Origin of the sequence: Pseudoalteromonas rubra (genome assembly GCF_005886805.2) — a bacterium.
In the GTDB taxonomy this organism is placed as follows: Bacteria; Pseudomonadota; Gammaproteobacteria; order Enterobacterales; family Alteromonadaceae; genus Pseudoalteromonas; species Pseudoalteromonas rubra_D.
The window spans coordinates 3,860,462-4,091,147 of sequence record NZ_CP045429.1; the positions used below are offsets into that span (position 1 = coordinate 3,860,462).

Sequence of the window (230,686 nt, forward strand, 5' to 3'; positions counted from 1 at the left end):
TTATGCAGGTATTGTATCAACTTATACCCAAGAGGTGGAGTAATGCGGTTATTTAGCAAACAAAGGCACATAATTTTATCACAACTAGTAATAAAATATTAACCATTTACAATCATTTACAATACTAACTAAATCATACCTCATCCTGTAACAAAGAATAATTATGCAATAAAAACAATGAACTATTGCAATAAACGAACTATCTAGCCATCCACTTATAACAAAAACAATAGTGTAAATAACAAAACAGCACTTTAAATACTTTAACCACTTCTTTACCTTCGATAACCATCTGCTTGCACACGCAAACAGAACAACAACAACAAGTAAGAAACTAGGGAATTCTAAGAATGACAACACGTAACCTAAAAATCGGCGCAGTTGCGCTGGCAATGACTGGCATGTTTGCCGCGACTAATGCAATGGCAAACAACTTTGAAGCACTCAACAACAGCGTTAGCATGGCGCAGTTGAGCCAGAAGATGGAAAGCCAGAACACAGCCGGTACTCAGTTCATCATCAAATATAAAGATAACAGCAGCCAGCTTATGTCTGTTGCCGGTGCAGATATGTCACCAGCAATGATGAACTCGCGCGCTCAAAGTTTCGTGAAGAACTTCAAAAGTAAGAAAAAATCTTCACTACAAACCAAGTACGTTCGTAAAATGGCATTGAGCAACCACCACGTAATGCGTGTTGACAAGAAACTAACTGCAGCTGAAGCACAAAGCCTGATGCAAGAAATGGCCGCTACTGGCAACATCGAATACATCGAAATCGATCAGATGCTACAGCCTTTCGCAACGCCTAACGATCCACGTTACTCTGATCAGTGGCACTACTTTGAAGCAAACGGTGGTATCAACGCACCTGCTGCTTGGGACAAAGCAACTGGTAGCGGCGTAGTTGTTGCTGTACTGGATACTGGTTACCGTCCGCACGCGGATCTGAGCGCTAACCTGCTACAAGGTTATGACATGATCTCAGATGTGTCTGTTGCTAACGATGGTGGCGGTCGTGATAGCGATGCACGTGACCCGGGTGACGCGGTTACACGTAACGAGTGTGGTTATACGCACAGTGCACGTGATTCAAGCTGGCACGGTACACACGTAGCAGGTACTGTGGCTGCAGTATCTAACAACGGTGAAGGTATTGCCGGTGTTGCTTACGACGCGAAAGTCGTACCAGTTCGTGTACTTGGTAAATGTGGTGGTCTGACTTCAGATATCGCTGACGCTATCATCTGGGCATCAGGTGGTTCAGTATCTGGCGTACCTGCAAACGCTAACCCAGCTGACGTAATTAACATGAGTTTAGGTGGCAGTGGTTCATGTAGCTCTACCACTCAAAATGCAATCAATACAGCGCGTGCAAACGGCACCACAATTGTTATTGCAGCAGGTAACGACAACGACAACTCTGCAAACTACAACCCAGGTAACTGTTCTGGTGTTATCAATGTTGCGTCTGTAGGTCGTAACGGTGGTCGCGCTTACTACTCAAACTACGGTTCAAACATTGATGTTGCAGCACCAGGTGGCGCACAAAGCTTTGCTAATGATCCAGAAGGTGTTCTGTCTACTTACAACTCAGGTAGCAACACGCCTTCAAGCGACAGCTATGCGTATTCACAAGGTACATCAATGGCGGCACCTCACGTAGCGGGTGTAGCGGCGCTTATCAAACAAGCTAAACCATCTGCAACGCCGGATGAAGTTGAAAGCATCCTGAAAAGCACAACTCGCAGCTTCCCTGCAACCTGTACTAGCTGTGGTACTGGTATCATCGATGCGTCAGCGGCGGTAGATGCAGCACTTGGCAACGACAATGGTACTGGTGGCAACGAGCTGGAAGACGGCGTAGCTAAAACTGGCCTGTCTGGCGGCGCAAGCAGCGAAACATTCTACACTTTTGACGTCACCAGTGGTGTGAGCAAAGTTACCTTCACTATGAGTGGCGGTACCGGTGATGCTGACTTGTACGTACGTGCAAACGCTAAGCCGACTCAGACAACTTACGACTGTCGTCCATACGAAGGTGGTAACAACGAAGTATGCACAATTGATAACCCATCTACTGGTACTTACCACGTAATGATGCGCGGTTACTCTGCATACAGCGGTGTTAGCCTGAAAGCTGAAACAGCTGGTGGTTCTACTGGTCCGGTTTCATTGACTGAGTCTAACCTGTCTGCAAGCACAGGTGGCTGGGTTCAGAAGTCACTAGACGTGCCTGCGGGTATGAGCAGCCTGACTGTAACCATCTCTGGTGGTACAGGCGACGCTGACCTGTTCGTTAAGCAAGGTAGTGCACCTACCAGCTCTAGCTATGACTGCCGTCCTTATAAAGGTGGTAATGCAGAGACGTGTACTTTCACTAACCCACAAGCGGGTACTTGGTACTTCGGTCTTAACGCTTACAGAACTTTCTCTGGCGTTACATTGAACGCACAGGCTCAATAAGCAACATTCCCCAGGCTTTATAATGAGGGCTAAACCTTAGGGTTTAGCCCTTTTTTTATGCCTTATGGTTGGGTGTTTGGAGCTGTTTACTCTGGTATGTTGGTGATTGCTGTATCGAGTGACAGTGTGGGGTATAGTTGGTGTGCAAGATCAGCAGCTGTGTAGCCTGTTAGTGGGTCCCGTATCAAGTACTGGATGACGTTCGTATCAAGTATGGGATGACGTTCGTAGCAAGTACTGGATGACGTTCGTATCAAGTATGGGATGACGTTCTTAGCAAGTACGGGATGACGTTCGTAGCAAGTACGGGGTGACGTTCGTACCGAGTAAAGGGTGACAGTCCAGGTCATGAAGTCGATGCTCAGACAGGTGTGTAGGGTGCTGTTACTGAAACCTGTAGCTATGGTATTCAGCATGAGTTAGGGGCGCCAGATAAGATTTGTGAGTATGAATTAGCCGCTTATGCAACAGACTACAGATATCAAAAAACCATCAATACGCAGCCCTTCTTAACCATAATAATCAATGGGTTATTAAAACAAAAGTAGAAAAAAGCAAAGGGATTTGGAAATGCGTGAGTCATTCGAACAACGGAATGACTCTACGATGTGTGCTCAGCAGCGCTTGACTAATTCAGCTAAACAAACGAGACAATAAAAAATATGCGCTGCGAGTGTGCTTACATTTGTTCAAACAAGCTGTCGGTGCTTAGCCCCTCGTGTTGTAAAATGTCTTTTAAGCGACGCAGTGCTTCTACCTGAATTTGACGTACGCGTTCACGTGTTAAACCAATCTCACGTCCTACATCTTCCAGTGTCGACGGCTCGTAACCCAGTAACCCAAAGCGACGTGCTAACACTTCTCTTTGTTTCGGGTTCAATTCACCTAACCAGTCGACAATATGACGATTGATGTCTTTGTTCTGCACTTCACTTTCAGGCTCGTAACCACGCTCGTCTGCAATAATGTCCAGCAAGGCCTTGTCATTATCACCGCCAATGGGTGTATCCACAGAGGTGATTTTCTCGTTCAAACGCAACATCTTACTGACATCTTCAACCGGTCTGTCGAGTGACTCTGCGATTTCCTCAGCGGTCGGCTCGTGATCCAGTTTTTGCGTCAGCTCACGTGCTGTACGAAGGTACACATTGAGCTCTTTGACTACGTGGATAGGTAAACGTATGGTGCGAGTCTGGTTCATGATGGCCCGTTCAATGGTCTGACGGATCCACCAGGTGGCGTAGGTAGAAAAGCGGAAACCACGCTCCGGATCGAACTTCTCAACAGCCCGGATAAGGCCTAAGTTTCCTTCTTCAATCAGGTCAAGCAGTGCCAGGCCCCGATTATTGTAACGGCGCGCAATTTTAACCACCAGGCGCAGGTTACTTTCGATCATGCGTTTGCGCGACGCCTCGCAGCCTTTCAAGGCTTTACGTGCGAAGTAAACTTCCTCTTCTGCACTGAGCAGTGGCGAAAAGCCAATCTCTCCCAGATACAACTGAGTTGCATCTAAATTCTTAACGCTGTCGTCCTTGGCGAAAAGGTCTTCATCATTCTCAATATCTTCCAGCAGCTCCGATTTGGGCTCCTCGACTGAGACATCTTCAAACTTCTCGTCCAACTCTGGATTTACTTTACTATTCAATTTTGCTGTTTGAGCCATAAGCATCCCCCCAAGCGAATAAGTGACAGTCTTCCATCATTACGTCGATAGGCTATTATTTAGGCAAATACCTACTAGGATTTACGGCTTGTCCGCGGTAACGGATCTCAAACCGCAACGCAACAGATGATGCGTCTGTATCTCCCATTTCGGCAATTTTTTGCCCGGCTTTAACTTGCTGCTGCTCTCTTACTAGCAATTTGGAATTGTGGGCGTACGCGCTAAGGTAATCATCTGTGTGTTTCAGAATGATCAAATTGCCGTATCCCCGTAATGCACTCCCTGCATATACAACAACGCCATTTGCCGCAGCCTTAACAGATGTTCCCTTTTTATTTGTTATCTGAATTCCCTTATAGCCGTTTTCTTTAACAGAAAAACGTCGGGTCACCTTACCAACTGCGGGCCAGCGCCATCGTACCTTATTATTTGACAACTGCTTGGTATGACTGGATTTTTCGCTGGCTTGCTTTTGAACATACTCTCGTTGCTTAGGTCGATCAAGCTCTTTTTTCGGTGAAATGTTATTTTTTTGTTTTTTATCGGTTAATTTTACGGTTTTTACCGACTGCTTTTTAGGCGCTTTATACTTCTTTTTCGGATATTCTAATAAGATGAGTTGACCGGGGAAAATGGTGTAGGGAGGCTTAATTTTATTGATTTTGGCAACAGTTCTAACATCCTTATTTGCACTAAAAGCAATAGCGAATAAGGTATCACCTTTTTTAACCTTATATTGATTATTCTTTATTTGAATTTTTTGTTTATAACTGGTCTTACCTTTAGAGAGATTCACAACCGGAGCGGGAGAATGTGGCGTCGTACATGCGGCCAGAAAATAGCACAATAGCAATAAAATATTGATGCGCGCCCGATTCATGCCTTGATTACTTTCCGCTTGTTAATTCGACCATCCACTTTAGCATACTCGTATGGATTTTCTCGCCTTTTTTGTGACTTCTAACTCAGCGCACCTGGGATCAGTGGTACAAAACGCACCTCTGCCAGTTTGTTTTCGATAAACTGCTGGCCTTTTCTTTGATACACAGTGAGTACCTGATATTGCTCGCCCACAGGAATAACCATCACACCGCCTTCCGAAAGCTGTTCTAACAACGCCTGCGGAACTTGGGCTGCCGCAGCGGTGACGATGATACCATCATAAGGGCCTTTCGACGCCCAGCCCTGCCAGCCATCCCCATGCTTCATGGCAACATTGTATAGATCCAGCATATGCAAACGACGTTTCGCCTGCCATTGCAGTGCTTTGATCCGCTCTATGCTGTACACCTCATCGAACAGCTGGGCCAGCACCGCGGTTTGATAGCCGGACCCTGTTCCAACCTCAAGCACTTTTTTGCGTACTCCAGCCTGGCGCAGTAACTCTGTCATTCTGGCAACCACTAGCGGCTGAGAAATAGTCTGGCCCTGACCGATAGGCAACGCCGTATTTTCATAAGATTTATGCTGCAATACGGCATCGACAAATAAGTGGCGAGGCGTGATCTCCAGACAATTCAATACCTCAGGGTCACTTATCCCATTACGACTCAGAGTAGTAACCAGCGCCTCGGCGCTGCGTTTGTAGTTTTTGAGCAATGTGCTTACTCCTGCTCAGCGATCCAGCTTGATAAAGGGTCCAGACTCTCATGCGCTGTCATGTCTACTTTCAGTGGGGTAATGGCGGCATATCCCTGCTTAATTGCATAAAAGTCGGTGCCTTCGCCCGCATCCAGCTCCTGGCCCAGTGAACCATACCAGTACACGTCACGGTTCCAGGGATCCAACTGCCGGGTCATGGTTTCAGCTTTGTGTCGTGCGCCCAGGCGAGTCACTTGCATGCCTTTGAGCTCAGACAGAGGAATATCCGGCACATTGATATTGATGATCTGATCTTTCGGCAATGGATGACTTTTCAGCGCTTTAATGAGTTTAACCGTGACAGCTGCGGCGGTTTCATAATGCGCTTCGCGCTTTGAACACAAAGACACAGCAATCGCAGGTAACCCCAAATGGCGACCTTCTGTCGCGGCAGCAACCGTACCTGAGTAAAGCGTATCGTCACCCAAATTCGCCCCATTGTTGATACCAGCAACCACCAGATCAGGGGCTTCTTCGAGCAACTGATTAACCCCCAGATGAACACAATCTGTGGGTGTCCCATTGACACTCACAAAGCCATTTTCAAGCGTGGTTGCCCGCAGTGGATTCATCAGTGTCAAAGAGTTACTCGCACCGCTGCAATTGCGGTCTGGCGCAATGACCACCACCTCGGCAATTTCGCACAAAGCGTGGTACAGTACTTCGATTCCTTTTGCATGTACTCCGTCATCATTACTGAGCAGGATCTTCATCTTGGTTGCTTCCTTTTTTATCATAATTGCGATGACTGACATCCTCATGATGCACCAGCTCTCGCAGTATTGCGGTGGCATAACACCCTTTCGGTAAATCAAAACTAAGCTGAATGGTCGTGGTGTCGAGTGTTTTCACCGTCAGGTTTTGTGGGATTACCTTTAACGCACGGCGCTCATTTTTAAGTCCCAAAGTGCCCAGTCCCTGCCACCAGTCGGCAAAGGGTTTGAGCCATTCTATTTCAAGTGCAGTCAAGCCTTTTTCGCCTTTACCCAGCAAAGGCGCTGACAACACAATATCGGCTTCAAGTAGCCGGACAATTAGCGCATCACTGATGTCTTCTTCAAAAAACGCATTACTGCCACTGAGCATGAAAACTTCACGGTGCCAGGTCTTTGCCAGGCCATGCTCAGCCACCCGTTTTGAAACCAGCTGATTAAAAATATGTGAGCGCGCGGCAGAGATAACCAAACCACGTAATTTTTTATCACGGATCCGCTCTCCCTCAAATAGCCTTTGTGCCATTTCCAGGTTGTAACCATCATGACCAAAACGCTGTTCACCAAAATAGTTCGGCACCCCCTGGCGTACGGCGTTTATCCGTGACAACAAATCTAACGGTTCACTGACATTACGTAACGTGATGGTAAAACGATTACCCTTATGGCACCCAGTGCGCAATTTTCGATTATGGCGCACTTGTTTCACCACAAACAGGCTGTCGCTGTTCAGCTCACTGAAATCCAAAGAGTGTTTGATTGGCACCGGGACACTGAACCACTGAGTACATACGCCGTGACGATCTTTTAGTCCGCCATAGCTAACATCTCTTGGCGCAACGCCTGCAAACTCGGCCAGCTTACGGGCAATAAAGGCCGTATTCTCACCTTTTTTTACCACCTGCAGGCAAACATGCTCCCCTTCTCCGGTAAATTCAATATCGAGGATTTCATCCACTATAAAGTCTTCAGGCTGAGACTTAAACTCAGCACGCGCTAACGGCTCCCCGTACAGGTAGTTGAGCGCGGATACACAGGTTTTCACGCTAAGCCACCTTAGTCAGTAATACAACGGCATGGCTGGAGATCCCTTCTTTACGCCCTTCAAAGCCCAGTTTTTCCGTGGTGGTGGCTTTCACATTGATCTGGCCAATATCGGCCTGGCAATCTGCCGCTAGGTTAGCGCGCATCGCATCAATGTGTGGGCGCATTTTTGGTGCCTGTGCGACGATAGTGACATCCAGATTGCCAAGCTGATAGCCCAGTTCGCTGACCTGCTCCATCACTCTGCGCAGCAAAATACGGCTGTCGATGTCTTCAAACTCAGCAGCCGTATCGGGAAAGTGTTTACCAATGTCGCCAAGCGCCAGCGCGCCAAGCAAAGCATCACACACAGCATGAATGGCCACATCACCGTCGGAGTGTGCGATAAACCCTTGCGTGTAGGGGATCTTCTCACCACAAATGGTTAGCGGGCCTTCACCACCGAACTTATGAACATCAAACCCGTGACCTATGCGTATCATAATGACCTCGCTTTGCTTTGCTGTGACATCAGAAAACTGGCCAGTGCATAGTCTTCTGGTGTGGTAATTTTAATGTTATCTGAGCGACCACTAACTAACCGAACAGGTTGTCCGGCCAGCTCAACGGCCGAGGCCTCATCGGTGATCTGTGCGTTATTTTGCTGCGCCTGTTGCAACGCATTGAGCAATTGATGATAAGGGAAAAACTGCGGTGTCAGCGCCTGCCATAATGTTGCTCGTGGCACTGTCTCTTCACTGTGGCTGGTACCACGTTTAATGGTGTCTTTGACCTTACTCGCCAAAATGCCACCTTCCTGATACGTCAGGCACTGCTCAATCAAGTTGGAGATATCGCTGACTTCCACCAGTGGCCGAGCAGCATCATGCACAAGCACCCAATCTGGCGGAGAATTTTGCATGGCTAATAAGGCATTGAGCACCGAGTCGGATCGCTCCTGCCCACCGGTTACCCGCCTGACAGTAAGGCCACTCAAGTCCAATTCATCAAAGTAGCCATCCGTTTCACTCACAGCCACATACAGTTTATTCAACTGTGGTACTTGAGCCAATTTACCAAGTGTGTGCTCAAGCACCGTTTTGTCGCCAATTTTCAGATATTGCTTGGGGTGGTTCAGTCCCATTCTGGCACCCACGCCAGCAGCAGGAACAACCGCTGCGATTGTAGTTGGTTTATTCATCGTGCTTCTTTGACAGTACGCGGATAAAGGTTTCGTTAGGTTTGATCATGCCGAGCTCATGGCGCGCTCGCTCCTCAACCCCTTCAAGTCCAAGCTTAAGATCTTCGATATCCGCTCTGAGTAATTTATTGCGTTTGGCCAGATCGGCATTGGCAGCCTGATGTTTGTCTACCGCCGTTTTGATACGCCTGAAGTCTTCAAGACCATTGTGCCCAAACCACAAGTTATATTGGGTATAGGCACACAGGCATAACAATGCAAGTTGGAAATATCGCATTCGGGCTACCTTAATTGCTTTACAGGATCATGCATTGCACCTGGCAATGTGCACTACTTGCGTTGTTGTTTTTTTCTCACGTTTGCCCAGTTTACACTGCTGGCCAGTAACATTTCGCGTAAGCCCAGCGTTCTGGGTGGCAGTATTTTATGATATTGCCAGCGGTGACCACAACAGGCGGCAGTCATTAACGCTTTATTGGGTTTGAGTAAAAATCGGGTTGTTGGCAAATTTGCTTGCTCATTGTTGCTGAGTGCTTTACCCGAACAGTCAAACCAGCCAAACTGGTTGCAATGCCATCGCCCGTCGCGTTTTTGATCCAGTGTATCTAAATACAGACTGGTAATGCCAAGGTCCACAACCAGCACAGGTACAACCAATCCAATGGTGGCCTGTGCAGTAAAATAAGCTTGTGCTTCTTCTGCTTGCCACTCTGGGCATTTGCGTTGTTTAGCCAACCAGCAGCCGTTATGACTATCAAGCTCAAGCGGCACCTCGCCGAGCACAATGTGTGTTGCAGCACGCTCTACGTAATAAGGCAAGCTGTTCAAACGCCTTTGTAGCCGGTCAATGTCAGGCTCTGCCGACAGGCTGGGGATTTCACGCGCATAAAAGACATTGGCCAGCTCAGCATACGCCAACCGGGTTGCCTCGTCCTGCCATATTGTGCTTTGTTGCTTCGTGTGATCTTGACTGTTCAAAATGCCTCCTTTACACAGAGGTTATATCACGACCACACGGTTAAATATAGCGCACTCGTATGAAAGCAACCGACAACAGGCAATCAGCACAATTAAGGGTTTTTAGGCCGCTTACCGAGCCTGGCTTCCCCTGACTCACTGAACATCACCGCGGTATCACGCTTTTTGCCAATTAATAAACTGCCATCAGCCAAAAACATAAAATTCTGCCAGGTACGTTTAAACACATCAAACTGGGTTTCAATGATCAGCTCACGCGACATACAAAAGTACACTGTGGTGTTGTCTTCCCAGTTAAGGAAATCACAAATGGTGTCAGGCAGGGTGGCTTCACCGGCTTCCCACGGTCCTTCCCAGTCCAAACTTTCGTGCCAGTTTTCTTCTTTACCTGGCCAGTCATGAGGCGTAAAAAAGTCAGGGTGATCCTGCTCACGACTCACCATAGTGGTCCACAACACAGCCGCACGTTGCTCAGTCATCGGCTTGATCCGTGCCAGATCGGCCTCATCAATGGGCAAGTCCTGATGACGAAACACCCAGGCTTTCTTGAACGCATCGAGCGCAATATAATTCATGTCTGATACCTATTTATTAAAACCCAGACATTATACCTAATTGGAGCAACAACCGTGAACAAAGAACTCAAACCCGGCATTTACCAGCATTACAAAGGGCCAAAATATCAAGTGCTGTTTGTCGCCACCCATAGCGAAACTGAAGAAGCTATGGTGGTCTACCAGACACTGTATGGCGACTATGATCATTGGGTGCGACCACTTAGTATGTTCAGCGAAACCGTCGAGATCGAGGGCGAACAAATCCCACGCTTTAACTACCTGGGGCCGGCACAGTGAGGTGTATTTGCGCTGCCCATCTTGGCTGTGGCACACTGAGCTTCTATTACTCATCAGACCAGAGTTAACACGTTTATGTTTAAAGGTACCGAATCTTATATTGCCAGCACGGCGTTACAACAAGCGGTAAACGCGGCAGTGATCCTGGAAAAGCCACTGCTGATCAAAGGGGAGCCCGGCACAGGAAAAACCCTGCTGGCTGAGGAGCTGGCCAAAAGTATGGATACGGAGCTCATTCAGTGGCACATCAAATCGACTACTAAGGCGCAACAAGGCCTGTATGAATACGATGCGGTATCGCGCCTGCGCGACAGTCAGCTGGGCGACGCACGCGTGCACGATATTGGCAACTACATCATTAAGGGCAAACTGTGGCAGGCCTTTACTCAGGCAAAGCGCCCGGTGCTGCTGATCGATGAAATCGATAAAGCCGATATTGAGTTCCCCAACGATCTCCTGCTTGAGTTAGATCGCATGGAGTTTCACGTGTACGAAACCGGTGAGCAGATCAAAGCTCAGGTTCGTCCTATAGTGATCATCACGTCTAACAACGAAAAAGAACTGCCCGATGCATTTTTACGTCGTTGCTTCTTCCACTATATAGACTTCCCTGATAAAAATGAGATGCAGGCGATCATTGATGTACACTTCCCTGCTATTAAGCCGCGCTTAGTAAAACAAGCGCTGGAAGTGTTTTTTGAATTACGCAGTGTCGCTGGATTGAAAAAGAAACCCAGTACCAGTGAACTGCTCGACTGGCTCAAGCTATTATTGGCAGAAGACATAGATCCTGAGACACTTCAGGATCGCAGCCACAAAGGCGGATTGATGCCCATGTTTGGCGCATTGCTAAAAAATGAGCAAGACGTCACTTTGCTTGAGAAACTGGCTTTTTTAGGTAAACGCTGATCATGTTGATCGACTTCTTATTCACGCTCAGACGCTATGGTGTGAAAGCCAGCCTTCGGGAGCTACTGGACTGCATCAATGCACTGGATAAGGGCGTGTGTTTCGCCGACCTCGACGGGTTTTATCATCTGGCCAAAACCATATTTGTCAAAGATGAAACTCAGTTCGATAAGTTTGACCGCGCCTTTGCCGATTATTTTGAGGGCGTCGAATCATTGGATCTGTTCAGCCAGTTACAGCAAAGCGCCCTGCCACAAGACTGGCTGCGCAAAGAGTTTGAAAAGCACCTGAGTGAAGAAGAAAAAGCCAAGCTTAAGGCGCTCGGTGGACTCGACAAGCTGCTGGATACCCTGAAAAAAAGGCTCGCCGAGCAGCAAAAGCGTCATGCCGGTGGCAACAAATGGGTAGGTACTGGCGGTACTTCCCCCTTTGGAGCATACGGTTATAACCCGGAAGGTGTCCGGATTGGGCAGGACGGCAGTCGTCACCGCCGTGCCGTTAAGGTGTGGGATAAACGTCAGTATCGTAACTTAGATGCAGACAGTGACATCAGTAATCGTACTATCAAGCTGGCACTCAAACAATTACGCAAATTTGCCCGCAGTGGCGCCAGCGATCAACTTGATCTGAATGAAACTATCCGTGCTACAGCCAAACAAGGCGGTATGCTGGATGTGAAAATGGCGCCTGAGCGGCACAATGCCGTTAACGTCATCATGCTGTTTGATATCGGCGGATCTATGGATGATCATATTCAGATCTGTGAACAGCTGTTCAGCGCCGCACACAGCGAGTTTAAACACCTTGAGTTTTTCTACTTCCATAACTGTGTATACGAACATGTCTGGCAGGACAACGACCGGCTGGATAGTACTTTGCTCGATACCCATCAGCTTATCAACCGCTTTGGCCGGGATTATCGGCTGATCTTCGTTGGTGATGCTACTATGGGTCCCTATGAGATCACCTACCCCGGCGGCAGTGTCGAACACTGGAACCAGGAAGCCGGCTCAGTGTGGTTACAAAGGCTCACTCAGCATTTCGATAAAGTCGCCTGGCTTAACCCACAACCAAAGACTCATTGGCCTTACTACCATTCAATTGGCCTTATCGATGAACTGATGGCTGGCCGTATGTTTCCATTGACCTTAGATGGACTCAGTGAAGCAATTAAAGAGCTAAGCTAATAACAAAACAAAAAAGCCCACCTCTTTCGAGTTGGGCTTTTCTTGTTTGGAGTCTGATAATGCTTGTCAGGTCTCATGCTAACGGTGTGGCCTGTTGGCAGTTCCCGCATCAAGTGCGGGATGACCGTGGTGTGGACTTTGTGATCGGGCAGTTATACAACTTTTTAAATCGCACATAGCAAAAACCCGCTACATTGCTGCAACGGGTTTGACGTACATGGAAGTACGAATGTCGATGAGATTCATGGAAGAATGTCTTTCATCGACCTTTTATTAGGCCCTGGCGATGTCCTACTTTCACATGGGTGAATTGTGACCGAAGCACCGCTTCGCAGCGCAATGAACGCGAGGCATGGACGCCGAGCTGGGAGCCCTCCACAAGGAAGTGTGTCCAAAGGTTGTTCAGTACAAGTTTTACGATCCAACCCAGCTTTATGGGTGAATAGGCGATACTATTCTATCTACAGCTTCTTTAAACTACTCCAGACGCAAAAAAGCCCGACTCTTTTGAATCGGGCTTTGATGTACAAGGAGGTACGAATGTCGATGATATTCATGGATGAATGTCTTTCGTCGACCTCTAATTTGGAGCTTGGCAATGTCCTACTTTCACATGGGTGAATTGTGACCGAAGCACCGCTTCGCAGCGCAATGAACGCGAGGCATGGACGCCGAGCCGGGAGCCCTCCACAGGGAAGTGTCCCCAAAGACTGCTAGATACCAGCTTCATGGATGAATAGGCGATGCTACTCAATTTACAGCTTTTTAAATCGCACAAAGCAAAAAACCCGCTGCATTGCTGCAACGGGTTTCTTTTATTAGGCCCTGGCGATGTCCTACTTTCACATGGGAAACCCCACACTATCATCGGCGCTATTTCGTTTCACTACTGAGTTCGGCATGGGGTCAGGTGGTTCCAAAATGCTATGTTCACCAGGAAATTCTGTGTGCAAGATGTTTATCAACATCTCACTAAAATCTGGAAAAGCGTATTAAATTCTTATCGTCTACTTTATTTCTTAACTTCTAACAAACAAAACCACTTTGGCGTTGTATGGTTAAGCCTCACGGGTAATTAGTACGAGTTAGCTCAATGGCTCACACCACTTCCACATCTCGCCTATCAACGTTGTAGTCTTCAACGGCCCTTCAGTTGACTTAAAGTCAAAGTGAGAACTCATCTCGAGGCTCGCTTCCCGCTTAGATGCTTTCAGCGGTTATCGATTCCGAACGTAGCTACCGGGCAATGCCATTGGCATGACAACCCGAACACCAGCGGTTCGTCCACTCCGGTCCTCTCGTACTAGGAGCAGCCCCTCTCAATTCTCAAACGCCCACGGCAGATAGGGACCGAACTGTCTCACGACGTTCTAAACCCAGCTCGCGTACCACTTTAAATGGCGAACAGCCATACCCTTGGGACCGACTTCAGCCCCAGGATGTGATGAGCCGACATCGAGGTGCCAAACACCGCCGTCGATATGAACTCTTGGGCGGTATCAGCCTGTTATCCCCGGAGTACCTTTTATCCGTTGAGCGATGGCCCTTCCATTCAGAACCACCGGATCACTATGACCTACTTTCGTACCTGCTCGACGTGTCTGTCTCGCAGTTAAGCTGGCTTCTACCATTACACTAACCGTACGATGTCCGACCGTACTTAGCCAACCTTCGTGCTCCTCCGTTACTCTTTGGGAGGAGACCGCCCCAGTCAAACTACCCACCAGGCACTGTCCTCAACCCCGATTAGGGGCCTAAGTTAGAACATCAACACTACAAGGGTGGTATTTCAAGGACGGCTCCACGCAATCTAGCGACTGCGCTTCAAAGCCTCCCACCTATCCTACACATGTAGGGTCAATGTTCAGTGCCAAGCTGTAGTAAAGGTTCACGGGGTCTTTCCGTCTAGCCGCGGGTACACAGCATCTTCACTGCGATTTCAATTTCACTGAGTCTCGGGTGGAGACAGCGTGGCCATGGTTACACCATTCGTGCAGGTCGGAACTTACCCGACAAGGAATTTCGCTACCTTAGGACCGTTATAGTTACGGCCGCCGTTTACCGGGGCTTCGATCAAGAGCTTCGCCTAAGCTAACCCCATCAATTAACCTTCCGGCACCGGGCAGGTGTCACACCGTATACGTCATCTTACGATTTTGCACAGTGCTGTGTTTTTAATAAACAGTCCCAGCCACCTGGTCACTGCGGCTCTCGCCTGCTTACGACGCGAAGTCTTCACAAGTAAGAGCGTACCTTCTCCCGAAGTTACGGTACAATTTTGCCTAGTTCCTTCACCCGAGTTCTCTCAAGCGCCTTAGTATTCTCTACCTGACCACCTGTGTCGGTTTAGGGTACGATTCGATATAAACTGAAGCTTAGAGGCTTTTCCTGGAAGTAGGGCATCAACAACTTCACCACCGTAGTGGCTCGTCTCGACTCTCAGCCTTAGCGACCCGGATTTTCCTAAGTCACCAGCCTACAGCCTTTCACATGGACAACCAACGCCATGCTTGCCTAGCCTGCTCCGTCCCCCCATCGCATTTATACCAAGTACGGGAATATTAACCCGTTTCCCATCGACTACGCTCTTCAGCCTCGCCTTAGGGGTCGACTCACCCTACCCTGATTAACATGGGATAGGAACCCTTGGTCTTCCGGCGTGCGGGTTTTTCACCCGCATTATCGTTACTCATGTCAGCATTCGCACTTCTGATACGTCCAGCAAACCTTACAGTTCACCTTCAGCCGCTTACAGAACGCTCCCCTACCCCGCATACAAAGTATGCAGCCGTAGCTTCGGTGGTATGTTTAGCCCCGTTACATCTTCCGCGCAGGCCGACTCGACTAGTGAGCTATTACGCTTTCTTTAAAGGATGGCTGCTTCTAAGCCAACCTCCTAGCTGTTTTAGCCTTCCCACATCGTTTCCCACTTAACATACACTTTGGGACCTTAGCTGACGGTCTGGGTTGTTTCCCTCTCCACGATGGACGTTAGCACCCACCGTGTGTCTCCCGGATAGTACTTTACGGTATTCGGAGTTTGCAAAGGGTTGGTAAGTCGGGATGACCCCCTAGCCTTAACAGTGCTCTACCCCCGTAAGTATTCGTCCGAGGCTCTACCTAAATAGATTTCGGGGAGAACCAGCTATCTCCCGGTTTGATTAGCCTTTCACTCCTAGCCACAGGTCATCCCCTAACTTTTCAACGTTAGTGGGTTCGGTCCTCCAGTCAGTGTTACCTGACCTTCAACCTGCCCATGGCTAGATCACCGGGTTTCGGGTCTATACCCTGCAACTTAAGCGCCCAGTTAAGACTCGCTTTCGCTACGGCTCCCCTAAATGGTTAACCTTGCTACAGAATATAAGTCGCTGACCCATTATACAAAAGGTACGCAGTCACCCTCGAGGGGCTCCTACTGCTTGTACGTACACGGTTTCAGGTTCTATTTCACTCCCCTCACAGGGGTTCTTTTCGCCTTTCCCTCACGGTACTGGTTCACTATCGGTCAGTTGGGAGTATTTAGCCTTGGAGGATGGTCCCCCCATATTCAGTCAAAGTTTCACGTGCTCCGACCTACTCGATTTCACTTTAAATAAGTTGTCGTGTACGGGACTGTCACCCTGTATCGTCATACTTTCCAGAATGTTCCACTAACTACATTAAAGCTTAAGGGCTAATCCGATTTCGCTCGCCGCTACTTTCGGAATCTCGGTTGATTTCTTTTCCTACGGGTACTTAGATGTTTCAGTTCTCCGCGTTCGCTTCATACAGCTATGTATTCACTGCATGATGACCCAAAGGGCCGGGTTTCCCCATTCGGAAATCCTAGTCTCAAGTGCCTCTTACTGGCTCAACTAGGCTTATCGCAAGTTAGTACGTCCTTCATCGCCTCCAACTGCCAAGGCATCCACCGTGTACGCTTAGTCACTTAACCATACAACCCAAAATAGTTTTGAATTGTACTGCTAAAGACAGTTTTAACTTCGCCAGAAGTTAAGTAATACTAAAGTAGACGCTAATTAATCAACTAAATGATTAATCGGCATTTTTCTTTCGAAAACTCTATAGAACAACAATTTTCATTGTCATTCCGAGAATTTAATATCAGCTTTCCAAATTTTTAAAGAGCAATATCACTCAGTAAGTTACCTTACCAAGCAACAATCATCTGTGTGGACACTTCGAACAAATTAGTTCTAAGTCGATAAGGAGGTGATCCAGCCCCAGGTTCCCCTAGGGCTACCTTGTTACGACTTCACCCCAGTCATGAATCACTCCGTGGTGAACGCCCTCCCGAAGGTTAAGCTATCCACTTCTGGAGCAACCCACTCCCATGGTGTGACGGGCGGTGTGTACAAGGCCCGGGAACGTATTCACCGCGGCATTCTGATCCGCGATTACTAGCGATTCCGACTTCATGGAGTCGAGTTGCAGACTCCAATCCGGACTACGACATACTTTAAGTGATTCGCTTACTATCGCTAGTTCGCAGCACTCTGTATATGCCATTGTAGCACGTGTGTAGCCCTACACGTAAGGGCCATGATGACTTGACGTCGTCCCCACCTTCCTCCGGTTTATCACCGGCAGTCTCCTTAGAGTTCCCGACCGAATCGCTGGCAACTAAGGATAAGGGTTGCGCTCGTTGCGGGACTTAACCCAACATCTCACAACACGAGCTGACGACAGCCATGCAGCACCTGTATCAGAGTTCCCGAAGGCACCAAACCATCTCTGGTAAGTTCTCTGTATGTCAAGTGTAGGTAAGGTTCTTCGCGTTGCATCGAATTAAACCACATGCTCCACCGCTTGTGCGGGCCCCCGTCAATTCATTTGAGTTTTAACCTTGCGGCCGTACTCCCCAGGCGGTCTACTTAATGCGTTAGCTTTGGAAAAGTTGTCCGAAGACCCCAGCTCCTAGTAGACATCGTTTACGGCGTGGACTACCAGGGTATCTAATCCTGTTTGCTCCCCACGCTTTCGTACATGAGCGTCAGTGTTGACCCAGGTGGCTGCCTTCGCCATCGGTATTCCTTCAGATCTCTACGCATTTCACCGCTACACCTGAAATTCTACCACCCTCTATCACACTCTAGTTTGCCAGTTCGAAATGCAGTTCCCAGGTTAAGCCCGGGGCTTTCACATCTCGCTTAACAAACCGCCTGCGTACGCTTTACGCCCAGTAATTCCGATTAACGCTCGCACCCTCCGTATTACCGCGGCTGCTGGCACGGAGTTAGCCGGTGCTTCTTCTGTCAGTAACGTCACAGCTAGCAGGTATTAACTACTAACCTTTCCTCCTGACTGAAAGTGCTTTACAACCCGAAGGCCTTCTTCACACACGCGGCATGGCTGCATCAGGCTTGCGCCCATTGTGCAATATTCCCCACTGCTGCCTCCCGTAGGAGTCTGGACCGTGTCTCAGTTCCAGTGTGGCTGATCATCCTCTCAAACCAGCTAGGGATCGTCGCCTTGGTGAGCCGTTACCTCACCAACTAGCTAATCCCACTTGGGCCAATCTAAAGGCGAGAGCCGAAGCCCCCTTTGGTCCGTAGACATTATGCGGTATTAGCCATCGTTTCCAATGGTTGTCCCCCACCTCAAGGCATGTTCCCAAGCATTACTCACCCGTCCGCCGCTCGTCATCTTCTAGCAAGCTAGAAATGTTACCGCTCGACTTGCATGTGTTAGGCCTGCCGCCAGCGTTCAATCTGAGCCATGATCAAACTCTTCAATTAAAAGTTTTTTGAATCCGAAGATTCATGCTCAATGAATTCTGATTTTGATTTCCCACCTATAAAAGATGAGATATCGAATTGACTGTGCTGAATAAACTATGTTTATTCCGTTGGTCACTCAGTTCAGTTGAGACTCTAAATCTTTGTGCGTCATTCAGTAAACTGAAATTCGCTGTTAGAACTCAATCTGTACGAGTGCCCACACAGATGATTGCTTCATATTTTTAAAGAACAGTGCGATAACTTGTTACCGCTGCGCTGTTAGCGCTGAGGGTTGTGCATTCTAATCACTTCCCATTTTATGTCAACACTTAATTTTGAAAAGTTTCAGAATCAAGTTTTATTTGACTCCCAACTCGTTGGCTCGTTGCTTTTCAGCGTTGTGTCCCGTGTCGGTGGATGCGCATTATAGGGAAATCGAAACCCAGCGCAACCCCTTTTTTGAAGAAAAGTGAGAAAAACAGTGCGTTCGGACATTAATTGCACTAAACGCGCATTTTTTGACATTAAACACACAAAATCAGCTCACTTTCAGGTACACATTACGCAAAAAGGCCAGTCAGAGTATTCTGACTGGCCTTTTTTGTATGTTCTATTAGATGCGATATGCTTAGAACTTATATTCGATACCGGCACCCAGGTAATCTTCTTCTACACCATTGTCTTCGTCAACACTTGAGTAGAATGCGTAAAGTTTTGCTGCTTTGCTTAGCTTGTGGTCAATACCAACAGAGATACCATCTACTTTATCGCCTTTATCAAAGTCGATAACCTGATATTGTAGCTTTAGGGTATTCGCACCGAAACCATATGCCGCGTTTACCATGTAACCGTCAGCTTCATCAGACCCATCAACTTTCTCTTGCATCTGATACATTGCGCCCAGTTTGAAGTCTGCTACTTTACCTTGTACTGAAAAACGTACTGCGTCGTAGCCTTTTACTTCACTATCTGTTGCAACTGCAGCGTAGAAGTTAGTCTTTTTCAGTTTAGCATCACCATAAGTCAGGGCTGCTGAGAAACCGTTTTCACCCTCAGTGCTATCTTCTGCAATAAAGGTACCTAGCACTTTGAAGCCATTGAAGCTGGCCGACTTATAAGAAATAGAGTCGCCCAGACGGTTTTCACCTTTAAACAGATTCTTAATATCTGCCTCAAGGTCGTTGAACAGGTCCAGCTTGCCTTGTGACTGTTTGAATGCCGTGTCATTGCGACCAATAACAACTTCACCGAAACCGCCTTTCAGGCCCACATACTGGTTACGCGCTGTAATGTTGTCATCATCGCCTTTAGAGTCCGCATCAGATACATCAACCTGAAACTCCAATTTGTAGATAACTTCCAGACCAGAGTCCAGCTTTTCTGACCCCTTGAAACCAAAGCGTGATGCATTGCTCTTCACTTCTGTGAATGAACCTTCACCTTCATCTGAACTTTGCACAGACAAATTCGCTTTACCATATACATCAACATCAGCGTAAGCGCTCGCAGACAAAGCACCGAAAACAGAAACAAATAATGCTGATTTGGATAATTTCATGTGTATTTCCTCAAGTATCGCAACACGTAATTTTTTAGACAGGCGCAGTCTGCCAGCGATACGTGACAGAAATATTACACTTAAAATAAAAGTGACATTTAACTGTCAGTCAATCATCATAAATAATTCAACAATCTGTAACCTAATCAGGTAAAGACGCCAAAAGACTGGCAATTGTCTCAATTTGTTCTATCTGTTCATTATCCTTGTGATAAGCAACATAGATTTCCCGTGCATTTTGCTCCACTGATTCTATATGAAATAGCTGCTTCTTCTCTATCGGCTCAACGGCCAGTGCACGGGGTATAAATGCTGAGCCACCACACTGCATGATCAAATCCAGTGCGATACGACCCGTACTGGTTCTGAAATAAGGCGGTGTACTGCCGTTAAACTGTTTCGCATGCCACAATGAAAAAGCCGTTCCCCAGTCTACGTAAACATATTGCTTATCAAAAAAGTCTTCACTGGTGGTTTGCACCATTGTACTGACCGGGATGATAGCCAGATGCTTAATTTGCTTAACGACCAGTTCATCCACTTTAGGTGGGTCAAATAGCACCGCAATATCGAGCGTTCGCTCCAATAATAAACGAGTACTCTCCTGCTGCGCTTTGACCTCAGCCACCAGCGATACTCCAGGCATCGCCGCCACAATGTGGTTAATCCCAAACTGTAAAAAGGCGTCCCAAATATTTGGCGTGCCGGCCAGTGACACTTGTTTATGCATATTATTGGCAAGTGCGACATCAACCTTGGCACGCTGCATCCCGGTGAGGATCATATTGGCATGAGGTAACAAACGTTCGCCCGGCGCAGTCAGTTGAATATTATTACGCTGACGTATGAACAAATTAACGCCAAGGCTTTGTTCTAACTGACGGATCCGAAAGCTGACAGCAGATTGAGTAATATATAAATTTTCCGCTGCGCGACCAAAATGACGCGTCTTAACAACTTCGACAAATGTTTTTAATAGATCTAGGTCCACATACCCCCCTTACGATAAAAAAAACTCGTTTAAATATTTGTTCTCTATGGTCCATACTCCTGCCAAACAATGCTGAGGATTTCACCATGAATCAAAATTTAGCGACCTTGAAAGAAGCTTTTGTTACATCTAAACATTTCTATGATGATCTTAACTTTCCTCGAGGGTTTTCTCGCAGCGGACACTTCACTTTGCAGGAGTCTGATGTACTGGAAAACCATGGTGCACTACTAAAGAGCTTATACACCAAAGCTAGCCAGCCACAAAATGAATTTCAACGACAATTTGTCGACGTCATGGAGGGACGACAAACACCAGGCAATGTGATGGAAAAAACCTGGACGAAATACCTGAAACTCACAACCTGCAAAACCAAGTTTCATACTTTGTTTGGCCGCTCTAAGGTAGAGACAAATAAAGAAGAAGTCGAAGTTGTTGCCGTGGAGGCAGACGACGAAATGTAATACATTACAGGGGGACTGACAGGTTCAGTCCCCCCAACATAATTACGCAGCCGCGAGACGGCGCTGCGCTTTACCCGAACGGTAAGAATCAAAACTGAACAGTGCCAGGGCAGACCAGATAAAGGCGAACGTTAACACCCGCTCAGCACTAAATACCTCACCATAGAACACCACAGCCAGAACGAACATCAAACTTGGTCCAATATATTGAAAGAAACCCAAAGTCGAATAGGGAATACGTTTTGCGGCAGCGGTGAAACACAGTAAAGGTAATGTCGTTACAACCCCTGCGCTAATCAATAACACATTAGTGACCCAGTCATTCACCATCATATTGCTGGTTTCACTGGGTGTTAACCACCACCAGTAACCCAGTGCAATGGGCAGCAGAATAACGGCTTCAATCAACAGGCCAGGCAAAGACTCTACCGCCATGGTCTTACGCAATAACCCATAAATCGCAAATGACCCGGCTAAAGAGAAGGCAATCACCGGAAATGAGCCAAAGCTGACCAATTGCAGCACCACCCCGACAACGGCCAGCGCAACCGCAAACTGCTGGCGAGGCCGCAAGCGCTCTTGTAAAAACAACATACCCAACAACACATTGAGTAAAGGGTTAATATAGTAGCCCAAACTTGCATCCAACATATGCCCATTATTCACTGACCAGATGAATAAGCCCCAGTTAAATCCCAGCAATAAGGCCGTAACCGTCAACATGAGCATGAGTTTTGGCTGACGCAGCACGGCAACTACTTTGTCCCAGTTGAGTTTTATGGCTATGATCAAGGCAATAAAGAGTACCGACCAGACCACACGATGGATAAGAATTTCAAGCGCATCCACTTGATCCAGCGATTTAAAATAGATGGGCGCCAATCCCCACATCAAAAATGCTAAAACGGCAAAGATATACCCCTGCTTCGTTTCACTACTCGTTCCCATTCATTTCTCCCAAGCACAACATAATTGGTCTTCTGATTGTTCCCACAGATGCCAAGCGCGCAGTATACCGTAATCTGTACCTGCCCGTATGATTTTCCTGTGATCAAAAACAAAAGACTTCTGCTGCAAAACCCACTAAAATGCGCTCGATGGAAAATCTTGCAACTCACTCAATCGACACACCGCACGGCGTACTGAAAGAAGTTTTTGGCTACAGTGACTTTCGTGACGGGCAACTCGACGTCATTCAGGCCTGCCTGGACGGGCGCGACAGCTTAGTACTGCTACCAACCGGTGGCGGCAAATCTTTATGCTATCAGGTACCCGCGTTACTTTTGCCAGGCACCTGCGTCGTGGTCTCTCCGCTGATCTCTTTGATGCAAGACCAGGTTGCACAGTTACAAGCTCTGGGTATCTCAGCAGAGTTTATCAATAACAGCCTCGACCGGGCTCAGCAGCAAGCCATCTACCAGCGCCTGCATCAGGGTGAAATAAAACTCTTGTATGTGGCACCGGAAAAAATACTGCAAAGCGAATTTATTGAGCGCCTGAGTCACCTCCAACTAGGCCTATTCGCCATCGATGAAGCGCACTGCGTATCACACTGGGGGCATGATTTCAGACCGCACTACTGTCGACTGCATGAATTAAAGCATCGCTTTGCCTCAATCCCTATGATGGCGCTTACCGCGACAGCCGATTTGGCAACCCGCAGTGACATTGTCACCCAACTCGGTTTACAGGCGCCTTTTATTCATACGGGCAGCTTCGACAGACCGAATATTCGTTACACCATCGAAGAGAAGTTCAAACCATTATCTCAGTTGATGCGCTATCTGCGCACGCAAAAAGGGCAAAGCGGCATTGTTTATTGCTCCAGCCGTAAACGTGTTGATGACATCGCCGAAAAACTGGTTGAAGCCGGCTTTAATGCAGCTGCTTACCATGCGGGGATGAGCAATGAGCAACGCCAGTTTGTACAAAATGCCTTTGCTCGTGATGACATTCAGATTGTGGTTGCAACGGTGGCTTTCGGCATGGGGATCAATAAGTCGAACGTGCGGTATGTACTGCACTATGACATTCCCAAGAGTATCGAAGCGTATTACCAGGAAACAGGCCGTGCCGGCCGCGATGGCCTGGCAGCAGAAGCCATCATGTACTTCGACCCCGCAGACATTGGTCGGGTCAAACGGTTTTTTGAAGACATTGAGGATGAGCACAGGCGCAGAGTCGAAGAGCAACGATTTAGCTCAATGGCCAGTTTTGCCTCGGCACAAACCTGCCGACGCCAGATCCTGCTCAATTATTTCAGCGAATATCAACGCGAACCATGCGGCAACTGTGACATCTGCCTGAACCCACCAAAACGATTTGACGGCACTTTGGTTGCCCAACAAGCCTTGTCCTGTATCTATCGGGCAGAGCAGCGCTTTGGGCTTGGCTATATTGTGGACGTGTTACGCGGCGCCAATACCGCACGGATCCGGGACAACCAACACCACACCCTGAGCACCTATGGCATTGGCAAAGAGCACAGCAACGAGTACTGGCTGAGTATTCTGCGACAACTCATACATCATGGCCTGGTTGCCCAAGACATTACCCAGGGTGCCGCATTGCGCCTGACCGAAGGGGCTCGCTCAGTACTGCGAGGAGAATATGCCCTACAACTGGCCCAGCCACGGCTTGAAGCGAAGCATGTTTATCAGGATAAACTGGCGCAGTTCAATTATGATAAAAAGCTCTTTGCTAAATTGCGTAGCCTGCGCAAAGAGCTCGCCGATCAGGATGACGTACCACCTTATGTGGTATTCAGTGATAAAACCCTGGCGGAAATGGCACAACTAACGCCGACCAATGATAGCGAATTCTTGAAAGTCTCTGGGGTTGGCTTCACCAAGCTCAGCAAATACGGCGCACCTTTTATGCAGCTGATCCGCAATTACCTCGACACAGATTAACCTAACCGTTTAAGTGGAGTCACAGTGACAACGCGTATCGATCATTTACCAGATCAAAACCACATTCTTGTCATCCCCAGCTCGCTGCCTGATGCAGATGAGTTTGAGCTTTGGGGACACATTTTCTTGCACCTGGATGGCCTTGCCTTGCTGGAATTTCATCAGGGTGCTGACCGCCACCAGTGGCGCTTCAATTATGCAGGGCACCCATACAACCTCAATTTTGAGCACTATAGTGAGAGTATCTGGATCGCGCCGGAAGGCCTTGGTGCCACTGAACATTTGCCGAACCTGGTAACATTATTACGGTTAAATTTACAACAATAATATAGACTTAGTTGAGCAGCTATGGCTAACATAGGCCATAATTAAAAGTACGTTAATTAACGACAGGCTGTTCTATGGGTTGGGTTGTTCGCACGTCAATACTAGCAGTACTCACATCAGTGGTAACCACGTCAGTGCAAGTTGCTGCCAGTACGTCATCAAGTGCTTCTGCGCATTGCAGTAACAACCGCCCCACTACGCCTGAGGATGATAACCTCCACCGCCAGTTAGATAGCACCGACACCTTACCAGCTTTACTCAATGCCTCTGTGGTTAGCATTGAGCTCAGACAACTGAATGTCTTTGATACCTCTTTGCCGGAGGAAGATAACGCCGTGTTTCGTTTTGCAAATCGGGCGCACGTCAAAACGAAACCTGAGGTGATCCGCAATTTATTGCTGTTTAGCCAAGGGGGTAAATATGACCCCAAACTGCTTCGGGAGTCAGAACGACTTTTACGCCAGCAGCCCTATATCTATGATGCCAGGATCTTTGCCGAACAAACCTGTGAGGGTGAAGTGGCTGTTACAGTCATTACACGTGACCTCTGGACCTTGCTACCCGATATCAGTTTCAGCCGCAGCGGCGGCGATAATTCAAGTCGTCTCGGCTTTCGTGAGTCCAACTTGCTGGGCTACGGTAAACGCCTGTCACTGACACATATTTCCGACCCGGATCGCAGTGGCTATTTATTTGTTTACGATGATCCCCAAATTTTGTCGAGCCGTTACCGGGGACGCCTTGAATACGCGGACAACGATGATGGAAAAGTGCATTATGTCGGCGTTGAATACCCATTTTTTTCAATCTCCACGCCTTATAGTTACGGTATCAGTAACTTAAGTAACCGTCGGGTTGAGTCATTCTACAATCTGGGTGAAGAAATCTCGGAGTATCAACAGCTCAGTGAGATATCCAACTTCTACATTGGCCGCGCCTTTGCACTCGACAACGACTGGACGCGTCGGCTGTTACTTGGATATCAGGATGAAAAGCAAGAATTTGCTCGCCTACGCGGTACCACTTTACCCATTGCTGAAAACCGGACACTACGCTACCCCTATATTCAGGCACAGTGGTTCGAAGATGCCTATATTAAAGTCCGTAACTTTGACTCAATCTATCGCACTGAGGATTTAAATTTAGGCTGGAATATTAATGCCCAGCTTGGCTATTCAGACAGTGGGCTCAGTGATGATGACAGCCGTTGGGTGATGGCCTTCAATGCCAATAAAGCTCATTTCACCTCTGCAGATAGCTTGCTCCGCTTCGCCTTAAATTTACATGGTTACTGGAACAAACGTCAGGATCAGGCTGAAAACCTGCTGATCAGCTCACGAGTGCAGTATTACCTTAACACTAGCATACGTCAGTCCTGGTATGCCCAGCTTGAAATTCAGTATGGTAAACACCTCAGTGCCGATAAGCAGATCACGCTTGGCGGAGAAACTGGTTTGCGGGGGTATCCCAGCAATTACCTGCAAGGTAATCGGCGCATCCTGCTTAACCTTGAGAAGCGTTATTACTGGGAATATGATTTGCTGCACCTGTTTAAAGTAGGTGGTGCTGCCTACTTTGATATTGGCCGCGTTGATGGCCGCCCGATACCTCCGCCATTGCCAGGCAGCCTCGACGAGCCGAACACGTTAACGGACCTACAACAACACGCGTTAACACATCAAATTCAGGGCCAGTTTCTAAAAAACATCGGTGTTGGACTGCGGCTTGCTCCCAGTCGGGCCAACTCGGGACTGGTGCTGCATCTGGACGTCGCGGCGCCCCTTGATGGCCCGGACAACATCGACTCAGTACAGTGGCTATTTACCGTTAAAAACCGCTTTTAAACAGCTGAATTTCCCTGATATCATCGCGCTTTATTGATAAATAAATAGGTCTGCCACGTGCCTGAAGCAATTACGTCATTCCTGCTCACTGAGTACAAACTGATTGTCACACTGCTGTTCGTTTTCCTGTTTCCTTTGTTGCTCAAACTGGCTATCAAAATACTCCATCGTATCACCCGGGGTAAAATCGACCTGCACAGACAACAAAGAGCTGAGTTACTGCTCAAAGGGCTGGTTGGAACGGTGTTGTTATGCCTGTTGCTGGTGTTCTGGGGGATCGAGTTGCGTGGTTTATTAGTGCTGGGCTCCTCCTTATTTGCCATGCTCGGTGTTGCCTTGTTTGCCGCCTGGTCTTTGCTCAGCAACCTGACTGCTTTTTTAATCATGTTTGTGCAAAATGACTTTCGCCTTGGCAACTGGGTCAGGGTTATAGATGGTGCCAACGCCATCGAAGGCTGTATTGTCGAAATGGGGCTGATGAATGTGGTGTTACGCCATGTCGATGGGCATAAAGTGGTCTACCCCAACAACCTGTTCGTTACTCGTCCGGTCTGGGTATTAACCGAAGCACCGGCCAAACCGAAAAACATCACTGAGCGAAGGGTACTAGGCCCTAAAAAATAACCAAACCTGTCGAGTGTCATACAAAAGTGACATGACACATGATATACGAAGATATCTTAAAGTGAACAAGGAAGGACCGATGAAAACACCCAAATTGTGTGCCGTTATGATTGCGGGCGTGCTGCTACTGTCAGGCTGTAAAAGCCTGGTTGAAAAAGGAGACAAATTGTATGAGGCCGGCATGTATGATCAATCTGCCGAGTTCTACGAACAAGCCCTCGCCGAGGATCCTCAGGATGTAGAGGCACGTCAGCGGCTTACTCTGGCGCGCAATAAAATCATCGACCGTGGACTCATTGACGTGCGCATGTTACGCCTGTCTGGCAATCATACCGGCGCGGCACTCAAGCTAGAAGCCTTACTACGTAACCAGGTAAGCTGGCACATAGAGCCTATCGGGCCCATGGCAGAAACCCAAAATGAAGAGCTGCGATATGCCACCAGCTGGCTCAAGCAAGAGGCTTTGTCACTGTCCCGCTCAGCCTTCCCGGATCCATTTCGATACTTCGAAATGCGTTATGCCTTTTTAATTGCCAATGCCAGACTGGGCAACGCCTTTGCTCAGTATCAGGAGCAATTAAAGATCAATGCCAAGCGTCAGTGTGAAAAACTCAGTACATCGCAGAGCAAAGATCGTCTGTTCTTACAGCGCTTTTATCGCAAATATTGTCAAGCCTGGAGTATCGCCAGCCGCCCCACACAACGAGTGACTGCCCGGGCTTTATATTCCGAGATCCGCATCGTGCCAAAACTCACTGTGCAACTGCACGACACGAGCACACAAAAACAACGCCTTCAGACTGTCTTATCTCAGCTAAATGACGCTTTTAGGGACAGTCTATGGTACCACCCGCAAGGTGAGGGGACCTTCACGCTTAACGTCCATGCCACTTTCAAACACAGCCGCAATACCAAGCTGGTGAACAGACAGAAGCACTACACGCTGGAACAAGCACAGCCCAACCCGAGTGAGCCAGGTTCTTTTATTGATGTTGAAGTAGCAAAAACCTACCAGTACCCTGTCACTGAATTCACGGAGCATTATAGTCTGGATATGATGTATCTGGGCCGTCTGGGTAGGCAACAGATTGAGCATAAAGTGGACGATAGCCAGGTGCATCACACACAAAGCCATTATGCGGACTTCCCCGATTTGGATCTGGAACCACAACAAGCGCAATTTCTGGATGTTAGCACGCATTTAACCAAACAGCTCACTGAGCTACACACTCAGTTTGTTGCAGACCTGGATCGCGTGTGGCTGCAAACCTACTGCGAAGATCAACTCGGTTCAGCCGATGGCGAATATGTACTGCGCTGTGCCAAACTGGCGCCACAACATGATTACGTCAATAACTGGTTTAATCAGCACTTTGGATTAAGTTACCAGGCGATGTCGAGTCTCTACTCGCTTTAGCCTTTATCTGCAGAACATGAATAAAGCTGCTGTGGCGGTGCCAGCGGTGCGCCATTGACAAAAAATACCGAAGGTGAGTTTTTGCCACACAGCTTCCAGGCCAGCAACTTAGTGATCAAACGCAGCACCATCACCTTTTGTGAGCGTGCGCCTTTGAGTTCATCTGGTAAACGGCCCAGCGCGCCACGGCAATAGACACTCCCCGAAGTCGGACCCACTAAAGTCTCGAGCGGCTCGCGCACAAAGCTATGTATGATCCCCACCATGGGCCAGAAGGGGCTAAAACAGTTGCCAACCGGGGTATGACAGCATTGGGTGTACCAACGATAGACGCCTCCCCTGGTCAGCTGTAGGCAGGCCAGCTGATCATGCCCTGTTAAAATACTGACGTGCGCCGGTGGCACCTGATAAATATCCGTTCCGCCAAAGTCGTTGAGAGAGTCGGTCTGTGCCAGGTGATGCAGATACGCGCGACAATCCTGACAATAGCAGGTCAGACGATTCCCTTGCCAGTGCGGGTGCGCAGCGATGCGCCCGGTAACCTGACCACACTGGCAACCCAGTTTAAACCCTTCAACCATCATACCTGCTCTCACCTTTCTCTCCTCATCTAGTTTCCCTGTTCAAGCCTGCTTCACCTGTCGGGCCTGTATTGTAGAATAAACCGATTGGGAACACAGCACTTGGCGAGATCCCGACTTCATGCTAACTTCTCGCTCAGTTTAGACTAACAGGAAGCCTTTTATGCCTAAAGCCAGTGAAATAAAGAAACACGCCGCGATTGATTATAATGGTCGCGTAATGATCGTCCGAGATATTGAGCGCTCTGTACCGCAAGGTCGTGCTGGCGGCAGTTTATACCGTATGCGTATGTACGATGTCGTCAATGGCGGTAAAGTCGATGAAACCTTTAAAGCCGAAGAAATGCTACAACTGGCCGATTTAACGCGTCGCCCGGCAATGCTTTCTTACATTGATGGTGACGAATATGTATTCATGGATGACGAGGACTATACTCCTTATCACATCCACAAAGACTCGATTGCTGAACAGGTCCTGTTCATCAATGAAGAAACCAAAGGCCTGCTGATCGTTGTTGTAGAAGGCACCCCGGTATCATTAGATCTGCCTTCAAGCGTTGAGCTGGTAATCGAAGAAACCGCCCCCTCTATCAAAGGCGCATCGGCCAGTGCCCGTACTAAGCCAGCCACATTAACAACAGGCTTAGTAGTTCAGGTACCTGAGCATATTTCCAGCGGTGATAAAATTAAAATCAACACTGCAGAATCAAAGTTTATGAGCCGCGCAGACAGTTAAGTCTGCGGTGCCCGCCATACCCAGGTGGGCACTCTATTAGCGTGTTCAAAGTTCAACCAATTTATGAGATACCATAGCCGTTTTGCGCAAAAATCGGTAATATAACCCACAATAACACTCTTAATCGGACACGTTTGTGGTCATACTGGGGTGCATCAGCACCAAGTTGATAGATGGAATTATACACGGATGAAAACAAGTAAGCTGAGTATCAGGCTATTATGGTATATCACTCCTTTGGTGATATTGCCGCTGCTACTGCTCGGCGGCTTTACGCTGACCAACGTCACCAGCTCTACCCAAAAGCAGGCAAAACTCATTGTCAGTCGCTTTGTTGAACAACAACAACAAAAAATGTTCAACTACATGGAAATCTATCAATCCACCACTAAATTGTTGTCGACCTCTCCGGTGCTCAGTGACTTTTTAAGCCTGCCAGAAAAAGAAGCTCAGGAAAAAACACAACGTCTGGGTGCACTCATGGATGTGTTCGCCAGTTACAGCGAAGCCTATCCCGATATCATTAGCATCAATCTGGTCAATGAGCACGGCCAGAGTCATGCCTTTTATGCCAGTAACCTGAACCGGGCACCTCAGTCCTATCCCTTTTTTGCCCAGGTCCGGCAAAGTAACTTACGTCAGCAACAGTTTATGCAAGCATCGCATAATGGCGGTACACAACTGTATTTTGTGCAGCAGATTTACGGGGTAGATTTCAATCTAAACCGGCCTCAACGCGAAGGCTACATTATTGTTCAGGTCGCGCCGTCAATCATCAGCAGTAGTATTCTGGAAGCCCCCTATGACAATACACTGAACCTGTTGGTGTCAGCTTCAGGCGAAGTCTTATTTAGCTCCGACAGTCATTTTAATCAAAGCTTTCTGAGCGCCGAGGAAATGGCACAGATCAATGGTCTGGCAGATAAAGGTAAACTGGACTCTCTGGTGCTACCATCCATTGATAACCTAAGACGCATGACCTATAGCGCGCAGCTCAGTGGCGGTTACTATTATATCTCAACCATTCCTAAAACAATTTTATATCAGTCAGGCAAAGCGATCAGCCTGACCACCGCCCTGATTGTTATCCTGTCGGTCATTACACTTCCCATTTTGATCTTTATTGTGGTGAGAAACTTGCTCCTGACTCCCATTGAGTTGCTCGGGGAAGCCAGCCATCGCGTCGGGGATGGCGATTTGTCGGTTGCGCTACCCGCTCATGACGATGACGAAGTTGGCATTTTGTTTGATGACTTTAACCATATGATCAAACAGATCCGGGATTTCCAGGGGGAGCTGGAAGACTACAAACTGCACCTGGAAGAAAAAGTAGAAAACCGTACCCGGGCACTGGAAGAAATGAACCGACAGTTAGAGGTCGCGATTGCCGAAGCCGAACAGGCCAGCCAGCTAAAAAGCCGTTTCCTGGCCAATATGAGTCACGAGATCCGCACACCGCTGACTGCCATTATGGGCTTTACCGAACAGATACTCCATTATCCAAATGCCACTAACTCAGCGCTACACCTGGATACCATTTTGCGCAATTCCAGGCACTTACTGGAATTAATCAATAACATTCTGGACTTATCTAAGATTGAGGCCGAGAAATTAGCTGTTGAACAAGACCCCATTGAATTGCTTCATTTACTGAAGGATGTGGAGTCTATTATTGCTCCTATGGCAGAGCAAAAGCAGCTGGAATTCACCGTACACTATGCCTTACCCCTGCCTCAGCAGCTCTTCAGTGATGAAACCCGCCTCAAACAGATCCTGCTTAACATCGCAACGAATGCGGTTAAGTTTACTGAAACAGGCAATATCCAGATCAGTGCCCGTTATCGTTCAGACACAGCCCGATTTGAATTTGAAGTCAAAGACAGTGGCATCGGGATGTCACAAGGCGAGATGTCCCGTGTATTTAAACCCTTTGAGCAAGCTGATTCCACCACCACCCGACGATTCGGTGGCACAGGCCTGGGGTTGTGTATCTCAAAAAATCTGGCGCAGCTGTTAGGCGGAGATGTCAGTGTAGAAAGTGCTCAGGGGGTCGGCAGTTGCTTTATTATTAGCGTTGCGGCCAATCACCCGACGCAAGATTTTGCCTGGATTGAGGAAGAAGACCAGCTGGCACACGATCATGTGGTATCAGCCCAGCAACTGGACCAGACTCAGCTGGAAGCCGAAATTCTGCTTGCCGAGGATAACCCGGATAACCAGGAGCTGCTTACCTTACTCCTCGGTGCCTGGGGGCTTAAACCAGATATTGCCAGCAATGGCGCACAAGCCGTGGAGATGGCACTGGTTAACGATTACGATTTGATCCTGATGGACATGCAAATGCCAGTCATGGGCGGTCTGGAAGCCACTGAAATGCTACGCCATGCCGCGTATGATGGCCCTATCATTGCACTGACAGCCAATGTTATGAAACATGACATTGATACCTACCTGGCAGCCGGGTGTGATGCAACACTCGCCAAACCCATTGACCGTGAAAAGCTCGGTGCTGTCCTGCTTAACTACTTACAGCTGGAAGAGGATAAAAACTCCCAGTGGAATTCACTTTTAAAAAGTGAAAAGTACTTACAGATCAGTCGCAACTACGTCGAAAAACTGCCCGACCAACTCATTCAACTGGAACAGCTATTTGGGGATCAGGAATGGGAATCACTCAGAGCCTTGGCGCACAGTCTCAAAGGTAGCGCCGGGTGCTTTGGCTTTACCAACATCCACAGTGCCGCCGGCGATTTGGAAACCAGCCTGCGCGAAGACAACCCAACCAAGTGGGAATATGCCATGCTGACGCTTACACAGGCTATCAGGTATACGTTGGAACAGGAACACGCCTGACTCTGACGAGTCAGTTTTGCACGCATAGGGTTAATAGACTCAGTGGCCCATGAGCTCAGGGTCAAACAGCACTTTCCCCATCAACAACGCATCCTCTTTGCCATCCGCGCTAGGATAGTAGTTTTTACGCACGCCCATCTCCGTAAATCCAGCCTTGTGATATAGGCCAATGGCTGCTTCATTGCCGACGCGCACTTCCAAAAAGATATTTTCGGCGCGGTCTTGCTCACAGCGTGCCATGAAATGCGCCAACAACTGACTGGCGAGGCCCTGCCCCTGACAAGCAGGCGTGATACAGATGTCCATCAAGGTGAAGTCCGGACCAGCCCGCTCACCCACATAAAAGCCAACCAGTTGCTCACCCTGATACAAGGCGGCATTGAAGTAACGACCGTTCAAACATGACTGCATGGTCTTGCTGGTCCAAGGGTGTGTATGACAGGCCCGCTCAATATCCATAATCTGTTGCAATGGCAGGGCAGCGAGATGATCAGGCCTGATAGAAATGGTCATGATTGCCCACTCCAGATCTGCTGCCACAATGCCCGCTTTTGCGTCGCACTCAGCTGCATCTCCGGTATAACCAAGTGAGCCTGCTGTGCGTGACACGTCCAGCTGATGGTATCGCCTGCAACGACAGTGAGTTCGCTGGCATTGGCCGCCGCACAGATATCCTGTTGCAACTGCGTACTTAGCGTCACGGCAACATCAGCTTGTTCCGCTGGCTGAGACACAGGCGCACCAGGCTGTGGGTTAGGATCAAAAGCAGATTTGAGTTTAAGTGGCATAACACCAAGTAACTGAGCCTGAGTTGCATGCATGCAAAAACACCGGAAAAATTAAATGCTGAGGATTCTAGAATATGCGTGCAACGACTGCAATCTGAATTGTGTTAAATAAGGGAATTACTAAGAAATAAAGAAGGAAGTGGCAGGGGCGGCAGGACTCGAACCCGCAACCATCGGTTTTGGAGACCGCTGTTCTACCAATTGGAACTACGCCCCTGCAATGTCGACGCATTATAATGAGCTAATTGAAAAGGTAAAGAAAAAAAATCAACTTTCTGATTGTTTGCTGTTTTTATCAGCAAAAAGGGCAGATGGTTACCCGATCCGCCCTTTTATTAACCTAATTCAGCTGATATAACTGATGCTTATTCCCACTCAATCGTCGCAGGTGGTTTACCTGAGATGTCATATACTACGCGAGAAATACCATCGATCTCGTTGATGATACGGTTTGACACCTGGCCCAGGAACTCATACGGCAGGTGTGACCAACGCGCCGTCATAAAGTCGATGGTTTCTACACAACGCAGTGAGACAACCCAGTCGTACTTACGCGCATCACCCATTACGCCCACTGAGCGCACCGGAAGGAACACAGTGAAAGCCTGAGATACTTTGTGGTACAGGTCAGCTTTATGCAACTCTTCAATGAAGATAGCATCAGCACGACGTAACAGGTCGCAGTACTCTTTCTTGATCTCACCCAGTACACGTACACCCAGACCTGGACCCGGGAACGGGTGGCGATATAGCATGTCATACGGCAAGCCTAGCTCCAGGCCAATCTTACGTACTTCATCTTTAAACAGCTCACGTAGCGGCTCCACCAGACCCAGCTCCATGTCTTCCGGCAAGCCACCTACATTGTGGTGAGACTTAATCACATGTGCTTTACCCGTGGCTGATGCCGCAGATTCGATCACGTCCGGGTAGATGGTGCCCTGTGCCAGCCATTTTGCGTTAACACGTTTGCCGGCTTCTTCGTCGAATACTTCAATGAAAGTATGGCCAATCGCCTTACGCTTGTCTTCCGGATCATCAATGCCTTTCAGTGCATCCAGGAAACGATCTTCAGCATCCACCTTAACGATGTTCAGACCAAATTTATCGCCGAACATGTCCATTACTTGCTGGCCTTCATTCAAACGTAGCAGGCCATTATCAACGAATACACATGTCAGCTTATCGCCAATCGCGCGGTTGATCAGCATGGCCACCACAGATGAATCAACACCCCCTGACAGACCCAGGATCACTTCATCGTCACCCACTTGCTCTTTAATACGAGCAACCGCATCTTCAATAATCTGGCTCGGCGTCCACAGCTTTTCACAGCCACAGATATCCGTCGCAAAACGCTCAAGCAGGCGCAGACCCTGTTGCGTGTGTGTTACTTCCGGGTGGAACTGCACACCGTAGAAACGCTTTTCTTCCCAAGACATAGCAGCGTGCGGGCATGTATCTGTTTTTGCAGAAGTAATGAACTGCTCAGGGATCTCGATGACCTTGTCACCATGGCTCATCCATACGTCCAGTTTACCAATACCGTCTTCGATGTGATCTTCAATCGCTTCGAACAAGGCACAGTTACCGACTTTTTCAACTTTCGCGTAACCAAACTCTTTCTTATCTGAGCTGTGTACCTTACCACCCAGCTGTGACGCCATGGTTTGCATGCCGTAACAGATCCCAAGCACAGGCACACCTGCGTTGAACACATATTCTGGAGCGCGTGGGCTGCCTTCTAAAGTCGTTGACTCCGGACCACCTGACAGAATAATCCCCTGCGGATTAAATTCGCGGATCTGCTCCTCGGTTACATCCCAGGCCCATAGCTCACAGTAAACGCCGATCTCACGGATGCGGCGGGCGATCAATTGAGTGTATTGAGAACCAAAATCTAAGATCAAAATACGGGAATCATGGATGTCTTTGCTCATTGATAATCTCGTTTGTTAGGAAGCGATAAAACTAGTAAAGCATAAGAAAAATACTTTACCTAAATGGCCGGGCAAGTTTGCCTGCCAGGCGCATTGTATTTGATTATTTGTATCCGCCAGATAAAGGTAGACACTAAAATTAAGAAGGGCCGGCAACCGCCAGCCCACTTTTAGTCCGCCGGGATTAGCCCATGCGGTAGTTTGGAGCCTCTTTGGTGATCTGTACGTCGTGAACGTGCGACTCACCCATACCCGCCGAAGTCACGCGGACAAACTGCGGTTTAGTGTTCAGCTCCAAAATAGTGGCACATCCTGTCAGGCCCATGGCACTGCGGATCCCGCCCACTTGCTGATGAATAATGGTGGCGATTGGGCCTTTGTAAGCCACACGGCCTTCAATGCCTTCTGGTACCAGTTTTTCAGCTGAGTTGCTCTTCTGGAAGTAACGGTCTGATGAGCCTTCTTTTTGGTTCATCGCGCCCAGTGACCCCATACCACGGTATGACTTGTAGTAACGGCCCTGATACAGTTCAACTTCACCCGGTGCTTCTTCAGTACCGGCCAGCATTGATCCCACCATGACACACGATGCACCAGCAACCAGTGCTTTAACAATGTCACCTGAGAAGCGAATACCACCATCAGCGATAACCGGAATGTCACGCCCTTTCAGACCATCAACAGCATCTGAAATTGCTGTGATTTGAGGAACACCACACCCAGTTACAATACGTGTAGTACAGATTGAACCTGGACCAATGCCCACTTTAACGGCATCTACACCAGCGTCAGCCAATGCGATTGCGCCGTCAGCTGTTGCTACATTACCCGCTACAATTTGCAGATCCGGATACGCTTCACGGGTTGCCTTAACACGATCGATAACCCCCTGAGAATGGCCATGTGAAGTATCGATAAGTAGTACATCCACACCCGCAGCAACCAAAGCTTCAATACGCTCGTCGGTACCTGCGCCTACGCCCACAGCAGCACCTACGCGAAGGCGGCCTTGCTCGTCTTTACAGGCATTTGGCTTTTCTTGCGCTTTTTGGTAATCCTTAACCGTGATCATGCCTTTCAGTTTGAAAGCATCATCAACGACTAAGATTTTTTCGATGCGGTGCTCGTGCATCAGGCCCAGGATCTCTTCACGTGAGGCGCCTTCTTTTACCGTTACCAGATCCGCTTTTTGTGTCATCACAGATGAAACAGGTTGATCTAATTTGGTCTCGAAACGCATGTCACGGCTGGTGATAATGCCTTCCAGCAGGTTGTTCTCACCTACCACAGGGAAGCCTGAAAAACCGTTTTCTTCAGCCAGTGCCAGTGTATCAGCAATGGTTTTGTCTGCGGTCACAGTCACAGGGAAAGAAACAATCCCCGCTTCGTACGCTTTTACTTTACGTACATTGCGCGCTTGTTCTTCAATGGTCATGTTCTTATGGATGAATCCGATACCACCTTCCTGTGCAAGAGCAATTGCAAGGCGTGCTTCAGTTACTGTGTCCATAGAGGCAGAAACTAATGGCAAATTAAGTTCAATACCACGAGTCAGGCGCGTTTTTAAGTTCGCAGTGTGTGGTAGAACAGTCGAATGAGCAGGTACTAAAAGTACGTCGTCAAAGGTAAGGGCTTCTTTTGCAATTCTTAGCATGTGTGCGGCATCTCTCAAGTGAAACTGAGTATAAGGAATTGCGTGCGCATTTTATCAGCGTTCCTTATGCGAGTAAATAAAATTTAGCAAAAATATGTTAGAGTGTGCGTGAATTTTTTATGGAGCTGAGTATGTCATTGCCACAACAAGAAAAAGTTTATTCAGTCTCACGCCTGAATCGTGAGATCCGCAGTTTGCTGGAACAGGGGTTCGCTTCTTTACAGCTGACTGGCGAGATCTCTAACTTTGTTGCGCCAGCATCTGGGCATTGGTATTTCTCTTTAAAAGATGACAAAGCGCAGGTAAAAGCCGCCATGTGGCGCGGCAACAACCGCTACTGCCGCTACCGACCACAAAACGGTAAGCAGGTATTGGTTCAGGCTCGCGTCTCCGTGTATGAACCCCGCGGTGACTATCAGCTCATCGTTGAACACATGGCACCGGCAGGCGAAGGCTTGTTAAAGCAACAGTTCGATGCCCTCAAACTACGCCTGGCGGGTGAAGGCTTGTTCAGCAGCCAGCATAAGCAACCATTGCCTGCACGCATAAACCGGGTGGGCGTTGTGACCTCTCCAACCGGGGCCGCAGTCAGAGACATTTTGTCAGTTCTGAAACGTCGTGCCCCTCAGCTGGAAGTGGTGCTCTATCCGACTCAAGTGCAGGGTCAGGAGGCCCACCTGCAAATTGCCGCACAAATCGCCCTCGCCAATCGCCGCAATGAAGTGGATGTATTGATCGTCGGCCGTGGTGGTGGTTCGCTCGAAGATCTCTGGTGCTTTAATGAAGAAACGGTTGCCAGAGCAGTATTTACCAGCGAGCTGCCGGTGATCAGTGCCGTCGGTCATGAAATCGACACCACCATCAGTGATTATGTGGCCGATCTGCGTGCCCCCACCCCTTCCGCTGCCGCAGAACTGGTCAGCCCTGATGGGGCAGAAATTCTGGCTCAAGTACGTCAACAAAAACAGCGCCTTGAAGGTGCGATGCAGCGTTACCTGGCTCAGCAAGCGCAGCAATTGCACAATACACATCAGCGCCTGTTGCTACAACACCCGCAAACTCAGCTGATGCAACAGGCACAAAAAGTAGATGAATTGAGTGGTCGTCTGCACCGAGCAATTAGCCACCAGCAGCACCGTGCTCAAAGCCGGGTTTCACTGGCACAACACCGCTTACAACAATTCCACCCACAACAAAAGCTGCGTTATGCCAGCCAACACCTTGATGGATTGAAAGACAAGCTCACACGTGCGATGCAAACATCGCAACAGCAACATCAGCAGCAACTCGCTTTGCTGGCAGCCAGACTCGACAGCGTCAGCCCATTGGCTGTATTGTCACGTGGTTACAGCATTACCAAATCAGGTGAGCAAGTCGTCAAGTCAACCCAGGATGTGGCCGTTGGTGACGTGCTGATGACGGAGTTGCATGATGGTCGCGTACAAACACAAGTGCTAAAGCTTCATCCCCACAATGACAACAAAGAAAACGATTAATACTCTGTGTTCAATTGACGGATGCTCTTTGTGCTCAAATGCACTTGCATCCCTTGCGCCGTTTGCTGCGCCGAACTGACCTTAAAGTGTGTTATCCACGGACTGTTAAAGAGGCTGTCGTTAAGGCGCTGCCATTGCATGGCATCTACGTCCTGGCTGCGCGGTACAAAACTCAATTGACACACATGGCGCTTACAACCGTAGCTGGCGTATGCGAAGTACGTACTTAAGTCACTGGTATAGAGAAAATCACCGAGCTGTAACTCAAGCTCATCGGCCCACACCGGGTCACGTAATTCCGTGCGAAAAATATCCGCCAGTTGACGATTGATGTTGCCAGACGACGCGGCTTGCTGATGCTGTGTCGATGACTCAGACGCCGAGTCGACGTGTGCCTTAACCTGTGCCAGCTCCCCTTGTAACTGCTGAACCTGTTGCTGCAATGCGGTGAGTTCAGCCTTGTCTTGTGCAGTGTCGGGGAGTTCTCTAGAAGACAGCATATCAGGCAAAGAGGAGGATATCTGTTGAGCCCGAGATGAGTCGGGCTCTGCGTATTCTGTCAGTGAAGCAGAGATAGGGGTTGCAGCCCACCAGGTCAGTGGTACAGCAATCGCTGCACCGAGTAGCATCCAGCACATTTTTTGGCCCAGGTTATCCATCTGCCCCGCCCTGAAGTCAATCAGATGCTAGAGCATCGCGCTGGTGTGAGATTCGTTACGGGCAATCAAATCCTCATCAAGAAAGTTCTGATCCATGGATTCGGCCGGACACGCACAAGGCGGATTACCCACAACCTTAGCAGGCACACCCACCACTGTTGTATGTGGATCGACAGCCTTAAGGACCACGGAACCTGCCCCTATGCGTGCGCCCTCGCCCACTTCGATGTTGCCCAGCACTTTTGCCCCTGCGCCGATCAATACGCCTGCGCGTATTTTAGGGTGACGATCTCCTTGCTCGTTACCGGTTCCCCCTAAGGTGACCGACTGCAAGATTGAGACGTTGTTTTCTATTACGGCTGTTTCACCTATGACTATACCAGTCGCATGGTCAAACATAATGCCATGGCCGACTTTACAAGCAGGATGGATATCAACACCAAATACTTCGGATGAACGACTTTGGACAAAACGGGCGAGCTCTTTTCTGTCTTGTCGCCATAAGCAATGTGCGAGTCGGTGTGCTTGTATTGCATGGAAGCCCTTAAGGTTTGAAATAACGTTAAGGTAACTATCGGCAGCCGGGTCACGATCTTTAACGGCTTTTATATCATGCGCCACATGAGTCAACATACGGTCACAATCCACAAAGGCCTGATCAAACAATTCACGAATAGTAAATGCCGATACCACGGCGTCTGCCAGCTTGTTGGCAACAATAAAGCTCAATGCCGCGCCCAGACAATCATGATTTAAAATACTTGAGTAAACATGGCTGGCGAGCAGCGGCTCGCGGTCTACTAATTCGGTTGCTTCCTGACGAAGCTTTTGCCAGATCTCGTGTCTCATAAACTGCACTATTTCAATTATTCCAAGGCCTTTTTCTATCTTACCCTGCAAATGCGTAAATTAGCAGTGATAGTCAAATGCTTCTTGCATCAATTTGTTATTAATTATAACCCGAAACAGCGAATTGGGGATGGATGAAAGGCAGGCGGATCACAGATCCACCTGAGCAAGCGAGGAGTCCCGATGGGACTCCACTCTGGTGTTACTTAAATACCGCTTCTGCGTTCATCACGTCGATGTTCTCAGCTGGGATAGCCAGCTTGTAGTTGGCGATGTGTTTATCTTCATCGATAAGCGTTTGCGGTTTTTCTGCGTTATAGTGCATTGGCGACTCTGTCTGATTAGCCAAACGCGCTTTCATATCAGCCGCATCGCCTGTGACAAACACATAGTGAATATTGTCACTTTGCAGGTTTTCACGGATCACCCGATTCACATCTTCAACTGTCAAAGATGCCAGCTGGCCGCGAACATAACTGACAAACTCATCTGTGTTATAGAACTGGCTGTCCAGCGCATAACCTAGCTGACGGTCCTGACTGGCGACCATCTGAGGCACAAAGTTGCTCAGGAAGTTGCGCGTTGCCTGGAAGTCACCCTCAGTCATACCGTCATTGATCAGTTTATCCAGCTCATATTGCGCAACACGCGTGGCAAAGTGTGCATCGTTATTTGAGCGCAACGGTCGCAGCCATACCTGGAAAATTTGCTCAGAGCGACCCAGGTTCGCATCCGGCTTAGTCTGGAACATGCCACGCGGGAAATACTCAATGTAGGCATAATCACCATAGTTCATACCTCGCACCTGTCGAATACGCTGGAACAGGTAGGCATTCGAGTTACGGTGCTCACCAAAATAAGAGCGTACTAACCACAGTGCAGTCCAGTCTTTGCTGCTGCGGATGGTATCAATCGGGAAGCCAAAGGAGACCGCTGTTGATTTAGCGCTCTTTTCAATGATGGTCGCGTGACGGCCAGTCAGTGCCGGTGCATCCGGAATAGTCAGGCGAGATGCCTCACCTTTAGGCAGTTGAGCCAGGTCACTCAGCATACGTGCTTTAAGCTTGTCATCGAGCGCACCTGTGATGCCGACATTCAACTTGGCCTGTGTAAACTCGCTGCGATAGAAGGCTTTTACATCATCCAGTGTCAGTGCTTCCAGATCCGATAAATCGCCCAGGTTGTAGCTCTCATACGGGTGACCCTGATATAGCTTGTGGTAAAGCACTTCTTTACCCAGTTCTTCATCGTTAGATGCCTTGAGGCCCGCTTTGATGTTGTCAATCATCTCTTTTTTCAGACGCTTGAAATCATCTTCACGGAAACCCGGGTTGAGTAACTGCTCACTGACTAACGCATACCACTGCGGTGCATTGTCTTTGTGCACCCGGCCGCGTAAAGAAAGCATTTCTTTATCGATCTGATAGTCGAAACTTCCCGCAATCGGATAGAGTGCTTTTTGAATTTCTTTATACGACTTGCTCTGCGAACCGCCATTAGCAATCATGGCTGCGGTCAGTGCTGCGACGCCTTTTTTCCCTTTCGGATCAGCCGCAGCACCGGTGTAGAACAACAAGTTTACATCCACCAGCGGTGACGCATTGGTGTTGTCCAGTACAGAGAAGTGCTGCTGTTTTGGCTGGCTGAGTTGGGCAACCAGGTTATCAAGCTCAACTTCTTTATCGAATCCTGTTACTTCAGTCAGATCAGACATGGTCACTGTGGTACGACCGCTGTCGACAAAATAACGGTTGGCCACATCGCGAATATCTTCGGCGCTCACTGAATCACTGGTCGCATACAGCGTGTTGATCACTTCCGGATCGCGCTCAAAGTGCATGTACTCGGCCAGCATGCTGGCAATCGCCTGTGATGAGTCCAGCCCGTTCGCAAAGTTGTATTTAAGGTTAGATTTAAGTGCTGCCAGTTTGTCGCTGTCGACCAGCTCAGTGCGAGCAGTCGCATAAGTACGGTTGATGGCATCACGCACCACGGCCAGGTCACTTTCTTCATTTACCTTCACAAAGACATGCAGCAGACCCGGATCTTTGGTCTCGGCATTGTAAGTAAACATCTGACTGGCAATTTGCTTATCGACTACCAGCTCTTGATACAGCTCGGAGTTTTCAGAGAAATACAGTTGCGAGATCAGATCCAGTGCCGCGCGATCTTTTTTCTGAGGCTCCCACGCTGTGCCTTTGTATGAGACTAAGAGCCAATGGCCCGGCAAACCTTCATAGTGCTCATGCACGTATCTGGCTTGCTGCTGTTTTGGCTCAACCGGAATATCAGCGACATAATTACCGCGCTGCCAGCCACCCCAGTGTTTTTTAACCATTTTCATGGTTTCCTGCGGATCCACGTCGCCGACAATCACAATCGAGACATATTCCGGCTTATAAAATCGCTCAAAGAAAACTTGTCCGTACGCCATCTGATCGGGCATCGCTTCAATATCTTCGAAGAAGCCCATCGTGGTGTGTTTATAGGTATGCTTATCAAAGGCCTCTTTACGCACAGCACTTAACAGCTTACGAATTGGGCTGGCGTTGTTCTTCAGGTATTCGCCCTTTACCGTTAAGGCTTCGGTGCGGAACTGAGACTCGCTGTAGCTCAGGTTCTGGAAGATATCTGCTTTAATCTCTAAAACCTTATCCAGGTGCTCTTTAGAGAAATTCAGATGGTAGTTAGTATAATCATTGGTAGTGTAAGCGCGGTTATCTACGCCTGAGTTTTTCAGAATGTCAGCGTAAACATCTTGAGGGAACTTCTCCGAGCCCTTAAACATCATGTGCTCAAAAAAGTGTGCAAATCCGGTGCGACCCGGTTCAACTTCGTTGCGCGAACCGACAGACACAGGGATCTGTAGTGAAACGACATCTGGATAATCGGTTTTCACCACCATGACACGCAGGCCATTATCCAGTTCTTCCAGGACATAGTCCTGCGCAAACACCTTGTTACTTGCCTGGGCCTGAACTTGGCCTGGCGTCTGCTCAGTCGATTGCTGAGAGGTTACGCACCCGGCCAGTGCCAGTGACACCGCCAGGCTGGTCGCCAGTAGTTTAAATTTCATATGCTTCCCTTAAATCTGTAGTGATTATTATTTTTGGCCTCGCTCGAGTGAGGCACATCGTTCCCAATTATGCCGCAATCCCGTTTGAATTCATCTTTACGCGCTCATTTTATGTAAAAAAATATGAACTGCATTGGCCCGTTCAAAGCTATCGGCAAAACAATGGTTTGCTCCAAAGTCGCAAAATCATATGAAAGAAATTCATGGGCATTGAATTTGTTTCAAGAAAAAAATCTATCTAGACGTCTAAATGGCTGCTATATTAGATCCCAGAAACTGAATTTTTGCCGGAGCCAAAATCATGGCGTTATCACTACAAGAGAAAATCTTAGACCCGAACCAAGGGGTATATTTGATTGGTACGACTCCGCCCAAATCCGGTACGGAGCAAGACAAAGTTGAACGTATTGCCACTAAGCTGCTCGACCGTCTGCACGAAATTGAATACGACGGCGTCATCATTTACGACATTCAGGACGAAAGCAGTCGCACCAATGTGCCCCGTCCTTTTCCGTTTAAAGAAACGGTTGACCCCTGTGAATACAGCCGCCTAGTCAAGTCTTTGTCAAAACTGGACGTGATCACCTATAAAAGTGTCGCACAACGTGACAGCGCTGAATTTAACCAGTGGCTCAGCACCACCAAACAAGAGTTTGGCCTGAATAATTTAGTGCTGGTTGGCTCTCCGTCTTCGCAAGGTAAAATCAATCTACCACTGCCAGAGGCGTATCAGGCGCTGGCCCAGCACGAAGAAAGCTTTTTCCTCGGTGGCGTAACTATTGCGGAACGCCATGCATCCAAACGCAATGAGCACGAGCGACTGATTGAAAAAACCACCCAGGGCTGCGAGTTCTTTATTTCTCAGGCCGTCTATGATGCACAAGCCACCATAGACTTGATCACCAGCTATGCCCGCACCTGTAAACAGCAAGGCATTGCGCCTAAGCGGCTGATCCTGACTTTCACCCCGTGCGGCGGTGAGAAAACCTTGCAATTTATGGAATGGCTGGGCATTTCAGTGCCTGAAGCAACCAAATGGCGCATGCTGGATGCAGACAACACTCTGAGTGAGTCGATCCGCATTTGTCGTGAGAATTTGGATTCAATTCTGCGTAGTTGTGCTCATCTGGATGTTCCGCTGGGACTGAACATAGAAAGCCTGACTAACCGCAAAGAAGAGATCGATGCGTCTATCAACCTCTATCGTCTGCTCAAGGCCACCATGGAGCTGACACTGGCGGAAAAGCAGATCGCTTAATAATTTGGAACCAATAAAAAACCGAGTACACTGGCTCGGTTTTTTATTTTCAGACATCAGGTTATTCGGACTTTTGCTCTCTGCCAAGCAATGCCATGGCCGCTTCTTTGACGTCTTTTTGTTGATACAGCACCTGATAGATTTGCTCCGTGATAGGCATTTCAATGCCAGTACGCTTTGCCAGCAAGTACACTTCTTTGGTGTTACGATACCCTTCAACCACCTGGCCAATACTCTGCATGGCCTCTTCAACGTTTTTACCCTGGCCCAGCGCCAGACCAAAACGTCGGTTACGGGATTGGTTGTCAGTACAAGTCAGGATCAAATCGCCCAGTCCCGCCATCCCCATAAAGGTTTCAGAACGTGCCCCCAGCGACAACCCTAGCCGGCAGAGCTCTGCCAGACCACGGGTGATCAAGGCTGTTCTGGCATTGGCACCAAAGCCAAAACCATCTGACATACCCGCACCAATGGCGATGACGTTTTTCACTGCGCCACCTAACTGGATACCGATAAAGTCGTCATTGCTGTACACCCGGAACGAACGACCACAATGCAGCAGCTTAGCCAGTTCACCTCTGAATGCTTCACAACGAGATGACACTGAAATTGCGGTAGGTAAGCCGGCAGCCATTTCTTTTGCAAAGGTCGGCCCGGACAAAACCGCCAGCGGAACCTGCTCACCGAGGACGTCCAGTGCTACATCCTGCAGCAACCGGCCAGTATCTGGCTCCAGCCCTTTGGTTGCCCAGGCAACTTTGGTTCCAGGTAACAAGTGTGGCTTAATTGCCTCCAGAGTTTGCGCGAACGCATGGCTGGGCACCACCACCAGGACCAACTGACTAGCCTGGACGGCCTTAGTCAGTGAGGCTTCCAGCTGCAATGAAGCCGGAAAATCAATGTCTGGCAGATAACGGGCATTCTGACGCGAGCTGGCTAACTGCGCGATGGCAGTGCTGTCACGTCCCCAAAGAGTAACCTGGTGACCGTTGCGGGCAAAACAAATAGCAAGGGCGGTGCCATACGACCCCGCCCCTAATACGGTCACAGCTGAATGTGCTGTATTCATCACTTATGCGTCAGCAGCTTGCTCTTGCGCGGCACGTTGCTGCATGTACTGAGCAAATAGCGCGTCAAAGTTAACTGGTGCCAGGTTCAATTGTGGGAAAGTACCACGGTTAACCAGGCCAGATACCGCTTCACGTGCATATGGGAACAGGATGTTCGGGCAGAATGCGCCAAGCATGTGTGCCATTTGTAGCTCTTCCAGTTCACCGATAGAGAAAATACCCGCTTGCTGGATTTCACATAGGAATGCGGTTTCTTCGCCCAACGACGCAGTCACAGTCAGTGCCAGAACAACTTCATATACACCTTCGTCCAGCTTGGCAGAACGCGTGTCCATGTCCAGTTTTACCTCAGGTGTCCACTCTTTCTGGAAGATAGCCGGAGAGTTAGGTGTTTCGAAAGACACGTCTTTGGTATAGATGCGCTGAATGTTAAATTGTGGACCTTGTTGTTCTTCTGCAGCAGCTGCGTTGTTTTGCTCTGTCATTGTTCTTCCTAATTATTCGTCTTTATTTAATGTGGGGCAGCACCACGGGTCGTACCCGGGATGCCAAAAATTATTTCAGTAATGCGTCCAGCTTACCTTGTGCTTCGAGTGCCATCATGTCGTCACAACCACCAATGTGCTGCTCTTTGATGAAAATCTGTGGCACAGTATGACCGCCATTTGCTTTACTGATCATCTCTTCACGCAGCTCGGGTTGCGCGCCGATATCGTACTCGGTATATGTGACACCTTTACTATCCAGCAACGCCTTAGCGCGATGACAGTAAGGACAGTAATCCTTTGTATAAATAACAACTTGGCTCATATTTACTCCTATTTACCCGAGGCGGTTGGCAGGCCGGCTGTTTGCCAGGCACCAAAACCACCCGACAAAACGTATACTTGCTCAAAGCCCGCTTTGTACATATTGCTGGCAATGCCAGAGGCGGTCATGCCGGTGTTACACACCAGTATAATGGGCTTAGTTTTGAACTTTTCAAGTCCTGCGAAATCATTTTGTTTGGCTTTTTCCACATTCATGTGCTCACTGCCCGCGATACGCGAACCGTTAAACTCCTTCACTGCACGCATGTCAAACACCTGACCTTCCTGACGGTTCACCAGGATAGTGAGCTGTTGTGGATTGATCTGACGGATTTTAGAAAACATGCCTTTCAACCAGCTAGAGACCAACATAGCTGCTAAAACCAGCCAGATGATGCTGAGAATGGGGTTTCTGCCTAAAAACTCGATGTATTGTTCCATATTGTTCTTACCAACCGGGGAAAATGAAATTGCTCGCGAGTATACTTTCTTACGGGCGCTGGTACAAACATCTGTGACGTAATCGATAAGCACACTGGCACAGCCCCCCCCACAGCACTTGGCAAAGCGGAGTGCCCCCATAGGTAATGGCTCATGTGAATTTTAAAGTGGTTGAGGATAAATCACGCCCAGAGGGCTGAAAATTCATATAAAACAGGGTATCCTATGGCCAGATTTCGTGCACGTTTCAGGAGCCCAAATGACTGTGAAGAAAAAACCTCTGGTATTAATGATCCTAGATGGCTGGGGATACCGCGAAGATGCTGAGAGCAATGCTATTTTGGCAGCTAACACGCCGGTATTAGATGAACTATGGCAAACACGTCCGCGTACGCTGATCTCTGGTTCAGGCCTGGATGTGGGGTTACCAGACGGTCAGATGGGCAACTCAGAAGTCGGCCACGTTAACCTCGGTGCCGGTCGTATCGTCTATCAGGACTTTACCCGCATCACCAAAGCCATTGATGATGGCGAGTTTGAGCATAACCCCGCACTGGTCGACAACATCGACAAAGCCGTTGCAGCCGGCAAAGCGGTTCACCTGATGGGACTACTGAGCCCGGGCGGTGTACACAGTCACGAAGATCACATTGTTGCTGCCATCGAGCTAGCAGCCAAGCGCGGTGCCAAAGCGGTTTACTTCCACGCCTTTTTAGACGGCCGTGATACCCCTCCTCGCAGTGCACAGGCTTCAATTGAACGTATTGAAACACTCTTCACCAAGCTGGACTGTGGTCGTCTGGCCTCAATTGTCGGTCGTTACTATGCTATGGACCGCGATAACCGCTGGGAGCGTGTTGAAGCCGCTTATAACCTGATGGTCTGTGGCCAGGCTGAACACCGTTTTGCTGATGGTGTCTGTGCTCTGAACGCCGCTTATGAGCGCGATGAAAACGACGAATTCGTTAACGCCACGGTGATTGCCGCTGAAGACCAGGAAGCAGCCACCATCAACGATGGCGATACGCTGATCTTCCTCAACTTCCGTGCTGATCGCGCCCGTCAAATGAGTCGTGCTTTTGTGGATGCCGACTTTGATGGCTTCAACAAACAAAAAGCGCCGGTACTGAGTGGTTTTGTGATGATGACAGAATATGCTGCCGACATTCATGCCCCTATCGCCTTTGCGCCGGAGAAGCTTACCAATGTATTGGGCGAATGGTTAGCAAAACACAATAAGACCCAGCTACGCATTTCTGAAACTGAAAAATATGCCCACGTGACTTTCTTCTTCAGTGGCGGTCGTGAAGACCTCTTTGAAGGCGAAAAGCGCGAGCTGATCCCATCACCACAAGTTGCTACGTATGACTTACAACCTGAGATGAACTCGGCCTTACTGACCGACACACTCATTAACGCCATTCACAGTGGCGAGCACGACGTGATCATCTGTAACTACCCGAATGGCGACATGGTCGGTCACTCCGGCGTATTCGACGCTGCCGTGAAAGCCTGTGAAGCCGTCGATGCCTGTATTGGCCGCGTTGTTGCTGCACTGGAAGAAGTTGGTGGTGAAGCACTGATCACAGCCGATCACGGTAATGCCGAGCAAATGGTCAACAGCAAAACGGGCCAGGCCCACACGGCGCACACCAGCGAGCCTGTTCCATTCATCTATATTGGCCGTGATGCACAACCACAAACCGGCAAAACCCTCAGCGATGTGGCACCGACCATGTTACATCTGCTGGGTATGGCGCAACCAGAGGAAATGACAGGGTCTCCCGTCATGCTGCTGAAGTAATTTATGCGCCATACGCTTGCTGTACTCTCGGTCTGTTTGCTGCCCATACTCGGGCAGGCAAATGAAACCCGCACCAAAGCCGATCTGGCTGCGGTGCAGGCTGAGCTCAAAAAGAGTCAGGCCGCCTATCAACAGCAACAAGCCAGCTTTAGTGCACTCAAAAGCACCCTGCAATCCTTTGAACTGGAGATCGCCAAAAGTGCCAAAGCACTGGCATTCACCGAGCAGGGGATCAGCGAAAACAAACAACAGCAATACACGCTACAACGCGAAGCTGAGCAGCTTGAGCTGCAAAAAAAGCGCTTACAACGGCTGCTCGCAGCACAGCTCAAAAGTGCCTATGTCACAGGCAGTCACGATTACTCAAAAATGCTGCTAAACCAGCAACATGCCGCGGCGTTAGAACGCACCATCAGCTACTACGATTACTTTAACCAGGCGCGTATCGCGCAGCTCGAAGCCCTCAAATCGGTGTTTGCCAAACTGGCAGAAAACCGTGCCCAACTAGAGCGTAAAAAGAAACAGCTGCTTGCATTACAGGATCAGCAAACCGCCCGTCGGGACGAATTAATGTTGGCGCAAAACGCCCGCAAAACCCACCTGAATAAACTTAACGACAAGCTCAGTCAGGCAAAAGCGGCTATTGCCTACCTTGAAGAAAACGAGCAAACCTTAATTTCCACCCTCGAAACCTTAGCCTCAGAGCAGGCCAGTAGCCCCGAACAATATGTGGCGCAACTGCAAGGGTTACAAAGGTTAAAGGGCAAACTTGCCTGGCCTCTCGATGGCCGTCTGAAACACAGGTTTGGTCAGCGTAAACATGTGGGTATGAACTGGAAAGGCGTCGTGATCCGCGGCAGCAATGGCACACCGGTTAATAGTGTTGCACCGGGTCAGGTGGTCTATGCCGATTGGTTGAACGGTTTTGGCTGGGTCATCGTATTGGATCATGGGGAAGGCTTTATGAGCCTGTACGGTCATGCCCAAACCCTGCTTAAAGACGTTGGCGATCAGGTCATGCCAGGCGAGCCCATCGCCCTGGTGGGGCAAAGCGGCGGACAAACCGATCCTGGTCTATACTTCGAAATACGGCATAAGGGAAGCGCTGTTGATCCAGTAAAATGGTGCAGATCCAGTTAACTGACTAACCGATGCTGCCCCCCAGTGAGGAGCAGCATATGATGACTCCATGTGTTCAACCTGATAACAATCGCCTCTGGCATTGGCTATTTGCATTCAGCCTGATGCTCAGTTTGCTATGTTTGCCACTCAGTGCCAAACAACTATCCAGCGAACAAATCGACGAAATTCTCTATCATATACACACCTATTATGTGGAAGATCTGCCACTCAGCCATGTCAAAAAAGACAACTTTAGTGAATTACTCACCCAACTTGACGATTATTCTAAGTTCCTTGACGAACACGAACTCGAAGCCTTATTCAGCGCAGCCAATGGCCGTTACACCGGACTGGGTATTGAGGTAGAAGAAGTCGAAGATGGCGTGGTTATTGTCGATACGCTGCCAGGCTCTCCGGCAGAGGCCGCAGGTATTGAGGGCGGTGACAAGTTGTTAGCCATCAACACCCACGATGTGAAGCGGAAATCCATTGCCGAAGTTTCGAAGCTACTGCGAGAAGCCCAATTTTCAACGATACAACTCACTGTAGAGCGCGCCAACACTGAAGTAACATTGGCACTCAGACGCCAGGAGATCACCCTGCGTAGTGTCTCCAGCCAGCTTTTACCCGGCGGTATCGGTTATGTGTTGCTGAGCAGCTTCAATAATCACAGTTACCACGACATTGCACGCCATATCAGTATGCTCAATAGCCACCAGGGGGAACCACTCAAGGGTCTGATCATCGACTTGAGAGATAATCCCGGCGGCACACTCAATAGTGCTGTGGCCATCTCAGATTTGTTTTTGCAAAGCGGCACCATCGTGAGTACCCGAGGACGCTTTTATGATGCCAATCAACGTTTTTTTGCCGCTCAGGGCGATATACTCAATGGTGCCCCGATGTTAGTGCTGATCAATGAGCAATCCGCTTCAGCAGCCGAAATACTGGCTGGCGCATTGCAAGATAATAGCCGGGCATTGATCCTGGGCAACCGCTCGTACGGCAAAGGGTCAGTTCAGTCTTTGATCCCCATAGGTAATGGTACTACGGCACTGAAACTAACCACAGCCCGTTATTTCACTCCCTCAGGCCAATCTATCGAAGGAACCGGGATCCAACCGGACGTAATTTTTAGTAAACAAGTACTTTTAGAACTGGACAAAGACGCTATAATGGCTGGTGAAAAAAAGGTCAGACTGACCTTTGTTGCCAACCTAGATAAACATTGGCAAGAAGCGGAACAGCTATTACAAAACCATAATTTACAACAATAATTCAGGATAGTGCGCTTACTTATAACAGGCTTTTTGGTGCTTTTTCTCTGCGCAGCACCAAGCTATGGCAACCAGATTGCCATCGTCATCGACGACATTGGATATCACGAACGTGACTTAGAACTGCTGGATCTGCCCGGCCAATTGAGCTACGCCATTTTACCACACACCCCGTTTTCACAGCGCTTTGCCTATCAGGCCAGTCACAAGCGCCGCGAGTTGCTGTTGCACATTCCGATGCAGGCGCTGGAAGACAAAGCCCTTGGGCCAGGTGGCCTGACACTGGACATGCGCAAATGGCAGCTGCAAACCACGCTTGGCCATGCGCTGGCAACCTTGCCTCAGGTCAAAGGCGTCAATAATCATATGGGCTCAGCGCTCACCCAATCTGTCGAGCCAATGAAGTGGACCATGGAGCTACTCAAAAAGCGCGGGCTGTACTTTCTTGACAGCCGCACCACAGAACTGAGTCAGGCCCAGAATGTGGCCAATTTGTATGGTGTTGCCAATGTCGCCCGCCATGTCTTTTTAGATAACCAGACACAGCCAGATGCGCTGCGTCGCCAATTTGAAGAACTAAAATCACTCGCCCGCCAGCAAGGCTATGCCATCGGCATTGCACACCCCTACCCACAAACCCGACTCTTTCTTGCCGAAGCACTGAGCGAATTGGCAAACGAGGGCATCGAACTGGTTCCTTTGTCACACCTGGTTGAACAAAAGTACATCCAGCTGGCTGCGGTAAAACGTAGTCCACTCACCTCAGACTAAGGCTAAGGCTAAGGCTAAGGCTAAGGCTAAGGCTAAGGCTAAGGCTAAGGCTAAGGCTAAGGCTAATCAGCATAAATACACCACCCACCTCCGTGATCAAAGCGGCCATTCATAGGGGTTTCAAGCACCCTATTTTGAGATTCGGCCTGGAGACAAATTGGTAAATTCTTGTGACATCTGTACAAATCTAAGCGTCTTGACGAAAACCGAAGCCGGGCTTTCCTCAGCGGGATAAATGCGCCTTAATTGAGTGCATTGGCAGAAAAATTTGATCTGGGACCATTCACTGATGCTTGGTGTCGGCTAGACTTAACTCAAACAGCATGCTCGCTTAAGGAAGTACTATGTTAACCACAGTTGCCGATTTAATGACGCCAGATCCACTGGCGGTTAGAGAAACTAATACCCTCAACGATGCCCATAACCTAATGCGTGAAAAGAACATTCGTCATATCCCAGTCATAGATGACCATGGCATGCTGGTCGGTATGCTGACACAGAAGATCATGATTGCCAAAGTGATGGGGATCATTGCCACCTACGGCACCAATGCATTGGAGCGCAAAGAAAAACAACAGCAAGTTGCTGAAGTGATGGCCACCGACTTTGCCAGTGTCCAGCCACAGCAGAGCTTACAGGAAGTGGTGCGGTTTTTTGTTGATAACCGTCATGGCTGCATGCCAGTCACAAACGACAATGGCAAATTGTTAGGTATTCTAACCTCATCGGACTTTGTCCGTCTGGCCGCCGCCTTATTGTCATAAAAAAAGCCCCTGCTGGGGCTTTTTCTTTGCATTTCAGACCTATCAGGCTTTAGCTTGCAGGGTACGTGCTACCGTGCGCATGCCTAACGTTGTTGCGCCCGATGCCCATTGCGATCCCGCAGTGTTCTGGAACGATGCAGCCAGGTCGATATGCACCCAGCCCTGGCCTTCATTGGGCACAAAGCGAGACAAGAAGCCCGCTGCATTAGATGCACCACCGAAGCCACCGCCTTTTTGTGCACGGCTGTTCGCTGTGTCAGCGTACGCCGACGGGCAGTTGTTCTGGTGCCATTTTTCCAGTGGCAACGGCCAGGCCGCCTCAAACTCTTCGTGAGCAAACTGTTGTACTTCGCTCACTAATTCTTTGTCCAGGCCAAACAGAGCATTGTATTCCTGACCAACCGCAACCAGGGCTGCGCCCGTCAGGGTGGCTGCGTCAATAATCAATGGCGCACCTGTTTCGCCTGCGGCCATCAGACCGTCAGCCAGTACCAGACGACCTTCCGCATCCGTGTTCACAATTTCAACTGTAGTGCCGTTTTTATACGTCAGGATGTCTCCCAGCTTATAAGCATGACCTGAAATTAAGTTTTCCGCACAGCATAAAAACAGCTTGATGCGTTTGTCTATGCCACGCTGAATAGCAATGGCCAGGCCTGCCGTCACCGTCGCCGCGCCGCCCATGTCACATTTCATGGTTAGCATGCCTTCGCTTGGTTTAATGGAATAACCGCCTGAATCAAAGGTGATACCTTTGCCCACCAACGCTGCCGCAACCGGGGCGTCTTCATCGCCTGTTGGGTTAAAGTCCAGCTCCAGTAATACCGGAGGACGCTCACTGCCCCGGCCCACTTCATGGATCCCGATCCACTGATGTTCAAGCAGGGCGTTCCCTTTAATGATTTGATAGCTGACATGCTCGGGGGCCAGTGACTGAATAAATTCAGCCGCTTTACCTGCCAGGCTTTCCGGATAAATGTCTTCAGCCGTGCCATTGATCATCTGACGGGTCCAGGTTGCAGCCGTTTTCAGTGCCTGTAATTCAGTGAGGTCAGACTGTGCGTTATCACAGAAGGTAACACCATCCAGTTGCTTCGGGCTTACAAACCCCTGATAAAATGCCCACTGAGATTCAGTGCACCAGGCATCACCCTGTAACTCAACTGCCAGGATCCCTTGCTGTGCCACGCTGCGACCCGCTTTTTGAATGATCTTCAATGTCTCGTGTTCGCTCAGGTGCACCAGTGCGCCCTCCTGATCGTACGATAAAGTCGCATTGCCACCCCAGTGTGCAGCCGGGGCCTGATCCGTCAGTCGAACAATAAATTTGTCAGCCATATATGATTTCACTCTTGCGCTTATTAGTTACTTGCAGTGTACACTAGCGGGCAAAATGCCCCAAATGAATGCGATTAATCTATGAAGTTTCACGTCCCACTGGCAAAAGCCACCTTACTAAAACGCTATAAGCGCTTTTTGGTTGACTTGCGCAACGATGCACAAGAAGAGTTCACCGTTCATTGCGCTAATACAGGCAAAATGACAGGATGTGCTGACCCCGGCTTTGGTGCCTACTACTCAACCAGTGACAACCCGAAACGCAAATATCCACACTCGTTAGAACTGACCGAAAATCAAGATGGTGACCTGATCTGCGTGAATACAGCAGTGGCCAACAAGGTTGCCATAGAAGCGCTTGAACAGGACCGCATTCCCGAACTAAGAGGCTACCAGACACAACGCAGCGAAGTGAAATACGGCACAGAGAATAGCCGCATCGACATCTTACTTCAGGATCAGGACAAGCCTGACTGTTACATAGAAGTGAAATCTGTCACTCTACTCGAACAGGGGCAAGGCTATTTTCCGGATGCCCAGACCACACGAGGCCAAAAACATCTGCGCGAACTGATCCAGACTCGCCAGCAAGGCATGCGCGCCGTGCTGCTGTTTGTTGTCATGCACAACGGTATCAATCAGGTCAAACCAGCTGCCCATATCGACAGCAAATACGCCGCACTGATTGAGGAAGCGCTGACACATGGGGTGGAGATCTATGCCTACCGGGCCGAAGTCTCAACCCAGGAAATCAGACTCACCAAGGCACTTCCCTTTGCTGAGCGCTAAACTAGCATGATATACAACAGTGATCTTACGGCATAAAAAGTGCAGTATAATGAGTATTAAGCTTGAAAGTAGAAAATTTGCCTCCATATAGCTGCAAATGTCAGTGTGACCCCCGTCCGTCGCGACTTTGTGATTCCGATCATACCTTCAAACCGGGAGTGGTCTAACAAGCAAAAAGTGTTTGCCAAGGGGTAAAGATTTTGCTATCTATAGCCGCCGGCGTTAGCTGGGGTTGTTTATTAAGGATTTAGGAGAATGCTATGCCAGACCAGAAAAAACTAGGGTTGTTGGCTCAAGCCGGTTTAGAACCTTATCAGGAAAAGCCGGGTGAAGAATATATGAATGACGCACAGCGTGCGCATTTCAAAAAATTACTGGAAGCGTGGCGTAGCGATCTTCGTAACGAAGTTGACCGCACTAAGAGCCACATGCAAGATGAAGCGGCAAACTTCCCTGATCCAGTCGATCGTGCAGCACAGGAAGAAGAGTTTTCTTTGGAACTGCGTACCCGCGACCGTGAGCGTAAGCTAATCAAGAAAATTGAAAAAACACTACAACTTATCGAAGACGACGATTTCGGTTATTGTGACTCATGTGGCATTGAAATTGGTATTCGCCGCCTTGAGGCCCGTCCAACAGCGGACCTATGTGTAGACTGTAAATCAATCGCTGAAATAAAAGAAAAACAACAAGGCCGGGGCTAACACACGTTCGTCTTAGCTATGCTACCCCAGTTTAATAGCGATTATCTGTCCGGGAGCTATCGAGGTCGATTTGCTCCCTCTCCCTCCGGTGCACTCCATTTCGGCTCTTTGATAGCCGCACTTGCCAGTTATCTCGATGCCAAAATCAATCACGGTCAGTGGTTGGTTCGCATGGAAGACATAGACACTCCCAGAGTGGTTGCAGGTGCCGCCGATGAGATTCTCAGAACTTTGGATGCCTATGGTCTGCATTGGGATGGCGAAGTGGTTTATCAAAGCCAGCGCCACGACTTATATCAGGATGTACTGGCGCAGCTAAGTGCCGCAGATCTGATCTACCCTTGCAGCTGCACCCGTAAAGCGCTCAAGCAACGCGGTGGCATATATGATAACCATTGCCGGGCTCGACAGCTTTCGCCTGAAGGTAACGCGCTGCGACTTACTCAAACTCAACCCGTTTATTCATTCACCGATCTGCTTCAGGGTGAGGTGCAACTGAGCAACGCTCTGGCTGAAGAAGACTATATCGTAAAACGCCGTGACGACCTGTTTGCTTACCAGTTAGTCGTGGTCGTTGATGACATTGACCAGCAAATTACCCGCATTGTGCGCGGTGCCGATCTGTTGGAGCCCACCGCACGCCAGATCAGCTTATTCAGGCAGCTTATTGGCGACGCACCAGACTATGCCCATGTCTCGCTTGCAGTGGCACAGCCCGGCTTTAAATTGTCCAAGCAAAACCATGCACCCGCTATCGACAATACCAGGCCGCAGCCTGCTTTGTGTGCCGCACTGCGCTTTCTGGGCTTACCTGTTCCAGACGAATTGCAACACGACTCAGTACCTACCATTCTGCGCTGGGCCGAGCAACAATTTACCTTGCAAGCTTTACCGCGTCATCGTGAGATCCAGGTTTCCTTGTTAAACGATGGACACTATGACTTTACCCGGTTGACCGCCTGAGTCCACAGCCACCTATCCCCCAGGTCCTGGCACTCAATCTCATGTTGGATTTTTAATCATGAATCCACGTCCGCTCCTTCAATTTGACCCCATTTGAGTATATGATAGCGGGCCTCGTTAATTCGCCTACACTATACAAACTAAAACAAGTTCTATGGCCGTATGGTGAGTGTGTATGCATTATTGCACGCAATATTGATTGTTCAGGGTCGTTAGGAGAGTCGTTATTATTTCCAAAATTATTAAGCTTTGCCGCCAGATAGTTAAAGGCAAAGATCCGGTAGGAACCGTGACATGCAGCGCTACACCTGTGTTGATACCACGCAGTGAGCATGCAATCTCGCGCAAACAATTTAGCCCCAATGCAATCAAAGTGCTGTATCGACTTAAAGATGGCGGCTATGACGCCTATCTGGTCGGTGGTTGTATTCGTGATATTTTGTTAGGGATTGAGCCGAAAGATTTCGACGTAGTTACCAACGCCACACCTGAACAAGTCAAAAAGCTATTTCGTAACTGTCGTTTAATCGGCCGCCGCTTTCGCCTTGCGCACATCGTTTTCGGTCGGGAAATTATTGAAGTGGCCACCATGCGCGGCCACCATCAGGCACAGGACAATCCGGACCCGACCAGTCAGTCGAGCGACCAGGGTCAGCTGCTGCGCGATAATGTGTATGGCACCATTGAGGAAGATGCACAGCGCCGCGACTTTTCAATTAATGCACTTTATTATTCTATTAACGACTTTAGCATCCGAGATTTTGCCGGTGGTATTGCGGCCATTGAGCACCGTAAAATAGAGCTCATCGGCGACCCTGAAACCCGTTATCGCGAAGATCCGGTTCGTATGTTACGCGCGGTGCGTTTTGCCACAAAGCTGGATATGAGCATTGCCGGGCCAACTGAAGCGCCGATTGCTGAACTGGCCCCGTTGCTTGGTAACATTCCACCAGCCCGCTTGTTTGAAGAAACTCTGAAACTCTTTTTAGGTGGCAAGGCCGAAGCTAACTTCCTGATGCTCAGAAAATACGGTCTGTTTAAACAGCTATTTCCGGCCGTGGACGCCATTTTGGATAACGCGGACAGTGAATTTGAAATTACCTTTATCCAGAAAATGTTTGCCAATACGGACGATCGCATCAACGCAGATAAAAAGGTCACTCCGGCCTTTATCTATGCAGCCCTGTTATGGTTCCCACTGCGCGATCGTTGCAACACGCTGATAGCAGAAGGCATGAACGAGTATGATGCCTTTATGCAGGCAATCAGTCAGGTTCTGGCCGAGAATGCGCGTCATATTGCCGTCCCCAAGCGCTTTACACTGGGTGCACGAGACATCTGGCACATTCAGCAGCGCCTGGATAAACGCGGTGGCCAACGCGCCTATCGTCTCAGCCTGCAACCCAGATTCAAAGCAGGATATGATTTCCTGCTGCTACGAGTTGAAAGTGGCGAAACAGAGCAGCAAGAGCTGGCACAGTGGTGGACTGACTATTTACAACAAGACGTGTCTGGACAAAAAGAGATGGTAAAAGCCCTGGGTCAACGCTCAGGTGGCTCAGAAAGACGCAGACGCCGTCCTAGAAACAAACCGCGCAGAAAGCCTAATCCCGAATCATGAACACCGTTTATATTGGACTGGGGGCGAACCTTAACGCCCCTGAGGCACAGCTACGTAATGCGCTGGATGCCCTGAACACATCGCCTGTACTGACGCTCGCGCAGGTCTCCAGCTTTTATGCCTCAAAACCTATGGGTCCGCAGGACCAACCCGACTATGTGAACGCCGTTGCCAAACTTATCACGGATCTACCCGCCATTGAGGTACTCGATTTGCTGCAGCAGATTGAGCAGCAACATGGCCGGGTACGCAAGGCCGAACGTTGGGGTCCACGTACCTTAGACTTAGATATTCTGCTATACAACGATGCACAGATAGCAACGCAAAGACTGATCGTGCCACATTATGGCTTATGTGAACGTGAATTTGTGGTCTTTCCATTATTGGAGATAGCACCCGAACTCATTTTACCTACAGGCCAGGCACTGGCGGACATCGCCACAAGGTTACCACGTAACGGGCTGACACCCATTAGTCAGTATCCTGTTGCAGCGTCGCTTGCATAGCACGACTTGAGGGCCACAGTGCGCTCAGCATCGAATTGATCACAAAGGGGGAAATATGGCTAAAGTAACCGTTTCAACATTGGCCAAGAAAAAACGTGAAGGAACAAAAATCACCGCACTGACGGCATACGATGCCAGCTTTGCTAAGCTGTTTTACGACAACGGCGTTGACATTATTCTGGTCGGCGATTCATTAGGTATGGTACTGCAAGGCGGCGAAGATACGCTGGCTGTGACCACTGCTGATATCGCATATCATACGCGCTGTGTCCGAGCTGGTAGCAAAGAGCTATTTGTGATCGCAGATATGCCCTTTATGAGCTACGCTAACCCGGCACAAGCGTGCGAAAACGCGGCGACGTTAATGCGTTCAGGCGCAAATATGGTCAAACTGGAAGGCGGTGAATGGCTGCTGGACTCTATTCGTTTACTCACCCAGCAAGGCATCCCTGTGTGTGGGCATTTAGGTCTAACGCCACAGTCCGTGAATGTCTTTGGCGGCTTTAAAATTCAGGGCCGGGAAGACGCGCAGGCAGAGAAAATGGTTGCTGATGCCATTGCATTAGAAAATGCTGGTGCGCAACTACTCGTTGTTGAATGCATCCCTTCTGCACTGGCAAAACGCATCAGTGAAGCGCTGAGTATTCCGGTCATTGGTATCGGAGCGGGCAAAGACACCGACGGCCAAATCCTGGTTATGCACGACCTGGTCGGTATCTCTGCAGGCTATATTCCTAAGTTTTCGAAAAACTTCCTCGCCGAGACGGGCAACATGCCTGAGGCGGTCGAAAAGTTTTGCGCCGATGTGAAGAGCGGAGCATTCCCCTCTCAGGAACACGAGTTTAACTAATGCAATCAATTACAGAAATAAAATCTCTGCGTAGCCAAATCAAAGCCTGGCGACAGCAGGGGCAAAGCATCGCCTTTGTACCCACCATGGGCAATCTGCATCAAGGGCACTTTTCACTGGTTGAGAAGGCTAAAACCCTGGCAGACAAAGTGGTAGTCAGTATTTTTGTCAATCCAATGCAATTTGGTGCCAACGAAGATCTGGACAAGTATCCACGGACACTCACTCAGGACAAACAAGGCTTAGCCGAACTAGACACTGACATTGTCTTCACCCCCAGCGTTGATGCCATCTATCCAAATGGGCTCGACACACAGAGCTATGTCGATGTCCCAGGTGTATCAGAGGGCTATTGCGGCGGCAGTCGCAGCGGCCACTTCAGAGGCGTTGCAACAGTCGTCACTAAGTTATTCAACCTGGTACAACCTGACTTCGCCTGTTTTGGTGAAAAAGACTATCAGCAACTTCAGGTTATCAAGACCATGGTACGCGACTTGTCGATGCCTATTGAAATTATTGGCGTGCCGACTCAGCGGGAAATTTCCGGGCTGGCAATGAGTTCACGCAATGGCTATTTGTCTGAACAAGAAAAAGATACCGCGAAGCATCTGTATCAGGTACTGAGTGAGACAGCACTGCAACTTCAACAAGGCGTGCGCGATTATGCAACGCTGGAGCAAACAGCAAAGTCTGTACTTGAAGCTGCCGGACTTCAACCTGATTACTTCTCTATAGCACAAAGACAGAGCCTAAAACCTGCTACACTGGAAGACGGTGAGTTTGTCATTTTGGCTGCGGCTTACCTCGGCCAGGTGAGACTAATCGACAATATCCAGGTCCTCACCGACGCATAACAATGTATAGGATCCCTGAGTTCTCGGCGCACAGCGCTGTGGGATCCTAATTTAAATTACTCTCTTGCAGGACTGTCTCATGAAATCACAGATATCGATTATCGCCTTGCTATTGGCAGGCTGTAGCAATACCAATTCCCCCGAACTGAACCAGTGCGCACAACAAAACTATCAATGTGAACAAAGCTGCGAGCAACGTGCGAACCCTCAGTCAATGGCCATGCAGGTGTGTAGCGATGGATGTATTGAGTCGTTTAACCAATGTAAGGCACAGGCTGAGCAGCTCACTCAGCAGCAGCGTAATAGCACCTTGTATTAAAAACTATTGCAGGCAAAAATAGACATAATACCAATTTCACTTAATACCTGGTCTATTTGAAGGAGCAACTAGGACGCTAACAGCGTTAAAAATTTCTCATTTAGAACCTTATACCTTAGACATGGGTTCACAAATTTTTGCCTCGCCTATAGGGATGTAGGTGCCTCAGCGATAGCAGGACGCGGGAGCGGTGCTATCGACCCTATTTTTTCGCCTCAAAATAGCTCACTTAATTAAGCAAATTGGTATAAAAAAACCGCTCTTAGAGCGGTTTTTTCTTTCCGTGCAAAGCTTATAGCAGGCCTAGCTTCTTAAGCTCTTTGCTTGCAAGCTGGCTTGAAAGTGGTACATAACCATCTTTCTCTACAATCTTCTGACCTTCTTTTGACAGCACCATTTTCAGGAACTCAGCTTCAATTGGAGAAAGCGGCTTGTTCGGGTGCTTATTCACGTAAAGGTATAGGAAACGAGACAGCGGGTACTTACCCTTAGCAACATTGTCTAGCGTCGCATCAACAAAGTTGTCGCCTTTTTTCGACAGCGGTACAGTACGTACACCAGATGTCTTATAACCAATGCCTGAGTAGCCAATTGCATTCACTGATGAAGAGATTGACTGAACCACTGAGGCTGAACCTGGCTGTTCGTTTACGTTGTTACGGAAGTCACCTTTACACAAGGCTTTTTTCTTAAAGTAACCGTAAGTACCTGATACTGAGTTACGACCATACAACTGAATGTCTTTGCTACCCCAGTCACCAGACAGACCTAAGTCGCTCCAGCGCTCAACTTGCTCAGAAGCACCACACTTACGCGTTGATGAGAAAATAGCATCAACCTGGTCGATACGCAGGCCCTGAATTGGGTTATCTTTGTGTACAAATACTGCCAATGCATCGATAGCAACACGAACTTCAGTCGGCTTATAACCATAACGCTTTTCAAACGCTTCGATTTCTTTCGACTTCATCTTACGGCTCATTGGACCAAAGTTGGCTGTCGCTTCTGTCAAAGCCGGTGGCGCAGTAGAAGAACCTGCAGCCTGAATTTGAATGTTCACGTTAGGGTAAATACGTTTGTACTCTTCAGCCCAAAAGGTCATCATGTTAGCCAGTGTGTCGGAACCCACAGATGAAAAGTTACCTGAGATACCGCTGGTTTTGTTGTACTCAGGTAGATTCTTATCAAGTGCAGAGGCTTGAGCAGATACCAGTGTTGTTACAGCCACACCCATTGCGGCAACTAAGCTTTTAAATTTCATTGGGGTCACTCCAAATGTTCTTCCCATTTAATTTCTGAGCACATTGTGCAGAAAACAAATGACAATAAAATTACTCTCAAATGACACTTTTATGACTTTCGGTATTTGTCATAAAAATGCGTTTTTCTTTTTCAAAGGCAAATGAGAATCGCGATCCTTTGCCCAGTGTACTGTCAATTTCCAGGTGTGAGTCATGACGTGACAAAACGTGTTTAGTGATAGCCAGACCCAGCCCTGAGCCACCAGTTTTGCGGCTACGCGCCTTGTCCACACGGTAGAAACGCTCAGTGAGCCGGTTTATGTGCTCAGGCGCAATCCCATCACCATTATCAATGACAGAAAAGCGGGCACGATCTGATTCCAGGAACCAGTTCACAGTGATTTTTCCACCCGGCTTAGTGTAATGAATGGCATTGAATACCAGATTAGAAAAGGCGCTACGCAGCTCATCAACACACCCTTTAATATCCAGCGACTGATCAACGTTAAACTCAATCTCATGATGTTTGTCCTGATTCAACGAATTGGCTTCAGTCTGGATCAGAGCCAGCATAGCAGGTACATTCACCGCTTTATCATTGTCCTGGTTACGCTGCCCTTCAATGCGGGATAAAGAGAGCAATTGATTCACCAAACTGTCCATCCGTTTGCACTGCTCTATCATAGTGTGGTGCGCTTTATTCCACATTGCAGGCGGCGGCATGTTATCGCCTTCCATCATCTCCAGATAACCCGTCACCACCGTTAGTGGTGTACGCAGTTCATGAGAAACATTAGCGACAAAGTCTTTACGCATCTGCTCCAGCTGTTTTAGCCTGGAGATGTCACGTACCACCATCATTAACTGCTCTGCGTAGGGCATAACCCGAAATTCTAATACGCGCTCTCCACCGTGCCCCGATTCCATCTCCAGAGGATCATGAAAATCATGAGCCTGCATATATTTGACGAATTTAGGATCGCGGATCAGGTTATCCAGGCGTTGCCCATGATCAGTCGGCCATTGCAGACCCAGCACTTTAAGAGCAAGCTGGTTACACCAGACAATACTGAGATCCTGTTGCATTACAATCACGGCATCAGGTACCGCTTCGGCACCTTCGCGAAAGCGTCGGATCAATTCAGCCAGCTCATTGCGTTTTTTGCGGTTGCGGTGCTGCAGCTGGTAAATCCCTTCAAAGATCTGCTCCCAGGCGCCCGATCCTTCTGGTGGATTAAAACTGCGCTGATTGATCAGCCAGTCACTCAGTCGATACAATTGTTGATAATGCCAGATCAATAGCACCATGGCACCGATAAAGAGTAAAACAAACGGTGCGCCTAATAAGATCCCAATCAGGGTTAATGGCAGGAAATACAAAAACAGGCGTTTCAATAACGCCTGTTTATCAATCACCCTATACATACAAAATGATCCTAAAGAAAATGCGCCACGGTTAGCCTACCATAGCGCCAGGTGCTTTACAGCTTACTTGAGAAGCGATAACCAGCACCGCGTACGGTTTGTACCAGGCGATCATGGCCCAATGGTGCAATCGCTTTGCGTAAGCGACGGATATGAACATCCACTGTACGATCTTCAACATACACATTAGTGCCCCAAACGTGATCCAGCAACTGTTCACGGCTATAAACACGCTCCGGGTGCGTCATAAAGAAATGCAGTAATCTGAATTCAGTAGGCCCCATTTCCAGCTCATTACCAGCAGAGGTTACTCGGTGTGATATTGGATCCAGACGTAACCCGTGCACTTCAATGGCCTCTTCCAGTGAAGTGGGAGAAACCCGGCGCATCACTGCCTTGATACGTGCCATTAATTCTTTTGGAGAGAAAGGTTTAGTAACGTAGTCGTCTGCACCCACTTCCAATCCTTTGACCTTATCTTCTTCTTCCCCACGTGCTGTTAGCATGATAATCGGGATTTGTCTGGTGTATTCGCTTTGTTTAAACTTTTTGGCAATCTGAATACCGCTGCCTCCTGGCAACATCCAGTCCAATAACACCATATCAGGATAAGGCTCAACCATAGCTGCAATTGCAGAATCATAGTCTTCAGCTTCAATGGCTTGAAAACCATTTTGTTCCAACACAAACACCAACATTTCTCTGATCGGTGCTTCGTCATCAACTACCAGTACTTTACGTGACATTCCCATTTATCTCTTACGTTACCGAAGTGGGTTTCATTATTATGACTAAGTATGACAGTTTTATGAAACACCAAGTGATAAAAGATGACAATTGGGAAAAAAATAGGGCCAGACAAATACAAAGCTATAATACTGAAAAAACGTAAGTTTCACCTGGCTACCAGCTTGCTTTAACCAACAAGTGGGTTAAATCTTTGTTTAGTCAGGTTTGTTTTGTCGCTTTACGCGCACACAAAGTAAAGCAAACACTGTAAACGTCACGTAACGCCAGACATACGGGCCATTTAAGTTCATTTACAAAGCCATTCTTTGACATGATGCTCAGCCCTTAAACAGAGTACTCAGACCGAGTTATAACGGTACCTTAATATAGCTGTATTTGGGTTACAGGGTTTATTTCACCCTATGGACTGTGCAATGTTACACCGCCATTAAGTGTAACACTGCCTAATGCAAGCCCAATCAAATATCACGCTATTGAGCAAGGGCGCGGCTTGTGGACTAAAAGTCATACCTCAAGGTCAGTGCCATATGATCTTGATCCGCCTCATTATCGAGATCGATTTTAGTGTACCAAAGATACATTCTCGTTTGCTTTGACAGGCTTTTCTCAACCCCAATGGAAACTGCATCACCAGAGTCTTTCAGCTTGCCGGAGGCGCCATCTGAGTTCTGATATTGCGCTAGTAGCTTGTAGCCACTGTCTAACTTCAATGATGCGCTGGCCACATAGCTGTCTACCGTATCATTGCTGTCCACCGCTTCACTTTGCTGATAGCTGGCACCCAAGGTCACTTTGGCCACTTTACCCTGAACAGTAACACGAGTGATGTCCTGGCCAGCGACTTCTTCATCACGCGCTACACTGGCATAAATCGCGGTTTTCTTCAGCTTACTATCACCATAAGAGGCCGCCATAGACAGCCCACTTTCGCCGTTTTGTTTACTGTTGTCCTCACTGATATAGCTAACCGTAAATTTGAGATGATTCAATGAAGGAGTTGTATATTGCAATGTGTCGCCAAGGCGGTTTTCACCCACAAAAAAACTTTTGATGTCGGCGTTGAAGTCATTCATGAGATCCACTTTTCCCTGAGACTTCTTCATAGGCGTGTCAGCCCGCCCCACTAAAACCTGGCCAAACCGGCCCTTAATACCCACATACTGTGAGCGGGCCGTAATATTCTCTTCGGACTTACCGTCATTGTCGTTTTCGGACATTTCAACCTGAAATTCCAACTTATAAAACGCAGAGATCCCTGTGTCTATGTCTGCTCCGCCTTTGATCCCCATTCTGGAGGCATAGCTCTCAACTGAAGTGTCTGAACCACTTCCCGTATCACTGTTTGCCACACCCAAATGGGCGCGACCGTAAACCTTGAGCTCTTCAGCCTGTACTTCCATGCAAGCCAGCGCAGAACACCCAATAAGGGCAGCCATAAAGCATTTCTTCATACTTTGACCCCAATAAAAATCAATATGAGCAGAATAGAGTATTATTTAAAGCTAGACGCTCTGTATCAGAGATCAAGTGATGTACCGCTGGATCAAAGTTTTTCTAAGTTAAAATGTCAGAGATCAAATTTATACCAACAAGATCCGATCGGGATCATATTTTTACTAACCACAATGATCTATTTTGCCAGGTCCGGCACTGCGAACAAGCTAACTTATTGATTTTAGATCAGATCCAATAAGGTGATACACTCAGATCCTTGCCTGACTTAGTAAGATCATGATCCCGGAACGTTTGTGCTCTCGTTACTTAGTCAAGATCTGATCCCTGTTAACCTAGGTAGGTAAAATTCTGATCCCAACAGGATCGACATGTCTGCAAAGAGACAAACAACGCAAACAAAAATGCCGCAGTATATGAGCTGCGGCATTTAACACTAACCAGATTGTGTCGTGTTAGTATTTATTTGATCTGGGGATCCAGCTCACCTGACAGATATTTCAGGTGCATATCATCCAAAGAGATTGGCTTAATGCGGCTTGCATGACCTGCAGTACCAAACGCTTCGTAACGCGCAACACAAATCTCTGTCATCGCTTTCGTTGCTTCAGCAAGGTACTTACGAGGATCAAAGTTAGCCGGGTTATGTGCCAGGTGACGGCGAATGGCGCCAGTCGCAGCTAAACGTAAATCGGTGTCAATGTTGACCTTACGCACACCGTGCTTGATGCCTTCAACGATCTGCTCAACTGGTACACCATACGTCTCAGGGATCTCACCGCCAAACTCATTGATAACGGCCAGCCACTCCTGAGGCACCGATGAAGAACCGTGCATAACCAAATGGGTATTCGGGATACGTGCGTGGATCTCTTTGATGCGATTGATTGCAAGGATGTCACCCGTTGGTGGACGCGTAAACTTGTATGCACCATGAGACGTACCACAGGCAATAGCCAGTGCGTCAACACCTGTTTTCTTGACGAAGTCAGCCGCTTCTTCAGGATCGGTCAGCAGTTGATCATGAGACAATTTACCTACTGCACCAATGCCATCCTCTTCACCAGCTTCACCCGTTTCTAATGAACCCAGTACACCCAGCTCACCCTCAACAGATACACCACCAGCGTGTGCCATTTCTACAGTGCGTCGCGTTACATCAACATTGTACTCATAGCTTGATGGTGTTTTACCATCTTCCATCAAAGAACCATCCATCATGACCGATGAAAAGCCAAGCTGAATTGAACGCTGACAGACGCCCGGAGAGGTACCGTGATCCTGGTGCATAACAACCGGAATGTGCGGCCATTCTTCTACTGCGGCCAAAATCATATGGCGAATAAACGGTGCCCCTGCGTACTTACGTGCGCCTGCCGAGCCCTGAACAATAACCGGACTATTGGTTTTATCTGCCGCTTCCATAATAGCGCGCATTTGCTCTTGGTTGTTTACGTTAAAGGCAGGAACGCCGTAACCATGCTCTGCGGCATGATCCAGCAATTGACGCATACTGATTAAAGCCATTGTGCTTTCTCCAATTGTTGATGAGTGAAGCTGATATTTCCAGATCAGCGCTCGAACTCATCGATTTGAACGGGATAGATAGTAAGTGCTACACACTCAATTTGTTTTGAGAATAAATGTGAGAGAGTCTCAAAACCGGACCAATCTGTCGGCCCAAAAATCTGATGCTGCAACGTATTGCGCAGCATCGTGCTTGAATTACGCTTTCGCTCTTTGTTCAAGCATAGCGACTGCTGGCAGTTTTTTCCCCTCAAGGAACTCTAAAAACGCACCACCACCTGTCGAGATGTATGAGATTTCATCTGCAACGCCGTATTTATCGATCGCGGCAAGGGTATCACCACCGCCAGCAATTGAGAAAGCGTTAGACTTCGCAATCGCATTGGCAATCGCTTCAGTACCATTACCGAATTGATCGAATTCAAATACACCAACAGGACCATTCCAAACCACAGTACCAGCGTTGGCAATGATTTTACCCAAGGTATTGGCTGTATCTGGACCAATATCGAAGATCATGTCAGTGTCACGTACTTCCGCAACATCTTTGATCTGTGCAACCGCAGACTCAGAGAATTCATCACCAACCACCACGTCAGTTGGTACAGGGATATCTCCGTCATTGGCGCGTGCTGCATCGCTCAATTTGTTCGCTTCATCAATCAGGTCCGGTTCATACAGAGATTTACCTACCGGGTTACCCGCTGCGGCGATAAAAGTATTTGCAATCCCGCCACCGGTAACCAATTGATCAACCACTTTAGATAATGAATCAAGTACCGTCAGCTTAGTCGACACTTTAGATCCACCTACAATAGCAACCAAAGGACGTGCAGGATTATCAAGGGCTTTGCCCAGTGCATCCAGCTCAGCCGCCAGTAATGGACCTGCACACGCAACATCAGCAAACAAGCCAACGCCATGTGTTGATGCCTGAGCACGGTGTGCCGTGCCAAATGCATCCATCACATACACATCACAGAGTGCCGCCAGCTTCTTAGACAGCGCTTCATCGTTCTTCTTTTCACCAACATTGAAGCGAACGTTTTCGAATACCACAACTTCATTGTCTGCGATATCAACGCCATCCAGATAGTTATCGACCAGACGCACATTTTGCTCTAATGCGTCGTTTAGATAATCAACAACTGGTTGTAGTGAATACTGCGCATCGTATTCCCCTTCCGTTGGGCGACCCAGGTGAGACATAACCATAACCTTGGCACCTTTTTCCAGGGCAAGCTTGATGGTAGGTAAAGACGCTCTGATACGGGCATCTGATGTAACCTTACCTTCTTTCACCGGTACGTTAAGATCTTCACGGATCAGAACGCGTTTGCCGTTTAAATCTAAATCCGCCATCTTAATGACTGACATTGACATCTCCTTCAAGAACGATACTGAGTTTTTAATTAACTTGTGTCATTGCTGTGGCTGTATCGAGCATGCGATTTGCAAATCCCCACTCGTTGTCGCACCACACCAGCAACTTCGCCAACCGTTTCTGGCTGACGCGTGTTTGGGTACCATCTATGATACTGGAATGTGGATCATGATTAAAATCCACCGAGACCAAAGGCTCTTCAGTGTAGTCCAGTATCCCTTTCAACGGGCCACATGCGGCCTGTTGTAATGCATTATTCACTTGTTCGAGCGTCACATCACTGTTGAGGGTAACGCTCAAATCCATTGCCGTCACATTAATGGTGGGTACCCGCACTGCAATGGCTTCAAAACAACCATGAAACTTAGGCAAGATCCGCTCGATCCCACGGGCTAACTTTGTATCCACCGGGATAATAGACTGACTTGCCGCTCGGGTACGCCGCAGATCAGGGTGATATGCATCAATCACCTGTTGATCATGCATAGACGCATGGATCGTTGTAATGGTGCCCGAGCCAATCCCAAAAGCATCATCCAATACATTTATGACAGGGACAATACAATTAGTAGTGCATGAGCCATTTGATACGATGGCATGTTCAGGACGCAGTTCTTTGTCATTAATACCATACACTATGGTGGCATCGACATCCGCGTCAGCCGGATGAGAAAACAGCACTTTCTTGGCGCCTGCACGCAAATGTGCCTGGGCATGAAAGCGGGAATGAAATACACCAGTGCACTCTAACACAACATCAACATCGAGGGCATGCCAGGGTAAATGGCTGGGATCGGCTTCGCTAAACAGTTGGATTTTATCTTCTCCAACCGTCAGATAGGGGGCATCAAGGTGCACAGGAAAAGAAAAACGCCCATGTGAGGTATCGTATTTCAGCAGATGAGCAATGCCCTGCGGATCGGCAAGTTCATTTATAGCGACGATTTGAATGTCATGCTGGCGACCAGATTCATACAAAGCCCGCACTATATTGCGACCAATACGACCAAAACCATTTATAGCCAGTTTGATAGTCATTAAGTTGAAGATCCACCACGTTGTGAAAAATTGGGCTCAATCCTGCTGCATACACGGTGTAGCGTCCGCACGCGAATAAAATTCCCAAGCTTTCCGTATTAAGATGGCGCTATTGTAATCGACCGGGCACAAATGTGTAAGAGATATGCAAAAATAATTACGTCAGCTGTCTGAGTAACGCCCCATGTGTCCCACCAAACTGGCTGTTTTGTGCGAGCAAGAGCTCAGCCGTACTCAGCGCATCACTGAGTGCATGATGCTCACAAGCTGACGGCAATCCATAACGCTGACGACAGGCAGACAATGTAAGACAGTCCGCCGCCAGCGTTTGTCCTTGTCTGAGCAAACGATTTCTCTCAATCTGCATCGTATCCAGGATCAATTCAGGACGCACAGAGATACCATGAGACACAAACGCCCGCTTGAGAAACCCCCAGTCTAGTATGGCGTTATGGCATACCAATACACCTTGTTCGAACAACTCGGCCAGTTGTTGTAGTAATGCACGCAAACTGGTTCCCTGTGCTAATGCCTGCTCATCCACACCATGGATCACCGGACTTTGTCCCAACTGACGTACTTCCTTATTCAGCATGTGCCGGGCTGTGCTAAGCGTGATCCGACCCTGTCGGATCTCAACCCAGGCGGCGGAGACAATTTCGTCCCGCTTTGGGTCTAATCCAGTCAACTCCAGATCCAAGACGATCAGGTTAGCATCTTCCAATCTCAAATGACGATAAGTATGCCAGTTACGTAATCGGGTTAACCAACTCACAGGCTACCTCTGGCAAATTTGAAGGCACATGCTTGTTGTGCCTGCTTGATCAACTGAAATGCTTCTTTGAGCTGATGACGCTCCAGTGAGCTTAAATACTCTGGATTAATGCAATTTTCCGGCAAGCCTTCTTTGTCAATCTGAGTACGCAAACGCAGCTGAGTTAAATAGCGCCAGCAATCTTGTAAGTTAGCAATGTCTTCAGCACTGAGCACTCGGTGCCCTTTCAGCGCATGTAAGCGTTGCAGAGTATTGGCTTTACGGATCCCAGCTTGCAACGCATAAAGACGAACAACATCGTTGATGATCACCACACCGCGCTTTTTTAGGTCCAGATATTTGTGCTTGTGCTTATCCTGCTGAAGCTTAAACTGCTGAAACAAACCAATCGGCACCGTGTTGGCATTAATATCTGCAGCCATCGCGGCATAAAACAACGCATTTTTCGGGATCTCGTTTAAATGATGCAGAAATTGGCCGAACAAAACATCCGATCCGGTAATAAAGCGCAGATCAAAATAGATCTTACAGTTAAGCATTGCATGGGGTGTCGGAGTATGGATCCAGCTCGTAAACCTGTCGCACCATTCACTGAGCGTGCCGCGACATTGCGGATTACTTGCCATAATATTGCCCGGGCAAGTCCGGATCCCACATTCATCCAGTTGCTGGCAGACAAATGCGCCAAGCTGAGCAAAATAATGCCTTTGTTCATCTGTCACACCTTCGGGCAACAGCAGACCATTGTCCTGATCTGAATGCAGGGTTTGCTCTTCACGCGCCTGGGAGCCAAAACAGATCCAGGCAAACGGGGTGGGTGCGTTGCCATGCTGCTGCTGATATAGGTCTATCAAACGTCCAGTCAGTACATCACTAAGCCCACTGAGCAGCTGGCCGATCAGTGAAATATCCTCGATCTTATTGGCAAAATCACTCAATAGATCTGGGATCTCTTTCGCTAACTGCTTCACCTGGGCATAACTGCATGCTTTATAGATCCGACCGATCAATTGCACCGGATCGCTTTTTTGCTGACGTAGAAGATCTGTGCTGGTGATCATACCTATCGGCATACGATCTTCATTGAGCACAGGCAGATGATGAATATTGTGCTTGAGCATCAAATGCAATGCCGAAAAGATCCGATTGTTTTCGAAGATGTGTTTCGGTTTGGCCGTCATGATCTCACGGATAGCCCGGGCAGGATCAAGGCCCTCTGCCAGCACCCGATTACGCAAGTCACGATCCGTCACAACTCCTGCTAACTGGTCGTGCTCGATCACCATGATTGAAGACACCCGATGCAACTTCATGACTTTAGCCGCGTCCTGAATACTGGCATCAGGCGCCAGAGTCACCGCAGCCCGGCTCATTAACTCGCTGACCGGACGTTCAGACCAACTGTTTCCCGATTCTTTATAATGGCTGGACAGCAGGCGCTTGGCATGGGCACGCACAAAATACTGCTCAAAAGGTTTATATTCATGACGGAGAAAATCAAACGCCGATTGTGGCAACACATATACCAACCCTGGCTGCACCACTTCCAGTTGATTACTGATTGGCTCACCGGTTAGCAACGAGGGATAACCAAAGTAATCGCCTTCAGCGAGCCGGGTAACCAATTCGCCCCGCTCCGAACGTAAATCAAAGTGACCGGAACGCACCAGATAAAGCTGGGGCTGATCACTTTTGAACCACTGGGCCTGATTTTGTGCGCTGACGTAAATGATTTCCAGATGCTCAACAAAGTAATCTACCGCGCTGTCGGTCAGCTGAGCAAATGGCGCCTGTTGCTGCACAAAGGTCAGCACATCCTGTACCTGAGCCGTCATAACCCCTCCCAAAAATAACAACTACTCCACAGCTTTCGCCATGAAGTAGTTGGTTTCTTTGCTATCAGAAAGTCCCCCTACCTGATAGGCTGCGCTTTAGTGCGCATGTGCAGCAGACGATCCTTTCGGGTTACGGATCCCATCTACCATTTGCTTCACCTCAATTGGCGTTTCAGCGGTCAGCTTCATAACAATGGCAGCAATACCAAAGTTCACTAACATACCAATAATACCAATCCCTTCCGGTGAGATACCAAATAACCAATTCGCAGGCGTGTTCAGTTCCGGACTGACAAATTTAAAGTAGATAATGTAGGCGGCCGTGAACCCAATACCGCATACCATACCGCTGATGGCGCCTTCTTTGTTCATACGTTTAGAGAATATACCCATAATGATCGCCGGGAAGAAGCTTGCTGCTGCCAGACCAAAGGCAAAGGCCACCACCGACGCCACGAATCCGGGCGGGTTAATACCGAAATAAGCAGAGATTGCGATGGCCACCATTGCCGACAAACGTGCAGCCAGGAGCTCTTGTTTATCACTGATATCCGGTTTAAGCGTGCGCTTGAGGAGATCATGTGAGACCGAGGTGGAGATCACCAGTAACAGGCCCGCTGTAGTCGACAGTGCAGCAGCTATACCACCTGCAGCGACCAGTGCAATCACCCAGGCTGGTAAGTCTGCTATTTCCGGGTTCGCCAGTACCATGATGTCTCGGTCGATTTTCACTTCATTACGGCTCGCCGGGTCGTCAATCTTACCGGCTGAGTAGAACATTTTGCCGTCACCATTTTTATCATTGAACGTGATAAGACCCGTTCTTTCCCAGTTTTTCACCCACTCTGGCGCTTCAGCATACGCTGTACCACTGCCATCTTTACCATTGATAGTGTCAATCATATTCACACGGGCAAATGACGCAACCGCTGGTGCGGTGGTGTATACAATGGCAATGAACACCAAAGTCCAGGCAGCTGAAATACGGGTGTCTTTTACTTTTGGTACAGTAAAGAAGCGCACAATAACGTGTGGCAAACCAGCAGTACCGACCATCAGAGCAGCTGTAATAGCGAAGACATCAATCATGCTCTTGGACCCTTCGGTGTATTGTGCAAAGCCGAGTTCGGTACTGAGTCCATCGAGTTTATCCAACAAATAGGTGCCGGAGCCGTCCGCCAGCGTGCCACCAAAACCTGTTTGCGGCAGTAAGTGGCCAGTCATCATCAAAGAGATAAAAATAGCAGGCACCAAATAAGCAAACACCAGTACACAATATTGCGCAACCTGCGTATAAGTAATGCCTTTCATGCCACCCAGGACGGCATAGAAGAATACGATCACCATCCCGATATAAACGCCAGTTTCAATGTCGACTTCCAGAAAACGAGAGAACACCACACCCACACCACGCATCTGACCGGCGATATAAGTGAAGCAAATAAAAATCGCACACAAAATGGCGACAACACGGGCTACCTGAGAGTAATAACGGTCGCCGATAAAGTCCGGCACAGTGAATTTACCAAATTTACGCAGATAAGGTGCCAGGCACAGTGCCAGTAGTACATAACCACCGGTCCAGCCCATCAGATACACGCCACCGTCGTAACCTGCAAATGAGATAATCCCTGCCATGGAAATAAATGACGCTGCACTCATCCAGTCTGCAGCCGTTGCCATGCCGTTCGCCAGCGGCGGCACACCGCCACCAGCAACATAGAATTCATTGGTTGAACCGGCACGTGCCCAGATGGCAATGCCGATGTAGAGGGCAAAGCTAAGCCCAACAATTAAAAAGGTGAGAGATTGAACATCCATCATAGCGCTCCTTATTCATCCACGCCGTATTTTTTGTCCAGCGCATCCATTTTGAATACATAGACAAAAATCAAAGCAACGAAGGTATAAATTGCGCCCTGCTGCGAAAACCAAAAACCCAACTTAAATCCGAAGAAGCGAACCTCGTTGAGTACATCAACCAGCAGAATGCCGCATCCAAAAGACACCACAAACCACACTACTAATAGCTTAAACATTAAGGCTAGATTCTCTGACCAATATGCTTTTGCTTGTTCTTCACTTTTAAAAGCCATGATAAGTCCCCTTTCACACATCTGTTGCCGATGTGCTGGTGTTAATGACCTTTTGACTGTAGCAATGGGGCGTCAAGAAGAAATTGAGACCTTAGTCGTAACAACAAGGTTACGTTTACGTAAACTGCAAAACAGAGACATATCCAAGCTAAACAAAATATATAAAATCAATAAGTTAAACAATTTACTGAGGGAAAACTGCGATTAGAGGAAGGTGTATCTCAGGGATAAGACATTAGTCTAATTAATTCAATAAAAATCGAATAATTATGTAAAATCAGGTGATTATGTCACTTTGGATTATTTGCAAGTGATGCTACTTTAAAAAGCACAGAGACAATAACAAAAATTATCACAAGGGCTCATCATGACGGCTGCACTGATCCTCGTTGCCATCGCCTATATCGGCTTACTCTTCTGGCTCGCCAACTGGGGGGACAAAACAACGCCGGCTGCAACCCGGATCAGCCATCACCCTTTTGTTTATGCCCTCGCACTGGGTATTTATTGTACCTCATGGACCTATTACGGATCAGTAGGCACTGCAGCGACCAGTAGCTGGCACTATTTGCCCATTTTACTGGGCCCAGCCTTGCTGTTTATGTTTGGTCAGGGCTTTTTACGCAAACTGATCCTGGTCAGTAAAAAACAAAACATCACCACCATCGCCGACTTTATTTCAGCACGTTATGGTAAGCGCCAAACCACCGCGGTGATGGTCACTATGATAGCCTTGCTGGCCACCATTCCCTATATTGCGTTGCAGCTCAAGGCGCTGAGCAGCAGCTTTTTACTGTTACAACAGGGCACCCCAATTTCCGGGGGCATGCTGGCCATGACCGGCACTTTATTAATGGCCCTGTTTGCGATCTTTTTTGGTACCCGCAAAGTTGATGTCACCGAATATCGCTCCGGACTGATGCTGGCTGTCGCATTTGAGTCGCTCATCAAGTTACTGGCACTGGTCGCAGTGGCTGTGATAGCTATAAAAGCGCTGCTAACTCAGAGTGGCTCAACCACCTTGTTATTTGCTCACTGGCAGGGCTTTGATTTTACCAATTTCAACTTTGTCGGCCAGACACTGATGGCCGCAGCAGCCATCATCTGCTTACCTCGTCAGTTTCACGTTACTGTGGTCGACAATCAGGATAGTCGACATCTGCGCACTGCCCGCTGGGCGTTTCCGGTTTACCTTATCCTGATTGCCGCAATGATTTTGCCGATTGCCACGGCAGCCATTCACCCCAATATCGGCCAAACCGTTGCTGCAGACAGCTTTGTGCTGGCTCTACCGATGATGCAGGGTCACCCGTTGATCACCACCTTTGTATTCATCGGCGGGTTATCAGCAGCCACCGCTATGATAGTGGTCGCCACACTGACGCTCAGTACCATGCTTTCCAATGATGTGGTGCTCCCTTTGCTGATAAAGCGCAAGTTTAAGAAAAACCGCCTCACCAGTAATTATAAAACCCGAATTTTGCTGATCCGACGCTTTATCATTGCCGCTATCCTGGTGCTGGCTTTTCTTTATCAGCAATGGTTTGGCCATGGCGAAGCGCTTGCCAACATGGGCCTGGTCGCGTTTTCTTTGGTCACTCAGTTATTGCCAGCCATTGTCGGCGGGCTCTATTGGCGAAAAGGCCATGCTTATGGCGTCTATGCCGGGTTACTGGCCGGCTTTTTGTGCTGGATGTTGTTTCTGATGTTTCCTGTCATTGAAGCCGGCAGTGCGTTGGATTTTGAAACCCGCCAGACCATCATCACCCGGGGCACCTTATTGGCATTACTGGCCAATATCAGTTGTTATATCAGCTTCTCACTGGGTGCATATGAGCGTCTCATTGATAAGATCCAGGCGGCCGCGTTTGTCAGCCCCTGGGAGCAAGCCAGTGCAGCCAAACGGCTTAACAAAGATGTCAAAGCCACAGTGTACGACTTTACGGTATTGCTACAGACCTTTTTAGGGATCCAGCGCAGTCAGCAGTTGCTCAGCCATTACGCGATTAATCACGATATTGAAGACAGTAACGCCTATCCGAGTGCTGATTTCATTGCCTTTTGTGAGCGTGCCCTGACCGGCGTGTTAGGCGCCTCCTCTGCCCGTGCCCTGATCCACGCCGTATCTTCGGGCAAGCAACTCGCCTTTGAAGAAGTAGTTAACTTTTTTGATGAAACCACGCAAGCGTTACAGTTCAACCAAAACCTGCTGTTTACATCTTTGGAAAACCTCAGTCATGGTATCTCGGTCGTCGATAAAGATCTCAACCTGGTTGCCTGGAACCGCCGTTATCATGAAATGTTTGAATATCCGGATGGTTTTTTGCAGGTGGGTCAGAGTATAGAAGAAGTGATCCGCTTCAACGCTGAACGCGGTGAATGTGGCCCCGGAGAGTTAGAAAAGCTAGTCGAAAAACGCGTACAACATTTGAAAAATGGCACGCCCCACCACTTTATTCGTCACCGCAGCAATGGTCAGGTGTTCGAAATGACAGGTAATCCGCTGCCAGAAGGTGGCTTTGTTACCAGCTTTTCCGACATCACCAGCCATATCGACACCCAAAACGCGCTTGAAGAGGTGAATATGGATCTGGAAAACCGCATTGAAGCGCGCACCCAGGAAATTCGCCTGATCAATCAGGATCTGAAAGCGCAGATAGCCAGCCGGGAAGAAACCGAACAAGCCCTGGTAGGCGCTAAAAAGGAAGCTGAACGCGCCAATGACAGCAAAACCCGCTTTCTGGCCCTGGCAAGCCACGATATTTTGCAGCCCCTGAATGCTGCCCGACTTTACCTGGCGGCGATCGATGAAGATAAGTTACAAGGCAATGATCGCAGCAACCTGGAAAAACTGGGTGCCAGCCTGGATTCAACCGTTCATCTGATGTCGGCGTTGCTGGATATTGCCAAGCTGGAACAAGGCGCCATGAAGCCAACCCCCCGCCATTTTGATATCAACGACATCATGTCACCACTGGCCAATGAATACGCCATTTTATGTCAGGAAAAAGGCCTGTCATTACAAGTGCGTACCAGCCACCAAATCATTCACAGCGACATTACCTATCTGCGCCGAATTGTGCAGAACCTGGTCTCCAATGCGGTGAAATACACGGAGCAAGGGCGGGTTTTGCTGGCCTGTCGTCGACGCAGCCACAGTGTCCGCATTGAAGTGTGGGACACAGGCCCCGGTATCTCGGAGCATGAGCAGCAAAAAATATTCAACGACTTTTACCGTATTCAGAGTGGCGATAACAAAGGGGTCGGACTGGGGCTGGGTGTTGTGAAGCGACTGTGTGAATTGCTCAGTATGCCGTTAGAAATGCAGTCAATCCCCGGTAAGGGCAGCCGTTTTTGTGTCGAAGTGCCGTTAGGCGACCAACAACAAGTGCAGCAAAAAACCACACAGTCAGAGCAAAAACCAAGCGCAAAAACCCGCTTGAATCTGGTAGTGGTTGACGATGATCCGAAGAATCTGGCTGCGATGGCCAGCTTGCTCGATAAATGGCAGTTTAGTTATCAGATGTTTGAAAGGGCAGACAAAGCCCGACAGTATGCCACTCAAAGCCAGGCACCGGATTTTATCCTGATGGATTATCAGCTCGATAATAATGAAAACGGGGTTAATTTGATCACGGAATTAAGACAATGCTGGAACGCCCAGATCCCGGCGGTACTGATCACTGCGGTACGTGACGAGCCTTTAAAATTACAGGCTAAACAGGCGCAGATCCACTATCTGAGCAAACCCCTTAAACCGGCTAAGCTTAAAGCACTGCTCAACCACAGTACCTGAGACGCACCTCAGAGTAGGTGCTAAGAGTCACTAATAGGCAAGCTGGATCTGGTCACGACCATTCGCCTTGGCACGGTAAACGGCCTGATCGGCCATTTTCAGGGCATGGCTGAATGGCATGCAGGGGTTGACTTCGGCAACCCCAAAACTGGCCGTGACATGGATAAGCGTGTTTTCCTGACGCACTTCCATCTCACGGACCGCAGTACATAACCGGTTTGCTACCATATGTGCATCACTGACCGAGGTTTCTGGTAATAAGACCACAAACTCCTCACCGCCCAGACGACAAAAACAATCTTCAACGCGCACCACGTCCAGACAACATTGAGCAAACTTTTGCAGCACTTTATCGCCCGCATCATGACCAAAATCGTCATTGATCCTTTTAAACCTGTCCAGATCCATCATGATCAGACTCATAGGACGCTCAGTACGCTGATGACGGCTCATTTCACGCTTGGCGTGCTCCATTAAAAAGCGCCGGTTATTCAGACCCGTAAGCATGTCCTGAAAGGCCATTTTAGTGAGCTTTTCCTGCATTTGATACAACTCGTGTACCAACAAACGCCGACTACAGCAATCCGCAACCATTTCTGTGATCGTTACCTCCCACTCCTGCCACTGGCGTACATCGGCCAGTCCCTCACAACACACCACACCCAGTGCAATACCATTTTTAAAGATGGCAGTATCTAGCATGGTCGCAATGTTATTAGGCTTGAGATAGATATCGGTGAATTCGCAGGTGCGAGGATCTGTACAGGCATTTTCTGCTGCAATCGACTGACCGCTAATAATGGTGGCAAAGTAAACAGGAAAATCATCAATGCTCAGCACCGGTAGCTGGCTTGGCACGGCCTGCCAGTCTGTATTGGCATAATTAAGCAGCTTGCCTGGCTTGTGCATGTCGTCAAATAACCACACCGACACACGATCGACCTGAAGCAAAGATTTTGCTTCAAAAATGATATCATGCAGAAAGCGCTGATGTTCGCCGGAAACATCGACTTCTTGCGAGCTGATCCGCCGCAGTTTTTGCGTGCTCTGGGTTAATCGATTCAAAGGTACTACCAAGTCGCAAAGCTGTTGAAATCAGGCATCATCCCAAAGTGATGCCATATCGTTGTCACACTCTAATAGTATAGCGCCTGTCACAAAATGCACTGTTTTCTTTAGTTCGGGCATGCCCAACCCTGAAAACAGACGCACTAAGCCATATATTTTGCCAGGTACTTTTTAAAGACTGGATCGCTCTGTGCTAACCCTTTTTGTTCTGCCAGAATTTCTTTTAGCATCTGCTTGGAAGTCAGAGGATTGGCCAGCACCACTCTGAATACCACGGTAGGCTGATACTGATATTGTGAAGGGGTTAAGCGCGTCCGTGATACAAAAGAGCGGCCTGATTCACGCTGACGCTTCTGCATACTAGCAGTAAATCGGTTCAACGCCGCATAAATGTCGATGCGCTCCTGTTCATCGGCTTGTTCAATCGCCTGACGGATCTGTTTTGGTACATAGCGATAGGTCAGCAGACATAACTCGGGCTCTGAGACCAACTCAAAATCGTCTTCTTCGCGGATCAGGTCTGCAAAAAATTGTGCTTTTTCAATGCCTTTATCGATCAGCATTTCGTACCCTTTGCGGCCTATCACCCGTAAGCATGCATGAACCAGCATGGCCATACCAGGGCGACTGCCCTCAAGTGTATGGCTACCCAGATCTTTTGAACCTTTACGCAAAATGTACTCAGCATGGTGTTCTATGGCATCTGTTGCGGTGGGGTCTTTAAACAGTACTATGCCTGCGCCCATTGGCACATACATTTGCTTGTGCGCATCAATGGTGATCGAATCAGCTAACTCAATGCCTTTAAGCAAATGACGGTAACTCGCTGACAACAAAGTCGCGCCGCCCCAGGCTGCATCAACGTGAAAATGACATCCCAGTTCCTGAGCCAGCGCCGCCATTTCAGGTAAGGGGTCTATGTTGCCCGTTTCAGTAGTGCCGGCCACGCCAACAATCGCCATGACCTTAATACCCTGCTCACTCAGCGTCTGTGCCTTAGCGCGCATCGCCTCAACGTCAACTTTATTGTTCTCATCGGTTTTCACGGCAATGAAATTACTGCGGCCAATGCCCAGAACGTCGGCAGCTTTACCCAACGAGTAGTGACCACGTTCAGACACCAGCACAGCCAGGCCTTTATACCCATAGTGCAACATGGCTGCCATGATCCCTTCACTGGCAAGTCCTTTGAAGTCACCATCCGGCCCCAGCAAACGGTTGCGGGCAATCCACAGAGCCGAAATGTTGGCAATGGTCCCCCCGGAGCAAAATGCGCCGAGTGCAGTCTTGGCACTGTGCATCCACTTTTCATAGAAGGTATCATCTTCGCCATAGGCTAAATGATGCATCATGCCCAGCACCTGGCGCTCCAAAGGCGTAAAGGCCTTTGAAGTTTCTATTTTTACCAGGTTCTGATTCAAACCGACCATCAGCTTTGACAACGGCAGAACAAAATGCGGCAGCGCTGAGGTCATATGCCCGATAAAGCTTGGCGACGCTGTATGTACAGAATGCGCAACCAATTGCTCCATAATATCCTGAGCATAGTCAGAGACAAACATCGGTTCTTCGGGGATCATTGCCGACTGAAAGTCTTTTTCTATCTCATGCAATGGTTTTTCAATTGCTGCGATATTTTCATTCAGAAAGCCCGCCAGATTACTGGAAATTTCCTGCTCTATTACACTTAACGTGGAGCTGGGTGCTTCTGGAACGGTAAAGATACGCATTAAGCTTTCTTCAGAAGCGACTGCACAACGCTTTGGACCCATTTTAATACCTAATCATGCGTGGGTAACTGATGTGGGGAGTTACCTTGCCAAGTTGATACGAAATGACTAACTTTACTGTAAAGTGATGGGAAAGTCTGCAATGCAGTCAAAAAAAATGAACTCTGCTTGATAATTTGATGAACCTCTGATGACACAGCATCGCACAATAAACCCAGTATTTAGTACGATGCATGTAAGGAATAGGGTTCATAAATAAGGCAAATTCGTTAAATATTTTGTCAGCATTGTCAGAAATGGATAGTATTAGGAACAATTCGTCCCACCAAACTTGCAGACTCAAACGGAAACTGACAATGAATAAACGGAATTTTGCGCTTAGGGCCTTATCTCTGACCTGGATAGTCATCGGCTTTGTGGTTTTTATTGCCTCTTTGTCGGCCTATGTGCTTTACACCTATCATCAGACCCGTACCACCATAGTACAAGGGATAGATCAAAAGCTCCTCATGGCAGCCCGCAGTACCCAGCTCATATTGGGAGAAGACTATCATGACCGGCTTAACGAAATTGACAGCGACGAATACCGCCACAAGAGTATGCAGTTATCTCAACTCGCGCAACATCTGGGTGTCGAATACGTGTACGCCATGGTCTATGATGCGCCCTATGTCCGTTTCAGTGCCTCTAGTTACACCCAAAATGATGTCTTACAAGACAAAGTCACGCGTATGCTCGACCTCTACCCCGAGGCAACCTCGGTTAACAAAAGCGCATTTCGCTCAACACAGCCGCTATACGAAGTGTCTGAAGACAAGTGGGGCCATTTCAAAACCATTTTTATTCCTCACGTAACACGAGACGGGAAGGTCTATCTGACCGGAGCCGATATTAAAACATCGCACATCCAAACCGAACTGGCAAAAAGCGTTAAAGAAGCCTTGTTTACTGCCTGCTTTTTCTTTGCTGTTGCTTTACTGGTAGCAGGGATGTATTTGCTGATACTGAGAAAAACCCTGACAACCGACCCGCGTACCGGATTTCCCAATCGTCTGGCTTTAGAGCAGGATCTGGCCAAAAACCCCACTCAGCACCTTAGTTTGGCCATTATTGCAATCAACGAGTTGGAAGAGATCGTGAGTTTTTATGGCACCGATGTCGGTGATGAGATCATACGCAGGGTGATGAGCCATTTCAGTGAATTTACCGCACCATTTAAAGTGTACCGCCTTGCCACTGCAAAACTGGTGTTATTGAGCGACGCAAACAAAGGAGAGCACTACCTGAGTAGCTTGATCAATGAATTTCCTGCCACAACCCCGATTTTACAGGACCCACATTTATACATTCAGGTAACCGCAGGCATAGCCAGTGGCAATAAACGCCTGCTGTTAGAGAATGCGTTTATTGCATGCCGACAGGCACAACAAAAACAGCAACGGGTATGCATATATGGACAAGATCCAACGCAGATAAAAACCATTCAGGAATCCCACATCGCCATTGCAAAAACAGTTCAAAGTGCTTTTGAACAACACCGCATTCTGCCCTACTTTACGCCACGCATGGACACTGAGAGCAAAGCCGTCGAGCAATATCATTGCACCCCGAGAGTACTCACAGAGCAGGGCCTTATCTTACGTCCTGAATCTTTCTCAGAAGTGATCCGCCACTCCAGGCTGAGCTCTCAACTAACCAAAGTCATGCTAGAACTGTGCACCGCACATTTTCGAAAATCACATCACGCCTGGAGCATGCAACTGAGCTGGCAGGATCTGGCCGACCCGCAAATCATGGAGTTTATTTTTGCGCAACTCAGGCGCTATCCGCAGCCGGCAAAAATTACCTTTGAACTCGAAGAACAAGAAGTGATTGAACACTTTGCCGACATGCGGGTTTATATCAATGTGCTAAAAAGCAAAGGTGTGAATATCATGGTTGCGTCGAGCAACAGTGGATTGCTGACTATCAGCCGGGTGCTGAAGCTCACCATAGACAGCGTTAAGCTTACTTCCAGCGTTATAGAGCAGCTAAGTGAAGAGAGCGAACTGCATGAATATATTGAACACATTGCCAGGCTCTGCCATGAGCGCCAAATCACTTTGTTGGTAGACGGTGTACAAAGTAAATATCAACTGGAGCAATTGCTAAGCTGCAACGTTAAGTTGGTTGAAGGGAGCTTGATTGGTGCACCTGGCCCACACATCAATGTCAACCAGAGCAATATAGGGAGAGATTTCCAGGCCAGTGCCTGACCTATCACCTGCTATAACACAAGTGATAGGGAAACCTTATAACTGAGCAATCAGCCGGGTACTTTGTTGCCCACTGGCCCAGTACTTACGCTCAAAAGGCGTCATGGCTGTGTCACTTTCATAGTCGCTTACCGTTGCCTGAACTCCCGCGAGTGCCAGGCTGCGGGCAAACTCCTCAACATAAATTGCCCAGTTACTGCGCAGTTCAAGTCGTCCCCCCAGCTTCACGATATATGGGAATACCGCCGCACCATGCCAGCGCCTTTGCAGGTGTTTCGCTTTAGGCCAAGGGTTAGGGTAAAGCAAGTAATGATGACTTGGCTGCCAGTTGGCCTCGCAGGCAAGACGCCAGAAATCATTCAGATCTGCCTGAACCAGAATATAGTGACCCGACTCTGTTTGCTTATATTCAATGTCGTGCTTTTCAAGTCGATGCTCTGACTTATCAATACCTATGACCAACGCGTTCGGGTGTAGTTTGGCTAAATTCGCCGTACTTTCCCCCACCCCACAACAGGAATCCAGAATGATCGGACCATCGAATGCCTGCACTTTCTCATTTACCTGCTCAAAGGCTTGTTGTGTATGCACAGCAATGGGTTTTTTGAATGGCGTATTGAGGTGCTTTTGGACTACCTCATCTAACTTTTCATGCAGTCCGGTCTGATTACTGGTGATGCTTCTGGAATTGGCGTCTGACATAACAGCGTGTTGTGGCTCGTAGTGTGAAAAATATTGCGAGTATTTTATCTCACTCTGCAAGATTAAGTAAGCGGTTGTGTGGCAGAGTCTCCCCCTGCCACCTTGCTTGATAGCCTGATGATCAATGACGCAAGCCAACCCCGCGCTTGATCAGGTTCAGTGCCACTGCAAATAGCACGGTGATGAAGCCCAGCAATACACCAAAGGCCAGGGTAATATTGACATCAGACACCCCCAGGAAGCCATAACGGAACGCATTCACCATGTAGATGATTGGGTTTATCTGAGACACCCCCTGCCAGAATTCCGGCAACAAGGTGATGGAGTAAAACACCCCGCCCAGATAAGTCAGTGGTGTCAGCACAAAGGTTGGAATGATACTGATGTCATCAAAGCTATTGGCAAAGACGGCATTGATCAAACCACCCAATGCAAACACAGCAGAAGTCAGCAATACCGTTAATACAATTACCGCCAAGTTGTGAATTTGAATATCCACAAACAGCAGGCTGACCAGAGTCACTATCAGACCTACCAGCATACCCCTCGCCATGCCGCCGCCTATATATCCCAGCACTATGATGTAGTTTGGCACAGGTGCCACTAACAACTCTTCAATGCTTTTCTGGAACTTAGTAGAATAAAAGCTTGATGCCACGTTTGAATAGGAGTTGGTGATCACCGACATCATAATAAGACCCGGCACAATGAACTCCATATAGCTAAACCCGCCCATTTCACCAATGCGTGAGCCGATCAGAGAGCCAAAAATCACAAAATACAAAGTCATGGTAATAGCCGGTGGCACCAGAGTTTGTACCCAGATCCGTAAGAAACGAATGCACTCTTTTATCCAAATACTTTTTAGTGCTACGCCGTAGTTTAAGATTTTCATTCGCTGCGCCCCTGTTCCAACAACCCGACAAACAACTCTTCCAGACGGTTTGCCTTATTTCGCATACTCAGCACGGTATTACCCTGTTCATTCAGCTGGGTGAATACCCCATTAAGCCCCTGAGATTTCGCGACTTCAACTTCCAGCGTATGATCGTCTGTCAGGACAAACTCGTAACCTGCCAAGTTAACCGGATTAATGGGTGCCTTGAGGTCCAGTACAAAGGTTTCTTTGTCCAGCTTCGCCAGCAAGGCTTTAATGGTCGTATGTTCGACAATCTTGCCCTGGTCGATAATGGCGATATTACGACACAGCAATTCAGCTTCTTCCAGATAATGGGTGGTCAGAATAATAGTGATACCCTGAGCATTGATTTCACGTAAGAAATCCCACATTGAGCGGCGCAGTTCAATATCAACACCCGCTGTTGGTTCGTCCAGGATCAGCAGCTTAGGTTCATGCATAAGCGCACGGGCAATCATCAAACGGCGTTTCATACCACCTGATAAAGTCCGTGCCTGCTTGTCTTTTTTATCCAGTAAACCCAATTGCTTTAGATATTTCTCGGCGCGCTCATGGGCCTGAGCCCTTGGTACACCATAGTACCCCGCCTGATTGACCAAAATCTGATTAAGGGTTTCAAACTGGTTAAAATTGAATTCCTGTGGCACCAGGCCCAGATGAGATTTAGCCGCTTCCAAATCGGTGTCTATGCTTTGGCCAAATACTTCCACCTGACCCGCCGTTTTGTTCACCAAGGATGAAATCACACCTATAGTCGTCGACTTACCGGCACCATTTGGGCCCAGCAGCGCAAAGAAGTCGCCCTGCTCAACCTGTAAATCAATCCCTTTGACGGCCTCAACGCCGTTGCTATAGACCTTACGCAGGCCAGATATATTTAATGCCTTTGTCATGTTATTGTTTTTCCTCACATCCCCATGTTGTTGTTTTCACTTACTTTGTACCAATGCGCTTTGTTACCCAGTCTGGTAAAAAGCGCCACATCTCAGCGCCTGTGATGTATTACCGCTGCTGAGGTTTAGTCGCCGTAGCCCCAGCGCTTTGCTAACCGATGCTCTATCCCGAGATGATCTAAAATACGCGCCACCATGAAATCGACTAAGTCCTCGATACTTTGTGGCTGATGATAAAAACCGGGGGCTGCGGGCATAATGGTGACCCCTAGCCGACTCAGCTTGAGCATATTTTCCAAATGAATGGCACTGAACGGCGTTTCTCTGGGCACCAGGATCAGCTCACCACGCTCTTTGATCACCACGTCGGCCGCGCGCTCCAGCAAGTTGTCGGACGCGCCCATGGCAATGGCCGATACACTCCCTGCACTGCATGGGCAGACCACCATTTTCTTAGGAGCCGCAGAGCCCGATGCCACCGGGCTAAACCAGTTGTCTTTCCCAAACACCTGGATCTGTCCTGCTTTGGCCTGATAGAGCTCGCTGAGCTGTACTGTGGCCTTGTCTTCATTACCAGACAATTTGATATTCGATTCGGTGTCCAGCACCACTCGGGCAGCACTGGAGATCAACACATAAACCTGATAATCCAGCGCCACCAGTACTTCGAGTAAACGCAATCCGTAGGGCGCACCCGACGCCCCGCTGAACGCCAGTGTAATAGCTGGCTTAAATTGTGACATAACTTTATGACCTCTTTTCGCGCAGTGCACTTAACACTGCCTCATGGATCCCATTAAACCCACCATTGCTCATGATCAAGACATGTTCACCCGGCTTTGCCTGCGCCGCTACCGCCGCAACAATCTCATCGGTGTTGTGATAGCACTCGTACCCTGCTTGTTGAGCGGCTTCTTGTAATGACCAGCTCAGCTTAGGCGGCTCAAACAACAGCACCTCATCGGCTGCCGCCAGAGAGTCCATCAACGTTTGCTGGTGAACCCCCATTTTCATGGTGTTAGAACGCGGCTCCAGAATCGCTGTAATTCGGGCATCACCCACCTTGGCACGCAATCCGGCCAGAGTGGTTTCAATTGCTGTGGGGTGATGAGCAAAATCGTCATACACACAGACTCCATTAACCTCGCCCAGCAATTCCATCCGCCGCTTAGGTGATTTAAACTCACCGAGCGCCTCTATACTGACTGACACAGGAATACCCACATGACGCGCAGCGGCGATCGCCATCAGCGCATTTTTGACATTGTGCTCACCAATGGCCTGCCAACTTACCATGCCCTGGCTTTCGTTGTTCAGCAGCACCTCAAACTGGCTGCCATCTGCTTTGCACAGACGATAATCCCAGTCACCACCTAGCGTTTCTTGCTGGCTCCAGAAGCCTTTGTCTATCACTTCGCACAGGGGTTTATCCGCTGCCGGGTAAATTGCTTTACCCTGCGCAGGTAAAGTACGAAGCAAATGGTGGAACTGGGTCTGAATTGCAGCCAAATCAGCAAAAATATCGGCGTGATCAAATTCCAGGTTGTTCATGATCAAGGTTCGCGGCAGGTAATGAACAAACTTACTGCGCTTATCAAAGAACGCCGTGTCATATTCATCGGCTTCAATGACAAAAAACGGGGTATCACTGGTGCGCGCCGATACACCAAAGTTTTGCACTATGCCCCCGATCAGGAAACCGGGACGCAATCCAGCGTATTCCAGTAACCAGGCCAGCATACTGGCAGTTGTCGTTTTCCCATGAGTGCCAGCCACTGCCAGTACCCAGCTGTTTTGCAAAACGTGATGTTTTAACCATTCAGGGCCAGAGGTGTAAGGTAAGCCGCGTTCCAGCACATATTCTACACAGGCGTTGCCGCGGCTCATGGCATTGCCAATCACCACCATATCGGGTGCTGGGTCCAGCTGGGCCGGATCGTAGCCTTGGGTTAATTCAATACCAAGCGACTCCAGCTGAGTGCTCATAGGGGGATAAACGTTTTGATCGGATCCCGTCACCTTATGGCCCAGCGACTTTGCAATGGCTGCAATGCCACCCATAAAGGTGCCGCAGATCCCAAGAATGTGAATATGCATGATTTTATTAATTAATTAGCTGACTAACCCGCTTAGGTTATCATACTCGCCTGAACCTTGGCTGGTTTTATGAGCAGAACCACACAAAACACTTTTGCAGCTGGTGCAAAGTCACTGCTACAGAAATGAAAAAACCGGCATAAGTGCATCACCTAAGCCGGTTTTTAAATACAATTTTAGCGAGCTACTTAATTAAGCAACACCGTACTGGTCACGATACGCTTTAACCGCTTCCAGGTGCTCAGCCATATCACCTTGTTGCTCAAGGTAAGTGATCAGATCAGCCAATTTTACGATAGACACCACAGCGGTGTTAAAGTCGCGCTCAACTTCCTGAATAGCAGACAGCTCACCTTTGCCTTTTTCCTGACGATCAAGGGCAATCAACACACCCGCCAGATCTGCGTCATTGGCAGCGATGATTTCCATCGATTCACGGATGGCCGTGCCCGCCGTGATCACATCATCCACCAGCATGATACGACCAGCTAGCTCAGAGCCTACCAGGTTACCACCTTCACCGTGCTGCTTTTTCTCTTTACGGTTAAAGCAGTAAGGTACATCTTTGTCGTAGTGATCTGCCAGTGCAACAGCCGTGGTCGTCGCAATTGGGATCCCTTTATACGCCGGACCGAACAGGACATCGTAGGCAATGCCAGCATCTTCCAGTGCGGCTGCGTAAAAACGACCTAAACGCGCCAAGTCACGGCCGGTGTTGAACAATCCTGCATTGAAGAAATAAGGGCTGGTACGGCCAGATTTAAGCGTAAATTCACCAAACTTCAGCACCTGCTTTTGTAGGGCAAATTCAATAAAGTCTTTTTGATACTGTTTCATGCGATACCTTCTTATTTACTTATGCTTATGCCAGAGCCTGTTTTTGCAGGTCAATGATCTCACGGATTGAATGCTTGGCCAGTGCCAGCAGCTCATCCAATTCTTCAAATGAGAAAGGTTCGCCCTCGGCCGTGCCCTGCACTTCAATCAGTTTGCCGGTTTCCGTCATGATCACGTTCATGTCGGTCTCAGCTTCTGAATCTTCCAGGTATTCCAGATCGGTAATGGCCTCGCCGTTGTAAACACCCACTGAGATAGCTGCAATCATAAACTTCAGCGGGTTAGCATTGATCATGCCCTTGGCACGCATGTGCGTCAGCGCATCAACCAATGCCACACAAGCACCACTAATAGATGCAGTACGTGTACCACCGTCTGCCTGTAACACATCACAATCGATGGTAATGGTGTTTTCGCCCAATGCGCTCAGATCAACCGCAGCACGCAATGCACGGGCGATCAGACGTTGGATCTCCATGGTACGTCCGCCCTGCTTACCTTTTGCCGCTTCACGGCCATTACGCGTGTGAGTAGAACGCGGAAGCATCCCGTATTCTGCAGTGATCCAGCCTTTGCCCTGGCCTTTCATAAAACGCGGTACACCCGCTTCAACCGTGGCAGTACACAACACCTTAGTGTTGCCGAACTCAACCAGCACCGAGCCCTCGGCATGCATAGTATAGTTACGTGTAAAAGTTACCGGTCTGATTTGATTTGCAGTTCTTTCGCTTGGACGCATCCACCTTCCCCTATCATCAAAGTTTCGCGATATTATAAAGGGTTCCCAGGCGCTATGCCATGCGGATCGCGAATAATTCACACCCAGCCACTAGAGCTGGGCGATGTTTCAGCTATAATGGCGATGTTTCGTTCATGGCGATGTGTGTGTTCACCAACGACAGCGCTGTACCTTAGGTAGCCACATGCAGACACGCCGCAACCTTAAATTAAATTAGGAACTTATATGATCCATAGTATGACCGCTTATGCCCGTAAAGAGATCAAGGGCGACTGGGGCACCGGTGTGTGGGAGATCCGCTCCGTCAACCAACGCTATCTTGAAACCTTTATCCGCGCACCGGAACAGTTCCGAGGCCTGGAACCGGTCATTCGCGAGCGCCTGCGCAAACACTTACAGCGCGGTAAAGTGGAAGTATTTTTGAAGTTCACCGCCAACCCGGCGCACGTAGGTCAGCTGTCGATCAACGAAACCCTGAGTAAACAGCTGATCGAAAATGCCAAGTGGGTCCAGTCGCACAGCGGTGGCGAGATCAACCCAACAGACATCCTGCGCTGGCCAGGCGTCATGGAAGCCGAAGAGGTAGATCTGGACACAGTAAACAGCGAGCTGTTAAAAGGCTTTGATGCCCTGGTTGAAGAATTTAAAGCGGCGCGCGCAAGCGAAGGTAACAACCTGGAAACCATGATCACCACCCGCCTGGATGGTATTCTAGAGCAGGTTGCCGTTGTTGAAGGTCACATGCCAGAAGTGGCTAAATGGCAACGTGAAAAACTCACCGCCAAGCTGGAAGAGCTGAAAGCCGAAATCGATGAGAGCCGCCTGGAACAAGAGCTAATCTACCTGGCACAAAAACAGGACGTGGCAGAAGAGCTCGACCGCCTCAAGTCACACGTTAAAGAAACCCATAAAATCCTAAAAAAAGGCGGCGCCTGTGGCCGACGCCTGGATTTTATGATGCAAGAGTTCAACCGTGAGTCCAACACCCTGGCGTCTAAGTCCATCAATACCGAGATCACCAACGCCGCCGTTGAACTCAAGGTACTAATTGAGCAAATGCGCGAGCAGATCCAGAATATTGAGTAAAGTCTCGCTTAGTTTTTGATTGTCCACGACAGTTCTTAAAATCAACAGGTTGTAATTCATGATAGTCCACCTCGGTACACAAAAGTACAGGGGTGGATGCTCAAAAGTGGTTACTAAAATGGTTGCTTTTTCTTGCCGTTCCAGATTTTGTCCAAATTCGCCAACTACTATGCGAGGACAAAATGCTATCCGATTCCAAGTTAAAATCACTCCTTAAACAAGGCGATCAAATTACAAGCCTGTCTGACAGCGGCGGGCTTATCTTTTTAATCAGCAAGGCCGGAAAAGCCAACTTTAGTTTCCGCTATCAGCTACACGGCAAACGCTCGAAGATCAGTATCGGCAACTACCCAACACTTTCGCTCAAAGATGCAAGAAACAAAGCTGCGGAGCTTAGACACCTGATTGCATGTGGCACCGACCCCCTCATTGAGAAGCGCAAAAAAGCAAACCAGCACCGAAACACCTTAAATGCGATATTTGATCATTATTATGACACTATCGTAGAGCCCAGATATTCTCATCCAAAACGCCTGCACAGCATCTATAACAACAATATCCGCCCTAGCCTTGGCAATCGCCCAATCGACACTATCGGCGGGCTGGAGCTTAGCAACCTGCTGCAAAAAATTAAAAAAGGGCATGGTAAAGCAGCGCCGCGCTCGTCGATAGCCAGCAAAACCCTTTATCTTCTAAAGCGATTATATACACACGCCGTAAAACTCGACCTCATCAGGCACAATCTGGCATTATCGTTTACCGCAATCGACGCTGGAGGTGAGGAAAAGCCAAAAGACATATTTTTAACTGAGCAGCAAATCTCGGAGTTCTTTCTGATGGCTCTTGAGGCAGGCCCTTCGTTTTCACGCGAAAACTACCTTGCCTGCGCCATACTCTTTTGCACCTGCGTTAGAAAAATGGAGCTCCTCGCGGCGATCTGGGAAGAGTTCGACCTTGAAGGCAAATGCTGGACTATTCCTGCAATCCGAACAAAGTCCCGTCGCGAGTTATTAGTCCCTCTAACGCCATGCGTTATCAAGTGGTTGAAAGAGCTTAAGGTGTGCGCTGCTGATAGTGATTACGTTTTCCCGGCACGCAAACAGAGTAAAAAGCCGCATGTTTACCATGACACTCTCAATCATGCGATCGCCGGGTTGAGCCTCCCATTTACGTTCGCGCCTTACGATATCAGGCGAAGTGGGAGAACTCTATTGGCGCAGTTGGGAGTGAATGATCAGATTGGCGAACTCTGTCTCAATCACAAATTGCCAAAAATGCAGCACATCTACAATAAACACTCATTTTTTCATGAAAAAAGTGCGGCACTGACAAGGTTAAGTGAAGTGATTTGCCCGTGCATGGCGTGAGTGCACATCTGGCCTTATATCAATTTATTCTTTTGAAAGCTATTTACATAAAATTATGATCTTAAAGTTGTGTGAATTAACGACGGGAAAAACCAGGTGCACGCTTGACTTCCCACCACCTAAAATCACCACAAAAGCTAAGATATTGTAAAGAAAAGTTTTTAACGAAAAACAACTTTAGAGAGGTCACATCAAGCCTCTCTAAAAAATCAACAGAAGCTTAATGTAAGTACAAAGGATACACAGGCAACATCTTCAACAAATTTAAACCCGTAACAACAGGTATTTGTTGAATGTAAATTCGAAACACCGAAACACTAGAGCAAGTTCAGGCTCGACTAGAAGAACTGCTCGCTCAGTTCTCAGAAGGGCAAGACTTCTCAATGAAAAAACTTGCTACTGCCCTCTACATAGCAAGGCAGCGTGGCGAGTTGACCCTTTACTTTAGACAACAGGTGCGTGGACATCGGGTTTGCAAAACACTTGGTAAGCTAGACTAGGATATCACTTTAGCCTGTGCCCTGGAGCGAGTTAAGACGCTCTCTCTCAAGCTTACAGAGCAAGGCATCTTAGACACTGAACTCAGCCTCGACGCTACTCTCTCAAAACCATCAATGATTTTGCCGCCGATTTCTTCTCACACAGGGAGGCGCAGGCCCAAAAAGGCGAAAATCCATATGAAGATTTGTCTGGTATGCAGAACTTTTATAAAAAGCATATTTCTAAAGCCATAGAGGCGACCCCTATAGCAAACCTCGACGGCACTCATATCGACTACCTTGTTGATTCTATTCTTGCCAAAGCCAATAAGTCATATAGCTATAACGCCACTAGCGCCAAGGCTCTAGGGGTAATGAAGAAAATCTGCAACCGGGCGGTTAAATACGGGCAATTGAGTCATAGCGTCCTTGAACTCTTCAGTCCACGCGAAGTCGGTTACAAAGATATCCCAAAATCTCGGGCCTTTACTAAGCCTGAGATCAAGCAGTTAATCCAGGCACTTCAGAATCAGCCAGAATGTGAGCGGGTAAATGTTATCGCCGTCTGCCTGTTGCTGGTACTTGGTAAACGCAAGATCGAACTTATCAAGAGCGTATGGAAAGATATCTGCTTCAACGAACGAGAATGGTTAGTTGAAAAGACTAAAACGGGGGCAGATATCGTAATCCCTTTTAGTCCCCTCGTTAAAGGCTGGCTAGAAGAACTAAAAGAGCTCAGCATGGGAGAGAGTCACTTATTTCCAAAACGACAAGAAACGGCAAAAGCGAAGCACATTAGCGAATCCACGCTGAATGGCTTTCTAGAAAGGGCCCTCTCGGAGCTCAAAATAGAAGTTCACGATCTTCGCCGCACAACACGAACAACGTTAAGAGCACTGGATATACCAGTCGATGTGGCCGAGTCCTACATTAACCACAAACAGAAGGCGTATCGATACAACTTTTATCACAGATTGCCTGAGCGCAAGCGCGCCTGCAAGAAGCTAAGCAAATTAATTAAAAAATACTTAACCAACAAAGACGGATAATTCCCGATGAATAGCAGTCCCTATTTAACACTACCCGAAGTGATCAGCATGACGCGATGCAGCCGATCTCAGATCTTTGCATTGCGCAAGAAGGGGAGCTTTCCTCAGCCAATCAAGCTCTCACCTCGCAAGATCGTATGGCGGCAATCAACAATAGAGGAGCACATGCAGCGGCAACAGGTCGCATAATATGCACGGCCCAAAAAATTAAAACGGGCATCATAAAGAGCTTATTTCAACGCGTAGCATTCTGCTTTCTCGGTATTATAAGCACATACAGTTTGTTGTCGTAGAGTTCACCGCTTCAACGACTGTTGGATGCCCACTTAATTAAATAACTTGAGGCGACTGATGCGGGTGTCGCTAAAAGTGACCTGATACCGGCAGCCCGAGGGGCGCTGGCGAAATACGCAGCTTTCGGGCTGCTTTTTCTGTATTAGTTTAAAGATAGAAACTTCACAGGTGCGCGCCCTTTTCTTGAACCACCTAAAAGTTCAATTGCTTAATAAACCGGTCGCCATCCTTTCAGCACTACAGGTTTGGGCTCACTAATAGAGTAAATATCTTCACACGGCTCTTCGCTTGGTTTGATTCGAATTTTATAATTAGTTGGGCAATCGGTTGACGTAAATACAACAGTGTCGCCAGACTTGGCTCCCCACTTAGAGAAAAACTTTGTCATGTAGGTTATTCGATACTCGTTTCGGGTGCTCTTTGCTGGCGAAAAAGTTTTGCCGTTGTAATATATGTAACGCATCTTCCATTGCTCCCCGTCGGGATCCTCACAGACTATCCAGGCGTCCGGATTGAATTCCTCAAGTTCCAGTGCAGGAAAGAAATCGAGAAGCCCTGCATTTTTTCTCGGAACAACAATCCCAGCCTGGTGGCCACCAGTCTCACCGGTGTCATTTTTTGTTAAAGCTTTTTCATATGATTTGTTCATTCAATATCCTTAGTGGGACTCTCATTAAGAGCTTTTCCAAGATCCTGCTTGTCTCGCGTGCTAATTGGAATAGCTTCTTCTCCAAGCTCCCGCTTCCATAAACTTCTTTCAACCATTGTTTCCTCTACAGTGCCCTGATAAAACAGACGGTAGACAGTTACAGGCTTTACCTGGCCTCGCCGATGAGCTCTCGCAGAAGCCTGCATCTCTAATGCAGGATTCCAGTTTTGTGTATAGTGGATGACAATGGTGGCTGCTGTAATATTAAGGCCCGCCCCTGCAGCTTTAGGGTTTAAAACCAATACAGCAGGCCCTTCTACAGAAGTAAAGTGATCTACTATAGATTGTCTTTCTTGCTGGGGGGTTGAACCATTAATTGTGTTCCAATAATTAACGGATAGATTTTCCTGCTCAGCCGCCTTTTTAATTAATTCACCACAGTGGTTGTAGGCTGCAAATATTAGAACCTTCTTTTTAGTGCGAGTGGCCTCGCTGAGCAGCTGAATACAGATTGCCATTTTGGGAGTCATAAGAGGGTGCATCGCGTCCGGGTACAGCTCGACATGGTCTTCCCAGTCCTGTATTCCGGGCTGCTTAACTCGCAGCCATGGGTGAGCACAATAAATTGCTAGCTGACCGACTGCAACAAGTTTTCCGGCTGGCCCATATTCAGAGATCGTTTCTTCTCTGATCCTCTCGTATTCATTGACTGCAGCAGAGTCGAGTTCAAGAGGTAGATCTACATCAGTACGCAAAGGAAGATCGTCTGCGACATCTTTAACCTGCCGTTTGAGAATTATGGTATCTGAAAGCTTGCTCAGCTCTCGGGCACCCTCTTCTGTATCTGGGTAAAGGACAGGAAAGCTATCTTTTGTTCCCAGAATTCCAGGGATTGCCAAATCAGCCAAAGACCACAGATCTAAAAGTGTATTCTCTATTGGGGTTCCTGTAACCGGAATCGTGTACCTCCTCGGCAATGAGCTCAGTGCAATGCGGCGCTTCGATTCCGGATTTTTTACTGCCTGAGCCTCGTCACAAATCAGATAACTCCAGTCAATACCTCTGAACATAGATACGTCGTTTACCATAGTGTCGTAAGTGGTAACAACTATATCTGACCGCATCAGGTCCTTATAATAGCCAGTTCGGTCAGTGCCCCTATGCACTAGGATCGTAAATGAGGGGCTAAACTTATGTATCTCTCGACACCAGTTCGCAACCAATGTTGTCGGACATACAATTAAAGCAGGGTTTTCTGGATTAGGTTTGTTTAGCAGGAGCGTAGTGATAATCTGGAGGGTTTTCCCCAAGCCCATCTCATCTGCCAGTATTGCACCACCAAGAGTCGTCATCGAATCGCTTAACCACGCAACCCCATGCTCCTGGTATGGATACAATTTAGCATTAAGACCCTCTGTCGCAACAGGAAGAGACATGGAAGCGGAGCGAGAGTTGGCCGTCTCAGTTACACTTACACCGACACTTACCTCAATTCCCTCTATCCCATTTCGGATCAAGCTGAGAACTTCAGGATAACTCAAGTCCTGAGGATTTGCTCCGGCCAGAGCTTTGCTCACATACTCCGGTGCGTCATGTGGTAGTGGTTTTATTCGTTCAGAGTCGATTAACCAGTTATGGCAAATACTTATGCAGGGAATAAACTGACTGACACCTGCTTTACGAATAGATGCTCCAAGAGAGGCCTCGTATTTACCATTCTTCCGGTCAATATGCAGAACTGGACTTTGAAGCCTTTCAGAGAACGAATAAGGCAAGTTAGCTTTGTCAAATTTTCGGTAATCTTGATCCAATGTGGACAGGGAATGGCTCATTGATTCATCACTTTCTTTAACTCTTCAGGTGTCAGAGCAGGTTTGCGTTTATGAATAGCTCTGTGACAATTCGGGCACAAAGGGATGAGATCTGTCTCAGGGTTGTATGCTCTGGGCTGCCCTATTTCTGATAATGGCTCGATATGGTGCACTTCAAGGATAGAGGCAAGTTCTGAACCATAGGTGTCTTGGGGGATAAACCCACACACACCACATTGTTCACCATGTATTGAAAGGCATAATAGGCGATTTCTGGGATTTCGTTCCCTTTTTCTGGCTAAAGAGAGCATCACGCCGCCCTCTATTATTGAATTGCTTTCTTCTTCCCTTTCTTCTTCATCTTCATAGCCAATTAATTCCGCTATAGCCGCGATTAAGGGAACCATAATCAGGCTTATTGTTTCGGAGATTTCTGCCGAGCCATGAAGATTTGAAACCTTCCTGGTAACATTAATTTGAAAACAAGAGGTAACCTGCCAACCATGAACCGAGGAAGAGCCATTAATTGAAACGTCGAACGAGCGCTTTAACTGTTCCGTAAATGCATATGCGAGAGCATAATCATTTCGCGAGGCCCTGTTCTGAATGTGCTGTATGCAGGGAGCTGCATAAGTACCGAACTTAAGCGACACAATGTGCCGCTTAAGTCCTGATGGGCGGATAGAAAAAACTGGCCCATTACTTCTGTTGTAATTATCAAACCAGAACGACAGTCCCTGACGCGCCTCTAAAGGGTTCATTGCTCCCTTCATATGCACTCCAATATCTTTTCTAATCTGAGCTGCTATCAAATCAATTTCGTTGTCATCCATGATGATTTTCAGCTATCTGAGGTGGGCATATCAACTTTTCGAAGAAGCTTTTTCAGGTTTGATGAAACCTCATCCCGGATATCTTCCCACATGTTTCCCAGCTCCTCATCAGTATTTTTATGTTCGGCTGCAGCAAGCGCCCATAAAAGGAAATCCAAGCCTTCGACAGATATTCCAGATTTTGTCTGGCTATATATCTTTGTATAAAAATCGTGCTGCTTGTTGAGATGCACCCCAGTAGAGTGATTTGTATCCGTTTTACTAGTCAGACAGGGCTCCCAAAGCGCACCAGAAGGTATCCCGTTAACAGGGTTTACAAAAAGGCTGTCTGGATTAACGTTACTTTCGACAGGTGTGAATATTTTTATCCCGTTCCCCTGATTATTGGACACGACCGCACTGCCGGATTTCTCATCGACCGATTCAGCGGTTACTTTAGAGGTATTTGGGGTTTCAGAAATTGTCTTATTTGAATCACCATGTGATATACCGCCCGACACTTTAACTGCCTGTTTTCTACGGTATCTTCTATCTGCCTCTTTATAGGCAGGACTCAAAAGCTCCTTTAGAGCTTCTTCTAACGCAGGGTCCAGCAGAATTCTGCTCTTTTTAACATCTACACTGAAGGCTTCATCCAATTGATGGTCAAAGTCAAATTCAATTCTAAGCAAGGACCAGTGTGGATCGTCCGAACGCCAAAGCCCCAGGTAACCGCCGTAGTGTATTACCCTTCCTTCCCGATGGATATAGAAACCCTGACCGCGGTTAGATATTTTAGCGTAGTTTTTATTCTCTTCCTTCGTCATATCCTTAGCATGAGGAAGAATCCAAGCCTTTACAGTAGCATTATGAACTGTCCCATCTTCTCGCTGTATTGGAAGCACCGTCAACTTGTCCGGCAGCACCTGCTCAGATCTTTCAGGGTAAAAAGGGTTCCAATATTCAACTTTTTTGCCGTTAACAGCAATGTTTACAGTCCGATGTTCTGTTTCTTCAGGGTTGAGGTACTTGTGAAAGATTAGTGCACAATGATCTATCAGCTTTGATCTTCTTGTTTTTATGGCATTTTGTTCTTTGGTGCCACCGGGCTCTTCATAAACTTTACTTAGCAGCCTGTCACAGCGAGACCAGATAACCAGAGTTCCAGAATCACCACACATTTCTTCAAAAACTTCCCTTTCATCTTCAGATAAGGGCTCATCCAACATTACCCAAGCATTCTCCTTTGCCACATGCTCCAGGTCCCAGGTAAGCTTAAGAAGTTCATCGGAAGCACTTTTGCGAGAAATCAGAGAGTATTTCAGACACACAGAACTCGATGCAGTCTTCAAGCCTAAACCAAATTTCCCTAGAGAGGCGAGGTCTTCTCGGATTTTTGCTCCGTACTTCATGGCATTGAATAGCCCGTCTACATCCATTCCATGGCCGTCATCGCCAAAGTAAACATACTTTCTCCCATCGAGAGTCAGGTCGATACTAATATTGATGTTAGTCGCGCCGGCAGCTATAGAGTTATCAATAATATCTGCAGCAGCCGTGTAAAAATCGTATCCAGTGTCACGCAGACCATGTATCAAACGAGCCGGATCGGGATCGTTGACCATGTCGTGCAGTTGGTTGCGTTGAATCTTAGTGACTGAATCATCCATGTAATGAACCCTCGCATTCTTGGAATTTGGACAGATGGCTTTCCTGCTAAGAAATTAATCAGTATAGCCTTATTTATTAGGCAGATAAATATAACTAATAACTTTTTAAGAAAAAATGGGAAGTCATACTTTTTCTTCAGTTTACAGTGATAGTATCAAGGAGGTGGTTACAATTCGTAACGCAACGTGGTGAAGTCTAGATGACGACCTAAGCAATATTGAGTAGCAGTTGTAGTGGTCAACTAATCCCGGACAGTAAATAAAGTTTTTCTTCCGCAACTGCTGGCGCAAGCATTTCGTTGTTGCTATGCGGCCTTTGCCAGTTGTAGTAGTTCATTAAATAGTAACTCATATCTCTTTCAGCTTCTTTGAAGGAATCATAGCCTGTTGACGGAACCCACTCTGTTTTTAAACTCCTAAATAGCCTTTCCATTGGTGCGTTGTCCCAACAATTCCCCCTGCGACTCATGCTTTGAGTCATACGATAGCGCCATAATTTTTGCCTGAACTTTGTGGCAACATACTGACAGCCCTGATCAGAATGGAACAACACGCCCGATGGCCGACCTCGTTGTTCATAGGCTCTGTCTAACGCTTTGACGGCTAAGTTGGCATCTGGTTGATGAGACATAGCCCAGCCCACTACACTGCGTGTGCATAAATCCAATACTACAGCCAGATAGGCCCACTTTCTTCCGGTCCAGATATAGGTAATGTCACCGCACCACACTTGATTTGGCGAACTAACATCAAATTCCCTGTTTAGACGATTAGGTATATCCAGCCGTTCAACGGTTGCTTTTTTATAGCTATGTGAACCTGGCTGCTTGCATATGAGCTGCATATCCTTCATAACGCGCCTGATTTTGAAAAGGCCTGCTTTTATTCCTGAGTCAGCCAGCATCGCCATGATTGTTCGACTTCCCGCTGAGTTCCGGCTTAATGTGAATAACTCGTTTATCCTAGCTCGTAACGCAAGTTCATCGGTATTGTTAGACTTCACTCGATGTTTATAGTCGTAATAACTCGAACGTGGAACATCAAAGGTTTCGCAGACCAATTCAACAGGCTCAAGCTCACTTAACTGGTCTACTATCGAGTATTGTTCATCTCGTCTGACATCAAGAGAGCTGTAGCCTTTTTTAGTATGGACTTTTCACGTTCCAAGCGATCAATTCGTGCTTCAAGTTCTTGAATTTTCTGCTGCTCAGGCGTTAGAGCCTTGGACTGGGGTGTTTCACCACCACGCTCTTGCTTCAGCTGCTGGATCCAGCGCCTCAAAGCCGTTTCACCAATATCCAGAGATCGGCATGCTTCGGGCACTGAATATCCTTTATCGAGTACCAAGGCGGCGGCTTCCACCTTAAATTCCTGTGTAAAAGTACGACGTTTTCTGGTCATAAACACCTCTCATTGAGTGGTAATAATACCACCTAAAATAGTGTCCGGTTTTATTGAATCACAACAAGTCATCCATAATGATGAAGCGAAAAAAAATGTATAGTTAAAGGGGCGGAGAGGGTATTTTCTGGTATATCCCCCCGTTCAGCAACCAGTCAGTTATTTCCGTCATAAGTATTTGTTCATTGATTTTTGATGGTCCTCTGGTTGAGCATTCCCAAATAATTAAAACTCTCCAGCCAAACTCCATAAGTTTGTCCTGACTGGCGACATCAACGGTGTGCTGCTTTCTTAATTTTTTTGACCACCACTCAGCCCGACTGCCGGGTAGTTTAAACATAGGGCAGTTATGCATGTGCCAAAAGCATCCGTGCGCAAAAATAACTGCGTGATACTTGGGGATAACAAAGTCTGGTGAACCCGACAGTTTATGGGGGAGTTACAGGGGAGTTACAAGTCCACACCTGCTACCGACACTATTTAACGATTAAGTCTTTCGCGGTCTGTATTGATAAATGAGGACACTGGCAAAACTCACTTGAACGGATAAAACCAAGCCTGGAGAGAGCATAAACCGCAAAGGTTTTTACTGATTTGCTATCGAAGGGGTCTGTGAGTGATATTACGGTTTTCACCCACGGATGTTGTGCTCTAATAGAGTCGTTCAATTCATGCGAATTTGTGCAAATGACGGATACAGGCGAAAGTGGTAACTAAAGTGGTTACTCGTCTAGAGCTGGTAAACTAGCGATTGGCTACAGCCCCTGATTTTATTAGCCTTGTGAACTATCGTGGACTCTATCCGAGTTCCAGATCCAGAATATTGAGTGATGTATGTTAAGTCTTTTTGAAAAGACTTAAATCACTTAAACCCCTGTAAATAGGGGCTTTTATTTGTGAGTTTCACGTACTAATTTAATAACTAATTTGACGCGTTCAGTATGTAAGGGCGCATCAATTTTGCAACAGCCCTAAAAACGGGCACAACTACTGAATTGCCAAACTGTTTATAAGCGGCGGTATCTGCACAAACGATTCTGAAATCAGCGTCATTACTCTCCCGGTCGAAGTCAGGTTTTTCAAAACCCATCAATCTTGCACACTCCTGCGGTGTAAGCCTGCGTGGCGTTTTGAATGTTGAATCAAATTCACTTGCATAACGGCCATATTTTGAGTCGTATTCTTTCTCGCCTTCTTTTACTTTTTCCTTGTACAAAGCAACATCAGGCTCAGGGTTGTCTTCAAAAAAACGACGGGCAAACAGGTTTGCCGCCTGCTCTCTTTCAGTATTTTTCCGAATTGCAAACTCTCGGTTTTGTTCAAGGTATTCGGGAGGAAGCCCATCTTGGTTGATAAGAATTTCAGATCCATCTTTGTAGTAACGAGCAGATAGAGTCCTGGTAACCGCATTTGGGTTTGCGGGATCAATTAACCCAAATCCAAACCCATTCCCTTTAGACTGATGCTTAAGCGCATAGTGATAAAGGTAATTCCATAGGTTTGGTGTCAGCGTATACTTTTCTTTTTCTGCCAGTTCTAGCTCACAAAGAATATCGGCTACACTATAGCGGGCTTTAGGTTTCTCTATTTTGCTGAGACAAATTTGTCTGAAAGAGTCGTCAGTATCAATGAGATCTTTGCGTACCCCAACCAATACGATCCTTTCCCGATGTTGAGGAGTAAAATGTGCACCATCAATTATTGTGGGCTCCGGCTTTCGCTTTCTGACGTTACAAATAGCCTCTTCAATATCATCATCAACATCTGTAATATTAGCAACCCAGTAACCTGCTCTGTCTAAAGCACGAACAATGGTAGCGAAAGTATTCCCTTTATCATGACTCTTTAAGTTTTTGACGTTCTCCAAAACAAAAAACTTTGGTTTACGGGCCAACAGTATCTGCTCAACATCAAAAAACAACGTTCCCTGAGTGTTACAGTCGAATCCGTGAGAACGACCTAGAGAGTTCTTCTTTGATACACCAGCAAGAGAAAATGGTTGGCAAGGAAACCCCGCCAGTAGCACGTCATGCTCGGGTATGTGTTTTCTGATGCTCTCTAACTTTTCCCTATCAGAAACACTTTGCTCACCACTTTTCGTTATCTTGGTAATATCCATAAAAGTGCTGTTTTTCTCCTGATTTTCATCAGCAGAGTCTATGAAGTAGGGTAATTCATGCTCGTCTACGTAGTGGTTTGCCAGGTAAGTGCGGCGCGCCCTCTGATCCCATTCGCTGGTAAATACACACTTGCCGCCAATATCTTCAAAACCTTTTCTCAAGCCTCCAATGCCGGCAAACAGATCAATAAACTTAAAATCAGGCTCATCCCAGTGGGCAGGTTTGGCCGGCAATAATTTACTCCGAATATCTTCGATCGCATTTTCACTAAAAACTATGGGGTTTGATACGGGGTCAGCTCTCCACCGATTGAGCTTTTCACGATTTATTTGCTGTTCGTAACCACATCCAAGCTCTCGCAATCTGATCGCGAGGTTTTTTTGATCGTATACTTCAATCAATAACTTCAAAAGTTTATGACTCTCAGCTTGCAAACGCTCGATGCGAGCTCTCTCTTCGCGGTCTCCGCAATTAACTATTTCACTATTTTGCATACTATTAAAACAAAAGGGACATTTGTGTACACTTTAGCACACAACTGTCCCCCTTTAGATAATTTATATGTAATTTTATACAGTGGCTAATTTAACATCACTTATGAAATCATGAAAAGACAACAGCCAGTTTGCCTGGGTAGGCTGATAAGTTGAGTGCAAAGCATCAGGAACTACAAGTTGTAAATTCATTGAGTCCATTTGCGTAGTTTGTGCTTCGCTTATCGCTGGCTCCATGGTTATGAGGTGCTTGCGCTTAATGCGACTAGCTTCAACCAACACTTGCCGCCAGCGATCCTTACACGTCGTTTTTGCACCAAGCATTCTGAGCTTATCACATGGGTAATCTGAGCTTTTATAAGCCTGATCACTCGGGAATAAGAAGTCAGGTTTTTGCCTTCCTTCGGTGTTGGCTCCCCTTTCGAACGGAAGTCCATTTGCAGATAAAATAGTTTCGATGTGATTCTCAAATGCATGGCCACTTCTGGACTTTCGCCTGTTTTGAACGCTAAGTGAAAACCGAAGAAACTCATCAAGATCATCTCCATCTTCACCAAATCCCTCCCTTAGTTTTTCTTTTACAATATGTTTTTCCAGCTGTCGAAATGCAGACTCCTCGGTTTCCATCCATTCAATTATTGCTGAATCCGGATCTGTTACAGGACATATCTCTCTAGCAAGAGTTCGCGTAAAATCCGAGAAGTGTTTAGTCTTAGGAAAATGTGGCCCAAATTTATCAAGAATCTGCTCAAGGACATCAGTGCCATCCTGCCCGATCTCAATTCCATATCGGGCAAACATGAGCCGAATAGGTAAAACAACTTTTCCTTCTTTAACTTCAACTTTACTAAGCTTTTCTTTTGAAACCATATTCTGGACACCGAACAGCGCACGAATCTGTGCCTCATATTCGCTATCCGGTGGGCAAAATATCATCAACACTTCTCGATCTTTGGTTAAAGCAATCAAGAAAAAGTCTTCTGGAGAAAACCTTTCACTCACATCATTGGAAGCATAGTACATTCTCCACTCCGCTGATCTACCACTTTGATTATATCGAGTGTCATACCATGTAACATGATCTTCTACGACGAGAGGAGACTCGGGGTCATCGCTCAGGTAAACGAGTGTGGCTGGTAACTTCACTTTAATACCATTATCTGGCATACCTATATGTTCACCTATACCAGCTTGCTTAAGCCCACCAATTTCATGTTGATTCGAAGTCTGCCGGTTTGCATCTACCGCAGTGAGATATTTAAAAGCAGCCGAAGTAAATACGTCAGATAATTGCTCAAACATAGTCTGTTCCTTAGTCATTTTTCGCTAGACTACTTTGATTACAAAATAATTTCACTATCAGTTTGCATACAAGCCCTGCTCGGTCAGCTCTCCTGACGATGAACCACTTACCAACCATGTTTTGACAAGTAAATTTATCATAGGTTTAGCGAGCCTGTTTTTTCCTTTTAAACTACACTCCCATACGACAAGAACTCGAATCCCTAGTCTTCGTAGCTGACTCTGTACCACCTTATCCCTTGCAAAATTGCTTTCCAACTTACTTTTCCAAAACTCTTGTCGGGTTTGAGGCAATTTGAACACTGCACAGCCATGCATATGCCAGAAACAGCCATGAACAAAAATTGCCGCGTTATATTTCCTGAGCCAGATATCAGGTTTTCCAGGAATAGCTTTTGGACAAACCCTGTAACGCAAACCTTCCTTATGCAGCAAGCGCCTCAGAAGTAATTCAGGTTTGGTATTCTTTGATCTGATCGCCCGCATATTCTTGCTGCGGGTTTGTTTGTCATGAACATCCAACTATTTTACCTCGCGAAGTTGTACTGTATAAACGAAGATAGCTTACATAGTCTAAAGCTGAATAATGTTGTCGGTACATAAATGTAAGTTGAGCAACACATACTCATCAAAAGAGCTCGAATCATGTCTCCAGAGTCCTACTTAAGAGGTGAACCTACCAATACGAATATGTATGAGCTCGCCGATGGTCAGGTTTATGCTATGACTGGCACAAGTGCAAACCACGAACTTATTGTGGAATACTTACATCGAACTCAAAAGTCATCTAAAAGGCGTCAATGTGAGCTATTTGGTTCAGACATGAAAATGCGAGGGCACGAAAACTTTTGTAACTAGATATGCTATGTGGCTGACATTTTGATGAACCTGAACTCTACCACCCCTAAAATATGGGGGATTATTGTCGATGTGCTCTCTTACGAGACTCACCCAAACTAAAGCTTTATTACATTGTCCAGTGTAATTCCTACTTCGCAGCCAATTTATGTATATCTTCATAAAAAAAGCGCTGAACGCGCTTTTTGTTTTAGCAATTAAGCTGACTTTAGCCACCACAGCTCTTTTTCGGATCCGGGTGAGCCACCTGAACTCTGTCTGGCAAATCAGGACTACCAACCCCTGAACCATGCACTTTTTTCAGGCTTTCTGTTTGTAATTGCTTCATATTGTCTGACAACCTCCATTCGTCGTTATTTAGATGGATTACCTGCCCTCTGCATAATGACGTTGATTACAATCATAAACGTTATTCTCCAAAGGTATTGCCCAAATCTTTAGTTTCCAACTCGCTAATACGCCTTTTCACGTTCTACAAATTCCTCTCTGGAGTTTGCTGTCATTGAGTACGCAAACAACGCTAAACTAATCATCAAGTGAAACAGCAACATCAGATTATCTCGCACATATAGCTTGAACGGCGCGGAATCAAATATGTAGTATTTGTAGGCCAAAACCTCAAGCCAGGTTACGACGTTTACCACACAGGTTAAACCAAGAAGTAAAATGATCCCACATTCTTGCGCTGATAGCCTCTGAAGTCTGTAAACCCTCTTAAAGTAATGGCTACCAGAAAAAATATAGAGCCTCAATGCAAGATTTCGCCGAAATATGATTGGCAAAAGAAACATAGCATTAATCACTACATCAGCGATGTAATAGTGTGTATTCCACCGCATAGTGATTGGCAAAGTAGCAATATCGAGCACTTCAAAGAAACCATAAGCCAGTAAAAACCAACGAGCTGTGGCGACTTTCCAACTCAGCGCTAACCCCAACAAAATGGCTGCAAGAGGCGCATATTCCATGATGGCGTATACTTCCTTCATAACCTACTCCTTTTCTGGCTTTTCATCGGGTGAAGGACTTTGCTCTTCAAGATCGGTGAGTTTAAGTACACCAGTTAAATCTTTACCAAAAACCAGAAACAGCTCGAACATCTGGGCGTAACTCATATCTGTTTTGCCGGATTCATAGTTGCTGATGGTGGCCTGGTCGACACCAAGCCGCCTGGCCAGCTCTTGCTGGGACCAGCCTCTGTGGTGTCTCAACTGGCGGATTGAGCGCTGCACATAGCGCCTGAAGTTCTCCACTTTGTGATTGCGCTTATCAGGACTGTTCTTCACGCGCATGCATCTCCCTATTTATTCTTGAGGCTAACCTAGCAAGCAACACCATAAAACGCAACATTTCATAAACAACATTAACACACCAAACTACCCTTTATGAATACTTTTATAACCTGTTCCACTTTGCATCCATGTTAATCCTCACCCCGGTAGCAGTACCCAAACCTGAACCCTGAGCGGCAAACCTTACTCTTTCTTTGCCCTTGCCCATTGACCTGTCTATAACTTCATAGTTTATCGTTTTCGTTTGTTACAGCCTGACTGCGCTTATTTTTAGCCGGTCTGGCATATGTAAAAGAGGAGCCGGGTGTGGTGTATCGGATTTCGGAATTGGCGGCACAACTGGGTTTAGCGCGCTCTACTTTGTTGTATTACGAAAAGCGGGGGCTGATCTGTGGCAGCCGGGCCAGCAATGGTTATCGGGTTTATGGCGAGCAGGACTTACAAAAGCTCAGACTGCTGCAACAGCTACAGGCTGGCGGACTGACGCTGAGTGAATGCAAACAGGCGCTGGAGGCCAGGCTAGATCGCACTGTACTCAGCAACAGGCTCGCTGAGCTGGAAAGCGAAATTGCACATAAGCAGCAGGCGCATACTTTGTTGTCTGCGCTGCTTGGGCGCGGTTCACTGCGCGACTGGCATGCACAGGCCGATAAACTGGCACCCGATGCACACAGAAACTGGCTTGAACAACAAGGGTTTGATGAACAACAAACCCTGTACTTAAAATGGTTATCAAAAGACATGAACGAACACGACACTTATATGGCCGACTTTATGGCGGTCTTTCATCGGCTGGAACGCTGGGGACCCGGCAGTAATACCGATACACGCAAGGCGTTAACGCACATTCCTTTTACACCGAACACCGTGCTGGATATTGGCTGTGGTAAGGGCTTTGCTACTGAGTTACTGGCACAACAGACACAGGCGCAGATCACGGCAGTGGATAATGAAGCTCAGGCAATCGACAGCCTGGCGGCGCGACTAAAACACGCGGAACTGGACGCACGTGTCACCCCTCTGTGTGCCAGCATGACAGCTTTGCCCTTTCAGAGCGGCAGTTTTGATCTGCTCTGGGCTGAAAGCTCCGCCTATATAATGGGCTTTGAAGCGGCGCTGAATGCCTGGCGCCCGCTTCTGCGTTCAGCCGGTTGCCTGATGGTCAGCGATCTGGTGTGGTTAAACGAGACGCCCTCTCAGGAGGCAATCACCTTCTGGCAACAGGAATACCCGGATATGCAAACAGTTGCTGTACGACTGGCACAGATTGAGCAGGCCGGTTTTCGGGTCTTGAGCCACTTTACGCTGAGTGAGCAGGCCTGGGCAGACTATTATGGACCACTCAAAGCTGAAGTTGAACAACGACTGAGCCATCAGCCAGATTCCGCTGCGCTTCAGGACATGGCCCGGGAAATTGCCATCTACGAGCGTTACCTGGGCGAGTTCGGCTATCAAATGTTTGTGCTGCAAAGCAGCGATTGAACACGGTGAGGCTGGTAAGTTAGGTGATATGGCTTTAAAATAACTCTTTTGGACAACCAGCGGTGTGGCCACATTCACATCGCTGTACTGCAACCCTATAGGTCTGACGTATGCCACATCAAAATCGCGGTAATTTGTTTATTCTTTCAGCGCCCTCTGGTGCCGGAAAGTCAAGTTTGATTAAAGCCCTGCTGGAAAGACAAGATAAAGTCAGGGTCTCGGTGTCACATACAACTCGCGCGCCTCGCCCAGGTGAGAATAATGGCGAGCACTACCACTTTGTTTCTGTGGATGAGTTTAAAACACTTATCAACCAGAATGACTTTTTCGAATGGGCGCAGGTTTTTGATAACTACTACGGCACCTCTAAACAAGCCATCGAAAACCAGCTTGCACAAGGTATTGACGTATTCATGGACATTGACTGGCAAGGTGCCCGTCAGGTTCGTGAACTGCTGCCTGAAGTAAAAACCATCTTCATTCTGCCGCCGTCAAAGCAGGCACTGGAAGAGCGTTTAAACAACCGTGGGCAGGACTCTCGGGAAATCATTGCCTCGCGTATGGAGCAGGCCAAATCTGAATGCTCTCACTACAATGAATTCGACTACCTGCTGGTCAACGATGACTTTGAGACTGCCCTGAATGAACTGGAGCACATCGTCGTGGCTGCACGTCTGGAGCTGAAAAAGCAACAGGTGAGCCAGCAGGCTTTGATAGCAGAACTGCTGAAGTAAGTCACATCCGCGGCTGGCTGATCCGGGTTTCACACTGGCTGCAAAGATTGCAGCCACATAAAGCCGTAACGACCCGATATTTTTTAACCATGTACTTGGCGAATCCGGCGCTTTTTAGTAGACTAGCCCTTTGCTAAATGTATTGAATTTTTTGGAGTGCTTCGATGGCTCGCGTAACAGTAGAAGACGCAGTAGATAAAATTGGTAACCGTTTCGACCTAATTCTTGTTGCAGCGCGTCGCGCTCGTCAGATTGCAGTCGGTGGTAAAGACCCTCTGGTTGAAGCTGAAAATGACAAGCCAACCGTAATCGCATTGCGCGAGATCGAAAAAGGCATGGTCACCAGCGATTCACTGGACATGATCGATCGCGAAGAGCAACAAACTCAGGAAGCTGCAGAGCTTGCTGCTGTTGCTGCAATTGTGGGTGGCAATCGCTAATCCACTGCGACCAGTACGACGATAACGCCAGCTTTATAGCTGGCGTTATTGTTTCTGCAGCACAGGCCACTGAACACCTCTATCTAGACTAATAAATGTGTTAGTCGATTGGCTTCGACGTCAATTCATCGTATATTCAGTACTTAACTTATTATTAATACCAATCAAATGTCATACCAACCAAGGTAAAGGTGTTATAGCCTGACTGCAGGTAGGTTAATACGCATTTGATATAACTTCGCTGGAACATTGGAGTGTGAATGTATCTGTTTGAAGGCTTAAAGAAAAAAATATCAGAGTATCTGTCACCCGAAGATGTGGAACTGGTGCAAAAAGCCTACGTGGTTGCCCGCGAAGCGCATGAAGGGCAAACCCGCTCCAGCGGCGAGCCTTATATTACTCACCCGGTTGAAGTCACCCAGATCCTGGCCAGCATGAAGCTGGACCACGAAACACTGATGGCAGCATTGATGCATGATGTGATTGAAGACACCGACTTCAGCCAGACCGATCTGGCCGAAATCTTCGGTGATACAGTTGCCGAACTAGTGGCGGGTGTCAGTAAGCTGGACAAACTCGACTTTAAAGATAAAAAAGAGTTTCAGGCCGAAAACTATCGTAAAATGATCATGGCCATGACCCAGGATATCCGGGTGATCCTCATCAAACTGGCCGACCGCACCCACAACATGCGCACGCTGGGCTTTTTACGTCCGGAAAAACGCCGCAGGATAGCCCGTGAAACCCTGGAGATCTTCGCGCCTATCGCCAATCGTCTTGGTATCCATGACATTAAGAACGAACTTGAAGACCTTGGCTTTGCGGCCTTATACCCGATGCGTCACAGAGCACTAAAATCAGAAGTGGCCAAAGCGCGGGGTAACCGTAAAGAAGTGATCAGCAATATCCAGTCAGAGATAGAGTCTCGTCTGGAAGAAGCTGGCATTGATGCATCGGTCAGTGGCCGTGAAAAGCACCTGTACAGCATTTATAAAAAGATGCTCAACAAAGAGCTGCTGTTCAACGAAGTGATGGACATTTACGCTTTTCGCATCAACGTCAACAGCATAGATACCTGCTACCGGGTATTAGGTGTGGCGCACAACCTGTATAAGCCCATAGAAACCCGTTTTAAAGACTACATTGCTGTACCTAAGACCAATGGTTATCAGTCACTGCATACCTCTTTGGTTGGGCCGCACGGTATTCCGGTGGAGATCCAGATCCGCACCCATGATATGGATCACATGGCTGATAAAGGGGTTGCGGCGCACTGGATGTACAAAAAGTCTGGCGACACAGCGGGCCATACCGCACAGCAACGTGCCAGACAATGGATGCAAAGCCTGCTTGAATTGCAACAAAGTGCCGGTTCATCGTTTGAATTTGTCGAAAACGTAAAGACCGAGCTGTTCCCGGAAGAAATTTATGTCTTTACGCCGGATGGCCGCATCATCGAATTACCCATGGGTGCAACGGCTGTCGATTTTGCCTATGCCGTTCATACCGACGTAGGGAACACCTGTGTTGGCGCGCGCGTCAACCGTAAGCCTTATCCGCTCAGCAAAGCACTGGACACAGGGCAAACTGTCGAGGTGATCACCAGCTCTGGCGCGCATCCCAATGCCACCTGGTTAAACTTTATTGTCACAGGTAAAGCGCGTCTGGGCGTACGTAATTACCTTAAGAGCCAGCACCAGGAAGAGTCTATCCTGCTGGGTCGACGCTTACTTGACTCCGCACTGGGTGAGCATAAGCTGGATGATATTCCAACCGAACAGATAGACAGAGTACTGGAAGAGCATGACCTGAATACCGTGCTTGAGCTGTTAGTGGAAATTGGCAACGGCAACATCATGAGTATGCTGGTTGCAAAACGCCTGCTACAAGCCGATGATGAAATCGAGAGCCTGGCACAAAAAGCCAAAGCGCCGATCATTGGTACAGAGGGTATGCTGGTGACTTATGCCAAGTGTTGCCGGCCTGTCCCGGGTGATGACATCACCGCCTATGTTAGCCAGGGCAAGGGCTTAATGGTCCACCGCCAGGAATGTAAAAACATTAAAGGCTGGCAAAATGAACGTGCCAAGTACTTTGTGGTAAAGTGGGAAGATAACCCCGAAAAAGAATACATCGCAGCACTGCGGGTTGAGATCATCAACCACCAGGGTGCGTTGGCCAAATTAACCAATGTGGTTGCAAGCACACAAGCCAATATAGTGGAGATTGCAACCGAAGAAAAAGAGAGCAACCTGTACGTGATTGATCTGGGTGTTACCGTCAAAGACAGGATCCACGTTGCAAATATTATGCGCCGGATCCGGGTAATGCCAGATGTACAACGTGTAACCAGGAAGCGATAAAGGAAAGACAATGAATAAAGCCATTATTTCAACCGATCAGGCGCCGGCAGCAATCGGCACCTACAGTCAGGCAGTTAAAGTCGGTACGGCGGTTTACCTTTCGGGGCAGATCCCTTTGGTGCCTGGAACAATGGAAGTGATCTCAGAAGACTTTGCAGAGCAAACACAACAGGTATTTAAAAACCTGACTGCCGTGTGTGAAGAAGCGGGCGGCCAATTGCAGGACATGGTCAAGGTTAACATCTTCCTGACTGACTTAAGCAACTTTGCTACCGTCAATGAGATCATGAGTCAGCACTTTAAAACGCCCTACCCGGCGCGTGCTGCTATCGGCGTAAAAGAGCTGCCTAAGGGCGTACAAATTGAGATTGATGGCATCATGGAGCTGCCTTCAACCAACTAAGACACCGAGTGTATTAGTTATATTACTCAAGCCCGCTTAATGCGGGCTTTTACTTATCTGTACAATGATTTTTCATGCGCTTAACTTTGATCTTAAACACTTGACCGCATACTATTAATTTAGCAATCTGGTGTTATACGAAGCACTTTGTGCAATCTTGGTAACGCCGCATTTTTTGGCAATTTGAGGTATTCATTATCGTAGTTGGTTTAAAGCAATAAGGATAAGCCTGTGTTTAAACTCGCAAAAAATGGCAATATATTGATGGACGTCGCGGCTGCGTCGCCCCCCAGTGCAGCGTTTGTGGTTGAAGCACTCGAGCGCTCACCCTATGCTGACTGCGCAATTGATCATGAATCCATTGCCGCTTACTTCAAACAAGATACGCCTGTCACTCAGCTGATTGTGGCACAACAAAAAGATGCCCATATCGAAGTCGCATTGAGCGACGACAAAATGCAGGCCATCGCCAAACTCACCACCGCACAGGGTGGTAAAATGATCAGCCTGGAGGATGCCAAGCGCGCCATAGTCAAAGTCGGTGTCACCCGGGGCTACAAACAAGTCTATCTGGAAAACTTGCTCAAACAGCAACTGGAGTCTCTGCCAGGCACAGAAGTCACAGGCATCGTTGCTCAGGGGCGTCCGCCCGAAAATGGCATACCTGCCAAGCTGATGCCACATGTACAAACGCTTAAAGAACGCCTGAAGCAACCCAAGTTACGTGAAGACGGCACCGTTGATATGCGCGATTTTGGCGCACTGGCCAGTGTTGCACCCGGCACCTTACTGGTCACGCAAAGGCCGGCAACCCCAGGCAAAGAAGGCTTTACGGTTACCGGAGACAGCATTGCACCTAAGCCCGGAGATAGCTTTCAGCTGGTTGCCGGTGAAGGTACCGAGATTTCCCCAACCAATCCCCTGCAACTGATCTCAACCATTGCTGGTTGTCCGTCCGATGTGCCGAATGGCATGCGGGTAGACGATATCTTTACCATCAGTGACGTCAACGTACGCAGCGGCCACATTGAATTTAGCGGCAGCGTGCTGGTTACCCATAATGTCGACCCGGGCATGAAGATCAAAGCGCACGGCGATATCACCGTCATGGGGACCGTAGAATCGGGAGAATTAATTTCCGATGGCAACATCGAAGTACGTGGCGGTGTGATTGGTCACCTGGATCATCGCAACGACGATCAGGGGCTCACCTGCCGTCTGATTGCCAAAGGCGATGTCCAGATCACCCATGGTCAATACACCTATCTGGAAGGGCAGAATGTCTTTATCCAGAAACAAAGTAATCACTGTGATATCAAAGCACGTAACCTGTTACAGGTTGGCCTGGACGAATCCCCTAAGGGTAAGTTGGTCGGCGGCACCATTTTTGATGCCAAGATGCTGGTGGCGGGCGAAGTAGGCAGCAGCTCAGGTGCGACCATGGCTGTTTACCTGGCACGCAGTGGCATGGAGATAACGGAACGTACCGATCTGTGCCTTAAAGAACTGACTCTGACCGATGAGCAGATCACCAATCTGCAAAAAGCGGTCGAAAAAGCCGATAACGTAAAGGATGCTGAAAAGAAAAAAACCTTGCTGGCCAAAATCGGCGCGACACAAGAACACTATTGTAAGCAGGCCGAAGCGCTGGAACATCAGCTGTCAGAATTAGACCATACTCTGCATGATTTACTCGATAACACCCAGCTGGTGGTGAACACCTCTTTGCACTCAGGTGTCGAGATCCATATTTTCGATAAGGTCTATAAAACCACCCGCAGTTACCCGCCGTGTAGTGCCAGGTTGCTCGAAGGAAAAATAGAAATTGAATTTAAGATGTAAGGGAGCCCCTTGAGGCTCCCTTACTGTGTGTCGCCGTCGCCTCTAAAGTAACCCAGAAACTTCAGTTTTAACATGCTCAGGCCACACACCAACCTGGACCTGACCGATATGTTGCTTTTGTAATAACAACATCACCAAACGAGACTGACCAATACCACCCCCTATGGTTTGTGGCAATGCACCTGCCAGCAGGCTCTGGTGCCAGTCCTGCTCTAACCTTTGCTCATCCTGCGTCAGACTCAATTGGCGTTGCAAGCTGTCCGGACATACCCGGATCCCCATAGAGGAAATTTCAAAGGCATCTTCGAGCACCGGGTTCCAGACCAGAATATCACCGTTCAACCCCTGATACTGCTCACACGTTGGCGTTGACCAGTCGTCGTAATCCGGTGCTCTGACATCATGGATTTTGCCATCTCCCAGTTCACCGCCGATACCAATCAGAAACACAGCGCCGTACTCCTGAGCAATCGCTTTTTCTCTTTGCTTAGCACTGAAGTCTGGATACATAAGGCGCAGCGCCTCACTGTGTACAAATGTGATTTGCTCCGGTAAAAACGGCGTCAGCCCATATTCAGAAGCCAGTTGCTGTTCAGTTTCACGGATCGCGCCATATAATGTACGAACTGTGTCTTTGAGCTTATCTAAAGAGCGTTCAGACTGTGCACAGATCACCTGCTCCCAGTCCCACTGATCAACATACACGGAGTGTATTGGGGATAGTTTGTCTTCATCCGGGCGCAACGCCTTCATATGTGTATACAACCCCTGCCCAGCTCCAAAGCCATAGTCACCAAGCGTTTTACGCTTCCACTTCGCCAGTGAGTGGACCACTTCATAATCGCTGTCGCTGAGCGTTTTAACTTTAACCTTCACCGCTTTTTCGGTGCCGCTGAGGTTGTCCTGAATACCATCTCCTACCTTTGCCAGGATAGGCGCCTGTACTTCGATCAGGCCTAACTTGTCAGTCAGTTGTTGTGAAAAAAGTGCTTTCGCACGCGCTATTTGTTGTTGTGTTTGCAGATACTGTTGCAACATATCGGTTTCCTCATTCCCAATGGTGTTGAATAACGGTGCAGGCTTGCTGCGTTAAATCTATCCTCAACAAAAATGAGTAAAGATTCAATAGTCCACAACAAAAACACCTTTACACTATTTTTTTCATCAAAAATTAGCTTTAATAATTATTGAATCAATAATTAGCGTACGAAATATCCATGGAAAATTATCAAATCGATAATCTCGACCGTTCTATCCTTCATGCCTTAATGGACAATGCCAGAACCCCCTACGCCGAATTGGCCAAGCGCTTTGCCGTCAGTGCGGGGACCATTCATGTGCGAGTCGAGAAAATGAAGCAAGCCGGTATTATAGTCGGCACACGGGTCAGCATAGATGCCAAGCAGTTGGGTTATGATGTCTGTTGTTTTATCGGCGTAAACCTCAAACATGCGCGGGATTACCCGGCTACCATTGAGCAGCTGGAAGGCTTTGAAGAAGTCGTTGAAGCCTATTACACCACAGGCAACTACAGCATTTTTATCAAAGTCATGGCACGTTCTATTGACCATCTGCAGGACGTACTGATCAATAAGATCCAGACAATCGAAGCCATTCAGTCAACCGAGACCCTGATCTCCCTGCAGGCACCAATAATGCGCGAAGTAATGCCTTAGCGGGGTGCTTTTTGTTATAATCGCCGCAATTTTGTAGTTAAGAGCTGTAATGATGGAAGAAAACCGTTTTCAGCGCGTGAAGCGCATTTTGGATCAACGCCAGACTGATTTAACTGTGTGCCTGGATGAAGTCCACAAGCACCACAATCTGTCGGCCATAGTGCGTACAGCCGATGCGGTCGGCTGCCATCATGTTCATGCGGTATGGCCGCAGGAGCAAAGACGCCTGACCAATAATACCTCAGGTGGCAGTAAAAACTGGGTAGAAACCCATATGCACGATGACATCGATCAGGCCGTTGCCACTATCCGTGCACAAAATCCTGGGATCCAGCTGCTGGCCACCAATCTGAGTGATACAGCCGTGGATTTTCGTGAGATTGATTATACTAAGCCAACGGCCGTTATTGTGGGACAGGAGCGTCTGGGGATCTCAGACAGAGCGCTCGAACACGCTGATCAACACATCGTGATCCCAATGGCTGGTATGGTACAGTCATTAAATGTTTCGGTGGCTGCTGCATTGATCTTATATGAAGCACAGCGTCAGCGCGAAGCCGCAGGGCTATATCAGCGTAACGACATGCTCGACCCGACGATTAAACACAAACTCTTGTTCGAAGGCTGTCACCCTATCATTGCCAATCGCTGTGTCGAAAAAGGCATGCCCTACCCGGCTCTGGATGAGGTGGGTGAAATCGTGGCCGATGATACTTTCTGGAACACACTGAAATTCAGTCAAAAAGGATAATTATGTCTCTTCCCAATTTAGCCCAGTACGCCATAACCGATCTCAAGGGAGTCGGCCCAAAGGCCGCAGAGCGGCTGGCCAAATTGGGGATCCGCAGTGTTCAGGATATGCTCTTTCATCTGCCACTGCGTTATGAAGACAGAGCCAGAACCTATCGCATCGCGGAATTGATGCCACATACCCATGTCAGTGTTGAAGGCGAAATCGAGCAGGCCAACATCACTTTCGGCAAACGCCGTATGCTGGTATGCCAGATCAACGATGGAACAGGCCGTATTACCCTGCGCTTTTTCAACTTCAGCGCCGCGCAAAAAAACGCCATGCAAAGCGGTAAAATCATGCGCTGCTTTGGCGAAGTGCGCCGTGGCCGGGTCGGTCTGGAAATGGCTCACCCTGAATACAGTATTCGCGACGAGCTCAGTGAAACACCACAAGGCGCGGATACACTCACGCCGGTTTATCCAACCACTGAAGGGCTGAAGCAACTAAGCATTCGTGCCATTGCCGAGCAAGCTATCGCTTTGCTGCAAAAATACGACATTGAAGATCATCTGCCCGCTCAGTTCAGGCCCAACCAACTGAGCTTGAAAGAAGCCTTACTCACACTCCATCAGCCGCCCCAGAATGTGGCATTGGATCAGCTGGAGCTGGGTCAGCATCCGGCGCAACAGCGGCTGGCGTTTGAAGAGTTGCTGGCGCAAAACCTTAGCCTGCTGCAACTCAGACAGCAAGGTCAGGCCGTCAAGGCGGTATCGCTGCCGCCGAATAATATGTTAGAAACAGAGTTTCTGGCCCAGCTGCCCTTTAAACCCACTTCAGCACAAAGTCGAGTAGTGGCTGAAATTAAAGGGGATCTGCAACACCCTTTTCCAATGATGCGACTGGTACAGGGTGACGTAGGCTCAGGTAAAACCCTGGTTGCAGCACTGAGCGCACTCACGGCCATTGCCAAAGGCTATCAGGTCGCTCTGATGGCCCCCACAGAGATTTTATCAGAGCAGCATAATATCAACTTTCAGAACTGGTTTGCCGCACTGGGCATAGAAGTGGTGTGGCTGGCAGGCAAGACCAAAGGCAAAGAGCGCGAGCGCGTGCTGGAACGCATCAGCTCAGGCCAGGCGCAAATGGTGGTTGGCACACATGCACTGTTTCAGGAGCAAGTACAGTTTAGTAATCTGGCCCTGATCATCATTGATGAACAACACCGTTTTGGTGTTCACCAGCGCCTGTCGTTACGCGAAAAGGGCAAGTTTAACGACTGCTACCCGCACCAGCTGGTCATGACGGCAACACCCATCCCACGCACGCTGGCGATGACTGCCTATGCCGATCTGGAAACCTCAGTGATCGATGAGCTACCACCCGGGCGCACGCCAATCACAACCGTCGCCGTCCCGGATACTCGCCGCGATGAGGTGATTGAGCGTGTTCGGCGTGCCTGTATCGAACAGCAGCGCCAGGTGTACTGGGTATGTACTTTGATTGATGAGTCCGAAGCTTTGCAATGCCAGGCGGCAGAAGATACCGCAGAACAACTCACCAAAGCGCTGCCCGAGCTCAATATCGCACTGGTTCATGGCCGTATGAAGGCACAAGAAAAGCAGCAGATCATGCAAGACTTTAAGCAGGCAAAAAGCCATGTGCTGGTTGCAACCACTGTGATAGAAGTCGGGGTAGATGTCCCCAATGCAAGCCTGATCATTATAGAAAATCCAGAGCGGCTTGGATTGGCACAACTGCATCAGTTACGAGGCCGGGTTGGCCGGGGAGACATCGCTTCGCATTGTTTGTTGCTTTATCATGCACCTTTGTCAGCAACAGCGCAAAAGCGCCTGGGCGTGCTGCGTGACAGTAATGATGGCTTTGTGATTGCCGAGCGGGATCTGGAGATCCGCGGGCCCGGAGAAGTCCTGGGCACTCGTCAGACGGGGCTGGCGGAACTGAAAATAGCCGACTTAAGCCGGGACAAAGTGCTACTACCACAAGTTCGCAGTCTGGCTTTTACTATACTCCAACAACACCCACAAGCCGTTGAGCCACTGGTCCAGCGCTGGTTGCCTGACCGCAGTGAGTTTGCCATGGCTTAGTCATAACTAAGCCAGAATTACCTAAACGTCTCAGAACGTTCAATGATTTCAATCTGATAGCCATCGGGATCGGCAATAAAGAAAAAGCGTGCCACCAGAGTATCGCCATTATAAAACGACTTCATCTCCTTAGGCTGGTAACCTAGCACCTCTGCCTTTGCATGCACAGGTGCTAAGTCATCAACGACAACTGCTATATGACCATAGCCATTCCCCAACTCATATGGCTGCTGCGTATCATGATTCCAGGTCAACTCCAGTTCAAACTCAGCTTCTTCATTCCCGAGGTAAACCAGACTAAAGTGTTCAAACTCAATACGCCTGCGCTCGCCGAGCGCCAGTACATCATGATAAAATGCCAGAGATTTTTGCAGATCCATTACCCGAACCATGCTGTGAATGAGTTTTGCCATCAAGGAGTCCTCTATGTGTGAATTGTATGCCGCGGCCGATCCCGCCAGCTATGAAGTAATACGCCGCTCAATGCGGATTCAGGGGGCTGTGACCAGCCTCGCACTAGAGCGTCGGATCTGGGATCTGTTACAGGAGATCGCCTCCAAAGAACAGCTCAGTGTGGCTGAATTCGTTTCCACCCTCTATCAGGAAGTACTGATGCGTCAGGGGGAAGTAAAAAACCTTGCTTCTCTGTTGCGTATCACCTGTTTAACCTACTTATCCGATCTTACGTCTGATCGCCGCTAAAGGGGTAGTATCTGGTTACTACATTGACATTAGACTTTTGCTTATTAGCAAAAGCCGATACACTGATCTCGATTCATTCTTAGTAATCCTTTGAATTGTGTGAACTATTTAGGCACAAGGTATAGCGCAATCATATGAAATCTCATTTAGGCCGACGCGCATTTTCCAATATGGAGCTGTACACCCTGTTTAACGGCTACATTTATGGTGACGAAAAACAAAAGCGTGAGCAGCCAAAGCATTGGCACTTCTGGCTACCTGTGCTGGCATATTATACCGGGGCCTACAGTGACGAAATTGGCAACCTGACGCTCTCTGATATCAGTAAACAAGAGCAGGTTCGTGGCTTTACGTTTCATACACACGGTAAATTACAGGCCCGGTTTGTACCGATCCACCCAGCCCTGTGGCATGCCGGATTACAAGATTATCTGCACTTTGTAGAACAACAAGGCCAGACCCGGCTAATGTTTGATTTGCCAGCCAAGTCGGGGCGCTTCAGCGAGAAAGTCAGGATCTGGTTTTCCGGAGAGGGCGAGCGTCTTGGCTATTTGCAAAAGTGCGGTCTGCCCAATGTGGATCAGCAAGGCATGAAAACTGCTATCAGTAGCCTGAGATTAAACTTTGAGCAGCAGATACACATCTCCGCCATTCAGCAGGGCAACAAAGCCGCTATGTTCTATCTGCTGGGGCTGAAACAGGATGGCCAGATCCTCACCCAACCCAAATCGCATCAGCTCAAACAAGTGCTTACGCAAGTCAGAGTCATTAACCCCAACATTCACTGGCAACGCTTTACAGAGCGTCATGGCCAATAACCTGGCAAGCTCTGTGCGCTCAACCTGTACCAGGTGCTAAACACACAAAAAACCCGACATTGAGTCGGGCTTTCGTATCATGACGGACGAGGCTACAGTGCTTTTACGAACTCACTGAAATCTTCGCCCAGTTTTTCATCACGCATTGCGTACTGAACGATAGCTTTCAGATAACCCAGCTTATCGCCGCAGTCATGAGCCCGGCCACTCATGTGGAATGCTTCAACGGTTTCACTTTCCATAAGCATGTCAATTGCATCAGTTAGCTGGATCTCGCCTCCGGCTCCCAATGGCGTACGCTCAAGCAAAGGCCAGATATTACGTGATAATACATAGCGACCCACAACGGCAAGGTTGGAAGGCGCTTTATCAACAGGCGGCTTCTCGACCATGTGATTGATTGGTGCACTTTCGCCAGGCTTTAGCTCAACGCCCTGGATGTCTGCAATACCGTACTTGTTGACGTCTTGTTGAGGAACCGGCTCAAGCATAATTTGACTTAGCTTAGTGTCTAAGAAACGTTTAACCATAGCCGCCAGGTTCTCATTACTTTGATCTGCCGTATACTCATCCAGGATCACATCAGGTAAGACAACCACGAAATCGTCATCACCAACAATAGGCTTTGCGCACAAGACCGCATGACCAAGCCCTTTTGCTTCGCCCTGCCTAACATGCATGATAGTAACGCCTTCAGGACAAATTGAACGAACCTCTTCCAGCAGAGTACGCTTAACCCGCATTTCCAGTGTTGCTTCCAGTTCAAAACTGGTATCAAAGTGGTTCTCAATCGCATTCTTTGACGAATGGGTCACCAAGACGATTTCGGAAATGCCCGCAGCTGCGCACTCTTTCACTATATATTGAATAAGAGGTTTATCGACTAAAGGCAACATTTCCTTGGGGATAGCCTTCGTCATAGGCAACATCCGCGTACCAAGTCCAGCTACAGGAATTACAGCTTTCATAGTTCATCCATTATTACATAAAATGGCGGAAGAATTTCTCACCATAAGAATAGTTGTGTGACAGAGTATTTTAATCGAATCCGCTGGCAGTGCAAGTTTAATAATATCCCTTTTATAGCTGTGGAAATAAAAAATGCCCGCTCACTCTAAAAGTGTCGGGCATTTCTAAATACTTTAATATTTTCAGACGCTAAGTCCGATAGAGTTCTTACAGACCAGCACGCTTTTTAATAGCTGCGATCAAAGCTGAACCACCATGGCCGTTGCTCTCAGCCCAGGCGATGTCAGCGCCATCTTCCAATGCACTTTTAGGTAAGCTTTTAACGATAAACTCGCCCGCATCCACCGCGTTGTTAGCGATTGCATGGCGCAGCATGTTATTACCATTACACTGAACTGAATCGTACACGTTACGGATTTTAACCCGTGAGCTCTTTAGCGTGCTGCGGATACGTCTTTTATCGTCAGCCGCAATATATTCACACAAAGACACTGCTAACTGATCGTTCGCTTTGCTCGCAAAACTTACGGTTAATGCCGAAACGCCAAGACTCACACCAATAACTAAAGGAATTACTTTCATCACCAATCACCTAGTACTTTTTTCGTAAGAACAAACGCTCAATATTGTATCAACCAATACAATTGTTAGCAACAAAGTTATATTCCTTTATTTAGAGTTACGAACTTATAACTATACAAATTTTTCTCATCTGCTTCATATGTTTCGCTTGCAATTTCTTGCCACTCACCGGCCTGAGAGTGGTCAGGAAAGCGCGTGTCGCCAGAAACATCCAAGTCGATGTATGTTAAATAAAGCCGATTACTTAAGGGTAGAAACTGTTCATAAATATTTCCACCTCCAATGATCATAACTTCCTCACACCCGTCAACTAAAGCCAACGCATCTTGCGGTGATGAAACTACCTCAATGCCCTCAGCACGGTAATTTTGGTTTCGACTGATCACAATATTTCGTCTGCCAGGAAGAGGACGACCAATAGATTCGAATGTTTTGCGCCCCATAACCACAGGTTTATTCAAGGTGACGGCTTTAAAATGTTTCAAGTCGGCCGGTAAATGCCAGGGCATAGCGTTATCATCGCCGATGATACGTCCGTTTGCCATCGCTGCAATCATTGATATTATCACAATACACTCCACTCATACTTTTATACTAAAAAAGGGCCAAAGGCCCTTTTTGTATCAACCCGCTTAGTGAGACGCTAAGACGGATCGCGCTTATCTTTCGTAGACGACTTCTACGTCGTAATCATCTTCGTCCCAGTCATCCCAGTCATCATCGTTATCCTGAGTTGCCTGACGGTGGTAGGTATCCCATTTGAACTCGACTTCTTCCTGCTCTTGCTCTTCGAACTTATCGCGTGGCATGCTATCCAGCAGGCCTTGAATGTCGTAGCACAACTGCTGTGTATTAAACTTATTGGCAGCAGAGATACGATACACCTGTTCAGCATCCAGCTCTTCGGCAATACGCTGACAAACCTCTTCTAACTCATCCTCTGCTAGCAGGTCTATTTTATTCAACACCAGCCAACGCGGCTTGTTGGCAAGTTTTGGGCTGTACTGATGCAGCTCATTGATGATTGCGAACGCATTATCCACTGGGTCTGTGCCATCAACTGGCATGACATCGACAACGTGCAGCAATACACGGCAACGCTCCAGGTGCTTCAGGAAGCGGATCCCCAGGCCTGCACCATCTGATGCGCCTTCAATCAAACCCGGAATGTCGGCAATCACAAAGGATTTGTTCGCTTCAGGACGTACTACACCCAAATTTGGCACCAAAGTCGTGAATGGATAATCAGCCACTTTAGGCTTAGCAGCCGATACACTGCGAATAAAGGTTGATTTACCTGCATTTGGCAAGCCTAGCAACCCAACATCGGCTAGCAACATCAGCTCCAGCTTCAGGTTTCGCACTTCGCCAGGCGTGCCCAGTGTTTTCTGTCTTGGCGCACGGTTTGTGCTCGATTTAAAGCGTGTGTTACCTAAACCATGATAACCGCCTTTAGCGACCAGTAGTTTTTGTCCATGCTTAGTCAAGTCACCCAGACACTCCTGCGTATCAACATCAGTTACACGCGTCCCTTCCGGTACTTTCAGGATTAAGTCGGTGCCCTTTTTACCCGTCATATTACGGCCATGACCATTGGTACCTCGCTCGGCACGGTGGAACCGCTCAAACTGATAATCAATCAGGGTATTAAGGTTTTCGTCTGCTTCAAGATAAACGCTACCTCCGTCTCCGCCGTCGCCCCCATCCGGGCCACCGTCGGGTACAAATTTTTCGCGGCGAAATGAAACGACACCGCTTCCACCGTCTCCGGCTTCCGCGCGGATCTCTACTTCATCGACAAACTTCATGGTTACTCTCTTACTGGTTGTTCAGCACCTGCTATTATAGCAAGTTCATAGCGGCTTGATCAGCATGGGCAAATGCCTAACTACCGGTCTGTGGCGCGTATTTGACAGGAATAAGGTTAGAGCAAAATTCAAGCTCTGCTCTATAAAAACAAAAAACCCCGCCTAAGCGGGGTTTTTCAGTATTCTTTTACCGATTACTCAGCAATGATGCTAACGTATTTACGGTTTAAAGGACCTTTCTGCTCAAAAACAACTTTACCGTCTGCTTTTGCGAAGATTGTGTGGTCTTTACCGATACCTGCGTTAGTACCAGCGTGGAACTTAGTACCACGTTGACGAACAATGATGTTACCCGCTAGTACAGATTCACCACCGAAACGCTTAACACCTAAGCGTTTACTTTCTGAATCGCGACCGTTACGAGTACTACCAGCTGCCTTCTTATGTGCCATCTTTCTGTACCTCTAAATTAAGCGCTAATGCCAGTGATTTTAACTTCAGTGAACCACTGACGGTGGCCCATCTGCTTACGAGAATGCTTACGACGTCTAAATTTAACGATCTTAATTTTCTCGCCACGACCGTGAGATACAACTTCAGCTGTAATCTTACCACCGTTTACGAACGGCGCACCGATCTCGATTTTTTCACCATCAGCTACAAGAAGTACTGAATCAAATTCAATTGATGCACCAGTCTCAACGTCTAGTTTCTCTAGACGAATTGTTTGACCTTCAGTCACACGGTGCTGTTTACCACCACTTTGGAAAACCGCGTACATAATTAACTCCGTCTGTGCGCCCTCAAATCGACGCAACTTAATATTCTTCAATAGGGCGCGAAGTTTACGCTAATGTGCTACTTCGCGCAAGCCCTAGATCGCAAATAAATGAATAAAAAATAGCTAACTTGAGGGCGTAATAATATTTTCATTTATTCTAACGAATAGGTGTGATAAGCCAAGCTCTTTTTTGCTTTTTCAACATCGGAGTTCTGATCAGAAACAACCGATAAGTGCAAAAAACATACAAAAGCACTGATTTTTTAACCTCTCTTACGGCAAGTTATCGAGTCACGGTGAATTTTAATGTACACTTGCGGCTCGAACATCCCTGAATGAGGCTTTAGCTCGGAGCGTTATGGATATCAAAGCGATCCAGAGATTGATTGAGCAAGACATGCTTGCCGTTAATCGACTTATCAGCGACCAAATGCAATCTGACGTCGCATTGGTTAATCAACTTGGCTTATATATAGTCAATAGTGGTGGCAAACGGATCCGCCCTATGCTGGCACTTTTGGTGGCCAAAGCATTAGGGTATCAGGGCGATAAGCACATTACACTGGCGACCATCATTGAATTTATCCACACCGCAACTTTGTTGCATGATGATGTGGTTGACGAGTCTGCCCTGCGCCGTGGTGAACCAACTGCCAACGCTGAATTTGGTAATGCCGCAAGTGTTTTGGTTGGTGACTTTATATACACGCGTTCTTTTCAGTTGATGGTCGGACTGGAAAATATGGAAGTGATGCAGATCCTCGCAGATGCAACCAACGTGATTGCTGAAGGTGAAGTGCTGCAGCTGATGAACTGCAATGACCCAGACACGACTGAACAAAGCTACATGCAGGTGATTTACAGCAAAACAGCCAAATTATTCGAAGCGGCAACTATGCTGCCGGCTGTTGTGTTAGATCAATCAGCAGCGACCAAAGAAGCACTTAAATTATATGGCATGCACTTAGGCACTGCTTTTCAGCTCGTAGACGATGTCCTCGATTACAGCGCCAATGCTGAGCAGCTTGGTAAAAATATCGGTGATGATTTAGCCGAAGGCAAACCAACCCTGCCGTTAATTTATGCGATGCGCCACGGCAGTGAAGCGCAAGTTGCACAGATCCGCGATGCCATTGCCAATGGCAACGGGCTTGATAACCTGACGGAGATTCTGGCCACGCTTGAGCAGACAGAGGCGCTGGAGCATACCATGGAACGTGCGCGAAAAGAGTCACAAAAAGCCATTGAACAACTCAGTGTACTAGCTGAGTCAGAACACAAAGCCGCGCTAATTTCATTGGCGAAACTAGCCGTTGAGCGCAGCTACTAAGACAATCGCCAGACATTAAAAAGGCTGCTCATGCAGCCTTTTTAATCGAGTAGATTATGCGTCTTTTGGACGGTAACCTTCGATTTCAACCTCTTTACCTTCAAACAAAAAACCCACCATTTGTTCTTCCAGCTGTTGACGATGTTCAGGATCCATCATATTTAAGTGCTTTTCGTTGATCAGCATAGTCTGCTTGTGCTGCCACTGTTGCCACGCTTCTTTACTAATGTTATTGAAGATACGTTCGCCAACCTCTCCCGGATAAAGTTGAAAATCTAACCCTGGAGCTTCTTTTTGTAACTTTTGACAAAATACGGTACGTGCCATCTCTTTACCCTTTATACATTCGTTGTAACTAAGTTTACCCCATTGCCTTTAAGACTTTAACCAACTTTTTAGTTGGTGCTGCTAAACCCACCTCAGCAGGCTGCGCCAGCTCATACCACAAGAGTGGATTATCGTGAACACAATCCGGCGTCACATCTAATGAGACCACCACAGGCGTGATGGTCAGTTCAAAGTGCGTAAATATATGCACAAATGGCGACAGCGTTTGCTGGCTACCCGATAACCCTTGTTGCGCCAAAAAAGTTTCCAGTTCAGTTAGTTCACTGAACTCAAAAAAACCAAACAAGCCACCCCAAATGCCGCTGCTTGGCCGCTTCTCCATGAGTACTTTATCATCAGCTCGCACTATCAGATGATAAGCCGCTTTCTTTGGCTTGGCTTTTTTCGGCTTAGAGTTAGGAAACTCTTTCACTCTGCCCTGTTGATGTGCCTGACAACGACTGACTAACGGACAAGCCTCACAGTCAAAGTTGCTGCGGCTACACAGACTCGCCCCTAAATCCATCATCGCCTGATTATATTCTGAAACACGATCTTTAGGTGTTAGTGCATCGGTCAGTGCCCATAAATGATTTTCGACCTTTTTGACGCCATACCAACCTTCTACCATGAAAAAACGTGCCAGTACGCGTTTTACATTGCCATCCAGAATGGGATGCGCCTGACCCAAAGACAAAGAGAGTACAGCCCCAGCTGTAGAGCGGCCAATTCCCGGTAAGGCCATCACGGCTTCTAAAGTTTGCGGGAACTGACCCTGATATTCATCACGGACTATTTTGGCCGTTTTATGTAGGTTTCGCGCTCGTGCGTAATACCCAAGGCCAGTCCAGTGATGAAGCACTTCATCCTCCGGCGCATCGGCCAGGTCAATGATAGTCGGGAAACGCGCCATAAAACGCTCAAAATAAGGGATCACGGTAACCACCTGAGTTTGCTGTAACATCACCTCTGATACCCAGACCTTATATGGGGTTTTTTCAAGCTGCCAGGGTAAGGTTTTACGCCCATGTAACTGATACCAGTCGACAACCTGTTTGGCAAACCATTGGGCCTGCTCATTATTTACTGTCATTGCTAGACTCTGCTTTTACTTGCTAATACACGCGCCAGTGTATGAAGCTTTTTTCAAAGGTCAAGCTCTTGTACTTGGCGCTGTGAATAGCGATAATGTGCGCCCATTTTTTACACCGAAGATGAAGACCATGAACGAATCGAGTAAAACCGCTCTGGAACAAGCCGAACAGGAAGGCAAATACATTCGCAAAGTACGCAGCTTTGTAAAACGCGAAGGCCGCCTGACCAAAGGGCAAGCTGCCGCCATTGAAAAATGTTGGGCAACGATGGGCCTGGAGCACGCTCAGGGTCGCCTGGACTTTACCGAGGTGTTTGGCAACGACAATGATGTTGTAGTTGAGATTGGCTTTGGTATGGGCAAATCGCTGGTCGAAATGGCGAAAAATTCCCCTGACCAAAATTTTATTGGCATTGAAGTACACCGCCCGGGTGTTGGCGCCTGTCTGATGGAAGCGGATGAACAAGGTGTCACTAACTTACGCGTATTCGAACATGATGCAGTCGAAGTACTGGCTGATTGCATCCCGGATGCCAGCCTGGCGAAACTACAGCTTTTCTTCCCGGACCCTTGGCATAAAAAACGTCACCATAAGCGCCGCATCGTGCAGGCCGAGTTTGTCGAGAAATTACGCTCAAAACTGCGTATTGGTGGTGTTTTCCACATGGCAACCGATTGGGAAAACTATGCAGAGCACATGCTCGAAGTGATGCAGGCAGCACCTGGATTTGCAAACCAGTCTGATAACAATGATTATGTGCCACGTCCTGACTTCCGCCCACTGACTAAGTTTGAGCAGCGCGGTCATCGTCTCGGCCATGGCGTTTGGGATCTGATGTTCGAACGTACAGCCTGATCTGTTACTGCTTTTCGGGGCAACCAGCCCCGCTTTTTCTGGATCTCTGATGCAAAAATTAACCAACCCCAGTTTATTACTGCTGCGCAATGAAGAAGAACTGACAGGCCAGCAAATCTTGGTGGTCAACCACCAGCGCGATGGCTTTTTGTCAGAACTAAAGCAATTGAATCCGCAGGCAAATATCAGCGCATTCAGTTATGACTTTGCCGATCATCAGGCTGCCGATAAGGTCGCTAATATCACCAGCTATGTGTCACATAGCCTGCCTAAACTCAACGATATTGACCTGGTCATTTATTATTACCCGAAATCAAAACCAGAAGCACAGATGATGTTCGACAATATTCGTGCCTTGTGCTCTGAGCAAACTCGTTTACTGGTAGTTGGAGAAAATAAAGGCGGCGTTAAATCTGCAGAAAAACAACTGCAGGGCAAATGTGCAGCGCACTACAAACTGGACAGCGCTAAACATTGTATTTTATATGAGTTTGCCCAGCTACAACCCCTGGCGCAATTTGACATTGCCAGCTATCAGCAGACATTTAGCATAAATGTTGCCGGGCAGCAGTTTGATGCAGTCAGCGTTCCGGGCGTATTTAATCATGGTAAACTCGACATCGGTACTAAGTTACTGCTAGAGCACCTTGATTTGCCCACTAAGGGAAACATGCTCGACTTTGGGTGTGGTGCCGGGATCATCGCTACTTTTGTGCTTAACCAGTCACCCAAAGTACGCTTCAGCTGCCTGGATGTAAATGCGCTGGCTCTCTATGCCTGTGAACAAACTTTACGCTTAAATGGTCATGAAGCTGAATTGGTACTCAGTGATGGTCTCAGACAATTGAAAGGCCGCTTTGATGCCATTATCAGTAACCCCCCCTTTCACACCGGTATTAAAACTGACTATGACATTGCAGAAGGGTTTATCAAAGGTGTGACTGAACACATGGGTAAAGGGTCACAGCTTCACATTGTTGCAAATAGCTTTCTGAAGTACCCACCACTGATTGAAGCATGCTTTGGTCAATGCGATACCCTGATCAAAAATACCAAATTTGCCGTCTATCGGGCCCGCATAAATTGAGTGTCGGTCAGTTCATCCTTGCTGTGAACTGGCCTTATTTGTCTTGTTATACCTGCCGTCTTCGGCTGCTAAACCTCTGCTAGTCAGCAAAGTGCTGAATCGTTTCGTAAAATGTGAGCTTTTTTGTGTTCTATACTGCTAAACTAAAGTGAGTGAATAGCAGGCAAGCGGGATTTGTGGTCTCCCAATGGGTAAATACGCAACCAAAACAAGTATAAGAAAAGTGCTGATCAGTGCCGTCATGCTAGTAACGGCGCTGTCTTTGTCCCTGTCTATCTCAATTTCAACCTATCTCGACGTTAAAAAGCAAAAACAGCTGATCATCAATAAGCTGGAAATGATCGCCGAGATCATTGCATTTAACGCTCAGGTAACGCTGATTTTTGACGACAGAAAAACGGAAGAAAAGCGTCTCAAATCATTTGATAAAGTCGACCTGGTGAAAAACATTCACATCTATGCAATTGATGATGTCACCAATCGGCCGGTCTTTTTCACCAGCTACAATGCCAGTAAAACACCGCCCGTACCGCTCAAGGTCAATCAAATTGAAGAGCTTCGAATACCGAAGATTTCTGAAGATTATATCGAGCTGATCTTGCCTGTTGAGTATGAAGGCAATATAGAGGGCTACGTATATCTGCGTGGTGGGCTCGAGCACCTGGCCGAATACATCAACCGAAAGATACTGGTAGATATCGCTTTAACGCTGTTTGTACTGGTGCTAGTGATGTTTGTTGCACGAGGGATCCAAAAACGAATTGCCAGCCCGATAGAGTCGCTATCTGTATTATTGCAGGATGTTTCAAAGAACCATAACTACGCCACCCGAGCGGAAAAAAGCGACATAGAGGAAATCAATATCCTCGCCAACAACCTCAATATCATGCTGACCCGGACACAAAATCAGCTTGAGCGCCATCAGGCAGATAAGCTGGAAATTAAACAGCTCAACCAAAGCCTGGAAGAAAAAGTCAATCAACGAACCATCGCGCTCAGGGAAGCAAACCAGGAGCTGCTTAATACACTGGAACGTATGCACCAGTATCAGAATCAGATAGTTGAAAATGAAAAGATGGCATCACTGGGCCAGATGGTTGCGGGCGTAGCCCACGAGGTTAATACACCTATTGGTCTGGGTGTCACCGGTTCGACATTATTACGCGATAAACTCAGTGACATTGAAGTGGCTTTCCAGCAAAAAACGCTCACATCAAAACAACTGGAACGATTTATCAAAGAAGGGATCGAAAACCTGGATCTCATTTATCGTAACCTCAATCGGGCCGCAGATCTGATCTCCAGCTTTAAGAAAGTCGCGGTCAGTCAGGACATAGAGATCAATTCAGACGTCAATATCACTAAACTACTCAATGCAGTAATGGGCGCAATGCGCACCGAACTGGAGCTTAAAGCCCCTCAAATTCACCTGGATTGCCCTGAAGAGCTCACCATCAGAAGTAAGTCTGGGTTGCTGCAGCAAGTGTTCGAGCAATTGTTCTCAAACTCGCTATTGCATGGGTTTACCAGCAATGAAAATAACGAAATTGCTATAAAAGTGAACAAAGAAGACCAGCAATTAACGATTGTATACAGTGACAATGGTATTGGCGTGCCAAATGCCATCAAAAAGCGCATATTTGACCCATTTGTTACCACGCGCCGAGGAGAAGGTGGTAGTGGACTGGGCATGCATTTAGTCTATAACCTGGTCACTCAGGCGCTGGGTGGAAGTATCACATTAAAAGAAGACTATAAATCGGGTACTCAATTTGTGATCAGCTTGCCTCTGAAAGGAGGTACACAGTGAGATTTATGTACCTATTTATTTTTTGCTGTCTTTCACTTTTTTCTACGTTTAGTTTTGCGAAATCGCCGGAAGAAATCCGCTCGGCCTTTTTATATCAAATGGCAAAGTTCATTGATTTTCCTGAGCAAAAGAATAAAAAAACGACTCGATTTTGTTTTTATGACATAAAAAACGGACCAGGTGCTGTTTTATATAGTAACCGTACCTTAAAAATACGTTTAAAGCCGATTGAAATAATAGAAGTGAAAAAGTCTGAGTCTTTGCGGGAACTTTCCCAAAGATGTGATATCACATACATTGATGAAACATTGGAAGATGATATACTGTCCGCTTGGACCGATACAATGGCCCTAAGTATGGTAACTGTGGGCGAAAGTATCGAATTTTTGGAAGGGGGTGGGATTGCGTCCTTGGTCCAGGAAGGGAGTAAGATAAGACTGTATATAAACAAGCAAGAAGTCACCCAGCACAACTTTAAAGTGCTTTCCCGGTTGCTTGCCGTCTCCAAGTTTTATCCTAACTGATTTTACTTGTTAACAATTGAATATACTCCTATAATCGTTAACATTCGGTTTTATTATATAACGCCGATGATTTTGTAAATACAATATTCCGAAAAGGTTAATTAATAATGCAAACGCCAGTCATTCTAATTGTTGAGGATGAAGACGTAACTCGACTGAACCTCGTTAGTTTATTTGAAGCCGAAGGTTATAAGGTAATTGAAGCCATTGATGGCGATGATATGCATGAAAAATTGACGTCAAATGACGACGTCAACTGTGTGATCATGGATATTAACCTGCCTGGTAAAAATGGCCTTATCCTGGCTCGTGAGTTACGCCAGAAGAAAAACATCGGTCTTATTTTCTTGACCGGTCGTGACAACGATGTCGACCGTATTCTTGGTCTGGAGATCGGTGCCGACGACTATGTCACTAAGCCTTTCAACCCACGTGAACTTACAATCCGTGTGCGCAACCTGATCACTCGTACCGGCTCAAGCCCGGAGGAGTCTAGTATTGACAGCAATGGCGTCATTACATTTAACGGTTGGGAACTGGATGAGAATAGCCGCTGCCTGACTTCACCAACTGGTGAAGCGAAACGTTTGCCGAAGGGCGAATATCGTGCCCTGCGTCTGATGTTGGACTCACCAGGTCGTATCTTCAGTCGTGAGCAGCTGATCAAGCACATGACAGGTCGTGAGTTGCGTGCCAACGACAGAACGGTAGACGTCACCATTCGTCGTATCCGTAAGCACTTTGAAACCGACAACAACACGCCTGAACTGATCAGCACCATTCATGGTGAAGGCTACCGCTTCATCGGTAAGATCGATAGCCAATAAGTTTGCGTTACGAGTTTTCAGCGAGCTTTGCAATTAATGAGTGAAGGGCAGATTGCCCTTCTCTTATTTTCACCTCTAGTTCATCTAACCAATCCGCACGCTGCTCTTTGTCTACCTGAGCACCTTCCAGCTCCATCGTTTTAGCATGCAATTGCACATTCTGCAGACCAACAGAGCCCGCGGCGCCTTTTAGTTTATGTGCCACAGACACATAGGTCTCGGTATCCTCATTTTGATTAGCCTCATCCAGCTCTTTGTGATAAGTCGGATTAAGGCGAGCAAATAAGTCACAGCTGCGCTTAAAGGGCTCTATACCCATAGATGATACAAAGTCAGTGATTGTTTCCACATCCAGCAACGCTTGCTCTTGCTCGCTCAATTGCAACGGCTCAGACTGAGGCGAAGCTTGTTTGTCTTTGCTTGCCTCTATCCCAAACAGCTCAGCAAGCATCTTATCCAGCTTTGTGGTGTTGATAGGTTTTGCCAGTGCGCCCTGAATATCAATTCCTTGCAGCTCTTGCTCTGCGCTACGCACATTAGCCGTCAGTGCTACGATAGGTAACTCATCAAAGTGGCTATCGGCACGGATCTGCCGCGCAATTTCATCACCATTGATGTCTGGTAACTGCATATCAAGTAGGATCAGATCCAACTCATCCTCAGTTTCAACCATCGACAAGGCATCTTCCCCGGTTTCTGCCCAGACGACCTCGTGTCCACGTTGTTCCAGCAAGTTAGTGGCAATTTCAGCATTCAGTGGCACATCTTCTACCAACAAAATGTAAAGGCTACGGCCCGCATAGCTTTGCTCATTTGGCGCTGAGCATAGCTCCAAAGGTAGCTCCACATCAAAGCGACTGCCTTCCCCCTGCATGCTGCTGACGTGAATTGTACCTTTCATGGCATGCACCAGCGCTTTTGTCACCGCCAGGCCAATCCCTGAACCAATGGCATTATTACCACTGGCATCGGGTGCTTTGTAATACATGTCGAAAATGCGATCTTGTTGATCAGAAGGGATCCCCACACCTGTATCGATGACACTGATCGACAACCAGGGGCCATCAGCACGGTTTTCACGACGACACTCCAGAGTAACGCCACCTCGGTGAGTAAACTTCACAGCATTGTTGATCAGGTTCCACAACACCTGACGCAAACGAGTTGGATCTAACAGCGCATAGATATCCAACATACCTAAACGCTTGATATTGAACTCAAGGGCTTTTTGTTCCGCTATCAGGCCTGCAAAGTTGACAACATCATTGATAAAGTCCGACACATTAATACTGTCTGTGGCAATATCCAGCTGCTCCCTGTCTATCTTATCCAGATCGATAATGTCATTGAAGATATTACCTAAAGTTTCAGCACTGGAGAAAACAGTATTGCACCAGCTTTTTTGTTGTTTTGTCAGTTCAGTGTCCAATAACATACGTGTCAGACCGACAATGCCGTTGAGCGGTGTGCGTAATTCGTGGCTCAACGTGGCAATAAATTTCCCTTTATCTTTATAGGCCGTTTCCAGTGCCTGCTCCGCTTCTTTACGACTGGTAATATCACGACCGAACGCCAGCAGCCCAATATATTCCCCATTATCGTTAATGAAGGGCAGTTTACGCATCTCAAACCAGCAGTTTTCATTGGCGACCGGGTATTCTACGTCAACATTAATCGATTGCTGGGTCTCAATCACTTGTTCATCAGTTTGCAGTACCCTCGGAACATCCTGTTCACCAAACACTTCCTGTACCGTGTGGCCGATCAGTTGTTCACTGGTTTTGCCAATGACTTGTTCAAACTTCTTGTTGCAACCCGCAAATACGCCCCGCTCATCACGGTAATAGAATAAGTCAGGAGAGGAATCTACGATACTACGCAGTAACATACTCTGCTGAGCCAGCTCTTGCTCAGCTTTGCGCCGCTCCGAGATTTCTTTACGCAATTCTGCGATTGCCCGGTGCTTTGCATGCAGCGCCATTTTCCGCTCGTCAATTTCGTTATTGAGCCGGTTAATGTTGTCTTTGAGTGTCTGATTGAGCAGTTTTTCTTGTTGTGTGGCGGATTCAAGATACTCTTTCGACGCATCCAGCTGACGCATTGCATAGATAGCAACAGAAAGCAGTAATGGAGAGGTTAATGCGGCAAATAACACCACCGACAACACATTGACCAGTGTGACTTCACCGAGCGCCACGTAGTAAAACATACACGCCAAAACCAGAGACACAATCAGTACGAAAGCATAGGCCACAACCCCAGCCCAGCGGTCTCCGTAGTTTTTAATCAAATTCGATAAAATTCGGGCCCAAGTCCCAAATGAAGAGTCAAGCATAATAAAATCACCTAGTTAACCCCTACATTATACCTGACCAAAACACAGAAGCGAGTGACCAAAGGTCGCAGGCGACATTGCACAAACTAAAATAACCTCTGTAGCGCCCGTATTCAGTGCCTTTTGTGGATGTGTAGAAAGTCGGCATCGGCGTACGAAATTTTGCACACTTGGGCGATTTTTTTACCAGAATTTTTCCTGCGGGCTCGGCAAGTTGTGACATTTTGGTGTAACATGCCCAACCCTGATAGTCGTGATTAAGAGAGTTCAAATGCCAACTTCAATGCCTGACATTGCACATTCTGCAGACGCCTTACAAGAAGGCAAGCTAGACTGGGTCGGAATGGGAAATATCGAGCTACCTTTACTGTTATCAAGTAAAGGCTTGAATGATACGCCCGTAACAGCCAAAGCGGATGCGTTTGTCAGCCTGGACAGGGAGGATGCGAAAGGTATCCATATGTCACGGTTATTTTTGGCACTAGACTCGCTGTCCTGTGAACAGACACTGACACCCGCGACGATTCGCTCAGTACTGGATAGCTTTATTACCAGTCATGAAGGGCTGAGTCACAGCGCCAAAGTGACGTTTCACTTCGAACTACCGCTGCGCCGTGCCTCCTTATTAAGTGGTAAACAAGGCTGGAAAAACTATCCTGTTGTGATCACCGCTAACCTGGCAAACGGCCAGTTTAATCTGGAATTAGCCGTTGATGTTACTTACTCATCAACTTGCCCTTGCTCTGCAGCCCTTGCCCGTCAGCTGATCCAAAATGCCTTTGAAGAAAAGTTTACCGATCAGCCACTTGATCATGCCAGTGTTCATGCCTGGTTAGGCACCACTGAAGGCATCGTGGCAACACCGCACTCACAACGCTCTGTAACGAATATCAAAGTCAAACTGGATGAGCATTGTCAGGAGTTTGACATCTTGGGTCTGGTAAACATGGTAGAAGATGAGCTAAAAACGCCTGTACAGGCAGCGGTTAAGCGTGAAGATGAGCAAGAATTTGCCCGCCTTAACGGTCAGAACCTGATGTTCTGTGAAGACGCCGCCAGAAAACTCAAAGCCTTGTTTGAAGCTGAAAACTACACAGACTACTATATAAAGATAAACCACTACGAATCTTTGCATGCACACGATGCCGTTGCATATGCAGTAAAAGGCATGAAAGACGGCTACCGCGCTTGATCCAGTCAAGCACTGTGCTTTCCTTATCCGCTCGGCCATCCCAAACCGCCGAGCGTTTTTAATTCTTCAGCATTCAGAAAAATTACTTTAGGCACACTCTTTGCTTAATAATTTGCAAGTCAAATTGTTGTCGTGGAGTGATTTATGGAACTAACATTATTATCTATTCTGGCGCTGGTCGTTATTGCTTCCATTGTTATTTCAAAATATACGGATAACGGCGGTAACCCCTATCCGTTTAATCGAAAAGAGTCTGTATTCACAACAGTCGAAGCCTCCTTTTTACAGCTATTAGAGCGTTCAGTAGGTGACAAGTTTAAGATTGTCAGCAGAGTTAAGCTGATTGAAATTATCGAGTGTAAACCTGGGTTATCCAAAAAGGCACGCCGGGCTGCCATCACCAAAGCGCAAAATAAGCAGCTCGATTATGTGCTGGTTGATAAAGAAACGCTCAATATTGTCGCTGCCGTTGATCTGGTAAACAACGCCAATAAAAACGGCCACAAAGCACAAAAAGACTGGTTCGTCAGCGGTGCGCTGGAGTCAGCCGGGATCCCACATATTCGCATGAAGGTAAAAAGTGGTTACAAAAGTGCTGAAGTGCGGGCTGCCATCCTGTTTAAACTAGGCAAGAAACCAGAGCCACAGGGCAAGCCTCGCAATCGCAATTACAAACCTGCGGTACTTTCACCGTCTCAGGCCAAAGCCGCGGCAACCCAACTGGCAGAAATTTAACCTGCCACACTCACTGTCGGCCCAACTCAGGGCTGACAGCAAAACGTTTTAACCTGCCTAACATCATATTTTCTAACACCAGTTTTGATATATAATGAGCAACACGGTTAAAAAATAAGAGAAGATTATGAAAGTAGGTATTATTGGCGCGATGGAACAGGAAGTCACAATCCTGCGTGACGCAATGAACAATACACAAACCGCAACTAAAGGCGGTTTCACCTTTTATCACGGTGAACTGGGTGGACATGAGGTAACTCTGGTTCAGTCTGGTATTGGCAAAGTGGCCGCGACAGTGGCAACGACGCTGCTAATCGACAACTACAGCCCTGACTGTGTGATTAATACAGGTTCAGCCGGCGGCTTTGATCCTGAGCTGAACGTCGGCGATGTCGTGATCTCGTCAGAAGTAAGACATCATGATGTTGACGTCACTGCATTTGGCTATGAACTGGGTCAGGTACCACAAATGCCAGCAGGCTTTAGCGCACACTCAGCTCTGGTTGAAGCCGCTCAGCAAAGTGTCGGTGAACTGACAGACATTCAGACAAAAGTAGGCCAAATCTGTACCGGTGATTCATTCATGTGTGATCCAGTCCGTATTGACAAGACGCGCCAGGACTTCCCACACATGCTGGCGGTTGAAATGGAAGGCGCCGCAATTGCTCAAGCCTGTCATGTGTTACACACCCCATTTGTCGTGATCCGCTCGCTGTCAGACATCGCCGGCAAAGAATCGCCGCAATCATTTGACGCCTACCTGGAAGTTGCCTCTGTAAACTCTTCGAAGCTGGTTATTGCCCTGTTGGCAAAGCTGGATCAGGTTTCGCTGTAAGGTGTTAACTGAACATTTGCAAGCCCACACGGGCTTGCTGATTTTCTTACTGGCAACACTCAGCGCGATAGGATTCAGAACCTCCAGCCTGTATCACCCCAATGTCGTCATGACGCTGTTGTTTACTAATCTGGCTCAAAAAGTTTACCGTCCTAAGGCACCAAATAGCTATCAACTGCTATCCGGCAGTATGGCATTTATCCTGCCAATGCTGATCATCCTGGTCATTTTGGCCGCTCTGGGCTATTTGTCTTTCTACCCTCAATGGCTTGGTGGCCTGGTATTATTTTTCTGTCTGGATATTCAACACGAACGGCGTGCCAAGCGGATTGCGATTTTACTCAAACAACAACAAAAAGCGGCTGCACGCCAGTTACTTGGCGCTATGGTAAAGCGGGATGTGGAGAAACTGTCTTTGATGGGCATATGCAAAGCATGCCTGGACAGCCTGGCATTACGTGGCATGCGGCATTTCTATCTGGTCATGGTGTTTTATCTGATTGGTGGCCCTCTGCTGGCATTGAGCTATAAATTGATGTTGCTCTGCGATCACGCCTGGCGCAGCAAGATGCGTCCAGACACAGCATTTATTAAACCGCTGCAACTGAGCCTGGCGATTCTCGAGTGGTTGCCCGTCAGGCTGTTCGTTTTAATGATGGCGCTGACACAAAACCTGGGGAAAACACTGCACTACCTAAAACACTATGGTCAGTTCTACCGCCCTGCCAGTTCAGGTTGGATCCTGGCTTTGTTTGCAGCCAGCCTCAATACCCAGCTCGCCGGGCCACGCTTTTATCAGCAGCAGCGATTTGACAATATGCGCATTGGCAGCGACAGACCGCCAGAACCGGAGACCATAAGCCTGATGCTCAAGTTGTTGGCAACCATGCGCTGGTTTTTCCTTTGTGCCCTATGCCTGTGCTGGTTAACCATTAATATTCTCACCCATTAAAAAGGGCGACCAAATAGCCGCCCTTACTTTGAATTCACTTCGTTAACTCAGTCGATTATTCAACAGTGATTTTGGCAAACTTGCGTTTACCTACCTGGTAAATCGCTGTCGAGCCTTTCTCAACGCTCAGCTTAGAATCGGTGACTTTCTCTTCACCATTGAGCTTAACCGCACCTTGTTTAATCATACGCATCGCTTCTGAGGTGCTGGCAACCAGGCCAGCTTCTTTTAACACATTAGTAATGAAAGTCGCAGGCTCAGCAATGGTGATGGTTACCTCTGGAATATCATCAGGCAGGGCATTTTTCTGGAAACGCTTAATGAAATCCTGATGTGCAGCTTCAGCATCTGCTTCGCTGTGGAAACGTGCGATCATTTCTTTCGCAAACTCAATCTTAATGTCTCGTGGATTACGACCACCAGCCACTTCTTCTTTGAGGCCTGCAATCTCTTCCAGTGACTTAGCGCTTAGCAACTCGTAGTAACGCCACATCAGTTCGTCAGAAATCGACATCACTTTACCAAACATATCGTTTGGCGCATCTGTGATACCAATATAGTTACCCAGTGACTTAGACATCTTCTGCACGCCATCGGTGCCTTCCAGCAATGGCATCATCAGCACGGTTTGTGGCTTCTGACCTTCTTCTTTTTGTAACTCCCTGCCCATTAACAGGTTAAAGCGCTGATCGGTACCACCGAGCTCGACATCCGCTTCCAGCGCCACTGAATCCCACCCCTGTACCAGCGGGTAAAGGAATTCATGAATAGCAATTGACTGGCCACCCGCATAACGCTTTTTGAAATCATCACGTTCAAGCATACGCGCAACCGTTTGACGCGCTGCAAGCTTAATCATGCCCGCACTGCCTAATTTTTCCATCCATTCAGAATTGAACGCTACAGTGGTTTTAGCCGGATCCAAGATCTTAAATACTTGCTCTTTATAGGTTTCAGCATTAGCCAGTACATCTTCACGAGTTAGCGGTTTACGAGTGACATTTTTACCCGTAGGGTCGCCAATCATGCCTGTGAAATCACCGATCAGGAAAATAACCTCATGCCCTAAGTCTTGGAAAGTTTTTAGCTTGTTGATAAGGACCGTATGGCCCAAGTGCAAATCCGGGGCTGTTGGATCGAAACCCGCTTTGATCCGCAACTTTTTACCTGACTTCAGCCTTTCTTTTAAATCTTCTTCAATCAGAATTTCTTCAGCACCGCGCTTTATCTCTGCCAATGCCGTATCTATGTCCACAGTTGTCACGCCAACCTCACTCCAACAATTTAATCAGTTAATCGCCCGATTTTAGCTTATATTTGGGGTAGTTTAAATGTATAAAAGACTGGTATTTGCGCATTATTACGTATATGCTGCACTATTATTTGCAATAATTCTTGACAGCGGAAAAGGCACGTTATGGTACATGCAGTGCACAAACTCCCAAAAAAACACAAGTTGCTGATCCTGGGCTTGCTGTCAGCAATGGTCGCTATTGCACTCATTCCGTCTGAGAAGGCAACAGCCTCCCGAGATCACGACAAAGACGCGCTCGAAGTCGGCAAGCGCTATGAGCTTCCTTTGAATGTCGAAGAGCCACAGCCTCAACTGACTGAGCTCAGTGAAGCGCCCGATATCATTGAACAGCCGCTTGCTCCCGAAGCCCCACAATACGATTTCGTTGACCACCAGGTCCGCAATGGCGACAGCCTGGCAGTGATTTTTAAACGCGCCGGCTTTTCAGCACAAACGCTGCATAAGCTCGTCAATACTAATGCCGAAACACGAAAACTTACCAAAATCCATCCAGGCGAAGTGCTGAGCTTTGCCAGTAATGAACAAGGTGAGTTGTTACAGCTGAAATATGTGCTATCAAAAACAGATACACTACTTGTCAGCCGTAATGAGGAAGGCAGTTATGCCACGCGGATCGAAAGCAAAGAAATAGAGACTGTCGAAAAGTCAGCCGGGGGCGAGATCAAGTCCAGCTTTTGGACGGCCGGTATCACCGCAGGCTTATCTGAACGTCAGATCATGAACTTTGCGCACATCTTTGGTTGGGATGTCGACTTTGCCAACGATATTCGCAAAGGTGATCAGTTTTCTCTTATCTACGAATCACATTTTGTGGATGGTGAGGAAATCGGCACTGGCAAAATCATCGCTGCTGAATTCATTAATCAGGGTGAGCGCTATACCGCAGTACGTCACTCCGACGGTGACTTCTACACCCCTGAAGGGCGCAGTATGAAAAAGGCCTTCCTGCGTGCACCGGTTGATTTCAAATATATTAGTTCCAACTTTAACCCGCGCCGTCTGCATCCCGTCACGGGCCGCGTGTCGGCGCACCGCGGCATAGATTACGCCGCCAGAGTCGGCACACCTGTGGTCTCTGCGGGTAATGGTAAAGTCATTAAATCTGGCTTTAACCGCCTGAATGGTAACTATGTATTTATACAGCACGGCAGTCAGTATGTGACTAAGTACCTGCATTTACATAAGCGCCATGTCAAAAAAGGCCAGAAGGTCAAGCAGGGCCAGAAAATTGGTACTGTTGGTGCAACGGGTCGCGTAACCGGTGCTCATCTGCATTATGAGTTTCTGGTAGATGGCGTGCACCGCAACCCACGTACAGTCAAGCTGCCCAAGTCACAGCCCTTACCTGCGGCGGAACTCGCCACCTTTAAGCCACTGGCACAGCAAATGCTCGCCAAGCTGGAACGTAATCGCGAGCTGATGCTGGCATTGAATAATTAACACATACACCTAATACGAAAAAAGCCACCTAGAGGTGGCTTTTTACTGTTTGACAACCTGGCTCAAGAGCCAGTTATTTTCAGATTTAAGAACTTTTCAAGTGCCTCCGGATCAGCGGACAGTGACTGGACTTGCTGAGAAAATGCATTGAAGTCCATCGCCTCATCTAATGACACACTAACCTCCAGAGCATTTAGGCCAGCCGCAAAACCACTGAGTCCCTGTTTGGCTTCTTCAGAAACTGGTACCTGTGCTAGTTGCATGGCCAGCATCTGCTCAAATTGCTCTTTGCTCAGTCCCTGGTTGGTCAATAACTCTGTCACCAGAGCGTCTAACTTCGGCTGTCCGGCAATAGCAAACGTCAGGGTTTGTGGTTGCAGCGACTGTATCGCAGAAATCAGCTTGCTTTGCATTTGCAATTCCTGCTCCAGCGTCATCTCAGAGTCCTGTTTCTGCATCTCTAAAGAGGTTGTCATCAACTCTTTACTGTTGCCCAGATCGAAGTTGAACTCAATACCCACTACCCCATCCGCCTCAACGGAAGATTTGAACTGACTGTTGCCGCTGTCCGGGTTATAACGTAAAGATGAGGTAAGCGCATAACTGGCACCAGCCAACGTAGCAGCTTGCGGCGCCAGTTCCGCCGCCAATACAGGGCTAAGTGTCACATTCGCCAGCTTTACTTCAGTAAACTCACTGATTTTGTCTGCTTCGTAGCCCTGTAAGCTGAATTCACCAATGTTCAGCAACACCTGTTGCTCCGCTGCGTCTTTGATCTCCAAAGACTGAACTTTAATTGTGTTGGTAAACAAATTATAGGACGACCCCTGATGCTCAATGAGCAGCTCAGATTGTTCAGCAAATTGTGTGATCTGCTTCTGCACCACCAACTCAGCTTGTTGATTCGCATAAAAGTGTGCGCCAACAACAGCAGCTGACAACGCACCAGCCACTGCCAACATGATCGTAGATTTTTTCATTTTTGAGGATTCCCTAAAACAAGGCTTCGAGCGCATCACTGAGGCTGGCAACGGCAACCACCTCCATTCCCTCAATGACATCCTTTGGTTTATTCGCGATAGGTACAATAGCACGTTTGAAGCCATGTTTCGCGGCTTCGCGCAGTCTTTCCTGGCCACTGGGCACCGGACGGATCTCTCCCCCTAACCCAACTTCTCCGAACACCACCATCTGACGTTCCAACGCATGGTTTTTAAAACTCGAGACCAAAGCAGCAATTAATGCCAAATCGGCACTGGTTTCGGATACCTTAACGCCACCGACGACATTGACAAAGACATCTTGATCAGCCACCTGCAAACCACCATGACGGTGTAACACAGCAAGCAACATAGCCAGGCGATTTTGCTCCAGGCCAACAGTAACACGACGTGGGTTTGCCAGTTGAGAGTAGTCTACCAACGCCTGAACTTCGACCAACAGTGGCCGGGTACCTTCCCAGATGACCATTACCAGAGAGCCTGGCGTTTGCTCCTCGCCACGATTGAGGAAAATAGCTGACGGATTACTGACCTCTTTCAGGCCCAGGCCAGTCATAGCAAACACCCCAAGCTCATTAACCGCCCCAAAACGGTTTTTGTTACCACGTAACGTTCTGAAACGGCTGTCACTGCTACCTTCCAGTAAAATAGAGCAGTCAATACAGTGCTCCAGTACCTTAGGGCCCGCCAGGGAGCCGTCTTTTGTCACATGGCCTACCATAATGATAGCGACCTGATTCTGCTTCGCAAAACGGGTCAGGTACGCGGCACTCTCGCGTACCTGAGACACGCTCCCTGGTGCCGACTGCACATCACTCATGTGCATCACCTGTATCGAGTCAATGACCATAATGGCGGGCTTTTCACGCAAGGCCAGCTGGCAGATACTTTCCACGTTCGTTTCGGCCAGTGTGCGTAATTTGTTAGTCGGCAGGCCCAGTCGCTTTGCACGCATCGCCACTTGCTGCAAGGATTCCTCACCCGTCACATACAAAGTAGGCATGGACTCGGCCAGCAAACACATAGTTTGCAATAGTAAAGTACTCTTACCAGCTCCCGGTTCACCACCAATCAAGATGGCACTACCCGGCACAACACCACCACCTAATACGCGGTCGAACTCTTTGAATCCAGTAGAAAATCTTGGTAACGATTCGAGGTTAACTTCATCCAGTGTCTGGACCTTGGCTTCGACAACCCCTGCATATCCGGCCATAGTTCCGCCGCGCGGTGCCGCTTTGACTGATGGCACTCTGAACTCGGTAATTGTATTCCAGGCTTTACATTCAGAACATTGCCCTTGCCATCGAGCAAATTCCGCTCCACAATCACTACAGACAAATGCGGTTTTCTTTTTTCCCATAAAAATCAAGGCATAGTTATTGCTTAAATTAAAACTCAATTAAGCTTAGTTCAACAGTAAGCGTTAATACTGACATAAATTTGGCAAAGGCTGAAACAATAACCGGGTAAGATCTGCTGATTTAAAATGTGTACCTATGGCTGAAGATAAATTACAACAATACCAAGACTTAATAGATGAATTAAAGATTGATCTCGGCGATCCAAATTTTGACTTTATCTTCAAGCAAAAAACGGCGCAACTCAGTAAGCCTGACCAGTTCCTGCTAAAAATGGAAATGACCCGGCTATCTCAGCCCGTAGCGCGCTTTATTGACCTGCGTGGTCAGGTGTCCGGGCAGGTTAAACCCTATGAGCATGACGGCAAGCAACATTTTATGGACGACGTTGCAATCCGGGTGTTTGAGCAAGAAGTCGCCCGTTATGGCGGATACACCTTAGCCGTTTACGAAGCGGTCATGAACACCGACAATAACTTTAAGGTCATGCAAAAGCAGGCCGCCCAACAACAAGAAGAAGACACGCCTGGGCTAGATTTGTCTCAGTCAACACAGTACATCCGCTTTGCTTCATACGAGAGCCGTATAGAAGAGCGGATGAATTACTCAATCAAGATCACGGTAGAGTTTGGCAATCAGCGGATCGCCAATGCCAGTACGTCAGACATATCCCTCAGTGGCGCGAAAATAAAGCTGGCCCCAAACTATCACTTACATAAAGGCGATTTAGTGTCGCTGAGGCTGGTCGGCCTTGAGCAGGATTTTGAACTGGGCCTGAAAAGTGGGATCCAGTACGAGGTTGTCGCCGTCGATCCGGTCTCCAGCGAGTATAACCACATTCGCCTCAAGCGTACTTTTGTAGAGAATAACAGTGGATTTGATGACTTTTTACAGAGTTTTATCCACGGCAATAAGCGCCGCTACAAGATCAATCTGGATAACACCATGGATGCGGTCGTGTGTAAGGGGTACGAGCAATATTACCTGCCCAGGGTCAATTCACTGTTTATATTTTTTAGCCAGGCCAAAACCATGCTCTACCCGAGTCTGGTACTGACGAATGAAAACAATGCATACATCAACTATTACTTTGAAGATGAAAGAAAAACATCTTCACTATACAGTGTCTTTAATCAGCAGCGCCTTGATATGCTGCTGCTTCGTCCTGAGCCGGTGAAAGAGGCGTACTGTTACACCTTCACCCATGGCAAAAATGGCAAAATCTATTTTTACTCAGCATTTGACTGGGAGCTCAAAAAATCGGCCGAATTACGTGATTTATTTATGGGATTTGGCAGTCAGAAAGACAGCTGGCGGATCTTTAAAGTCCAGCTGATGCCCAGCCACCATGAAGATGCCTTCATTCCGCTCTCTTTACCCTCCAGCGCTGGCAAGAATGTGGAGAAGCTCAACAAACGCCCAACCCCACGCGTACAGGGGCTGATTGAAAACGTGAAATACCTGATGACCCTCAGCGATATTACCACCGAGCAACAAACGGCATATTATCAGGCACTGGATTATCCAAAAGAGCAAGTTAATCTCATTAAGCAGTTTGGCCATGGCAAAGCTAAAGTGCCTCCCCCACTGGAAGTCGTCGCATTAGAGTACGTCAACCTGCGCTCACACAAACGCTATCTGTATAAGACCTCAGCAACGGTGATACAAGAGGATGGTCAGGCGCTGCATGGCCATACCCGCGATTTCTCAGTCATGGGCCTGCAAGTCGCACTTGAAGAACCAGCGACACTGCAAAAAGGCGATATTGTGCACCTCGACCTGCCCGAGCTGCAAAAAATTACCAAGCAGCATAATCTGACCAAACTCAGATATGAGGTTATGGCCGTCAATAAAGCAAAGACCATCATCAATCTGAAGGTCAACATTCTCAGTAATGTGCAGCATACTGCGATCACTTTTTTTAAGGTCCTGATTGAGAGTAATAAGAACAAACTTCAGCCATGCGAAGAAGCCCCCAGAATCCCCGGGCTCTCTCATGCGCTACGTAACATGGTCACTAAGAGCATTTGCCAGTTTCCTTTGTACCTGCACAAATCTGCGGCCCATTTTAGAATTGGCGCCGTTGCTCAGGGACTCTACCCGACAGCGCTACACAAAGTGTTACTCAGCCAGGTGTTTCACCATAATCATCAAGAGTATGTCCAGAGCGAAGGTTTACTACCGAATGAGTTTATTGGTGACTATCTGAGTGAGCGCTTGCGCAAGCAGTCGCGTCAGGATAAACCCCTGCAATATACGGTATTCCTGCGCTTTGACCCTCAGGCCACGGAACTGAAAGAAGCACTGAAAAGCCAATGTGTCGCAGCGGGGGAGTCTCTGGATCCACTGTTTTTATTTATCAAACGGGCGCTCAAAAAAGAGTTACTATTTATATTTCATCTGTATATCTCCAAAACAGGCCGGCCCGATATGGATTACCTGGCCAACGAGCTGAGATATGTCAGCCATTATGCAATACACAAAGCCAAAGGCCTGGAAGAAGCACTGTGGAATGTAGCTGGGGTATGTGATCTGATAGATGTGACAGATCAGCTACTGTCAACGCTGGATGTTCAGCCCAATCAGTTGGCAGCAATGACTGAACGCAAACAAACCTGGTTAGCTGCTCAGCCAGGTTAAACGTATTCCCGACAGAGTCAACTGTCGGGACAATTCGCTGTTAACTCAGACCACCAAACAAAGTCAGTAGTGCTGTCAGGACCAAAAAGAACAGAATATTACGTTTAACCAGGCGCATCATACAGGTTGCTTCATAAGTACAACCAAAAAACTGCTGTTCTATTTGCTCAGCGGCCAGCGCAATATCACTCACCACACGCCTATTGGGGGTGTCAAAATCCAGTAAGTACTTGAGCCAACACCCTGTGCCTTTTGTAAAGTTACCAATGATCAAATAACCAAAACTGGCAACCCGGGCTGGCAACCAATCAAGCCAGAAGAGTAACCTGGAAAACCGCTGTGTTTGTTCCCCCAACGTACTGCGCAGTAACGCAACCTGCTCAGGCAGGTCGTCTTCCTGACGTTCAGTGAGCGTTGTAACCAGGTATCGCACCGTTGCATATAACACCGCACCTGGTGCGCCTAATACGACAAACCAGAACATCACCGCGCAATAGTGCTGGAAATTAATCCATACCAGCGTTTGCCCGAAAGTTTCACCATTTCGCTCTGATTCAGTCCGCTCTTGTCCCATTTGCAGTGCATACAGTGTCACTGCTTCAGAATCCCCTCGTGTCAATGCATTGAGATAACCTTTGTACAAGCAGCGGTAACGTCCACAGCCAAAGCATACCAGTAAGATCAGTACATTGAGTATCAGCTGAAATATAATGAAGTCAGAAAAATGGTACACCATGGCAATCAACGCTGTGGGTAGTACCAACCAGATCATCACGCCAGGATCAGAACTGAAAACCCCTTTTTCACGAAGCTGATGTTTGCTCCATGTTAGGTACTTACCCATATAGTAATCAATCTGCCAATGTTCTGAGCGGGCACCAAGGCGCTCAATAACCAAAGCAATTATGATAGAAATTAACATCATGTCCGTTACTCTTATCTTATCAATGCAAAATATTTGTCCCAGTCGAACGCTACGCCAGGATCGTGTTTACGACCAGGTGCAATATCACTGTGCCCGACAATGCGATCTCTGGTCAGCCTAGGAAGCTGCTGCTGCAACCATATCGTGAGCTGAGCCAGGGCCTGGTATTGTGCTTCAGTGTACGATGTCGTATCAGTCCCTTCCAGCTCAACACCAATACTGAAATCATTGCAGTTGTCTTGTCCTGCGAATTCAGATACCCCAGCATGCCAGGCACGTTTATTAAACGGCACATACTGGATAACCGTCCCGTCTCGACGGATCAGGCAATGGGCGGATACCCTCACGCCTTGCAGAGAGTCAAAACTAGGATGCGCCTGACAGTCCAGAGTGCCCATAAATAGCTCATCTATGTAGGTGCCGCCGTACTGGCCCGCAGGCAAGGAAATACAATGTACCACCAGTAATGAAGGAGCACACTCAGCCGGGCGTTCATTATAATGGGGTGAGTGCCGCTGATGAGCACCAGGCAACCAATTTACCTTCATAAATAGAACCACTTAGCCTCTTTACTATGCTATTACCTTAGCAAGTTTGCCATACTTTCACTATGTTATTTTGACACTAGGGACAGACCATCGCAAAGTATCCCTGTGAGACCACCAATAAACGACATTGTCATTAACTGGCGTAACACAGTAGAATTAGGTTATTGAATAGCAAAGCCAAGATAACCCATGTTAAATGAACAAATCCCCCAGCTGGTTAAGCTGGCACTTGATGAAGACTTGAATAACCAAAGTGCTGCTGATGGTGATATTACCGCAGCCCTGATCCCCATCTCCCAGCAAGCAAAAGCTTATGTCATTACACGCGAAGCGTGCGTATTTTGCGGTAAAGACCTGATCCTTGAGGTATTCAGACAAGTGGACCCCAGTGTTGAGGTCAATGTGCTGGTCAATGATGGCGATGCCTTGCAGCCAAATCAGCGCATTTTTGAAGCAACAGGCAGTGCTCGTGCTATCCTCACAGCTGAGCGCACCGCACTCAACTTTGTACAAACCCTGTCGGGTACAGCCACATCAACTGCACTTTCTGTTGCCGCACTCGCAGATACCAATACACAATTGCTGGATACACGAAAAACCATCCCGGGCCTGCGCGCATTGCAAAAGTACGCAGTAACTTGTGGTGGAGGCAAAAACCACCGTATCGGATTGTTTGATGCATTCCTGATCAAAGAGAATCATATTGCAGCCTGTGGCGGGATTGCTAAAGCGGTTACACAAGCCAGACAAAACCACCCGGATAAGCCCGTTGAGGTTGAAGTAGAAAGCCTTGATGAGCTGCAACAAGCGCTCGATTCAGGCGCAGATATCATTATGCTCGACAACTTTACCGTTGAGGACATTCAAATTGCCGTTAAACAAACTGCCGGTAGAGCTAAGCTGGAGGTCTCGGGTAATATGACCTTAGATAAACTGGCGATGTATGCGCAGGCTGGCGTGGACTACATTTCAAGTGGTGCGTTGACGAAACACCTGCAGAGTATAGACTTATCTATGCGCTTCGAGTAACAGGTGTAACAGCTTTGTAAGGAAATACAAAGCCCGTTCGTTGACAAGAATGAGAAAACACTTTTTAATACGAACAAAGAATTAGCAGCTAAATAATTCTTGCGCTCGATCCCAGACCAGCTCTTTGTGTTAACAGAGCGAGTAAGACGTACGACAGTAAAGCTCGATGGTTGCCAGACAGTTAAAAATCAAAACTGTCATAGTTATGTTGTAAACTGATGAGTGATTCTAGTCATGATGACTTAGGATAAAGTTATGATTATCAGTATTGATTTACAACAAACTTATTATAGGAATAAAGACCTATACTTGGTCCTATTCTGAGAGCACAAATTTAATAAACCCCTGGTGTGAGTAGTTGCTGGCATCGGGTCTAATATCCCTTAGGAGACACATCATGACGCAAAGACAACAGGGTGGTTTTACCCTTATTGAATTAATGATTGTAATCGCAATCATTGGTATTCTTGCTGCCGTTGCCCTGCCGGCTTACCAAGACTACATTAACCGTGCTAAAGCCTCTGAGCTGATGGCTGCTTCAACCATGCCTAAGGCCTGTGTGACAGAAATTTCACAGGTTGGTGGTGCACCAGCAAACTGTGCTTCTGCCACTACTGGTGAGCAAACCGAAATGGTTGATTCAGTTGTGGTTGGTGCAACAGGTGCTATCACCATCACAGGTAAATCAGACATGGCGGGCGTCTCCGTTGTTGTGACTCCGTTCAACGGCAACACTGCAGCGACTGCAGCAAACTTCACTGCAGGCTTCACTATCTCTGAGTGGAGATGTACAGCGACGGTAAATGATGCTTCTAAGACAGCATGGTTACCTGCCACTTGTACCGTATCTACAGCTAATCCTTAATAGCTGACTAAATGAGGGAGCCTGGCTCCCTCTATTTAAATCATACCTTATGAACCAACCCGACAAAAACTCTGCCAAAGTCGATACTTTTATCTGGGTCGGCGTTAGCGCCCGTGGTAAACGTTTACAAGGCGAACTAACTGGCACCAGTGTGGCCCTGGTCAAAGCGCAACTGCGCAAGCAAGGGATCACGCCATCTAAAGTAAAGCGCAAGCCTAAACCCCTATTCGGGTTCAGTAGCACACAAAAAATTACCCCAAAAGACATCGCCGTTGTGACCCGGCAAATTGCCACTATGCTGACTGCTGGTGTGGCTCTGGTACAGGCGTTGGATATGATTGCCTCAGGTGCCAAAAATAAAAGCCTCAGCAAGCTTATCACGCACATTGCCGACGAAGTCAAAGCAGGCCAACCGCTGGCCAAGTCCCTGCGTAGCCACCCGAGATATTTTGACGAATTATATTGCGACCTGGTTGAATCTGGCGAGCAGTCGGGTGCGTTGGACCGCATCTTTGACAGAGTAGCGCTGTATAAAGAAAAAGCAGAAGCACTCAAGTCTAAGATCAAAAAAGCAATGTTTTACCCAATAGCTGTACTTTCTGTCGCCCTGATCGTGACCTCCATATTATTGATTTTTGTGGTCCCGCAATTTGAAGAGATTTTCACCGGATTTGGCGCTGAATTACCAGGCTTTACACTGATGGTACTGGGCATTTCTGAGTTTATGCAGGAATACTGGTGGCTGTTTCTTATTGGCCTGGGTGGCGCAGGCTATGCCTACAAAGAAGCACTGCAACGTAGTCCTGCCGTTCGCCACTTTAACGATCGAATGGTACTGCGGATCCCGGCGATTGGCGAAATCCTGAAAAAAGCCGCCGTTGCCCGCTATGCTAGAACGTTATCGACTACCTTTGCAGCAGGTGTTCCTTTGGTCAATGCGCTGGATTCAGCCGCTGGCGCTTCCGGCAATATCATCTATAAAAATGCGATTTTGGATATTAAGGGTGAAGTCAGCTCAGGTAACCAAATGAACTGGGCGATGCGCAACGCCAGAATTTTTCCCGATATGGTAGTGCAAATGGTCTCCATAGGGGAAGAATCAGGTGCACTGGACAGTATGCTGGCCAAAGTCGCCAGTATTTATGAGCAGGAAGTGGATGATGCAGTCGATGGACTATCTTCATTGCTTGAGCCTATGATCATGGTGATCCTGGGTGTGCTGGTTGGTGGCTTGATTATTGCCATGTATTTACCTATATTCCAGCTCGGCACCGTCATTTAACACAATAAAAAAGACCCTATTTATGCAAGAAGTTTGGCACCTTATGGAGCAGCAAACCTGGTTTTGGTTGCTGACTGTCGCACTGACCAGTGTGTGTATCGGCAGCTTTTTAAACGTTGTCATTTATCGCTTACCCATTATGATGCAACGCAACTGGCAGAGCGAATGCCGAATAATTCTGGAGCAGGCGCCACAGCAAGCTGAACCTGCCACTTTTAATTTGATGGCACCCGGGTCTACCTGCCCTAAGTGCAATACTAAGATCAAACTACATCATAATATTCCCTTGCTCAGTTGGTTACTGCTCGGTGGCAAATGCGCATACTGTGATACGCCAATTCCCAAGCGCTATCCGTTGGTCGAGTTATTTACAGGCGTGGCTTCACTATGGTTGGCATGGCATTTCTCAGCCACGCCCCAAGCGCTGGTATACATACTGGTAACCTGGGTACTAATTGCACTGATCTTCATTGATATTGATCATATGCTGCTGCCCGACCAATTAACCCTCCCCTTACTTTGGTTTGCTCTGTTGGCGGCCGTGGCAGGCATCACCATTCCGCCATCTGAAGCCATTATTGGTGCGGCCGTTGGTTATCTGAGTTTATGGAGCATTTACTGGGGATTCAAGCTATTGACCGGCAAAGAAGGCATGGGATTTGGTGATTTTAAACTATTAGCCGTATTTGGTGCGCTGATGGGCTGGCAGTCACTGCTACTCATCGTGCTGCTCTCAAGTGTTGTTGGGGCAGTGATCGGCGCAACACAACTCGCTGTGCAAGGCAAAGATAAAGCCAGCCCTATCCCCTTTGGTCCTTACCTCGCGATTGCCGGCTGGCTAACGCTATTGTACGGTGAGCAACTCAGCCGCTGGTATCTGTCGTTATTAGGAGTATAGCGTTATGGCCAACTGGATCTTGGGCTTAACTGGCGGTATCGGTGCCGGAAAAACAACGGTGTCTGACTACCTAAACAAATTAGGGATTGATGTTGTGGATGCCGATGTTGTGTCCCGAGAAGTGGTGGAACCAGGCAGCGAGGGGTTAAATGCCATTGAGGCTCATTTTGGGGCGCAGATCCTGACGGCTCAAGGCACGTTAGATCGCTCAAAGCTGCGCAGCATCATCTTTGCGGATGAAAACGAAAAAAACTGGCTGAACGCCTTACTGCACCCGCTGATCCGCACGCAATTACTTACCCAGCTGGCCCATGCTGACAGCGACTATGTCATTCTATCTGCTCCTTTGCTGTTTGAAAACGGGCTAGAACAATACTGTGATAAAACCCTGCTTGTCGATGTACCTGTTGAAGTGCAACTCACACGGACTTGCACACGAGACAACGCCCACCAGCAGCAGGTTGAACGCATTATTGAAGCGCAAATGAGCAGAGCCGGCAAACGTGCAAAAGCTGACTTTATTCTCGATAACAATCAGCCCCTAGAAGCGATGCAAACTGAACTTGTCGCCTTACATCAGGCGTTTTTGCTGCTGGCAGAAAAAAAACGTGCCTGATCTTTACGATACAGGCTCACACAAAGCAGGGTTTACGACCAAATCGCTACCCGTATCCAAGCATTTTTTGCTACATTTAGTGTAACTCGTTGAAGTCTTAAGAGCATTATGGAACATCACTCGCCGTTACTGAGAAAGTTTATTACCCTTGGCAAACTGACTGCCGAGCAGGTCAAAGCCAAACAAGCAGACGCCCATTCAACGGCTGAGCTCATCTGCCTGTGTAGTGGCATGAGCAGCCAGGAGATGGCCGAGCAATGTCTGGACTTATTCAGAGTACCTTATTTCGATCTGAACGGCTTTGACATTACCCAGGTTCCCAAGGAGCTGGTCAAAGAAAAGTTGATCCGTCAGCACCACTTGCTGCCTCTGGTCAAAAAAGATCGTAAGCTCTTTATTGCGACTTCAGATCCCACAGATTACGGCGCATTCGAGAACTTTGAGTTCAGCACCGGCCTGCAGTGTGAAGTGGTGGTTGTAGACTATAAGCTACTCGATCAGAAGATTGACCAACTTTTTGACGATAATAGCTCTCTCAGCCTCAGTGAAGACGAGTTTAAAGAATTTGCCAGCCTGGATGTCGAAGACGAGCCCAAACAACAGAACACCGACGAAGAAAAAGACGATGCGCCTATCATCGTGTACATCAACAAGATCCTCATGGATGCAATTAAAAAAGGCGCCTCGGATCTCCATTTCGAACCCTATGAAAAGAAATATCGGGTGCGCTTTCGGATCGACGGCTTATTACATGAAATGGCGAGCCCACCGCATGCACTTTCCAGCCGTTTGTCGGCGCGCATCAAAGTCATGTCTCATCTGGATATCGCCGAAAAGCGAAAACCCCAAGATGGCCGCATCAAACTGAAAATATCAGAGCGCAAAAGCATCGATTTCCGTGTTAGTACTCTGCCCACCATGTGGGGCGAAAAAATCGTAATGCGGATCCTCGATTCATCAGCCGCCAAACTGGGCATTGAAGCACTGGGTTATGAAGCAGATCAGAAAAGTATGTACCTAAATGCACTCGATCAGCCTCAGGGGATGATCCTGGTCACCGGACCGACTGGCTCAGGTAAAACAGTCTCGCTTTACACCGGCCTGAATATACTCAATAAACCAGAGCGCAACATCAGCACTGCGGAAGATCCAGTCGAGATTAACCTGGAAGGTATCAACCAGGTTCAAATCAATACCAAAGCGGACATGACCTTTGCCAATGCACTGCGGGCATTCCTGCGCCAGGATCCCGATGTGGTCATGGTTGGTGAGATCCGGGATCTGGAAACTGCAGAGATTGCCATCAAGGCAGCACAAACCGGTCACCTGGTTATGAGTACCTTGCACACCAATTCAGCCGCAGAAACCCTGACCCGCTTACTTAACATGGGCGTACCGGCCTATAATGTGGCCAGCTCTGTCAGCCTGATCATTGCCCAGCGCCTTGCTCGTCGATTGTGCCCCAAGTGCAAAGAGCCAGAACAATTGCCCACAGAGGAATTACAACGTCAGGGCTTTAGCGCAGATCAAATTGAGAATATGACCCTCTATGCGCCCAAAGGATGTGATCACTGTACCGATGGCTATAAAGGCCGGGTAGGTATTTACGAGGTAATGAAGATCACTCCGGAAATCTCGCATGCCATCATGGAAGGCGGTAACTCCCTGGAGATTGCTGAACTTGCTACAAGTAAAGGCTTTGCAAATCTGCGTCAATCCGGATTGAAAAAAGCCGCGGACGGGATCACCTCACTGGCAGAGGTCAACCGGGTAACGAACTACTAATTCCCCCGGTGTCAGTGACTGCCAGCACATAGCACAGTACAATAGAGAAAATTAGTAATGCAGAGGTGTGTATGCCTGTATCTGTAAAGTGCCCTACCTGCCAGGCTGCTGTGGTCTGGTCGGCGCAAAGCCCGCATCGTCCATTTTGTTCAAAACGCTGTCAGCTGATTGATTTAGGTGAGTGGTCTGAAGAAAATAATAAAATTTCAACCCCGCTCAACAGTGCGGATCTGTCGCCTGAAGCGGCCCGGGATATGGTGGAAGATTTAGAGGCCATGCTGGCCAAAAACGACGACAGTTTCTTTAAAGAGTAGATATTAGCCCGGTAGTCATCCGGGCTATACCCCACAGCCATACTCGTTACGAAGACTGATGTTGATGATGCTTTTTAGCCATTCGCTTATGACGCAGCTGCTTAAGTTTGGCGCGCTGCTCTTCAGTCAAAATATGATACACCTTGTGTTGTGTTTCTAACCTTATCAGCATCATTTCACGCTTTTGAGGCTGAAATTGCTCCAGTAACACTTCCGCCTGCGCTTTATCAAACTGCTCCGCCTCAATCAGTGATTTAAATGCGTCACGATGTTCACCTTTGACTTTATCACCGCGAAGGCTCTTAACCTGCTCTCGCTGTGCGTCAAAAAGGCTTTTCAATTCATCTTGCTGACTTTGAGTCAGCGCCAGGTGCTTCACGGCACGCTTAGATAGCAACATATGTCCCATGCTTTTCATCGGTTTCATACTCGTTGCCCGAGACTGTGTCTCGTTCTCGCCCGTATCTGCCAGTGCTGCATTGCTACCCGCCACCACTGAGGCGAGTACCAAGGCTTTCAATGTGCTGCGAACTTTGCTCATAGTGTGTGTATTCATAATTGCATCTCCTGTTAAGCTGAGTTCAACTTTAGCAACGCCAGAGCAAAGCAACGTCAAGGCTGTGTAAAGTTTTGTCAAGAGCTGTTTCAGTGCTACACACTCACTGTTTTTTGCTTAACTTCCTGAGCGTAAAGAAGTGTAAAGTCAGCCGCCTTACTTCTATAGTAAGGTAAAATAAACACAGGAACAGTGAATGAGTAACCATATGAGTGCCAATGTACTGATAATCGACGACGATCGAGGTCTGTGTGAGCTGCTGGAAGACTATCTGCACAGTGAAGGGTGTGATGTTATTACCGCACATACAGGCCCTGGCGGGCTGGACATGGCCTTAACCAGAGAGTTTGATGTCATCCTGCTGGATGTGATGTTGCCAGACCTGGATGGCTTTGAAGTGCTCAAAGCATTGCGTGCCAAGAAAATGACCCCGGTGATAATGCTAACGGCCAAAGGCGATGATTTTGACCGTATTTTTGGGCTTGAACTCGGTGCCGATGATTACATCCCTAAGCCCTTTAATCACAGGGAGTTACTGGCACGGATCAAAGCCATTACCCGTCGTGTCGCTCACCTGCTTCACAATGCAACTGAACCCTGTTTCGAATACCATGACCTGATGCTGGATCTGTCGTCGCGTACCGCCAGCATCAAAGGCACGCAATTGCCTCTAACAGGCACGGAATACGAAATGTTGCACCAGCTGGTCAAATCGGCAGGCCAGACTGTCACCAAGCAAACACTGTCACAAACGGTGCTTGGCCGTCCTTTGGCCCCCTATGACAGATCAGTGGATATGCATGTCAGCAATGTCCGAAAAAAAATCGCTTTATACAGCTCACATACTTATATCAAGACATTACGTGGCTCTGGCTATATATTTCTGAAGGCATGAGATGAGGAAGTACTTACTAATACAAGTTTTCTTATGGTTTTGGGGCACAATCGCCGCCACTTTGTTGCTACTGATGAGTGTCAGCCTGTTACAACCTGACATACTGGAAACACGCCAGATCAGCCCCGCAATGTTGAAAAATCTGCAGCACCTGCAACGTAATATTGAGCGCCGTGCTGAAAGCCGCCCTGACCACCCCCTGTACACCTTATTACCCGCTCGACACCGCAGCCACCGACCAAAAGTCTACCTACGGCACAGCGACGACCAACGCAGTGTTATGAGCCACTCAGAGCTCAAGGAGTGGGATCTGGCGCTACTGAATTTTACAGCCAACGCTCCACCACAAATTATCGACACCGAGCAGTACCGAGCTTTTGGTCCCGTAGATATTCAACTACACGGTGAAAAGTATCAGCTTTTTCAACTAATGGACCATCGCGACCCACGCATTTTGACAAAGATCCGCTTAATGCCAACCTGGGTAAAGCTGCTGACTCTGATCCTGGCCAGCTTTGGCTTTAGCCTGTGGTTTACACGTGGCCTGTTAAAGCCGGTACGACAGCTGCAGCAGGCTGCAGCAGCACTCGCACAAGGCAAACTGGATACACGAGCCAACATCAGTGCATCACGCCAGGACGAACTGGGGCAGCTGGGTAAAGATTTTGACCTGATGGCCAGTCGCCTGCAAGCGCATGTCACACAACAAAAGCGTCTGCTGGCCGATATCTCACATGAATTGAGATCGCCCTTAACCCGTCTGCAAATGGCAAACGGCATTGCCAGCGATAAAGCGCCAGAGACGCTGTCGCCCTATCTGCAAAGAGTCGAGAAAGAAGCCCATCTGCTTGAGCAAATGCTGAGTGATATACTTCAATTGTCCCGCTTGGAATCTCAGCAGCTAACACTAAACCCATACCCCACTTCACTTATAGAATTACTTGACCCAATCCTTGACGATGGCAAATTTGAAAGTCAGCAACTCGGCAAACAGCTTGACTGGGTCCCCCTGCCTGAGCTGACCTTAACAGTTGATGCCATGCTACTTGGCCGCGCGTTTGAAAATATACTGCGAAATGCCATCAAATACGCAGACAAACAAGTTAGCCTGACAGCACAACGACAGGACGACACATTAACCGTCACCATCTGTGATGATGGTCCCGGCGTAAGTGAGGCGATGCTAGAGAAGCTCTGCATCCCCTTTTTCAGGGCGTCACAGGCCAGGACACCAGAAGGCACAGCAGAGCCAGGCGGATTTGGGCTAGGGCTGGCAATTGCGCAACATGCCATAAAAGTGCATCATGGCCGTATTCAGTTTAGCAATCACAATGGCCTGCGGGTCACCGTAGAGTTGCCAATAGACCAGCATGTTTTATAGCGAAAGTAAGCACTTAATTAATAATCTACCTCGTATAGAGGCACACTGGAAACGCTGCGACCAGGGCACTTTTGAGAGCCCACTCGGGCCACTCTTTTATGCCTGTCATATACCCGTTCAAGCACAGTTTGCGGTCATCCTGGTTAACGGCCGGATTGAATCAGCGCACAAATATCAGGAGTTGTTGTGGGAGCTTGCCAATAACCAGATTGCCGTGTTTACCTTTGACCACCCGGGGCAGGGTCTGTCGGGGCGGTTTCTGGACAATGAACACATTGGTTATATACCGCGGTTTACGCAGTATGGCGATTGTCTGGATGCGTTTTTCAACGAGGTAGTCTTGCCTAAGTGGCAGGGCAAGAGCGTCATCCTGGCCCATTCTATGGGTGGGGCCATTGCATGCGATTACTTATCCCGGTTTAGCAGCCCGGTTGCGGGCGCATTTCTCAGTGCCCCCATGTTTGCAATCAATACTGCGCCTTATCCTGCCTGGTTTGCCCGTGGAATTGCCTCACTGGCCTGCAACCTCGGGCTGGGTAAACGCTATGCCATTGGCCAGACAAATTACCAGCCAAAAGCCTTTGCTGACAACGCGCTCACACAATGTGAACAACGCTATACTGTGTTCAGGCAGCTATATCAACAGCACTCTGCATTACAGTTGGGAGGGGTCAGCTTTCGCTGGTTGCAACAGGCACTAACATTTACCACAAACCTGGCACAGCTGCGCATTGATCTGCCACTGAGTATTGCCAGTGCACAACAGGACAGTATTGTCTGCCCTGCTGCACATTCCATGTTTGCCGCCAATAATGATGCCTGCCAGTTGTCTCATTACCCCGGCAAGCATGAACTACTATGCGAAGTCGACACCATAAGGCGGGCTGTACTAGAGCAATTTTATACCTTTGCCGTTCAGCTCATTGCGTATGATAAGCCTAAAACGCCGTCACTCAGTGCAACTAATTAGTTGGTGATACCGCTAACGACACAGGATCCTGATGGATCAGTATATCCATTTCGGCCTCAAAAGCCGCTTTAATATGTGCCACCACTTCATCACTGATCTGGTGCGCCCGCGCCAATGGAATATGATCGTCCAGCTCCAGGTGCAACTGTACAAATTTCACTTTACCACTTTGGCGGGTCCTGAGATCATGCACTCCATAAACGTCTTCATGGCTGGAAGCCAACAAAATAATTTCGGTTTTTTCTTCATCAGGGAGTTCTTTGTCCATCAGGTGGTCCGCGCTCTCCCGGGCAATTTCCCAGCAGTTATAAAGCAGATAAGCCGCCACCCCTATCGCAAACAATGCATCGGCATGCTGGACCTGCCAATGGCTTAGTAACAATGCAGTCAGCACGGCGAGATTGAGTAAAATATCTCCTTTATAGTGCAACGAATCAGCTTTGATTGCGATCGACTGAGTGCGCTTAACCACCTGATGCTGCACGACAACCACGGCGAATGTACAGGCGACAGCAAACAGACTTACCCAGACGCCAAGCAAGCTATGCTGAATGGTTACCGGGTTAAACAAGCGCTCAATACCATGAAAGGTCAATAAGCAGGCAGATCCCGCAATAAATGCAGATTGCCCGAGACCCGCCAGAGCTTCCGCTTTACCATGACCAAAGCGATGGTCATCATCAGCAGGGCGCAGCGCATAGCTCAACACCAAAAAGCTCATCATAGATGCACTGACATCAAGTAATGAGTCCGTCAGCGACCCCAGCATGGCCGCACTGCCTGATGCCAGCCAGGCCCAGGTCTTGGCCGCTATCATCAGCGCAGCCATCACCAGCGTAAAAATACTGGAAAATCGGACTAAAAAGTTATAATTATGGGCCACCTATTACCTCTACAACCTGATTAAACTTCCGGGTTAGGCTTATCTTATAGTGTAAGTCATGAAAATGAAAAATTAGTGACGCTGGTATAATAATATGGACACACTGCCCACCTCTCTACTACTTACAAGAGTTCAGCACCACTTTTAGCCTTGATGCTGGATGCGCTATACTGCAAGCAATATTATTTTGAGGTTATCCATGTTAGACATCGTACTGTATCAGCCTGAAATCCCCCCCAATACAGGTAACATCATTCGCCTGTGTGCAAACACCGGATTTTCTTTGCATTTAATTGAGCCTTTGGGCTTCGACTGGGACGACAAACGCGTCAGACGCGCCGGCCTGGATTATCACGAATTCAGTGAAGTGAAGCGCTACCCATCACTGGAAGCCTATCTGGAAGCCCGTAAACCAAATCGCGTGTTTGCCTGCACAACTAAGGGTACACGTTATCACCATGAGCCAGACTACCAGAGCGGTGATTGTCTGCTGTTTGGTCCGGAAACAAGAGGCCTACCAGAAGACCTTATTTTCTCTTTACCACCAGAGCAACGCCTGCGCATCCCGATGCGGCCCGACAGCAGGAGCATGAATTTATCCAATGCGGTTTCTGTGTTTGTGTATGAATCGTGGCGTCAGATGGGCTTTGACGGGGCTGTTTGAACACCATTACGAATGAAGCCACTCGTGAGTGGCTTCTTTTTTATCTCTAATTCAGGTTCATTTCCTGAATAATTTCATGTGCGATTGGCGGGGTCGTACTCACAGGTTTTTCATGTTTGTTGGCCTTGAGCTGACCTTTTCTGTGTTTTAACGCAGCATCCAACTTTTTAGCTGCCTGTGCGATAGCCGGATACATGACGTCATCCTCTCCTTTTACAGATATCCTGGCTCCTGAATAATTGGTGTTGATCTCAGTGTAAAATTTCTTGTGTTCCTTACTGACTATGACGTCTATCGACAACAGCGACGGGAAGTGATTAGCTACTTTGGCAAACTTTTCATCAACGTGTTGCTTAACGGCTTCTGTCATATCTACATGGTGGCCTGAAAGATTAATTTTCATAAGCGCTCCCTTTTGTTGTTTACCTATATCTAAGTATTGGAGCGAAAGACACAATTCTCAAGCAGAAATTTAAGATTTTTGTCATCAAACTGAATTTATTTGTGATAGATCACGGTTAGTGGTGTGGTGACGGAAAAGTACGCAAAGAGGCTCGCTTGCTTGATACTCGATCAGGCTGTCATTAGACAGCCTGACTTCATTTGGGCTGGTTTATTTATAAGTAAGGTATGCCTCACGCAATCTGCCAAGATTTGCGTACACATAACTACCAGACAAGCGCCCCTGGTTAAAGTAGGTACGGTCCAGCGTGATAGACGTTTCTGGGACATATCCCTTTTTGTACACCAGCGCATTGGTATCCTCACCAATACGTGTACCGACACTATGACGCCATGCCTGATTACCTTTGATCTGACCGTATTCCGACACTGCCATGTCTTTTCTCGGTGTCAGTGGAATACTGAAAGAGATACCCGCTACTTGAACATCTGTATCATAGGCAAAAATTGACACATAGCTGTCACCAAACCAGAACTTAGTCTCTGCCTTGAACCCTTTGTCCTCTTGCCAGAACTCTCCCCCAGACAAGTGGAAGGTCATATCCTGCTCTACCCAGTGATATTGATAGCCCATAACATGATAATCACGATCGCCATCAAAATCCTCATAGTCAAAGAAGCCGTAATTATTGTAAAGCTTATGGCGTCCAGACGGGCTTACCCAAGCTGTTTCGTTAATAATCCCCGTGTAATCATAGTATTCACGGAAAAAGCCAACCTGGGTTTGATTGTAAAAACCGAAGGGTAAGTCAAATGTTTGATAGAAAACAGCACGCTCTAAACCGTTTTGCTCACGACGAGATTCAAACGTATCGCCTGGTTCAAAGTCTTCAGTATCGGCAACCACCGTTTGTGCTGTTATATTGATGCCTGCACCACGCCACACAGGTATCTCAAGATCTCCTCGTAATGCCAGAGAAAAGTCGTACACCCCCAAATCTGTGGCATAAGTTGAACTGAGCGCAGGACTCAGAGTTAAGCGAGGCTTAAAGTATGGGCTATTGGCTTTTCCATCTCCAATCCAGGCAACCCCTTTTTGCGCTTCCATTGCTCCTTGACGAATAGTCAATGCAGGCGAAACACCATCGGTAATAAAACGCTTATAGTCCTGTACTTTGCCTGACAGTGCCAGTAATGGAATATCATGCTTGCTTAACTGCACAACAAAACGCGCATTATCCTGATCGATATACTGGGCTATTCTGCCAAGTACCAGACCTAATGCATCAATATCATTTCGATTGAAAACGGCATTTTCGAACCCAACAATCACACTTGGCTCACGATTCATGCCGACCTGAACATTCTCAAAGCCATCTTGCACCAAGGACTTTTTCAAAGCACGAATAGCGGAATTCAGGTCAGTGGTGTTCAAGTTCGCCACATCTTGTTGAGCAGCTGGTCGCGGGCTGTCTTCCCGCGCCGACACCGGTGCTGTCAGCTTTTCATTGGTACCTTTCAGTTTTTCCAATGTGTCAGCATTGTCGGGCGCGGCTTTAATCTCTGGATAATTACTCTGCTGCTGATCCGATAATGGCATAGAGAAATTGACACCAAAATATGTGTCTTTATCACTGTGGTCTGTATTGCTGTAAAAACGACTGGTCAGAGTCACAGTCCCTAAGTCATATAACCATGCTTTAGGGATGGTCACCCGTGCTGCGGCATTCACGGCGTCAGCATCATGTTCAAGTTGCAAAGCAAACCAGCTTAATGGTTGCCACTCAACCCCCGCAAACACACCGTCCATCATGCCAAAATCGTTTTTACTTTTAGCAATACCGCCTGAAAACCGAAAGCTATACCAATCTTTTGAAGCGACAGCAAAATAAGATTCATATTTATTGGCTGCCCCACCGATATCTCTGCCACCGATAGCCACAGAGAACCACTCTTGTGGGATCAATGGGAGCTGATATTTGGCGTTAAAAGATAAATCGCGTATCTGATTGTCGCCTAATACCTTCGCCCTAAACAAATTATCATGCATTGTGCTGGTGGCAATTTGTCCACTGATTTCCAATCCAGACCACAATCCAGCAGAAAAAATATAATTGTAGCCATCTGTGTATTTTGATCCGGCAAAATCAAGTTGGGTGTTGTAACCAATATCAACCACACCAGGATCTTTCACTTCCGCCGTCGGGATATTAACTATGCCTGTAAAACCAGCAAAATTTTGGTATTTTTCTGGTGCCTCATCAGCGACACCTGGTAATGAGAGAGTCAGCAAGCTGCTTGCCAAAATAGGAGATAATTTAGACATAGTCCTCTGTCCGATTAACAATTATAATTTTGTTTTGGAGTGCTTTAGAACACTATAACATCAAGGCAATGACTGTAGCGAGAGAAATGGAGTCATAACATCATGTTCTCACGATAACTTCACGACCTGAATTGAAGCTGTGGGGTGCTTTCATACAATCAAAAGCCCCGCTAAATACGCAGGAAAGGTATGGCAACTACAAGTTCGCTCTCATTTTAACAACCTCCATCTCCATTGATAACCTGGCATTCCATACCAAATCACAAATTCCATCTGTTGGGTTGAATCCCGTAGGTGCATCCAGCAGTAACTGACGAATTTGCTCATGCTCAAAGTTGTGACAAGCAATATCCAATGCATCCAAAAATACTTTTAACTCTTCTAATGGCAGCATCACTTCTTTTGCTGTCATTATCCGCTCATGGGACGTCTCTTCTACATTTTCACCAATCAGTAACTCTTCGTACAGCTTTTCTCCCGGACGCAGCCCTGTACACATTATCTGAATATCTCCATGCGGATTCGCGTCGCTTTTAACTTCCAGACCCGACAAATGCACCATCTTCGTTGCCAAATCTTTGATCTTAACCGACTCCCCCATATCAAGCACAAACACATCGCCCCCCTTACCCATAGCGCCTGCCTGAATAACGAGTTGCGCTGCCTCTGGTATGGTCATGAAGAAGCGTGTGATATCCGGGTGCGTCAGTGTGATTGGCCCACCTTCTTTTATCTGTCTGCGAAACAACGGGACAACTGACCCGGATGAGCCCAGTACGTTGCCAAAACGCACCATACAAAAGCGTGTTCTATGTTTTCCTCGCTCTTTATCTTGTGCAAGCCCTTGTAAGCATAGCTCAGCCATTCGCTTCGTCGTCCCCATCACATTCGTGGGCCTGACCGCTTTGTCTGTGCTCACCAGTACAAAGGTTTCTACGTTGGCATTTATGGCTGCACGTGCAGAATAATAGGTACCAAATACATTGTTACGCACCCCTTCAACAACATTGTGTTCCACCAATGGAACATGCTTATAAGCCGCTGCGTGATATACCGTTTGCACACCAAAGGAAATCATACAGGTCTCTAACCTGTTTATGTGCTGCACCGACCCCATTATTGGGATCAACTCTATCTCTAACCCTTTTGATTTTATCGCTTCGCTCAGTTCTTTTTCTATCGAATATAAAGCAAACTCGGTTAACTCAAATAATACCAACTTGGCCGGCGATTGTTTTATGATTTGGCGGCATAGCTCAGAGCCAATTGACCCACCGGCGCCTGTCACCATCACAGACTTGCCTTTAATATTTGCGTCCAGCAAATCCTGTTTAGGCGATACCGGATCGCGACCCAGTAAATCTTCTATTTCAACATCTTTTATTTCTTCTAATGTTGCCCGGCCTTCTACAATGTCGACCATACCCGGAATGGTCATCACCTCCACAGGCAAGTTTTCCAGTTGCGCCAGGATCTCTTTGCGCCGTGAACGAGATTCGCTAGGCATAGCCAGTAAGATTTTTTTGACCCTGTTACGTTCGATTAAACTGAAAATCCCCTCAAAAGCAATCACCGGGATCCCTTGTAAGATGGCACCATGTTTAGACGGGTCATCATCTATAAATGCACTGACATAATACTCTTCACCCGCCGCAATTGCTGGAGCTAACTGCCGCCCAGCCGAGCCTGCGCCATAAACCACAACCGGTGTTTTATTGACGGTCGCCAAACGGCTCACCATCGCACGCACCGCAATGCGTGAACCGCCCACAGACAGAATTAATAACCAGGCATAGATCAATGGCATGGTGCGGGGAATGGTCACATAGGTGAAGAATGATGCCATCACCAGCGCCACGGTACTTATCACAGTCCCAACTATCACCGCGCCGACAGCATGTGCGCCTACATAACGAAGCACAGCGCGATACAAGCCGACTTTGATAAACGCCAGCAAACTCACGGGCAGTAACAAACTAAGCAACAACCAGTTCTCAATAACAAAGAAAGGAGAAAAACTATCAAGCCTGACCACAAGAGCCAGCCAAAATGCACTGAAAATAAAAACGGAGTCTATTAGAAGTGTGAGCGCACGCTTTTTTGAGCGAGATGCATTAAGAAGAGAACTGAACCAACTATCCACTGTAAATCCTTGAGCCAAAGAAGTTCAATTACACAAAGTAACTATACAGTTATAGCTAATAAATATACACAGATATCTGATAACTGTCGAACTGAATTCAGCCTACGCACGAGAAAGACAGGATGAACACACCAAGAAACCTTGCAAAACTATGAGCATATTAATTAAAAAGTGCGGATTGCTTGGCAGGGAAGGATATTAAGAACGAATGCCACTGATTTATTTCCAGCGTACCAAACCCAAACTGAAGCCTGAGAACATCCGGCAGAAAAGCGGATAAATGCCAGGCCCCTGTCTGGGCAAGATAAAAGACTTACTGATAAATCTATACCTTATAGAAGTCTTTGTACCATTTTATTAAGCGTTTTACGCCTTCCTCAACACCAACCTGAGGCTTATAACCTGTTGCTTCAAACAGATCATCAGTATCGGCAAACGTTTTATAAACATCGCCTGGTTGCATTTCTCTAAAATTCTTAGCAGCCTCAATACCTAATTCGGTCTCAATTGCTCCAATGAACTCCATTAGATTAATTGGGCTACCATGGCCTATGTTATACACACTATAAGGTGCCGAACTTGATGCTGGCGTGCCAGATTCGACTTTCCAAGTTGGTTGACGAGTGGGTATTACATCAGCGATTCTAACAACGCCTTCTACGATATCATCAATATAAGTAAAGTCGCGCCACATATCACCGTTATTATTTACGTCGATAGTTTCACCTTTCAATATTTTGTTAGTGAAAATATACGGCGCCATATCAGGCCTGCCCCACGGTCCGTAAACGGTGAAAAAGCGTAATCCTGTTGTCGGCAAATCATAAAGGTGTGAGTAGCTGTGGGCCATCAACTCATTTGACTTTTTAGTAGCAGCATAAAGAGAAACAGGGTGATCAACAGAGTCGCTGGTTTCAAATGGCGTCTTTTCATTCAATCCATATACAGAACTTGATGACGCATACACTAAATGCTTCACTGCGTTATTTCTGCAACCTTCAAGAATATTCAAATGACCAACGAGGTTACTATCAGCATATGCATGCGGGTTTTCAATCGAATACCTGACTCCCGCTTGTGCAGCTAAATGAATAACGATATCGAAAGATTCATCATCGAATAATGCTGCAAGTTGCTCTCTGTTGGCAATGTCCGTTTCTATAAATCTAAAGTTTTCGTTATGCTCAATATTTGCCAAACGAGCATGCTTTAAGCTCACGTCATAGTAATCGTTCAAGTTATCGATACCAACAACCTGGTGTGCTTGCTCCAACAGCTTTTCACATACAGCGGCACCAATGAAGCCAGCTGCACCTGTTACTAAGTATTTCACTATTAATCCTTCCTAATCATTGCCAAATAAATCACGGGTATAAACTTTACTTTCGACATCTAACAACTCATTCGTCATTCTGTTAGAGATGATTACATCAGAAGACGCTTTTAACTCTTCGAGTGAACTTACAACTTTAGAGTTAAAAAACGAACTTTCTTTTAAGGTTGGTTCATAAATGATCACCTCGATCCCCTTGGCCTTAATGCGCTTCATAACACCTTGAATTGCAGAAGCCCTAAAGTTGTCGGAACCTGATTTCATCACCAATCTATAAATACCCACGACCTTTGGTTCACGCTTTATAATCGAATCCGCAATAAAATCTTTGCGCGTCGTATTTGCGTCAACAATCGCACGGATCATGTTATTTGGCACATCTTTATAATTTGCTAATAACTGTTTTGTGTCTTTTGGCAAGCAATAACCACCATAACCAAAAGATGGGTTGTTGTAATGAGACCCAATTCTCGGGTCTAAACCAACCCCTTCAATGATCTGTTTAGCATCCAGACCATGGCTTTCAGCATAACTATCCAGCTCATTAAAGTAAGCCACGCGCATAGCCAGGTAAGTGTTTGAAAACAACTTGATCGCTTCAGCTTCAGTTGCGTCAGTAAACAACACTTGTGTATCCTGTTTTTTCGCCCCTTGCTGCAGCAATTGCGCAAAAACCTTAGCTCTTTCGCTCTGCTCACCAACGATAATCCGGGATGGGTGCAAATTATCGTAAAGCGCTTTTCCTTCTCTCAAAAATTCAGGAGAGAAAATAATATTATCGACACCAAACTTTTCATTCACTGAGGCTGTGTAGCCAACCGGTACGGTTGATTTGATAACCATCGTTGCGCTAGGGTTAATTGCCAGAACATCTGCGATAACGGACTCAACGCTACTTGTATTAAAAAAGTTTGTCTCTGGATCATAATCTGTAGGTGTCGCTATGATAACGAAATCACTATCTTGCAGAGCCAACTCTTTGTTCGTAGTCGCAGTAAAGTTGATATCTTCATTCTTCAAAAAATGAGTAATCTCTGTATCAACAATGGGTGATTGCTTATCCAATAAAAGGTCAACTTTGCCTTTATCTATATCAACGGCAACAACCTCGTTATGCTGGGCCAGCAATAGCGCGTTTGACAAGCCAACATAACCTATTCCAAAGACAGTAATCTTCATCAAAAATCCATTACATTCAAAACGTTAATAAACTAAGCTAAGAGTGAGCTAACTATTTAAAACTGATAACCTTGCTCTCGCTCGCTTCTATTTTGGCATTCCATACCAAATCACAAATTCCATCTGTTGGGTTGAATCCCGTAGGTGCATCCAGCAGTAACTGACGAATTTGCTCATGCTCAAAGTTGTGACAAGCAATATCCAATGCATCCAAAAATACTTTTAACTCTTCTAATGGCAGCATCACTTCTTTTGCTGTCATTATCCGCTCATGGGACGTCTCTTCTACATTTTCACCAATCAGTAACTCTTCGTACAGCTTTTCTCCCGGACGCAGCCCTGTACACATTATCTGAATATCTCCATGCGGATTCGCGTCGCTTTTAACTTCCAGACCCGACAAATGCACCATCTTCGTTGCCAAATCTTTGATCTTAACCGACTCCCCCATATCAAGCACAAACACATCGCCCCCCTTACCCATAGCGCCTGCCTGAATAACGAGTTGCGCTGCCTCTGGTATGGTCATGAAGAAGCGTGTGATATCCGGGTGCGTCAGTGTGATTGGCCCACCTTCTTTTATCTGTCTGCGAAACAACGGGACAACTGACCCGGATGAGCCCAGTACGTTGCCAAAACGCACCATACAAAAGCGTGTTCTATGTTTTCCTCGCTCTTTATCTTGTGCAAGCCCTTGTAAGCATAGCTCAGCCATTCGCTTCGTCGTCCCCATCACATTCGTGGGCCTGACCGCTTTGTCTGTGCTCACCAGTACAAAGGTTTCTACGTTGGCATTTATGGCTGCACGTGCAGAATAATAGGTACCAAATACATTGTTACGCACCCCTTCAACAACATTGTGTTCCACCAATGGAACATGCTTATAAGCCGCTGCGTGATATACCGTTTGCACACCAAAGGAAATCATACAGGTCTCTAACCTGTTTATGTGCTGCACCGACCCCATTATTGGGATCAACTCTATCTCTAACCCTTTTGATTTTATCGCTTCGCTCAGTTCTTTTTCTATCGAATATAAAGCAAACTCGGTTAACTCAAATAATACCAACTTGGCCGGCGATTGTTTTATGATTTGGCGGCATAGCTCAGAGCCAATTGACCCACCGGCGCCTGTCACCATCACAGACTTGCCTTTAATATTTGCGTCCAGCAAATCCTGTTTAGGCGATACCGGATCGCGACCCAGTAAATCTTCTATTTCAACATCTTTTATTTCTTCTAATGTTGCCCGGCCTTCTACAATGTCGACCATACCCGGAATGGTCATCACCTCCACAGGCAAGTTTTCCAGTTGCGCCAGGATCTCTTTGCGCCGTGAACGAGATTCGCTAGGCATAGCCAGTAAGATTTTTTTGACCCTGTTACGTTCGATTAAACTGAAAATCCCCTCAAAAGCAATCACCGGGATCCCTTGTAAGATGGCACCATGTTTAGACGGGTCATCATCTATAAATGCACTGACATAATACTCTTCACCCGCCGCAATTGCTGGAGCTAACTGCCGCCCAGCCGAGCCTGCGCCATAAACCACAACCGGTGTTTTATTGACGGTCGCCAAACGGCTCACCATCGCACGCACCGCAATGCGTGAACCGCCCACAGACAGAATTAATAACCAGGCATAGATCAATGGCATGGTGCGGGGAATGGTCACATGGGTGAAGAATGATGCCATCACCAGCGCCACGGTACTTATCACAGTCCCAACTATCACCGCGCCGACAGCATGTGCGCCGACATAACGAAGCACAGCACGATACAAGCCAACATTAATAAACGCGAACAAACTCACGGGCAGTAACAAACTCAGCAACAACCAGTTTTCCATTGCAAAAAAAGGCGAAAAACTATCAAGCCTGACCACAAGAGCCAGCCAAAATGCACTGAAAATAAAAACGGAGTCTAATAGAAGTGTGAGCGCACGCTTTTTTGAGCGAGATGCATTAAGAAGAGAACGGAACCAACTATCCACTGTAAATCCTTGAGCTAACGAAGTTCAATCACAACAGTGATTGAGATACAAACAACAGGTATACACAATTATCTAACATCTGTCATTTTAGATTTGTTCATAATGGTCGTGCAAATACTTTAACAAAATTGCTTTCACAACCCCATATAACCGTTGTACTACATCTTTTGCCGGCTTTGCTATGGAAAGTATCTTCGAATTGCTACACACTTTCCTGCCAGCTATTATAGTCAACATTATCATAAATAAGCCAAAAACCACTCTGGCTAAGTACCTTCTGGCACTACCTATCTAGTTACGCAAACTGACAATTTTACGTTGACCTTATAGTCGCACCCAGCAGGTCAAAAATTTGGTTTATCAAAAGCGCCGAATTATTGCGATTTTCTGTCCAAAAACCATCCCATCACGAAAAACTACTTACCTATAAGTACACCAATTTGGTTGATGTACAAGTTGCCCTAAATACCTAAATCAAGTACTTGGTTTTAAGTCTGTAATGTTTCCAGGAATCGTGTTCGCCATTAGCAATACAGCACATTGGAACCAACAACAATTCTGAAGCAGTTTTTTGACAGATTTAAGACAGGTTATCAGCTTATGATCATTTAGCATGGCACTTGCTCCCTGTTCGCCACAATTTATTTCGACATCCCAGTCTGTTTGGACGCAATCATCTACAGATGATAACGCTTACGCGTTAAGCTACATAGCAAGATTATGCCAATAGCCCTCTACCTAAGTGGTAATAAATGCTATGCTACGAACGCCTTCATCATTATGTATGATACCACATTCCCGCCTTCGCATTCACCCTTTTAAAATCCCATTATTTCATGGTGTTATCTATCATAGATACAACACAGCAATTGCATGTAACAACCGAAGCATCCGGTTATTGCATGCTGAGCGCGGAACCCGCTCTAGCACTAGTGCAAAGCTATTTGATAGCTCAGCACTAGTCTAGGACTCATAAGCTAGCCAACTACACTCAATTGCTTAACAGTGAGTGGCAAATACGCTTAATATTATCCGTCGCTTTTCCTTCATAAATATCGAGCGAAGAAACTTGTTCTGCAGATTTTAATACCTCATCAAGTGCCGCAGGCAATTCATCCGCTGTTTGCACCCCAACTGACATTGCGAGCTTCTCGTAAGATGCAACGACGCGATAAACGGTGTTCTCTAGGGTAATCAATTGAGCACCCAGTAGAACCCCCTCCAGACCAACTGTACTCACTGCTGTGATGACAATATCAGTATGCATAAGCAATTCATGCAAATCTTCACTCGGCGGTGACACTTTAACATTTGAACATTCTGAATAATCAATATTAAAGTTAGGATGGCCTCTGAAGGTCATAGAGATTGACTCTTTGCCAGCCAATTGATTGAGCACTTTCCTGACATCATGTTCAAGCTCAGGGTCAGCTGTAACCTCTGGAAACTTTGGATGTGAAGCCGGAAGAGGCACATCAGCATACAATATGTTGACTGTACTTCTATTGCGTTTGTTGTTCTGCCACTCCGCCTTTCTGAGCTTCAGTGAGTCGAAAACTGGAGAGCCAGTGACGACCACGTCTTGCTCCGAAAATGCACTGGCATCGACAAGCTCTTTTTTCATCGCTTCATTAATTACGCAGATCTTAGATGCGACTTGTTGTTTGGCAACATCTAAGACACCGCCACCAATCCACAAGTTGTCAGCGACACAGACCGAAGGAATACCGCGTTGTTTTGCAACAAAAAGTGCGGCTCTTTCCGACCGTGGAGAGTTTGTTGCAACAACCAGGTCCGGCTTGATCACATCGAACACCCCTCCCATGAATCTTGTCGGAAAAAAACACCCTCTACCTTCTTGTTGGTATTTCTCTCTGCCTTTAGCGTCGCCATGCTCCATGAGCAACTCTTGAAAATTCACGCCCATATAGGCAATCGTTTCATCTAGATCTAAAGCATTCATGTTTGCAGACAGTTCCTTCCCCAATCTAGCGGCTTCAGAACCGATAAGCTCAGGAAAGTCAGAATATGAGAGGAAAGGAATCCCTTCCTCCTTGAGATATTCTCGCGCGCTGGTGAAGGCTAAAATCGCAACATCAAAATCATTTGTTAATGTAGGGTACAAATGCTTTATAATCTTGACGTGGCCTCCGCCATAACACACCAATAATATCTTTTTTTTCATTAGTCTAAGAACCTTCTACACCACAGTTCAAACGCCATCAGCGCCCTTATTTCTCGTGTGTTGTTTTCCCGGTCATTCACGTGGTCTTCAAACAAACGCGCGACAAAGTCATAGTTAAAGAAACCACGAGCTTGCGTTCTTGGACTAATTAACAAATCTACACACAGGTCTTTCAATGTCGTTTTAAACCAATCACCGATAGGCACCGTAAACATTTGTTTCTTCCTGTACGCCAGGTCCGTCCCTATCAGGTCTTCGACCGCTTTCTTGTAGATGTACTTTGTTTCGGAGTTTCTGAGCTTGAGCTCACCAGGCATGCTAAAAGCAAGCTCAATCAATCTATAGTCCAAAAACGGGGCGCGATTTTCAATTGAAACAGCCATACCCGTTCTGTCTGGTTTTACCAGGTTATTACCAGAAAGAAGTAGCTGAGTATCAATATAAAGGGCCTTATTAATATCATCCATATGCTGTACGTCAGAAAGCAGCGGCTCAAGCCTCTCTTTTACAACTTCTGAACGCAAATTAGATCTATACTCGTCAGTCAGTAACTGATCTAGTTTGTCTTTCGGAAATAACGTCAGCTGTTTGTGATAATCAGCATCGAAATTATGTGCTCTATTGTCTTTAAAGAAGTGCAGGTATTTATCATAGCCAGCAAACAGTTCATCGGCACCATCACCCGTCAGCACCATTTTCACATCAGCGGCAGCCATTTCTGCCACCTTATATGTAGGCATAAATGATACGTCACCATGAGGTTGGTCACAGTGATAAAGTACCTTTTCCCACAGATCCAACATATTAGGATCTACTTTCTTCAAATGATGCTCTGTAGAGAAACGAACTGCCGCCTCCTCTGCATACGGAGACTCATCGTACTTTTTATCATCAAAACCAATACTATAGGTTTTTACAGGCTCACTAAGGTGCTTTGCCATCAGGCCAACAACACTACTTGAGTCAACCCCGCCGGACAAAAACGCACCGAAAGGTACGTCTGCACGTAATCTGATCCGAACAGCATCATCAAGAATGGTGTTAAACTCTGAGATCCACTCTTGCTCTGTTTTGTTTTGAGTTTCTACTTTACTCAAATCCCACCACTTCTTCGAAGAAATGCCTTGCTCGTTTATTTCTAGGTAAGAACCGGTTTCAACATGGAATATGTTTTCGAAGATAGTTCTGGGCTGCGGAATATAGTTAAACGAGAAGAATTCCTCAATTGCTTGTGAGCAAACAGGCGGTTTATCAATAACCTTCAGTATCGATTTAATTTCAGACGAGAATACTAAACTGTTGCCATCATAGAAATAGTGCAACGGCTTTTCACCAACCCTATCTCTAATTAAATACATTGTATTTTTATTTTTATCAAAAATAGAAATGGCGAACATGCCATTGAGCTTGGAAATGCCGTCTATCCCATCACGCTCATAAAGTCGTAAAATAACTTCAGTATCGCAGTGAGTTTTACACTCAAAGCCCTGCTCGCTTAATTCATCGGCCAACTCTACGTGGTTAAAGATTTCACCATTTTGAACAACAACGATATTGCCACAGTCAGAAACAAAAGGCTGCTGACCATGCTCAATATCTAGGATCGCAAGCCTTTGGTTACCCAATGATAATTTAGGGGTAAAGTAGATTCCCTGGCCATCTGGACCTCGATGTGAGATGGCTTGCCCCATAGACTCAATTTGGTGCTCTGAATATTCTACATTTGAGAAGCTGTAGTGCCCAAAGATACCGCACATACTCAATATCCGCCTTTTACAATAACTTGTTTAACTGTTAACAGAACCAATTTGATATCCAAAATCAAATTAGAACGCTTTGCGTAATCTAGATCTAGCTCTAGCCTTTGTTGCATCGTTGCGCTTGATCTGTACATGACCTGTGCCAACCCGGTTATACCAGGTTTTACTGAATTTCTTAGCTGCCAGTCCTCGGCTGTATACTCCTTGACCTGTTGTGGGACATTTGGTCTCGGCCCAACAACACTCATATCTCCTTTAAGCACATTTAGTAACTGAGGCAGTTCATCAATACTGGTTCGTCTAATAAACTTGCCAATTTTAGTAATGCGGGGATCCCCTACTTGGGTTGAGTAACCACCTATCTTATCTGCGTTCGCAACCATAGAACGGAATTTGTACAACTTAAACGTCTTACCATTTAATCCGACCCTGTCCTGTAAATAGAACGCAGAACCACCGTCTTTTTTGATAAGAACCGCCGTAATAATGAATACGGGGAATAAAAGTACAAGGCCAATTAAGGAAGAAACTAAATCGAATAATCTTTTCACTTTTCCACCTAGCCCACAATTGCTCGAACGTTACGACAAAAAGTGTCGTGGAGCTGATTCAAACTTGTCTTATCACTGGACAACAGCTTGTCTCTGGCTGCATTCAGTGCCTTAAACTCTTCACTAAATTTATCAAGGCATAGTTCCCCATCAGTTCCCAGTGAAATCTGCTGATGAAATGCTCTGGAAAGAATTACGCCACGAGACCCCAGTCTAACATGCTCAGCCATAACCAGTTCTCCGTCAACTTCCCCGGATCCTACCCTTGCAATTCCACCGATACCAAATGGCTTCTTAAACCCGGCAAGCCGTTGCTCCAGATATCCACTTTCAAGCAACTGAAACATGAACTTTAAGCCCATCTCTAAATGCAGGTCATTCAATCCAATATGGACCTCATCTACATATTCACAGTCATCGAGTTCTTGCAAAATATTCGAGGCATCAATGGTCTCAACCAATGGGATAAACTTCGCTCGCCCAGCAATCAACTTACCAACACTTTCAATTTCAGACATTGACTTAAACATTGGCAGCATGATGATATCAGCGCCACGGTTAATCACTTCCTCGATTTCTTCAGCAGAACCACTGAAGTAAGGATTTATTCTCACCAAAAGTTCAGAGTTCTTCAATGCTGCCTTGACCGCAGAAACATCTGCAAGAGAATGATGACTGATAACCGTATCAAGATGGCCTTGCCTGGCATTTTTGCCGTTGATCTCAAGATCGACAAAAATCCGATCAACACCACAAGTATCTAACCCAGCTGCGATAACAGGATTGTTTGTTATCATCAAATATTTAAAACTATTATCCATCTTCCCTATAAGCCTTTTCTATTCTGTCACACACTTTTTCTGAGGTAAGTTGCTCTAACACGAAGTTATACGCGTTACTTTCTCTTTCTCTCATCATAGAGGGGTTATTTGACAAATATTCGATTTCTGACACCAGTGAATCTATATCATTAGGCTCGAACACTTTCCCCGCTTTTCCGTCGTTGGTCAGCTCTTTCAGGCCACTGATATCACTACCAATCCAGGTTTTTCCTAAGGCCATTGCTTCAACAATTGCATTTGGGAAAAGCTCGCCTTTGACTGAAGGTTGTGTGTAAAGATCGAAAGCCATATGATATGTTTCCGACTTCATTACTCGTCCTACAAAAACCACATGTTCCGCAACATTTAACTCATCTGCAAGTGCTTGCACACGCTCAAAATCTGCTCCATGCCCAACTAACATCAACTTATATTTACTGTCTTTTTCAAGCAGCTTAGCTAGTACTCTGACTAGCACGTCTTGTCCCTTCCAACCGGAAAACGCACCAACATGGCCTATTAAAAAGTCAGAAGGTTTAATGTTGTATTCTGCTCTGACCTTTTCTTTTGACAGTGAATTCTTATCAAAAATATTTAGATCGGCACCATTAAAAGTAACACTGATTTTCTTAGGATCTGCACCGACTCTAATCAGTTCTTTTCTCGCAAATTCGCAAACTGCGAGAAGCTTAGCTGGGTAGATCTTATATATCCAGTTTCTATATTGATGCGAAGGTCTTAGCTCAATTCCTCTCACACTTCTCACAATAGTGACTTTTCGACCAGCTAATAATGAAGCAAAGTATGCAATAAAACTACATGCTCCATTGTGTGTATGAACAACATTTATATTATTATCCTTAATAATACTCTTTATGTGGCTAACAGACTTAAAAAAGGATCCAATACCGCGTTCTAATCTAGCTAAACTAGGCACCTCAATAAATTCAAATCCATTTTCCTTTATTATATCATCCATATACCCCTTAGCGCCGGCAAAATAAGACTCATAACCTCTTTCTCGGAATTGGAGTGCGATTTTTAGAGGTTGAGTACCTGGACCATTATCTAAGTACTCGGATCTCATATGCAATACGTTCATACATCCTCATTATTTGATTATATTATTCATAAATACCGAGTAAGAATACAAGGTAAATATTCTCACTGAATGCGACTCATTGCCACTATCAAACTCTTTAAAAAGATTCGATAAGCTTTCTTTACTAATAAACTTGCTGATAAACTGACAAGAGAGTAAGTGCTTTCTTACCTTAGAGCCAAAATCACTAGAACACCAACTAGACAACGGTACTCTAAAGCCCTGCTTTTTATTTTTATACACTTCATTAGATATGTAATCAGAAAGCAACTCCCTTAGAGGGGTTTTGCCCGCACCTTTTTCGATGCAGTTTTCGGGATTATAAAACATTCTAGAAAAGTTGTACAATTCTAAGTCTAATAGTGGCACACGCCCTTCCATACTTGCAGCCATCGTAATCCGATCGCTTTTCTGTAATAACTTTCTGGAAAGGAAATTTCTTAATTCAAAACCATGAAGCTGCGATACACTCGACAGGCTTTGTTGAGTATATAAGTTATCTTTTAGATAATTATCATAGTGCGTAAATGGACCATAACTAATCCCATCCGGATAAGCCAGTTTAAGAAAAGTTGCTACTTTCTTAGAAAAATTACTTTTACTGCTTTCAAAAAACCTAACCAAGTTACTGTATAAACCTGACTTAAACACTAACTTTGGTAGGAGTTTTTCCGACAGCAACTTATGGTTCCAATACTTATGATGTGTGTAACCATAAAAAAGTTCATCGCCTCCGTCACCTAACAAGCATACTTTATAAGAATCACTTGCCTTCCTACTCAGTGCTAATAAAGGAATGGTCGCGAAATCACTGATTGGCTCATCCAACGACAGTAAAGCTTCTTCAAATAAGCTCTCCAAGTTCTCAGGATCAATCTTCACGATTTCAAGATCAATACCTAAATCCTCAGCAACGAGTTTAGCTTGAGAGCTTTCGTCGATATCGCCTTCATCAAACGCCAGGCAAAATGCTTTAATTTTCTTCGTTTTGCTGACTATACTGGCAACCAAGGATGAGTCTATCCCTCCACTTAAGAATAAACACACATCAACATCTGCATGTAACTGCCTTTCGACTGAAGACTCAACAACATCTTTAAGGCTATCTTTTTCAGAGAAAGTGGAGTTATAGACAATGCTACCCTGAGATTTCTCACTTGATAACCTTATCCAGGAGCCGTCCTTAAGCTTCCTAATATTCTTAAAAGGTGTCGTTTGCTCTAAAAACATACCTTGTTGTAGGAAGCCATATGTTGCACTATCGTCAACCTCCAACAGCTCGGGATCCATGGCGTGAATGTACTGCGCTAACGCTGTTAACTCAGAGCTGAAAATAATCAATTCATCATCTTCATAAAGATACAATGACTTGATACCCAATGGGTCAACCGCTAAAGTCAAAGAGTTATCACGCTCAGAGTGTATAGCAAACGCATACATTCCATTTAAGTCATTAAAGGACTTTTCACCACTAACTTTATATCCTGATAAAATCACTTCGGTATCGCTGTGATTAGAAAAGTTGTAGTCATGACTTGCTCTTAGTTCATTGTGGTTATAGATCTCTCCATTAAAAACGATTGTGTCACTAATATCACTTTTCATTGGTTGGATGCCCGACTCGACATCCACAATACTTAGTCTCAAGTGCCCCAGTAGTGACTTTCGGTCAGAAGAAATAAATAAGCCGTTAGAGTCTGGGCCGCGATGGTGTAAAGCCTGGAAAAAGTGTTCAGATACTTTTTCTTCCGTGGCCTGGCTGATAGAACTACTTTTACTGTATAAACCAAATATCCCGCACATAACTACCTACAAGTATTAATTCTTTTCATATTTCAGAGAAACAAATGCACACAAGACAAGTAAGCACACTATCCCTCTAAAAAACGAATAAAATATCGAATCGAACAATGAAAAATAAAATATCGACGAAGAGAAGAACAGCAATAGAGTGCCAATGCATTTATCTATAGCCAATATATTAAAAGAGATCTTTAACAAATAAATTAAAAAGAAACTATAAGCTGCGACACCGAGCAAACCAAGTTCAAGTGTAAACCTTAGAAAGCTTGAGTGAGGATGTGGATAAACATCCAATATATACTTATTTACATACATGGATTCCATTGCCAGATCTAGGTTACCAATCCCAAGACCCAAATAATTCCCTGAGAAAATAAAATCATATGTAAATATATACATACCCAACCTTTCCAAGTTTGAATAGTTGTTTGTTTGGTCAAGGCCAAATGCAGATATAACGTAATCTATACTAAAAAAACTAATAACAAAGAAAATCAAGAAAAAAGAAATTAAGTAAATTTTATTCAAAATGCGTTCTTTATCCTTAAATACCGACCCAAATATAACAATAAAAGGCGTTATCATTATAAAGAAGAGTGCACTCCTCGATTCATACAAACTAATCGCATACATGTAAATTATAAAATCAAAAATAATACTATAAGACTTATTTCTCAGATAGAAATAGAGTGAGCTTCCCAGACCGGCAAGCACAATAAGCATAGCATCTTCATTTTTACCAAACATGTAAAAGTCGTCGACACCTAAAAATATACTTACGACCTTGAGAAGACACAAAATTATACACGAATAACGTAGGTTATTTAAAAGTAGTGAAGGGTTTCTTATTATTGGCTTACCAGACATAATAAAAACAATAAAGATAAACGACAATACTAAAAACTGAACCAGCTGAGTCATAGCCCTAGCATTAAACACTGAAAAGAAATAGGGTATAAAAAGCAAAGACATAATCAGCAGGAAAAATATTATGTTTTTCCTACTAAAACTAACCTTGTTAAAATTAAAATAATTGAAAAATATTTTAGAGAAGCAAAGTAAAGCCGCAACATATGGATTCAGCAGCATTACAATTGAAAAGATAAAATTTATACCTGTCGTAAAGTAGACTAAGAAACTTGCAATTAAAACAAGAGCAGAAAGAAGCTGTATATTTTCCAATAAGAACATAACTATTTCAACTCAATTAAACTTAAGTAAAAGCGTCTATTCGTTGCAAAAGACAACAAGTAATAAACAATAAAAAACACAATGCAAGAAACAATGAAGTTAATTTCAATGAGGCTAATCAACCACAGAGAACATAACGAAATCACGATATGGAGTGACATTACTTTAGCATCTCCGATACTCACTAACTTAAATCCTTGCCTGCTGAGAACGATAACTAATAGTATGCATTGCATAAATGAAATCACAGTCGAGGAGAGTGCAACTCCTTGAAGCCCAAAAAACTCAATAAAAACTGAATTCAATGCATAATTGAGCACCAAGAAGCATACCCCAAAGCTAGTGATAATGTTGGATTTTCCTAAAGAGAACATCACCTTTAACAGCAGTAGATAGATTGATGAAAAGACCACCATAAAGGCATAACCGCTTAAGATCCCACCAACATCTTGTGCTAGATCAGAGCCGTAAATAATAGCCGCAACACCATTCCCTTCAAAATAAAACAAAACCGAGATAGGTAGGCTAAACATCACAATCAGCAACATCAGCTTGTTTGTAATAAAGTTCGCTTTAGTCAGATCATTATCAGACACTAGCCTAGACACTCTGGGGTAGAAAACCGTCAAGATTGCAGCTACAAAGATTGCTCCAAATATTTTAACCAGCCTGTTAGCATACATAAGGTTGGAAACGCCACCTTCAGCAAAACCACTAGCAAAATACTGGTCAACTAATATATTAATCTCTTCGATACTTAAGAACGCAATTAGTGGAAGCAACGCAAGCAGCACACTAATATTGCGTTTCCAGTGCCACTTTCTAAGCAAACTATAACGATTGTTAAAATAATATCTTTGACAGCCGTAACATAGCAGCATAGTTAACAGATAAATCGTTGCAAATAGATAAACAGCAAGCTCGTCAGAAATCGCCAGTTCAACGAGGAAATAGATAGCAACTAGTTGAAACGAATTCAGTATTATTGGGTTCAATGTTGATACACTAAACCTTTCGTTAATCTGATTACCCTGGGTAGGCAATTGGAACAATATTGATAAAACAGGAAGTAGGCAAAATAATTCAAGTAGAACCTGAGTATTTTTCACCAAGACAGGATTGTCACCACTAACCAGCAAGGATGATATATGGCCTGAAAATAAATAGATTCCAAGAGAAATAATTGAAAAAACAAAGATCAAGAACAAGTATATCTCTTTAAAGAAATCGGTTTGCCTTAGCTCTGTTTTTCTCGCAATATATTTTGGTATGAAAACTGTGGATACAGCACCTGAAATTACTACAGTTTCAAAAAACGTGGTAAAAGAAAATGAAAGAAAAAATGCGTCTAGCCAATAACTATTTGGATATGCATTAGCCATCTGTTGAATTCTCAGAAAAGCTACAATTTTACCCAAAAATGTGAATATAAAGGCAATACCAATTGAACGAATCACAAGAGCTACTTAATTTCAAAAAGTTTTTGTCGGAGTTGCCTTAGCCAGAAGGCACCCTCATTATTTTCAGAGATGACATCAAATAAGTCAGTTTCCAGCCCTACTTTTCCAAGTAGGCATGGGGTGAATAGGTTGCTCATTGCTCTTCCTTCACGATTCTTAAATTCGGCTGAAATCATGCATACTGACAGTATCTATGGACCAGGCTTAACCGATAGTGGGTGTATAGCTGGGTTAATCGGTAGCCACTTTATTTCTTAATAGATACGTTGATTTCATGTATAGCTCTTTGCGCAGTTATGCACAGACAGCTGTTTGCTCCGTATATAATAAGCAATCTATCTTATTAAAGCTCTCTCAGTATTTCGCCAGACTATTTACTACTAAGCACCGAGAAAGCACAACACTTATCACTTTCATACAGCCCATACTAAGGTATGTATCACCATGATTAGCTTTACCTAGTAATAATGTTGGAAGCAGCACCTTTTTATCAGTGCTGCCATTTTACTTAGTCCGGTGTTTTAGGATAGCTACTATCAGATTAGCACCGTTTCTGAGTCAATACTCATCATAGCCCCTTACTGATATCAATACGGCTTTATATGTTACTTATCCGATTTATATTCGTAGTTATAGTAACCATAATAGCCGTAAGCATTGCTGGCTTTCTTGACTACACCATTAAATACAACACCCTTTACGTCAATGCCATTTTGTTCAAAGCGATTGCGCGTTAGCTCAAGCTCTTTGACATGGTTTTGACCAAATCGAGTTACAAGCAATGTTGAGCCTGCATGTGCACTTACGATAGCAGGGTCGGTAACAGCCAAAATAGGTGGTGTATCGATAATAACCAAATCATATTTTTCACTGACCAGTTCAACCAACTTCGAGAAGTTAGCATGCATTAACAGCTCAGATGGATTAGGTGGTATTTGGCCACGTGTGATTACATCCAACCCAGGTACCTGGCTCTGCTTCGTTGCTTGTTCCAGGGTTACTCGACCAGCAAGAAAGTCACTGAGTCCATTATCCCACTGCATACCAAACTGCGTTTGCAGGTAACCTTTACGCATGTCAGCGTCAATGATTAACACTTTCTTGTTACTTTGTGCCAATACAGTCGCCAAGTTTACGGAAATAAACGATTTACCAACGCCAGGGCTTGGACCTGAAATTGCGATAACGTTGTTCTTTGCCTCCATCATGGCAAAATGCAAGCTTGTACGAAGGCTACGAAGTGCCTCAATTGATAAGTCTGCTGGATTATCAACAGCGAGTATTGATTTAGCTTTAGCGACTTTACCCTTACGCGCTTTTGCAAAACCAGTCAGTTTAACCTGATACTCAGAATAAGGAACGCTGGCATATACCGGCAGACCCAAGGCTTCTATTTCATTGGGGTCTTCAATCCCTTTATGCATCGCTTTTTGGATAAGTACTATCGCGACAGCCAGCATTCCGCCAACTAAAGTAGCTAAAATCACAATCAACGCTTTCTTTGGCTTTACAGGCTTAGAAGTATTGACTTCAGCGCTATCAATAATCCTAACATTACCAACTGTCCCGGCGCGCACGATGTCAAGTTCCTGCGTTTTTGCAAGTAATAACGTGTATATTTCGTTATTCACTTCAACGTCACGCGTCAATCTTAGCAGTTCTTGTTGAGTTTCAGGCAATACCTGGACCTGATCGGACAAACGTCGTTTTTGATTTTCAACGGCTTCAATCTGCTGAATAGCAGCTTGATAACTCGGGTGACTTTGTTTGAACTTACGTCCTAGTTCTAACTTTTTGAGTTCCAGCTCTTGCAGCTGAGTTTCTAGTTTAACTAACTGTTTCAGGACACCTTCTGTTTCCAAAGAGATATCAACTGACTGCTGCTTAACTTGGTAATCGTTGAAACGTTGCTCTGCGGCTTCAAGCTGCTTCTTCACCTGAGGTAATTGATATTCTAAAAACTCAAGTGACTTCTGCGCCTCGGCACTACTACGTTCAACATTGCGACGAACATATATGGATGCAACCTTGTTCAATACCGACTCGGCATATTCGGCATCTTCATTCTGTAAGTTCAGATTGATTATTCCCGAATCTTTGCCTTTTTCACCTGCACCAATTTCAGCTTGAAGATCAAGAATGGTATTCAAACGATCTCTCTTAACCAGCAGAAACTCGGTATTTGGTCTGGCATTCAGTGTTTTGATTGTTAATGCAAACTGGCCACTTTCAACCTCTTCACCCACTTTACCTCGAAGAACGCTGGTGCCGTCCTCACTGAGCAGTTCAAAAGTATCTGTGTCAACAACACGCAACGTAAACTCTGTATCAATCGCAGCTCTGGGCACTTTGAACTTAAAGATATCTATTTGTTCACCACCCCAAGCGTAGCTTTCAGCACCAAAACTTGGTTCAGCTAGTTCATTCGAACTCGTCGGTGTAAACTTTCTAAACGAACGTCCACCTATCACAGGGAAGAGTTTTGGTTCAACGACGACATCTAACTTGAGGCTATCAACAGCTTCACCAATAATACTCCGCGACTTCAACAGCTCTATCTCTGTCACCGCTGCTGATGTTGTTTCAAACATCCCACCTAACTCATCGAATCCAGGAACGGCTCCGCCTTTTTCCTCGACCTGGATCATCGCTGTGGCCTGATAAACAGGAGTGCTAAAAACAGCAACAGCGATACCAATGAGCATACAAATTGTGGTAATCACAACTATGAAGAACTTGCGATCCAGCAAGGCACCAAAAATCGATATTAAGTCAATATCTTGTGTCTGTTGCCCAGCTTGGTTTTGCTGCGCACCACTTAATAGGTTGGATTGAGCATTCATCGACTCTTTCATCCTTATAAATACTTATGCCAAGCACTGCACGCGCTATTGATTAACTCGTATACATGTTCAAATGCTTCTTGGCTTTGTCGGTAAGGATCCGGAATTTCTTTATCACCTAACCACTTCCCTAAAAGAAAAGTCTTACCACGAGCTTGTGGATACCTTGAACACAAATCTTCCAAGTGACGCTGCTCCATCACTAATATAACGCTATTTTGAGACACCAATGAGGTGCTGATTTGACGTCCTCTATGCTCTGACATATCAATGCCATGCTGTGATGCTAGCTGTTGAGCAAGTTGATCCGCAGGCTTATCAACTAATGCTGTCAAACCCGCAGAAGACACCTCTATCGCTCGTTCAGAGAGTTTGCTTTTTAATACATATTCAGCGGTGGGGCTACGACAAATATTGCCCGCACACACGATCAAAACACTATCAAACATGAAATTTCACACTATTGATTGTCGATGTCTTGAAGCGCATCCACTGTGGCAAGTGAAGGCAACAAGAGACTGATAACTTTGTTCCAGCGTGCAAGAGGTGCGCTAGTCACATAAACGATGTCTTGAGGCTCGAGCTCAAACTGCTCGGCAAGCACCAAAGACGCTATATTTCTCGCATGCAGTTGGTATACATCAGCAATCACTCCATCTTTCTCGAAGTCTCGCTTACGCAGGACAAATACCCCATTTGCATCTGCTGTCCGTTCATTAACGCCACCGACTTCACTTAAGGCCTCAGCCAAGCTCAAACCATAGCGGTTAATACCAATTTTACCGGCTTTTGTTACATCCCCCAATACGTAAACATTTTGCTTGTCATTACGACTGACATGTATCACGTCACCATGCTTTAATAGGCGGTTTTGAGAGATGTCGCCCTCTGAATAAAATCGTTCAAGACTGATTCGTTCAGATTTCTCACCTCGAGTAAATGTGACATGATCCCAATTGGCAGAATCTGTAAGCCCTCCGGCCTGATTAACAGCATCCAGCAAAGTTAGTGGAGTTTCGGTAATTGGAAATACGTTAGGTTTATTAACTTCACCAGTGACATAAACTCTTTGACTCTTAAAACCAACGACTTTTACATCAATTTGTGGATCTTCAATAACGCGACTTAATCTTTGTACTAAATCAGCACGTAACTCAGTCACGGTTCGACCTGCTGCAGGTATTTCCGGAGCATAAGCAAAGGTTACCGTACCATCCGCTTGGACACGGAAACCATCAAACTCGGCGGTACGCTGAACCGCAGCTGGGATAGTTAATTCAGGGTGGTCCCAAACGCCAATTGTGAGTACATCACCTACACCTAATCGATATTCAAAATCAGAAACGTCGATGCCACCAATACTCGGTATGGCAGCTTCTTTCTGTTGAGTCTGATAGCGTTTTGAATCCTGGATGAGTTGAGCATCAATTAAGTGAATGTTGATGTTTTCAAGGTCGCTTTGCAGACTGGCAGTCTGCTCACTTGAGTCTATTCCTTCAAAATGGCCGCCGGGAACAATCGAGCAGCCAGTCATTGCAAGAAATACAGTAGAAGCAATGATAGTTTTACAGCTTAGCGCCATTATTTTTTCCCAAAATATAGTTTTTTCTTTCAGTTTTTAATGGTGTAATATTTCGCATCACCAATTAAAGCATGCGCGATTGTTAATCGCAAGTGACAAATCAGCCAGAGCCTAGGTGTTACTTCTTATAAAGCCTGACTGGTTCCTGCTATTTTTATGTCTCAATACATATAAACTTCCGACACATCAAGCAAGGTCAATGCAAAACATTTCTTAGTATCCAAAATCAGCCCAAAATCTGGATTATCATAGACCTGAAATATTACCATATCGAGACTTATTTGCACGCATCAGTCTGTTACTCCCTTTAAAAGTAATGCCGAGGCTATCGGATGAATCAGTCAATACCCACTTTGAGCAAAAAAGACTAAAACCCTGTGACAAAACACCGCTATGGCAAAATTTCCCGAAGCCTACACTTTTTTAAGCAAAAATAAATATGCATAAAGAACTAATCCTCCTAAAAAAGCGCCGAGACTAGTTCAGAAAACACAATAATAAAGCGCATTCTCATTTCAGATGCTTTGGCTCACCCACTCAACAAAGAAACAGAACTTACGCACCGGCCTCATAAAGCTTCCTCCTAACAAAACCAATGTCTAATTTTGCAAGATGGTTAGTGTGTCTACTTGTCGTTTAAACTATGCAATACCATGGACTTTTTAGTTCTACGGCTGTGTGAAAAATGGTTGAGCAGATAGGACTGAAAGATAACGTACTCTGATTTCCAAGATCCTTTTTTCTCTATATCTTTGATTAAAAAATAAATAGAGAGAATTGCTGCCTTCCATGCACAACTCCCTGAACAAGGGAGCCAAAGTAACGAGGTGGTATTATACTTTTTTTATCACGTGAGTCTAGCTCTCCCAGTGCAGAGAAGACATCGTCTACATCCCATAACAGAACCAGCCTAGACCAATTAAAGTGCGGTATTCTCGTTCCACTCATAGCTGAGTTAAAAGCACAAAATTTAGAGCGGGGTGTCGAAATAGTAAATGCCACAGACAGCCACTAACTGCAAACAGGTTAAGCACCTGGGAATACAAGGTGTAACCCGGAGAAAGCCAGTGAAGTAGCAAATTGAGGACCTAAAACACTTGCCGCCTTCCCAGCTACTTTTGGTCCGCCCATAATACAGTTCAGCGGACACAGGTGCTCACAGCTCAGTTCAAACAGGTTTACCGATGACAAGTATCCACATATAGGTGTAAATACTGTGAGAAAGTAAAGGGTAGAAGCTAATTAAGTTGGCAACGCGTTTTCTAATCAGGTATTTCTGGCGGAAACTCGTTAGACAAGCGCCATCGAGCTATATACACCTCGTTCACCCTAAGTACACCTCACTGACCGACATATGATGAGACATCGACGTCGGTCAGTGAGGCGAGTATTCAGCAGACTTTATCCGCTCGATGCTTCAGTACCGTAGCTGCGATCAAAAAATCGATTTCTGTATCAATGTCAATAGAACTTTCATTAGACATTATATAGGGGTAGTAATCTTGCTCTAGGAAGAGTTTACCTGATCTTTCGAATTCAATCTTATCAACTAAATAAATAGCTCCGTTTAGCTGATAATAAGGATCCAAATCCTGAGCCCTGGTGTTAGTCAATCCAGATATAAACTGCTTAAAGTCATGTTCTTCTTTTAAGCGCGTGCTCCACAAAGGAGAGTGTGCACACTCAGTCATAGAAACAACGCCTTTGGCATTTTTCTCAATATATAGCTCTATCGCTGAGTCAATGTCCTCTGCCGCTCTCAGTGGAGTAGTTGGCTGTAACAGGCAAATTACATCAAATTCAATCTCACACTCTTTGGCAAACTCGACAGCATGCTTTATTACATCCAATGAAGAAGCTGTATCGCTTGCCAACTCCGCAGGCCTGGCTAAGGGTGTAACTTGCTCATAAGATGAAGCAATCTCTAGCACCTTTGGACAGTCTGACGTCGCCAAAGTATGTGAAATATATTTGGCTTCCTTAATCGCTTCAAACGTATGGGCAACTAAAGGGAGCCCACCTAATTCCTTGATATTCTTTTGCGGAAGCCTTTTGCTACCAGCCCTTGCAGGTACAATCGCCAATACTTTTAGCATGTTCAGAACAACCCTAAATCGTGAATGTCAATTTGCGCTCGTTTAAAGTCATCATGCCTGCCAATATCTAACCAATATTCATGGATCGGAAACTTAAGTACTCTACAGTCTTCGTCTTTCTTTCTCTGAAACAAAGATGGCATATCCAGATACTCACTTTTACCGAGAGAGCGAATAATCTCAGGTGAGATCACATAGATACCTGCATTAACAAAATACCGATACGTTGGCTTTTCGACGATATCAGAGATGACATGCCCTTCCCCTTCAATCACACCAAAAGGCACCTTGATCTCATAATCTCTAACACACATAGTTGCATCAGAATCCTGAGACTCATGAAACTCCAGAACTTTTGTAAAGTTCACGTTTGTCAGAATATCGCCATTTATCATTATCAGGGGTTTATTTGGCAAACTGTCTGGTAATAGAGAAAGCGCGCCCGCAGTGCCAAGAGGCTCTTCTTCATGAACATAAGTGATGTTAACCCCAAACGCTTCGCCATTTCCGAAGTATTCAGTAATTACTTCAGGCAAATAATGGGTTGAAATATAAAAATTATTAAAGCCAAAAGATTTAAAATGTCGGATCAAGGTTTCCAGCATTGGCTTGTCACCGACTTTCAACATGGGTTTTGGACAATTATCAGTTAAAGGTCGTAATCTCGTTCCAAAACCACCGGCCATAATAAAGATCGGATTATCTTTTTTCTCGACCTCTAATGCCTCATGCAGGGTTTTCAATCCAACCAGACTGCCGCTGCCATCGACGATAGGAATAGATAGGCTGCTATGAGCACGCATTATCTCTTTCAGCTCAGCCGAAGTTTTGCGTTCAGACGCTACGATCGGTGATGAATTCATCACTTTCTCGACTTTATCTGACAAATCAACCCCTGACAGTATCCCTCGACGAATATCGCCATCCGTTACTATTCCTGCCAGCTTATCACCATCAGTGACAACCAACGCGACCCGAAGCGCTTCCCGGTCAATAACTTCCATGGCATCTCTGATGCTAGTCTCTGGCGAGATTAATAATTTTTTCCATTTGCTTGTCATTTGGCACCCTGTTCTTTAACTGTTGTCTTTGTTCCATAAGCAATACAATTTTTCGCTAAACTTTTTGTCAAAGATGCTCCAACACCAACAATAGCGCGCTCACCAATTGTAATGTTATTAATTATACTGGCTCCAGTAGCCACGTGCACACCCTGCTCAATTCGAACCTGCCCACTCATTGTAACGCCCGGCGCGATATGGCAATGCATCCCAATAGAGCAGTCGTGATCGATTGTAGTGGACGTATTTATAATTGAGTTTTCACCAATAGCAACACCGATACAGACCACAGCGTTTTGCATAATCTGCACCCCCTCTGCTAATTGAGCATTAGCAGAGACATTGGCACTGTTAGCGATCACTTGTGCAAATTGATAACCATCATCTTTGAAGCGCTGATATATTTTCTGCCTCAATGATTTATAGGGCATCGCTCCAATGGCATTGACGAGCTCCACTTCATGCTTATCATATTTCAGAACATCGTCGTCGCCGGTATGATGCGTAAACTCGGCTAATCGCTTCAAACTTGGTGAAAGCTCTGGTGCAACTACAGCCAAAATCTGTCGGTTTTGCTGGAGCAAGATTTCCGCTAAGCCAGCAGCATGACCTCCCCCACCGATCAAGACTACTGGTGATTTATTCATCTAGTAATTGACCGACTTGATAATCTTGGGAAGCCTCAGTATTGAGCACTTTCCAATATAGTGAAGGTGGCATGCCATCACCCGGGCGCTTAACCACAACATGTGACTTAGTAATCACTTCGCCGGCTTTTAATGCTTGTGCCACGATCAAGCTCTTTCTGGCTACTTCTTTATTTTTAACTTCGAGCGGACGAGGCCCTTTGATACCATCACCTAATACTCTCTCAGCGATGCGAATACCCTCAACCATCGCTTTAAGCTCAACAGGATCCAAAGATGCTTTATGATCCGGACCTGGCAGAGACTTGTCTGTCGTGAAGTGCTTTTCAATCAATACCGCGCCTTTTGCTACAGCAGAGATAGGCACAACAATACCCTCACTATGATCTGAGTAGCCAACTGAGAGCTTAAACGCGTCTTTCATTGTATCCATGGCATTTAGATTGATATCGTCATAAGGTGCCGGATATTCTGTTGTGCAATGCAACAAGGTCACTTTTTCTTTAAGCAGTGCTTTACCTTCCTCAGAGTAATAAGCTTCTAGCAACAGCTCATCAGTTGGATCCCCTTCAGGGTGTAAATAACCGAATGCAATAACAGATAATACGTAATCAATATCACTCAGAGTGGCCATACCTGTAGAAACAATTAAATCACACCCGGTTCTGGCATGCTCTAACACCAGTGGTGCGTTAGTTATCTCTCCGGAAGGTAACTTCAGTCTCGTGATCCCCAAATCATTAACTAAGAAATCAAGGCTCTCGGAATCGAACGCGGTTGATAAAAACTCAATCCCTAACTCCTGGCAATATTTAACCAGCTTGTGATGCGTTTCGTAACTCAGCTCTAATCGCTTAAGCATACTAAATTGAGACTCTTGCTGCCCCGTATTCGCAACTTGATAATCAGCTTGCTTCGCTGATTCCGTTACCAAGTTTTTAGCTTTGAAGGTTTGGAATTTAACAATATCTGCACCCGCTTCGTGTGCAGCATCGACCAATTTAAAAGCCAGCTCATCACTACCGTTGTGATTAACGCCAGCTTCGGCAATTATTAATGTCATAGTACTCTCATTTTAGATCGTAGAACGGCTTACTCGGTTGAAAATCAAGCTCTTTAAGCATTTGAATGGCTTGTTTACTTGCATTGCCTGCACCGTATGGGTTTGCAATTGCCTCGCCTTCAGCTTGATATTCACGAGATAGCGCTGCGCGTATCGCGCTCTCAATACTGTGCGTCTGTGCATCACAATGCAGTACACTTTTTGCAGCCAACCGGCCTTTTTGGCGCACACCAATATTGATTGTGGGTACATCGAAAGACGGCACTTCAATAATGCCACTTGAAGAATTACCAATCACCACAGATGCGTGTTTAACAGTACTCAAGTAACGCTGTTGTCCAAGAGATGGAATCGCCAAAACCCTTTTTGGATTTGCCTGTGCATACTGTTCAAGGATAGGGATAATTTTTCTTCCACCATCATCGGCATTAGGGTAGGTTAAAATAACCTGGTGATCTGCAAAGGCATCTAAAGCTGTAAGGATCGCGTTGAAGCTCTCTTCAGGAGGCTCTTCACCCAGAGTTACAGGGTGATAAGTCACCAAAAAGTAGGGAGCCTTCAGGTCAAATTGCAATGACTCAGCAATCTCATCAACTGTCATAAACTCACTTCTTTTTAAGTGATCTAAGCCAATTGCACCGATGTTTTTAACCCTCGTTGGCGATTCTCCTAGTTGAATAACACGCTGCCTATACTCGTCTGTCGATGTACCATGAAGGTAGCTAAGTTTACTGATAGCATGCCTGATAGCATCATCATAAGCGCCTTCCGTGATTTCTCCACCATGCAAATGCAAGATTGGAATCCTCAAAATCATAGCTGTTTGAGCTGCCGCTAATGCCTCAAACCGGTCGCCTAAAATCACCAGTGCATCTGGTTCCAATCGGCTTAAAGCATCTGTAAACCCTAAAACACCCAGCCCCATGCTCTTAGCTGTGCCCGTTGCAGTGTCAGAAGATAATAAAATTTCGATCCTTTCGTCTATTTTAAAACCATCATCTTCTATCTGCTTATACGTGTTTCCAAACTCAGGAGATAAATGCATGCCAGAAACGAGTAACTGCAATGTCAAATCAGGATCATCATGTATGTCTTTAATCAACCAGTACAACAAACCATATTCGGCACGTGTTCCCGTAAAAACAGCTATTTTTTTACTCATAATCAGACACCTAGTTTAGCAATTGGTGTACTTGGTAAGTTCACAAGACGTGCTTCAACATACTCAGAGTAAGTCAAATCGCCTCTTAAAGCGTTACTAAACATTGGCAAGCGGTGCATCAACTGCCAAATTGGTCGAGTCATAACCCCTTGGCTATTCGTTTCCTGCAATAACAACTCTCGTGCGGCTTTGTCTTCACAAATTACCGCATTGAGCCAGTAATTTGATTGTGCGTAAGCAGGCTCGACCACAAACTTGAACTCACTGCCATCAAAAAAGTCGCGATATTGCTGTGCAAGCGCTCTTTTTTGTTCAATAAAAGTGGTTAACATCTCGAGCTGCGCACACCCTAGTGCCGCATTTAGATTTGGCATGCGATAGTTAAACCCCGCCTCATCGTGAAAAAACTCGTATGGATGAGGGACTTTAGCAGTCGTCGTGACGTGCTTAGTGCGGGCTCCGGCGTCAGCCGTTTGACATAAAACAACGCCGCCCCCACCTGTTGTCATGATTTTATTACCGTTAAAGCTTACCGCACCATATTCGCCAAATACCCCGGTATGCTTACCCTTATAATATGAACCAAGACTTTCTGCTGCATCTTCCACCAATGCAATCTGCCACTTTTTACACACTGCAACGAGCTCATCCAGTTCGACGGGGTGTCCAAATGTATGCATTGGCACTACAGCCTGAATGCGCTGCTTCGTACTACGGTGAATAGTACCTTGTTCAGTCAGTATTGCGTGGTCCTCTAAATAGGTTTCCAGCGCTTTTGGACACAGGCCAAGGCTCACTGGCGAGACATCAACAAATACAGGCTCAGCCCCCATGTGATGAAGCGCGTTACAAGTCGCAACGAAGGTAAGTGCTTGAGTGATAACCAGATCACCAGCTCTCACTCCCGCCATATAAAGAGCGGCATGCAAGGCAGCTGTGCCATTTACTGTTGCAACAGCTTTAGCCGTGCCAGTTAAACTCTCAATTTTTTGCTCAAACTCGTCAACAAACTTACCTACGCTAGATACAAAAGTACTATCGATGGTTTGTAAAACGTATTCTTTTTCATTACCACTAAATGTCGGTGCATGAAGTGGTATAAATTCATCAGTCTGATACAGAGCTCTGACAAACTCGTTAATATTATGTGGTGTCATTGCAGCCCCAAATCACATCTTGCTGTCTAAGTATTTACCGGTTTCTTTATGACCAAAATCAGGGATCATGGTGAAAAACAGCTCAACGATCTCCTCTTTTGTCCAGGACTTTTGATCTTTCAGCTGGCTGATTGTACTTTCAAACAACGCAATTTTGTCTGCGTCATATTCCAGCTCATTCTTAATGATCCCCAGGTTATTGAATCTTTCCATATCGAGCGTTTCATTTTCAGTGAAGAACTCTTCAAAATCTTTTTCACCTGTTGTGTCACTCTTTGTAAACAGGCACGGCCACTTACCTTCAGCTGGTAGCGTCTTGACCAGCTCACGCGCCTCTTCTTCAGAGTCGCACAGATAAGGCTCATAACCTTTATCAGCAAGATATTTTACTGCAATATCAGCAAAGGTAATTAAATGTAACGACTCGCTTAACTTCGGGAAGAAAATATCTCGGTTCTCACCGAAGATACAAGACATTAGGCAAAGCTCGCCCGACTCCTGTGGGATAACAAAGTAGCGTTTGATATCACTTGGAGCAACTATCGGTTGCTGCTTTTCGATACGTTGGTTAAACCCATGAAGCAAAGAGCCATCTGAAAATGCAACGTTCGCGAATCGAGCTGTTGATATTGCGATCTCTTTGCTGCGACGCATCAGGAACATTTCCATGATACGCTTAGAGGCCCCCATCATATTAACGGGGTTTGCAGCTTTATCCGTTGACACACAGAAATACTTTTTGACACCTGAATCTATAGACTGCTGAATTGTCTTATCCGTGTTAAATACATTCACGTCAATCATGCGCATCAGAGTGTAGGGATCTTTCTCACTGCGGACATGCTTCAGCGCAGATAGATTCAGTACATAATCGTACTGACCGTCTGCCTTAATGAAGGCATCGTATTCGATTGAACCTATATCCAGAGCAAAAGTTTGGAAATCCCCATCGATGTAACCATATGAGCTGCGAATATCTCTTACAAGCTCTACCATGTTGTTTTCACTAATATCCACAACGTGTAGTTTTTTGGGGTTACGCTTGAAAACTTCCTTAGTCACAGCTTGACCAATCGAACCAGCGCCGCCCAATATCAGAAATCGAGAGTTAGATACTTCCTTTTGTAGTGCTTGCTCAGCAGACTCAATATCTTGCAAAAAAAGTTGCTTTTGTCTACCTATTAAATTTAATATTTTGCTCATTTATAATCTCGAATTATTAATAAAAACAGTAATTATCTGATTTATATCACACTGTGATATTGCTCATAACATCGACATGCATTACAACGGTTTTTAACGGAAAAATTAGACACCAAAAATATAGAGTATGACTGTCCTTTTTATACCGAGTAGTCCAATAAAAACTACTTTTCTCAATCCACTTTCTAAAAAGTAGAAATCCATGTACCCATTCAATTATACGAGTTTTTTGACAAAGACTTTATAATGTAACTATACGTACTACGTGTATTTAGCATTACCCTAAATCGAATATAACAAGAGTTAGTGCATTAAGCGCCATGAAGAAGTTTGTAGTCAGAGTCCCGAGTCTTCACCTATCGGCCAACCGCATGACACTCGTCTTTTGCCTCATCAAGGTTACTCTACCCGCCGGATAATCGCTCAGCCGTTATCCATCGCATGTTATTTGTATTTGCAGGCTTGCTAACGTCCATTATACAATTTTCGATATGTGAGTCTAGCTCTCTCATCTACAGGTCATGGGCATGTCACATAACACAAAAATACGACACCGTGCATTCTGAGTAATGATTTGCTTTATGCCTGCTTAGCTAAAATCTGTTCAAAAACTACATAGTCATATGCTGCTCTGCTAGCTGATTGTTTCAACTACCTTTATTGAAAGGTTTTTATAGTGCGCTTAAAGGACAAGCCTGACTTTTTACGTAACTCCCTGCCATCACAGCGCTGACTATATCGTTTTTCGAAAATTTGCTTTGTAGAATTTGATATTAGAGAGGCTTAAGTAACTTCAGCTAACCTAGTCTAGGTGCATTTGGGTTTAACCCACAAACCAAATCAGCAGCTATGTATTCTGCAGAACGACAGGTTTTGTGATGAGTTAACCAGGCTGAAGTGCTAGAACGCTGTCAGGGCAGAGTCTGTATCGCAGTCTCCCCCCTTTTTAGATACAGGAGGTGAGATAGATAGCTTAATCGTGACCGAATAGATCGCTCGTATATACTTTATCTGCCACGTCACGAATTTCATCTACCATACGGCTGGACACAATAACGTCTGAAATCCGTTTAAATTCTTCCAGCTCAGTGATAACACGAGAGTGGAAAAACTCACTCTCATTCAGAACAGGCTCATAAATGACCAACTTAATACCCTCAGCTTTGATGCGTTTCATAACTCCCTGAATTGATGAAGCTCAGAAATTGTCGGAGTCACTTTTCATCATCAGACGACAAATGCCAACCACCTCAGGCTTGCACTTCAAAATAGAATCCACGACATAATCCTTACGCGGGTCGTTTGCGTCCACAATGGCACGGATGAGGTTATTCGCTACATCCTGATTGTTGGCTAAAAGCTACTTGGTGTCTTTTGGTGTAACTCCCCCATAAACTGCAACAGTTCTTGAGTAGAATTTCCACTAACAGAAGAAGGAAGTTTTACGATGAGAAAAAGCAAGTTCACCGAGTCACAAATTGTTGCCATGATCAAAGAAGCTGAATCGGGCGTATCGGTTCCAGATCTTTGCCGAAAACATGGAATTGGACAGAGCACACTTTATAAATGGCGCTCCAAATATGGCGGCATGGAAGCGTCGGATGTAAAGCGTCTGAAAGAGCTTGAAGAAGAGAATCGCAAGCTCAAGGACATGTTTGCAACACTGAGCCTGAAACACACTATGCTTGAGGAAATCGTTGCAAAAAAGCTGTGAGCACAAGCAGGCGTAGAGCGTGGGTTGAGCATTTCCTTAAGCAGTTTGGGGTAAGTGTGGCACTTGCTTGTGAGGTTGCAGGACTAAATCGAAGTGTCTATTACTACACGCACAAACGGCCACCAGATGATGAGGTAATCGATGCGTTGCTATTGCTTGTAGAGCGTCACCCTCGCTGGGGTTTGCCTAAGTTGTTTAAACGGCTGCGGCATCAGGGCAAAACATGGAACAAGAAGCGTGTTGAACGAGTTTACAATATGCTAAAGCTCAACTTGAGACGAAAAGGAAAGCGCCGTGTTCCGACACGCAGTCCAGAGCCATTGAGTACGCCGGAAAAGCACAATGATTCTTGGTCTATGGATTTCATGAGCGATGCTTTAAGCTTTGGACATCGCTTCAGAACATTAAATATTATTGATGATTACAATCGGCAAGCACTGGCCATCGAAGTCGATACCAGTTTGACCACAGAGCGGGTTATCAGAACGCTTGAACGAGTGATTGCCTGGCGAGGAAAGCCGTCGCAAATAAGGGTTGATAATGGACCTGAATTTACATCCAGCTTGTTGGAGAGTTGGGCTCAGAAAAAAAATATGAAGCTAGAGTTTATTCAGCCAGGTAGTCCTTATCAGAATGGATTTGTGGAGCGTTTTAATCGCAGTTATCGAGAAGAAGTATTAGATTTATATCTGTTCGATTCACTACAACAAGTACGCGAAATCACAGATGAATGGTTAGAAATTTACAATTATGAAAGGCCTCACGATGCGCTGGAAGACATGACTCCAGTTGGCTATCTTGAGGCTGCATAATTCTACTAATGAGCTGTACTAGGTTGGGTGGAGTTACATGTGGGTGTTGCAATAACAATAAAGTCTGCATGTTCATAAGCGCTAGCTTTATCCGTCGTAGCGACAAACGGCTGTGTTTTTGACTGCAGAAACTCAGTGATTTCTGCATCGGCGATGGGAGAAAACTTCGAGTTGAGCATTAGAGACACGTTCTTCAACAATATCCAAAGCGACAACATCGCAATGTTGTGCCAATAACATTGCATTCGACAGGCCGACATAACCTGTACCTACTACCACTATATTCATTTTGCTAGTTTCCGACTCTAAAAATACTCAAAGAACAAAGAAGTAACCACTATCTTTAAAAGTATGACCACTGAAGCCTGGCTCGGCTCAGTCAATACACTGTGCAATGAGCTTCTTCGTTTTCCCTTGTACATGACTAAAGCTAATTTCCTTTTCGATAATCTCCCTATTTTTAAGCTTTGACTTTTCATCTAAGTCAACTGAAAGGAGCTCCGGAGAGTTCTGTAGTTCAGCCATGGTATGTATGACACATCCCAAATCCCTAAAGTGACTGTAGGCATCATTCTTCTCATTGACAAAAACTCTGCTTCCTAAATACAAAGCAACAACAATATTACCAACACCTTGCTGCCTACAATGATTCATAACGACATGTGAACACTCAGAAATAAGCTTAAAATACTCAGTCTGCTCCATAAATTCAGTCAATGGTTCAATATCGAGATCTAAGTTTCTAGCGTAGTGAATAATTTTATCTCTCACTTTAGATGAGGCACCATATGAAAGTGGGAGATAAACTGTTCTTTTATTGCCCATAAGGGAGTGAAGTACGTCCAGCGCTTCAATGTGATTATTAGGAGGGGCTGCACTGTTACCGAGTAGCACACTATTTCCAGATACCTTAACGTCTTTTAGGCTATTTAACACATTACACGTACTACCATAATTCCAATCTATGAACTTACAATTCATTAAGGGATATAAAGACTGTAATTTAGTATACTCTCCGTAGAGCACAGGTGAAAAGTAGTCAATCCTCTCTAACAAATAGCTCCAACTTACTTCAATTTTCAATACTTTCTTTAGCTTTGACTTCAAAGCCAGGAAAGTATTGTTACCTTGAAAACTTCCTTTATTCAATATCGAGTGGGTTTTAGGTAGAACCAATTCACCATTGATCAAGCTATAGTAATCATAACCCATTCCTACCCATAAAATTCTTATGTTTTTATCAAGGTTGTATACCAACCTTTTATTGAACATCGTGAGTGAATGTAAAACTATCAAATCATAGCCTGCTAGCTTTTTCAGAAAAGCGGCATCCGAAAAAGACTTTGCAGGTATGAATTTAGGTTCAATTTTTTTTACGTATTTTAGCTCTCGTTTCTCGCCCACAATAAAGTAGTCTGAGCAACCTGGAGCTGCCGCTTCAAACTGTATGTAAGCGAAATCAGGGAATTTTTCATCATGAATAAAGTGAGCAATTTTCATCTATCACATACTTAAGTTATTAAATGTTTATTTGCTGATTATAACCGGAACGAGCTCTTTCCCAGCACGAACATTTGGTATGACCGTGATATTCGTGCTTGAAGTGCCCTTGCCCATAGCCCACTCAATTATTTGCTTAGGAATATTGGCACCCGCTAAATGTGAGAAAGGATACTGACCACCGAACCGAGCATTTAACTCGAGCACATAAAAATGCCCATCCTGCTCGAGAAAATCGATGTCAAGGACTGCAATATGAGCTAGTTTTTCAGCGATACGTTGGCCAATTTCAGCGAGGTGCGGGTTGTCAAGCGTGACGGCTTGATCCGTTTCTCCAGCTCTCATTGCTATTTTGTGTTTAACGAAACTAGTGACAAAATTAGCAGATAGGTCGTTAATCGCCTCAACCCCATATTCATCTCCCAAAATAGCTTGCTGGATTAAAACTGACTCTTCCAAAGCAGCCTGAGATTCAAATTTCAAGTAAGAATTTTTAATATCATTCAATACTTTTTTATAAAAAACAGCTAACTCTTCACGGTTTTCTGCCTTATATATTCCTATTGACCCCATCCCCCAACGAGGCTTAACGATAAGGGGGAAATTCAAGCTTTTCTCATCTAGCGCGGATAATGCAGTTTCAAGATTAAGAAAGGTTTTCGGTGTAATAATATCATTCTGTGTCAAAAACTCATATGTTTTCCACTTATCATTACAGGTATCAATCACATGCTGATCTGACACAACAACCTGAATACCATTATTAGCAAACTTCGACTTATTCTTTGCTAAAACAGGAAGATCTATATCAAAAAGGGATATAAGCATATCGATTTCATTTTCTTTACAGTATTCAATCAAATAGTCGATATAGTCTTCACTGTATATATTAGGCGTAATCGTAAATCTATCAGCTTGCCGAATTGCATATGTATCAATGCTATTTGAGGCATGTACAACTCCCCCTAATGAAGAGAGAACCTCCTTAAAGTATTCAACAAGGTATGTTCTGCGCCCAACCGAAGTCAATAATATATTCATTTAACAAGCCATCAAGTTTAATAGTCCACCTGTATGCCAAAATAAAACATTACTTTGGCTCGTATAGTTTCCTGATTTAATCATATCTTCCATACCAAACCAGGCTTTCCCGGTATAGGTTGGATCGAGAACAATGCCAGTGCTTCTAGCAACCTCTATAACTTTAGACGTTAATAATTCAGAACTGTTTTCATAACCACCGAAGTGATATCGATCTGTAAAGAAAATATCATTTGAGTAGGTTTTATCTAAACCATACTTTTCTATGAATTCCTCAACAGATTGCCGTACAGCCTCTGTGCCTCGCGCTTGTTCTCTGGCAACGCTAATGCCATATACTTTGGTTTTAGGGAAAAAGGATTTAAACCCACAATGCAAACCGGCTTGGGTAGCACCAGTTCCACTTGCAACAAAAACAGAGTCGAAGTCTACATCGGATTGACATTCAACTTCTTTGACAGCATCAAAGAAGGCTAAGGTACCTTCGTATGAATGCCCTCCTCCCCAAATATAGAATGGAGTTAACCCGTTTGATTTAAAGCGATCCATTTCTCTATCCATGACATCGGATACATCAGACATTTCACAATATACGACGTTTACGCCTAATAACTCCAACAACTTGAGGTTACCTGTCGATCGAGAAACTGGGGAGCTGTGAATGACTATTGTGCACTCAATACCCAATTCTCGGCACTTTATAGCTGTTGCTCTCACATGGTTTGATTGCAGCCCTCCACAAGTGACTACAGCGTTGCAACCATCGCTTAGACACTTGGAGAGGATATACTCTGCCTTTCGACCTTTGTTACCACCACCCGAGATAGGGTATAAATCGTCGCGTTTCAGGTAAACATTAACACCCAGTTTACGGGAAGCCATTGGGCTATAGACTAACGGGGTCATCGGTTTTCTCATATGATAACTTTATTTTACTATTTCCAATTTTAGTATAGGCAGAGGGATAATCCTTAAAAGTGAACGCTTTGATAATTCTCAAGGAGGCATCAGAGTCTATGTTTTCCAGGTTGATATATCTCAACCCATTAAGGCTATCTTTATTGTAGTACCTAGACACATACCCTTTCTCTATAAGTTCGCTAAGTGGCGTCTCTATTGCAGTACCATTCAAAATACTTTCAAATATTTCTATAAAACCTTCGAGTAGGGCAACTTGCGTTTTAACAAAGAGATCGTAACCTGTATCACTGTTTTGTACCTTAAACTCGCATCTCTTTAGAATATTACCAGTGTCTATCCCTTCATCTATCCAGTGCAGCGTACCACCACCAATATTGCTACCAGATATAATTGTATGCACAGTACTGTAAAGCCCACCAAACTCAGGTAAGAGCCCACCATGAAAGTTAACAATACCTACGCCGAATCTATCGATAATTTCTTTTTTAATTATTTTAGAAAACCGACAACTGATTCCCAGGTCAAAACTTTGTTCTGTTTTCTTCAGTTCATCGAGAGATAGAATAGGTATGGATTTAGCTCTTGCGTATTCAAGCAGAAGCTCATCATCCCACGGGTCGTTGTTTGTCGGATTCTCATTACCAATAACGACTGCTGAAATTTCGCAACCATCGTGTTGTGAAATAAACTTCGCAACCTTAGTCGCGATTGGCAAATCCCCAAATATCACAACCTTCTTCATAGAATTAACCCCACAATGAGTTCCATATCTTCGGTGGATAAATCAGCATGGATTGGTAAACAAAGCACTTGCTCGGATACTTTTTTTGCACAAGGAAACTCTTGTTCTGATGAATGATATAATTCAAAATCAGTTACCAGTGGATAAAAGTACTTTCTAGCTAGAATGTTATTTTCCTTGAGCAAAGAAAACAGCTCATCTCTACTTTTTCCAAACGCTGTTTCGTCAATGAATATAGGAAAATACGAATAATTCCATGAGATATTGTCTTCAGGCGTCAATAACTTAATGCCCTCAACGGAGCCTAGTTTTTCATAGTAGAAAGACGCAACCCCCTTTCGTCTCTCTATTGCGTCATCAATATGCTTCAGCGTTACAAGGCCAAATGCCGCCTGCACTTCATTTAACTTTGCATTGATACCGCATTGACTAATTACACTTTCCGATTCAAACCCAAAGTTCTTGAGTTTATCCAGCTGCTCTTTTTGCTCCAGAGTCTTGCATACCACAGCACCACCCTCAATTGTGGAATATGCCTTAGTTGCATGGAAACTTAATATAGATAAATCACCGTAGTTTAATACCGACTGCCCATTCTCAGTTACACCAAATGCATGCGCTGCGTCGTAAATCACCTTAAGATTATGCTTTTGAGCAAGGGCTTCGATGGCTTCATTGTTACATGGCATACCGTAGACATGAACAGGCACAATTGCACATGTGCGCTCTGTGATAGCAGCTTCGATATGACCTGCGTCCAAATTATATGTATCGGGATCTATATCAACAAAAACTGGTGTGAGTCCATTCCAATTAATGGCGTGTGCCGTTGCCACAAAAGTGTATGGGGTAGTAATTACTTCACCTTTCAACCCTAAAGATTGTAATGCTGTGATAAGTGCCAGAGTCCCATTTGAAAACAGGCTAACATAAGGCACATTCAGGTACTCACATAATGCAGCTTCCAACTCCTGATGATAATGACCACTGTTTGTCAGCCATTTACGCTGCCAAATATCTTCTAAGTAAGGTGTCAGTTCCTCCAGAGGAGGCAGAAGCGGTGAAGTTACGGTAATTTTATCCATGATCAATTTTCTTTCTTTGCGAAAAAGCTTTTAACAATATAGCTACATAATCGAGGTTGAAGGTAGCGAACACTTACTATGTATATGAAAGTAGCTAAGAGCATTGTAAATACTACTCTTACCCAATCAAGTTCTGAAATCAAGGTAGACACATACCAAGCGACACCGCAGGCAAAACTACTCATTAAAAAGATTAAGAGTAGTGTTCTGAGTTGGTCCATAACGGATAAGGCGTTTAGCTTACCATTGTAGTAAGAATTGATAAAAAATGCGATACAAGACTGAACAACCATACCTATGCATATCGCCTTCAAGCCCAGCGGCACTGTACAAATCAATATAACGGTTGTGATGCCTTTTTTAACAACCTCGAGCTTCAAAAACAGGTCAGCTCGCCCTTTAACCTGTAACATGTTGAGATTAATTGCATGGATCGGGTATAAGGTAAGCGCCAAGCAGATAAACGGAACCAGTTCAGCTGCCGGTCGCCAGACTTCTCCCAGCATTAAAGGTATTAGAGGATCGGCAACAACAGCTAACCCTATCAACAATGGGAATACAACTAACGCAGCAAGTTGAAGTGTTATTAAATAAGCGGCCTTCAAGCGCTCTATATCGTCCTGAATCCGACTTAGCATAGGATAAGTTACCCGCTGAATTACCGTCGTCATAGTCATAGCTGGTGTTTTTACTAATTGATTAGCTTGTGTAAAATATCCCACTTGCACCGCACTATAGTACTTACCAATAATGATTTGGTATATATTTTGGTAAATACCATTTAGTAGCCCCGCCAACATCAATTTAGATCCAAAGCCAAACAAATAATTGAATGAATCTTTGGAGCACCTTCTTTTCGGCGTCCAGGGTCTGACAATGTTGAGAATCACGATATGGCTAAACGCATAGCTGAGAGATTGAGCGACAAGCGACCACACTCCGACCCCCTGATATGCACACACCAACGCAACGCCACTACTTATCGTAACAGCACCAAAAGAAGCAACCGCCAACTTTTTGAAATCCATATCAATGGTGAGCATCGTTTTTGGCACCAATGAAAAGGCATGAATAATAATAACAAGTGCGAGCCAGCGAAGCAGGTTGGTGAGTTGGGGCTGCTGATAAAAGTCAGCAATAAAAGGCGCACCAATGTATAGTAAAAGATAACACAACACACCAACGGCGATGTTGAAATAAAAAGCGGTCGTAAAGTCTTGTTCAGTACGATCTAATTTTCGAATAAGAGCGGCACCCATGCCGCTCTCAACAAATACCTGGCTAATTGCCAGAAACACAGCCAGCATGCCTACCAAACCAAACGCTTGGGGGCCCAACTGGCGCGCCAGGACAAGCATAATAAGCAGTTGTACAAGCTGAGTAATAAGTCGCTCTATTGCGCTCCACTTAATACCTGAAGCCGCCTGAGATTGTAACTCCGACATAAATCAGGCTTTAAGCAAATCAGACAAGTATTGGCCATAGCCATTCTTTGACAGCAACTTAGCTTTTGCGGCGATTTCTTCTCTACTTAACCACTGCTTGTTAAAGGCGATCTCTTCCAAGCATGCAATTTTATATCCTTGCCGTTTCTCGATCGTCTCCACAAAGTGCGCCGCTTCAAGGAGACTTTCATGCGTACCAGTATCTAACCAGGCGTAGCCACGGCCAAGTAACTGAACATTCAGTTTATTGCGCTTCAAATATAACTCGTTCAAACAGGTAATTTCTAACTCCCCACGATGTGACGGTTTAACCTGCTTCGCGAGTTCTACAACCTGATTATCATAAAAGTACAGCCCAGTTACGGCAAAGTTGCTTTTAGGCTTTTCAGGCTTTTCTTCTATTGAGATCGCTTTTTTATTTTCATCGAACTCAACCACCCCAAAACGCTCAGGATCGTGGACCTGATAGCCAAATACAGTTGCCCCCTCTCCATTCTTGGCTTTCGCTACAGCGTTCTTTAACTTGGGTGTAAAATCCTGACCATAAAAAATATTATCCCCAAGGACCAGACAAACATCGTCCTCGCCAATGAAGGATTCACCTATAATAAACGCTTGGGCAAGACCATCTGGTGAAGGCTGAACAGCATACTCCAGGTTGATACCAAACTGTGTACCATCACCAAGCAGGCGCTGAAAACTACTCTGGTCTTCAAGTGTCGTGATCAAAAGAATCTCTTTGATACCAGCCAGCATCAAAACTGACAACGGATAATAAATCATAGGCTTGTCATAAACAGGCAGGAGCTGTTTAGAAACACCCATGGTAATAGGATAAAGACGGGTACCGGAACCACCGGCTAGTATAATACCTTTCATAACTTACTCTAATTATACTCCCAAGCGCTCTCGTGAATAAGAGCCATCGAGGACACGGGTCCACCACGCTTGATTGTTCAAATACCACATAACCGTTTTTCGAATACCCGATTCAAAAGTTTCCTGAGGTACCCAACCAAGCTCATCTGCAATTTTGCTCGCATCAATAGCATAGCGTACATCATGGCCTGGGCGATCTTTAACATAGGTAATCAAATCTGAATAATGTGCAACACCATCAGGCTTAGTGGGCACCAACTCTTCAAGTAACGCACAGATAGTTCTAACAACATCGATATTGGCTTTCTCATTGTGACCGCCAATGTTGTACGTCTCACCTACGTGCCCTTCTGTAACCACTTTATATAATGCTCGGGCATGGTCCTCAACATATAACCAATCACGTACCTGCAACCCATTGCCATACACAGGTAAAGACTTGCCTTCTAGCGCATTCAGTATCATTAACGGAATTAACTTTTCAGGAAAGTGATAAGGCCCATAGTTGTTCGAGCAATTAGTTACAATTGTGGGTAAAGCAAAAGTACGATGCCAGGCACGCACTAAATGATCGCTGGATGCTTTTGATGCGGAATAAGGCGAGCTTGGCGCATAAGGTGTTTCTTCTGTAAATAGGTCTTCTGGGCCTTCCAGGTCGCCATACACTTCGTCAGTTGAAATATGATGGAAGCGAAATTCTGACTTTTTGTCATCACTCAATGCTTGATAATAGAGTCTGGCAGCTTCAAGCAATTGATACGTGCCAATGATATTTGTCTCGATAAACTCTTTGGGACCATCTATCGAGCGATCGACATGGCTTTCTGCAGCGAGGTGCATTATTGCGTCAGGTTGATGTTGAGCAAACACACGGTCAAGCTCATTTTTATCACAAATATCAACCAGTTCAAAGCTATAACGTTCACTTGAAGAGACATCAGCGAGTGACTCAAGGTTTCCTGCATATGTCAGCTTATCTAGTACCACTACTGAATCTGTTGTCTCATTGATTATGTGCCTAACGACCGCTGAACCAATGAACCCAGCCCCCCCCGTGACAAGTAGCTTCATGCTTTTACCTCGTGCCAAAAAACTAAAAGGGAATTATACCTTTTTCAATGTCACCCTCGCAATGAAAAATGCTTGAAATAATAGCCAAAATACCGCTAACAGTTTGTTTAATATCGTAAAATCAAAGTGATTTTTACCATACTACGGAAACGACATAAAAAACTGCTGGTAATAAAAAATAGCAGTACATGCTACCCGTTAAGCTTTTCGAGCCAATCTAAAGCTGCATATTCAACTAATAAACCGCAGAATTCGTAAGGCGTTTCCATAAAGAGGGAATTGATACACCAATTCTTATTTAGGCAAACCAAAACACAGGTTGAAATGAAAAACTGGTCCGCCAAGGCTAGCTCAGAGTAATCGTAAGTACAATTACAACAAGCTTTTTTAGGTTAGAAAAACCTATAACAACACGGAATCCAAGTCAATAAAGCATCCTATTGATTATCTCAGATAATCCTAGCTTAAAAAGTGAAAATTCCGCTTTTCATAAAGACTAAAATATTATGTAGAGCTACTTTTTATAGCCGTAATAGGCTTAGCAGGAACTCCACCATAGATATAATTATCTTCTGTCATCTCTTTAGTCAGAGCAGAATTAGCTGCAAGTAAAGATGATTGTGGTAATACGGACCCAGCGGTTAGTGTGCAGTTTGCTCCGACCCAAGCTCCCTCATGCACAGAAATTGGCTTGGTATCCGATTTACCATATCTAAATGAGCCATTTTTCAGTGTATGATTCCCGGAAACTAATACACTACTAAAGCCTATCATAACACCATTATTTAAGGTTATTCTATCTATGGCGTTTACAACGACGAAGGGCGCCAAATAAACATTATCACCAAAATAGCAGTTTTCAAGATTTCTAATTATCGCATTGGAAGAAACCTGAAAATTTTTGCCACACACCGGCATCCCTAAACTATATAATGCTCCCCGAAATCTCATGATGAAAGGAATATCTGGTAACCACCCTAAAAACAAACGAATGAACCAAGTATATAACAGCAACCCCTTGTGCTTCATACTACCTCACCTCTAAAATACTATTCAATTGCTGTAACCAGTAATTCTGGAGGGATATTTCAGACATACTTTTTGCACCACTTGTTAGCTTATTCAATAGTGCATCATCAGATAATAAGTTTTCGAGCTTGCTATAAAGTTCATCTCTGGAACCTGGTGTAAAAATCAATCCATTTTCACCATCTTTTACAAACGCCTTAACACCACCAACGTTGGATACAATAACCGGTTTGTGATGAGACCACCCTTCCATTATAACTCTCGGAAAACCCTCGTAATGATTATTTGAAGGCACAACCACGACATCCGAAGCATCGTATAGTTTCGAAAGCTCCGAGTGTTTAAGCTGACCCATGAACCTTACTTGATTTTCCAGACCCAGCTTACTAGACATCCGTTGCGCTGACTCAAGCTCCGGCCCACCACCAACTATCGTTGCCGCTACTTTACCTTTTAGGCGGTAAACAACCTCCAGTAAATCAAAAACCCCTTTATCTTCGACAATACGTCCAACAAAAAGTAAATTAAGCCTTTCCTGATTAGACGGCGATGGTGCATTTATCAATTCTGGCTGTTTCACCATAACATCCACAAATTGGTGAGTATTACTAGGGGAGTGCGTACGGCTAAAGTCCTCAAGCACGTCACCTGTGCACAAATTAATGGTGTTTTCGTGTTTACAAATCTTTCTTAGCTGCCAACGAATGAGCCTTGATAATAGAAAACCGAGCAGCTTCTCTATTCCTTTATACTTTTTACCACGCCACGTATTTGAAGCATCGGCGCACATATGATGGATAACTTTTTCACCGGCTTTAAGCGCTTGCAGACCAAAGACAATACTCCCCATCGAAGGAGTTCGGATCCAAAAATACGCACCAGGGTGCTCCGCAATCACTTTATCTGCACTTTGTTGGAACGCTTTTAAGTACCCAGCTTTAGTAATTGATTTCAGTGTGAAGTCTTTTGTGGATTTATATGCTGGCGAAGGGTAGAAGTGAGAATGCGCCACCTTGGTACTAAATGTAGTCGGTTGCTCAGAAACTTCCTTCATAGGTGAACAGACATAAACATTGTCTTTACCAACAAGATCTTGCAAAAATGCCGCCGATGTTGGCTTTGTATAACAATAGCCATCATAATACTCGAAAGTTTCACCTACAAAAGCTACAATTTTCATAAAAAACCCACTTACTCAATATGGAAATAAAGGTGTATAACCCTTAGCACGGCTAGAAATTTAGACTAAAGGTTAAGTTTAATGTACTTAACTTAGAGAGAGACAATACTAAGAAAAGCAGCCAAAATGGCACACCTTTATAATAACGCCCTACTTGTTTGTAAAACGCATACAACAAGAAAGGCTCTAACAACAAATAAAGTTTATAGTATCGTCCAGATATCACAGTGAAATCGCTAATCACAATACTAAAAATTACAACAAAAAAGGAAAGGAAGACAAGTTCTGGATATACTATCTTTACCTTACTTACTAGTAAAAGAACAATAAAAAAAAGTGCGATTATTAAGTACAGAGTACCCGCCAGAGAGCGTCCGACATTGTACTTTGTACCCACATAATAAGAATAGCCAAAGCTCACTAAAAGATACTCTATAACCAACTTTAGCAATATTAAACCTAGTACAAAAGCCAAACTAAAAAACACATTCTTTTTAGACTTCAATCCATTCGATACGCCAAAAAAAAGTTTTTGATAGATTGCAAACATAGCACCAAGTATCACTCCAAAATGAAAAACGCTAGTGATAGGTGCTAAAATATATATGAGCCTACTATTGTGAAATTTCCTAAAAACAATCACAAAGATAATACAAGCTAATGAGTATCGAAGCTGCGTACCAATAAAACCCTGAGAAGATAATATCAAATTAGGCAATGCAAAGAGCATTATCGCGGGTTTTCTATAAAGAAAAAACAGCAATATTGCTATTAAAAAAAGGACTGACATAAAGAAGGTTTCAAAGCTCAAAGAAAAGAACTGAAAGAAGTCAGCCAAAAACTCAAAACCTAGCTCAAATTGATGCCAATCATTATTATAATTACTTTCGTAATTTTTGTAGTCTACATTTAGTGCTCTATCATAGTTCATCAAGGCAAATACACATGAAACACCAATCAACCCGACGAAAAGGCTGATTATACTTTCCACTTTGACAAATCTACTGACGCGCATTTTTAAAGCTTTTCCAAAATAACACTAGGTAACGCACCTTTAACCACTTTCTTTAAAAAAATGGAAAAAAAGCTTGTAGTTATATTGTTTTTCACAGAATAGAGCAATGCTTCAATATACTTTTTGTGCGCTATTATTGTTCGTAATATAACTATTTTCTTAAAACCTTTGTTTGCTTCATCTGACAAGTATGATGAGTAATTTTCTAACCACATAGCAGAGAACAAATAGTCGTTTAGCTTGGGGATCTGAACAAAATCATATACAACTTCATCAAGTAATGTAAAAGTTGCTCCAACCTGTTCCAAAGCCAAACAGTATTGATAATCCTGATGACGCTTTAGATCATCAAACTGAACACGCTGAGCTAAACTAGCAGATAACATTATGCCACTCGTTTGAATTATCTCACATGCAACAAATAGATAATCACCAACCCTTTCATGTTGGGAGATGGCACGTCGTGGTCTAGTGAATGTTCTGCCTGATGGCTCAATAATTTTACACCGGCTATAGATAACGTGGTTTAAGCCTTTCTCGTTTAGCAAGCTCAACTGCTTATTTAATTTTTCAGGATACCATTCGTCATCGTAGTCTAAAAATGCAATAACACTTCCAGACGCTGCTTCCACGCCGGTATTTCTCGCGGTGGCGCCATTAGAGTTCGTTGCATGTCGGATTACCCTAAGCCTTGGATCATGCAATGAGGAAAGCTCATCTTCCGCTTTACATGGTGAGCAATCATCAACAACAATGACTTCAAGATGTGTGTAAGATTGATTCAGCGCACTTCTAACGGATTTGATTAGTAGCCCGCTATTCTTTGAATAAAATGGAATAATGACAGAGATTAGCTGCATTGTAGAAGACAACCTATTTGCGACTTTTTGCAAAGCCTTTGATGGCATAATGGAGGAAATAGTAGCAGGATTTTAATAAGCCCAAGTTAACCTCGTTGCGATACAAACGCCATTGCCATTTCAATATTTCCACCTTATTCTGACTCATGCCAACATCGGTACGATAAAATGCCAGTACTTGAGTTATACAATGCGCTTTAGGCGTTTTTTCTAATATCTTCAACCATAATGCCATGTCCTGGCGTTTGCGTATCTTAGGCATATAGAACTTGCCTAAACGTTTTGCATTGTACACCGCCGTTAAGCAACCAATTACATTACTTTTTAACAGCTCAGAGCGTGTTACAGATTCAACAGGCACAACCGTGCCAGCCAGTTTGCCATGCGTTACCTTTTGATAGGCCGTATAAGTAAAATCAACCTTATGCTCAAGCATATAGTTCAGCTGAATTTTTAACTTATCGGGGTGCCACATATCATCCGAATCTAGAAACGCAATAAAATCACCTTTAGCTCGAGAGATGGCATTATTTCTCGCGACTCCCGCTCCCTGATTCTCTGTTTGGATTTGCACTTTGATACGCGGATCTTGAGAAGCATAATTTTCAAGAATACTCTGCGTACCGTCTTGTGAGTTATCATCGGTAATCAATAATTCCCAATACTCATAAGACTGATTTAAAACTGAATTTATCGCCTCATCTATGAATTTTTCAGCATTATAGCTCGGCATTATAATAGATACTAAAGGAGTCATTACTGGCCCATACCAAAAATGACAACTTTCACCGTTTTTAATAAAATTTTCAGATCAGTCAGAGTTCGATGATGTTTGATATAATGGATATCATATTTATGCTTCCACACAGCGTCTTCCACCGACTCACCATAACGATAAGACGTCTGCGCTAACCCAGTTACACCTGGCTTTACCGCATGGCGAAAACGGTAGTAGGGGATCCTCTTTTCCAATTCTTTAATGAATACTTCTCGTTCTGGACGAGGGCCGACCAAAGACATCTCTCCTTTCAACACGTTTATAAGCTGAGGAAGCTCGTCAATTCTGGTCCTACGAATGAATTTACCCACGCGAGTAACTCTCGAGTCATACTTTGATGCCCATTGTGCGCCATTACTTTCAGCATCCTGACGCATAGACCTGAACTTTATTACGTGAAACTCTTGGTTATACTGTCCAGTCCTTTGTTGTTTATAAAGTACCGGACCACGGCTCTCCAACTTAATCAATATTGCCGTAATCAACGCAATAGGGATAGTCAAGACAAGCAAGAAAAACGAAAACAGTATGTCTAAAGTGCGCTTTACAACTTGCGTCCGTTTAGACGACAGAATAGTGAATGATTTTTGGTGCAAAAAATAGCTGCTATGCAATAAATCTACTTCAGTATAACCATTTCTTTCATCTAAATAGCTCACCAAAGGTTCTACCCAAGCACCATACTCTGTCGCTTCTACAAGAAACAGGTTTTGCTTAGCTTCCAAGCGGCTAGACTCATAATGACATAGCACCTTATTCTCGAATGAGGTAACGGTATAATCATTAAATACCACTTTAAATCCGCAGCCTTCTAATAGTTTGCTGAGTACCTCAATCCGATCTTCCGGGCTATATAGGTAGACAGTGCCTTGGTTACGAGCTTTAAATGCCGTAGATCTGAACGGTAATTTCTTCAAGATATATAACTCCTACCTACACTAAACTATTTCTGACAGCTACGCTGGTTAGACAAAGTTATAAGTATATATCTAAGCATTAGTACTAAAGATGTTAGAACGAGCACAGCCACAGCAGCCAGCACTGAAAAAAGGCCTTTTCTGGGAAAAAATGGATACTCAGCAATAAAAGGCGGATCAACTACTTCAAACATCGCCTCTTCTCTTGTTGTAGCCATCATTTTCTTCTTCTCTTCTTCTTCGATTAACTTATAAAGCACTTGATTCAACGACTCGAGAGCTTGGGTTTCGATTCGATTTTGATAATAGCTTATGCTCTTTTCCGCATCGTTTATTTCTTTGTATTTGAAATATTGATTTACATAGTCAACCAGCTTATCCAATGTTTCTTTAGCGAAAAGCGGAGAATAATGCGTCAAGGTAATTGTCACAAAGCTCGAATCTTTATCTTGAGTTATAGTGAAAAAATCCTTTAAAAAGACTGCATAGACTTGTAAATCACTTGGCTCGAAGCTTAGCCCATCTTCACTTTCTTTCCAGCTTTTGCTGTCATTATCATAGAGTTCATCATCATAAGTCAGTTCATTATTGCTTTGATCCCAACCTGTTGCAGCCCAAAATGCCGGCTTTAAATTATGCTCGTTAATAAAGTCAACAATGAACTTCCTACTTTCTAACGTAGCAAGAGCCAACTGTGTCTTATCATCTCCCCCACCCAAGTTAATCCCTGACAAAGCAGCTAAACCGCCAATTGCACTGTTACTCGGAGAAGACTTAGCAGATGATACAGGTGACACCAGAACTTCACTTTTGTATTCGTTTGGTAACTGAGAGACCCCCAAATAGGTTGCAACAAACGCAACCACAGATACACATAGAATGATTTGCCACTTAGACAGTATGAAATATATCAAGTCTATAAAATCAACCTCTTCATCGAGGTAACTTTTCGCGGTGATATTATTGTCCTGCATATTGAAATACCTTTGCATCAAAGACTAGTAATAGCGGCAAGTGCGATACCTAACTGGTAGGCGATTTGGGTTGCCGTGCTCCAGAGAGTAAAGTTGTCCATATGTGAGGAGTCCATAGGCACTACAATGGTGTCTCCGGCTTCTAGCCCACCCTGATGATCTTCAACTGCGAACCAGCTCGACTTCCTTGGCAATACAACTGAACCATTCGCTTTGATGATATAAATTTGATCTTCTTCAGCCCTATCCTTCATACCACCGCTGAGATCGATATATTCATCCAAACTGATCCCTTTTCTGAATAAGTGCGCTGACGGGTAATTCACCTCTCCGATAATCGAGATAGAATCCTGCAATACAGGTACATATAATGTATCCCCATCTTGCAAAACAACATCTTCCATCTTTGATAGGATTCTAGGCAAATCAATTACTAATCGCCCAACTGCTTCAACTTTTGAGAGATCGGCCATTATCTTGTTCATGTCTGAATAACTCAATGAAGCACTAGAAACTGATTTTTGCATGCTTCTGGCGGCTAGATCTTTGCGCAAGTTTTCAGACAGCGTTTCTATTTGTTTCTCTTCTTGTTCTTTAAGCGATTCGCGAGTCAAGATCGCGGCTTTGGGCTCTGCAAAGCCTGTAAGGCCGCCCGCTCTTTGGATCAAACTATGTAACGTATCACCTCGTTTAACACTGTACGTACCAGGAAAATTAACTTCTCCTTGCAAACTAACGCGATAACTTTCTTGCCAATTTGGCTTTGTCAGAATATTTACCGTGTCTCGGCTTTGTAAGCGTTCTTCAGCCGTTTCTGCGTTCCAATCCAGACGGAGGTTCGATATTTCTCCTGTCTCAGCGTAACGAGTAAGCTCAAAGTACTCAGCATAAGCTGACTCAAGCAAGCCGCCTGCAGCATCAATTGCATCTTCAATTGTGGCATTTTCAGCCAGAGGGTAGATACCTGGGAATTTAACTTTACCGAGTACCTCAAAGGTTGCAACCTGACTGCCAACACTCGCCTGTTGTTGTAGTTTTAAGTTTATAGGGGCTAATAATTGCTCTCGGCTAAAAGGCGCCAGGCCTGCTGCTTTTTTCTCTAAGTAGCGCTCTTTAATTCCAACTGACTTCTCGTCAAGGCTAAGACCAAATAATACTTTTTGCTCGAATTGGCTGTGTTCGTACAAATGCCAAAGCTTCACCTTCTCTTGTAAGCTCTTTTGCTCTGCTGTAAGTGCTAAGTTTACAAGCACCTCTTCTTCTTCAAGCGCAGAAGAGAAGCGACTGAAGATAAACAGCTTATCATTCTTTTGAAGCATCACTTTTTTGCCAGTGAGCACATCGTTTATTGAAAACTGCAGTACTTCAATATTACTGAGTTGATCTCGCTCCCGAACAATAATGGCGTATTCTAAGTCCGCTTGCGGTAGCAAATCCGTTTTTAAATTAGTCAGGATCTGATCTACCGAAATGCCGTCTTTCCACTGATAGTGACCTGGTCGAGTCACGGCACCTATCAGTGTAATAGAATCGACAATCGTTTCTCCGACAGGCATCACTTTAATATGATCGCCTCCTTGAGGCACATAGGTTGTTTCAGATGCATTTCGATAATCAACAGATAACGCACTGCTGACAGCATTGTCAACAACACGATTAACCTGAACTTTCTTTAGGTAAGCCTCAGCTTTAAACCCCCCAAACATCTGCTTAAGTTCTTGTGCAGACTCACCATTTTTTAATTCAAAAATAGCAGCTCTTCTAACCATTCCTTCGACTTTAACCTGAGGGCCAACAGATGGTACAAAAACAACATCTCCATCGCGCAGTGTGATGTCGCCTGCACTATCACCTCTTAAAAGCAAATCATATAAATCAAGCTCAGCTGCAACATTACCGTCACGTTTAACCTGTACACTCCGTAACGATGCGATATCACTCAAACCACCGCTCGCAAACAGCGCGTGAGTAACCGTAGACAGTGGGGAAAGCACGTAGCTACCAGGTTTATAGGCTTCGCCTACAACCATGACTCGAATAGAGCGAAGTTCTGCAAGCGACACATAAGCATTTAAACCAATTGCCTCACGTTTTATTTTCTCTTGAAGCAATTTTTTTAATTCACTGTAGGTCAGGCCAGCAACACTCACGGGTGAATAGTCAGGAATACTTAGCATGCCCTCACCATCCACAATAACACGATGAGAATGGCTTTCTTTACCGTAGAGGTTGACCGAAATAACATCACCAACACCAATGATATAACCTTGAGGAGCCGAAACTGCCTCTGTTGGAGCAAAAGTAGTTGGCTCACCAGAGAATAAGTCATAACCAAACGGCTCTAGTTCCTCCACCTTAGGTTTCAAGGGGTCTTCAACCACCTCTTCCTCTTCTCGCTCGATGTCTCTCGGTAGTATGCTATTTATGTTTTCTTTTTTAGTTTGCGGGTTTACTGCCCCCGAAGTAGTGGCAGAACCAAGTGTGGAAATATCTACACCATATTGCTTAGCTAGCGCCTGTTGCTGTTCTTCTGGCAGTTTCTTAAATTGTGCTATTTGTTCTGGTGTTGGGTTAAATGCCAAAATAATAGAACTAAAAACGAGTGTCATTAGTGCAAAAAAGCGCTTTAAGAACATTCCAAACCTGCTACTAGTTGTACAAAGATAAAAAAGATTCGATATTTTACACGAATAGTCGCCAATAGAAAAAGGGACTTTCGCCCCTTTTAGTATTTTCTTTGTGAATTTAAGTACAAGCTTTGTTAAAAGCTGTAAACCAAGGTCAAAGATGTTTCCGTATCGGTATTTTCTTTGCCTTCGTCGACTGTTGAGTTATGAGTAATATTGTACGCCACCTTCATCTGCAAAGATCCGTTAATTTTAGTCATCAATGCTGATTCAGACGTTGTTTTAGTATTGGTATCACCGTACTCCACCCCAACCACTTGCGTGAAACGGGCGTTATCGGATACCTGCCACTCAAAGTCTACCTTGGCAACACCAATCACTTCATTATCTGTGGTGCCAGCAAGCGGGTTACCATTCTCATCAACCTCGGTACTATCGTCCTGATACTCAAAACGTTTCATACCCGGACCAATTTCAGCATCCAGGTACATAGTGTCCAGGCTCAATAGGCGTAAACCGTAACCCACCGATACAACGGTTTCACTGCGATAAGCACCAAAGTAATCAGAATCGTACGAGCCATAGATAAACAAGTGGCTATGGTCTTCGGTCAGCTTATAGTTACCCTGCATAGACACAGAGTACTTCTCATTGGTGCGTTCGCTGATGCGTTCACCATCATCATTTTCGATTTCATCTTCCTTATAGATACCGTCCAGTTTGTATTCATTACGCCAGTTTTCAAGGTTATGCTTGGCTTTAAGCGCACCTTTGAGTGTTGTGGTCTCGGTGTTACCACTGGTAATAATGGCCCCCACTTCACTGGTGATATCCCAGGCTTTTTCCTGTTTTGGCTTCGTTGCAGGGGCTTCTTCTGCAGCAACATTCGTGCTAATCGCTGCCAATACGCACAGAGATAATAATTTTAATTTCATTGCCTATAAACCTGTCATTAATTAGTCTTTGTGAAGGTGAATATCCATTTGTGGGAATGGAATTTCGATATTAGCATCATCCAATGCTAATTTTATATTCTCTACAAGGTCAAAGTAAGTGGGCCAATAATCAGAAGTCGCCACCCAAGGGCGCACAACAAAATTGACACTTGAATCCGCCATTTCTAGTACAGCGACTGTATAAGCGGGCTCTTTCAGGATCCGCTGATCTTTGTCCAGCACGGATTTTAACACATTTTTTGCCTCTCTGAGATCAGCCTCATAGCTTACCCCGATAACCAAGTCTATTCGTCGTGTTTTCTCACGAGAGTAGTTGACGATTGCACCCGACATAATCGCTGAGTTTGGCATGATGATAACCTTGTTATCCGGTGTTCTCAGTTCAGTAGAGAAGATCTCAATACGCTGTACACTGCCCCCTTTACCACCCGCTTCGATATAATCTCCAGACTTAAATGGCCTGAGAATAATAATCAAAACACCAGAAGCGAAATTCGACAACGAGCCTTGCAATGCTAAGCCGATTGCCAAACCAGCAGCACCGAGAATGGCCACAAAAGAGGTTGTCTCTATGCCAACCTGTGAAAGCGCCATAAGTAAGGTTGCTGCAAACACAATGCTGTATGCGATATTGCCGACAAACGCGCCAACGGCTTTGTCTACCTTACGCTTGTTAAACGCCTTTTCTGTGAGGTTTGCAGCAAGCTTTGCCAGTTTCATACCTACAAAGAAGATAACAAGCGCTAATAGCCCCTGTAAAAGATAGTGAATGATAAGAGAAGAGTTATCATCGACCCAATGAACGATTGATTCCATAGTGACTCCTGTGTGCACTTGAGTGAGATAGCGGGGTGAGTGTACTCCGCCAGTATGAATATTCGCTTTACAGATTAGGATACTCAACAAACTTCTTTGAGATTTTTTTCAATTTAACCCTTTGCAAAGCCCGTGTTTTTATGTATTATGCGCGCCACACCAGCAAAGGTGTTATCTATTTGTGGCGGCTGTAGCTCAGTTGGTAGAGCCCCGGATTGTGATTCCGGTTGTCGCGAGTTCAAGCCTCGTCAGTCGCCCCACTTTTCCCTTGTTACCATCCCCTTTTTTATTTATCAAAACCGTTCTGTTCGCATTAATTTTGCTTACACAAGATCCAGTTGTCCATTTGTATCAGGTTTACATAACTATATCCTTCATGCTAGATATAGACACATTTTCGTTACATTTCAATGATTATGTCAATTTTTCGGCATAAAAAATGCCACCTTACGGTGGCATTACACACGGGATTATTTCTACTTTACAGATAGAAATTCTTTTCGCTATTTCCAGCTTCTCATTTTATGACCTTTTAGGGCATAGAATAGAATAAACAGATAGCTGGGTAGCATTAAACTATACGCACCTTGAGCGCCAAGGCCTGCAACATTACCGACTCCGATTAACAGCGGTCCTAACGCGCCCCCTGCAATACCCATGATCAACAGGCCTGATGCTGTACCTGTCAAACGCCCTAAGCCATCAAGCGCCAAAGGCCAAATTGCAGGCCACACCATCGCATTTGCAAAGCCTAACAGAGCAATACACAGAAGCGGATCCGGCAGCTGAGGGCCACCAAATGGAACAAGCAGTAAATTTGCCAGAGCAGTCGATTCATTGTCCCCTAAAACTACAGCAAAAACGGTAACAATACCAGCGATTGCAGACATGACGAGTGCATTTTGTTGTGACATAAAGCGTGGGATCAGCGCGATACCAATCGCGTAACCAATCAGCATACAACCCATAGTATAGGAAGTCATGACAGAGTAATCAGCAATCCCTAACTGCAAAGCGTACGAACCAATGGTGTCTGCAGCGATCACTTCTACCGCAACATACAGTGCAATACCGATCACACCCAAAGCGAGATGGGGGTGGCTCAGGGCTTCTTTCACTTCCCCTTTACTGGTTTGACCTTCTTCTTCAAACACTAAGTCTGGTAATGGAGAAAACTTAGCAAATGCAGCAAATAAGAAAATCAGCCCTGCGATACCTAGGTAAGGTGCTATCAGGCTATTCGCCATCATATCTTTCTGAGCCTGACTCAGTGATTCACCCTCATTCACAACACCGCTTACAACCACGGCAGCGAATACGATCGGAACAATTACACCGGCCGACTTATTCAGCAATCCCATAATACACACACGCACAGCAGCAGAGCGTTCTGAGCCCATTTTTACTACATAAGGGTTTACCGCGGTTTGAAGCACCGTCTGACCAACCCCGATCATAAGTTGCGCGAACAAGAAGATCTCAATCATTTGCATCTTCGCTGCCGGAATATACATCAGCGCAGACAACGCCATGACTGCACAACCAATCGCCATGCCATTTTTATACCCAACTCGCTTTATCAGCATCGCTGAGGGGATCCCCGCAACGGTTACGGCGATATAAAATGAGGAAATAATGAAAGAGGCCTGTAGCGGACTCAGTTCCAGCATTTGCTGAAGGAATGGTGTGATAGCACCATTTAACCAGGTGATACAGCCCAATATAAAAAACATTGAGCCAGCAAGTGTCATAGGTAACCAGACACTCTGCTTTTCGAGGTCATCTTTTTCCACTGTCGCTTCCATAAAACTCTTCTTGTTGCTAATTAAGATTAATACAGGTCGGATTAAAACGAATTAAAAATAATCCGGATTATTATTTTCTGTGCTATCGGCCCAGACAGTCGCATCATGATGACGGCTTTTAACAACTCAGGATCAAAATGACAGCGCTGACATTTAACTTTACGTTAAAATTTAGCCTTTTTCTAGTTAGTTTTGTAATCAACTGTCCTCAGTTTGGGGAAGTAATAACACCTTCCCCATAACAGAGTAACCAGACAATTAGTCTAACTGGGTGGTACGACTGAACTTTTTATCGCCTAAACGGGTACGTAACAGTACGCCGTCAACGTTACTTACACTCATCGGAGCTGTGTAAGTTTGCCAACTAACACCACTATCAAGGCTGACCTCAATCGTTAGGTACTCAAATGCACTGTTGGCATGTAACTGACCGTCAATCACTTTTGCCCCAGGTACAGGTAAGTTCACATTAACGCCAGCTTTTTCTAACTTTGTCAGTTCTTTTAACGCCAGTGCAGCTGAAAATCCATACCAATCCTGAGCAAAGCGTTTCTTGTCAATATGCGCACCTTCCCAGCTCGCTTTATGCCAGGCTCGCTCTGCCATTGCCAGTAGACGCGGGAACACCATTGCCTGTACCTGTGCTTCAGTACGGATAGTTTCACTCCAGACCTGACCCTGAATACCGAGGATGTTTTCTGGCTTTTCTAGCGCAGGCATCGCGCGACCGACCAGAGCCTCTAGGTTTTCAATCGGTGCACCACTGCGCGTAAAATCGGCATTGGCATAAACATCATCCGGCATGTAGCTAAACGTTTTTTTGCTATCAGTATAGCGCGCGGCCCAATAATATCCGCGTTCAGCAGGGTGCGGCTCATAAGGGTGATCAAAGTACAGGTGCGTGCCATGTGATAACACAACCTGGTAGCCATCATTTGCCAGACGATGTGCCCTGTCAGCAACCCCCCATTCCCAGATATTATCCCAAACATTTGCTGTAAAGACTTCATTTGGAAATGCATCACGGTTAAATGGGTTGACCCGGTCATACATCAGACCGTCTTCCCATGCCCCCGGGGCAATTCCGCGTTTTGCAAACAGCGTTGCAACACGTTGAGTAAAGTAAGGTTTCAAATCAGTCGGGCCTGCAACCCCATTATTGGGATCGGCAAACATAGCCTGACAGACAGGAGAGTCTACCCAGGAACCAGCCCCGACTTCATCTCCGCCGAAGTGCAGATTCGTCAGACGCGTACCAGCTTCTCGATACATGCCTTGCAATTCATAAGTAACTTTTTCAATGAATGCGTAAGTCGAGTCCTGACACACATTCATAGAATTATCAGTATAATTCTGCACTGTGATGTACTTTGAGGTGTCCTGAGGATCGCTCAGTAAATAAGCACGTGCCAGCTCAGGTTTGCCTGCTTCCATGAGTGTATGATAACGCGCTTCCATTGCCTTGATTGATGCTCTTGCATGGCCTGGACCTTCAATCTCAGGGATGATCTGGACATGACGTGCTTTGGCAAATTTCAGTAGTTCCACAAATTCATCTCGGGTCAGATACCCGTTACCCGAACCTGTTTTGTGCGGGCCTGTTCCAAGCTGTGTAAGTAAACACTCACGCTCCTCTAAGTCAAAGCAGCGATATGCTCCAATATCGGTCAGCTCTGGTAAACCCGGGATCTCCAACCGCCACCCTTCATCTTCAGAAAAGTGCCAGTGGAACTTGTTCAGTTTGTAGCGCCCCATTTGCTCAACCAGCTTGAACAGAGCCTCCTTACCATGATAATTGCGACCGTTATCATAGTGCATACCACGCCAGCCAAAACGCGGCGCATCCTTGATGTCGACGTTAGGCACGCTGACCTGGCCTTGTTGCTCAGCCGGGAATAAAGCAAGCAAACTCTGAATACCATAAAACACACCTGCGTTGTCATGGCCTGTGATCACGATTTTGTCGTCGTCAACTTCGAGCTGGTAGCCTTCACTGCCCAGTTCGGCTAATTCTGCGACTTGCAAATAAATGGTCTTGGTTTTACCGGCACTGATGTGGTCTGGTTGGGCGTCCAGCTGAAGCCCATAGTCGGCCAAATCTTCCTGAAATACCGAAACTTCGCTCTTTAGCCTGCCCGCATAACGGATCTGCCATTGGTTACTGAGCTCAGCATAACCCCGGTTAAAATCGACATCCATTGGTTTGGGAATAATGCGTTTCAAGGCATCTTCGCGTGAAAGCTTGCCAGTCTGCTGATTTTGCTCATAACGCCATGATGCTGTAGCGCGCGGAGATAAATCCTCTGGCTCGGCATGACGATCCAGCTGGTTATCACGCACAATTGGGGCAACAAAATCCAGCATATTCTCACTGTCTGTGTTGGCGAATACAGCCGGCTTTGCGTTACCACTAACCATAAAAGCCCGGGGCATAAAGTCGGTATATGCAGCTATCCAGGCAGCAGCTTCATAAGGGATTTCCAAGGTTTCACCCGGCTTTAACCCGGCGAATGCTTTGGTCGGTACTAAACGATGCAAATCACCATTCACATGTTCAAACTTTAGGCCAGCGGCCTGTTGCGTGGCAACTTTTCTGATTGAGTGGAAATAGATCTGCCAGTCACTTTCACCGGCCGGTAAGGCAATTTTGGAGTTATTTTGTAAGGTAATAGAAGCCAGAAAACTGCTGCTGCCATTATGGTGATTATTTTCTACCGCAAACATAAAGGTGGTGTTATCAGTAAAGGCTTGCAGTTGCGAGCTATCCCAGGCGGCTTTAGCCATCATCGGGACTAAAAGCGTGGCCGCGATGGCCCGGGTGAGCAGTTTTTTCTGTATTTTCATTCCGGCTCCTTAACCTGCGCTGAGCGCAAACTTCAAATTGTTGTAAATACCATCATATAGAAGAAAAAATGACAGCGCTATCAATTTTTCCTTACAAGATCTCTATATTCAATTTTATCAATCGGTTAATACAAAAAAGCCGCCATATTCTGGCGGCTAAAATAGCAGTAAACACTTACCAGATTTTGACCCGCTCTTGCGGTTTGAGATACATTTTGTCGCCTTCTTTAACATCAAACGCATCATAAAATGCAGGCATATTAGGCAACACCCCAATGACACGATAGTGGCTGGGTGAATGCGAATCGGTCATCAAACGATTACGCAATTCTTCATCACGATATTGTCGACGCCAGATCTGTGCCCATCCCATAAAAAAGCGCTGCTCGCCGGTGTAACCATCAATCACAGGGGCGGGCTTGCCTTCAAGGGATAATTGGTAAGCTTTTAACGCCACACTCAGGCCGCCTAAATCCCCAATGTTTTCACCCAGCGTCAGTTCGCCGTTCACATTTGCGTCTTCAAAAGGCTGATACTGATTATATTGCTCAACCAGCTTCTGACTGCGCGCCTGGAATTGCGCCAGATCTTGTTCACTCCACCAATTGCGTAAGTTGCCATCACCGTCATATTTGGCCCCCTGATCGTCAAACCCATGACCGAGCTCATGGCCAATGACGGCACCAATCGCGCCATAGTTAACAGCATCGTCCGCGTCCAGGTTAAAAAATGGGGGTTGCAAAATGGCCGCAGGGAACACAATTTCATTATTCACAGGATTATAGTAGGCATTCACCGTTTGCGGTGTCATGAACCACTCACTGCGATCAACCGGTTTGTCGACCTTGCCCACCATGTCCTGATAGGCCCACTCATTATAACGGACATAGTTGCCCACCAGATCGTCGGCGTTGATCTCCAGGCCAGAGTAGTCACGCCATTTGTCCGGATAGCCAATTTTAGGTGTAAACTTGCTTAACTTGACCTTCGCGGCCTGCTTTGTTTCAGCACTCATCCACTCCAGCTCATCAATTGACTGGTCAAATCCTTTGATCAAATTATCGACCAGCTCTCCCATGCGGGCTTTGGCTTCTGGCGGAAAGTACTCTTTGACATAAATTTTACCCAGCAGCTCGCCCAATACGTCATTGCTGGCATTCACCGCTTTCTTCCACACAGGTGCCTGCTCTTCAAGCCCGCGCAGCGTTTTACCATAGAAGTTAAACTTCAGGTCAACCGCCGTTTTATGTAGCAGCTGTGCATAGTCGCTGGCAAAGTGGAAAGTCAGATAATCACGCCAGGCGGTTATTTCAGTGGTGCCAATCAAATCAGATAAGCCTTGCAGATAACTTGGCTGAGTCACGACCAGCTCTTTGGTCTCTAAACCAAACCCTTTCAGGTAAGCTGAGAGGTCAAAATTTGGCAGTTGTGCATTCAACGTATCAACCTGAAACTTATTATAGGTTTTATCCGCATCCCGGCTTTCAACCCGTGACCACTGAATTTCAGCTAAAGCGGTTTCAAGTGCCATGATGTGCTTAGCCGCTTGCTGCGCACGGGGCTGATCATAACCCATAACCTGCAACAAGCGTTCGATATACTGGCTATATTCGGCGCGAATGCGTGTGAATTTTTCCGTATCCTGAAGATAAAAATCACGATCAGGTAAACCCAAGCCTGATTGCCACAGGTATAGTGTATTCACGGTCGAGTTTTTAGCATCGTTGTTTGCATACCAGCTAAGTGGTGTGGTACCACCCTGAGATAAAGCCCGGGCAAATAATGCTGGCAACTCAGATTTATTTTGTAATGCCTGAAACGGTGCCAGGTAAGACTCCAACGGTGTTGTCCCCAACTCTTCCCGAGCCAATTCATCCGTATAACTTCGATAGAAATCACCCAGTTTAGCTTCATCCGAACCGGGCTTGGCCTGATCGTTACTCGCAGCCTGCTCCAGTGTTTTTCGCAGTGCTTTTTGTGATGCATCATACAGTTCGGTGAATGAACCATAATTCGATTTGTCTGCCGGTATCTCTGTGCGCGCTAACCACTTGCCGTTTACGTGATAATAAAAATCATCCTGTGCTCGAACGGCACTGTCAATATTATTCAACGCGATCCCTGAGTTTAGCTTACTCTCAGCTTGAGTAACTTCTGATTGCGATTCGGTTTTCACAGGCTCGCTACAAGCTGTCAGACCTAGTGCAAGTGCAACCGCGGCAGCAGTGACTGTTATATTCTTCATCTTTATACCCTTAACATCAAATTTGCTCAACGACCGTTGTTACTGATCCACGCCATACTGTTGTGCCAGCGCTTCAAGGATCGCCACATTGGCTGCTGGAAAAGCCAATTGATTGAGCTCATTCCAGTTTACCCACTGACTGGGTTGCCCTTCCAGACCCACTGCGTGTCCCGAAAAATCTTCGACCTTATGCACTTCCAGTTTAACCTGTTTATCGCCATAGTCATGCTCAATCACGAGTAAATGTTCAGAACTATGCACATCAATACCAATTTCTTCTTTTAACTCTCTGGCTAAAGCTTGAGTTACCGTCTCCTGCGCTTCAATCTTTCCACCCGGGAACTCCCATAGCCCACCCTGGTGCTGTTCTTTCGCGCGTTTACATACAAAAAACTGTGCATCCCGAATGATGACACCGACCGCTACATTCACAATTTTCTTTGTCATATCTAACTCAAATATTCTGTTTTTCTGAGATAAAAAAAGCGACTCTAGGTCGCTTTTTCATAGGGTTTCTGCAAGCTTATTTCAGCTTACCGCAACACTGTTTGTACTTTTTACCCGATTTACATGGGCACGGTTCGTTACGTCCAACTTTAGGCTCAGTGCGTGCAGCGACCGCAGCACCTTGTGGTGCTTCACCGCCCACAGGCTCAGACTCTTCATGCTGATACTGACGTGGAGCCTGCTCGCTACGACGATGCTGCTCTTCAACTTTCTCAACATCCTCTTCAGCACGCACCTGCACTTTGCTTAATACTCCGACCACGTCAACCTTAAGGTTTTCGAGCATTTCAGAGAACAATTCAAACGACTCGCGCTTGTATTCCTGTTTCGGGTTTTTCTGTGCATAACCACGTAAGTGGATGCCCTGACGTAAATGGTCCATTGCCGCAAGATGGTCTTTCCAGTGCTGATCCAGGCTTTGTAGCATCACAGCCTTTTCAAACTGACGCAGTACCTGTGCACCAACCATCTCTTCTTTTTGCTTATATGAGGCATCAATTTCTTCGCCGATACGCTCGCGTAAACGCTCTTCGTACAGCTTGTTGTCTTCCTCAAGCCATTGCGCAATCGGTAGCTCAACCATAAAGTCATTCTTCAGGCGTTCTTCAAGGCCCGGAATATCCCACATTTCAGCCAGGCTCTGCGGCGGAATATACTGATCAATCGCGCTATTGATGACATCACCCCGGATAGCTGAAATCGTTTCAGAAATATCACCTTCTTCCAGCAGCTCATTGCGTTGCTCATACACCACTCGACGCTGGTCATTGGCAACATCATCGTACTCAAGCAGCTGTTTACGAATATCAAAGTTACGTGCTTCGACTTTGCGCTGCGCATTTTCAATCGCACGGTTAACCCAAGGATGCTCAATCGCTTCACCACGTTGCATGCCCAGTTTGCGCATCATGTTGGTCATACGCTCACCGGCAAAAATACGCATCAATGCATCGTCCATTGACAGGTAGAAACGACTTGAGCCCGCATCCCCCTGACGACCAGAACGACCACGTAGCTGGTTATCGATACGGCGAGATTCATGACGCTCAGTACCGATAATGTGCAGACCCCCCGCTTCCAGAACAGCGTCATGTCGCTTCTGCCACTGTGCCTTTATGTCGTCAATCTGCGAATCGCTTGGGTTTTCCAGCTTGGACACGTCATTCTGCCAGTTACCACCCAGCATGATGTCCGTCCCCCGGCCAGCCATGTTGGTTGCAATCGTCACGGTACCCGGTAAACCCGCATCTGCAATGATATCAGCTTCCTGTGCGTGGAATTTCGCATTCAGGACATTGTGCTCAATTTTTTCCTTACGCAGGAAGTGCGACAGGTATTCAGAGCTTTCGATGGAAATGGTACCAACCAGGACAGGTTGACCACGCTTCTGACAATCGCGAATATCGGTCAGAATTGCTTCGAACTTTTCATCCTGAGTTAGATAAACCAGATCAGCACGATCATCACGGATCATTGGCTTGTTGGTTGGGATAACCACCGTATCCAATCCATAGATGGACTGGAATTCAAACGCTTCTGTATCAGCGGTACCCGTCATCCCCGCCAGTTTGTCATATAAACGGAAATAGTTCTGGAAGGTAATGGAAGCCAACGTTTGGTTTTCATTCTGGATACGCACATTCTCTTTTGCTTCCACCGCCTGGTGCAAGCCTTCAGACCAGCGACGTCCTTCCATCGTACGACCTGTGTGTTCATCAACAATGATGACTTCATTATCTTTTACAACATAGTCGACATCTTTTTGATACAGTTTGTGTGCACGCAACGCCGCATAGACATGGCTAAGCAACGTAATGTTACCTGCTGAATACAGCGAGTCGCCTTCTTCAATCAGGCCATTTTTAACCAATAACTCTTCAACTTTAACCTGACCACGCTCGGTTAAATGTACCTGCTTGCTCTTTTCGTCTAATGTGAAATCACCATCACCTTCGACACCTTCTTCATCTTCCTTTTCCTGTAAGGTCAGTTCAGGCACGATTGTATTGATCTTAGTGTATAGCTCAGAGCTGTCTTCTGCCGGACCAGAAATAATCAAGGGTGTACGCGCTTCATCGATCAGGATGGAGTCAACTTCATCCACAACGGCGTAGTGCAATGGGCGCTGAACGCGCTCTTCAATGCTAAACGCCATATTGTCGCGCAGATAATCAAAACCGAATTCATTGTTGGTACCGTAGGTAATATCCGCCGCGTATGCTTCTTTTTTCTGAGCAGGCATCATACCCGGCACATTACAGCCAACTGTCAGGCCCAGAAACTCAAATAATGGACGGTTATTCTCAGCATCACGTTTGGCCAGATAGTCGTTCACAGTAATGACATGTACGCCTTTGCCCGTCAAACCATTTAAATAGGCAGGCAGTGTCGCGGTGAGTGTTTTACCTTCACCTGTACGCATTTCAGAAATTCGACCCTGGTGCAGCACGATACCACCGATCATTTGCACGTCAAAGTGACGCATGCCAAATACCCGTTTAGAGGCTTCTCGCACCGTCGCAAAGGCTTCAGGAAGCATGTCGTCCAGGTTAGCACCTTGCTCAAATCTTTGTCTGAATTCCGCGGTTTTAGCTTGCAGTTGTTCGTCTGACAGCGCCTTGTATTGTTCTTCTAGGGCGTTTATCAGGGCGACCGTTTTTCTCAGATTTTTAATCATTCGGTCGTTGCGGCTACCAAAAATCTTGGTAAAAATTTTCGTTATCATGTTTAAACCATTTCACTCATCTATTTGCGAGCACCTACTTGGGTAACGCGGTTATCACGCTCGCTCGTCCTGTTGGCGACAAAGTCGGACCTTGCTGTGTGCCGAGTTAAATTTGTGCCCTATCATACCAGACTATGCGCGTCTGCAAACCATCAAAAAGTAATCTGTTCCTATTTAACCATACAAGTCAGGCGAAACACACCCAAACCATCTCATGACACACCGGCAATGCCGCATTATCGGCTTCCAGAAAAAGAAAAGAGACACAGTTTTCGAGGTACTAACCCTATCTATGTGGGCTATGCCTGCGTATTTCAACCGTCACCACAAACGCATTGTGCTATCTGTAATGACGCGCACGCGTTATACTTAAAGGGAAGTGGCCGATTGCCTGTAAGGTACACGCTAGTGAGTTATTACTATGAGTAAAAACCGATTTGATCCGAAACCCCTGGACGAGTTAGCCGGCAGCTGGTCGGATAAACTGCATGGTTATGTGCAAAAAGCACAAGGCATCGCTGAATTACAACAGCCCCTGCACAATGCGCTGGGCCCCGTGCTAAGTAAAAAATGCCGTGTTGCCAACTATCAAGATGGGACCCTATACGTTGAAGCCGCATCAGCGACCTTAGCAACCCGATTAAATTACCTGAAAATGGAGATCCTGAGCAGTTTTCGAGCAGCAGGTTTGCACGATTGTTGTCAAGTGAAAATAGGCACAAATCCCGAAGCACAACAGCGCCTGACTCAGCCTGTGAACCAGGTAAAAGCACCACAGAAAACGTATACTGGCCGGCACATGAGTGCACAAACAGCAGACGATTTAATGGCGCTTGCCGAGCTTGCTCCAGCCGGATTAAAGGAAAAATTACTGCGCCTTGCTAAACATGGCGGACAAAAAAAATGACGCTAAAGAGCGTCATTTTCTTAACTTAATTTGCGATTCAGGCAGTGGCTAGAGTCGAATCCACTTCCATGCCTGGTGCCGGCATGGTCACTGGCTCGTCGAATGTTGCCCATTCCCAAGCAGATTCTGTCGCCATAACCTGACGCAATAACTTGTTGTTCAGACCGTGTCCTGATTTAAAACACGTAATCTTACCTAAGATATTGTGCCCTGCCATAAACATATCACCAACACAGTCCAGGATTTTATGCTTAACAAACTCATCTTTATAGCGTAACCCGTTCGGATTCAGCACTTTGAATTCATCCAAAACTACCGCATTATCCATGCTGCCGCCTAACGCAAGGTTGTTGGCATGCATGTACTCGATGTCTTTCATAAAACCAAAAGTACGCGCTCGACTGATCTCTTCAGTAAAGCTTTGCGCTGTGATGTCCAGGCCAATACGTTGGCGGCTGGCATTAATAGCCGGGTGATTAAACGCAATTTCAAAATCAATATGAAAGCCATCGTAAGGTTCAATTTCTGCCCACTTATCGCCGTCTTCCACGCGCACTTTTTCTTTGATACGAATAAAGCGCTTCGCCTGATTCTGCTCTGCAATCCCACCTTTTTGCAGCAAGTAAATGAAAGGTAATGCACTACCGTCCATAATTGGTACTTCTGCACTATCCAGCTCAACGATCAGGTTATCAATTCCCAATGCAGCAACAGCAGCAATAAGATGCTCCGTTGTTGACAAACGAACACCATCTTTGTTGGTTAAACAAGTACACAATTGCGTGTCGCCCACAGCTTCAGGGGTTGTTTCAAAATCGACAACCGGGTCGAGATCTACGCGACGAAATACGATCCCCGTATTTACGCTCGCAGGTCGGAGAGTGATCGTGACCTTTTCACCTTTGTGTAATCCTACACCTGTGGCTTTAACGACTTCAGCAATCGTTCGTTGTTTTATCATAGGTTCGTCCGCTTCTGACTGGTTAATGAATAAATAGACCGCAAATTCTATCACAGATAGAACCAGCTGCCAATCGTTTGTTTTTTAACCTGACCTTAGTCAGATTGTTTGCGTAAAAACGCAGGGATATCAAAGTAATCCCCTTTTTCCTTGCCACCAGCGCTATTCGAAGATGCAGGTGCACTCGTCGATTTAGGCTCAGATGGTGCAGTACTACCTTGCTCAGGCTCATTGCCTTCACTGGCTGTTTGCGTAAAACTTGGCACAAACATACTTTGTCCTTTGCCACCTTCGCTGTCAGAGCCAACCGCCTTTTTCAGGCCATTATCAACAATGCCAAATTGTGGCTTGCGCTCACCACCGAGTCCAGTAGCAACCACAGTCACACGCAGCTCTTCGCTCATTTCAGGGTCGATAACCGCACCCACAACTACTGTTGCATTTTCAGACGCCAATGCTTTCACATGGTTCCCCACAATCTCAAATTCTTCGATTGTGATGTCCATACCTGCGGTGATGTTAACCAAGATGCCTTTAGCGCCCGTTAAATCAACATCCTCAAGCAGTGGGCTGGAAATCGCAGCTTCAGCCGCTTCCTGTGCCCGATCTGGACCACTGGCCGCAGCGGTGCCCATCATTGCAGTACCCATCGCAGACATAACCGTACGTACGTCCGCGAAGTCCACATTGATCAAACCTGAACGTGTAATTAGCTCAGCAATGCCCTGCACCGCGCCGTACAATACGTCATTCGCTTTAGCGAAGGCATCTAATAATGTAGTGCCTTTACCCAAAACTTTAAGTAACTTGTTGTTAGGAATTGTGATGAGTGAATCTACAATTTCTGACAACTCACCTATGCCTTGATCGGCAGCAGCCATACGCTTCTTGCCTTCCAGGTCGAAAGGACGCGTTACAACAGCGACAGTCAGGATACCGAGCTCTTTGGCAACACGTGCCACAACGGGTGCTGCGCCTGTGCCTGTTCCGCCACCCATACCGGCAGCGATAAACACCATATCGGCTCCTTCCAGGCTGGCTTTGATAGCCTCAACATCTTCTTCTGCTGCGCTGCGACCTACTTCAGGATTCGCACCGGCACCCAGACCTTGTGTGATCTGAGTCCCCAGCTGCACAGTCACATCGGCTGACGACTTACGCAGTGCCTGCGCATCCGTGTTCGCCACAATGAAGCGAACGCCTTCAATTTCCTGCTTTACCATGTGTTCTACGGCATTACCGCCGCCGCCACCAACGCCGATGACTTTAATAACGGCTTCTTCGCCGTGTTGTTCCATAATATCAAACATCTTCACTCTCCGACTTGAGCTTAAAACTCGCCTTGGAACCACTTAGTGATCCGGTTCCACCAACCATCTTCGGCATCCGCTTTTGTCCTGTGTGCATTCTTGACTTGCAGCGTACGGCCGTATTGTAACAAACCTACCGCTGTTGCGTATGCCGGATCATCAACATAATCGGTTAACCCTGTTATCCCTACAGGCTTACCAACACGAACGGGCATCTGGAAGATATCTTCTGCCACTTCCAATGCACCTTTCATTTTTGCACTGCCGCCGGTCAGTACGATCCCTGCGGCAATCTGATCTTCAAATCCAGAACGTCGGATCTCTTCAAGCACCAGCTCAAACAGCTCTCGAAATCTGGGCTCGACGACCTCAGATAAGGTATGCCGAGACATAATTCGCGCAGGTCGCCCCCCTACGCTGGGTACTTCAATCGTTTCTTCGTTGCTGGCCATCTGGCTACTGGCATAGGCATATTGTACCTTCAGCGATTCCGCGTGAGAAATAGGGGTGCGGAAAATTTTTGCAATGTCTCCAGTCACCTGGTTACCAGCGACCGGGATCACGGCAGTATGACGCAGTGCGCCATTAACATAGATAGCAATGTCCATGGTACCACCACCAATATCCACCACTGCCACGCCCAGCTCTTTCTCATCTTCAGTAAGTACAGAGTAGCAGGATGCCAGTGCCGTAAAGGTCAGCTGGTCGACTTGTAAACCACAACGCTCGACGCATTTCTCGATGTTTTTTGCCATGTCATTTGAGCAGGTAATGATGTGCGCCTTAGCTTCCATTCTCACTCCACTCATACCCAGTGGGTTTTTAATGCCTTCTTGCATGTCCACACTGTATTCCTGAGGCAGTGAGTGCAACATCTTACGTTCAGCTGACATAGGCACTGAACGTGCAATGTGGATCACATTGGCAATGTCGTCATCGGTAATTTCCGCGTTATTGTTAATCGCAACCACACCACTTTCGTTCTGGCACTGAATGTGTTTACCCGAAATCCCCAAATATACTGAACTAATTCGACAATCAGCCATCAACTCGGCTTCATCAACGGCCCGCTTGATGGAGTCAGACACCAGGTTCAAGTCATTCACGCCACCCTTATCCATGCCATGGGCAACCTGATTCCCGACACCTACAATACTCAACTGGTTGTCTGCGGTGATCTCCCCAACCGTTGCGACCACCTTGGAGGTGCCCACATCCAGTCCAATCACTAAGTTTCTCTCTGCCGACTTGGTCATGCTTTACTCTTATCTTTATTGTCTTCGTTCTGGCTGAACTTCCAGCTAACCGCCAGTCCCGTATCATACCTCAGGTCAATCACATCGACCTGAGCTCCCTCAGGCTTTTCCAGCCTCGGATAAACATCTATAAATCGTTGCACACGCTGTGCTTTGTCTTCCCGACCGAGGTTAAGCCGTATGCCATTATCCAACCATAGCTGCCAGGCAAAACGCTCAGAGAGTGCCAGGCTGACCAAATTAAACTGATTGACAGCCAGCATTTCTTTTAATTGTAAAAACGTCTGCCAGGCTTCCACTTCACTGCCTTCCGGACCATACAGCTCGGGCAAAGTCTCTGGCAGTCGTGTGCTGTTAGCCTGAAATACGCCACCAGCATGATTTAATAACAGGTCACTGTTCCAATACGCTACTGGTTGATGCTCCACTACATATACCTGCAAAGCATCTGGCCACTGCTTCCTGACTGAGACAGTGGCTACCCAAGGTAACGCTTGCACAGCATCGTGTACCGCCTTGACATCCAGTTCAAAAAAACTCGACAGATCCGTTTTGCGAATCGCCAGGACGATGTCATTTTCGGCTGTGTAATAGGGCTGACCAAGCACCGTCAGCGTCTTAATTTGAGTGTCTCTGTGCTGAGTCAACCAGTCTCGGATCCACAACCCACTTTGCATCAGACCAATAAGCACTATCAGGAAAAAGCCGACACCAAACAGCAAAGACCAGTTGATGCTTTGCCTTAACGCGACGATTTTTCCCAAAAGAGCACGCATATTAAAGGGTTTGCTCCAAAATGCGAATAACTAATTGCTTAAATGACAACCCATTTTGCTTCGCGGCCATCGGCACCAGTGATTTCTCTGTCATACCGGGGACCGTATTCACTTCAAGAAGATAAAACTGGCCATTGCCATCTTGCATCGCATCCACTCGGCCCCAACCAGTTGCGCCCACCAACTCGAAAGCATGTTTAGCCATCACCTGTAACTGCTCAGTGTAAGCGGTATTGATGTCTGCCGGACAATAGTACTCCGTACTGTTGACCTGATACTTAGCCTGATAATCATAGAACCCACGAGGCGTGCGCATTTCTATCACTGGTAACGCATCTTCCCCAAGCATGGCGACGGTAAACTCGCGGCCCTCAATCCATTGTTCAATCAAAATTTCATCATCGTATTTAAATGCTTCGTTGAGCGCGGCTTGTAGCTCCTGCGCCGACGTCGCCTGAGTCATGCCGATGCTGGAACCTTCATGACTGGGTTTAACCATGACTTTGCCGAATTTGGCCATCAGTGCCGTGGTATCAATTTCCTGAGTCGCTGTGACCACACAATAACGAGCCGTACTCAGCTTGGCAGACTCAAACAATTGTTTGCAGCGGACCTTATCCATCGCTAATGCACTGCCCAACACACCGCTACCGGTATAAGGCAAGCCCATAAACTCAAGCGCCCCCTGCACAGTACCATCTTCACCACCACGACCATGCAAGGCAATAAATACCCGATCAACTTGCAGGCTTTTTAGTTCCCACAAATTACGCTCAGCCGGATCAAATGGCACCACATCAATGCCCGCTTCTTCCAGAGCGTTGATAATTGCCTGACCCGACTTTAATGACACTTCTCGCTCAGCAGACAAGCCACCCAGCAACACCGCGACTTTGCCAAACTTACTCATAATACACCTTGCTTCAGCTTTTCGACCGACAACTCTGTTGCTGCCAGTTGTTTTACGATTTGCCCAATATTCCCAGCCCCCTGAGTGATCACCAGATCGTTATCGCGTAATACATCTGCCAGAACCGCTTTTAAGTCCTGGCCATCCACAACATGGATTGGCTCCACACCGCGCTGCCTCAAGCTACGACATAAACTCTTACTGTCAGCCCCGACAATGGGGCTTTCCCCCGCACTATACACATCTAACAACAACAACTGATCGACTTCGCTGAGCACTTTCACAAAGTCTTCATAAAGGTCACGGGTACGGGTATAACGGTGCGGTTGATACAACATAACCAGACGTTTGTCGGGCCAGCCTGCACGAGCTGCACGGATCGTCACAGCCACTTCCGACGGGTGATGACCATAGTCATCTACCAACATCACTTCACCACGTTCATTTTGGAACGAGCCATAGTGCTGGAAGCGGCGTCCAATCCCTGCAAATTTATCCAGAGCAGCAAGAATCGCTTCATTGCCAATCTCATGATCTTTTGCCACCGCAATGGCCGCAGTGGCATTCAGTGCATTGTGCTTACCGGGCATGCTCAACGTTACCTCGATCTGCTCACCAGATTTATGTACCACTTTAAAACAGCTGCGACTCTGCGTTTGTTCAAAGTCCACCATACGGTA

Annotated in this window: 197 protein-coding genes, 2 tRNA genes, 3 rRNA genes and 2 pseudogenes (1 of these 204 only partly in view); 70 read left to right on the plus strand and 134 right to left on the minus strand. The window is 46.3% G+C overall.

Annotation, left to right across the window (positions count from 1 at the left end; translation table 11 throughout):
• Window positions 1-350: 350 nt before the first annotated feature.
• Complete coding sequence (locus CWC22_RS16525) at window positions 351-2,465, plus strand: S8 family peptidase (RefSeq protein WP_138538687.1); 2,115 nt, start codon at window positions 351-353, stop codon at window positions 2,463-2,465.
• 679 nt (window positions 2,466-3,144) lie between these two features.
• Here the strand turns inward: CWC22_RS16525 and rpoS are convergent.
• The 10 genes from rpoS to CWC22_RS16575 form a co-directional block, all read right to left on the minus strand.
• On the minus strand, window positions 3,145-4,128 hold the full coding sequence (gene rpoS, locus CWC22_RS16530; RefSeq protein ID WP_058797954.1) for an RNA polymerase sigma factor RpoS: 984 nt from the start codon (window positions 4,126-4,128) through the stop codon (window positions 3,145-3,147).
• 55 nt (window positions 4,129-4,183) lie between these two features.
• Complete coding sequence (locus CWC22_RS16535; protein WP_138538686.1) at window positions 4,184-5,008, minus strand: peptidoglycan DD-metalloendopeptidase family protein; 825 nt, start codon at window positions 5,006-5,008, stop codon at window positions 4,184-4,186.
• An 80-nt stretch (window positions 5,009-5,088) separates the two neighbouring features.
• On the minus strand, window positions 5,089-5,727 hold the full coding sequence (locus CWC22_RS16540; protein ID WP_010383888.1) for a protein-L-isoaspartate(D-aspartate) O-methyltransferase: 639 nt from the start codon (window positions 5,725-5,727) through the stop codon (window positions 5,089-5,091).
• A gap of 5 nt (window positions 5,728-5,732) precedes the next feature.
• Window positions 5,733-6,482 carry a 5'/3'-nucleotidase SurE gene (gene surE, locus CWC22_RS16545; RefSeq protein WP_125560888.1) on the minus strand — a complete coding sequence of 250 codons (750 nt, stop codon included), beginning with the start codon at window positions 6,480-6,482 and terminating at the stop codon, window positions 5,733-5,735.
• A complete protein-coding gene (truD, locus tag CWC22_RS16550) occupies window positions 6,463-7,527 on the minus strand; it encodes a tRNA pseudouridine(13) synthase TruD (protein ID WP_125560890.1) in 1,065 nt (354 codons plus the stop codon). Before truD ends, surE begins: the two co-directional genes overlap by 20 nt.
• Before the next feature lies 1 nt (window position 7,528).
• On the minus strand, window positions 7,529-8,008 hold the full coding sequence (gene ispF / locus CWC22_RS16555) for a 2-C-methyl-D-erythritol 2,4-cyclodiphosphate synthase (protein ID WP_125560892.1): 480 nt from the start codon (window positions 8,006-8,008) through the stop codon (window positions 7,529-7,531).
• A complete protein-coding gene (ispD, locus tag CWC22_RS16560) occupies window positions 8,005-8,706 on the minus strand; it encodes a 2-C-methyl-D-erythritol 4-phosphate cytidylyltransferase (protein WP_138538685.1) in 702 nt (233 codons plus the stop codon). Before ispD ends, ispF begins: the two co-directional genes overlap by 4 nt.
• The gene (gene ftsB, locus CWC22_RS16565) at window positions 8,699-8,983 is read right to left on the minus strand and encodes a cell division protein FtsB (protein ID WP_010383879.1); all 285 of its coding nucleotides are present in this window, start codon (window positions 8,981-8,983) and stop codon (window positions 8,699-8,701) included. The genes ispD and ftsB overlap by 8 nt, the downstream gene beginning before the upstream one ends.
• 53 nt (window positions 8,984-9,036) lie before the next feature.
• Window positions 9,037-9,684, minus strand: a complete 648-nt coding sequence (locus CWC22_RS16570; protein WP_138538684.1) for a hypothetical protein — start codon at window positions 9,682-9,684, stop codon at window positions 9,037-9,039.
• A gap of 92 nt (window positions 9,685-9,776) precedes the next feature.
• Window positions 9,777-10,259, minus strand: coding sequence for a DUF2947 domain-containing protein (locus CWC22_RS16575; protein WP_125560898.1), 483 nt, complete (start codon window positions 10,257-10,259; stop codon window positions 9,777-9,779).
• Between the two features lie 54 nt (window positions 10,260-10,313).
• Here CWC22_RS16575 and CWC22_RS16580 point away from each other — a divergent pair, with 54 nt between their 5' ends.
• The 3 genes from CWC22_RS16580 (at window position 10,314) to CWC22_RS16590 (ending at window position 12,634) form a co-directional block, all read left to right on the plus strand.
• Window positions 10,314-10,538 (plus strand): DUF1653 domain-containing protein, encoded by a 225-nt coding sequence (locus CWC22_RS16580; RefSeq protein ID WP_138538683.1) that lies wholly within the window; start codon window positions 10,314-10,316, stop codon window positions 10,536-10,538.
• A 75-nt stretch (window positions 10,539-10,613) separates the two neighbouring features.
• Entirely contained in the window at window positions 10,614-11,447 is an 834-nt protein-coding gene (locus CWC22_RS16585) for an AAA family ATPase (protein ID WP_138538682.1), read from the plus strand.
• Between the two features lie 2 nt (window positions 11,448-11,449).
• Complete coding sequence (locus CWC22_RS16590; protein WP_138538681.1) at window positions 11,450-12,634, plus strand: vWA domain-containing protein; 1,185 nt, start codon at window positions 11,450-11,452, stop codon at window positions 12,632-12,634.
• Between the two features lie 823 nt (window positions 12,635-13,457).
• On the opposite strand, the gene rrf is transcribed toward CWC22_RS16590, so the two are convergent.
• The 5 genes from rrf to CWC22_RS16615 form a co-directional block, all read right to left on the minus strand.
• Window positions 13,458-13,572 (minus strand): 5S ribosomal RNA (gene rrf, locus CWC22_RS16595).
• Window positions 13,573-13,688: 116 nt separating this feature from the next.
• Window positions 13,689-16,568 (minus strand): 23S ribosomal RNA (locus CWC22_RS16600).
• Window positions 16,569-16,839: 271 nt separating this feature from the next.
• Window positions 16,840-18,372: ribosomal RNA gene (locus tag CWC22_RS16605) — 16S ribosomal RNA — on the minus strand.
• Together the 16S, 23S and 5S rRNA genes form the textbook arrangement of a ribosomal RNA operon.
• 610 nt (window positions 18,373-18,982) lie before the next feature.
• Window positions 18,983-19,912 carry a porin gene (locus CWC22_RS16610; RefSeq protein ID WP_138538494.1) on the minus strand — a complete coding sequence of 310 codons (930 nt, stop codon included), beginning with the start codon at window positions 19,910-19,912 and terminating at the stop codon, window positions 18,983-18,985.
• Window positions 19,913-20,054: 142 nt separating this feature from the next.
• Entirely contained in the window at window positions 20,055-20,903 is an 849-nt protein-coding gene (locus CWC22_RS16615) for a LysR family transcriptional regulator (RefSeq protein WP_125559165.1), read from the minus strand.
• Between the two features lie 86 nt (window positions 20,904-20,989).
• Between CWC22_RS16615 and CWC22_RS16620 the strand changes: the two genes are divergently transcribed.
• On the plus strand, window positions 20,990-21,367 hold the full coding sequence (locus CWC22_RS16620; RefSeq protein WP_138538495.1) for a DUF413 domain-containing protein: 378 nt from the start codon (window positions 20,990-20,992) through the stop codon (window positions 21,365-21,367).
• Between the two features lie 42 nt (window positions 21,368-21,409).
• Here the strand turns inward: CWC22_RS16620 and rarD are convergent, their stop codons facing one another.
• Entirely contained in the window at window positions 21,410-22,315 is a 906-nt protein-coding gene (gene rarD / locus CWC22_RS16625; protein ID WP_125559161.1) for an EamA family transporter RarD, read from the minus strand.
• Between the two features lie 149 nt (window positions 22,316-22,464).
• On the opposite strand from rarD, the gene recQ reads away from it, so the two are divergent.
• From recQ to CWC22_RS16650, 5 genes are all read left to right on the plus strand, one after another.
• A complete protein-coding gene (recQ, locus tag CWC22_RS16630; protein WP_138538496.1) occupies window positions 22,465-24,279 on the plus strand; it encodes a DNA helicase RecQ in 1,815 nt (604 codons plus the stop codon).
• Window positions 24,280-24,303: 24 nt separating this feature from the next.
• Window positions 24,304-24,606, plus strand: a complete 303-nt coding sequence (locus CWC22_RS16635) for a DUF3630 family protein (RefSeq protein ID WP_125559157.1) — start codon at window positions 24,304-24,306, stop codon at window positions 24,604-24,606.
• Window positions 24,607-24,680: 74 nt separating this feature from the next.
• Window positions 24,681-26,450, plus strand: a complete 1,770-nt coding sequence (locus CWC22_RS16640) for a hypothetical protein (RefSeq protein WP_230090585.1) — start codon at window positions 24,681-24,683, stop codon at window positions 26,448-26,450.
• Between the two features lie 57 nt (window positions 26,451-26,507).
• Entirely contained in the window at window positions 26,508-27,074 is a 567-nt protein-coding gene (locus CWC22_RS16645; RefSeq protein ID WP_125559155.1) for a mechanosensitive ion channel domain-containing protein, read from the plus strand.
• A gap of 79 nt (window positions 27,075-27,153) precedes the next feature.
• Entirely contained in the window at window positions 27,154-28,491 is a 1,338-nt protein-coding gene (locus CWC22_RS16650) for a tetratricopeptide repeat protein (protein ID WP_138538497.1), read from the plus strand.
• Here CWC22_RS16650 and CWC22_RS16655 read toward each other — a convergent pair.
• A complete protein-coding gene (locus CWC22_RS16655) occupies window positions 28,488-29,087 on the minus strand; it encodes a DUF6151 family protein (protein ID WP_138538498.1) in 600 nt (199 codons plus the stop codon). The genes CWC22_RS16650 and CWC22_RS16655 overlap by 4 nt on opposite strands.
• A gap of 148 nt (window positions 29,088-29,235) precedes the next feature.
• Between CWC22_RS16655 and yeiP the strand changes: the two genes are divergently transcribed.
• Both yeiP and CWC22_RS16665 read left to right on the plus strand, forming a co-directional pair.
• Window positions 29,236-29,808 (plus strand): elongation factor P-like protein YeiP, encoded by a 573-nt coding sequence (gene yeiP / locus CWC22_RS16660; protein ID WP_125559149.1) that lies wholly within the window; start codon window positions 29,236-29,238, stop codon window positions 29,806-29,808.
• A 189-nt stretch (window positions 29,809-29,997) separates the two neighbouring features.
• Entirely contained in the window at window positions 29,998-32,661 is a 2,664-nt protein-coding gene (locus CWC22_RS16665; protein ID WP_138538499.1) for an ATP-binding protein, read from the plus strand.
• 39 nt (window positions 32,662-32,700) lie between these two features.
• On the opposite strand, the gene rimI is transcribed toward CWC22_RS16665, so the two are convergent.
• The 5 genes from rimI to guaB all read right to left on the minus strand — a co-directional run bounded on the left by rimI (window position 32,701) and on the right by guaB (window position 37,043).
• Window positions 32,701-33,174: a ribosomal protein S18-alanine N-acetyltransferase gene (gene rimI / locus CWC22_RS16670; protein WP_171045075.1), complete on the minus strand. Its 474-nt coding sequence runs from the start codon at window positions 33,172-33,174 to the stop codon at window positions 32,701-32,703.
• Window positions 33,171-33,482: a hypothetical protein gene (locus CWC22_RS16675; protein ID WP_138538500.1), complete on the minus strand. Its 312-nt coding sequence runs from the start codon at window positions 33,480-33,482 to the stop codon at window positions 33,171-33,173. The genes rimI and CWC22_RS16675 overlap by 4 nt, the downstream gene beginning before the upstream one ends.
• A gap of 107 nt (window positions 33,483-33,589) precedes the next feature.
• Window positions 33,590-33,666, minus strand: a tRNA-Trp gene (locus CWC22_RS16680).
• Window positions 33,667-33,814: 148 nt separating this feature from the next.
• Window positions 33,815-35,389 carry a glutamine-hydrolyzing GMP synthase gene (gene guaA, locus CWC22_RS16685; protein ID WP_010383432.1) on the minus strand — a complete coding sequence of 525 codons (1,575 nt, stop codon included), beginning with the start codon at window positions 35,387-35,389 and terminating at the stop codon, window positions 33,815-33,817.
• A 184-nt stretch (window positions 35,390-35,573) separates the two neighbouring features.
• Window positions 35,574-37,043 carry an IMP dehydrogenase gene (gene guaB / locus CWC22_RS16690; protein ID WP_010383433.1) on the minus strand — a complete coding sequence of 490 codons (1,470 nt, stop codon included), beginning with the start codon at window positions 37,041-37,043 and terminating at the stop codon, window positions 35,574-35,576.
• A 131-nt stretch (window positions 37,044-37,174) separates the two neighbouring features.
• Between guaB and xseA the strand changes: the two genes are divergently transcribed.
• The gene (gene xseA, locus CWC22_RS16695) at window positions 37,175-38,539 is read left to right on the plus strand and encodes an exodeoxyribonuclease VII large subunit (protein ID WP_138538501.1); all 1,365 of its coding nucleotides are present in this window, start codon (window positions 37,175-37,177) and stop codon (window positions 38,537-38,539) included.
• Here the strand turns inward: xseA and CWC22_RS16700 are convergent.
• The 3 genes from CWC22_RS16700 to CWC22_RS16710 all read right to left on the minus strand — a co-directional run bounded on the left by CWC22_RS16700 (window position 38,536) and on the right by CWC22_RS16710 (window position 43,123).
• Entirely contained in the window at window positions 38,536-39,198 is a 663-nt protein-coding gene (locus tag CWC22_RS16700) for a hypothetical protein (protein WP_138538502.1), read from the minus strand. The genes xseA and CWC22_RS16700 overlap by 4 nt on opposite strands.
• Before the next feature lie 27 nt (window positions 39,199-39,225).
• The gene (gene cysE, locus CWC22_RS16705) at window positions 39,226-40,047 is read right to left on the minus strand and encodes a serine O-acetyltransferase (RefSeq protein ID WP_021032726.1); all 822 of its coding nucleotides are present in this window, start codon (window positions 40,045-40,047) and stop codon (window positions 39,226-39,228) included.
• Between the two features lie 202 nt (window positions 40,048-40,249).
• Complete coding sequence (locus tag CWC22_RS16710) at window positions 40,250-43,123, minus strand: M16 family metallopeptidase (RefSeq protein ID WP_138538503.1); 2,874 nt, start codon at window positions 43,121-43,123, stop codon at window positions 40,250-40,252.
• A 301-nt stretch (window positions 43,124-43,424) separates the two neighbouring features.
• On the opposite strand from CWC22_RS16710, the gene CWC22_RS16715 reads away from it, so the two are divergent.
• Entirely contained in the window at window positions 43,425-44,381 is a 957-nt protein-coding gene (locus CWC22_RS16715) for a methylenetetrahydrofolate reductase (RefSeq protein WP_138538504.1), read from the plus strand.
• A gap of 61 nt (window positions 44,382-44,442) precedes the next feature.
• On the opposite strand, the gene gpsA is transcribed toward CWC22_RS16715, so the two are convergent.
• The 4 genes from gpsA to CWC22_RS16735 form a co-directional block, all read right to left on the minus strand.
• Window positions 44,443-45,450, minus strand: a complete 1,008-nt coding sequence (gene gpsA / locus CWC22_RS16720) for an NAD(P)H-dependent glycerol-3-phosphate dehydrogenase (RefSeq protein WP_010383439.1) — start codon at window positions 45,448-45,450, stop codon at window positions 44,443-44,445.
• Between the two features lie 3 nt (window positions 45,451-45,453).
• Window positions 45,454-45,936, minus strand: a complete 483-nt coding sequence (gene secB / locus CWC22_RS16725; protein WP_010383440.1) for a protein-export chaperone SecB — start codon at window positions 45,934-45,936, stop codon at window positions 45,454-45,456.
• 70 nt (window positions 45,937-46,006) lie between these two features.
• Window positions 46,007-46,261: a glutaredoxin 3 gene (gene grxC, locus CWC22_RS16730; protein ID WP_010383441.1), complete on the minus strand. Its 255-nt coding sequence runs from the start codon at window positions 46,259-46,261 to the stop codon at window positions 46,007-46,009.
• A gap of 8 nt (window positions 46,262-46,269) precedes the next feature.
• The gene (locus CWC22_RS16735) at window positions 46,270-46,701 is read right to left on the minus strand and encodes a rhodanese-like domain-containing protein (RefSeq protein ID WP_010383442.1); all 432 of its coding nucleotides are present in this window, start codon (window positions 46,699-46,701) and stop codon (window positions 46,270-46,272) included.
• A 259-nt stretch (window positions 46,702-46,960) separates the two neighbouring features.
• Here CWC22_RS16735 and gpmM point away from each other — a divergent pair, with 259 nt between their 5' ends.
• From gpmM to CWC22_RS16760, 5 genes are all read left to right on the plus strand, one after another.
• Window positions 46,961-48,505: a 2,3-bisphosphoglycerate-independent phosphoglycerate mutase gene (gene gpmM / locus CWC22_RS16740; RefSeq protein ID WP_138538505.1), complete on the plus strand. Its 1,545-nt coding sequence runs from the start codon at window positions 46,961-46,963 to the stop codon at window positions 48,503-48,505.
• 3 nt (window positions 48,506-48,508) lie between these two features.
• Complete coding sequence (locus CWC22_RS16745; RefSeq protein ID WP_125559132.1) at window positions 48,509-49,645, plus strand: murein hydrolase activator EnvC family protein; 1,137 nt, start codon at window positions 48,509-48,511, stop codon at window positions 49,643-49,645.
• Between the two features lie 38 nt (window positions 49,646-49,683).
• Window positions 49,684-50,904, plus strand: coding sequence for a S41 family peptidase (locus CWC22_RS16750; protein ID WP_138538506.1), 1,221 nt, complete (start codon window positions 49,684-49,686; stop codon window positions 50,902-50,904).
• 36 nt (window positions 50,905-50,940) lie between these two features.
• A complete protein-coding gene (locus CWC22_RS16755) occupies window positions 50,941-51,675 on the plus strand; it encodes a divergent polysaccharide deacetylase family protein (RefSeq protein ID WP_230090586.1) in 735 nt (244 codons plus the stop codon).
• Window positions 51,676-52,019: 344 nt separating this feature from the next.
• On the plus strand, window positions 52,020-52,439 hold the full coding sequence (locus tag CWC22_RS16760) for an HPP family protein (RefSeq protein WP_138538507.1): 420 nt from the start codon (window positions 52,020-52,022) through the stop codon (window positions 52,437-52,439).
• A 42-nt stretch (window positions 52,440-52,481) separates the two neighbouring features.
• On the opposite strand, the gene pepB is transcribed toward CWC22_RS16760, so the two are convergent.
• Window positions 52,482-53,777 carry an aminopeptidase PepB gene (gene pepB, locus CWC22_RS16765; RefSeq protein WP_125559129.1) on the minus strand — a complete coding sequence of 432 codons (1,296 nt, stop codon included), beginning with the start codon at window positions 53,775-53,777 and terminating at the stop codon, window positions 52,482-52,484.
• An 81-nt stretch (window positions 53,778-53,858) separates the two neighbouring features.
• On the opposite strand from pepB, the gene sfsA reads away from it, so the two are divergent.
• From sfsA to CWC22_RS16805, 8 genes are all read left to right on the plus strand, one after another.
• The gene (sfsA, locus tag CWC22_RS16770; RefSeq protein ID WP_138538508.1) at window positions 53,859-54,566 is read left to right on the plus strand and encodes a DNA/RNA nuclease SfsA; all 708 of its coding nucleotides are present in this window, start codon (window positions 53,859-53,861) and stop codon (window positions 54,564-54,566) included.
• A gap of 260 nt (window positions 54,567-54,826) precedes the next feature.
• Window positions 54,827-55,270 (plus strand): RNA polymerase-binding protein DksA, encoded by a 444-nt coding sequence (dksA, locus tag CWC22_RS16775; protein WP_010383453.1) that lies wholly within the window; start codon window positions 54,827-54,829, stop codon window positions 55,268-55,270.
• 18 nt (window positions 55,271-55,288) lie between these two features.
• Window positions 55,289-56,233, plus strand: coding sequence for a tRNA glutamyl-Q(34) synthetase GluQRS (gene gluQRS, locus CWC22_RS16780; protein WP_125559125.1), 945 nt, complete (start codon window positions 55,289-55,291; stop codon window positions 56,231-56,233).
• A 289-nt stretch (window positions 56,234-56,522) separates the two neighbouring features.
• Entirely contained in the window at window positions 56,523-57,854 is a 1,332-nt protein-coding gene (pcnB, locus tag CWC22_RS16785; protein ID WP_138538509.1) for a polynucleotide adenylyltransferase PcnB, read from the plus strand.
• The gene (gene folK / locus CWC22_RS16790; protein ID WP_138538510.1) at window positions 57,851-58,360 is read left to right on the plus strand and encodes a 2-amino-4-hydroxy-6-hydroxymethyldihydropteridine diphosphokinase; all 510 of its coding nucleotides are present in this window, start codon (window positions 57,851-57,853) and stop codon (window positions 58,358-58,360) included. The genes pcnB and folK overlap by 4 nt, the downstream gene beginning before the upstream one ends.
• Window positions 58,361-58,415: 55 nt before the next feature.
• Complete coding sequence (gene panB / locus CWC22_RS16795) at window positions 58,416-59,210, plus strand: 3-methyl-2-oxobutanoate hydroxymethyltransferase (protein WP_125559119.1); 795 nt, start codon at window positions 58,416-58,418, stop codon at window positions 59,208-59,210.
• Window positions 59,210-60,064, plus strand: coding sequence for a pantoate--beta-alanine ligase (gene panC / locus CWC22_RS16800; RefSeq protein WP_138538511.1), 855 nt, complete (start codon window positions 59,210-59,212; stop codon window positions 60,062-60,064). Before panB ends, panC begins: the two co-directional genes overlap by 1 nt.
• Window positions 60,065-60,143: 79 nt before the next feature.
• Complete coding sequence (locus CWC22_RS16805; protein ID WP_125559116.1) at window positions 60,144-60,383, plus strand: hypothetical protein; 240 nt, start codon at window positions 60,144-60,146, stop codon at window positions 60,381-60,383.
• Window positions 60,384-60,675: 292 nt separating this feature from the next.
• Here the strand turns inward: CWC22_RS16805 and CWC22_RS16810 are convergent, their stop codons facing one another.
• From CWC22_RS16810 to CWC22_RS16860, 11 genes are all read right to left on the minus strand, one after another.
• The gene (locus CWC22_RS16810; protein ID WP_010383461.1) at window positions 60,676-61,644 is read right to left on the minus strand and encodes a PstS family phosphate ABC transporter substrate-binding protein; all 969 of its coding nucleotides are present in this window, start codon (window positions 61,642-61,644) and stop codon (window positions 60,676-60,678) included.
• Window positions 61,645-61,720: 76 nt separating this feature from the next.
• Window positions 61,721-63,049 carry a phosphate regulon sensor histidine kinase PhoR gene (gene phoR, locus CWC22_RS16815; protein WP_125559114.1) on the minus strand — a complete coding sequence of 443 codons (1,329 nt, stop codon included), beginning with the start codon at window positions 63,047-63,049 and terminating at the stop codon, window positions 61,721-61,723.
• Window positions 63,050-63,105: 56 nt separating this feature from the next.
• Entirely contained in the window at window positions 63,106-63,795 is a 690-nt protein-coding gene (gene phoB / locus CWC22_RS16820; protein ID WP_010383464.1) for a phosphate regulon transcriptional regulator PhoB, read from the minus strand.
• A 501-nt stretch (window positions 63,796-64,296) separates the two neighbouring features.
• Complete coding sequence (locus tag CWC22_RS16825) at window positions 64,297-65,235, minus strand: porin (RefSeq protein ID WP_125559110.1); 939 nt, start codon at window positions 65,233-65,235, stop codon at window positions 64,297-64,299.
• 478 nt (window positions 65,236-65,713) lie between these two features.
• Window positions 65,714-66,778, minus strand: a complete 1,065-nt coding sequence (fba, locus tag CWC22_RS16830; protein WP_010383466.1) for a class II fructose-bisphosphate aldolase — start codon at window positions 66,776-66,778, stop codon at window positions 65,714-65,716.
• Between the two features lie 198 nt (window positions 66,779-66,976).
• Entirely contained in the window at window positions 66,977-68,155 is a 1,179-nt protein-coding gene (locus tag CWC22_RS16835; RefSeq protein ID WP_125559108.1) for a phosphoglycerate kinase, read from the minus strand.
• 31 nt (window positions 68,156-68,186) lie between these two features.
• Complete coding sequence (gene epd, locus CWC22_RS16840) at window positions 68,187-69,200, minus strand: erythrose-4-phosphate dehydrogenase (protein ID WP_125559106.1); 1,014 nt, start codon at window positions 69,198-69,200, stop codon at window positions 68,187-68,189.
• Between the two features lie 157 nt (window positions 69,201-69,357).
• Window positions 69,358-69,975: a 3'-5' exonuclease gene (locus CWC22_RS16845; protein ID WP_125559104.1), complete on the minus strand. Its 618-nt coding sequence runs from the start codon at window positions 69,973-69,975 to the stop codon at window positions 69,358-69,360.
• Window positions 69,972-71,810, minus strand: coding sequence for a DUF294 nucleotidyltransferase-like domain-containing protein (locus tag CWC22_RS16850; protein ID WP_138538512.1), 1,839 nt, complete (start codon window positions 71,808-71,810; stop codon window positions 69,972-69,974). The genes CWC22_RS16845 and CWC22_RS16850 overlap by 4 nt, the downstream gene beginning before the upstream one ends.
• A gap of 96 nt (window positions 71,811-71,906) precedes the next feature.
• A complete protein-coding gene (locus CWC22_RS16855) occupies window positions 71,907-73,631 on the minus strand; it encodes a sodium:solute symporter family protein (RefSeq protein WP_138538513.1) in 1,725 nt (574 codons plus the stop codon).
• Window positions 73,632-73,642: 11 nt separating this feature from the next.
• Window positions 73,643-73,906 carry a DUF4212 domain-containing protein gene (locus CWC22_RS16860; RefSeq protein ID WP_010383473.1) on the minus strand — a complete coding sequence of 88 codons (264 nt, stop codon included), beginning with the start codon at window positions 73,904-73,906 and terminating at the stop codon, window positions 73,643-73,645.
• Window positions 73,907-74,273: 367 nt separating this feature from the next.
• On the opposite strand from CWC22_RS16860, the gene CWC22_RS16865 reads away from it, so the two are divergent.
• Window positions 74,274-77,702, plus strand: a complete 3,429-nt coding sequence (locus tag CWC22_RS16865; protein WP_138538514.1) for a PAS domain-containing hybrid sensor histidine kinase/response regulator — start codon at window positions 74,274-74,276, stop codon at window positions 77,700-77,702.
• 30 nt (window positions 77,703-77,732) lie between these two features.
• Here CWC22_RS16865 and CWC22_RS16870 read toward each other — a convergent pair whose 3' ends face one another.
• Both CWC22_RS16870 and panP read right to left on the minus strand, forming a co-directional pair.
• Complete coding sequence (locus CWC22_RS16870; RefSeq protein WP_125559098.1) at window positions 77,733-78,767, minus strand: sensor domain-containing diguanylate cyclase; 1,035 nt, start codon at window positions 78,765-78,767, stop codon at window positions 77,733-77,735.
• Between the two features lie 146 nt (window positions 78,768-78,913).
• A complete protein-coding gene (gene panP, locus CWC22_RS16875) occupies window positions 78,914-80,542 on the minus strand; it encodes a pyridoxal-dependent aspartate 1-decarboxylase PanP (protein WP_125559096.1) in 1,629 nt (542 codons plus the stop codon).
• 314 nt (window positions 80,543-80,856) lie between these two features.
• Here panP and CWC22_RS16880 point away from each other — a divergent pair, with 314 nt between their 5' ends.
• Window positions 80,857-82,755, plus strand: a complete 1,899-nt coding sequence (locus CWC22_RS16880; protein ID WP_138538515.1) for a GGDEF domain-containing protein — start codon at window positions 80,857-80,859, stop codon at window positions 82,753-82,755.
• A 36-nt stretch (window positions 82,756-82,791) separates the two neighbouring features.
• On the opposite strand, the gene trmB (CWC22_RS16885) is transcribed toward CWC22_RS16880, so the two are convergent.
• The 7 genes from trmB (CWC22_RS16885) to rph all read right to left on the minus strand — a co-directional run bounded on the left by trmB (CWC22_RS16885) (window position 82,792) and on the right by rph (window position 88,942).
• The gene (gene trmB, locus CWC22_RS16885) at window positions 82,792-83,457 is read right to left on the minus strand and encodes a tRNA (guanine(46)-N(7))-methyltransferase TrmB (RefSeq protein WP_138538516.1); all 666 of its coding nucleotides are present in this window, start codon (window positions 83,455-83,457) and stop codon (window positions 82,792-82,794) included.
• A gap of 121 nt (window positions 83,458-83,578) precedes the next feature.
• A complete protein-coding gene (locus tag CWC22_RS16890; RefSeq protein ID WP_125559197.1) occupies window positions 83,579-84,346 on the minus strand; it encodes an ABC transporter permease in 768 nt (255 codons plus the stop codon).
• Between the two features lie 2 nt (window positions 84,347-84,348).
• Window positions 84,349-85,269 (minus strand): ABC transporter ATP-binding protein, encoded by a 921-nt coding sequence (locus tag CWC22_RS16895; RefSeq protein WP_010383482.1) that lies wholly within the window; start codon window positions 85,267-85,269, stop codon window positions 84,349-84,351.
• A gap of 125 nt (window positions 85,270-85,394) precedes the next feature.
• A complete protein-coding gene (locus tag CWC22_RS16900; protein WP_138538517.1) occupies window positions 85,395-86,012 on the minus strand; it encodes a flavin prenyltransferase UbiX in 618 nt (205 codons plus the stop codon).
• Window positions 86,013-86,016: 4 nt separating this feature from the next.
• Window positions 86,017-87,366, minus strand: coding sequence for a UDP-N-acetylmuramate:L-alanyl-gamma-D-glutamyl-meso-diaminopimelate ligase (gene mpl, locus CWC22_RS16905; RefSeq protein WP_125559090.1), 1,350 nt, complete (start codon window positions 87,364-87,366; stop codon window positions 86,017-86,019).
• A 192-nt stretch (window positions 87,367-87,558) separates the two neighbouring features.
• Window positions 87,559-88,203, minus strand: coding sequence for an orotate phosphoribosyltransferase (pyrE, locus tag CWC22_RS16910; RefSeq protein WP_010383485.1), 645 nt, complete (start codon window positions 88,201-88,203; stop codon window positions 87,559-87,561).
• 25 nt (window positions 88,204-88,228) lie between these two features.
• Window positions 88,229-88,942, minus strand: a complete 714-nt coding sequence (gene rph, locus CWC22_RS16915) for a ribonuclease PH (protein WP_010383487.1) — start codon at window positions 88,940-88,942, stop codon at window positions 88,229-88,231.
• Between the two features lie 225 nt (window positions 88,943-89,167).
• Here rph and CWC22_RS16920 point away from each other — a divergent pair, with 225 nt between their 5' ends.
• The 4 genes from CWC22_RS16920 (at window position 89,168) to CWC22_RS24635 (ending at window position 93,112) form a co-directional block, all read left to right on the plus strand.
• Window positions 89,168-90,028, plus strand: coding sequence for a YicC/YloC family endoribonuclease (locus CWC22_RS16920; RefSeq protein WP_125559086.1), 861 nt, complete (start codon window positions 89,168-89,170; stop codon window positions 90,026-90,028).
• A gap of 92 nt (window positions 90,029-90,120) precedes the next feature.
• Window positions 90,121-91,395: a tyrosine-type recombinase/integrase gene (locus CWC22_RS16925; protein WP_138538518.1), complete on the plus strand. Its 1,275-nt coding sequence runs from the start codon at window positions 90,121-90,123 to the stop codon at window positions 91,393-91,395.
• 694 nt (window positions 91,396-92,089) lie between these two features.
• The gene (locus CWC22_RS16930) at window positions 92,090-92,923 is read left to right on the plus strand and encodes a tyrosine-type recombinase/integrase (RefSeq protein WP_138538519.1); all 834 of its coding nucleotides are present in this window, start codon (window positions 92,090-92,092) and stop codon (window positions 92,921-92,923) included.
• A 48-nt stretch (window positions 92,924-92,971) separates the two neighbouring features.
• Window positions 92,972-93,112, plus strand: coding sequence for a helix-turn-helix transcriptional regulator (locus CWC22_RS24635; RefSeq protein WP_419144620.1), 141 nt, complete (start codon window positions 92,972-92,974; stop codon window positions 93,110-93,112).
• A 313-nt stretch (window positions 93,113-93,425) separates the two neighbouring features.
• On the opposite strand, the gene CWC22_RS16940 is transcribed toward CWC22_RS24635, so the two are convergent.
• The 11 genes from CWC22_RS16940 to CWC22_RS16995 all read right to left on the minus strand — a co-directional run bounded on the left by CWC22_RS16940 (window position 93,426) and on the right by CWC22_RS16995 (window position 105,626).
• Window positions 93,426-93,866, minus strand: coding sequence for an EcoRII N-terminal effector-binding domain-containing protein (locus CWC22_RS16940; RefSeq protein WP_138538521.1), 441 nt, complete (start codon window positions 93,864-93,866; stop codon window positions 93,426-93,428).
• Window positions 93,863-95,698, minus strand: a complete 1,836-nt coding sequence (locus tag CWC22_RS16945; protein ID WP_138538522.1) for a DEAD/DEAH box helicase — start codon at window positions 95,696-95,698, stop codon at window positions 93,863-93,865. The genes CWC22_RS16940 and CWC22_RS16945 overlap by 4 nt, the downstream gene beginning before the upstream one ends.
• On the minus strand, window positions 95,695-96,510 hold the full coding sequence (locus CWC22_RS16950) for an HNH endonuclease (protein WP_138538523.1): 816 nt from the start codon (window positions 96,508-96,510) through the stop codon (window positions 95,695-95,697). The genes CWC22_RS16945 and CWC22_RS16950 overlap by 4 nt, the downstream gene beginning before the upstream one ends.
• 8 nt (window positions 96,511-96,518) lie before the next feature.
• Window positions 96,519-98,159, minus strand: a complete 1,641-nt coding sequence (locus tag CWC22_RS16955; protein ID WP_138538524.1) for an ATP-binding protein — start codon at window positions 98,157-98,159, stop codon at window positions 96,519-96,521.
• A 238-nt stretch (window positions 98,160-98,397) separates the two neighbouring features.
• Window positions 98,398-99,560, minus strand: a protein-coding gene (locus CWC22_RS16960) for an IS3 family transposase (RefSeq protein WP_195879832.1) whose coding sequence is annotated in 2 segments (ribosomal slippage) — window positions 98,398-99,305 and window positions 99,305-99,560 — 1,164 coding nt in all. Because the reading frame shifts where the segments join, the coding sequence is not laid out codon by codon here.
• Between the two features lie 103 nt (window positions 99,561-99,663).
• Entirely contained in the window at window positions 99,664-99,987 is a 324-nt protein-coding gene (locus CWC22_RS24640; RefSeq protein ID WP_138539339.1) for a very short patch repair endonuclease, read from the minus strand.
• Window positions 99,988-100,482: 495 nt separating this feature from the next.
• Window positions 100,483-102,174, minus strand: coding sequence for a DNA (cytosine-5-)-methyltransferase (gene dcm, locus CWC22_RS16970; RefSeq protein ID WP_138539333.1), 1,692 nt, complete (start codon window positions 102,172-102,174; stop codon window positions 100,483-100,485).
• Between the two features lie 75 nt (window positions 102,175-102,249).
• A complete protein-coding gene (locus CWC22_RS16975; protein ID WP_171045133.1) occupies window positions 102,250-103,476 on the minus strand; it encodes a type II restriction endonuclease in 1,227 nt (408 codons plus the stop codon).
• A gap of 57 nt (window positions 103,477-103,533) precedes the next feature.
• The gene (locus tag CWC22_RS16980) at window positions 103,534-103,998 is read right to left on the minus strand and encodes a very short patch repair endonuclease (protein WP_138539331.1); all 465 of its coding nucleotides are present in this window, start codon (window positions 103,996-103,998) and stop codon (window positions 103,534-103,536) included.
• A gap of 788 nt (window positions 103,999-104,786) precedes the next feature.
• Window positions 104,787-105,323: a hypothetical protein gene (locus CWC22_RS16990; RefSeq protein WP_138539329.1), complete on the minus strand. Its 537-nt coding sequence runs from the start codon at window positions 105,321-105,323 to the stop codon at window positions 104,787-104,789.
• 3 nt (window positions 105,324-105,326) lie between these two features.
• Window positions 105,327-105,626 (minus strand): helix-turn-helix transcriptional regulator, encoded by a 300-nt coding sequence (locus tag CWC22_RS16995; protein WP_058796410.1) that lies wholly within the window; start codon window positions 105,624-105,626, stop codon window positions 105,327-105,329.
• A 309-nt stretch (window positions 105,627-105,935) separates the two neighbouring features.
• Between CWC22_RS16995 and CWC22_RS17000 the strand changes: the two genes are divergently transcribed.
• The 6 genes from CWC22_RS17000 (at window position 105,936) to CWC22_RS17025 (ending at window position 112,890) form a co-directional block, all read left to right on the plus strand.
• Window positions 105,936-107,108, plus strand: a complete 1,173-nt coding sequence (locus tag CWC22_RS17000) for a MerR family transcriptional regulator (RefSeq protein WP_138539338.1) — start codon at window positions 105,936-105,938, stop codon at window positions 107,106-107,108.
• Between the two features lie 110 nt (window positions 107,109-107,218).
• A complete protein-coding gene (gene gmk / locus CWC22_RS17005) occupies window positions 107,219-107,842 on the plus strand; it encodes a guanylate kinase (RefSeq protein ID WP_138539328.1) in 624 nt (207 codons plus the stop codon).
• 164 nt (window positions 107,843-108,006) lie between these two features.
• Window positions 108,007-108,282, plus strand: a complete 276-nt coding sequence (gene rpoZ / locus CWC22_RS17010) for a DNA-directed RNA polymerase subunit omega (RefSeq protein ID WP_010383499.1) — start codon at window positions 108,007-108,009, stop codon at window positions 108,280-108,282.
• A gap of 260 nt (window positions 108,283-108,542) precedes the next feature.
• On the plus strand, window positions 108,543-110,645 hold the full coding sequence (spoT, locus tag CWC22_RS17015; protein WP_010383500.1) for a bifunctional GTP diphosphokinase/guanosine-3',5'-bis pyrophosphate 3'-pyrophosphohydrolase: 2,103 nt from the start codon (window positions 108,543-108,545) through the stop codon (window positions 110,643-110,645).
• Between the two features lie 10 nt (window positions 110,646-110,655).
• The gene (locus CWC22_RS17020) at window positions 110,656-111,048 is read left to right on the plus strand and encodes a RidA family protein (RefSeq protein ID WP_058796413.1); all 393 of its coding nucleotides are present in this window, start codon (window positions 110,656-110,658) and stop codon (window positions 111,046-111,048) included.
• A 231-nt stretch (window positions 111,049-111,279) separates the two neighbouring features.
• Window positions 111,280-112,890 carry a DUF342 domain-containing protein gene (locus CWC22_RS17025; protein ID WP_138539327.1) on the plus strand — a complete coding sequence of 537 codons (1,611 nt, stop codon included), beginning with the start codon at window positions 111,280-111,282 and terminating at the stop codon, window positions 112,888-112,890.
• A gap of 42 nt (window positions 112,891-112,932) precedes the next feature.
• Here CWC22_RS17025 and asnA read toward each other — a convergent pair whose 3' ends face one another.
• On the minus strand, window positions 112,933-113,928 hold the full coding sequence (gene asnA / locus CWC22_RS17030) for an aspartate--ammonia ligase (protein ID WP_125559070.1): 996 nt from the start codon (window positions 113,926-113,928) through the stop codon (window positions 112,933-112,935).
• Between the two features lie 179 nt (window positions 113,929-114,107).
• Here asnA and asnC point away from each other — a divergent pair, with 179 nt between their 5' ends.
• The 3 genes from asnC to recG are packed head-to-tail and all read left to right on the plus strand — an operon-like array spanning window position 114,108 to window position 117,404.
• Window positions 114,108-114,566, plus strand: coding sequence for a transcriptional regulator AsnC (asnC, locus tag CWC22_RS17035; protein WP_010383506.1), 459 nt, complete (start codon window positions 114,108-114,110; stop codon window positions 114,564-114,566).
• Window positions 114,567-114,618: 52 nt separating this feature from the next.
• A complete protein-coding gene (gene trmH, locus CWC22_RS17040) occupies window positions 114,619-115,317 on the plus strand; it encodes a tRNA (guanosine(18)-2'-O)-methyltransferase TrmH (protein ID WP_138539337.1) in 699 nt (232 codons plus the stop codon).
• A 2-nt stretch (window positions 115,318-115,319) separates the two neighbouring features.
• Window positions 115,320-117,404: an ATP-dependent DNA helicase RecG gene (gene recG / locus CWC22_RS17045; RefSeq protein ID WP_138539326.1), complete on the plus strand. Its 2,085-nt coding sequence runs from the start codon at window positions 115,320-115,322 to the stop codon at window positions 117,402-117,404.
• 17 nt (window positions 117,405-117,421) lie between these two features.
• On the opposite strand, the gene CWC22_RS17050 is transcribed toward recG, so the two are convergent.
• Window positions 117,422-117,817 carry a VOC family protein gene (locus tag CWC22_RS17050; RefSeq protein WP_138539325.1) on the minus strand — a complete coding sequence of 132 codons (396 nt, stop codon included), beginning with the start codon at window positions 117,815-117,817 and terminating at the stop codon, window positions 117,422-117,424.
• A gap of 13 nt (window positions 117,818-117,830) precedes the next feature.
• Between CWC22_RS17050 and CWC22_RS17055 the strand changes: the two genes are divergently transcribed.
• On the plus strand, window positions 117,831-118,106 hold the full coding sequence (locus tag CWC22_RS17055; RefSeq protein WP_125559065.1) for a ribbon-helix-helix domain-containing protein: 276 nt from the start codon (window positions 117,831-117,833) through the stop codon (window positions 118,104-118,106).
• A gap of 134 nt (window positions 118,107-118,240) precedes the next feature.
• The gene (locus CWC22_RS17060; RefSeq protein WP_171045132.1) at window positions 118,241-118,924 is read left to right on the plus strand and encodes a hypothetical protein; all 684 of its coding nucleotides are present in this window, start codon (window positions 118,241-118,243) and stop codon (window positions 118,922-118,924) included.
• A 92-nt stretch (window positions 118,925-119,016) separates the two neighbouring features.
• On the opposite strand, the gene galU is transcribed toward CWC22_RS17060, so the two are convergent.
• From galU to rplU, 6 genes are all read right to left on the minus strand, one after another.
• On the minus strand, window positions 119,017-119,892 hold the full coding sequence (galU, locus tag CWC22_RS17065) for a UTP--glucose-1-phosphate uridylyltransferase GalU (protein ID WP_125559063.1): 876 nt from the start codon (window positions 119,890-119,892) through the stop codon (window positions 119,017-119,019).
• Window positions 119,893-120,100: 208 nt separating this feature from the next.
• Window positions 120,101-120,475, minus strand: a complete 375-nt coding sequence (locus CWC22_RS17070; RefSeq protein WP_125717107.1) for a DUF3718 domain-containing protein — start codon at window positions 120,473-120,475, stop codon at window positions 120,101-120,103.
• Between the two features lie 77 nt (window positions 120,476-120,552).
• The gene (folA, locus tag CWC22_RS17075) at window positions 120,553-121,044 is read right to left on the minus strand and encodes a type 3 dihydrofolate reductase (protein ID WP_230090587.1); all 492 of its coding nucleotides are present in this window, start codon (window positions 121,042-121,044) and stop codon (window positions 120,553-120,555) included.
• Between the two features lie 90 nt (window positions 121,045-121,134).
• Entirely contained in the window at window positions 121,135-122,283 is a 1,149-nt protein-coding gene (gene cgtA, locus CWC22_RS17080) for an Obg family GTPase CgtA (RefSeq protein ID WP_049864637.1), read from the minus strand.
• Window positions 122,284-122,477: 194 nt separating this feature from the next.
• Window positions 122,478-122,735 (minus strand): 50S ribosomal protein L27, encoded by a 258-nt coding sequence (gene rpmA / locus CWC22_RS17085; protein ID WP_010383519.1) that lies wholly within the window; start codon window positions 122,733-122,735, stop codon window positions 122,478-122,480.
• Window positions 122,736-122,752: 17 nt separating this feature from the next.
• Window positions 122,753-123,064 carry a 50S ribosomal protein L21 gene (gene rplU / locus CWC22_RS17090; protein ID WP_010383520.1) on the minus strand — a complete coding sequence of 104 codons (312 nt, stop codon included), beginning with the start codon at window positions 123,062-123,064 and terminating at the stop codon, window positions 122,753-122,755.
• Between the two features lie 358 nt (window positions 123,065-123,422).
• Between rplU and ispB the strand changes: the two genes are divergently transcribed.
• Complete coding sequence (ispB, locus tag CWC22_RS17095; protein ID WP_125559061.1) at window positions 123,423-124,394, plus strand: octaprenyl diphosphate synthase; 972 nt, start codon at window positions 123,423-123,425, stop codon at window positions 124,392-124,394.
• 54 nt (window positions 124,395-124,448) lie between these two features.
• Here ispB and CWC22_RS17100 read toward each other — a convergent pair whose 3' ends face one another.
• Together CWC22_RS17100 and mutY are read right to left on the minus strand one after the other, a co-directional pair.
• Window positions 124,449-124,721, minus strand: coding sequence for an oxidative damage protection protein (locus CWC22_RS17100; RefSeq protein WP_125559059.1), 273 nt, complete (start codon window positions 124,719-124,721; stop codon window positions 124,449-124,451).
• A gap of 34 nt (window positions 124,722-124,755) precedes the next feature.
• Window positions 124,756-125,814: an A/G-specific adenine glycosylase gene (gene mutY / locus CWC22_RS17105; RefSeq protein ID WP_138539324.1), complete on the minus strand. Its 1,059-nt coding sequence runs from the start codon at window positions 125,812-125,814 to the stop codon at window positions 124,756-124,758.
• Window positions 125,815-125,944: 130 nt separating this feature from the next.
• Between mutY and trmB (CWC22_RS17110) the strand changes: the two genes are divergently transcribed.
• From trmB (CWC22_RS17110) to arcA, 5 genes are all read left to right on the plus strand, one after another.
• Window positions 125,945-126,670 carry a tRNA (guanosine(46)-N7)-methyltransferase TrmB gene (gene trmB, locus CWC22_RS17110; RefSeq protein ID WP_138539323.1) on the plus strand — a complete coding sequence of 242 codons (726 nt, stop codon included), beginning with the start codon at window positions 125,945-125,947 and terminating at the stop codon, window positions 126,668-126,670.
• 49 nt (window positions 126,671-126,719) lie between these two features.
• On the plus strand, window positions 126,720-127,757 hold the full coding sequence (locus CWC22_RS17115) for a methyltransferase (RefSeq protein WP_138539322.1): 1,038 nt from the start codon (window positions 126,720-126,722) through the stop codon (window positions 127,755-127,757).
• 187 nt (window positions 127,758-127,944) lie between these two features.
• Window positions 127,945-129,567 (plus strand): sensor histidine kinase, encoded by a 1,623-nt coding sequence (locus tag CWC22_RS17120; RefSeq protein WP_125559053.1) that lies wholly within the window; start codon window positions 127,945-127,947, stop codon window positions 129,565-129,567.
• Window positions 129,568-129,572: 5 nt separating this feature from the next.
• A complete protein-coding gene (locus CWC22_RS17125) occupies window positions 129,573-130,091 on the plus strand; it encodes a YfiR family protein (RefSeq protein ID WP_125559189.1) in 519 nt (172 codons plus the stop codon).
• Between the two features lie 107 nt (window positions 130,092-130,198).
• Window positions 130,199-130,918, plus strand: a complete 720-nt coding sequence (arcA, locus tag CWC22_RS17130) for a two-component system response regulator ArcA (RefSeq protein WP_010383531.1) — start codon at window positions 130,199-130,201, stop codon at window positions 130,916-130,918.
• A 7-nt stretch (window positions 130,919-130,925) separates the two neighbouring features.
• Here arcA and arcB read toward each other — a convergent pair whose 3' ends face one another.
• The gene (gene arcB, locus CWC22_RS17135; protein WP_138539321.1) at window positions 130,926-133,253 is read right to left on the minus strand and encodes an aerobic respiration two-component sensor histidine kinase ArcB; all 2,328 of its coding nucleotides are present in this window, start codon (window positions 133,251-133,253) and stop codon (window positions 130,926-130,928) included.
• Between the two features lie 271 nt (window positions 133,254-133,524).
• On the opposite strand from arcB, the gene folE2 reads away from it, so the two are divergent.
• From folE2 to CWC22_RS17155, 4 genes are all read left to right on the plus strand, one after another.
• On the plus strand, window positions 133,525-134,445 hold the full coding sequence (folE2, locus tag CWC22_RS17140; RefSeq protein ID WP_138539320.1) for a GTP cyclohydrolase FolE2: 921 nt from the start codon (window positions 133,525-133,527) through the stop codon (window positions 134,443-134,445).
• Window positions 134,446-134,589: 144 nt separating this feature from the next.
• Entirely contained in the window at window positions 134,590-135,180 is a 591-nt protein-coding gene (locus tag CWC22_RS17145; RefSeq protein ID WP_010383537.1) for a DUF2726 domain-containing protein, read from the plus strand.
• Between the two features lie 127 nt (window positions 135,181-135,307).
• Window positions 135,308-136,015, plus strand: a complete 708-nt coding sequence (gene mtnN / locus CWC22_RS17150; RefSeq protein WP_138539319.1) for a 5'-methylthioadenosine/S-adenosylhomocysteine nucleosidase — start codon at window positions 135,308-135,310, stop codon at window positions 136,013-136,015.
• Window position 136,016: 1 nt separating this feature from the next.
• Entirely contained in the window at window positions 136,017-136,967 is a 951-nt protein-coding gene (locus tag CWC22_RS17155; RefSeq protein WP_230090588.1) for a cobalamin biosynthesis protein CobD/CbiB, read from the plus strand.
• A gap of 55 nt (window positions 136,968-137,022) precedes the next feature.
• Here the strand turns inward: CWC22_RS17155 and tyrS are convergent, their stop codons facing one another.
• Window positions 137,023-138,222, minus strand: coding sequence for a tyrosine--tRNA ligase (tyrS, locus tag CWC22_RS17160; RefSeq protein ID WP_040644590.1), 1,200 nt, complete (start codon window positions 138,220-138,222; stop codon window positions 137,023-137,025).
• Between the two features lie 162 nt (window positions 138,223-138,384).
• Between tyrS and CWC22_RS17165 the strand changes: the two genes are divergently transcribed.
• A complete protein-coding gene (locus CWC22_RS17165; RefSeq protein WP_125559047.1) occupies window positions 138,385-139,722 on the plus strand; it encodes a peptidoglycan DD-metalloendopeptidase family protein in 1,338 nt (445 codons plus the stop codon).
• Between the two features lie 62 nt (window positions 139,723-139,784).
• Here CWC22_RS17165 and CWC22_RS17170 read toward each other — a convergent pair whose 3' ends face one another.
• Both CWC22_RS17170 and radA read right to left on the minus strand, forming a co-directional pair.
• Entirely contained in the window at window positions 139,785-140,702 is a 918-nt protein-coding gene (locus CWC22_RS17170) for a DUF945 domain-containing protein (RefSeq protein ID WP_138539318.1), read from the minus strand.
• A 13-nt stretch (window positions 140,703-140,715) separates the two neighbouring features.
• Window positions 140,716-142,086: a DNA repair protein RadA gene (gene radA / locus CWC22_RS17175; protein ID WP_125559043.1), complete on the minus strand. Its 1,371-nt coding sequence runs from the start codon at window positions 142,084-142,086 to the stop codon at window positions 140,716-140,718.
• A gap of 136 nt (window positions 142,087-142,222) precedes the next feature.
• On the opposite strand from radA, the gene CWC22_RS17180 reads away from it, so the two are divergent.
• A complete protein-coding gene (locus CWC22_RS17180) occupies window positions 142,223-144,724 on the plus strand; it encodes a PilZ domain-containing protein (protein ID WP_138539317.1) in 2,502 nt (833 codons plus the stop codon).
• 40 nt (window positions 144,725-144,764) lie between these two features.
• Here CWC22_RS17180 and ampE read toward each other — a convergent pair whose 3' ends face one another.
• The gene (gene ampE, locus CWC22_RS17185) at window positions 144,765-145,649 is read right to left on the minus strand and encodes a beta-lactamase regulator AmpE (protein WP_138539316.1); all 885 of its coding nucleotides are present in this window, start codon (window positions 145,647-145,649) and stop codon (window positions 144,765-144,767) included.
• Window positions 145,650-145,660: 11 nt separating this feature from the next.
• Complete coding sequence (ampD, locus tag CWC22_RS17190) at window positions 145,661-146,197, minus strand: 1,6-anhydro-N-acetylmuramyl-L-alanine amidase AmpD (protein ID WP_138539315.1); 537 nt, start codon at window positions 146,195-146,197, stop codon at window positions 145,661-145,663.
• A gap of 189 nt (window positions 146,198-146,386) precedes the next feature.
• Here ampD and nadC point away from each other — a divergent pair, with 189 nt between their 5' ends.
• From nadC to yacG, 7 genes are all read left to right on the plus strand, one after another.
• Complete coding sequence (gene nadC / locus CWC22_RS17195; protein ID WP_138539314.1) at window positions 146,387-147,226, plus strand: carboxylating nicotinate-nucleotide diphosphorylase; 840 nt, start codon at window positions 146,387-146,389, stop codon at window positions 147,224-147,226.
• A gap of 397 nt (window positions 147,227-147,623) precedes the next feature.
• On the plus strand, window positions 147,624-148,091 hold the full coding sequence (locus CWC22_RS24600; protein ID WP_138539313.1) for a pilin: 468 nt from the start codon (window positions 147,624-147,626) through the stop codon (window positions 148,089-148,091).
• 49 nt (window positions 148,092-148,140) lie between these two features.
• On the plus strand, window positions 148,141-149,373 hold the full coding sequence (locus CWC22_RS17205; RefSeq protein WP_125559031.1) for a type II secretion system F family protein: 1,233 nt from the start codon (window positions 148,141-148,143) through the stop codon (window positions 149,371-149,373).
• A 22-nt stretch (window positions 149,374-149,395) separates the two neighbouring features.
• Window positions 149,396-150,271, plus strand: a complete 876-nt coding sequence (locus tag CWC22_RS17210) for a prepilin peptidase (protein WP_125559029.1) — start codon at window positions 149,396-149,398, stop codon at window positions 150,269-150,271.
• Between the two features lie 4 nt (window positions 150,272-150,275).
• Complete coding sequence (gene coaE / locus CWC22_RS17215) at window positions 150,276-150,887, plus strand: dephospho-CoA kinase (RefSeq protein ID WP_138539312.1); 612 nt, start codon at window positions 150,276-150,278, stop codon at window positions 150,885-150,887.
• A gap of 108 nt (window positions 150,888-150,995) precedes the next feature.
• Complete coding sequence (pilB, locus tag CWC22_RS17220; RefSeq protein ID WP_125559025.1) at window positions 150,996-152,672, plus strand: type IV-A pilus assembly ATPase PilB; 1,677 nt, start codon at window positions 150,996-150,998, stop codon at window positions 152,670-152,672.
• A 71-nt stretch (window positions 152,673-152,743) separates the two neighbouring features.
• Complete coding sequence (gene yacG, locus CWC22_RS17225; RefSeq protein ID WP_010383557.1) at window positions 152,744-152,986, plus strand: DNA gyrase inhibitor YacG; 243 nt, start codon at window positions 152,744-152,746, stop codon at window positions 152,984-152,986.
• A 46-nt stretch (window positions 152,987-153,032) separates the two neighbouring features.
• On the opposite strand, the gene CWC22_RS17230 is transcribed toward yacG, so the two are convergent.
• Window positions 153,033-153,542 carry a Spy/CpxP family protein refolding chaperone gene (locus CWC22_RS17230; protein WP_138539311.1) on the minus strand — a complete coding sequence of 170 codons (510 nt, stop codon included), beginning with the start codon at window positions 153,540-153,542 and terminating at the stop codon, window positions 153,033-153,035.
• 208 nt (window positions 153,543-153,750) lie between these two features.
• Here CWC22_RS17230 and CWC22_RS17235 point away from each other — a divergent pair, with 208 nt between their 5' ends.
• Genes CWC22_RS17235 through CWC22_RS17245 form a run of 3 tightly spaced genes read left to right on the plus strand, consistent with a single transcriptional unit; the run spans window position 153,751 to window position 156,788 of the window.
• Window positions 153,751-154,437: a response regulator transcription factor gene (locus tag CWC22_RS17235; protein ID WP_138539334.1), complete on the plus strand. Its 687-nt coding sequence runs from the start codon at window positions 153,751-153,753 to the stop codon at window positions 154,435-154,437.
• Between the two features lies 1 nt (window position 154,438).
• Window positions 154,439-155,818 (plus strand): ATP-binding protein, encoded by a 1,380-nt coding sequence (locus tag CWC22_RS17240; RefSeq protein WP_138539310.1) that lies wholly within the window; start codon window positions 154,439-154,441, stop codon window positions 155,816-155,818.
• Window positions 155,808-156,788: an alpha/beta fold hydrolase gene (locus tag CWC22_RS17245; RefSeq protein ID WP_138539309.1), complete on the plus strand. Its 981-nt coding sequence runs from the start codon at window positions 155,808-155,810 to the stop codon at window positions 156,786-156,788. The genes CWC22_RS17240 and CWC22_RS17245 overlap by 11 nt, the downstream gene beginning before the upstream one ends.
• Here the strand turns inward: CWC22_RS17245 and CWC22_RS17250 are convergent.
• On the minus strand, window positions 156,781-157,605 hold the full coding sequence (locus CWC22_RS17250) for a cation diffusion facilitator family transporter (protein WP_040644593.1): 825 nt from the start codon (window positions 157,603-157,605) through the stop codon (window positions 156,781-156,783). The two genes, CWC22_RS17245 and CWC22_RS17250, sit on opposite strands and share 8 nt — an antisense overlap.
• Before the next feature lie 265 nt (window positions 157,606-157,870).
• On the opposite strand from CWC22_RS17250, the gene trmL reads away from it, so the two are divergent.
• On the plus strand, window positions 157,871-158,335 hold the full coding sequence (gene trmL, locus CWC22_RS17255; protein WP_049864429.1) for a tRNA (uridine(34)/cytosine(34)/5-carboxymethylaminomethyluridine(34)-2'-O)-methyltransferase TrmL: 465 nt from the start codon (window positions 157,871-157,873) through the stop codon (window positions 158,333-158,335).
• A 46-nt stretch (window positions 158,336-158,381) separates the two neighbouring features.
• On the opposite strand, the gene hpf is transcribed toward trmL, so the two are convergent.
• The 25 genes and pseudogenes from hpf to CWC22_RS17375 form a co-directional block, all read right to left on the minus strand.
• A complete protein-coding gene (hpf, locus tag CWC22_RS17260) occupies window positions 158,382-158,738 on the minus strand; it encodes a ribosome hibernation-promoting factor, HPF/YfiA family (RefSeq protein ID WP_010383567.1) in 357 nt (118 codons plus the stop codon).
• 210 nt (window positions 158,739-158,948) lie between these two features.
• Window positions 158,949-161,063 (minus strand): YjbH domain-containing protein, encoded by a 2,115-nt coding sequence (locus tag CWC22_RS17265; RefSeq protein WP_138539308.1) that lies wholly within the window; start codon window positions 161,061-161,063, stop codon window positions 158,949-158,951.
• Window positions 161,064-161,259: 196 nt separating this feature from the next.
• Window positions 161,260-163,206, minus strand: coding sequence for a polysaccharide biosynthesis protein (locus tag CWC22_RS17270; RefSeq protein ID WP_125559013.1), 1,947 nt, complete (start codon window positions 163,204-163,206; stop codon window positions 161,260-161,262).
• Between the two features lie 325 nt (window positions 163,207-163,531).
• A complete protein-coding gene (locus CWC22_RS17275) occupies window positions 163,532-164,539 on the minus strand; it encodes an NAD-dependent epimerase (protein WP_138539759.1) in 1,008 nt (335 codons plus the stop codon).
• 12 nt (window positions 164,540-164,551) lie between these two features.
• On the minus strand, window positions 164,552-165,718 hold the full coding sequence (locus CWC22_RS17280; protein WP_125559009.1) for a nucleotide sugar dehydrogenase: 1,167 nt from the start codon (window positions 165,716-165,718) through the stop codon (window positions 164,552-164,554).
• Window positions 165,719-165,770: 52 nt separating this feature from the next.
• Window positions 165,771-167,711 carry a polysaccharide biosynthesis protein gene (locus CWC22_RS17285; RefSeq protein ID WP_125559007.1) on the minus strand — a complete coding sequence of 647 codons (1,941 nt, stop codon included), beginning with the start codon at window positions 167,709-167,711 and terminating at the stop codon, window positions 165,771-165,773.
• Window positions 167,712-168,702: 991 nt separating this feature from the next.
• A complete protein-coding gene (locus tag CWC22_RS17290; protein ID WP_138536062.1) occupies window positions 168,703-169,896 on the minus strand; it encodes a UDP-N-acetylglucosamine 2-epimerase in 1,194 nt (397 codons plus the stop codon).
• Window positions 169,896-171,653, minus strand: coding sequence for an asparagine synthase (glutamine-hydrolyzing) (asnB, locus tag CWC22_RS17295; protein WP_125559003.1), 1,758 nt, complete (start codon window positions 171,651-171,653; stop codon window positions 169,896-169,898). The genes CWC22_RS17290 and asnB (CWC22_RS17295) overlap by 1 nt, the downstream gene beginning before the upstream one ends.
• A gap of 2 nt (window positions 171,654-171,655) precedes the next feature.
• Window positions 171,656-172,207, minus strand: a complete 552-nt coding sequence (locus CWC22_RS17300) for a sugar transferase (RefSeq protein ID WP_125559001.1) — start codon at window positions 172,205-172,207, stop codon at window positions 171,656-171,658.
• Between the two features lie 8 nt (window positions 172,208-172,215).
• Window positions 172,216-173,028: an aldolase/citrate lyase family protein gene (locus CWC22_RS17305; RefSeq protein ID WP_125558999.1), complete on the minus strand. Its 813-nt coding sequence runs from the start codon at window positions 173,026-173,028 to the stop codon at window positions 172,216-172,218.
• Window positions 173,021-174,130, minus strand: a complete 1,110-nt coding sequence (locus tag CWC22_RS17310) for a glycosyltransferase family 4 protein (RefSeq protein ID WP_138536060.1) — start codon at window positions 174,128-174,130, stop codon at window positions 173,021-173,023. Before CWC22_RS17310 ends, CWC22_RS17305 begins: the two co-directional genes overlap by 8 nt.
• Before the next feature lie 9 nt (window positions 174,131-174,139).
• Window positions 174,140-175,933 carry an asparagine synthase (glutamine-hydrolyzing) gene (gene asnB, locus CWC22_RS17315; RefSeq protein WP_125558995.1) on the minus strand — a complete coding sequence of 598 codons (1,794 nt, stop codon included), beginning with the start codon at window positions 175,931-175,933 and terminating at the stop codon, window positions 174,140-174,142.
• 15 nt (window positions 175,934-175,948) lie between these two features.
• Window positions 175,949-177,124, minus strand: coding sequence for an O-antigen ligase family protein (locus CWC22_RS24645; RefSeq protein WP_419144612.1), 1,176 nt, complete (start codon window positions 177,122-177,124; stop codon window positions 175,949-175,951).
• Between the two features lie 2 nt (window positions 177,125-177,126).
• Window positions 177,127-178,581, minus strand: coding sequence for a murein biosynthesis integral membrane protein MurJ (gene murJ, locus CWC22_RS17320; protein ID WP_138536058.1), 1,455 nt, complete (start codon window positions 178,579-178,581; stop codon window positions 177,127-177,129).
• Between the two features lie 608 nt (window positions 178,582-179,189).
• Complete coding sequence (locus CWC22_RS17325) at window positions 179,190-181,427, minus strand: polysaccharide biosynthesis tyrosine autokinase (RefSeq protein WP_125558991.1); 2,238 nt, start codon at window positions 181,425-181,427, stop codon at window positions 179,190-179,192.
• 14 nt (window positions 181,428-181,441) lie between these two features.
• Window positions 181,442-181,876, minus strand: coding sequence for a low molecular weight protein-tyrosine-phosphatase (locus CWC22_RS17330; protein WP_125558989.1), 435 nt, complete (start codon window positions 181,874-181,876; stop codon window positions 181,442-181,444).
• 11 nt (window positions 181,877-181,887) lie between these two features.
• Window positions 181,888-183,009 carry a polysaccharide export protein gene (locus tag CWC22_RS17335; RefSeq protein ID WP_125558987.1) on the minus strand — a complete coding sequence of 374 codons (1,122 nt, stop codon included), beginning with the start codon at window positions 183,007-183,009 and terminating at the stop codon, window positions 181,888-181,890.
• A 1,391-nt stretch (window positions 183,010-184,400) separates the two neighbouring features.
• A complete protein-coding gene (locus CWC22_RS17340) occupies window positions 184,401-185,105 on the minus strand; it encodes a cytidylyltransferase domain-containing protein (RefSeq protein ID WP_138536056.1) in 705 nt (234 codons plus the stop codon).
• Window positions 185,106-185,107: 2 nt separating this feature from the next.
• Window positions 185,108-186,166, minus strand: coding sequence for a nucleotidyltransferase family protein (locus CWC22_RS17345; protein WP_125558983.1), 1,059 nt, complete (start codon window positions 186,164-186,166; stop codon window positions 185,108-185,110).
• On the minus strand, window positions 186,163-186,813 hold the full coding sequence (locus CWC22_RS17350) for a NeuD/PglB/VioB family sugar acetyltransferase (RefSeq protein ID WP_125558981.1): 651 nt from the start codon (window positions 186,811-186,813) through the stop codon (window positions 186,163-186,165). Before CWC22_RS17350 ends, CWC22_RS17345 begins: the two co-directional genes overlap by 4 nt.
• Window positions 186,806-187,876 (minus strand): N-acetylneuraminate synthase, encoded by a 1,071-nt coding sequence (neuB, locus tag CWC22_RS17355; protein ID WP_125558979.1) that lies wholly within the window; start codon window positions 187,874-187,876, stop codon window positions 186,806-186,808. The genes CWC22_RS17350 and neuB overlap by 8 nt, the downstream gene beginning before the upstream one ends.
• Window positions 187,877-187,883: 7 nt before the next feature.
• The gene (neuC, locus tag CWC22_RS17360; RefSeq protein WP_138536054.1) at window positions 187,884-189,038 is read right to left on the minus strand and encodes a UDP-N-acetylglucosamine 2-epimerase; all 1,155 of its coding nucleotides are present in this window, start codon (window positions 189,036-189,038) and stop codon (window positions 187,884-187,886) included.
• Window positions 189,039-189,040: 2 nt separating this feature from the next.
• On the minus strand, window positions 189,041-190,195 hold the full coding sequence (locus CWC22_RS17365; protein ID WP_125558975.1) for a LegC family aminotransferase: 1,155 nt from the start codon (window positions 190,193-190,195) through the stop codon (window positions 189,041-189,043).
• Between the two features lie 12 nt (window positions 190,196-190,207).
• Window positions 190,208-191,398 (minus strand): UDP-N-acetylglucosamine 4,6-dehydratase, encoded by a 1,191-nt coding sequence (locus CWC22_RS17370; RefSeq protein ID WP_125558973.1) that lies wholly within the window; start codon window positions 191,396-191,398, stop codon window positions 190,208-190,210.
• A gap of 973 nt (window positions 191,399-192,371) precedes the next feature.
• A pseudogene (locus CWC22_RS17375) lies at window positions 192,372-192,791 on the minus strand (UDP binding domain-containing protein); the annotation flags it as partial.
• A gap of 54 nt (window positions 192,792-192,845) precedes the next feature.
• On the opposite strand from CWC22_RS17375, the gene CWC22_RS17380 reads away from it, so the two are divergent.
• Window positions 192,846-193,924 (plus strand): IS3 family transposase gene (locus CWC22_RS17380; RefSeq protein WP_230090589.1). Its coding sequence is split into 2 segments (ribosomal slippage): window positions 192,846-193,098 and window positions 193,098-193,924, totalling 1,080 coding nucleotides; the frame shifts between segments, so codons are not numbered across the junction.
• A 38-nt stretch (window positions 193,925-193,962) separates the two neighbouring features.
• On the opposite strand, the pseudogene CWC22_RS17385 reads toward CWC22_RS17380, so the two are convergent.
• From CWC22_RS17385 to CWC22_RS17475, 19 genes and pseudogenes are all read right to left on the minus strand, one after another.
• Window positions 193,963-194,212, minus strand: a pseudogene (locus CWC22_RS17385) (UDP-glucose 6-dehydrogenase); the annotation flags it as partial.
• Window positions 194,213-194,299: 87 nt separating this feature from the next.
• Window positions 194,300-195,424, minus strand: a complete 1,125-nt coding sequence (locus tag CWC22_RS17390; protein WP_125558971.1) for a TDP-N-acetylfucosamine:lipid II N-acetylfucosaminyltransferase — start codon at window positions 195,422-195,424, stop codon at window positions 194,300-194,302.
• 27 nt (window positions 195,425-195,451) lie between these two features.
• On the minus strand, window positions 195,452-196,465 hold the full coding sequence (locus tag CWC22_RS17395; protein ID WP_138537454.1) for an ATP-grasp domain-containing protein: 1,014 nt from the start codon (window positions 196,463-196,465) through the stop codon (window positions 195,452-195,454).
• Window positions 196,466-197,383 (minus strand): 1-aminocyclopropane-1-carboxylate deaminase/D-cysteine desulfhydrase, encoded by a 918-nt coding sequence (locus CWC22_RS17400; protein WP_125558967.1) that lies wholly within the window; start codon window positions 197,381-197,383, stop codon window positions 196,466-196,468.
• Window positions 197,352-198,128, minus strand: a complete 777-nt coding sequence (locus tag CWC22_RS17405; protein WP_138537452.1) for a formyltransferase family protein — start codon at window positions 198,126-198,128, stop codon at window positions 197,352-197,354. The genes CWC22_RS17400 and CWC22_RS17405 overlap by 32 nt, the downstream gene beginning before the upstream one ends.
• A complete protein-coding gene (locus CWC22_RS17410; protein ID WP_125558963.1) occupies window positions 198,125-199,213 on the minus strand; it encodes a DegT/DnrJ/EryC1/StrS family aminotransferase in 1,089 nt (362 codons plus the stop codon). The genes CWC22_RS17405 and CWC22_RS17410 overlap by 4 nt, the downstream gene beginning before the upstream one ends.
• A gap of 2 nt (window positions 199,214-199,215) precedes the next feature.
• A complete protein-coding gene (locus CWC22_RS17415) occupies window positions 199,216-200,658 on the minus strand; it encodes a lipopolysaccharide biosynthesis protein (RefSeq protein ID WP_138537450.1) in 1,443 nt (480 codons plus the stop codon).
• 3 nt (window positions 200,659-200,661) lie between these two features.
• Window positions 200,662-201,537 carry a glucose-1-phosphate thymidylyltransferase RfbA gene (gene rfbA / locus CWC22_RS17420; RefSeq protein ID WP_138537448.1) on the minus strand — a complete coding sequence of 292 codons (876 nt, stop codon included), beginning with the start codon at window positions 201,535-201,537 and terminating at the stop codon, window positions 200,662-200,664.
• Window positions 201,538-201,549: 12 nt separating this feature from the next.
• The gene (gene rfbB, locus CWC22_RS17425; protein ID WP_125558957.1) at window positions 201,550-202,608 is read right to left on the minus strand and encodes a dTDP-glucose 4,6-dehydratase; all 1,059 of its coding nucleotides are present in this window, start codon (window positions 202,606-202,608) and stop codon (window positions 201,550-201,552) included.
• A 504-nt stretch (window positions 202,609-203,112) separates the two neighbouring features.
• Window positions 203,113-203,637, minus strand: coding sequence for an acyltransferase (locus CWC22_RS17430; protein WP_138537446.1), 525 nt, complete (start codon window positions 203,635-203,637; stop codon window positions 203,113-203,115).
• Window position 203,638: 1 nt separating this feature from the next.
• A complete protein-coding gene (locus CWC22_RS17435) occupies window positions 203,639-204,817 on the minus strand; it encodes a glycosyltransferase family 4 protein (protein ID WP_138537444.1) in 1,179 nt (392 codons plus the stop codon).
• Between the two features lie 52 nt (window positions 204,818-204,869).
• Complete coding sequence (locus CWC22_RS17440; RefSeq protein WP_125558951.1) at window positions 204,870-205,832, minus strand: EpsG family protein; 963 nt, start codon at window positions 205,830-205,832, stop codon at window positions 204,870-204,872.
• 2 nt (window positions 205,833-205,834) lie between these two features.
• Window positions 205,835-206,692 carry a glycosyltransferase family 2 protein gene (locus CWC22_RS17445; RefSeq protein ID WP_171045022.1) on the minus strand — a complete coding sequence of 286 codons (858 nt, stop codon included), beginning with the start codon at window positions 206,690-206,692 and terminating at the stop codon, window positions 205,835-205,837.
• 13 nt (window positions 206,693-206,705) lie between these two features.
• Window positions 206,706-207,449 carry a glycosyltransferase family 2 protein gene (locus CWC22_RS17450; RefSeq protein ID WP_125558947.1) on the minus strand — a complete coding sequence of 248 codons (744 nt, stop codon included), beginning with the start codon at window positions 207,447-207,449 and terminating at the stop codon, window positions 206,706-206,708.
• The gene (locus CWC22_RS17455; RefSeq protein WP_326838517.1) at window positions 207,449-208,387 is read right to left on the minus strand and encodes an exopolysaccharide biosynthesis polyprenyl glycosylphosphotransferase; all 939 of its coding nucleotides are present in this window, start codon (window positions 208,385-208,387) and stop codon (window positions 207,449-207,451) included. The genes CWC22_RS17450 and CWC22_RS17455 overlap by 1 nt, the downstream gene beginning before the upstream one ends.
• 26 nt (window positions 208,388-208,413) lie before the next feature.
• Window positions 208,414-209,361, minus strand: a complete 948-nt coding sequence (locus CWC22_RS17460) for a hypothetical protein (protein WP_171045021.1) — start codon at window positions 209,359-209,361, stop codon at window positions 208,414-208,416.
• A gap of 17 nt (window positions 209,362-209,378) precedes the next feature.
• Entirely contained in the window at window positions 209,379-211,997 is a 2,619-nt protein-coding gene (locus CWC22_RS17465) for a polysaccharide biosynthesis/export family protein (RefSeq protein ID WP_138537434.1), read from the minus strand.
• Window positions 211,998-212,122: 125 nt separating this feature from the next.
• Complete coding sequence (locus tag CWC22_RS17470; protein ID WP_125558939.1) at window positions 212,123-212,923, minus strand: DUF481 domain-containing protein; 801 nt, start codon at window positions 212,921-212,923, stop codon at window positions 212,123-212,125.
• Window positions 212,924-212,944: 21 nt separating this feature from the next.
• The gene (locus tag CWC22_RS17475; RefSeq protein ID WP_010383629.1) at window positions 212,945-213,760 is read right to left on the minus strand and encodes a mechanosensitive ion channel family protein; all 816 of its coding nucleotides are present in this window, start codon (window positions 213,758-213,760) and stop codon (window positions 212,945-212,947) included.
• Window positions 213,761-213,944: 184 nt separating this feature from the next.
• Here CWC22_RS17475 and CWC22_RS17480 point away from each other — a divergent pair.
• Window positions 213,945-214,020 (plus strand) — tRNA-His (locus tag CWC22_RS17480).
• A 243-nt stretch (window positions 214,021-214,263) separates the two neighbouring features.
• On the opposite strand, the gene nagP is transcribed toward CWC22_RS17480, so the two are convergent.
• From nagP to secA, 5 genes are all read right to left on the minus strand, one after another.
• The gene (nagP, locus tag CWC22_RS17485) at window positions 214,264-215,565 is read right to left on the minus strand and encodes an N-acetylglucosamine MFS transporter NagP (RefSeq protein WP_125558936.1); all 1,302 of its coding nucleotides are present in this window, start codon (window positions 215,563-215,565) and stop codon (window positions 214,264-214,266) included.
• A 258-nt stretch (window positions 215,566-215,823) separates the two neighbouring features.
• Window positions 215,824-218,409 carry a family 20 glycosylhydrolase gene (locus CWC22_RS17490; protein ID WP_171045020.1) on the minus strand — a complete coding sequence of 862 codons (2,586 nt, stop codon included), beginning with the start codon at window positions 218,407-218,409 and terminating at the stop codon, window positions 215,824-215,826.
• A 175-nt stretch (window positions 218,410-218,584) separates the two neighbouring features.
• Entirely contained in the window at window positions 218,585-220,654 is a 2,070-nt protein-coding gene (locus tag CWC22_RS17495) for a M13 family metallopeptidase (protein ID WP_138537432.1), read from the minus strand.
• 39 nt (window positions 220,655-220,693) lie between these two features.
• A complete protein-coding gene (gene mutT, locus CWC22_RS17500; RefSeq protein WP_125558932.1) occupies window positions 220,694-221,101 on the minus strand; it encodes an 8-oxo-dGTP diphosphatase MutT in 408 nt (135 codons plus the stop codon).
• 76 nt (window positions 221,102-221,177) lie between these two features.
• Window positions 221,178-223,886 (minus strand): preprotein translocase subunit SecA, encoded by a 2,709-nt coding sequence (secA, locus tag CWC22_RS17505; RefSeq protein WP_138537430.1) that lies wholly within the window; start codon window positions 223,884-223,886, stop codon window positions 221,178-221,180.
• Window positions 223,887-224,307: 421 nt separating this feature from the next.
• On the opposite strand from secA, the gene CWC22_RS17510 reads away from it, so the two are divergent.
• A complete protein-coding gene (locus tag CWC22_RS17510; RefSeq protein WP_138537428.1) occupies window positions 224,308-224,793 on the plus strand; it encodes a DUF721 domain-containing protein in 486 nt (161 codons plus the stop codon).
• Between the two features lie 37 nt (window positions 224,794-224,830).
• Here the strand turns inward: CWC22_RS17510 and lpxC are convergent, their stop codons facing one another.
• From lpxC to murC, 6 genes are all read right to left on the minus strand, one after another.
• Entirely contained in the window at window positions 224,831-225,754 is a 924-nt protein-coding gene (lpxC, locus tag CWC22_RS17515; protein WP_010383639.1) for a UDP-3-O-acyl-N-acetylglucosamine deacetylase, read from the minus strand.
• Window positions 225,755-225,849: 95 nt separating this feature from the next.
• Window positions 225,850-227,064 (minus strand): cell division protein FtsZ, encoded by a 1,215-nt coding sequence (gene ftsZ, locus CWC22_RS17520; RefSeq protein WP_138537426.1) that lies wholly within the window; start codon window positions 227,062-227,064, stop codon window positions 225,850-225,852.
• A 20-nt stretch (window positions 227,065-227,084) separates the two neighbouring features.
• Window positions 227,085-228,320, minus strand: coding sequence for a cell division protein FtsA (gene ftsA / locus CWC22_RS17525; RefSeq protein WP_049863436.1), 1,236 nt, complete (start codon window positions 228,318-228,320; stop codon window positions 227,085-227,087).
• Window positions 228,317-229,096: a cell division protein FtsQ/DivIB gene (locus CWC22_RS17530; RefSeq protein ID WP_125558922.1), complete on the minus strand. Its 780-nt coding sequence runs from the start codon at window positions 229,094-229,096 to the stop codon at window positions 228,317-228,319. Before CWC22_RS17530 ends, ftsA begins: the two co-directional genes overlap by 4 nt.
• A gap of 1 nt (window position 229,097) precedes the next feature.
• Window positions 229,098-230,006 carry a D-alanine--D-alanine ligase gene (locus tag CWC22_RS17535; RefSeq protein ID WP_125558921.1) on the minus strand — a complete coding sequence of 303 codons (909 nt, stop codon included), beginning with the start codon at window positions 230,004-230,006 and terminating at the stop codon, window positions 229,098-229,100.
• On the minus strand, window positions 230,003-230,686 hold the 3' end of the coding sequence (murC, locus tag CWC22_RS17540) for a UDP-N-acetylmuramate--L-alanine ligase (protein ID WP_125559181.1). The gene runs 726 nt beyond the window's last position; the window shows 684 of its 1,410 coding nt (coding positions 727-1,410); its start codon lies beyond the right edge, outside the window; it ends in the stop codon at window positions 230,003-230,005. The genes CWC22_RS17535 and murC overlap by 4 nt, the downstream gene beginning before the upstream one ends.

Excerpts from the sequence above, each read along its gene's own strand:
- CWC22_RS16750 (WP_138538506.1), top strand. The coding sequence starts at position 49,684 with ATGATGACTCCATGTGTTCAACCTGATAACAATCGCCTCTGGCATTGG.
- hpf (WP_010383567.1), bottom strand. The coding sequence starts at position 158,738 with ATGAAAATTAATCTTTCAGGCCACCATGTAGATATGACAGAAGCCGTT.
- phoR (WP_125559114.1), bottom strand. The coding sequence starts at position 63,049 with ATGTATAGGGTGATTGATAAACAGGCGTTATTGAAACGCCTGTTTTTG.
- pyrE (WP_010383485.1), bottom strand. The coding sequence starts at position 88,203 with ATGAAACAGTATCAAAAAGACTTTATTGAATTTGCCCTACAAAAGCAG.
- CWC22_RS16900 (WP_138538517.1), bottom strand. The coding sequence starts at position 86,012 with ATGTCACAATTTAAGCCAGCTATTACACTGGCGTTCAGCGGGGCGTCG.
- trmB (WP_138539323.1), top strand. The coding sequence starts at position 125,945 with ATGAACGAATCGAGTAAAACCGCTCTGGAACAAGCCGAACAGGAAGGC.
- CWC22_RS16665 (WP_138538499.1), top strand. The coding sequence starts at position 29,998 with ATGAAAACAAGTAAGCTGAGTATCAGGCTATTATGGTATATCACTCCT.
- pepB (WP_125559129.1), bottom strand. The coding sequence starts at position 53,777 with ATGGCTGACAAATTTATTGTTCGACTGACGGATCAGGCCCCGGCTGCA.
- CWC22_RS16920 (WP_125559086.1), top strand. The coding sequence starts at position 89,168 with ATGATCCATAGTATGACCGCTTATGCCCGTAAAGAGATCAAGGGCGAC.
- CWC22_RS16700 (WP_138538502.1), bottom strand. The coding sequence starts at position 39,198 with ATGGATAACCTGGGCCAAAAAATGTGCTGGATGCTACTCGGTGCAGCG.
- CWC22_RS17490 (WP_171045020.1), bottom strand. The coding sequence starts at position 218,409 with ATGAAAATACAGAAAAAACTGCTCACCCGGGCCATCGCGGCCACGCTT.
- CWC22_RS17060 (WP_171045132.1), top strand. The coding sequence starts at position 118,241 with ATGAAATCTCATTTAGGCCGACGCGCATTTTCCAATATGGAGCTGTAC.
- phoB (WP_010383464.1), bottom strand. The coding sequence starts at position 63,795 with ATGTCACGTAAAGTACTGGTAGTTGATGACGAAGCACCGATCAGAGAA.
- trmL (WP_049864429.1), top strand. The coding sequence starts at position 157,871 with ATGTTAGACATCGTACTGTATCAGCCTGAAATCCCCCCCAATACAGGT.
- CWC22_RS16990 (WP_138539329.1), bottom strand. The coding sequence starts at position 105,323 with ATGAAGGAAGTATACGCCATCATGGAATATGCGCCTCTTGCAGCCATT.
- CWC22_RS16650 (WP_138538497.1), top strand. The coding sequence starts at position 27,154 with ATGAAAACACCCAAATTGTGTGCCGTTATGATTGCGGGCGTGCTGCTA.
- CWC22_RS17245 (WP_138539309.1), top strand. The coding sequence starts at position 155,808 with ATGTTTTATAGCGAAAGTAAGCACTTAATTAATAATCTACCTCGTATA.
- rfbB (WP_125558957.1), bottom strand. The coding sequence starts at position 202,608 with ATGAAGCTACTTGTCACGGGGGGGGCTGGGTTCATTGGTTCAGCGGTC.
- CWC22_RS17230 (WP_138539311.1), bottom strand. The coding sequence starts at position 153,542 with ATGAATACACACACTATGAGCAAAGTTCGCAGCACATTGAAAGCCTTG.
- epd (WP_125559106.1), bottom strand. The coding sequence starts at position 69,200 with ATGACTATCAAACTGGCTATAAATGGTTTTGGTCGTATTGGTCGCAAT.
- rpmA (WP_010383519.1), bottom strand. The coding sequence starts at position 122,735 with ATGGCACATAAGAAGGCAGCTGGTAGTACTCGTAACGGTCGCGATTCA.
- CWC22_RS24600 (WP_138539313.1), top strand. The coding sequence starts at position 147,624 with ATGACGCAAAGACAACAGGGTGGTTTTACCCTTATTGAATTAATGATT.
- CWC22_RS17440 (WP_125558951.1), bottom strand. The coding sequence starts at position 205,832 with ATGCGCGTCAGTAGATTTGTCAAAGTGGAAAGTATAATCAGCCTTTTC.
- ampE (WP_138539316.1), bottom strand. The coding sequence starts at position 145,649 with ATGATGTTAATTTCTATCATAATTGCTTTGGTTATTGAGCGCCTTGGT.
- CWC22_RS16835 (WP_125559108.1), bottom strand. The coding sequence starts at position 68,155 with ATGTCAGTCATTAAGATGGCGGATTTAGATTTAAACGGCAAACGCGTT.
- rph (WP_010383487.1), bottom strand. The coding sequence starts at position 88,942 with ATGCGTCCAAGCGAAAGAACTGCAAATCAAATCAGACCGGTAACTTTT.
- guaA (WP_010383432.1), bottom strand. The coding sequence starts at position 35,389 with ATGAGCAAAGACATCCATGATTCCCGTATTTTGATCTTAGATTTTGGT.
- CWC22_RS17050 (WP_138539325.1), bottom strand. The coding sequence starts at position 117,817 with ATGGCAAAACTCATTCACAGCATGGTTCGGGTAATGGATCTGCAAAAA.
- CWC22_RS16950 (WP_138538523.1), bottom strand. The coding sequence starts at position 96,510 with ATGGATGACAACGAAATTGATTTGATAGCAGCTCAGATTAGAAAAGAT.
- CWC22_RS17510 (WP_138537428.1), top strand. The coding sequence starts at position 224,308 with ATGAGTAAAAACCGATTTGATCCGAAACCCCTGGACGAGTTAGCCGGC.
- asnB (WP_125559003.1), bottom strand. The coding sequence starts at position 171,653 with ATGTGCGGTATCTTTGGGCACTACAGCTTCTCAAATGTAGAATATTCA.
- CWC22_RS17250 (WP_040644593.1), bottom strand. The coding sequence starts at position 157,605 with ATGATAGCGGCCAAGACCTGGGCCTGGCTGGCATCAGGCAGTGCGGCC.
- coaE (WP_138539312.1), top strand. The coding sequence starts at position 150,276 with ATGGCCAACTGGATCTTGGGCTTAACTGGCGGTATCGGTGCCGGAAAA.
- mutT (WP_125558932.1), bottom strand. The coding sequence starts at position 221,101 with ATGACAAAGAAAATTGTGAATGTAGCGGTCGGTGTCATCATTCGGGAT.
- arcA (WP_010383531.1), top strand. The coding sequence starts at position 130,199 with ATGCAAACGCCAGTCATTCTAATTGTTGAGGATGAAGACGTAACTCGA.
- CWC22_RS16525 (WP_138538687.1), top strand. The coding sequence starts at position 351 with ATGACAACACGTAACCTAAAAATCGGCGCAGTTGCGCTGGCAATGACT.
- CWC22_RS16810 (WP_010383461.1), bottom strand. The coding sequence starts at position 61,644 with ATGAAATTTAAAAGCTTAGTTGCCGCAATGGGTGTGGCTGTAACAACA.
- guaB (WP_010383433.1), bottom strand. The coding sequence starts at position 37,043 with ATGCTAAGAATTGCAAAAGAAGCCCTTACCTTTGACGACGTACTTTTA.
- CWC22_RS16895 (WP_010383482.1), bottom strand. The coding sequence starts at position 85,269 with ATGACAAAGGCATTAAATATATCTGGCCTGCGTAAGGTCTATAGCAAC.
- CWC22_RS17055 (WP_125559065.1), top strand. The coding sequence starts at position 117,831 with ATGTGTGAATTGTATGCCGCGGCCGATCCCGCCAGCTATGAAGTAATA.
- CWC22_RS17405 (WP_138537452.1), bottom strand. The coding sequence starts at position 198,128 with ATGAAGAAGGTTGTGATATTTGGGGATTTGCCAATCGCGACTAAGGTT.
- gpsA (WP_010383439.1), bottom strand. The coding sequence starts at position 45,450 with ATGAATACAGCACATTCAGCTGTGACCGTATTAGGGGCGGGGTCGTAT.
- CWC22_RS17430 (WP_138537446.1), bottom strand. The coding sequence starts at position 203,637 with ATGAAGCACAAGGGGTTGCTGTTATATACTTGGTTCATTCGTTTGTTT.
- CWC22_RS17310 (WP_138536060.1), bottom strand. The coding sequence starts at position 174,130 with ATGAACGTATTGCATATGAGATCCGAGTACTTAGATAATGGTCCAGGT.
- CWC22_RS17445 (WP_171045022.1), bottom strand. The coding sequence starts at position 206,692 with ATGCAGCTAATCTCTGTCATTATTCCATTTTATTCAAAGAATAGCGGG.
- CWC22_RS16805 (WP_125559116.1), top strand. The coding sequence starts at position 60,144 with ATGAAATCACAGATATCGATTATCGCCTTGCTATTGGCAGGCTGTAGC.
- rpoZ (WP_010383499.1), top strand. The coding sequence starts at position 108,007 with ATGGCTCGCGTAACAGTAGAAGACGCAGTAGATAAAATTGGTAACCGT.
- fba (WP_010383466.1), bottom strand. The coding sequence starts at position 66,778 with ATGGCTTTAATCAGTATGCGTCAATTGCTGGATCATGCCGCAGAGCAT.
- folE2 (WP_138539320.1), top strand. The coding sequence starts at position 133,525 with ATGCCAACTTCAATGCCTGACATTGCACATTCTGCAGACGCCTTACAA.
- CWC22_RS17325 (WP_125558991.1), bottom strand. The coding sequence starts at position 181,427 with ATGAATGCTCAATCCAACCTATTAAGTGGTGCGCAGCAAAACCAAGCT.
- CWC22_RS16575 (WP_125560898.1), bottom strand. The coding sequence starts at position 10,259 with ATGAATTATATTGCGCTCGATGCGTTCAAGAAAGCCTGGGTGTTTCGT.
- arcB (WP_138539321.1), bottom strand. The coding sequence starts at position 133,253 with ATGCTTGACTCTTCATTTGGGACTTGGGCCCGAATTTTATCGAATTTG.
- CWC22_RS16585 (WP_138538682.1), top strand. The coding sequence starts at position 10,614 with ATGTTTAAAGGTACCGAATCTTATATTGCCAGCACGGCGTTACAACAA.
- CWC22_RS17070 (WP_125717107.1), bottom strand. The coding sequence starts at position 120,475 with ATGAAAGTAATTCCTTTAGTTATTGGTGTGAGTCTTGGCGTTTCGGCA.
- xseA (WP_138538501.1), top strand. The coding sequence starts at position 37,175 with ATGTCATTGCCACAACAAGAAAAAGTTTATTCAGTCTCACGCCTGAAT.
- ispB (WP_125559061.1), top strand. The coding sequence starts at position 123,423 with ATGGATATCAAAGCGATCCAGAGATTGATTGAGCAAGACATGCTTGCC.
- dksA (WP_010383453.1), top strand. The coding sequence starts at position 54,827 with ATGCCAGACCAGAAAAAACTAGGGTTGTTGGCTCAAGCCGGTTTAGAA.
- recQ (WP_138538496.1), top strand. The coding sequence starts at position 22,465 with ATGGAAAATCTTGCAACTCACTCAATCGACACACCGCACGGCGTACTG.
- nagP (WP_125558936.1), bottom strand. The coding sequence starts at position 215,565 with ATGGAAGCGACAGTGGAAAAAGATGACCTCGAAAAGCAGAGTGTCTGG.
- asnA (WP_125559070.1), bottom strand. The coding sequence starts at position 113,928 with ATGTTGCAACAGTATCTGCAAACACAACAACAAATAGCGCGTGCGAAA.
- neuB (WP_125558979.1), bottom strand. The coding sequence starts at position 187,876 with ATGACATTAATAATTGCCGAAGCTGGCGTTAATCACAACGGTAGTGAT.
- ispF (WP_125560892.1), bottom strand. The coding sequence starts at position 8,008 with ATGATACGCATAGGTCACGGGTTTGATGTTCATAAGTTCGGTGGTGAA.
- CWC22_RS17240 (WP_138539310.1), top strand. The coding sequence starts at position 154,439 with ATGAGGAAGTACTTACTAATACAAGTTTTCTTATGGTTTTGGGGCACA.
- CWC22_RS17495 (WP_138537432.1), bottom strand. The coding sequence starts at position 220,654 with ATGAAGAATATAACAGTCACTGCTGCCGCGGTTGCACTTGCACTAGGT.
- CWC22_RS16995 (WP_058796410.1), bottom strand. The coding sequence starts at position 105,626 with ATGCGCGTGAAGAACAGTCCTGATAAGCGCAATCACAAAGTGGAGAAC.
- CWC22_RS17100 (WP_125559059.1), bottom strand. The coding sequence starts at position 124,721 with ATGGCACGTACCGTATTTTGTCAAAAGTTACAAAAAGAAGCTCCAGGG.
- CWC22_RS17180 (WP_138539317.1), top strand. The coding sequence starts at position 142,223 with ATGGCTGAAGATAAATTACAACAATACCAAGACTTAATAGATGAATTA.
- CWC22_RS16930 (WP_138538519.1), top strand. The coding sequence starts at position 92,090 with ATGCAGAACTTTTATAAAAAGCATATTTCTAAAGCCATAGAGGCGACC.
- rimI (WP_171045075.1), bottom strand. The coding sequence starts at position 33,174 with ATGACCATTTCTATCAGGCCTGATCATCTCGCTGCCCTGCCATTGCAA.
- CWC22_RS16610 (WP_138538494.1), bottom strand. The coding sequence starts at position 19,912 with ATGAAATTATCCAAATCAGCATTATTTGTTTCTGTTTTCGGTGCTTTG.
- CWC22_RS16535 (WP_138538686.1), bottom strand. The coding sequence starts at position 5,008 with ATGAATCGGGCGCGCATCAATATTTTATTGCTATTGTGCTATTTTCTG.
- yacG (WP_010383557.1), top strand. The coding sequence starts at position 152,744 with ATGCCTGTATCTGTAAAGTGCCCTACCTGCCAGGCTGCTGTGGTCTGG.
- CWC22_RS17290 (WP_138536062.1), bottom strand. The coding sequence starts at position 169,896 with ATGAAAAAAAAGATATTATTGGTGTGTTATGGCGGAGGCCACGTCAAG.
- ftsB (WP_010383879.1), bottom strand. The coding sequence starts at position 8,983 with ATGCGATATTTCCAACTTGCATTGTTATGCCTGTGTGCCTATACCCAA.
- CWC22_RS17530 (WP_125558922.1), bottom strand. The coding sequence starts at position 229,096 with ATGCGTGCTCTTTTGGGAAAAATCGTCGCGTTAAGGCAAAGCATCAAC.
- CWC22_RS17390 (WP_125558971.1), bottom strand. The coding sequence starts at position 195,424 with ATGAAAATTGCTCACTTTATTCATGATGAAAAATTCCCTGATTTCGCT.
- CWC22_RS17305 (WP_125558999.1), bottom strand. The coding sequence starts at position 173,028 with ATGGATAATAGTTTTAAATATTTGATGATAACAAACAATCCTGTTATC.
- CWC22_RS16945 (WP_138538522.1), bottom strand. The coding sequence starts at position 95,698 with ATGAGCCATTCCCTGTCCACATTGGATCAAGATTACCGAAAATTTGAC.
- panC (WP_138538511.1), top strand. The coding sequence starts at position 59,210 with ATGCAATCAATTACAGAAATAAAATCTCTGCGTAGCCAAATCAAAGCC.
- grxC (WP_010383441.1), bottom strand. The coding sequence starts at position 46,261 with ATGAGCCAAGTTGTTATTTATACAAAGGATTACTGTCCTTACTGTCAT.
- CWC22_RS16975 (WP_171045133.1), bottom strand. The coding sequence starts at position 103,476 with ATGTTTGAGCAATTATCTGACGTATTTACTTCGGCTGCTTTTAAATAT.
- CWC22_RS16745 (WP_125559132.1), top strand. The coding sequence starts at position 48,509 with ATGCGCCATACGCTTGCTGTACTCTCGGTCTGTTTGCTGCCCATACTC.
- cgtA (WP_049864637.1), bottom strand. The coding sequence starts at position 122,283 with ATGAAGTTTGTCGATGAAGTAGAGATCCGCGCGGAAGCCGGAGACGGT.
- asnB (WP_125558995.1), bottom strand. The coding sequence starts at position 175,933 with ATGTGCGGGATATTTGGTTTATACAGTAAAAGTAGTTCTATCAGCCAG.
- sfsA (WP_138538508.1), top strand. The coding sequence starts at position 53,859 with ATGAAGTTTCACGTCCCACTGGCAAAAGCCACCTTACTAAAACGCTAT.
- CWC22_RS16880 (WP_138538515.1), top strand. The coding sequence starts at position 80,857 with ATGAATAAACGGAATTTTGCGCTTAGGGCCTTATCTCTGACCTGGATA.
- dcm (WP_138539333.1), bottom strand. The coding sequence starts at position 102,174 with ATGCAAAATAGTGAAATAGTTAATTGCGGAGACCGCGAAGAGAGAGCT.
- pilB (WP_125559025.1), top strand. The coding sequence starts at position 150,996 with ATGGAACATCACTCGCCGTTACTGAGAAAGTTTATTACCCTTGGCAAA.
- panB (WP_125559119.1), top strand. The coding sequence starts at position 58,416 with ATGGCTAAAGTAACCGTTTCAACATTGGCCAAGAAAAAACGTGAAGGA.
- CWC22_RS17365 (WP_125558975.1), bottom strand. The coding sequence starts at position 190,195 with ATGACACCACATAATATTAACGAGTTTGTCAGAGCTCTGTATCAGACT.
- CWC22_RS17535 (WP_125558921.1), bottom strand. The coding sequence starts at position 230,006 with ATGAGTAAGTTTGGCAAAGTCGCGGTGTTGCTGGGTGGCTTGTCTGCT.
- CWC22_RS17410 (WP_125558963.1), bottom strand. The coding sequence starts at position 199,213 with ATGGATAAAATTACCGTAACTTCACCGCTTCTGCCTCCTCTGGAGGAA.
- gpmM (WP_138538505.1), top strand. The coding sequence starts at position 46,961 with ATGACTGTGAAGAAAAAACCTCTGGTATTAATGATCCTAGATGGCTGG.
- CWC22_RS17115 (WP_138539322.1), top strand. The coding sequence starts at position 126,720 with ATGCAAAAATTAACCAACCCCAGTTTATTACTGCTGCGCAATGAAGAA.
- CWC22_RS17345 (WP_125558983.1), bottom strand. The coding sequence starts at position 186,166 with ATGACAAGCAAATGGAAAAAATTATTAATCTCGCCAGAGACTAGCATC.
- CWC22_RS16710 (WP_138538503.1), bottom strand. The coding sequence starts at position 43,123 with ATGAAATTTAAACTACTGGCGACCAGCCTGGCGGTGTCACTGGCACTG.
- neuC (WP_138536054.1), bottom strand. The coding sequence starts at position 189,038 with ATGAGTAAAAAAATAGCTGTTTTTACGGGAACACGTGCCGAATATGGT.
- ampD (WP_138539315.1), bottom strand. The coding sequence starts at position 146,197 with ATGAAGGTAAATTGGTTGCCTGGTGCTCATCAGCGGCACTCACCCCAT.
- CWC22_RS17370 (WP_125558973.1), bottom strand. The coding sequence starts at position 191,398 with ATGAGCAAAATATTAAATTTAATAGGTAGACAAAAGCAACTTTTTTTG.
- secA (WP_138537430.1), bottom strand. The coding sequence starts at position 223,886 with ATGATAACGAAAATTTTTACCAAGATTTTTGGTAGCCGCAACGACCGA.
- CWC22_RS16760 (WP_138538507.1), top strand. The coding sequence starts at position 52,020 with ATGTTAACCACAGTTGCCGATTTAATGACGCCAGATCCACTGGCGGTT.
- CWC22_RS16860 (WP_010383473.1), bottom strand. The coding sequence starts at position 73,906 with ATGGCTTTTAAAAGTGAAGAACAAGCAAAAGCATATTGGTCAGAGAAT.
- CWC22_RS17170 (WP_138539318.1), bottom strand. The coding sequence starts at position 140,702 with ATGAAAAAATCTACGATCATGTTGGCAGTGGCTGGTGCGTTGTCAGCT.
- CWC22_RS17470 (WP_125558939.1), bottom strand. The coding sequence starts at position 212,923 with ATGAAATTAAAATTATTATCTCTGTGCGTATTGGCAGCGATTAGCACG.
- ftsZ (WP_138537426.1), bottom strand. The coding sequence starts at position 227,064 with ATGTTTGATATTATGGAACAACACGGCGAAGAAGCCGTTATTAAAGTC.
- CWC22_RS17235 (WP_138539334.1), top strand. The coding sequence starts at position 153,751 with ATGAGTGCCAATGTACTGATAATCGACGACGATCGAGGTCTGTGTGAG.
- radA (WP_125559043.1), bottom strand. The coding sequence starts at position 142,086 with ATGGGAAAAAAGAAAACCGCATTTGTCTGTAGTGATTGTGGAGCGGAA.
- CWC22_RS16715 (WP_138538504.1), top strand. The coding sequence starts at position 43,425 with ATGGCGTTATCACTACAAGAGAAAATCTTAGACCCGAACCAAGGGGTA.
- surE (WP_125560888.1), bottom strand. The coding sequence starts at position 6,482 with ATGAAGATCCTGCTCAGTAATGATGACGGAGTACATGCAAAAGGAATC.
- gluQRS (WP_125559125.1), top strand. The coding sequence starts at position 55,289 with ATGCTACCCCAGTTTAATAGCGATTATCTGTCCGGGAGCTATCGAGGT.
- CWC22_RS16590 (WP_138538681.1), top strand. The coding sequence starts at position 11,450 with ATGTTGATCGACTTCTTATTCACGCTCAGACGCTATGGTGTGAAAGCC.
- CWC22_RS17205 (WP_125559031.1), top strand. The coding sequence starts at position 148,141 with ATGAACCAACCCGACAAAAACTCTGCCAAAGTCGATACTTTTATCTGG.
- CWC22_RS17265 (WP_138539308.1), bottom strand. The coding sequence starts at position 161,063 with ATGTCTAAATTATCTCCTATTTTGGCAAGCAGCTTGCTGACTCTCTCA.
- CWC22_RS16735 (WP_010383442.1), bottom strand. The coding sequence starts at position 46,701 with ATGGAACAATACATCGAGTTTTTAGGCAGAAACCCCATTCTCAGCATC.
- CWC22_RS17350 (WP_125558981.1), bottom strand. The coding sequence starts at position 186,813 with ATGAATAAATCACCAGTAGTCTTGATCGGTGGGGGAGGTCATGCTGCT.
- CWC22_RS16850 (WP_138538512.1), bottom strand. The coding sequence starts at position 71,810 with ATGACGGCTCAGGTACAGGATGTGCTGACCTTTGTGCAGCAACAGGCG.
- CWC22_RS17475 (WP_010383629.1), bottom strand. The coding sequence starts at position 213,760 with ATGGAATCAATCGTTCATTGGGTCGATGATAACTCTTCTCTTATCATT.
- CWC22_RS17165 (WP_125559047.1), top strand. The coding sequence starts at position 138,385 with ATGGTACATGCAGTGCACAAACTCCCAAAAAAACACAAGTTGCTGATC.
- trmH (WP_138539337.1), top strand. The coding sequence starts at position 114,619 with ATGGAAGAAAACCGTTTTCAGCGCGTGAAGCGCATTTTGGATCAACGC.
- spoT (WP_010383500.1), top strand. The coding sequence starts at position 108,543 with ATGTATCTGTTTGAAGGCTTAAAGAAAAAAATATCAGAGTATCTGTCA.
- CWC22_RS17415 (WP_138537450.1), bottom strand. The coding sequence starts at position 200,658 with ATGTCGGAGTTACAATCTCAGGCGGCTTCAGGTATTAAGTGGAGCGCA.
- recG (WP_138539326.1), top strand. The coding sequence starts at position 115,320 with ATGTCTCTTCCCAATTTAGCCCAGTACGCCATAACCGATCTCAAGGGA.
- ftsA (WP_049863436.1), bottom strand. The coding sequence starts at position 228,320 with ATGACCAAGTCGGCAGAGAGAAACTTAGTGATTGGACTGGATGTGGGC.
- ispD (WP_138538685.1), bottom strand. The coding sequence starts at position 8,706 with ATGAATAAACCAACTACAATCGCAGCGGTTGTTCCTGCTGCTGGCGTG.
- CWC22_RS17400 (WP_125558967.1), bottom strand. The coding sequence starts at position 197,383 with ATGAGAAAACCGATGACCCCGTTAGTCTATAGCCCAATGGCTTCCCGT.
- mutY (WP_138539324.1), bottom strand. The coding sequence starts at position 125,814 with ATGACAGTAAATAATGAGCAGGCCCAATGGTTTGCCAAACAGGTTGTC.
- panP (WP_125559096.1), bottom strand. The coding sequence starts at position 80,542 with ATGGGTCCAAAGCGTTGTGCAGTCGCTTCTGAAGAAAGCTTAATGCGT.
- gmk (WP_138539328.1), top strand. The coding sequence starts at position 107,219 with ATGCCACATCAAAATCGCGGTAATTTGTTTATTCTTTCAGCGCCCTCT.
- CWC22_RS16955 (WP_138538524.1), bottom strand. The coding sequence starts at position 98,159 with ATGGATGATTCAGTCACTAAGATTCAACGCAACCAACTGCACGACATG.
- rarD (WP_125559161.1), bottom strand. The coding sequence starts at position 22,315 with ATGGGAACGAGTAGTGAAACGAAGCAGGGGTATATCTTTGCCGTTTTA.
- CWC22_RS17280 (WP_125559009.1), bottom strand. The coding sequence starts at position 165,718 with ATGAAGATTACTGTCTTTGGAATAGGTTATGTTGGCTTGTCAAACGCG.
- CWC22_RS17340 (WP_138536056.1), bottom strand. The coding sequence starts at position 185,105 with ATGCTAAAAGTATTGGCGATTGTACCTGCAAGGGCTGGTAGCAAAAGG.
- mpl (WP_125559090.1), bottom strand. The coding sequence starts at position 87,366 with ATGCATATTCACATTCTTGGGATCTGCGGCACCTTTATGGGTGGCATT.
- CWC22_RS17460 (WP_171045021.1), bottom strand. The coding sequence starts at position 209,361 with ATGCAGGACAATAATATCACCGCGAAAAGTTACCTCGATGAAGAGGTT.
- asnC (WP_010383506.1), top strand. The coding sequence starts at position 114,108 with ATGGAAAATTATCAAATCGATAATCTCGACCGTTCTATCCTTCATGCC.
- CWC22_RS17395 (WP_138537454.1), bottom strand. The coding sequence starts at position 196,465 with ATGAATATATTATTGACTTCGGTTGGGCGCAGAACATACCTTGTTGAA.
- folK (WP_138538510.1), top strand. The coding sequence starts at position 57,851 with ATGAACACCGTTTATATTGGACTGGGGGCGAACCTTAACGCCCCTGAG.
- lpxC (WP_010383639.1), bottom strand. The coding sequence starts at position 225,754 with ATGATAAAACAACGAACGATTGCTGAAGTCGTTAAAGCCACAGGTGTA.
- rpoS (WP_058797954.1), bottom strand. The coding sequence starts at position 4,128 with ATGGCTCAAACAGCAAAATTGAATAGTAAAGTAAATCCAGAGTTGGAC.
- CWC22_RS17450 (WP_125558947.1), bottom strand. The coding sequence starts at position 207,449 with ATGACTCCTTTAGTATCTATTATAATGCCGAGCTATAATGCTGAAAAA.
- CWC22_RS16640 (WP_230090585.1), top strand. The coding sequence starts at position 24,681 with ATGGGTTGGGTTGTTCGCACGTCAATACTAGCAGTACTCACATCAGTG.
- CWC22_RS16855 (WP_138538513.1), bottom strand. The coding sequence starts at position 73,631 with ATGGATGTTCAATCTCTCACCTTTTTAATTGTTGGGCTTAGCTTTGCC.
- rplU (WP_010383520.1), bottom strand. The coding sequence starts at position 123,064 with ATGTACGCGGTTTTCCAAAGTGGTGGTAAACAGCACCGTGTGACTGAA.
- CWC22_RS17210 (WP_125559029.1), top strand. The coding sequence starts at position 149,396 with ATGCAAGAAGTTTGGCACCTTATGGAGCAGCAAACCTGGTTTTGGTTG.
- secB (WP_010383440.1), bottom strand. The coding sequence starts at position 45,936 with ATGACAGAGCAAAACAACGCAGCTGCTGCAGAAGAACAACAAGGTCCA.
- CWC22_RS17120 (WP_125559053.1), top strand. The coding sequence starts at position 127,945 with ATGGGTAAATACGCAACCAAAACAAGTATAAGAAAAGTGCTGATCAGT.
- CWC22_RS17330 (WP_125558989.1), bottom strand. The coding sequence starts at position 181,876 with ATGTTTGATAGTGTTTTGATCGTGTGTGCGGGCAATATTTGTCGTAGC.
- CWC22_RS16675 (WP_138538500.1), bottom strand. The coding sequence starts at position 33,482 with ATGCATGCAACTCAGGCTCAGTTACTTGGTGTTATGCCACTTAAACTC.
- trmB (WP_138538516.1), bottom strand. The coding sequence starts at position 83,457 with ATGTCAGACGCCAATTCCAGAAGCATCACCAGTAATCAGACCGGACTG.
- CWC22_RS24635 (WP_419144620.1), top strand. The coding sequence starts at position 92,972 with ATGACGCGATGCAGCCGATCTCAGATCTTTGCATTGCGCAAGAAGGGG.
- galU (WP_125559063.1), bottom strand. The coding sequence starts at position 119,892 with ATGAAAGCTGTAATTCCTGTAGCTGGACTTGGTACGCGGATGTTGCCT.
- CWC22_RS17335 (WP_125558987.1), bottom strand. The coding sequence starts at position 183,009 with ATGGCGCTAAGCTGTAAAACTATCATTGCTTCTACTGTATTTCTTGCA.
- CWC22_RS17020 (WP_058796413.1), top strand. The coding sequence starts at position 110,656 with ATGAATAAAGCCATTATTTCAACCGATCAGGCGCCGGCAGCAATCGGC.
- CWC22_RS16865 (WP_138538514.1), top strand. The coding sequence starts at position 74,274 with ATGACGGCTGCACTGATCCTCGTTGCCATCGCCTATATCGGCTTACTC.
- CWC22_RS24645 (WP_419144612.1), bottom strand. The coding sequence starts at position 177,124 with ATGTTCTTATTGGAAAATATACAGCTTCTTTCTGCTCTTGTTTTAATT.
- CWC22_RS17435 (WP_138537444.1), bottom strand. The coding sequence starts at position 204,817 with ATGAAAATTGTAGCTTTTGTAGGTGAAACTTTCGAGTATTATGATGGC.
- CWC22_RS17465 (WP_138537434.1), bottom strand. The coding sequence starts at position 211,997 with ATGTTCTTAAAGCGCTTTTTTGCACTAATGACACTCGTTTTTAGTTCT.
- CWC22_RS16825 (WP_125559110.1), bottom strand. The coding sequence starts at position 65,235 with ATGGCTGCCCTTATTGGGTGTTCTGCGCTGGCTTGCATGGAAGTACAG.
- CWC22_RS17145 (WP_010383537.1), top strand. The coding sequence starts at position 134,590 with ATGGAACTAACATTATTATCTATTCTGGCGCTGGTCGTTATTGCTTCC.
- CWC22_RS16620 (WP_138538495.1), top strand. The coding sequence starts at position 20,990 with ATGAATCAAAATTTAGCGACCTTGAAAGAAGCTTTTGTTACATCTAAA.
- mtnN (WP_138539319.1), top strand. The coding sequence starts at position 135,308 with ATGAAAGTAGGTATTATTGGCGCGATGGAACAGGAAGTCACAATCCTG.
- cysE (WP_021032726.1), bottom strand. The coding sequence starts at position 40,047 with ATGAGACACGAGATCTGGCAAAAGCTTCGTCAGGAAGCAACCGAATTA.
- CWC22_RS16940 (WP_138538521.1), bottom strand. The coding sequence starts at position 93,866 with ATGAACAAATCATATGAAAAAGCTTTAACAAAAAATGACACCGGTGAG.
- rfbA (WP_138537448.1), bottom strand. The coding sequence starts at position 201,537 with ATGAAAGGTATTATACTAGCCGGTGGTTCCGGTACCCGTCTTTATCCT.
- nadC (WP_138539314.1), top strand. The coding sequence starts at position 146,387 with ATGTTAAATGAACAAATCCCCCAGCTGGTTAAGCTGGCACTTGATGAA.
- yeiP (WP_125559149.1), top strand. The coding sequence starts at position 29,236 with ATGCCTAAAGCCAGTGAAATAAAGAAACACGCCGCGATTGATTATAAT.
- CWC22_RS17125 (WP_125559189.1), top strand. The coding sequence starts at position 129,573 with ATGTACCTATTTATTTTTTGCTGTCTTTCACTTTTTTCTACGTTTAGT.